This is a genomic window from Bradyrhizobium sp. C-145 (assembly GCF_023375135.1).
Classification (GTDB): Bacteria; Pseudomonadota; Alphaproteobacteria; order Rhizobiales; family Xanthobacteraceae; genus Bradyrhizobium; species Bradyrhizobium zhanjiangense.
Genome location: NZ_CP088150.1, coordinates 5,636,806 through 5,867,491, shown reverse-complemented (window position 1 = coordinate 5,867,491; position 230,686 = coordinate 5,636,806). Strand labels below are relative to the sequence as shown.

The following is a 230,686-nucleotide window of genomic DNA, read 5'->3' as shown; positions in this document are numbered from 1 at the left end:
CGTGCTGTGGGACAACAGCGCAGGTCCCAAGACGGTGAAGGAGTTCGTCGCGGCCGCGAAGGCGGCGAGCTCGCCCTTCAAGATGGGCGGCACCGGCTCCAAACGAGAGGATCACGTGCTGACCGTCTTCCTCGAGCAGAAGACCGGCGCGAAATTCTCCTATCTGCCCTACAAGTCCGGCGGCGAGGCCGCGACCCAGCTGGTCGGCCACCACACCGAAGCCAACGTCAACAATCCATCCGAGAATCTCGAAGTCTGGCGCGCGGGCCAGGTCCGTCCGCTCTGCGTGTTCGACAAGGAGCGCATCGCCTACTCCAGCAAGGTGACGGAGACGCAGTCCTGGGCCGACATCCCGACCTGCAAGGAGGAGGGCGTCGACGTCCAGTACCTGATGCTGCGCGCGATGTTCCTGCCCGGCAAAGTCACGCCGGAGCAGCAGGCGTTCTACGTCGATCTCTTCCAGAAGGTGACGCAGACCGCCGAGTACAAGGACTACATGGAGAAGCAGGCGTTGAAGCCGATCTTCCTCACCGGCAAGGACATGGTGCAATTCCTCGAGGAGGACGATGCCATCAACAAGTCGCTGATGACGGAAGCCGGGTTCGTCGCGAAGTAAGCTCTCTTCTCCCCCCTCGCCCCGTTCTTACGGGGAGAGGGGGGATTGAACGCACTCCGTCGCTGACAGCTAATGTCCCAAACCGATCTTGAAATCGTCGTCGACGATCCGACCGCGCCCGAGGACGATTCTCCCTCCGTCGTTTCCTCCGGCACGATCGAGATCGTCGTCTGCCTCCTGCTGCTGGCCCTTGCCGTCACGCTCGGCTACGACAATTGGCGCACCGGCGCGTCCTGGGATGCGACCGGGCCCGAGCCCGGCTATTTCCCGTTCTATCTCTGCGTCATCCTCGGCGGCGGCAGCCTCTACGGCCTGATCGTGGCGCTCCTCGCGCACCGCGCGGCGCGCGAGACCTTCGTCACGCGGGCGCAAGCCCGCCGCGTGATGGCGGTGTTCGTGCCGACGCTGCTGTTCTGCCTCGTGACCCAGTTCCTCGGCCTCTATGTCGCGAGCTTCCTCCTGATCTCGGGCTTCATGCGCCTCGTCGGCAAGATCGCGCTGTGGAAGTCGCTGCTCACCGCTTTCGTGTTCACGGCGATCATGTTCGTCACCTTCGACATCGCCTTCGACGTCATCATGCCGAAAGGGCCGCTCGAAGCGGCCCTCGGCCGCTAGGACGGATCGCGATGGAAGCGTTTGGTCTCCTGCTTCACGGCTTCGCGGTCCTGCTGACGTGGAAGACGCTCGTGCTGATGATGGTCGGGCTGGTGCTCGGCATCTTCGTCGGCGTGCTGCCGGGGCTCGGCGGCCCCAACGGCGTTGCGATCCTGTTGCCGCTCACCTTCACGATGGATCCGACCTCGGCGATCGTGATGCTGTCCTGCATCTATTGGGGCGCGCTGTTCGGCGGTGCGATCACCTCGATCCTGTTCAACATCCCCGGCGAAGCCTGGTCGGTCGCGACCACGTTCGACGGCTATCCGATGGCGCAGCAAGGCAGGGCGGCGGAGGCGCTGACCGCGGCGTTCACGTCCTCCTTCATCGGCTCGCTGGTCGCGGTGATGCTGATCACCTTCCTCGCGCCGATGATCTCGTCCTTTGCCCTGAAATTCGGCCCGCCCGAGTTCTTCGCGGTGTATCTATTGACCTTCTGCTCCTTCGTCGGCCTCGGACGCGAAGCCAAGCACAAGACCGTCATCTCGATGTCGCTGGGTCTTCTGCTCGCCGGCGTCGGTATGGACACGGTGTCAGGCCAGTTGCGCATGACCTTCGGCTCGGTCGAGCTTTTGCGCGGCATCAACTTCCTGGTCGCGGTGATCGGCCTGTTCGGCATCAGCGAGATCCTGCTGACGATGGAGGAGCGACTGGCGCTGCGCGGACATGCGGCGAGCATCTCGCTGCGCGTCGTGCTCAGCGTCTGGAAGGACCTGCCGAAATATTGGGTGACGCTGCTGCGCTCCTCCTTCATCGGCTGCTGGCTCGGCATCACCCCGGGCGGCGCGATCGCGGCATCCTTCATGGGCTACAATCTGGCCAAGCGCTTCGCCAAGGAGCCCGAGAGCTTCGGCAAGGGCCGCATCGAGGGCGTGTTCGCGCCCGAGACGGCGGCGCATGCGTCCGGCACCTCGGCATTGCTGCCGATGCTGGCGCTCGGCATTCCCGGCTCCGGCACCGCGGCGATCCTGCTCGGCGGCCTGATGGTATGGGGGCTCAATCCGGGGCCGCTGCTGTTCGTCGAGCATAAGGATTTCGTCTGGGGCCTGATCGCCTCGATGTATCTCGGCAACGTCGTCGGTCTCGCGCTGGTGCTGACGACGGTGCCGATCTTCGCCTCGATCCTGCGCGTGCCGTTTGCGGCAGTGGCGCCGATGATCGTGGTGTCCTGCGCGATCGGTGCCTATGCGATCCAGAACGCGATGTTCGACATCTGGCTGATGCTCGGCTTCGGAATCGTCGGCTACGTCTTTAAGAAGATCGGCATTCCGCTGGCGCCGTTCACGCTGGCGCTCGTGCTCGGCAACCGCGCCGAGGATGCCTTCCGCCTGTCAATGATCGGCTCCGGCGGGACCCTGAAGGTGTTCTGGTCGAACGGGTTGGTTGGATCGATCACGACGCTGGCGATCGTGCTGCTGTTCTGGCCGCTGATCGACCACTTGCTCGCCCGCGCTGGCATTGCACGCCCCTCCAAACAAGGCCGCGCGCGTCTCTGACTCGGCGCCTGTCGCGCCCTTGGAAAGCCAGACCATCTCGCGTTTCCGTGCTTAGGAGCGAATGAGGGGACAGCGTTAGCGATCCGTCGACAGGAACGAGGCCATTGCACTTTTGATTGTTGAGAGCCGGCCTCCTTTAGGCTGGCGCGGCGGCCTCGGCTATCTCCCTCCAGCCGCTGCCGGGGCCGCATCTCGCATGAACAGTTCGTAAATCCTCTGTTCAGCGGCCGTTGCGCATTAGCGTCATATAAGAGTCATTGCGGGAACTCGCTTTCCATTGCTTTGATTAAGCTCGATCAAAGGGAGAGAAACAGTGCTCATTCAAGCTGCATTACTAGCGCTGGGTGCTCTTGGACCAATATCGGCCGCACCTGTCCAGGAAGCTCAAATCCAACAAATCCAATTCCGGGGAAGAGACGGCGGCTGTCCGCCTGGCTACGACTTCAACTTTTCCAACGGCCGCTGTTATCCGAACAACTATCACGCCCCGGGGGTCTATAAGAGGCCGCTGCCCGATGATCCGCCCTACGGCTATTACCGGCCCCACCGGCATAGGTACCCGTACCCACCAGCGTATTATGACCGCTACTAGGCTGGCCGCGCGGGCCCTCTCTGACGTTTGTGGAACATTATGAGTCTGCTGCCGTTTTCGCGAGGCAATGGAAGTTGCAGCAGAATATGGGCAAGAAAGCGAAGAAGCAGTCGGCCCGCGGCCGCAGGATCGTGCCCGCGTCGCGGGTGGACAGGACTATGAGGTGCGGCACGAAGCGAAGAAGACGCGCCGATCGGTGTCTGCCGTGAAGAAGATGGGCGGCAGCCGTAAGAACGTTGAGCGACGCTTAGATCGATGAGGGGGCTTGGCGTTCGGGGCATCTATTAACTTAGGAACGAGCGCCGTCACAGCCAGTTCGAATGATCAGTCTTGCGTGCCATCGATTGGCAAGACTTTGTTGCCACTTGACTCCAGTTCGTCCCCCTTGAAGTAGGGCCTTCGTTTTGCGTCCGATTCACAAAGTTGAATGCATGAGATGTTTTTGAGGATCAAACAGCGTTTGCCGACCAGACAGCGGCAGACCGCTCGGTCCAGGCTCGTTTTCAATCCGGAAATCTCTAGGCTGGGACCGATTTGGTCTACGTCGGGTGTTTCATGCGCGGCAACTTCGATCAGGACGACGTCGGTACAACAGTCAAGGGGCTTCAGCGCCAACTTCCGCTTGAGGCGGCGCCATGCGCCTGCTCCACGAAGCGAGCGAATTGCCCATAGCTATGAACGGTTTTTCAATCAAAGCCCAGGTGACGTGGAAATGATGCACGTCGTGAGGATCGTCGCGAATCTCCACGGCTCACAAGCCCATTCCGGCAGCGATAGCAGGCGCACCGAGACGTTTGCGGCCAGGAAGAACACAAGGTAATGGAGTAGGAAGATCGAATAGCTCGCGTCACCTGCTCGAACCAGCCAACGGAACGGCGCGCGGTGCCAGGGCGGTCTGATGTTGATGAATCCGGCGAGTAGGGCAGCAACGGCAGGTGCGGTCCAAAATGGGTATTCGTGGGTGCTGCCTATCCATAACAAGATGGTGCCATTGACGAGTGGGATCGGACCAAGGAGGGCGAGCGGCTTTCGGAGGAGGAAGACGATGACGCCGGCCAGGAATTCGGCCTGTGACGCTGCGGTTAGGTGCCAAGTCCATGGGTTGCCATAGAGCCAGCCGACGAATGTAAGGGCGAACAACGTTATTGCGAGCATCGGAATGCCGCCAACCGGTACGATAAGAGCCGCAAGGGCATAAAAAACCATCTCGCGTTCTAGAGTCCAACTGAAGTCATAAACGGGTGCTCCCTGCTGCGGCAGCAGGCTCATCGAATAAACAAAATGCCAGAGTGATTCATGGCGCCATTGCCCGATGGCGATCATGATGGCTACCACTGTCATCAGGATCCAGTAGAGTGGGTAGATGCGAAACACGCGCTTCATCGCGAAGTCGCGCACCGTGAACGAAGGGCGCGAGCACACCAGGCAGATCACATAACCTGAGATCGCAAAAAAGAAATCGACGCCTAACTAGCCGCGCTGACTGAGCCATGGGATTGGATGCCAGGCATGCTCAGGGAACGCTGCTCTGATCGAAACGTAGGAATGGAAATAAGCTACACTGAGCGCCGCAATGGCTCGAGCAGCCTGCAACCCAGCCAAACGCTCTTCGGAATCTGTCAAGGCTCAGTTCGCTCCCTTTTGGATGCTAAATTTACAGCCCCGTCCAAGCCCTCAACCCATGGTAGATGGTTGTCGGGGGCGCATGCTCGCCGCCGCAGATGAATTGGCGCGTCGTCCCAGCGATGCATCAAGTGCGTAGGCGTGCGCGGCGTCGGCAACAGCATGCGCCTCAGCCGCTTCGCTCATATAGTTCTGTCATCGGCGACCTCAGCCTCGTGCAGCTCGCGTTGAATGCCTGTCAGTGCCGCCAGACATCGGCAGCGTGATAGTGCGGGCGGCGGATACTGGCAATAAGCACCGCCGCTGCCTCGAGTCACGCGTTTCGTTATGCGAAACAACTCCGGTGACTCTTCGCGTCACAGAGCCCAATAGACGCCTTTTGTCCGGACTTGTCCTCAGATGAGAACGCATTGGCCGACAGCGGATCAAGTATGCAAGCTTGATTTCTATGTGGATTTGCTTACGGACGCTGGCGATCCCGGCAGGAACGTCAAAACCTCCAATTTTCAATAAGTTAGGACGGATAACCGGACTAAACATTAAAGGGCTTCCGCGAGCGGTGGCTAGAGGATCCGGGTGATGCCATGAGCCCCCTGGTTCGTCGCCGTCGGATTTTTGCTTCGGATGTGGAGGAGATTGGGCGGGTTTGTTTCGGTGCACGCCGGCACGGACCCTGCGATGGCTCCCCGGTCTTCCGGGTTGGTTACATCAGCCGCGGTGGCGATCTGAGGTTTACGTCGGCGCCCATCCAAGACGAGGCCTATGCGGCCGCGGCCGCGCGCGTCCTGAGCGAATTCATTCAAGGGGAGGTGAAGCTTGTCCCCTGAAAGACGTAACCCCGCCAAGAGGGGCGGGGCTGCTCAATCCGTGATGTTGATCTGCTTGGCGGCAATTAACTTCACGATAGCGAGATCACCGCGCTACTGCAAGAAAATCATGTGGCGCGACTCTTTCGCGTTGCGCCGGCGACAGCGGCAATGATCGCGCACCTCGCTTACGGGTGCGCCCATGGCAATCCGCGCGATCGATAATCAGAAGCGGCGCTTTATCTGCGTGCAGCTGTCAAGAGCGGCTCCCTTGATCAGAACGAAGTGCCAGAAGCAATCCGGTGAAGTGTTAGTGAGCGCGTATGCATCATCCGGTTACGTGATGGCCGCCGGCTTGAATTCAAAGATGCTCAGGTGCTTCAACCGACGCGCTGAGGATCTTCTTCAAGAGACGCGAGGAGAAGCGCAGGCTGGCTAACTTGAAGAGCCTAAAGGGTCGGCTGGCGGCTTTCGGCGCGATCGCATACGCCGTCGCGAGGAATCCTTGCAAGCTCGATGAGGGCGTGGTGGTGGGTCGAATTTCGACGGTTCGGCTTCGGAGCGATTGCGCCCCTCGCAAACGAGTTTCCGCGGGTTTTGAGAGTCGGTAGCAAACGAATGCTCGCAGAGAAGCGGAAGAGAGGCGGCCAACCAGGGAATTTCAGCGCCCTGAAGCACGGCCATCGCAGCCACGGAAGAGGGCGAAAAGGCGTGTGAAGTGGCAGGCCGCGGCCGATGAACGCCTCGAGCGCGAAAAAGCTTGGGCCCCCTTGAGGACGCAAACTGATTACGGCGCGATCTGTGACGCAATCGCTGCCGACGTGGCCCATAAGGCCGGGAGAATTCACGGATGAGTGAGAGATTTGTATGATCCGAAAACTACCATGGCCATGGCCGTCTTAGTCGGCGGGCTGGAGAACCTTGCTCCGGACGTCGCCAGCGCATTCCTCGTTGGGTGGGAAATTTGACCTCGGTTAGATTGAATGCCGGCTGGCGCGCTTGGACATGACATTCGATCCATGTGGGAGGGATACCGACCAAAGTTGCAGGAGTTTTCGGCCGCCGGTTCTGTTGAACCTCGCGGCGCTTTCGATTAGGAGTTGAGGCCGTTGGGGAATTTCTTCATTATGTTTTATCGTTGGGCAATTTTGGCCCTGTTGGGCCTCGTGTGCTTTGCGCAAAGCGCGGCTGCACAAGACGTCTTTGGAGAAGCGCCATATGACGAGGCGTGCCTTAACCTCGCGCTCGCGGCGGTTTCAAAGGCGGAACTATCGCAAACTAAAGAAGCTCTGGCTTGGCTGATCAAATGCGCTGCTCATCCAACTCGGCGGATGTGCCTCGGGGCCGACGCGTTTATTAAAACTGAGCGGAAGGCGTCGCCCGTGATTTGCGAGGAAAAGTCGCTGCCAGAAAGTAGGGCGAGGTCCGCCCTGGTTGCTTTTGAGAAAGCGATAGCTCAGCCACCTCCGATAACTACGAGTCGGCCGCCTCCTCCCACAACCGCGAAGATCGCAAAAGCTGTGGCGGATCCCGTCAAGCGGAAGAGCGCTTCCAACAGAGGAGTTGAGCGATGACGCGGCGGCGGCAGCTAGTGGTGTGATACCAGTCATTCTAAATTCCTAGTAGCGGTCATAAAACCTTAGCCCGTACCCCTAGTCTGGATGGGCGCCGTATCGGTGATGTCGATAACGATAGCCATACGATCATCGCCGCCCATGACGAGGATATCGAAGGCGTACAGTTGCACCTGTTAGTATTGCCGGCTGTGCAGCCCGTTGAAGTTGCTGATGCCGTCCACACTGAGGATCACGGCCTCGCACAAAGCGCTTCTGCCGGTTCTTCACCCTCGACAGCAGGCATGTCATTGACGCGAGCTCGACGACAGCGACTCCGGGCCGTGCTTAGGCTGGGCGATCGATGGCGTTCTTGACGGGTGTCGCGATCTAGAAGAGCATTGCGATAGCCAGGGGGGCGGTTGGGGTGACGGTATGACCAGCAAAATTGAGCCGGGCGCCGCCGGCGCCGATCAATTGTCTCCCCAGCTACTGATTCCAGCCAGCCCTCGCAATCCTTTGAGCGGCCGTTCCGCGAGCGCGGCCTGCCGGTTGCCATCCGCTCCGACCATGGCGTGCCCTTTGCTAGTCCCAATGCTTTGTTCAATGTCTCAAAGCCGTCGGTGTGGTGGCTCCGGCTCGATTGCGCCGCCGGTTGCGTCTGCCCGGCCTGCTCAAAGCCTCGGCCAAGCTGCACTATGCTCACTTCATCTCCTGTGCGCTCAGAGGTCTATTGATCCTGACAAGGTGGCCGCAGATGCCCTAGAGAAGCGTCGAGCCAAACAGATCGCGTAGCGTGCATGCGTCGTGGAAGCCGAAGTCCGCAATGTGCTCTACCGCGCGATCACATCGAGCTTCTGCTTTCAATGTCTTCAGGAAGCGGAACTCATAAAGTCAGGCGGAGCGATGGGCGAAGGCCTGAGAGTTCTTATCGCGATCACTGTCACCGCCATTGTAGCCCTGGGCGCGTACTTTGCAGTACAATATCTGGCCTCTTTCTAGGCCCAAGCGCGCTATCGCCTTCTGCGATTCGTGCTCTGGGATTGTTGTTGTGGCGCCGAGCCAGCTTCAGCGCTTGATGACGCCAACGCATCGATCCGCGAACTCACGGCGCCAAGCTGATCAGAGAGGAGTTTGCGCTCCCCTTGGTTCATCGCCACCGCGCGTTGCAGCTGGCTCACTTGCTCGCCCAAATTCTGTTGGGCAGTCTTGATCTCCGCAATGGCCTGCTTAACACTGGCTATGGCTTGCTGAGTTTCGTTGATCACGCTCTCTTGGCGCGGAGCCGCTGCGGCCTGCACTGAATCGATCTTCTGATTCAACCAGAATGCACCGCCTGCAGCTAAGATAGCGACCAAGCCCAAAGCCAGCCAAGAAAGGAGCGGACGGCTTGCGGACGGAGATGGCAAAGACGGGTCCATGCTGAGGTCCTCGTACCGGGGAGAGGCGAATTAACGCCCGAGTTCCAACATGGTTGCAGTGGGTAGTTCCTATGCGCTGAATATGGGTGTGAGAAGGGACCACCGTAACGATGCAACAGTCATCACTCGTGGCTGCCAAAATTGACTAAGTGATTGAACGTAAAGCTCCCATCCACACTTTCAAGCCTACGGCAGATGAACTAAGCTTACTTCCATTCTACATCGAAGAAACAGTGCTCCGAGAAGCGCTCATCTCCAATGCCAGAGCGCCTCAGACGATTCGGGCTTCTTTAAGCTCTGCGATTTCCCCGGCACCGAAGCCGAATTCCTTCAGCACCTCGTCGGTCTGCTCGCCGAATTCCGGCGGCCGCGCTACCATCTTGCTCGGCGTGCGCGACAGCGTCACGGGCTGGCCGACCAGGCGGATGTGGCGGTCCTCGTCGTTCGGCACGTCCTGCGCAATGCCGAGATGCTTGACCTGCGCGTCCTCGAACATCTGGTCGATGGCATAAATCGGCCCGCAGGGCACGCCGGCCTCGTTAAGCTCACGGACCCAGGTCTCGGTCGACTTCATCACGGTGCGCTTCTCGATCTCGGCGTTGAGCGCGTCGCGGTTCTTGGAGCGGGCAGGGGCCGTCGTGTAGTCGGGATGGCCAAAGAGCTCGGGCGCGCCGATCGCCTGGGCGCAGCGCTCCCAGATCCGCCCGCCTGTGGTGGCGATGTTGATGTAGCCGTCCGAGGTCTTGAACACGCCGGTCGGGATGCTGGTCGGATGGTTGTTGCCGGCCTGCTTGGCCACCTCCTTCTCCATCAGCCAGCGCGCGGCCTGGAAGTCGAGCATGAAGATCTGGGCCTGGAGCAGCGAGGTCTGCACCCATTGGCCCTTGCCCGAGACCTCGCGCTCGAGCAGCGCGGTGAGAATGCCCATGGCGCAGAACAAGCCCGCCGTGAGGTCGGCGACGGGAATGCCGACCCGCATCGGTCCTCCGCCCGGCGCACCGGTGATCGACATCAGCCCGCCCATGCCCTGCGCGATCTGATCGAAGCCAGGGCGCTTATGATAGGGGCCGTCCTGGCCGAAGCCGGAGATGCTGCCATAGACGATGCGCGGGTTGATCGCGGCGAGGCTCTCATAGTCGATGCCGAGCTTCTTCTTCACGTCGGGGCGGAAATTCTCGACCACGACGTCGGCCCTGGCGGCAAGGCGCTTGAACACGGCGAGCCCGCGCTCGTCTTTCAGGTTGAGCGTCATCGCCCGCTTGTTGCGGTGCAAATTCTGGAAGTCGGAACCCCGCCGAGGGCCGCCCGGCTGCTCGCCGCCGGCATCCTCGGTCAGCGCGTCGATCTTGATGACATTGGCACCCCAATCCGCGAGCTGCCGCACGCAGGTCGGCCCGGAGCGGACCCGGGTCAGATCGAGCACGGTGAAGCGCGACAGGGCTTCCGAGGCATGCGGAAAGGGCATCGTAAAAGGCTCCAGGACAAATTGCGGGCCCACCATAGTGCCGAAAGGCCCCGCGACAAGTCTGGGCCGGCGCGGATGCCGCCTGTCGAAATGCAATGGCTGGCGCGGTTTGCCGCGCTGCGTGAAGGAATCAGCGCGACAGGCGCTTCAGTTCCGTGCGCGCCTTCTCGGCCAGCGGATCATCGCCGTGGCGCGCAATGAAGAGTTCGAACGCCTCCCGCGTTCCCTTCTGGCGGGCCGCTTCGTATTCCTCGGCTACGGCAACGGCAGGATCGCGGGCCATTGGCATGGTGGGCGCGCGTCCCGCCTTGCCGCTGTCATCTGCATTGGCCTTCTCCACCATGAAGGGCAGTCCTCCGAAGGGCGCTTGATCGAATCCAGCGAGCGCCGCAAGGGCGCCAAACAGGCCGGCCGCGAGTGAACGTCGTTTCATGAAACCCTGCAAATCACGGGCGCCGGGGGAACCGAGGTTCTTGCTTGCGCCCCGTATGAATACGGGATTTGATGGCTAACAGCGCATTATGGCAGAGGTCCGGGCGCTCTCGCCCCATTTAAACCAAACGCTTAACCCTCTAGCTAGAATCATCTGTTAAGGCCTCGAATTGGATGGGGCCTGCTGCTTCGGAGATTCGCTTTGGCAACCGCGGTCACGGTCTCCAAGACCAACAACGCCGATATCGATGGTCTGCTGTCAGGCTACAAATGGTCGGGCGCGATCACCTACAGTTTCCCGGACACGCCCAGCGACTACGTCAATCCGTACACCGGCGGCAGCAGTGAGCCGACCACATCGGGCTTCGCCTCGGCGCCGACCCAGATGCAGGTCGCGATCAACTACGCCATCGGATTGATCAACGGCTACACCAACGCCAACATCCAATACGTAGGCACGAACGGCGCCGACATCATGATCGCGCAGTCGCCGTCGGCCAACCCGACCTCCTACGCCTACTATCCCGGCAACTATGCGTCCGGCGGCGACATCTGGATCGGGACTCAGTACAATTACTCGCTGGCCAAGCTCGGCAATTATTACTTCGCGACCGCGCTGCACGAGCTCGGCCATGCCTTCGGCCTCAAGCACAGCCAGGAGACCGGTGGTCCGGCCAACGTCGCAGTGCCGACCGCGCACGACGACAGCGAATATACCGTCATGAGCTATCGCAGCTATGTCGGCGCTTCGACCACGAGCGGATACACCAATGAGGCCTACGGATATCCACAGACCTACATGGCCAACGACATCCTCGCGCTGCAGACGATGTACGGTGCGAACTTCACGACCCAGAGCAGCAACACGGTCTACACCTGGAATCCGACCACGGGACAGGAGTTCATCAATGGCGTCGGGCAGCCCGCGCCCGGCGACGGCGTCGGAGGCTCGGCCAATCGAATCTACGAGACGGTCTGGGACGGCGGCGGCGTCGATACTTACGACCTGTCGAACTACACGACGAACCTGAGCATCAACCTCAACCCCGGTGCATCGTCGGTCTTCTCCTCCGTTCAACTGGCCTATCTCGGCGATGGCCATTACGCATCGGGCAACGTCTACAACGCCTATCTCTATATCGGCGACGCGCGCTCCTACATCGACAACGCCATCGGCGGCTCCGGCAAGGACACGCTGGTAGGCAATGCCATCGCCAACGTGCTGAGCGGCGCGGGCGGTAACGACACGATCACCGGTGGGGCGGGCAACGACGTCATCGATGGCGGCTCAGGCTCGGATACCGTAGTGTATTCGGGCAGCAAAGCCAATTACTCCGTCGCATACGACGCGAACACGCAGACCTTCACCATAAGCGATTTGCGCTCCGGCGCGCCCGACGGCACCGATACGGTGACAGGGGTAGAGAATTTCCAGTTTGCGGACGGTACAGTCGCCAGCGCTAGCCTGATCAACAGTACGATTGAGGCATACGGTTCCACTAAGCTGGTCCAGACGGGCACGAGCTATTACCTCGACAGCAACATCACCGGAACTGGACCTGTTCTGAAGATTTCCGGCTCAGCCGTGGTGTCGACCAGCTACGCGCCTTGGGCTCCAATCGGGGCCGAGCAGGCGGGCAGCGGATACGAAGTCGTCTGGAAAAATTATTCGACCGGCTTTTACACCGTCTGGAGCACCGATAGCAACGGCAACTATATCTCCAGTCTCACTGGCGACCTGTCCGGCACCAGCACGTCCCTTGAGTCCTTCGAGACAATCTTCCACCAAGACCTCAACGGCGACGGCACCATTGGCATTCCCACCCTCACCATTGAGGCACAGGGCTCCACCAAGCTGGTGCAGGTAGGTGATAACTTCTACCTCGACGATATCAGCACTGGCAGCGGGCCTATCCTGAAGATTTCTGGCTCGTCGGTCAGCGCCAAAGCGTATGGGACCTGGGCACCAATAGCAGCCGAGCAGACTGCCAGTGGCTACGACGTGGCGTGGAAAGATCTTGCGACAGGTCACTATACGGTCTGGAGTACTGACAGCAACGGCAGCTATACCGGGAATATCGTTCCCGAAGTGACGGGGACGAATACGTCATTTGAGTCGCTTGAGACCACCTTCCACCAAGACCTCAACGGCGACGGCACCATTGGCATTCCCACCACCACCATTGAGGCACAGGGCTCCACCAAGCTGATGCAGGTAGGTGATAACTTCTACCTCGACGATATCAGCACTGGCAGTGGGCCTATCCTGAAGATTTCTGGCTCGTCGGTCAGCGCCAAAGCGTATGGGACCTGGGCACCAATAGCAGCCGAGCAGACTGCCAGTGGCTACGACGTGGCGTGGAAAGATCTTGCAACAGGTCACTATACGGTCTGGAGTACTGACAGCAACGGCAGCTACACCGGGAATATCGTTCCCGAAGTGACGGGGACGAATACGTCATTTGAGTCGCTTGAGACCACCTTCCACCAAGACCTCAACGGCGACGGCACCATTGGCATTTCCACCCTCACCATTGAGGCACAGGGCTCCACCAAGCTGGTGCAGGTAGGTGATAACTTCTACCTCGACGATATCAGCACTGGCAGCGGGCCTATCCTGAAGATTTCCGGCTCGTCGGTCAGCGCCAAGGCGTATGGCACCTGGGCACCTATAGCAGCCGAGCAGACTGCCAGTGGCTACGACGTGGCGTGGAAAGACCTTGCGACAGGTCACTATACGGTCTGGAGTACTGACAGCAACGGCAACTATACCGGGAATATCGTTCCCGAAGTGACGGGGACGAATACGTCATTTGAGTCGCTTGAAACCACCTTCCACCAAGACCTAAACGGCGATGGCACCGTTGGAATTCCTTCGGAGGCTGCTACGTCCGATTCATCATCCGCAACGAAGTTTCTCTTGCGGCAAAAGGAAGGTTTTATTTTCCAACCTGAGATCCAGCCCATTGGTCAGATCGAGGCTGGTGGTTCTACCAACATTGGAGCGCCGGATTTTTCAAGCGACCTTCTGGGCACTGGATTTCACTTCGAGACGCAAGCGTCCTCCTATGATCATGGATTTTGGGAAAACCAGCGGAGTGATCCGGGCTTCTCCCATCTTGATTATTCAGGCCTATCCTATCTTACCGACCATCTGATGCGAAGCTTCCTGATCCACTAGGCTGACGAGTGCACACGCCTAGCGCTGCTCGATCCGTGCCCTTGGCGACGGATCACAATCTGAGAAATGACGGTGTGCAGCCTCATGTATCCCAGCGCTCATCCAATTCACGACTATGTCGCCAGCACGCGAACTCGCGCGGGGCGTCTCTAAGCTCCTCTCCCGAGCCACAGTAGCGTAAGCGCTTAGCCATGACCCTATTGAAGCTGGCTTGACGTTTTGCGGAATCGCCACGGCATGAGGTCATCGATCCTGCTGTGGGGATGGCCGTCGATGATCGCCTCGAGTGTTTCAGCGATGTAGGCAACCGGGTTGACGCTGTTGAGCTTGCAGGTGGCGACGATCGACGCCAGCATGGCCCAGTTTTCGGCCCCGATTTCATGGCCCGCGAAGAGCGCATTTTTTCTGGTTAGGCAGACCGGCCGGATGGCGTTCTCGACCGGGTTGGTGTCGAGTTCGAGACGCCCGTCTTCGAGGAAGCGGGTCAGCCCCTGCCAGTGATTGAGCGCATAGCGGATGTCCTCGGCGAGCGTTGAGCCGCTGGAGATCATAGAAAGCTGCTTCTCAAACCACGGTTTTAAAGCCGCGATGAGGGGCAGCGAGTGCTCCTTGCGCGTGGCCAACCGGACGTCCGGCGACGAGCCGCGCACCATGGCTTCGATGGCGTAAAGCTGCGCGATGTGTCGAACGGCGGCCTCGGCGATCGGAGACTTGCTGTTGCGCACCAATTTGACGAAGCGCCGGCGCAAATGGCTCCAGCAATGCACGAGCGTCCACGGCCCTTGCGGTCGAACGACCTCGGTCAGCCGGTCATAACCGTCATAGGCATCGCATTGCAGGTAGCGTCCGCCAAAACCGTCGAGGAACTGCTCAGCAAAGGCACCGCTGCGACCAGGGGCATATCGGAACAGCACGATCGGCGGACTTGGCCCGCTGTGGCCGCGGTCGTCTGAGGCGATCGCCCAGAAGTAGCCTTTCTTCGTTTGGCCGCGCCCCGGATCGAGTACCGGCGCCCTGGTCTCATCCATGAACAGCCGATCCGCCATAGCCAGGTGGTGGCGCATGTGGTCCGCGATGGGCTGAAGATGGAAGCAGGCGCGGCCAGACCAGTTGCCCAGTGTCGCCCGATCAAGCCGGATCCCCTGGCGCGCATAGATCTCGGCCTGACGGTAAAATGGCGTGTGGTCGCCAAATTTGGAGACGATCACGTGCGCGATGGCCGCTTCGGTCGGCAGCCCGCCGGGCACGACGTGCTCCGGTGCGTGCGCCTGCACGACGGGGCCCGAGCAGCGGCGACAGATATATTTCGGGCGGCGCGTGACCAACACCCTCCATTGCGCCGGGATCACGTCCAGGCGTTTGCTGACGTCCTCGCCGATCTTCGCCATGGCGCCGCAACCGCACGGACAGAGCGTGCTTGCGGGCTCGATGATCCGTTCCACCTGCGGCAAATGGGCAGGCAAGCAGCCGCGATTGCGATGAGGACCTTGATCCGGCACGTTCCGCGATCGGCCGTTGATCACAGCCTCGGCTCTCTCCTGCGCCGCGTCCAAGATGCCTTGCGCGATCTCCACGTCTTCCAGCGGTAAGTGATACTGATCTGGCCGCAGCTTCTCGGACTTCGAGCCGAACTTCTCGCGGCGCAATTCGCCGAGAATGATCTCTAGCCGACGCCGCGCTTCCTCCGACGCCGCCAGCGCCCCCTGATGCTCGCTCAAGGCCGCCTGCGTTTGCGCCAAAAGCGCCTTGAGGCGTTCGTTTTCGTCGCGCAGCGCCGCGATGCTCATGTGCTATTTCGAGCACATCGGCGCCACACGTGCCACGCTCAAAATAGCGGCCGAGTCATTCTGCCGCAGTTATCCAGCGACCTGCGGCCGCCGCGCTTCTTCCGGGCGGACCAACCTCCAATCCAGCCCCTCGAACAAGGCCGCGAACATCGCCGGCGACATCCGCATCACGCCGTCCGCGATCGTTGGCCAAACGAACTTGCAACCTTCGAGGCGCTTGTGAACCAACACCAGGCCCGTTCGGTCCCACACCAAAATCTTGATTCGGTCCGCTCGTTTCGATCGGAACACGAAGGCTGCGCCGCTGAACGGGTCAAGACGAAGCATCTCCTGCACCTTCACCGCAAGCCCATCGTGGCCACAGCGGAAGTCGATCGGCCGCGTTGCAACGTAAATCTTCAGATCAGCACCGGCCGCAATCATCGTGATGCTCGCAGCACGCGGATCACCCGGGACAGCTGCTCGGCATCAATGGCCGTATCCGTCCGCAGCACGATATCACCAATCGCGATCTCAAGCTTGATGGCCGGAGCCTGACGCTCTTCCAACGCACCTCCCACCACCAGCGGCGCGAATGTCGGCTGGGACGCTTCGCACGCCGGCAGCAGGCCTCGCTGTCGAAAGCGCCGTCGCCAATCGTAGATCTGCCAGCGCGTCGCTCCGTGCTTGCGCGCCACCTCGGCCACCTGGGCACCGGGCAACAGACTCTCGGCGACGATCCGAGCTCTCTCAGCTTCCGAGCGCACGCGCCGCCCCGACGGTCCTTCCAGAACTTCCAACCGGCTCAGCGACCCTGGGCCGTCTAAATGGACGTCCTTTTTGCTGTCCAATCCCATCTCAAACCTCCGTCCAACCCGGAGGCTTCTTCGCACAGCTATTCCGATCCCGAAGCAAGGGTTCCGGCTAAGCGCTTACCAGTAGCGGCACTCTTGTCAGGTAGGTTGCAGCTTGACCCCGCGCAATCTGCCGCAAGAGACAGCAGGGAAGCCGCCGCATCCACGCCAAGCGGCCGCTTGCGCCGCCTGATCCACGGCTGGTTGGCCAATCTTGTACAGATATTGCTCCGCATGCCCCCAGCACTGCTAGTCATTCCGGTGTTCCTGGCGACGTGCTCGCGGCCCGGCTGCCGGATGCGTGGGTTGCCTAAGCTGTTCAACCGGCGATTCTGTCGGTCGAACTGCCACTTCTGGCAGACTGGAAGCGCGCGCCAGGCCGCGAAGTTCTATAACGTCGCGCTGAACCAGATAGAGCGCATGCAGGTGCAACTAGCCAGGGCGAAACCACGTCTCTCACCCTTCTATACGATCAGGCGTTCCAAGCGCTACCCAGGCTGAGCGCGGCCAATCCAGCGACCCTCTCCCGCGCTTCGCTTTAGAGAATGTAGCGCTCCTAGCTGGCGAACTGCGACGGCGCTGTGATGGAGCACGAGCAAGGTGAGCCCGCGCCATGAGTCAAGTCGAGATCCCAAGCTGAGATGATGTTGGAAAGGCAAGCTATGTGGGAGGCCGTGCATCCAATCAGGAGAGTTCGAGTGTACGCTTGAAATAGGCGATCGTCTCCTTCAGCCCATCCTCGAGCGCGACTTTCGGTTCCCAGTTCAGCGCCGCCTTCGCCTTGGCGAGATCGGGCTGACGCTGCCGCGGGTCGTCTTGCGGCAGCGGCTTGAATACCAGCTTGGAACGCGAGTCCGTGAGCTTGATGACCTTTTCGGCGAGTTCTCGGATCGTGAACTCAGAGTTGTTGCCGAGGTTGATCGGGCCGGTGACGTCTTCCGGTGTGACCATCAGCCGCGTAATGGCCTCGACGAGGTCGTCGACATAGCAGAACGAGCGGGTCTGCCCTCCGTCGCCGAACACCGTGATCGGCTCACCCTTGAGGGCCTGGACGATGAAGGACGACACCACACGTCCGTCGTTGGGCTGCATGCGCGGGCCGTAGGTGTTGAAGATGCGCGCGACCTTGATCGGCAGGCCGTGCTGACGCCAGTAGTCGAAGAACAACGTCTCGGCGCAGCGCTTGCCCTCGTCGTAGCAGGAGCGGATGCCGATCGGGTTGACGTTACCCCAATAGTCCTCGGTCTGGGGATGGATCAGCGGATCGCCATAGACCTCGCTGGTGGAGGCCTGGAAGATGCGCGCCTTGAGCCGCTTGGCCAGGCCGAGCATGTTGATGGCGCCGTGCACCGAGGTCTTGGTGGTCTGCACAGGATCACGCTGGTAGTGGATCGGCGAGGCCGGACAGGCTAGGTTGAAGATCGCGTCGACCTCGATGTAGAGCGGGAAGGTAACGTCATGCCTGACCGCCTCGAACAGCGGATTGGCGATCAGATGGGCGATGTTGCGCCGACTGCCGGTGAAATAATTGTCCGCGGACACCACCTCGGCCCCCGCTTCGAGCAGTCGCTCGCAGATATGCGATCCGATGAAGCCGGCGCCTCCTGTCACGAGGATGCGGCTGTTCTTGTAGCTTTCAAACGGCATGATCGGGTTCCAGGAGGATCTCGGGGGCGGACTCGTCCGGTGAGGCCGGCAGAGTGGTATCGGCTACGGGCGGAAAGGCCAATAGGCTTGCATTCTGGCGTGATGATACTTCAAAAGTCCAGTGGGCCGCCGTCCGGACCGAAATGTTCATTTCCGGCTGTTGCAGCTGGCTGCACAGCGCTCGTGCGCCGAGCTCCGCTAGAATTCCCGCCGCTTGAGCCAGGCCCGCGCACCCCAATGGGCAAAACACCAGGCCGACCTGATCAGCGAGAGGTGTTCCACATTGCGGTAGATCTGCCAGACCCATTTGGCCGAGCGCACCGGGCGGCTGGAGACCGAGGAACCCCTGACACGGTAGCGCGCAAGGTCCTCGTTGAGGCCGTATGCGGTGTGGCCACGTTTGAGGACCGAGAGCCACAGGCAGAAATCGTCATAGCCCTCGTTCTTCATCGCTATAGGACCGGCGATCTCGCGGTCGACCATCGCGGTCAGCGTCGCGATTGCGGTGTTCTCCAGGAGCTGGGCATATGTGAGCGAGGCCGGCACCTCGATCAGCCGTCCGGTGACCGTGTTGGTCTCGTTAATGCGGCGGAAGGCGGTATAGCTGAGAGCAGCCCGCTTCTCTTGGGCGAAGGCGAGCTGCCGCTCGAGCTTTTCGGGCAGCCATAGATCGTCGCTGTCGAGGAAGGCGAGATAGCGGCCCTTTGCGGCGTCGATCGATGCCTGGCGCGCGAGCGCCGGGCCACCATTTTTGGCCTGCCGGATCAGCTTGACGCGTGGATCGCGCTCACCAATTGCCGCGATGATGCCCGGCGTGTTGTCGGTCGAGCAGTCGTCGGCGATCAGGAGCTCCCAATCGGCGAATGTCTGGCTCTGCACCGAGCGGATCGTCTCCCCGATCAGGCCTTCGACGTTCCAGGACGGTGTGATGATCGAGACGAGCGGCATGATGGATCCGTTCAGTTCACACGGGCCGGTTCGGCCATTGCGGCGCGCAAGGAGGCCGCAAACGTGTCGAGCAGCTTGGGATCGCTGATATAGAGCTCGCCCGGATGAGACCGGCGCCAGGCGGACTCAAAATAGGGCGCCCCCCTGGCGGGATCGAATGCCCCCGCGGAGAGCGCTTCGCGCAGCCGCGCGGGCACGTCGGCCATGCGATCGACCGCGTACACAAGAGGGCAGGAGCGGTAGAACGCATCGCCCATCACCACGACCGGCTTGCCGAGCAGCAGTGCCTCGGCACCCGACTTGCTGTTGACGGAGACGACGGCATCGGCGCGATTGAGCACGGTGTAATTGTTGGTCTGCGGCGGCAGCAGCACGAAATTGTCGAACCGGCGCGCGAGCTCGAGCAGGCGGGTGGCCGAGATGGCGCCGATCTGGGCGGGATGTTCCTTCACCACGAGCACGTGCGAATCCGGGATCGTGCGCAGCAGGAAGTCGACGGTCGCGACCTGGTCGAGATAGTCCGGCGAGCGCAGCGTCAGCGCCATGTCGGCCGGAACGTGGAAGGGATAGTAGACGAAAGGCATTTCGGGCAGCGGCCGGTAGAGCTTGCGAAGCCGCGTCGCGTTGAGGGCCATCGCGGCGTGCACGCGGGCATGGCGCAGATTGTGTCCAAACTCCTGGTGCTTGCCGAGCGCGAACTGGTCCCAGAGCTTCTCGGCGAGACGATGGGCATTGCGCAAATTGACGACCTTCTTGAATGCCGCCGAATAGTGGTGCTGATCCTTCTTCGGAATGACTATCGCGCGCTGCGTCAGCGTCTCCTTCAGATAGGCGCGCACCTCGGCTGACATCGCATCCGCGGGTGTTGCCATCACATTGGGGGCAGCAAAGCTGTCCGGCGTGAAATACATCCGGCCTCGAAAGAACGAAGGCTCAATGAACCAGTTGCGGATGCCCCGGCGCCTGGCGGCATAGAAGCTTGCGATGACGGAAAGGAAGCCGCCGAGCTCCTGGACCAGTTCGGCGCGTCGCTCCTGCGTCTCCAGCCGGTCGAGCACCGCCTCCATGGCGTTGGCATAGATCATGAAACGCCGGCGCAGCGCCGCCGTATCGTTGATGCCGAAGGTGAAACGCTCATGGCTGAACAGGAAATTGGTCCCGTTGAGCCCATAAGAGCCGACACGCGCGTCGAATGCCTTGCGATCGTCGGGCGAGGGGCCGGTCTTGAGACCCTCGCGATACATGTTCGTGACCGGCACGCCTTCGGCGACAGACATCTCGGCGCTGCGATCGTCGAAGGCGAGTAATTCGACCTCGCAGCCGGCCGCACGCAATCGCTGCGCGACCGGAATCCAGAACCGGGTCTGGTATTCGGCGAGTGTGGTGATCAAAATCGTTTTTTCGGAACACATGCTATGGCGGGGGTTGTGCGTTTGCGACTTCCGCATATAGAAGGGCCTGCGACAGTCAAGCGTGGATTAGTATCCTTTTTTGCTCCGAATTGTAGTAGTAGGCTGCCTTTTGGAGGCCTAATGCCTGGAAAAGCCCCGCTTATTGCGCCGGCTATTCGGGAAGAGTTGACCGAGTCTATGAACAGCATGAAGCGGGTCATTTTTCGAGTCGACGCTTCGGTCCAGATGGGGATGGGGCACCTTACGCGTTGTCTGACGCTGGCGAATATCCTTGCCGAAGGCGGAACCGCATCGTGCTTTCTTATGCGTAGCCATGCCGCTCCGTTGGCTGCACTGGTCCAGGGCGACGGCCATGCCGTGCGGCTCTTACCGGATCCACAGGTGCCGAATCTGGAGGCGGCCACTTCGGACCGCAGCTATGCGCACTGGTTGCCCACGACGTGGCAACAGGATGCGGAGCAGACATTTCAGGCGATGGAGGAGATTGGATCAGCCGACTGGCTTGTCGTCGATCATTATTCTCTCGATGCCAATTGGGAGAGTGCCTGCCGACGAGAAGGTTTGCGAATCCTCGCGATTGACGATCTCGCCGATCGTCCGCACGATTGCGAGATCCTCCTCGATCAGAACCTCATTCAACAGATGGAGACGCGCTATCGTGACTGTGTATCGGCTTCTTGCGCGCAATTGCTCGGGCCGAGATACGCGTTGCTACGTCCTGAATTTCTCGAGCAGCGTCGCTTGTTGACGAGCCGCAGCGGCGAGATCGGCCGGATCCTGGTTTGCTTCGGTGGCTCTGATCCGACCAACGACACGGCTAAGGCGCTGCAGGCTATCGCAAGCCTCGGGGTTCCAGAGATTGCCGTGGATGTTGTAATCGGTCAGAGCAATCCGCATGCAGAGTTGATCGTGCAACTTCTAGGCGAATTGCCGTGTGCGGAGGTGCATCGGGCTGCAAATAACATGGCCGAGCTGATGCGGCGGGCCGATCTGTCGATCGGAGCTGGTGGTGGGATGAGTTGGGAGCGTTGCTGTCTGGGCCTGCCCGCGGTGGTGGTCGATATTGCGGCAAATCAAGTTGGTGCGTTGACCGCGCTCGCCAAGGCGGGGGCGGCGCTGTATCTCGGATCGAGCGCGTCTGTCACAGCCGAGACCCTCGCCGGCGCCATCCGCTCGCTGCAGGAGGATTCGGCGTGCGTGAAGGTACTGGGGGAGGCTGCCTTCGCGCTTGTGGATGGCCAGGGTAGCGGCCGCGTGCGTGTCGAACTCGGTTCCCGATCCTAGCAGGCAAGCCGAACCAGTTTCCCGAGGCGTCAGTGGGATTTTCCCCTGATCTTACAATGAGTAGCGTCGTCCGCGCTCGCTTCGCTTCTTGTTGACTAACGCGGGGCTTGTGCCTATGTGGATCGCGGTTGGGCGGGCTTGCGATCATGAACCATTTTCAAATTCGACCGGCCACGAAGGACGACGCTCGACGGTTGTTCGAATGGCGCAATGATGAGTCGACCCGCAGAATGTCCAAGAACAAGGACGTCGTGGGATGGGATGAGCATGTGGGCTGGCTCGATCGACGGCTCAAGATGGACCAGCCAAACCTTTTCATCTTCGAGTTAAACCAGGAGTCGGTTGCGACGTTCAGGATAGATGGTGAAGACGTGTCTTATACAGTTGCGCCTGAGCATCGTAATCGTGGAGTTGCAAAGCTGATGCTGAACGAAGTCAGGTCGCGCTTTGGTTGTCTTCGCGCTCACGTTTATGCCGATAACGAGCCATCCATCAGGGTCGCGCGGAGTGCTGGGCTCGATGTGGTGATAATGGACTCGTGATCCGACGAAATGATGAGTGCGCGGTCGCTTCTGGGGCGCCGCTGTCTTTGAAAGTGTCAGGAGCATTTTATGACAAACACGATCTCCATTGCCGGTCATTCAATCGGCCGGTCGCATCGGCCATTCATCATTGCCGAAATGTCGGGCAACCACAATCAGTCGCTCGACCGTGCGCTGGCGATCGTGGATGCGGCCGCCAAGTGCGGCGCGCACGCACTCAAGCTACAGACCTACACCCCCGATACGATGACCCTTGATCTGGATGAGGGCGAATTCTTCATCGACGATCCCAACAGCCTGTGGCGAGGCACGTCACTACACAAACTCTATCACGATGCCTACACCCCATGGGAGTGGCATGCACCGATCTTCGAGCGCGCCCGCTCATTGGGCATGATTCCATTCTCGACGCCGTTCGATGCTACGGCTGTCGATTTTCTCGAGAGTCTTAGGGTCGCTTGCTACAAAATCGCATCGTTCGAGAACACTGATCTACCGCTCATTCGCAAGGTCGCGGCTACCGGCAAGCCCATGATCATTTCGACAGGCATGGCGACCGTGGCCGAACTCGATGAGACGGTACGGGCGGCGAGAGCTGCGGGCTGCAGACAACTTGTGCTCCTGAAATGCACGAGCACCTATCCCGCAACGTCCTCCGACACCAATCTCCTGACGATCCCCCATATGCGGAAGCTGTTCGCTTGCGAGGTGGGCCTTTCGGACCACACCTTCGGGATCGGCGCGTCAGTCGCGAGCGTTGCGCTGGGTGCGACCGTGATCGAGAAGCATTTTACGCTTGCGCGCGCCGACGGCGGTGTTGACTCCACGTTCTCGATGGAACCCGAGGAGATGGCGGCTCTGGTCGTGGAGACCGAGCGCGCCTGGCTCGCGCTTGGAGAGGTGCATTATGGCCTCACGGAGAAGGAACGCAAATCGCTTGTGTTCCGTCGCTCGCTCTATGTGGCGGAGGATCTCGCTCCGGGTGATGTGCTAACCGAAAAGAATCTGCGGATTATCCGGCCCGGCCTCGGCCTGCCACCGAAATATTTCGAGACTTTGCTCGGCAAGCGTGTCGGGCGGGCGGTTCGCCGCGGGACTCCAATGAGTTGGGATGTGCTCTCGTCCGCGGACGATGCCTTTCAAATGCCGCAGGGGAAATCGAGGAGCGATCGTGGCTGAACAGCCCCATGTCTGTCTGATCGTCGACAACCCGCTTCGCGACCTCGATGGGCTAGTGCTGCTTGCTCGGCAATTGTCAATGCGTGGCGCGCTCACCACGCTCGTGCCCATGTACGAGCAGGGGTTCGATGTCCCAGCCTTGCGGCCTGATCTCGTGCTGGTAAACTACACTCGTCCCAACAACGCCGACCTGATCAAGTCCTACAAGCGCGCGGGGATTCTCGTCGGTGTTCTGGATACGGAGGGAATTGGCGGCAAGAATGCGGATCAGTTCGCAAACATGGTGAAGAGCGCGGGCTGCCCTGACCTTGTCGATCTCTATTGTGTCTGGGGACAGGCGCAGTACGCGGCGTTCTTGCGGCAGGGCACCGTCGCAGCGGGTATCCTGCACGCCACCGGTTGTCCACGCTATGATTTCTGCGCACCGCCCTGGCGCGCGGCGTTGGCGAGCCCGTCCGTCGGTTCGGGCTATGTCCTCATCAACACGAATTTCCCGACTGTGAACCCGCGGTTCTCCGGCAGCTCGTCTGCCGAGGAGGAGTCGATGGTGCAGGCCGGCTTCGCGCGCGAGTTCGCTCGTCAGTTCATCACTGATGGCAGGCGAGCCTACCGCAACACATTGGACATGGCCATCAAGCTGGCGGAGCACTTTTCTAAAGTGGAGTTCGTGCTGCGGCCGCATCCGTTCGAGAACATCAACTCGTATGATGCGTTCGCCGCCTTGCCGAATGCAAAAGTGATCCAGAGCGGAACGTCCCTCGAGTGGATCAGCGGCGCGCGTCTGCTTGTCCATCAGAACTGTTCCACCGCGATCGAAGCAACTATGCTGAACGTGGAGCCGTTGAGCATGGAGTGGTTCAACACGCCCTCCCTGCGCCTTGATGCTGCGACGCGGGTCAGTCGCGGAGCGCGCGGACAGGCTGAAATGCTCGAGCTGGTCCGGCGGGGCCTCGAAAATCGCATGCCACCGCTGCCCCCTGAGACCGGGGCATTTCGCCGCGAAATCATCAGCGATCTCTATACCGCCGTGGATGGCGATAGCTCCGCCCGCGTTTCCGAGGCAGTTCTCGCGACGATCGCTATCGCCAGGCGCTGCAAACAGTCCATGCATTCGTTGCCGCCGCCGTCTTTGCGCGGTGTCGTGGCCGGCGCGCTTCGCCGAACGCTCGGGTATAAGGCAAGTTCGGTCCTGCGCCGGAGCTACAGCTCCGAGGAGAGCGAGCGTCGGCGGGCCGGGAAGGCGTTCGATGCCGAAACCGTGAACGCGATATTGCAGCGACTCAATGCGGCGTCGGTTGATAGCCGGCGATTTGTAGCCCGGCCTGCCGCGAATGTCCGAACGAGAAAGTTGAGCAGCGGCGCAAGCCTGCAGCTCGCAGAGGTGAACTGACCGTGCTGCGCCCATTTCTGCATAATACTGCAATCTCTGCGATCGCCTACGGGGCCGCAGGCGTGCTGGGACTCCTTTCGGTCGGACTTATTGCAAAATCCTATGGGATTGCCATTTTGGGTCTTCTCGTCTTGGTGCGAGCGTTTCTGCCGAGCGGCTTTCTCGCCCTGATCGATTTCGGTGTGTCGGAACTTGCCACGCAGGTCGTGGCTCGCGGGCGGCTCGGAGATTGGAGGCTGGCGAGCGAAAAGGTATCGCTTCTCACCTTGATTGCCATGGCCACGGGGACCATCTCGAGCATGGCGCTATGGCTTGCGTCCACCTGGCTCGCTGTCGCCCTAAAGGTGCAGCACGAGCAGGTTCTCGGGTTCGTTTCGATGCTGCACGTTACGGCGCTCGTGCTGCCAATCTGTTTCGTTGGATTGGTCGTGGAAGGAGTTCTCAAGGGCTTTGAGCAGTACGCTTGGTTGCGTCTAACTGAAGTCGGAAGCAGTTTGCTCTATATCGGTTCGATCTACCTTGCCGCTTGGGAGCAAGCTCCGTTCGAATGGCTTGCGTATGCCTATCTCGGAACGACTGTGACAAAGTATCTGGTGTTGGGCATCGTTGTCAAAAGTACAGTCCATGGCTCTTTATTGAGTTTCACGTTGTGGACGGAGGCGAGCCGCAAAGACCTTCTTCATCGATGCCTGCAGATGTTCAATAACCGGATCGCAGGAACGTTGCAGCATACTCTTCCGCCTCTCGTGATCGGGTTTCTGTTTAGTCCCATCGAAGTGGGTACCTACGATTTGATCACGAGGTTGCCGCGCTTCTTGAAGGCGACGATGGGGCCACTCTATTCGGCGATACTTCCCCTCTCGGCTCGTATTGAAGAGACCACCGATACCCGCCGCTTGCAGATCTTGGGGCGGAACGGCCTCGTCTTGCCAGCAGCCTTTGTGCTGCCAGTCTTGATGGTGCTTGCTCTCTGCTCGCGCCAGGTTTTGACCGTGTGGGTGGGCCCGCAACACTCTCAAGAATGGCCTTGGGTTGCCATGTCGATGCTGGTGCCCGCGATAACGATACAGCTTGGTGCGGGCCAGACGGCCTTGATGGTCAAGTCGGAGTTTCTCTCCTTCAGTACAAAGCTTCTGTACTTGCAGGTCTTGACCCAATACACAATAACCCTGTTAACGCTTGCTTGGTTTCGCGAGCATGCGTTCATTCTAGGGTGGACTATCTCGCACGTCGTGTTTGCACCGCTCCTCGCACACAACATGCTAGCTCAGATGAGTTTGCCGAACTCATTGTTTTGGGGGCAGCTTTCGCGCCACTTGGTGGTCGGGATCATCCTTTCCGGAATAGTAGGCCTATGCAAGTTCGTCCTGCCCCTCGAAAGCTTGAGTGAGCTTGTCATCCTGGGCGGGCTTCTCTGCCTTATTGCGTTGGCCTTGAGCAGTGCGATCGTTCTTACGAGCGCCGAGCGGGTAATGTTTGGACGTCTTGGGCGCGCACTGGTGCGTCGTGAAAAGGCACCTAGTCGATGAGATCGACCAAACTTTCTCGCGATCCTAGACTTCGGGGTCATTGCGCGACAATGCAAGGTTGATTGTTGACCTCTGGGAGCGTAAAGACGTCCCAGGTTGGGCCAAATTCTGACGCTTGGTGCTGTGGCGCGCCGGCGCTAGTCCCGCAGACCGCAACGAGTATCTCAGGACATGTCGAGCGATTTAAAAATTTCTGAGGCCCTTGAGCGCGGTTACCCGCCTGCGGTCTTGTATCTTCGCAATGATGATGTTGTGGCCACCGAAGTCTGTGCCTTCAACTACTTCTCGATCTTTCTTAAGGAACAGCAGGACGCCGAAGCTCACATCTGGTTTTTCGATGCGGAGGGTAGGTGGGTCAACTACCTTCGGAAGGATCTGGGATTCAACGGTCAACTGCAGCTGAGGACTTCGGACCTATGTCCCGACGTCTCGGGGACCGTCGCCATGACGTTGCTGCCGAAGCAAGGCGCGAGCGTCCGTCCGGGGAAGAAGGTGACGACCGGCTACTACACCCAGTATTACTCACAGTGCGGCGCCATCACGTTGTCCCACGAGCGCGAGGCAGTTGCCGCCAATCCATTCCCTACACCCGCCTGGATGCAGACCTACCTGACGAGGTTCGTCGAGGTATCGGGTGTCATATTGGTCAATGCCTGTCTTGCGCCGGACGGGGAGGCTTTTGGAACCGCGAGACTGCGTGCGTTGGATGGCACGCTATTGGGTGAGAGAAGCCTCCCAAGTATACCATCGATGGGAGCACGGCGCATTAGCACGATGGACCTGTTCCCCGATGCCAAGCGTCTTATAGGTTCGGCGGAAACTTTTGCGCTGGAATTCAGCGGAGGTAATATGGCTAGTCCCTTTAGCTTCTATCAGTTCGCCAACGGCAAGTTTAGTTTGCATCACTTTTGAAGGGGGCTCACGTGAGTCGATTTCCAGCCACGCCTTGGAAGCCGCACGAGCCGAGGTTCATCCTTCCCACCTTTGAGGGGCTTGAGTGCAGACTGGGGTTTTCAATTCCCATCTGGCACAAGGCGATCGATGCCAAATATTTGCGCAGCCTCGTGGCCGGCAGCTTGAAGAAGAATCTGTGGGAGGCAGTCAAGGACCTTGGTCCCGAATTCGCAAGTCTCCTTAGATCAGGTTTCAGTAGCAATTTGCGTTTCAAGCTTCATGTGCTGTCGCGCGATGGCGAATACTTGGCCAGCCGAGAAATTCCTTCGACGCACAAGCCGGGGGCCTCTTTCGAGATCGACCTGACCAGGTTGATCGCAGAGTTGGGGCTGGCGCCGCGAGACTATCTGATCGTCGCGGTCATGTCGCACGGTCGCATGGACGCCTATCGCTCCTCGCCCGGCAGCTTTTCCATGACCTATGTCGATCAAGACAACGTCGCCATCTATCGCACTGGCGCCTTTGCTCGCCCCCTAAACGAGGGGCGACTGAAGTCTCACGTGGGGTTCACAGGAATCAACCCAAAAATCCTCGCTACAGAGGACTTTGTCAGCAGCTTGATGCTGCTCAACCATTCATCGGATCCCGACTACGCGCACGCGGCGCGACCGTCGTCGATATTGATCCGCGAGGACGGAGAACAATTGAAAGGCGACTTCGGTGAGATTCCGCCGCTGGGAGCGCGCGAGATGTCCGTTGTCGACCTTTTCGGAAGCGGTGTTTTTGATTTCCTGAAGCCCTTCGGCGGACGAGGAACTACCGTCACGACGTGTGTGGGCGTTACGCTGGCAAGCCTTCATTTGCAGCGCTCCAATGACAATCGTCGAACCATACTGGGAATTGAGCACTCGCGGCCGGCTCACATGAATCTGATGGGAATTATGCAGCACTAGAGGGTGCACGAGAGACGGTGGGGAGTTTCTGGACAATACTGTGCAAGTCGGGTGGGCTGGAGACTCCTGGCAGATTGTGGGATCCAGCCGATGATTTATGCCGCGAGGGGGTATCCATTGTGGGACTCGGAACTATGGACGCTGTCGAGCGCGCTCGCTGTGTGTCTTGTGCTGCTGGCGATGGTGCGGATTGCGATCAACAAGCTCGGCCTGTTCATGGTGGCTTTTTTTGTTTTTTTCTCGCTTGCTTGGAGATTGCTGTCCGTCCTCTACATCGATTTAGCCGGCCCTGTGTTCTCGGAGCAGTTGGAGCGAGACATCGGTTCGGGTAGTGCGGCCTTACCCCTCGCGGCCTCGCAGGGATTGGTAATCGCAGCATTGATGTATTCGTTTCGGAACAAGCGGCTCGTTGCGCTGACAAGCGGCCCGAGGTTGGCCGATATGCTTCCCGGCGGTCGTCCGACGCTGTCTGATTTGGCACATTGGATCATAGGCCTCTTTGCGGTCGCGCTCTGGGTCGAACTGCTGATTCGCGGGCCGATACCAATATTGGCTGCTATGGAGCGTTACGACTATTCGGCGCAGTATGGTGGTCCCTTGCATCATCGGCTGATCGAGTGGGGTCCCATGTTGGCTTTTCAGCTGGGCGTCTTCTTCGCGGCTCCGTCATCGAGAGGTCGAGAGTTTGACCTGCGATTTGCTGTGCTTTTCGGGATTTTCATCCTTTATCTGTTCGTCGTCGGGCATCGGTTCTCCTCGTTCTTTTCCTATTCTTCTTTCTTTATCCTGCCCGTAGGTGCCGTGCTGCTCGCAAACACTACCTCGGCCTTCGACTATGCCAAGATTTTCAGGACCATCAGGCTGCCCGGCGTCGTCGTTTCAGTCTTGATCCTAGGTGCAGTGATTTACTCCTATGCCATTGTTAGAGGGTTTGAGCGCGACCAGCTTCTGTTCAAATTGTCCCAGCGCATCTTCGTACAGCAGGGCGAGATGTGGTGGATGACTTATGAGCGTGTGTTTCTGCGAGGCGACTGGAGCACTGATCAAACCTTGTACAAGTTGTTCGTCGATCCTTTCGATCCAAATCGGAATTCGACCATGCAGTGGCTGATGGAGCTGGCGCTGCCGCTCGATCGCGCTCACTTCATCCTTGGAAAAGGTTCGGCCTACACCGGTGGTTGGCCCGAAGTGCTTTTCGAACTCGGTGGACCGGTGGAAGGCTTGGCTCTTGTCGCTCTTTCGGCAATGCTGTTTTCGGAGTTCATGTTCCTGCTCACGCGCTGTATCGTGCAGGAACGGTATGCTACGTGTTTTTTCTTGACCCCACTGTTGTATGCATTCTCGCTGTACGTCGTCACGGGAATGGTTAACTCTTTCGTTCAGTTTACGTTTTTCGTGAAGCTTGTGACCGCCGTTTTTGTATTTGTTGCTGAAGAGAAATGGCGTTCGAGCTTGTCCGGGCCGTTGATTTCCTGCGAAAGCTTGCCTGCAGTCGAGGGAGGAAAGAGGCTTGAGTAGTGACCAGATCCGGACATCAAGCAGAGAGTATCTTGGTGGGATGCTCGTATTCGTCGGCCGGGCGGTTCGGCCGCGCATTTTTGCCATCGTGTCGGTCACGCTGGCGGTGACGCTAGTAGTGTTCCTAGTCGATCGTTTGCTTCCTGTCGGCTACGTCGCTTCCGCCAATGTTAGGCTGGGCCGGGTCGATGGAGCGGAAGTGGTGCCGGTCCAGGCGGCCGCCCTTCAGTTGAACTCTCTGCCGCTCAAGGAGCGCTTAGTAACGGCTATGAACCTTCGTGCCGAAAACGGTGACCGAGATCGGCAACAGATCCTGGAGAGTCTGAGTGCGCGACCGCAGACATCCGACGCGTTTTCTTTGACGGTTCGTGCCGGGACGGCGCAAAGGGCTAGGGAAGCCCTCCAGACTGCGGTACGCCAGCTCAGCGAGGGTCACGACAAGCTCCGCAACGAGTTGCTTTCGGAACTCAACGCGCAGATTGCGTTGGTCGACGCCAACATCGCCAATCTTACCAAAATTCGAGAGACGCTGGCGTCGCCGAACTCGTTGGGCCCGGAGGTATCGAACGATGCCGCGGCATTGATGTTACGGCGTGTGTGGGTGCTGGATCTCATATCTAAGAATGAGGAGAGGCTCGCCGCCGCATTGGCGGAACGGCGTGCCCTCACGACGCGAATCGGTCCGACCAAGACCTATCCGACGACGCTCAGCGAGGATGTGACGATCATTCAGGTGTCTCCCCAGCCGACCCGACATGCGATGTTCGCCGGGGCAATTGCGCTGCTAGCGATGCTGCTGTATGCCATAATCCGTGGGCCGAGCGCAGTCCGCGCACGCACCGTAGGTAACTTGAATTGACCGCTTGTCTACGAGACATGAAACTCGCTCTTGACTCAACTCCGTCGTGCGAATCGGTCTCATGCTGAAGCAGGCGGCGATCCTGGTCGGAGGTCTCGGGTCACGGCTCGGCGACAGAACGCGGCTCGTCCCTAAGCCGCTCCTTGACGTCGGCGCCAGACCGTTCCTCCACTATCTTCTCGACGAGCTGTCGCGTTATCCGACCATCGAAGAAATCTTGCTGCTTGCCGGCCATCGCGCCGAGAGTATTGTCGAGGGCTACCATGGCAAGCGCTGGCGCGGTGCATCGTTGACGGTCGTGTCAGAGCCGTCGCCGTGCGGCACCGGCGGCGCGTTGAAGCACGCCGCATCGCGGCTCCACGACCAGTTCTTTGTTTTGAACGGCGACTCCTATTTCGACTTCAATCTGCTCGATCTCGCTGCGCAAGCGGCGAAATCGCGCTCGATTTGTCATATGGCGCTAAAGCGGGATATGGCGGGCAACCGTTACGGCCGCGTTCTGCTCGAACACAAACGGGTTAAAAGCTTCCTAGCAGCCGGCGACCAACCGAGTGGGCCGATCAACACTGGCATCTATTGCGTCGATCGAGAGATTTTCGAGTACATCGACGAGATGCCGTGCTCGCTCGAACAGCAGATCTTTCCGCAGCTGGTCGCAGAGGAGCGACTTGAGGCCGAACTTTACGACGGATTCTTTATTGATATTGGCATTCCTGCCGATTTTGAGCGTGCCCAAAGCGAATTACCCAACAGGCTGAGGCGTCCTGCGGTGTTCTTCGACCGGGACGGCGTGCTGAATATCGACAAAGCTTATGTGCACCGGATTGAGGACTTCGAGTGGGTCAACGGTGCCCGCGAGGCCATCAAGCTGTGCAATGATCGCGGCTACTACGCCTTTGTCGTCACCAACCAATCGGGCGTTGCGCGGGGCTACTATGGCGTCGATGACGTCCACCGGCTACACGACTGGATGACCGGCGAGCTCGCCGCAATTGGTGCGCATATCGACGACTACCAGTATTGTCCGTACCATGAGGAAGGCACCGTTGAGGCGTATCGGCGCGTTAGCGACCGCCGCAAGCCGGCCCCGGGCATGATTCTCGATTGCATGAAGGCATGGCCTGTCCGGACGGAAGGAAGTCTGCTTGTCGGGGACAATGGTCGCGACGTCGAAGCAGCCGTCGCTGCGGGAATATCGGGGCACTTGTACCAGGAGGGCGACCTTGCCGCGTTCCTTCGCCCGCTGCTCGAGGCCGGATCTAACGCCGGCTGATCGCGCGGAACATGTATTCAGCCTGCTCCCAGTCCTCGATCGTATCGATGTCCTGAACCAGGTACCTTGGCAGGACGATTCCGACGGAGCGTTCCGAGAACATCGGGACGGCATCGCAAAACGCCGCGGCGGTGCCCCAGTAGAACTGGCCTGCGTCGTGATAGGCCGGCTCGAGATCCTGCGACCGCGTCATGCGATGCTCTGGATGAAAGGGAACGACGCGACCTGCCGCAGTAAGGCGAATGGCGCGCTGGATCGGAAAGGCGTAGCTTGTCACCGAAAAGGCATAGGTAGCGTCGGATCCGGCCAGGACATCATAGGCTTCGCGCAAGAAGTGCGCTTGGATCAACGGAGCGGTCGGGTAGATGCAGCAGACGTGACTGACGTCGGTGCCCTGTGCAAGGAACCAGGCGATTGCGTGCTGGACGACCTCGGCGGTTCCGGCGTGGTCGTCGGCAATCTCCTTTGGCCGCATAAATGGCGTGGTGGCGCCGAGTTGGCGCGCTATAGCTGCAATCTCCTCGTCATCCGTGGACACGATGATCTCGTCGAACACGCCGCTCTCGCGCCCAGCTTCGATCGAATAGGCGATGATGGGCTTGCCGCAGAACGAACGGATGTTCTTGCGTGGAATACGCTTGCTTCCGCCTCGCGCTGGAATGACTGCGATCTTCATGCGAGGATTTTCGTAAGCGCCGCGACGACGGTGTCCTGCTCGGCATCGGTCATCTTCGAGAACAGCGGCAGCGTGATGGCGTCCTGGTAGTAGCTCTCGGCCTCCGGGAACATTCCGACGCAGAAGCCTAGACGTTGATAATAGGGCTGAGTATGCACCGGAATGTAGTGCACGTTGACTCCGATGCCGGCAGCGCGCAGTGCCTCGAATACCTGCCGCCGGCTGAGCTCGATTTCGTTTCGCCGCAGCCGGATCACGTAAAGGTGCCAAGCCGAATTCGTGTCAGGATGCTGCCAGGGGCAGATCACCGGCAGCTGCGCAAGCAGGGCATCGTAGCGTACTGCGAGCTCGCGCCGACGCGCGACGAAGGCCTCGAGCCGGTCAAGCTGGCTGGTGCCGAGCGCCGCCTGGATGTCCGTCATGCGATAGTTCAGCCCAAGCTCGATCTGTTCGTACATCCAGGGCCCGTGCTGATCTTCGTTGGAGCGCCGTTCGTCGGAACTGGCCGGAGCCTGCACAGGACGGATGATGCCGTGGGTGCGCAAATACGAGAGCCGTTCGGCAAGCTTCGGCTCGTTGGTCAATGCCATACCGCCTTCGCCCGTCGTAATAATCTTGACCGGGTGGAAGCTGAAGACTACGACGTCGCTGAGATGACCGGAGCCGACCTTCCGCCCGCGATATTGGCCGCCGACCGCGTGAGAGGCGTCTTCAATGATGCGAAAGCCGTAGCGATGCGATAGGGCGCGGATCTCGGTCATCTCGCAGGATTGTCCAGCGAAATGTACGGGGACCACGACCTTTGGCAGCCGGCCTTGCCCACTTGCGCGCTCCAGCTTCTCCGACAGCGCCGCTACACTCATGTTGTAGGTGCGCGGGTCGATGTCGACAAAGTCGACGCTTGCGCCGCAATAGAGCGCGCAATTGGCCGAGGCCACGAAGGTGTTCGGGACCGTCCACAGAATGTCGCCGGGACCCAGATCAAGCGCCAGACAGGCGATGTGAAGCGCGGCGGTCGCGTTCGACACTGCGACCGCATTGGCCGCCCCGCAGTATTTGGCGATCGCCTGTTCGAACCGTGGGCCGGCCTGTCCCTGGGTCAGCCAGTCTGACTGCAGGACGTCCTTGACGGCGTCGATGTCCTCAGCGGAAATATCTTGGCGACCATACGGGATCATTGGACCGCAATTTTGTTGAATTCTCTGATCTCGGCCACGTTAAGGAAGTGGTCGTTCCTTCCGGAATTGTACTCGAAGCCGTCTGACACCGCTTCGCCGCGTTCGCCGATCTGGTTCGTGAGGTAATCGACGTCACGACGAAAGAACTTGATCGTCGGCTTAATTACGAAGTGATCGCCAAATTTGAGCGTCAAATGCGAATCGTCGGTCGGGCACATGACTTCGTGGAGCTTCTCGCCTGGCCGGATGCCGATCACCCTGGTCGGCAGTGTCGGAGCCATCGCCGCCGCGAGATCAGGAATGCGCACCGACGGTATCATCGGAACGAAGATCTCTCCCCCGGACATGCGCTCGAAACTCTTGATTACGAAGTCGACGCCCTGCTGCAGCGATATCCAGAACCGCGTCATACGCGGATCGGTGATCGGCAGGTGATCGGCGCCCTCGGCAATCAGCTTGTTGAACAAGGGCACGATCGAACCGCGCGAGCCGACTACGTTCCCGTAACGAACCACGCTGAACGTGGTGCGATGGCCACCCGCCATGTTGTTGGCCGCGATGAACAGCTTGTCGGAGGCGAGCTTTGTTGCGCCGTAGAGGTTGATCGGCTGCGCCGCCTTGTCGGTCGACAATGCGATCACCTTTTCAATGTCCGCCTCAAGCGCCGCTTGGATTACGTTCTCCGCCCCATGGACGTTGGTCTTGATGCACTCCATGGGATTGTATTCGGCGGCAGGCACCTGCTTCAGCGCTGCGGCATGCACCACGAAGTCGATGCCCTTCATGGCCGTGCGCAGGCGCTCGCCGTCGCGCACGTCGCCGATGAAGTAACGCATCGCCAGCTGATTGAACTCCTGCTGCATCTCATACTGCTTCAGCTCGTCGCGCGAATAGACCACGATACGACGGGGCTTGAAGTTCTTCAGGAGACAGCCGACAAACTTCTTCCCGAACGATCCCGTGCCTCCGGTGATCAGAATAGACTTATCGTTGAACATGCTCATTTTTGCGCCGGATCATCATTTGCACGAAATAGGAGATTGGGGAGCTGGTTACCATACGCTCCTGCCGCCGTCCATCACCAGGTTCTGCCCTGTCATGTAGCTCGAGGCATCCGAGCAGAGGAACTGCACCGCCGCGCGGTATTCGTCGACATGAGCCATGCGGCCCATTGGAATCAGTCGCGTCAGTCGTTCGACAAAAGCTGGATCCTGGTTGTTGAAGACGCCACCCGGCGAGATCGCGTTGACGCGCACGCCGTGATCAGCCCAGTAGGTCGCCAGATATTTCGTCAGCCCGATTAAGCCGTGCTTGATCACCGAGTAGGTCACCGGCTTCACCGGCTGTTCTTCTTCGCGTGTCACGTGCGGCTGGCGGTAGAGCCGCTGGTCCGGCGCGATCACCCCAAGATCGGAGGCGATGTTCAGGACCACGCCGCGGCCGCGTTTGGCCATCTCGCCGCCGAACACTTGCGCGCACAGCATCGCGCCGGTCAGGCCGACCGCGATTTCGGTCTGCCACTGCGGTACCGGGAACGCCTCGAAGCGCGAGGAGTGCGTGACGCCGGGCGCGGAGGTCACCTTGGGGTCGATTGCTGCGTTATTGACGAGGATGTCGACGGTGACGCCGCGGCTTGCAAGCTGCTCGCGTGCGGCGCGCACCGAGTCGAGCGAAGTGACGTTGATCTCAAGCGCGATCGGATCTGCCGAGGGTGCGACCTGCTTCAGCGCCGCCGCGGCGGCTTCGGCCTGCGTCAAGCCGACATCGGAGACGACCACGCGCGCGCCAGCTTCGGCGAGCGCCGCGACATGCTGCTTGCCCAGGAGGCCGCCGGCCCCGGTCACGAGCGCGGTCCGTCCGGTCAGGTCGTAGCGGGAGAAGGGGACTGCCATCGAAGGCTCCTGTTCAGCTTTTGAGCTGGCCGCCGTCGGCCACCACGACGCTGCCGGTGATAAAGCCGGCGCGCGGCGAAGCAAGGAAGGCAACGACGTCGGCGATCTCCTCCGGAGTGCCGAGTCGGCGCAGCGCCACCTCGCGCTGGAGCATGTCGTCGACCGCCCGCTTGTTTTCGGCCATCTTGCGCGCCCAGGTGCCGTCCGGGCTCAAGATGTTCCCGGGGGCGACTGCGTTGATGCGTATGCCCTCCAGCGCCAGCGGCCGCGCCAGTCCGCGCACGGTCGCGTTCAGGGCCGCCTTCGCACCGTAGTAGGTCACGGGCGCGCCAAGCGCCGCCATGCCGGCGATCGACGAGATGCAAACGACCGCCCGGTCGCCGCTGCCGCCCGCCATCAGCGGCCGGGCCGCCTCGATCATGTTGGTCGCGGCGAACAGGTTGAGATTGATCACGCGCGACCATTCCGCCGCGGTTTCCTGGCCCGGCGGCACGGAGGCGCCGTTGCCGACATTGCAGATCAGGACATCGAGCCGGCCCCATTGCTTCTCGACGCTCGCGACCAGCGCCTTCGCCGCGGCCGCATCCGTGACGTCGGCAACATGGACCGAGGCGCTGCCACCGATCGCCGCCCGTGCGGCATCAAGCGCGTCGGCACCGCGCGCGGCGAGCGCGACCTTTGCGCCCTCGGCGACGAGCGTCGCTGCGATCGCAAGCCCGATGCCGCGGCTGGCGCCGGTGACGAGAGCGACGCGATCGTTCAGCTCGAGTTTCATCGCGCGGCGTCCTCAATCCAGCCGACCGTCATGTCGCGATATCTGGCCAGCGCGCCGGCATGATCGCCGTCGGCAGCGCGCGCGGTTTGCAGGATGTAGTGCCCCTTGTAGCCGGATCGCTCGATCAGCCGGATCGTCTTGGCGAGATCCGCATTGCCGGTGCCGAGTGGGACAGTGGTGCCGCCACGGATGCGGTCCTTGACGTGAACATTGAGGATGCGCGGCGCGTAAGCGCCGATCTCGTCGTCGCTGTCATAGTCGAGCGAGGCGCTGTTGCCGCTGTCGTAATTGATGCCGAACACGTCGGCCGGAAATGCCTCCATGAACCGGGCGAGCTCGCGCGGGGGCAGATCGGATTCGAAGACGATCTTGACGTTTCGCCTTGCAAGTGACTCCGAGCGCGCGAGCAGCACGCGCTTCAATGTATCGCTCTCGCTCTCGCGCTCGATCTTGCCGTTGTCGACCAGCGGGATCACGACGAATTCGATTCCGATGCGGCTACAGGCGGCGATGAGTAGGTCGAGGTCGGCGACGAGTGCATCGCGCACGACGGCATCGACCTTCCAGAACGGCGCCTGCATGAAGCAGTCGCCGGTCAGGCTCGGGATGCGCACGCCGTTCTCGCGCGACAGCGCTAGAATCTCCTGCTGTCCCGGCTCGGTCGTGAGCGGATTCTCGCGCAGCCGCTCCTGGTCGATGGTCCATTCCATCCGCGTCAGGCCGAGTTCCTTCGCGCGCGGGAATTCGTCACGCCATTCGTTCCACGGAAACGCCTGGATCTTGCCGTCGACGAGCGCCGACAAGCGTCCCTGCATGAAGCCGATGCGTTGCAGCGTTGCGGTCACGATTTGCTGTCCGAACTGATGGCGAGGCCTTTGGCGATCCAACCGCCGTCGACGAAGATCTCCTGGCCGGTCATATAGGCGGAGGCTTCCGATGCGAGGAAAACGGCGGCTCCCACCATGTCGGCGGGCTGCCCCCAGCGGCCGAGCATGGTGTGGCGGCGCCGATCCTCATGCATGACAGGATCGGCGAAACTCGTCGCGGTCATCTCGGTCGCGACATAACCCGGTGCAAGCGCGTTGACGCGAATGCCGTCGGGCCCATAGTCGGCGGCGAGCGCGCGCGTCAGCCCGGCTAGACCGGCCTTTGCCGCCACGTAGCCGGGATTGCCGGGAAAGCCGCGGACAGAATTGATGCTGGTGACGTTGACGATCGCAGCCGAGCCCGCGTTCTTCAGCAGCGGATGGGCGGCAAGGATCGTGGCATAGACTCCGGTGAGGTCGGTTGCGACCGTCGCACGGAACCGCGCGAGCTCGCTTTCGGCGCTTTGGGCGGGAAGACTGATGCCGGCGGCGTTCACGAGTGCGTCGATGCGTTCGCCTCGTGCCGCAATGATACGGAACGCGCTTTCTATCGCCGCATCATCGGAGAGATCGCAGGCAATGGCGCTCACGCTCTGCGGCGCGGTCCCGGACCGGCTGAGCCCGAACACCGTGGCCCCGGCATCTTGCAGGCCACTCGCAATCGCCGCGCCGATGCCGCGCGAGGCGCCGGTGACGACCGCGATCTTGCCTGCGAGGGAGAACGCGCCGAGATCAGGCATAACCGTAACTGCGCATGATGGCGGCGCATAGCTTGACGTCCTCGGGACGGTCGATCTGGAACATCTTGTGACGCTCCATCACGTGAAAGCCGATCTTGCCGCCGAGGCGATTGCTCTGCTCGCGCAGGAGTGAGGGAATGAGAACGTAGAACGAGCCGTTCTCCAGGTAGCGCTTTTCGATCTGTTGCCGCATCCGGCGATTGCGGAAATCGTAGTTGATCGGTTCCGGGCCGTTGGCGCCGATCCGCCAGTTGAAGTAATCCTCGACCTCGCAGACCGAGAGCAGGCTGTCGAGGTGCTCGCGGTCGAAGGTCTCCAGCGCCCGTTCGATGTCGGCGGATTCGCGGATCGGCGAGGTCGCCTGGAGCGCGACGATGCGCTCGAAGCGCCCGAGGCGCGCGTCGATGGCTTCGAGCGCGTGCAGCCAGGCGGATTCGGAGGAGGCGAGGTCGCCCGAAATGTCGTCGGGCCGGCGCACGCCGACGGCGCCGGCCGCTTCGGCCGCGGCGAGAATCTGGTCGCTGTCGGAGGAGACTGCGACCACATCGACACCGCGCGCGCCGCGTGCCTGCTCGACTGTCCAGGCGATCAGCGGCTTGCCGCAGAGATCGAGCAGGTTCTTGTGCGGGATGCCCTTGGAGCCGCCGCGTGCGGCGATCACGGCCAGCGTCTTGCGCGCCATCAGATGTGCCCCTCAAGACGCTCGAGCGCGGTCCAGAAGCCTTCGCCCATGTTCTTGTGGCCCTGCCATATCTCGGGAATGAACGACGCGGTCGGTGCATGCTTGCGCAGCACCTGTCCGATCTCGTCGAAATCGATCTCGCCGTCGCCGATCTGGAGGCCTTCGCCGTCGAGCCCCTTGGCGTCGCCGAAATGCAGATGCGCAGTGTGCGGTCCGAGCTGGGCGAGGCCTTGCGCGAAGTCGAAGCCGAAATGATTGGCAGCGAGCTTGGTGTGGGAGATGTCGACGCACATGCGCAGGTCATGCTTGGCGCAGAACGCAGCCGATTCCTCCGGGAAGATGAAGATGTTCTGGTGACGCTGGCCGCCGAAATGCCAGGGGAACGGCGCCATGGTCTGCGGCGTCAGCTCGACGCCGTCCATGTCGAGCTCCGTCAGGCTCTGGGCAAAGATGCGGTAACGCTCGGCCTTCGCTTCCGGTGGCAGCGGCTCGTCCATGGTGAAGCCGCCGATATTGGCGACGATCGGCGGACGCTTGGTCTTGGGAAAGAACTTCTTCAAGCCGCGGGTGATGTCGATCACCGCCTGCGTCTGCTCCAGCGAGTACCGCCGCAAAGCCTCGTCGGGAGTTGCGAGGTCCATCAGCTTGGAGCCGGCAAACAGCTCCGGCGCGTGCACGACGAAACCGAGATCATAGGTGCCGGAGAGATAGGCCGCGGGATCGCGCTCCATGTCGCTATAGCTGAGATGGAACTCGATGATGTCGGGCTCGCAAATCTCCAGGAAGCGCTCGGTGTCGTGATAGCGCACCGGCACGCCCCACGGGCGGTCGAAGCGGTAGCGCCGCGCTTTTGCGGCGCCTTCGTCGAGGTCGGTCTGGAAGAAATAGTCGTCGGCCGCCATCGTCCGCGTCAGCTTGCGGCCGAGCAGCGCCGGCATCTTCAGCGGCGACAGGCCCTGTCCCGGGCTCTTCACCGCAATGTCGCTCTCGGAGATCATCGTGCCGGCCGGAAGGTCGCGCGCGGCCACCAGGCTCTTCGCGAGATTTTCACGGTTGATCAACTCACCCTGACTTAGCGCGCGTTCTGCGAGCTTCTCGCCGCGCGCCGCCTCGACCTCGCGGATGCCGGAGACGAGTGCCTTGAATTCCTCGGGCTCGAGGCTCGCGGCATGATCGGGGCCTTCCATCTCGCGGTCGAGTGTGATGTGGCGCTCGATGACGACGGCGCCGAGGGCCACCGCGGCGGTCGAGACGGCGATGCCGCGCTCGTGGCCGGAATAGCCGACGGCGGGATGAATCTCGCGCAGCGTCTCCATGAAACGCAGGTGGATGTTGTGGAGCGCGGCAGGATAGGTGCTTTGGCAGTGCAGGAGCACATAGCCCGCATTGCGGTCGTCGAGGAATTTCGCCGCGGCCTTGATCTCGTCCGTCGTGCTCATGCCGGTCGAGACGATCAGCGTCTTGCCGGTGGCGGCGAGGCAGGCGAGCAGCGGCAGGTTGGTGAGATCGGCCGAGGCGACCTTGTAGGCCTGCACGCCGAAACCTTCGAGCACGGCGACGCTCTTCGCGTCCCAGGGCGTGCAGAGGTACTGGATCCCCTTCGCTGCGCAATACTCAGCGATCTTCTTCTGCTGCGCGGTCGGCAGTTCGAAGCGGCGCAGGAGATCGAGCGTATATTCGACGGCGAGGTCGTCGTCCTTTCCGGACAGGCTCGAGGCGCGATAGACCTCGTCGAGCTTGCGCATCTGGAATTTGGCGCAATCGGCGCCGGCCGCGACCGCGGCATCGACCAGCGCGATGGCGCGGTCGAAGTCGCCATTGTGGTTGTTGCCGATCTCGGCGATGACGTAGCAGGGTTGGCCATCGCCCAGAAGACGGTTGCCGATGCGGACCGGAGCAGGCTGTTTGGGCGATGTCATCAACATTCTCGTCTCAATTTCGTCAGGCCAGCCGCGCGGGAAAGCGCGACTTCCACGTCCGCAGCCCATTCTCCTCGAACATGATGCGCGAACAGCGATGTCCCTGCTGTTCCAGCGCGGCGATCAGCTGGTAGCGTTCGAACGGACGTACGAAGAACAGGAAGTAACCGCCGCCGCCGGCGCCCAGCAGCTTGCCGCCGACCGCGCCGTGCTGTTTGGCGAAATCGTAGATCGCATCGATCGCGTCCGACGAGATCTTCGAGCTCAGCTTGCGCTTGGCGTGCCAGGCCTCGTCGATCAGCCGGCCGCATTCCAGGAGCTGGCCGCGCAGCAGATGCCGCCGGATGTGGCGCGTCACTTCCTTCTGCTTGGCGGCCGCGGCGACCGCGTCGCTAGTCTCGTGCTGGGCCTTCTGGTCGCGGTGAATGGCGCCGGAATCGCGGCCCGAGCCCATGTAGCAGAGCACCAGGCTCTCTTCGAGCTCGGCGATGATGTTGGGATCGAGCCGAAGCGGCACGATGGTGTTCTGATCGGAGAAGAACTCCATGTGGTTGAAGCCGCCGAACACGGTGGCGTACTGATCCTGCCAGCCGCCGGGGATGTTGAGCATCAGCCGCTCGGCCTGGAACGCCATCTCCGCGATCTCGTGGCGGTCCCACTGATCCCCACGGAATTCATTGAAGCAGCCGATGATCGCGGACGAGACCACCGCCGAGCCGCCGAGACCGGAGCCGACCGGGAAGTCGGCCGACACTTCGAGCTCGAATCCGTAAGGCGGCTTGATCAGGCGCACGACCGACTTGATCAGCGCGAGGTCTCCGTCCGTTCCGAGCTCTGCGAGATTGTCAGCCTTAACTGTGCGGCGGAAGTCGTGCGAGTAGATCCGGATGCTGGGATCGCTCCGGCGCCGCAGCGTCGCGTGAGCGTACATCTTGATCGTGGCATTGATGACCGCGCCTCCGTCATTCGCCACGAAGTAATGCGTGAGGTCGGTGCCGCCACCGGAGAAGCTGATCCGCACCGGCGAGCGGGCGCGCGCGAACACCTCGCTCTCTTCCGACAGGTTGAACAGCTCGCGGCTGAACACGTCCACCAGCCGTCCCTCGCCATCGAGGATCGGCACCACGTGCACGCGCTGGTCGAGCAGCTTGAGGATCTGCTCGCGCGGTCCGCCGGTCCGTGCCCAGACAAAGTTGCGATTGATGCAAGAGGCAACCCGGTCCTGGATCGTGGTGCCGGTCAGCATGCGCCTACGGATGTCGCCGTCTGTCACCGCGCCGACGATCCGTCCGCTCGCGTCCTGCGCGAACAGGATACCAAGCATGTTCGCATTCAGGCGCCGGAAAGCTTCCTCAATGGTCTCGGTTTCGGCGATCGTGACGAGGGTTCGTTCAAACACGTTTTGGGATCCAGAAAGGGGTAATTCCAGGCCATATCGTTACAGGGGGTGGTAATAAGGGAGCGGCTGGGACGATGCAAGGTTCCTGCGCCAGGGGTATCACGCCAAAATGGCAGTGGTCAGGGGCTTCGGCAGCACAATGGCCAGCTTCTATAGAAGGCGCCCTGAAGGGGCCTACACGAGATGTATCTGATCGGAATCAGCTCGGGAATCAAGCACGGACACCATGATGGTGCGGAGGTGTTGCTGGACGGCGAGTTGATCGCAGCCGCGCAGGAGGAGAGTTTCACGCTTGATAGCAATCCCAGGCGGAGTGAGCACATCGAGCTCCCTGAAGGGCGCGCGACCATCACTTCTGCGGCCGTGCACGAGACGGTGCAAAAGGCGAGGTGGCGCGCGCAAACCATTGCTGTGCTGCGGGCCTGCGACTACCGTTGAGAACGCCCCGGTAGAGTTAGACCGCATGCCTCGTTGGTTGTGATGTACGCCCATCTCGCCAAATAACGACGGTGGACGCCGGCTAGGGCAGCTGCCAATTAGTTCCCGGAGACCGATCGATTCGATACGACCTCCTTCTCGATGCCATCCAAGCGGCATTGCGGACTGTCCATCCCGGGCAGCGAAGGCCACGCGTAAAGTGGCGGCCGATAAAACTGTTGGCTGCTGTTACCAGCACAACGGGCTCATTATCACTCATCGCTTGCTCGTTGTTTCACTGAATGGGTTACGCATTGTCAGGCCGCGGTCGACCCGAATTCGGGGACCGCATCCTTCAGGATGGTCCTGATGGTGGCGCGGTCGTCGCGCGCGATCGCCTGCTCGAGCGCCGCAATCCATTTGCGCAGGGTCTGCATCGGCGGCTCGTTCGGCTGCGCGGCCATGATGCCGGGGACGCCGATCTCGCGGGTCGGCTCCTCGGAGGCAAACAGGATCTCGTGCAGGCGCTCGCCCGGCCGCATGCCCGTGAACACGATATCGATGTCGTAGCCCGGCTGAAGCCCGGAGAGCCGGATCATGCGCTCGGCGAGATCGACAATCTTCACCGGCTGGCCCATGTTGAGCACGTAGACCGAGACGTCCGAATGCTGCGCTCCGAGCGCGTGCGTTGCCGCCGTGATGACGAGATCGCAGGCCTCGCGGATGGTCATGAAATAGCGGACCATGTCGGGATGCGTCACGGTCACGGGGCCGCCAGCCTCGATCTGGGCCTTGAATTTCGGCACCACCGAGCCGTTCGAGGCCAGCACATTGCCGAAACGGACCGAGATCAGCCGCATCGGCGGCTTGGCACCGCCGTTCGCTGCAGCAAGATCACGGTCGAGCGCCTGGCAGTACATCTCGGCGAAACGCTTGGTCAGGCCGAGCATCGACACCGGCTCGATCGCCTTGTCGGTCGAGATCATCACCATGGCTTCTGCGCCGGCGGCGAGCGCTGCGTCGGCCACATTCATGGAGCCGAAGATGTTGGTCTTGACGCCCTCGCTCCAGTCGCGCTCGAGAATCGGCACGTGCTTGAGCGCCGCGGCATGGAAGACCATGTCCGGCTTGAACTCCGCCATCAGACTCATGATGCGCTCGCGGTCGCGAATGTCGGCGATCCGCCCTTCAATCTGCGCCGCCGCATGCGCGGCGAGCGCTTCGGTGACCGCGTAGAGCGCCGGCTCGGAATTTTCCACGATCAGAAGACGCGCGGCGCCGAAGGCGACGACGCGCTCGCAGATCTCGGAGCCGATCGAGCCGCCGCCGCCGGTGACTATCACCGCCTTGCCCCTGATCAGGGTTTCGAGGCGCAGATAGTCGATCTTCTCGCTCGGCCGCAGCAGGAGGTCTTCGACCGCGACGGCCGTGAGCCGCGGCGTGTCGCCGCTCTCGAGCGAGGGCATGCGGTTGACGATCACGCCCAACTTGCGCGCCCGCATCAGGATCGATTCCGGACGCGCCTCCGGCTCGAACGCCGACGGTGTCATCACCAGGCGGGCGATCGGCTTGTTGCGCTTGGCGAAATCCGCGATGACGTCCTCGACATCGTCGATGCCGCCCAGCACCGGCAGGTTGCGGATGAACTGGCCTCGATCCGCAAGCGACGGCGACAACACGCCAACCGGCCAGATGCGCTTGATCGCCCCGCTCTCGATCCCACGTAGCAGCACCTCCGCATCCGCGGCGCGGCCGATCAGCAGCGTCGGCGCGGCATCATCGGTCCTCGCATGACGCCGCACCCGCGTATAGCGGAAATAGCGATAAGTCATGCGCAGCGCGCTGAGGAAGGAGATTTCCAGGAACCAGTAGAGGACGATCGTCACCTTGCCGAGGAAGAAGGCACCGCGAACGTTGGGCGCGACGAAGATGTAGTCGAGCACGAGCAAGGCAACCGTCAGCACGGTCGCCGCGCGAATGATGTTCAGCGCGTCCGGCAGCGAGATGAACCGCCATTTCGTCGTGGTCAGGTTCAAGACGAAGAACACGACCACGCTGAAGGCAAGAAAATAGGGCAGGATCTGGAACAGCAGCGGCAAGCGTTCGAAGAAGCCTTCGCCACCCTCGAATCGTAGATAAAAGGCGGCGAAAAGCGCCGCCGTGGTCGCCAGCAAGTCGTGGAGCGCGATCAGGAAATTGCGCAAATTGAGATGCGAAAGACGCGTCATCCGCCGACCGATGAAAACCCAGTTAGATGCAACCTGCCCGCGCTGATAACCCATCTCGGCGGGACATGCCAGCGGGGCATCGGGCATGTCGAGAGAGGTAGCAGTTCTTCCTGAGCTCACACACGCTACTCGGTTAACTCGAACTAGTCGCGGCGCTTTGGTGGCGAGCTGCTGGAGACCCATGACCAAGTGGAAGGCTCTCTGCCCGCCCAATTGAAGGCGATCGCCATGCCTCTGTATCGCGCCTCTTACGTGAAGGTACGCCAGAGGGGCGCATCGGTCGTTCGCGGCGGGCCTCCATAGCGGCTTATATGGAAGGGCAACCCGAGTGAAACGTGAATGCATGGAGCCACCCCTTCGTATCAGGGACGATTTGTTTAGCGCCGGGGCTTGGGGACTCCTGCGGCTTAGTCTTTATCAAAGTCCTAGGTTGGGGGGCCCTTGGGACGCGCTTAGTGTCGATCGCGTGCACCACGTTATCCTGGTCCGGATCCAGGTCTGGAAGCTCGCCGAGTGCTTTCGTCTCTAATGGAACCGTTGCTTGCTTTACGACGATTTGGCCATTTTCATTCACTTGGGCATACAAGTGTTCAAGCTAGGCGCAGAACGCGAGGTTATACATCGATCTCCGTTGGCTCCTGAAGATCGGTGCTTCCTGGTATTTGCACGCCCGATAAATTCGGCCTCACGGGTCAGCTTGGCTTCAAACCAGCGGCCAGCGTTCGCGAGAGTTAGCGCGTTGAGGCTCCGAAGAAAAAGCTGCAGAAGACAGGCTATGAATTGCTCTAGTTGGGGTAGTGAGTTAGGTTCGCCGCTCCTGCGGATGGGGAGCGAGCTTTGAAATCTGAAAGATCGGTGGGGATCGACTGTCTACGGGCAGTCGCGATAATTTGGGTTCTACTCTACCATTTCGTGCCGATTTCCCTGTTTAATCGGGGAACTCATGGCGTTCTGCTGTTCTTCATTATCAGCGGATATTGCATCTCACTTAGCGCAGAGCACTCACGCTCGGCCTGGCACTTCTATTGCAAGCGTGTTGGCCGGCTCCTGCCGGCCCTCGTCATCTGCGGCTTCGTCACCACCGCGTTCAAACATACGGCACCACACCTCATTGAGTCTTCGCGCTTGCTGCCCTGGCGCGACTACGCCTACACATTAATTGCACTCCCCACTCTCAACGTGCTCCGCATCGACTATTCTCCGCCGGATTGGGCGTACTGGTCGCTGATAGTCGAGTTTCAGTTCTACGTGCTGTGCGCCGCAATCGTCGCAGTAGGGCTGCGGAGCTTTCTGCTGCCCGCGGTCGGCGTCTGGTGCCTCGCCCGCTTTGCGCTATCAGACCCAGATACATACTCCACGAACGACTTCTTCGCCTTCTTCCTTGCCGGGCTCAGCATAGCCGCGTTGGCAGCAGGCCATCGCAAGCAGGCGCTGTTCGGACTAGCAACGGCGCTGTTCCTAGAATGCGCCCATGAACTGCTGCACTACAACCAGCCATCTGTCCCGATGGAAGGCTGGCGGCTCGTGACCCTCATTGTCGGAACTCTTGCTGTGTTTCTAGCCTCACAATACGAGGCACCGCGCTGGCTGCGTCCCGTCGCCTTTATCGGCCTGATCAGCTATCCGCTTTACCTGATCCATCAGGACGTCGGAAAGATGATCCTTCACGCCTTGCATATCGGCGACGATCTGCCGGCCGATCTGCTCGTGCGAGCCTTTGCCCTTCCAGCTGTTCTCGGGGCGGTTTCATGGCTCGTCTACCATTTTGTGGAGCAGCCCTACACCAAGCCGCTCACAGCGTTCCTGCGAGACCCGATTTATGGGTTTAAGACGATTTGGGGCGGACTACGAGCCGTCACTAGTGCGAGCGGAACAGTTGGAATCAAAAAAGAATAGGGGACTACAGGCGGCCCGCGCGATTGCCGCGCTCAGTGTTGCCTACTTTCACTCTTACATCGCGCTCCGAGCCTTCCCCGAAAGTAGTCAACTTACGCTTTGGCCACTCAAGGAATATGGTTTGAACCTCCTCCGAATGAGTGGACACCTGTAGTAGGCTCATTGAGCCCGGAGGTGTCGAATGGAACGTCAACGTCGGTCATTTACCGAAGAGTACAAGCGCCAGGCCGTTGAGCTGGTGGTGTCGAGCGGTCGCTCGATCACGTCGGTAGGCAAGGAACTCGGGCTGCGCGACTCGGTGCTGCGGCGCTGGGTGGATAAGGCCGGGCAGCAGCCGGCATCGGCGGCGTGGCGCCCCACCACGCAGGCGACGCCGATGTCGGCGGACCAGGCTTCGGAGATCGCCCGGTTGCGCCAGGAGAACGAACGGCTGCGCATGGAGCGCGACATGAGCGGGCCACATGATTACCGCTCGTCCGCGATCACCTTGCCGTCGTTCGGCAGCACGCCGGGGCTGACCAGCTCGACATTGCCGCCGAGCTTCGTCACAGCACGCAAGGTGCTGGCGATCTCCTCGCGCAACGTGTCACTAGCAGCCGTCGTTTCCGCTTTCAGTGTCATTGCGTCGGTCTCGCCCTGGCGCGTGACGATGAGGCGTAGTCGTCCGAGCGCGGAATGGCGCTTGCCGATCTCGGCGATCTGCTCGGGGCGGATGAACATGCCCTTGACCTTGGTGGTCTGGTCGGCGCGGCCCATCCATCCCTTGATGCGCATGTTGGTACGCCCGCACGGGCTCGGGCCGGGCAGGGTCGCGGTGAGGTCGCCGAGCGCGAGCCGGATCCAGGGATGGTGCGGGTCGAGCGAGGTGACGACGATCTCGCCGACATCGCCCGGCGCAACCGGATCCCCGGTGCCGGGCTTGACGATCTCCAGGATCAGGTCCTCGTTCACGACCATGCCCTCACGGGCCTCGGTCTCGAAGGCGATCACGCCGAGATCGGCGGTGCCGAACGCCTGGTAGGCGTCGATGCCGCGCGCCTTTATCTCGGCCTGGAGCGAGGGCGGAAACGCCGCGCCCGAGACCAGGGCGCGCTTGATGGAGGAGACGTCACGGCCGGCGCTTGCTGCGGCATCGAGCAGGATCTTCAGGAAATCCGGCGTGCCGCTGTAGCCGACCGGCCGGTAAGCCTCGATCAGCTCGAACTGCTGTTCGGTATTGCCGGGACCCGCCGGAATCACGGCGCAACCGAGCGCGCGTGCCGATGCATCGAAGATGAAGCCGCCCGGGGTGAGGTGGTAGCTGAAGGTGTTGAGGACGATGTCGTCGGGGCGGAACCCAGCTGCGAACAGCGCCCGTGCGCCGCGCCAGGGGTCGGCCTGGCGCCCCTCCGGCTCGAAAATGGGCCCAGGGGAGGTGAAGAGGCGGGCGAACGACCCCGGCGCGGCCGCCACGAAGCCGCCGAAGGGCGTGGAGGCCTTGTGCAGGGCCGGCAGTTCCGACTTGCGCAGCACCGGTAGGCCCGCCAGTGCCTCTCTCGACCTCACTGAGGCGGGGTCGAGCCCCCTCAGCCGCTCGGCATAAGCTGGAGCGGCCATCGCGCCGCGCAGGACCTCCGGCAGCCGGGAAAACAGCTCGGCCTCGCGCGCGCCCTGGTCGCGCGTCTCGAGGGCGTCGTAATGGGCGGTCATGGCTGATCTTTCCGGGTTGGCATGGTCCGTTGCACGCCGCCGCTGGCATCGGTATCAGACGGCCATTGGCGAGGCTTGAAGAGGACCTGATGGCGGACGAAGGAATTATTGCGGCGAACGAGGCGACGGACGTCGTCGCGCGCCTGAAACGCCGCATGATCGAGGAGGCGCTGCCGCTGTGGTCGATCGTCGGCTGGGATCACGCCACGGGCGGTTTCATCGACCGGCTGCACCGCGACGGCACGGCGGACGTGGCGGCGCCGCGGCGCGTGTTCGTGCAGGCGCGCCAAATCTACTGCTACGCCAAGGCCGCACAGATGGGCTGGTACCTCGACGGGCGCGCCATCGCGCTGAAGGGGTTGGAGCATCTGCTGGCCAGAGCGAAAGCGCCTGACGGCCGGCCCGGCTATGTGCACCGGCTGACGCCGGAGGGGGCGGTGCTGGATGCGCGGCGCGATGCGTACGATCACGCCTTCATCCTGTTTGCCCTCGCGACGGTGTACGCGCTCGAGCGGGATGCGCAGGTCCGCGCCGAGATCGACGCGCTGCTCGCCTTTCTCGACGGGCATCTGCGCTCGCCGCATGGTGGAGTGCACGAAGGCCTTCCGGTCTTGCTGCCGCGCCGACAGAACCCGCACATGCATCTGTTCGAGGCAATGATCGCGTGCTTCGACGCCACCCACGATCTGTCGTTCCAGAACCGCGCCGGCGAGTTCTTTGCGCTGTTCCTCGCCAATCTCTATGACAAGCGGAAGTGCGTGCTCGGCGAATATTTCGAGGAGGACTGGTCGAAGATCGAGCCCATCAGCGTCGAGCCCGGTCACCAGGCGGAATGGGTCTGGCTTCTGAAGGGTTTCGAACGCATCACGGGATGCCCGACCGGGCAGCGGCGCGCCGAACTGCTGGCGACCTCGCTGCGCTACTGCGACGAGGCTACGGGCTGCCTGATCGACGAGGGCGATGACGCCGGCAACATCCGCCGCAGCACGCGTCGGCTGTGGCCGCAGACCGAGATCGCGAAAGCGTGGATCGCGCAAGCCGAGTCCGGCGAGGCGGGCGCGGCTGATGAAGCGCGCGCAGCGCTGTTGAGGCTCGAACGGCATTATCTCAGCCATCCCGTGAAGGGCGGCTGGTACGATCAGTTCGACCGCGACGGCAAATCGCTGATCGACACCATTCCTGCGTCGTCGTTCTATCATGTTCTCTGCGCAGTCACGGAAGCGGAACAGGTGCTGGGCTAGGCTCGTCGTGGATCACAGCCAGCGCTTGCGCCGCTTGAAGCTCTTCAGGTTCTTGAAGCTCTTGCGCTGGTCGCCGGCGCCGCCGAGGTAGAATTCCTTGACGTCCTCGTTGTCGCGCAATTCGTCCGCGGTGCCGTCGAGCACGACCTTGCCTTGCTCCATGATGTAGCCGTGGCTCGCCACCGAGAGTGCGGCGCGCGCGTTCTGCTCGACCAGCAGGATGGTGACGCCGAGGTCGCGGTTGATCTTCTGGATGATCGAGAACACCTCCTTCACCAGCAGCGGCGACAGCCCCATAGACGGCTCGTCCATCAAGATCATCTTCGGACGCGCCATCAGCGCGCGGCCGATCGCAAGCATCTGCTGCTCACCGCCGGAGAGATAACCGGCAAGGCCGGTGCGTTCCTTCAGGCGCGGGAAGTAGTTGAAGACCATGTCGAGGTCGGCATCGACCTCGCGGTCCCTGCGCGTGAAGGCGCCGAGCCTGAGGTTCTCCAGCGAGGTCATGTCGGCGACGATGCGCCGGCCCTCCATCACCTGGAAGATGCCGCGGCGCACGATCTTGTCGGGATCGATGCCGTTGATGCGGTCGCCCTCGAACAGGATCTCGCCACGCGTGACCTCGCCGTCCTCGGTCTTGAGTAGGCCCGAGATCGCCTTCAGCGTCGTCGACTTCCCGGCGCCGTTGGCGCCTAACAGCGCCACGATCGCGCCCTTGGGCACATCGAGGCTGAGCCCGCGCAGCACTAGGATAACGTCGTCATAGACGACCTCGATGTTGCGCACGCTGCGGTGGGGGGGGGCGGGCACGATGCTGGGGTTGGGGCGCGTTGCTTCGGCGGTCTGGCTCATGCTTCATAACTCTCCACTGTCGTCGCCCGGCTTGACCGGGCGACCCAGTATTCCAGAGACGCCGAAGTTTCACGGATATGCGGCGTACTGGATCCCCCGCCTTCGCGGGGGATGACGATGGTGCGTGAGGCGAGCCGCGGGCTCACCACCCCAGCAATTCCGGCTTGCGCGGCAGTTCGACGGTCTTGACCTTCTCGAGCTTGATCGTGCCCTTGGCCATGAGGTCGTTGAGGTCGCCGTCGGTCGCACCTGAGACTTTGGTGCGATAGAGGTCGACCTTCAGCGTGCCGCGGTGGTCCTTGTCGGTCCAGGTCGAGGGATTGCAGACGCCGTCCATCCCGGCCGGCACCCAGTTCTTCTTCTGGTAGAAGCCCTTGGCGACGTTCTCCCCGGTGGCGCCGCCGTTCTTGGCGGCCCAATCGAGCGCTTCTTTCATGTACAGCGCCGAGCAGACGGCCGCGACGTAGTGCACGGGGCGATAGACCTTGCCGGTGGGATCGGACATCTTGGAGATCTCCATCAGGGTCTTCATGCCGGGCGCATCGCCGCCCCAGCTCACAGCGGTGCGCAGCGGGAAGATCACGCCGTTCGCAGCATCGCCCGCGGTCTTGGCGGCGTTCTCGTCCATGCCCCAAACATTGCCGAGGAACTGGACCTCGACGCCCGCGGTCTTGCAGGCCTTCATCACCGAGATGTTGGAGGCCGCGGTGTTGCCGAGATAGGCGTAGTTGGCGCCCGAAGATTTCAGGCTGAGGCACTGTGCGCTGTAGTCACCCGGCGCGAGCGCGAACACCAGCGGCGGCAGCACCTCGAAGCCGAGCTCCTGTGCCATGGCTTCGCCGGCGGCCTTAGGCGCGTTCGGATAGGGATGGTTGGCGCCCATGTGCACGAATTTCGGCTTGCCGGACTTGCCCTTGGCCTTCCAGTCCTCGGCCGCCCACATCAGCATCGCGCGCAGCGAATCCGAATAGCTCGGGCCATAGAAGAAATTGTAAGGAGCGGGCTTGGCCTTGCCGCTGACGCCTTCGGGATCGGTCAGCGCGGCGGCATAGGAGCCGGACATGTCGGGAATCTTGTCCTGTGCGAGGAAGCCGGTCAGCGCCTCGGTGTCCGCGGTGCCCCAGCCCATGATCGCAGCGACTTTCGAGTCCGGCGCCGACCACTTCTTGTAGAGCGCGATCGCCCGCGGCACCTGGTAGCCATAGTCGTTGGTGTCGACGTTGAGCTGCTTGCCACCGACGCCGCCGTTCTTGTTGACCCAGGCGAAGGTATCGGCGACGGCCTGTCCATAGGGCGTGCCGACATCGGAGGTGCCGCCGGAATAATCGGCAAGATGTCCGAGCGCGATCTGCGCCTGCGCGCCTGCCGAGAACGCGGCGATCGCAAGCGCGAGTGATGCGGTGCTCAAAAGGGACTTCATCGTCATGGGGTCGGTTCCTCCTGTTATTGTTTAAGTGAAGTTTCCGCACTCAATGCGAGAACGGGTAGAGTTTCCAATAAGCCTTGATCTGCCGCCAGCGATGCGCGAGCCCATCGGGCTCGAACATCAGGAACGCGATGATGATCACCCCGATCGCGATCTCGCGCAGGAAGGTGATGTTGGTGTTGAGGGAGAGCGCCTTGTCGATCGCGCCGCCCTTCAAATGCAGGCTGAGGAATTCCATCGATTCCGGCAACAGCACCACGAAGGCGGTTCCCATCAGCGTGCCCATGATCGAGCCGGTGCCGCCGATAATGATCATGGCCAGGAACAGGATCGAGCGCTCGATGCCGAAACCTTCCTGGGAGACCACGAGCTGGTAATGCGCATAGAGCGCACCGGCGATGCCGGCGAAGAACGCGGCGAGGCCGAACGACAGCGTGCGGTACTTGGTGAGGTTGATGCCCATGATCTCCGCCGAGAGATAATGGTCGCGGATCGCCACCAGCGCGCGGCCGTCCCGCGTGCGCATCAGATTGGTGACGAGGATGTAGCTCGCCAGCACATAGGCCAGCACGACGTAGAAATACTGCCTGTCGCCGCGTAGCGTGTAGCCCAGAATCGAGAACGGCTCGGCGCTCGCCGGCACCGATCCGCCCGAGAACCATTCGGCGCGCGAGAAGAAGTCGAGCAGGATGTATTGCGCGGCCAGCGTCGCGATGACGAGATAGAGCCCCTTCAACCGCGCCGCCGGAATACCGAAGATCAGCCCGACCAGCGCGGTGACGATGCCGGCGAGCGGGATTGCGAAGAACACCGGAATCGGCGCGTTGTTGGAGATATAGGCCGAGGTGAAGGCGCCGAGCAGGAAGAACGCGGCGTGGCCGATCGAGATCTGGCCGGTGAAGCCGACCAGGATATTGAGGCCCAACGCCGCGATCGAGAAGATGCCGATCTGGATCAAAATGCTGAGCCAGTAGCCGCTGAAGAATTGCGGTGCGAGGCACAGCAGCAGCACGCCGGCGATCGCAAAATTGCGGCTGGTCGTGGTCGGGAAGATCGTGGTGTCCGCGGCGTAAGTGGTGCGGAAATCACCAGCGGGGATGAGGGTAGGGCCGGCCATGGGTCAGATCCGCTCGATGTCGTGGGTGCCGAACAGGCCGTAGGGCTTGATCATCAGCACGATGATGAGGACGTAGAACGGCGCGATCTCGTAGAGATTGCCCCAGTGCAGGTACTCGCTGTCGACATATTGCGCGACGTTTTCGAGTAGCCCGATGATGATGCCGCCGAGAACGGCGCCGCCGACGGAATCGAGCCCGCCGAGGATCGCCGCCGGAAATACTTTTATGCCGTAGGCCGCAAGGCCCGAGGATACGCCGTTCACGACTGCAACGACGACGCCGGCGACGGCCGACACAGTCGCCGAGATCGCCCAGGCCATCGCGAACACGCTTTTCACGGAAATGCCGAGCGACTGCGCGACCTGCTGGTTGAATGCGGTGGCCCGCATCGCAAGGCCATATTTGGAGGCGCGGAAGAACCATGCCATGCCGATCATCATCGCGACCGACACTACGAGGCTCATGACGTAGACGGTCTGGATCTGGAGGCCGAACAGGCTGACCGATTGGCTCTCGAACACGCGCGGGAACGGCTGCGGATTGACGCCGAACATCCATTTCAGCGTCGCCTGGAGCACGGTCGAGAGGCCGATCGTCACCATGATCACCGAGATGATGGGCTCGCCGATCATCGGTCGCAGGATCAGGACCTGGACCGCGATACCGAACACGAACATGAACACCAGCGTGATCGGCATGCCGATCCAGAACGGCACGTGGTATTTCGCCAGCAGCGCCCAGCACACCCAGGCGCCGACCAGCAGCAGCTCGCCTTGCGCGAAATTGACGACCTGCGTCGCCTTGTAGATCAGCACGAATGACATCGCGACCACGCCATAGAGCGTGCCGACCACGAGGCCGTTGACCAGGAGCTGGAAGAGGAAGGCGGTGTTCATGCAGATATGCTCGCTGACAAATCCGGCGCGCTCTTCCCCTCTCCCCTTGTGGGAGAGGGTGGCTTCGCGAAGCGAAGAAGGATGAGGGGTTGTCTCGGCAGCAACGGTGTGGAGAGAGGACCCCTCACCCGAGTGAGGGTGTGGTTGGCTGCGGAGATGCCCTCTCCCACAAGGGGAGAGGGCGCATCGGTCGGAATCGCGCGCTGGGTCGGAAGCGAGCTCACTCCGCAGCCTCCGCCATGTGCCCATGTCCGTCCAGGTCCACCACGCGCAGCGTCGTGCGGACGCGCTGCGTGGTGCCGTCCTGGAAGCGGATCACGGTGTCGACGGGGATGTCGGCATCGCCGCGGTAGATGGCGTCGATGATGCCTGCGTATTTCTCGTTGATGACCCCGCGACGCACCTTGCGGGTGCGGGTGAGCTCGCCGTCGTCGGCATCCAGCTCCTTGTAGAGCAGCAGGAAGCGTGAGATGCGCTGGGCAGGCGGCAGCGTGGCGTTGACGGTCTCGACCTCCTTCTGAAGCAGCGCGTAGATCTCAGGCCGCGAGGCGAGGTCGCTGTAGGTCGTGAACGAGAGTCGGTTCTTCTCCGCCCATTTCGAGATGATGGAGTAGCGGATGCAGATCATGGCGGCGAGCGCGTCGCGGCCGGCGCCCAGCACCACGGCCTCCGCGATATAGGGCGAGAACTTCAGCTTGTTCTCGATGAATTGCGGCGAGAAGCGCTCGCCGCGCGAGGTCTCGGCGAGATCCTTGATGCGGTCGATGACGACGAGCTGACCGTTGTCATTGAAATAGCCGGCATCGCCGGAACACATCCAGCCGTCCTTGATGTCGGCGACGCTGGCCTCGGGGTTCTTGTAATAGCCGAGGAACATGTTGGGGTGCCGCACCACGATCTCGCCGACGCCATGAACGTCGGCACTGTCGATCCGGATCTCGACGCTGTCGGCCATCGGTACGCCTGTCGTGTCAGGATCGACCTTGCCCTCGGGGTGCAGCGTATAGGCCCCTAACAGCTCGGTCTGGCCGTAGAGCGTGCGTAACGGCACACCCATCGCCTGGAAGAACTTGAAGGTATCAGGGCCGAGCGCCGCGCCGCCGGTCGCCGCCGAGCGCAGGCGAGTGAAACCGAGCCGGTCGCGCAGCGCGCGGAACAGGATCGCATCGGCAAAACCCGAGCGCTTGCCCTGCGCGAGTGCGGTCAGTCCCGATTTCATTCCGACGTCGAACAGGCGCTGCTTCAACGGCGTAGCGTCCATCACCTTGGCGCGGACATCAGCGGCGATCGATTCCCAGACGCGCGGCGCGAACAGTACGAACGTCGGCGCGATCTCGCGCAGATCGTTCATCATCGTATCGGGCTCTTCGACGAAGTTAATCTTCATCCGGCACAACAGGCCTTTGCCGAGCACGTAAACCTGTTCCATGATCCAGGGCAGCGGCAGCACCGAGACGTACTCGTCCTCAGGTCCCTTCGGATCGAAGGCGAGATAGGTGGCGCAATGGCCGAGCACGCGCCCGGCGGCGAGCATCGCGAGCTTCGGGTGTGAGGTGGTGCCCGACGTCGTGCAGAGGATCGCGACGTCCTCGCCCTTGGTTGCATCCACGAGCCGGTCGTAAAGCTCCGGCTCCCGAGCGGCGCGCGTGCGGCCGAGCTCGGCGAATTTTTCGGCTGACATCAGCCTGGGATCGTCATATTTCCGCATGCCGCGCGGATCGGAATAGATGATGTGCTTCAGCTTCGGAACGCGCTCGGCAAGCACGAGCAGCTTGTCGACCTGCTCCTCGTCCTCGGCGAAGACGAGCCGTGCCTCGCCATAGGTCAGGAGATAGGCGGCTTCCTCATCCAGCACGTCGCGATAGAGCCCGAGGCTCAGCCCGCCAACGGCATGGGTCGCGACTTCCGCCGCGACCCAGTCCGGCCGGTTGTCGCCGATGATGCCGATGACGTCGCCGCGGCCGAGGCCAAGCTCGACGAGCCCGAGCGCGAAGTCGCGCACCCGCATCTGGTAGTCGTTCCAGGTGAACAGGCGCCAGAGCCCGAGATCCTTCTCGCGCAGCGCGATCTCGCTGCCATGCTCCTTCGCGTTGAGCCGGAGCATCTTGGGATAGGTGTCGGCCTGCGCAACGCGTCCTGCGTAATCCATCATGCCGCGCTCTCCTGCGCCGGCGGGGCGTCGTCCGGATCGACCAGCACCTCGTCTTCCTCACCAAGGTAGGCGCGTTTGACGTGGGGATCGGCGAGGACCGCCGCGGGATCGCCTTCGGCGATCTTCTTGCCGAAATCCAGCACCATGACGCGGTGGGAGATGTCCATCACCACGCCCATGTCGTGCTCGATCATCACCACCGTCATCCCGAACTCCTCGTTGAGATCGACGATGTAGCGGGCCATGTCCTCTTTCTCCTCGAAGTTCATGCCGGCCATCGGCTCGTCGAGGAGGATGAGGCGGGGCTCCAGCGCCATGGCGCGGGCGAGCTCCACGCGCTTGCGCAGGCCGTAGGAAAGGGTGCCGGCGGTGGCTTTTCGCACCGATTGGAGATCGAGGAAGTCGATGATCTCCTCGACCTTGCGGCGGTGGTCGAGCTCCTCCTTGCGCGCGCCGGTGAGCCAGTACAGCGAGCCCGTGAGGAAATTGTTCTTCAGCAGGTGATGGCGGCCGACCATGACGTTGTCGAGCACGCTCATGTGGTGGAACAGCGCCAGATTCTGGAAGGTGCGGCCGATGCCGAGCGAGGCGCGGGCAGTCGGCGTCAAACCGGTAATGTCGCGGCCCTGGTAGTAGAGCTGGCCTTCGGTCGGCTTGTAGCGACCGGAAATACAGTTCACGATCGAGGTCTTGCCGGCGCCGTTGGGGCCGATGATCGAGAACAACTCGCCTTCCCTGATGGCGAAGCTGACATCGGTCAGCGCACGGACGCCACCGAATCGCAAGGACACGCCGCGCACTTCGAGACTAGCCACAAACAAATCCCTCCCGGTGATGGCGCATTCAGTGGCGCTCTTCATCCGTTGTTTTCGAACGATCCTAGTACGGTCGTCCCGGTGAGGCCATGCAGCCATTGGTCTCGACCGGACCCCGCGCCGCCTTCGTTCCCATCAGGGATCAAAAGCCGCATCGCCCAAGGTGGCTCTCAATACGGGAAAGCGCTATTTTGAAATGTCTTCGGCCTGACAATTCGGTGACAAAGTTTTTCGGGCGGGTGCGGCGTCCATCTTTCGTCGGATGGCCGCCGAGGTGATTATGTTGCAGTGCAACAGAAGCGCGGAGTGACGAAACGGTGCGGCTGGCCTCTCCATCATGATTTCAGAGGATCATCTGAAGCGCATCGCCGCCTGGTCGCGCGAGCTCACGGAGGCCGAGATCGAGGTCGCACGCGCCGGAGTCACCGAGCGGTCCTACGGCACCGGCGAGACTGTGTTCATGCGCGGCGACAGCTTCGACTATTGGGCCGGCATGGTCTTTGGCCTTGCCCGGATGGGCGGGGTGTCGCGCGACGGCAAGGAGACCAGTCTTGCCGGGCTGACTGCAGGCGCCTGGTTCGGCGAAGGCAGCGTGCTCAAGAACGAGCCGCGACGCTACGACGTGGTCGCGCTGCGCGACAGCCGGGTTGCGCTGATGGAACGCAGCGCCTTCATGTGGCTGTTCGAGAACAGCGTCGGCTTCAACCGCTTCCTGGTCCGCCAGCTCAACGAGCGGCTCGGCCAGTTCATCGGCATGCTCGAGGTCAACCGCACGCTTGACGCCACCGCCCGCCTTGCCCGCAGCATCGCCTCGCTGTTCAACCCGATCCTCTATCCCGAATCGACCGCGCATCTGGAGATCACCCAGGAGGAGATCGGCGCGCTCTCCGGCATGTCCCGCCAGAACGCCAACCGCGCGTTGAACCGGCTGGAGAAAGAGGGGCTGCTGCGGCTTGAATATGGCGGCGTCACCATCCTCGCTATCGAGCGGCTGCGCAGTTACGGGGATTAGCGCGCATTGGCGGGGGCGTGCACCGGCCAGAGGTCGGCGCGCCAGCGGATCGCGATCGCCAGCATCGCGATGATGCCTGCGGCGGCATAAAGCGATCCCGTCGCGGAATAGCCGATGACATCGATCAGGCTGCCGGCCGCGAGCAGTCCGAGCGGCAGGCCGTAGATCACCATCATGCGGACGCCCATGACGCGACCGCGCAGATGTGCGCTGGCCGTCCGCATCAGGATCACAGCTGCCGAGATCATCGACATGCTCTGCGCAATACCGGCGAGGACGAGGCAGGCCATCGCCACCGGCATGGTCCTGATCTCGACGAACACCAGCAGCATGGCGTACCAGGCCAGCGTCGCGCCGATCAGGAGCCGGGCAATGCGCAATCCGCCGACCAGGCTCAGCGTGATGGAGCCGGTCAGCGAGCCGACGGCGAAGCTCGCCGAGAGATAGCCGAGGCCGGTCTGGTCGGTCTGAAAGATCTCCCGCGCGATGTAGGGCAGCAATCCTCCGGTGAAAGGAAACGCGGTGAGATTGGCCAGGAAGGCGACGCACAGCGCCGCGCGCATTCCCGGGCCATTCCAGGCGTAGACGATCCCCTCCTTGAGGTCGCCAAATAGTCGGGAAACGGCGTGGCTGTTGGCCGGGAGATCGCTTGTGGTGAGGGTCCTTTTCGGCCGGGTCAGGCAGAGCATGAGCAGCGCGGCCACGAGGTAGAGGCAGGCGATCGCCACATAAACGAGGCCGATGCCGAGGACGGCGAACAGTCCGGCGCCCGTCAATGCTCCGGCGATGCGGGCGCTGTCCTGGGTGGTGCGCGCAACGCTGATAGCGCCGACGAGTTGCTCCGCCGGCATGATCTCGGCAAGCAGCGCCCCCCGGACGCCGAGGTCGGAGGGGCGAATCAGGCCCATGATCGCGACGATGATCATGACGCTCAGCGGCGACAAATGACCGATCAACGCCAGAACCATGATGGTCGACGAGAGTACCGTATAGGCAAGACGCATCGCGACCAGCAGGTCGCGATGACCCATGCGGTCGCCGATCATACCGAATACCGGCGCGACCAGTGTCCCGACGAACTGGAGTGATGCAAGCACGGTGAGCAGCAGCACCGAGCCGGTCTCGACCAGGATGTACCAGCCGAGCACCAGCGTCTCGACCTCGAACGCCCAGGAGGTGAGCAGGTCGGACGGCCACTGGAAGCGATAGTTGCGGATGCGGAATGGCGCGAGCGCGGAAGGTCGTGCGGATGCGCTCAAGATGCGATGACGGGTTTCACGGCGATTCCCTGCCCTCTTTTATTTGTTCTTCTGTTTGGAAGGGTAGCCCCGGCGATGGCCCTGTCAATTGACGCTACCGCATGCCACCATGCTTTGCCGACGACGTGCGGTGCGGCAGTGCGCCCGCAGCATTGCTTCGTCGCCCATATTGAGAGGTAGGCTTGCGCCGCTTGCTCTTCCGGCGCGCAGAGCCCATTCTGATCCTGCATCCTGGGACCCATTTGGTAGGGGCCAGCAGATTGCGTTATCGCGGCTTCCGCGAGGTCTTGAGCCATGAACTGCTCGGGTTGTGGTTTCGAGGTTCAGAGCGGCTTTGCCTTCTGCCCGAATTGCGGCACGAAGCAGCCGAACGCGTGCCCCGGCTGCGGCTTTCCGTGTGCACCGGATTTTGTCTACTGCCCGAAATGCGGCTCCCTGATCAGCGGGGCCACCAACGACGGCGGACAGGCATCGGCGCAGACGAGCCCAGCGACACTCCCAATCAGATCGTCTTCGCCACCGCTCCTGCAGACGGCTCAACACGCATTTCGACCGCAGTCGGACAACGTCGATAGCGAAGCAAACCGCCGCACCATAACCGTGCTGTTTGCCGACCTCAGCGGCTTCACTGCGATGAGCGAGCGGCTCGACCCAGAGGTCATGCAGACGCTTCAGAACCAGTTGTTCGAGGAGTTGACGGCCGCGGTGCAGAGCTTTGGCGGCTTCGTGGACAAGTTCATCGGCGATGCGCTGCTCGCGCTGTTTGGTGCGCCGACTGCGCACGAGGACGACCCCGAGCGGGCGGTCCGCGCTGCCCTCGACATGATCAGCCGGACGGCGCGCCTCAGCGAGCGCGCGAAGGCCTATGCCGGTTCACCGTTGCAGCTCCATGTCGGCATCAACACCGGCCACGTCGTCGCGGGTGGGTTAGGCGTGGGCGTTGCCAAATCCTATTCGGTGACCGGCGATACCGTGAATACGGCGCAACGATTGCAGTCGATGGCGTCTCCGGACGAGGTGCTGGTCGGGCCGTTGACCCACCGTCTGACGCGGCATGCGTTCTCCTATGATTCGCTCGGAGAGATCTCGCTCAAGGGCAAGATGGGCAGCGTTCTGGTCCATCGTCTGAGGGGACCGCTCGATACGCCCCGCGCGGCACGCGGCCTCGACACGTTGGGCCTCGATGCACCACTGATCGGGCGCGACGCCGAGCTTGCGCGCGTGATCGGCAGCCTTGATCGCGCGTGTGGCGGCGCGGCTCAACTGGTGCGGCTGGTTGGCGAAGCGGGCATTGGGAAAACGCGGCTGGTGAACGAATTCGTCGCCCGCATCCGCGATGAGGATCGCTTCGCAGGCGTGGCGATCCGACGGGCGGTCTGCTCGCCGCTTGGCGAACAGTCCTACGGAGCACTCGCCGCCGTGCTGCGTAGCGCCTATGGCATCGCACAGAAGGCCGGCGCCGCGGAGGCAGAGACGAAAGTTGCGGAAGCGCTATCGGAGCTCGGCCTCGCGGCCGAGGAGGCCGACCGCCTGATGCCTCTCTACTTGCACGTTCTTGGTCTTGGCGATCCCAACGCCGTGCTCAGGCATGTCGAACCGGAACAGCTCCGGCGGCAGATCTTTTTCGCGATCCGTACCGTCTTCGAACGCCGCCTCGCCTTGTCGCCGCTCCTGATCATCGTCGAGGATCTGCATTGGGCCGACGCGGTGTCGCTTGAAGCGTTGCGGTTCCTGATGGACCGGCTGGAGCGGACGCGGCTGATGCTGCTGTTTACACATCGGCCAGCGCTGGTGGATCAGTTCGGTTCGAGCAGGATCAGTCACACGACCATTCGGCTGCCTCCACTTGGCGATGCTGACGGACGAAGGCTGCTCGCGGCGTATTTCAGTCACGGTTGGCGGGAACCGCCGGGACATTTGTTCACCCGAATCCTCGATCGCGCAGGCGGAAATCCGCTTTTCCTCGAGGAGATCATCCGCGGTCTCATCGAAGGCGGGGCCCTGGAGCGTGACGGCGCGCAGTGGCGGATGAAATCGGATGAAGCCGCCGCCGATATTCCAGCAAGCATTCAGGCGTTGTTGTTGGCGCGCCTCGACCGGTTGCCGCATCAGGTACGCCAGGTGGCCCAGGAGGCCGCGGTGATCGGTCCGCGCTTTGATGCGGCTGTTCTCGGTGCGGCGGCAACCGAGCCGGCAAGGGTCGAAGCAGGGCTCGAACTTCTGTGCGACGCCGAGCTCATCGAGGAGGTCGCGGGCTCGAGTTCGATGTCGCTGCGGACCTATCGCTTCACGCAGACCATGCTTCAGGACGTGATCTATCAAAATCTGCTTTTGCAGCGTCGGGTCGAGCTCCATGGACGGATTGGTGCCGCGCTGGAGCGGCTCTATGGCAACGAGCCGGAGCGGCTCGAAGACCTCATCCAGCTCGGACACCATTTCAGCCTGAGCGCAAGCAAGCCGAAGGGCGCGCGCTATCTGCGCGCGGCCGGCGATCGCGCACGCGCGAGCTATGCCAACGACGATGCCATCCGCTTCTACCAGCAATCCCTTGCCGTGCTCCTGAGCGGCGGCGAACGGCCGCCGGAGCGCCTCGTTCTGTATGAGCGCATCGCGGACCTCAGTCGCGCGGTTGGCCGGCGAAGCACGGCCGAGGAGCACTATCAGAGCGCGCTGGAAGGGCATCGCACGGCCGGGGACCGCATCGCCGAAGCGCGAATTCTTCGCAAGCTCGGCGGATTGCTATGGGACGCCGGCAAGCGCATCAGGGCAGAGGAGCGCTATGCCGAGGCGGCAGAACGGCTCGGCGGGACCGACGCGCCCATCGAGTGGGCGCACCTCCTCCAGGAGCGCGGCCGTCTCGCGTTTCGCGTGGGCGATCACGTCGCCGCCGCGCGGTGGGCCGACGAAGCGCTCGGCTACGCGCGGTCGGTGCCGGCGAACGCGGACGAGCAGGCGGGTCTCGAGGCGGCGCGCGCCATTGCGGAGGCGCTCAACACCAAGGCGGTTGCGCTGGCGCGGCTTGGGCGAAACCAGGAGGCGGTGAACGAGGTGGAGCAAAGTGTCGCGGCAGCCGAGACCGCCGGCCTCCTCAACGTGGCGTGCCGCGGCTACACCAACCTTGGCGTGCTCTACACGATCGTCGACCCGGCGCAAGCCATGGCGGTTTGCCGGCGCGGCCTCGATGTAGCGAATCGTATCGGCGATCTCGGCTTCCAGGCGCGCCTTCTGGCCAACCTTGCCGTCGCCTGTTGCACCTTCACGGATAGATGTACCGAGGAGGGGGTGCCGGCTGCCGAAAAGGCGATCGAGATCGACCGCGCGCTCGATCAGCGCGAGCATCTCCCGGTACCCTTGATCGTGCTCGGGCAGATCCATCAATGCCACTTCCGCCCCGACATGGCCGCGCGCTGCTACAACGAGGCCATCGAGGTGGCGAGCGAGACCGGCGAGCCGCAGCAGCTGTTTCCGTGCTATGATGGTCTTGCGACACTGAATCTTGATCGAGGCGACATGCCCGAGGCCGAGCGGTATTTCGCGCTGGCCCATGATGTCTGCGCCCGGCACGGGCTCGATCCCGCAGGGCTGATCGTACTGCCGTTCCTTGACTAGCCAGGGAGTTCAACCATGTCAGACCGTCATGTAGATGGAACACTTCAGCCGGGCGATCGCGCACCGAACATCGTGCTGGACGCCATCACACGCGAAGGAAAGATCGCGCTCGAGGATTATCGCGGGCATAGTCCCATACTGGTGGGCCTGTTTCGTGGTCTGCACTGCCCGTTCTGCCGGCGCCATATCGCGGCGCAGGCGCAGCTTGATGGCGCGCTGCGCGGGAAGGGGATCGAAAGCCTCACGGTCGTCAACACGCCGATCGACCGGGCGCGGCTCTATTTCCGCTATCACCCATTGCCCAATCTGCTTGCCGCGTCCGACCCCGATCGGGTCTCGCACCGCGCATTCGGCCTGCCTAATATCGAGTTCACGGAAAACGAAACCGAGTGGCCACGCAAAGTGGGCATGGACGCGGTCATGAGCATGCAGGTGGACATGCCCGGCGAGTTGCCCAGCCCGATGAACCGGCCGGCAGCCGCGGAGTACCTCAACAAGAAGGACGGTTATGAGATGACCGAAGCCGACCAGCGTATGGCCGCAACAGGCACGGGGCAGCTGTTTGGCCAGTTCCTGCTCGACCGGGAAGGGATCGTGCGCTGGACGTTCACCGAGGTTCCCGGCGGCGGCCAGCGCATGTTCGGAGCGCCGAGCCCACAGGAGCTGATGTCGGCCGCCTCGCAGGTGGCAGGCTAAAGCATCCGGAAAAGTGGGCAGCGGTTTTCCGAAAAGATCATGCTCAAACAATAACCTAAAGCGCGATGACGAGTCATCCTAATCTCATCGCGCTTTAGGCATCTTGGCGATTAACCCGCCACCCTCGGTCGTTTCTCGGCGAGCGCCGCAGCCATCGCCGAGATCAGTGGGCGCATGAAATAATGATCTTCCACCGGCGAGACATCAGTGCGCAATCCGTGCGCGGCGAGCTCGCCCGAGACCGCCGGGCCGACTGAAGCAATCAGCGTCCGTTCGAGGCCGGCGCGAAGGCGTGCCTCGCTGCCGTGCACCTTCGCGGCCTCGAACAGTCGGCGGACCTGGCCGAGATTGGTCAGCGCGATGGAATCGATCCGCCCCTCGGCCATTTCGTCGATCGCGGCGACGATGTTGGCATCTGCCGCCTTGGAATCGTAGACATAGGGCAGCACGGTATCGACCTCGGCGCCTTGCGCGGCGAGCGCGCCGGTCAGCGCGCTGTGGTCCTTGTCCGGATAGAGCTGCAGACCGAGACGGTGGCCCTTCAAGTCGAGCCCGCCCAGCATATCGATCACGCCCTCGGTGGTCGGCTTCTCCGTGGTCTGCTGCGCGTCGAGGCCAACCTCGCGCAGCGCCCTGCCAGGCTTCGGGCCGCGGGTGAATTTTCGTGATTTGGCAAGCGCTGCCACGAGAGCCTGATCGAGCCCGCGAGCGACGGCGAGCTTCATGAGCCGCCGCAGGCCTTCGCCCGTCATCAACACGAGGTCGTCGAACGGCTTGTCGATGGCGCGGCGGATCCAGGCCTCGACCGGCGCCGGGTCCGGCGCGTCGTGGATGGTGAACATCGGGCACTGCACGACCTCGGCGCCTTGCTCGGCCAGAAGCTTCGCAAACTGCGCCTCCTCACGCGTTTCCAGGATCAGGATGCGGGTGCCGTTCAAGCGGTCGGCCATGGGCCTGCTCCGGTCAAAAATCGCAATGGTACGTTCATCCTGACTCTGTGCCCGGGATTGGCGCAAGAGTGGGTCAGTGCTAGAGCGGGCGCAAATCGCGGGTCGTTTCGCTTCATTTGCCCAAACCTTCATCAAGAGCCATGCCTTATCATCAATATGTCCTGACCCTGTCCTGTCCGGATCGCCCCGGCATCGTCTCGGCGGTGTCGACGTTCCTGGCCCACAACGGGCAGAACATTCTCGACGCCCAGCAGTTCGACGACGTCGAGACCAAGAAGTTCTTCATGCGCGTGGTGTTCACCGCGGCTGATCTCGCCGTGGAACTGTCGGCGCTCCAGACCGGCTTTGCGGCAATCGCCGAGCGTTTCGGCATGGAATGGCAGATGCGCGACCGTGCCGCGCATCGCAAGGTGATGTTGCTGGTGTCGAAGTCCGACCACTGCCTGGTCGACATCCTCTATCGCTGGCGCACCGGCGAATTGCCGATGATTCCCACCGCGATCGTCTCCAACCATCCGCGCGAGGTTTATGCCGGGCTCGATTTCGGCGGCATTCCGTTCCGCCACCTGCCTGTAACCAAGGAGACCAAGCACGAGCAGGAGGCGCAGATCCTCGACCTCGTCGCCAGCACGGGCACCGATCTCGTCGTGCTCGCCCGCTACATGCAGATCCTATCCGACGATCTCTCGGCAAAACTGTCGGGGCGCTGCATCAACATCCATCACTCGTTTCTGCCGGGCTTCAAGGGCGCAAAGCCGTATCACCAGGCTCATGAGCGCGGGGTCAAGCTGATCGGCGCCACCGCGCATTACGTCACGCGCGATCTCGATGAGGGCCCGATCATCGACCAGGACGTCGAGCGCATCAGCCATCGCGATACGCCGGAGGATCTGGTCCGCAAGGGCCGCGATATCGAGCGACGCGTGCTCGCCCGCGCGATGCGCTATCATCTTAACGACCGCGTCATCCTCAACGGCCGCAAGACCGTGGTGTTCGTGGATTGAGTTGTTCACCTCTCCCCGCGTGCGGAGAGAGGGCGTACAATCTTAACGCACCGCGTTGCCCGACGTTGTCCCCGTCGCGCCCTTCTGCGCCTGCTCTTCCTTCTCGCGATCGGCTGCCGGCAGCAGCCGCTTGCGTTCGCGTTCCTTCATGTAGGCGTCGTATTGCGGCGTGCCCGGTCGTGGCGGAGCGTCGGCCGGCAGGCCACCGGCCCATTGCGGGACGTAGTCGCCCATGCCGGCGGAGAGCTTTTCGTTGACCGTGCCGCAGCCTGCAAGGTCCGAAGCCAGCAGAGCGACGACGGCAGCGATCGAAAGCGAACGGAAACGCATGAGCATCTTCTACGTCGTGCCCGATCGGGCACGTGTGATGGGACGCCGAACGGGCGCGAGCGGCGGACTGTAGTCCTCAATAAGCAAAATTGGCCTATTCGAAGACAGATTCTTTTGTATACATGAAGGTATTTTAGTAGCGATATTTCGGTCTTGAGAGGGCCATCCTAGCTGGTATGGTATACATAGCGTATTCACTAGTTAGGAGATGGCCGGCAACCGTGAGGCTCAACGGCAAAAGCATCCGGGGATGTTCAAATTCGGCAAATGAGAGGCGGAATTCTCCATCCACGCTGCCGTGGCGCCTCTTAGAGTGCCGCATCAAATTCGCGGCAAACTGGCTTGAGCAACGAAGGGCTTTTTCGTTGACAAGACCATTTTCGTTGACAAGACCATTTTATTTGTACAATCGTACAAATCTCCCTGCTGTCGTCGACGGGACCGCGCGCTTGCGCCGAATGGTCGCCCAACGTCCGATTGACAACGGGGTTGCAGAGGACGCCATGTGGCCGCACGGCATGGCTTGTCCGCGAGTTAAAGCGCGGCAAGGACCGGGCACTCGGTTCAGGGCACAAAGTCGGGAATTAAGGGGAGGGAGATCTGATGTTCGTACGCAAGCCATTTTCTTGGGCGGCCGCGGTGGCTGCCATTTCGGGCCTCGCTGCCATCGCGCCTGCGAAGGCGCAGGACACCGTCAAGGTTGGTCTGATCCTGCCGATGACCGGCGGCCAAGCCTCGACCGGCAAGCAGATCGAGAACGCGATCAAGCTGTACATGCAGCAGAAGGGCGACACCGTCGCCGGCAAGAAGGTCGAGATCATCCTCAAGGATGATGCCGCGATTCCCGACAAGACCAAAACCGCCGCGCAAGAGCTGATCGTCAACGACAAGGTCAACTTCATCGCCGGCTTCGGCGTGACGCCCGCCGCGCTCGCGGCCGCGCCGCTCGCAACGCAAGCCAAGCTCCCGGAAGTCGTCATGGCGGCCGGTACCTCCATCATCACCGAGCGGTCGCCCTACATCGTGCGCACCAGCTTCACCCTGGCACAGTCCTCCACCATCATCGGCGACTGGGCAGTCAAGAACGGCATCAAGAAGGTGGCGACGTTGACCTCGGACTACGCGCCGGGCAATGACGCGCTGAACTTCTTCAAGCAGCACTTCACCGCCGGTGGCGGCGAGGTGGTCGAAGAGGTCAAGGTGCCCTTGCAAAATCCTGATTTCGCGCCGTTCCTCCAGCGCATGAAGGACGCCAAGCCCGACGCGATTTTCGTGTTCGTGCCGGCGGGGCAGGGCGGCAACTTCATGAAACAGTATGCCGAGCGCGGCCTCGATAAGGCTGGCATCAAGGTGATCGGACCCGGTGACGTCACCGATGACGACCTGCTCAACAACATGGGCGATGCCGTGCTCGGCACGGTCACCGCGCATCTCTACTCCGCAGCGCATCCCTCGCAGATGAACAAGGATTTCGTCGCCGCTTACAAGAAAGCGTTCGGCAACCGTCCGGGCTTCATGGCGGTGAGCGGCTATGACGGCATCCACCTGATCTACGAAGCGCTGAAGAAGACCGGTGGCGACACCAACGGCGACAAGCTGATCGAAGCCATGAAGGGACAGAAGTGGGAGAGCCCGCGCGGCCCGATCTCGATCGACCCCGAGACGCGCGACATCGTGCAGAACATCTACATCCGCAAGGTCGAGAAGGTCGACGGCGAGCTCTACAATGTGGAGTTCGCGACCTTCGACGCCGTCAAGGATCTCGGCAAGACCAAGAAGTGACGCGCTCTTCTACACCTCTCCCGCTTGCGGGAGAGGTCGGCGCGAAGCGCGGGTGAGGACTCTCTCAATACGGGAATGTCTCGTTGCGGAGATACGCTCTCCCCAGCCCTCTCCCGCAAGCGGGAGAGGAAGCACAGCAGCCTACTCCGCTAGACCTCATATTTTCTCGACAACGACCTGTCATCGATGACCGCAATCCTCACCAACCTGTTCGATGGCGTTGCCTACGGCATGCTGCTGTTCGTGCTCGCCTGCGGGCTCGCGGTCACCCTCGGCCTGATGAACTTCGTCAACCTCGCACATGGCGCCTTCGCCATGGCCGGGGGCTATGTCTGCATGGTGCTGGTCAACCGGATGGGCTGGCCGTTCTTCGCCGCGCTGCCGCTCGCCTTCGTCTCCGCAGCCGCGATCGGCATTGCGCTCGAACGCACGCTCTACCGCCACCTCTATGCGCGCAGCCATCTCGACCAGGTGTTGTTCACCATCGGCCTGACCTTCATGTCGGTGGCGGCCGTGGACTACATCCAGGGTTCCTCGCGCGTCTTCATCAATTTGCCCGCTGCGCTCCAGGGCCAGTTCGATGTGTTCGGCGTCGGCATCGGCCGCTACCGGCTGATGATCATCGTGATCTGCGGCCTGCTCACCATTGGCCTGCAGATGGTGCTGGCCAAGACCCGCTTCGGCAGCCGCCTGCGCGCCGCGGTCGATGATCCCCGCGCCGCGAGCGGCCTCGGCATCAACGTGCCACAAGTGTTCGCCTTCACCTTCGCTTTCGGCTGCGGGCTCGCCGGCCTCGGCGGCGCGCTGAGCGCCGAGATCCTGGGCCTCGATCCGTATTTTCCGCTGAAATTCATGATCTACTTCCTGATCGTGGTCACCGTCGGCGGTTCGTCCTCGATCACCGGGCCGTTCCTGGCCTCGCTCCTGCTCGGCATCGGCGACGTCGCCGGAAAGTATTACGTGCCGAAGATGGGCCCCTTCGTGATCTACACCATGATGATCGTGATCCTGATCTGGCGCCCGAACGGCCTGTTTGGCCGCACGGCCGCGCGTTGAGTTCGCCGATGAGCGCTTCCTCCGACGTCGGTTATCACGCCCAGCGCCAGGCGCGCTGGCACTATGGCGAAGTCGCCTTCTGGCTCATCGTATTGGCCTGCGGCTTCGCCTTTCCCACGCGCTATCTGATCATGACCGACATCCTGCGGCTGGCGCTATTCACGATGTCGCTCGATCTCATCCTCGGCTATGCCGGCATCGTCTCGCTCGGCCATGCCGCCTTCTTCGGCGTCGGCGCCTATGCGGCGGGACTTCTCGCGCTGCACGGCATCATCAAAGAGCCCGTGCTGGCGCTGATCGTCGCCGGCCTTGCGGCGATGGTGCTCGGCTTTGCCACCAGCTTCCTGGTGATCCGCGGCGTCGACCTGACCCGGCTGATGGTGACGCTCGGCATCGCCCTGCTGCTGGAAGCGCTGGCCGAACGCTTCTCCAACATCACCGGTGGCACCGACGGCCTGCAAGGCATCGAGATGCAGCCGATCTTCGGCGAGATCCCCTTCGACATGTTCGGCAAAGCCGGCTTCTTCTACTCGCTGGCCGTGCTGTTCCTCCTGTTCCTGCTCGCCCGCCGCGTCGTGCATTCGCCGTTCGGCCTGTCGCTGCGCGCGATCAAGAACAATCCGCTGCGGGCCGCCGCCATCGGCATCCCCGTCAACCGCCGCCTGATCGCGATCTACACGCTGGCGGCGTTCTATGCCGGCATTGCGGGGGCGCTGTTCACCCAGACCACCGCGATCGCCTCGCTCGACGTGTTTGCGTTCGAGCGCTCGGCTGATTTGATGCTGGTGCTGGTCATCGGCGGCACCGGCTATCTCTATGGCGGGCTGATCGGCGCGGTGGTGTTTCGCATGCTCCAGGAATTGTTCTCGACCATCACTCCGCAATACTGGCAGTTCTGGATCGGCCTCGTGCTGGTCGTGATCGTGCTGATCGGCCGCCAGCGCCTGCACCGCTGGGTGCTCTATGTGCCGAACTTGATCATCAGGCAGGTGGCCGGGCGCAAGGCCGTCGTCGCGGTGCCGGAGAGCGACGCATGACCATCGCGCTCGAAACGAAGAATCTCGAAAAGCAGTTCGGCGGCCTGCGCGTCACGCGCGACCTGTCCTTGAAGATCGAGCAGGGCGCCCGCCATGCCCTGATCGGCCCGAACGGTGCCGGCAAGACCACGGTCATCAACCAGCTCACCGGCGTTCTCAAGCCGAACTCGGGCCGCATTCTGCTCGAAGGCCAGGACATCACGGATCTGCCCGTGCACAAGCGCGTGCTGCGCGGCCTGTCGCGCACGTTCCAGATCAACCAGCTCTACCCGGACCTGACCCCGCTCGAGACCATCGGCCTTGCCGTCTCCGAGCGCCTCGGCCATGGCGGCGACTGGTGGCGGCGGATGGGGACGCGCGGCGACGTCAACGGTGAGGTCGCCGATCTGCTCACGCGCTTCCACCTGCTCGACGTCATGAACGAGCAGACCGTGACGCTGCCTTACGGCAAGCAGCGTCTGCTCGAGATCGCGGTGGCGATCGCGGCCAAGCCCCGCGTGCTGCTGCTCGACGAGCCCGCCGCCGGCGTGCCCGAGAGCGAGCGCCATGACATTCTCGCGGTCGTCAGCGCACTGCCGCGCGACGTCACCGTGCTCCTCATCGAGCACGACATGGACCTCGTCTTCTCCTTTGCCGACCGCATCTCGGTGCTGGTCTCGGGCGCGCTGCTCACCGAGGGGCCGCCCGAACAAGTCGCGCGCGATCCGCAGGTCAAGGCGGTCTATCTCGGCGAGGAGGCGGTCAATGTCTGATCTGCTCGCGATCGACTCCCTTCGCGCCGGCTACGGCGAAGCGGTGGTGCTGCCCAACATGTCCTTGCGCCTCGCCGAAGGGCAGGTGCTGGCGCTGCTCGGCCGCAACGGCACCGGCAAGACCACGCTGATCAATTCCATCGTCGGTGTCACCCGCCGTTTCTCGGGTTCGGTCGCGCTTGCCGGCGCGGATGTCACCTCGCTTCGGCCTGACCAGCGCGCGCGCGCCGGCATCGGCTGGGTGCCGCAGGAGCGCAATATCTTCCGCTCGCTGACGGTCGAGGAGAACATGACCGCGGTGGCGCAGCCCGGCCCCTGGACGGTCGAGAAGGTCTACGAGATGTTCCCGCGGCTGAAGGAGCGGCGGAGCAATTTTGGCAACCAGCTCTCCGGCGGCGAGCAGCAGATGCTAGCGATCGGCCGCGCCCTGACCCTCAATCCGAAAGTCCTGCTGCTGGACGAGCCGACCGAGGGCCTCGCCCCCATCATCGTCGAGGAGCTGCTCAAGGCGATCGGCACTATCACCCGGGCGGGCGGCATCTGCTCGATCATCGTCGAGCAGAATGCCCAAAAGATTCTGGGGCTGGCCGACCGCGTTGTGATATTGGAGCGCGGAACAATCGTCCACGATGCCCCGAGCGCGGCGCTGAAGGCCGACCCATCCGTCCTGGAGCGCCACCTCGGCGTCGCCGGAGCGGCCGCCCATTGATCTTCGCCTCTCCCCGCAGGCGGGGAGAGGGAGTACAACTTGCGCCACTGAAATTTCGGGAGAGATAACAATGCAGCGAACCAAAGCCCCCTTCCGCGCCGACGAGGTCGGCAGCCTTCTGCGTCCCGCCAAGATCAAGGAAGCCCGCAGTCGTCTAGAGAAGGGCGAGATCTCGGCCGACGATCTGCGCAAGATCGAGGACATGGAGATCGAGAAGGTCGTGCACAAGCAGGCCTCGATCGGGCTCAAGCTTGCGACCGACGGCGAATTCCGTCGTTCCTGGTGGCACTTCGACTTCCTGGCCAAGCTCACCGGCTGCGAGCTGTTCCACCCCGACACCGGCATCCAGTTCGCGGGCGTGCAGACCCGTCACGACGCTGTGCGCGTGATCGGCAAGCTCGACTTCCCCGACAACCACCCGATGCTGGATCACTTCCGCTTCCTGAAGAAGTATGCCGACCAAGCCCACGTCACCGCCAAGATGACGATCCCATCGCCGGCCGTGCTGCATTTCCGCGGCGGTCGCAAGTCGATCTCCAAGGACGTCTATCCCGATCTCGACGCCTTCTACGAGGACCTCGGCAAGACCTATCGCAAGGCGGTGAAGGCGTTCTACGACGCCGGCTGCCGCTATCTGCAGTTCGACGACACCGTCTGGGCCTATCTCTGCTCGCAGGACGAACTGCAGAAGGCGCGCGAGCGCGGCGACAATCCCGAGGGCCTGCAGCAGATCTATGCCCGCATCATCAACTACGCGCTGGCTGAGAAGCCCGCCGACATGGTGGTGACGACGCATGTCTGCCGCGGCAATTTCCGCTCGACCTGGATCTCCTCGGGCGGCTACGAGCCGGTCGCCGAGACCCTGCTCGCCGGCACCAATTACGACGGCTATTTCCTCGAATACGACAGCGATCGCGCCGGCGGCTTCGAGCCGCTGCGCTTCCTGCCCAAGGGCAACAAGGTCGTCGTGGTCGGCGTCATCACCTCGAAGTTCGGCGAGCTCGAAAAGAAGGACGACATCAAGCGCCGCCTGGAGGAAGCCGCCAAGTTCGCCCCGCTGGAGCAGCTCGCGCTGTCGCCGCAATGCGGCTTCGCTTCGACGGAAGAGGGCAACATCCTCTCCGAGGAAGAGCAATGGGCCAAGCTCAGCCTTGCCGTGGAGATCGCGAAGGAAGTGTGGGGCAAGTAAGCGGTATGTCCGGGCTGGCGCGAGATGGAAAGCTCGCGCCACTCTATCGGTGTCGTCCCGGCGAAGGCCGGGACCCATACGCCGAGTTCACGTTGTAGCGCGAGCTTGCTAATGCCAAGTCTTCGCCGAATTGCATTCGGTGGTTATGGGTCCCGGCCTTCGCCGGGACGACACCGAACTTGACGCGCGGTCTTCGCGTCATAGCCAGCACCACGGCCTCGCCTGCCCTCACTTCTCTGCCAGATAGACCTCGCCCAGCAGCGACGAATTCGACCACGGCACCTGCTTGTTCTTCGTGGTCGAGACCACCTCGGCCCGGACCCGTGTCAGCATCTGCTGCACCTCCAGCCCGGGCGTGCCGATGTGACGCGACAGCGCGGCGGAGAACGGCGAGTTCGCGCCTTCGCCGTCGAGCGCGACCTGGCCCGGCGCGGTCGCGTAGGCGATCAGCGTGCCGGCTCCCAATGTCGCGCCGGTGCCGAGGCTCGTTGGAGCTGCGAGGCCCGGGGCACCCTCGATGCCGCGATTGCTGCCGACGGATGCGACCTGCTGCGCCATCGGATTGTTGCGGCAGGCGTCGAAGATCAGGATGTTGGTGCGGACCTGGTCGTCGAGGCCGGCCATGATCGTATCCGTCTCGATCATCGCCTCCGTCATGTTGGCGCCCGGCTTGAGCGCGACGTCGACGGGAATGAGATAGTTGCGGCCGTCGACCTGCACACCATGGCCAGCATAGTAGACCACCGCGACCTGCGCCCGCACCGCCTCGCGCAAGAAATCGCGCGTCACCTTCTGCATCGCGGCGCGGTCGAGGTCGATGCCCTCGGACACGGTGAAGCCGATATCGCGCAGGCTCTTGGCGATGGCGCGCGCATCGTTAGGTGGATTGGGCAGCGGCTTGACATGCGCATAGGCGCCATTGCCGATCACCAGCGCCATGCGCTTGCCGGGGGCGACCGGTGCGGGCGAGGGCGCCGGCCCCGCCTGCTGCGGAGCGGGGTCGGTCGGCTGCGTCGTCGGTGACGGCGCATCGCGCGGGATCGGCGCGCTCGCATCCGTCAGCAGCGACAGCCGCACCTTCGCGGTGGCCTGGTTGGCCTTGCTGCCGGCGTCCGAAGCCACGATCGCCAGCGTCGTCTTGTAGTCGTCCTTCGCATGCGCATAGTCGCCCTTAGCCTCATAGGCGAGCGCGCGATGGATGTAGCCGGAGATCAGCACGCTGTTGGGCGGCGTCATGATGTTGACCGGCGGCCGTTCCTTGGCGAGCCGGATCGCTTCGCTGCCATCGGCGATGGCGCGATCGAGATCACCCTTGGCGCGCCAGATCGCGGTGCGGTTGATCAGCGGCTGCGGCAGCGTCGGATCGAGCCGGATCGCCTGATTGATGTCCGCGAGCGCGCCGTCGAGATCGCCGAGCGCCTCTTTCGAGATGCCGCGGTTCTGGAACGAGAATGCCGATCTCGGATCGGCCTTGATCGACATGTCGTAATCGGCAATGGCCTTGGCATAGTCGTGCTTGCCGCGCCAGGCATTGCCGCGATTGTGGAAGATGATGCCGCTGGGCGGGCCGAGCTTCAGCGCGTCGTCGAAATCGGCGATCGCGATCTCGTATTCGCCCTTGTCGTAATAGGCCGATCCCCGCAAGTTGTAGACCGCCTGGCTCGGCCGGAGCCGGATCGCTTCCGTGGCATCAGTGATGACCTTGGCGTACTGGCCCTTCTTGTTCCACCCGACCGCACGCCAGAAGTAGACCGTTGCGAGCTGCTCGCCCCTGAACACTTTCAGCGCGATGATCTTGGTGCAGGCGTCGACCATCTGGTCCGCGGGCGTGGTCCCGGTGGTGCAGAGCGGGCCGAGCTGATTGCGGGCCTGGGCGAAGGCGGGCCCGGACCACGTCGCGACGATGAGCAGGCAGAGCGCGACGAGCAGGCGGCGCATGGCGATATCTCGTGAGAGGAGAAGCGCTTGTTTGTTGCCCCGCGGGGCGCAGGGGTTCACGGGCTCCCGCCCTGGCGCGCGGCCAATCGAGGCGCCTCGATCCGCTATTCCCTGAGTGGGCAGAATTTGCTAGGACGCAGAACCCAATCCGTCTGCCCACCGTGTCCCACCGATGAAAAACGACGAAATCCTGAGCCAGATCACCGAGTTCTGCCGCAAGGCGGGCATGGCGGAATCGACCTTCGGTCGGCGCGCGGTCAACGATGGGAAGCTGGTGCATCGCCTGCGCGAAGGAAAGCGCATCACCATCGACACGCTGGAGCGGATCCAGGCCTATATGGCCGCATCGATGGCCGGCGGCGTGCCGCCGCCACGGGGACTTCAGGTGCCGCCGGAAAAGCGCGACCCGCGCGGCAATTTCCGCTTCTTCGAGAACCGCCAGAAATACCTGCTGTTCGTCCACACCTGCAGCGAGAAGCGGGTGATCGCAGATAGGGTCGCCTTGGAGTTAAGCTCCATCCATCCGCGCCCGCCGGCACTGCGCCTGTTCGACGCGGGCGTGGGCGATGGCACGGTGCTGGCGCGGGTGCTACGCGCAACGCACCAGCGCTTTCCCAACATGCCCTTCTATGTCGCCGGTAAGGAGCTCAGTCTCGAGGACCTGCGCCTGACGCTGGAGAAGGTGCCGGATCGCATTTTCGAGCATCCGGCGTCGGTGTTCGTCTTCACCAACATGTTCTACGCGGAGGCGCCCTGGCTGACGCCGGCATCGCCTGCGGCGGCGGCGGCCACCGTCTGGCATGAGGTGCCGCTGCGCGGCGCTTCATCGGGCGAGTTCGAGCAGCAGATCGCGGAACTGCGGCCGTTCTTGGAGCAGAACTGGCGCGCCGCGATCAGCCCACGCACGGCCATGCCGCTCTACGAGCGGCCCGTCGTCCTCGTGCTCTATCGCAAAGACCACAGATTTCTCTTGGATTCGACCATCCCGCGGCCGGGCCAGACCGAGGCCAATTTCGACCTCGTCATCGCATCGCAGCCCTACCGGGCGCTGTCCTCGGTCAATTTCCGGGCCAAGCGGATCATTGCACCCCTGGCGCGGGCGCTCCGGCCTGGCGGCAGGCTGATCGGAATCCACTCCCACGGCCAGGATCCGGGCATGGAAATGATCCAGGCGATCTGGCCTGGAGAAAATCCTTTCTCAGTCAGCCGTCATGAGCTACTGCGTGCAGTTAAGTATGAACTTGGATCGGTGGGCCGCGACTTAAATTTTAATGCTTACGCGGATAACCGTTCGATCTTCAGGTATGATATGGAAGCGCTGCCCAACGAGGTCACCGGCACCATCGGTACCTCGACGGCCTTTGCAGCGTGGAATGCGGCGGTGTATGTCGCTCAGATTGAGGACGACCGGTTGACAGAAATGACTCAAAACGGCCGCACTCTGGATGCCGCCAGGGACGTGCTGCGCAAGTACAATGGGCTCTGGTTTCTCGACGAATCCTACGTCATCTCGCGTCGGCGTGATTGACATCATCAAAAGTAAACATCGCAAACGCCCGCCGGCTAATGGCGGAACAAGGGGTTACTGATGCGCGCATCCTATCTCTTCACCAGCGAGTCCGTGTCCGAAGGCCATCCGGACAAGGTCTGTGACCGGATCTCCGATGAGATCGTCGACCTGTTCTATCGTGAAGGGCCGAAGGCGGGCATCGATCCCTGGGCCATCCGCGCCGCCTGCGAGACGCTGGCGACCACCAACAAGGTGGTGATCGCTGGTGAGACCCGCGGTCCGAAATCAGTGACCAACGAGCAGATCGAAAGCGTCGTCCGCGGCGCGATCAAGGACATCGGCTACGAGCAGGAAGGCTTCCACTGGAAGACCTGCGACGTCGAGATCCTGCTGCATCCGCAGTCGGCCGACATCGCCCAGGGCGTCGATGCGCTGCAGCCGGGCGAGGTCAAGGAAGAAGGCGCGGGCGACCAGGGCATCATGTTCGGCTACGCCACCAACGAGACGCCTGATCTGATGCCGGCGCCGATCTTCTACGCCCACAAGATCCTCCGCCTCATCTCCGAAGCGCGCCACTCCGGCCGCGAGAAGGTGCTGGGCCCGGATTCCAAGAGCCAGGTCACCGTGCAGTACGAGAACGGCAAGCCGGTCGGCGTGCGCGAGATCGTGGTGTCGCATCAGCATCTGATCGAGGACCTCACCTCCAAGCAGGTGCGCGACATCGTCGAGCCCTATGTGCGCGAGGCGCTGCCGAAGGACTGGATCACGCCGAAGACGATCTGGCATATCAACCCGACCGGCAAGTTCTACATCGGCGGTCCCGACGGCGACTCCGGCCTGACCGGCCGCAAGATCATCGTCGACACTTATGGCGGCGCGGCCCCGCATGGTGGCGGCGCGTTCTCCGGCAAGGATCCGACCAAGGTCGACCGTTCGGCGGCCTATGCCGCGCGCTACGTCGCCAAGAACGTCGTTGCCGCCGGTCTCGCCGACCGCTGCACGCTCCAGCTCGCTTACGCCATCGGCGTCGCGCGGCCGCTGTCGATCTACATCGACACCCACGGCACCGGTAAGGTGTCGGAGGATCAGCTCGAGAAGGCCGTCGCCAAGGCGATGGATCTCACGCCGCGTGGCATCCGCACGCATCTCGACCTCAACCGCCCGATCTACGCGCGCACCTCGGCCTACGGCCATTTCGGCCGCACGCCGGACAATGAGGGTGGCTTCTCCTGGGAGAAGACCGACCTCGTCGAGCCGCTCAAGCGCGCGCTCTAGTTTTAAGCGTCATCCCGGGGCGCGCGCGGTACGCGAGCGAACCCGGGATCCTTATCCATCACATCGAGATTCCGGGTTCGCGTCTTTTGGGCGACCCGGAATGACGAGTTCAACAACAGGATACTCGCAATGAACGCGAAGCCCGGCTTCACCGATTACATCGTCAAGGACATTTCGCTCGCCGATTTCGGCCGCAAGGAGATCTCGCTCGCCGAGACCGAGATGCCCGGCCTGATGGCCACCCGCGAGGAGTACGGCCCGAAGCAGCCGCTCAAGGGCGCGCGCATCGCCGGCTCGCTGCATATGACGATCCAGACGGCGGTGCTGATCGAGACGCTGGCCGCTCTCGGCGCCGATATCCGCTGGGTCTCCTGCAACATCTATTCGACGCAGGATCACGCCGCGGCTGCGATCGCGGCCGCCGGCATTCCCGTCTTCGCCGTCAAGGGCGAGACGCTGACTGAATATTGGGACTACACCGCAAAGCTGTTCGACTGGCATGGCGGCGGCACGCCGAACATGATACTCGATGACGGCGGCGATGCCACCATGCTGGTGCATGCCGGTGTCCGTGCCGAGAACGGCGACACAGCCTTCCTCGACAAGCCGGGCTCGGAGGAAGAGGAGATTTTCTACGCGCTGGTCAAGCGACTCCTCAAGGAGAAGCCGAAGGGCTACTTCGGCGAGATCGCCAAGAACATCAAGGGCGTCTCGGAAGAGACGACGACAGGCGTGCATCGCCTCTACGAGATGGCCAACAAGGGCACGCTGCTGTTCCCGGCGATCAACGTCAACGACAGCGTCACCAAGTCGAAGTTCGACAACCTCTATGGCTGCCGTGAATCGCTGGTCGACGGCATCCGCCGCGGCACCGACGTGATGCTGTCGGGCAAGGTTGCGATGGTCGCCGGCTTTGGCGACGTCGGCAAGGGCTCGGCCGCTTCGCTGCGCCAGGCCGGCTGCCGCGTCATGGTCTCCGAAGTCGATCCGATCTGCGCGCTTCAGGCCGCGATGGAAGGCTACGAGGTCGTGACCATGGAAGACGCCGCGCCTCGCGCCGACATCTTCGTCACCGCGACCGGCAACAAGGACATCATCACCATCGAGCACATGCGCGCGATGAAGGATCGCGCCATCGTCTGCAACATCGGCCACTTCGACAACGAGATCCAGATCGCCGCTCTGCGCAATTTGAAGTGGACCAACATCAAGCCGCAAGTCGACGAGATCGAATTCCCCGACAAGCACCGCATCATCATGCTGTCGGAAGGCCGCCTCGTGAACCTCGGCAACGCCATGGGCCATCCGTCCTTCGTGATGTCGGCGTCCTTCACCAACCAGACGCTGGCGCAGATCGAGCTGTTCGCCAACAACAAGAACGGCAAGTACGAGAAGAAGGTCTACGTGCTGCCCAAGACCCTCGACGAGAAGGTCGCCCGCCTGCACCTCGCCAAGATCGGCGTCAAGCTCACCGAACTGCGCAAGGACCAAGCCGACTATATTGGCGTGAAGCAGGAAGGCCCGTACAAGTCGGATCATTATCGGTACTGATTGCGTCAGGACGTTTGTCCTACTTTTGCCGCGCTGGACAGGCTGTCCGGCGCGGTTTTTGCCATCTAGTGAACTGCATCACATCCTGTTCGATAGCTGCGGTGTTATTGCAATCTTTGGGAGTGAATATTCGCATTGCGATTTCGTTCATTGCTGGAGGGTACTATGGCGTATTTCAGAGACGCATGGCCTTTGGCTTTTGTTCTGGTGGCGGCCAACCCCACCAATGCTGCAACTCCAATCGACTCTGATCCTGCTGCGTTCTTCCAATCCGGCAGCCTCGCAGGTGCGCTTGAAGCGGCATCTGCCGATGTGAAGCAAGACGAAGGCGGTTCGGGTCCGCGGCGGATCCAGCTGTCGCAGTGGTTCAATTTCGCCAATTGTTTTAGCGGGGTCTGGCGAAGGTGTTGAACGATGTGGCGCCCGGCTCTCATTGTACTTCAGCCAACGCCGTTCTGTAACATCGACTGCGACTATTGCTATCTGCGCCACCGCGACGACCGTACCGTGATGGGTGCAAAGGTCGTCTCTGCGATCCGCGACAAGATTTTTCCCAGGATCGCCCGCGACGCCGCGCCGACGATTATTTGGCATGCCGGCGAGCCGACGACAGTGCCCATTGCTTGGTATCGAAGCGCCTACACCGAGCTGCGAAAGACGGCGCCAGGGGCGACCAACTTCTCGCTGCAATCAAACGGGATTGGCCTCGGACGGGACTGGATCGAGTTTGCCCGAGAGACCGGTACGCAGATCGGACTCTCGATCGACGGTCCGCGAGAGTTTCACGATGCGCGCAGGAAGACGCGAAACGGCAAGGGGACCTGGGCTCTGGCGATGCAAGCATTGCGAGAGCTGCAACAGGCGCGGATACATCCCAACGTCGTCACGGTCCTGCATCCGCTGTCGCTTCAGGCGGTCGATGCATATTTCGAGTTCTATCGCGACAACGACATCTCTCACGTCTCGTTTTCGATTGATGAGTCCGAGGGACGTCATGCGACGAGTTCGTTCGATGCCGGAGACTACACCGATGCCATCACCGGGTTCCTTTTCGGTCTGATGAAGCGCGCCTACCTCGAGGGCTTCCCGCTGCACATCAAAGAAGTCGAGCGGATCGCCTCGATTCTAGCCGGCGGGCAATTGCGCAACGAGCAGATCGACGCCTGGGACGTCCTGGTCGTCGCTGCAAACGGCGATGTGACGACGTTCTCGCCGGAGTTCATGGAGGTGCGCTCACAGGCGCATCGCAATTTCAACTTCGGGAATATTCTGATCGACGACTTCGATCGGATCTTCACCAGTGCCCTCGTCGCCCGAACTCAGGCAGAGATTCGGCAGGGCGTGGACCTGTGTCGCGCGCGGTGCCGATACTTCGCGGTGTGCGGCGGCGGCGCCCCATCCAACAAGATGCAGGAAAACGGGGGGCTCGATTCTGCCGAGACGCAGTTTTGCAGATTCTCCGTGCAGCCCGCGGCGGAGGCTTTCCGTAAGATGATCCATTGGGCGCGGCAAATACCCGAGGATCGTTTCATTTCCAATCCGAGATGTTTTGCAGAGCCGCTGACGTAGTCGGAAGTTATTTCGATGGGAGGTCACGATGACGGAATGCCCTGCTTCTGTTCTCTCCACCTTCTGTATGTGGACGCAGTATCTTCCTCCTATCATTCAGCAGATTAGGGGCCCGCAGATTGCATCATTCCTGTTCGGCGTCCTTGTGGTCGTTGTTTTCTCGGTCGATCATTACAAGGTTCCCACTTACGCTAAAACGACAATCGGCGAATTCATCGAGCTTGCGCCGGAATCGTTGACTTCGCATTCGAGATATATGAAGGGTTTGGCAATCTACGTTGCCTTAATGTTGGGCTTCTACTTCATTTTGCTCGCGATTGGCCCGACCGCGATTGCACCAATTCTGTCCTACATTCCTGGCGGCTCCGACGGCAAGATCGACAATTCGGTTTGGCCACTTGCGGCGACATCGATCATCACCTTGATCGGGAGCCGCGACGACGACAAATATCTCGGCCGGATGGAGGGTTGGCTCCGATCCATCGCCCATGAGGCGGCCTACATCCCTTATGCGGTGACGAACCTCGCGGTCGCGCTCGACGGTAGCTTTCCTCTGGCCGACGAAGAGCTGCGCGCCGCAGGAGAATTCTCCCCGGCGACGCAGGCTCTGATCGAAGACAATCAGGAAGGCTCCAGGCAAAATTGGCTACGCGCCAAGTTTCTTTATTCGCGGTTGGAGCTGTTGCGAGATCGGGACGATCAGTTCAAGCCGGTGATGAGGCAACCGGAGAACGAGCGTGCATTTGGGTTCGTTCGCGATCAACGTGATGTCCTGGCCAAGGAGCTTGATCGTGGTGACCCCGGCGAAGATGCTGCGCGGAAGATCGACGCATTCAAGAATGCGCTCGCAGTGTTCCTGGCATCGATCTTGTGGCGTGCCTGTGAGAACGAAACCGCCGTCAATGCCAAGCTGAGGTCGCTTAAACTCAATGTAAGCACGCCGGCGCCACGTTCGCCTGCGACCTTCATTTTTCATCTGGCGTTCTATCTCGGTGGCGTGGCGTCTGTTTTCCTGATCGCGCTGAAAATCAGATCGATGCAGTTCCATGACGAGTCGGCCCAGCAGAAATGGCACCTCACGTTGGCCTTTTTCGTCTTCCTGCTCACTGCATTCTTCGTTACCCGCTGGCGGGAGAAGCGGCTAGCCAGCGGCGACTGGAAGTACAGTTCGGATGTCGTCATTCGTTGCGCGATCATGAACACGATCGCCGTCACGCTCATCTCGGTGTTGGTCACATTTGCTGTTCACCAGGGCGGAAGCGGCCGGTTCTATGCGATGCTCCTGATGGCGTTCGGTATGGCGCTTCCGTCGACCCTGCTTTTTCAACTATTGATGCGCTGGGCTGCAAGTTCACCTCCGACGGGTGAGGCGGTCGCCGCTACTGTGGGATGTAGTAGAAATCCATTCGAACTGTTCAGGACAACACTTTATGCAGGTGGCAGCTATTCGATCATCGCGTTCGTATTCGCATTCGTGCTGTACTGGCCGTCGGATTATACTGTCATCAGCAGCACGCCGCTACAATACGTCGAATCGGCGCTGATCAGCCTTAACAACATCGACAAGGTAAATCAGGACAAGAGGGACGAAGACAGCTGGTTCCGCACCTCGGTATCACAGGCATCCATCCGAAATTTGGAAGCCGAGCTGCAGAATGTGAGATCGAGTATCGCGACGGGTAACTATCAGCCTGAAGCGCTGTCTACGATCGTGGCGGAGTGCGATACCATGGGCGACCTGGGTGGAGGGCGACGGCTCTTCAACCCAGGTTGCGAGCTCGGTGGGCTGTTGTCGACCATAGAGAAGGGCGAGGTCATGTCCAATCTGTATGGGCTACAAATGCAGATCTCGAATCTGAAGCCCGCATTCGCAGCTTTTCAGAACTATAAGACCCTTTCGAACGCAGTTCATTTGCAATGGCCAAACGCGTTGCTCGCAAGTCTGATGTGGGCTGTGATGGCTGGCGTCTTTGCTGTCTCTGCACTGCTATATCGGCGGCGGGAGCTGTGGGACGGATTGTCCCTCAGGAAGCTGCCGGACTTTGTGCCGAAGGGGCGGCAGGAAAGGGAATCCTGGCTGCGTACCCCGCTTTACGACCTGGCGAAGCTTTCGCCGCTCGAAGCATTGCGCTATCCAACGTTCCGCGCCCGGTTGGCGGATAATATGAGCGCGCAGCCGAGCATCCAGCCGAGCGTGCCGCACTTGCGAACTGTGGCTTGATTCCGGTTCATGAACGAGTGCTGGAGGTCACGTGTATCGGTTTGGTGGTTGATTTTTGCTCGGATCGAGCGCTAATCAATCTATGGGAGCGCGTGACAGCGAACATTTCGACGTCCTCATCGTCGGTGCCGGCCTGTCCGGCATCGGCGCGGGCTATCATTTGCAGACGAAGTGCCCGGGCAAGAGCTACGTCATCCTGGAGGGACGCAACTGCATCGGCGGCACCTGGGACCTGTTCCGCTATCCCGGCATCCGCTCCGACAGCGACATGTTCACGCTCGGCTATTCCTTTAAGCCGTGGACCGACCCGAAGGCGATCGCCGACGGGCCGCAGATCCTGAACTATGTGCGCGAGACCGCCGCCGAGAATGGCATTGAGCAGCACATCCGCTTCAGTCATCGGGTCAAGCGCGCATCGTGGTCGACGCCGGAGGCGCGCTGGACCGTGGAGGCCGAGCGCATCGCGGGCGAGGGCGCACCCGAGCTCGTGCGCTTCACCTGCAATTTCCTGTTCATGTGCTCGGGCTATTACAAATACGAGGCGGGCTACACGCCGGAGTTCAAGGGGACGGCGGATTTCCAGGGCCGCATCGTGCATCCGCAGAAATGGACTGAGGACATCGACTATTCGGGCAAGCGCGTCGTGGTGATCGGCTCGGGCGCGACCGCAGTGACCCTAGTGCCGGAGCTCGCCAAGAAAGCGGCGCAGGTCACCATGCTGCAGCGCTCGCCGACCTACGTGGTGTCGCGCCCCGCTCAGGATCCCGTCGCCAACAAGCTGCGCCGCAATTTGCCGACGCGGCTTGCTTATCACCTGATCCGCTGGCGCAATGTGATGTGGGGAATGTTCTTCTTCCAGCTCAGCCGGCGCCGGCCGGCGAAGGTGAGGGATCTCATCCTTAGGGGCGTGCAGATGGCACTCGGCCCCGACTACGACGTCGCGACCCATTTCACGCCGCGCTACAATCCCTGGGACCAGCGGCTGTGCCTCGTTCCCGACGGCGATCTCTTCAAGGCGATCCGCGAGCAGCGCGCCGCGGTCGTCACGAGCGAGATCGACACGTTTACGCGCGACGGTATTCGCCTGAAGGACGGCAGCGAGCTTGCGGCCGACATCATCGTGACGGCGACGGGCTTGGTGCTCCAGGTCGTCGGCGGGCTCGAGATCAGCGTCGATGGCCGCGCCGTCGATTTCGCCAACACGCTGACCTACAAGGGCATGATGTATGCCGACGTGCCGAACATGGCGTCAGCCTTCGGCTACACAAACGCGTCGTGGACGCTGAAATGCGATCTCACCTGCGAATATGTCTGCCGGCTCATCAACTACATGGACCGGCATAATTTCCGTCAGTGCATGCCGCACAATGACGATGCCACGATCACCGCGCAGCCCTCGCTCGATTTCACCTCGGGTTATGTGCAGCGCTCGATCGCCAAGATGCCGAAGCAGGGCTCGAAGCGGCCGTGGCGCCTCTATCAGAACTACGCGCTCGACATCGTCTCCTTGCGCTTCGGCCGGATCGACGACGGCGTGATGCAATATTCCTGATCTCCGTATGTTGCCGGAGGAACCCGTCGACCGCTTGAGGCGAACCGCGACTTGAAGTAGTATTGTTGCGTTGCATGCAATTTACTTCCGACAGCGCCTGAGTTCCGCGTCGCTGGCATTGATGGGAGCGCGGGACGTGCACGTGCTTGCTCTGGTCACGCAGAAAGGCGGAAGCGGTAAGAGTACGCTGGCTGTCGGGCTTGCCGTGGCCGCGATGGAATGCGAAGAGCGCGTTGCTCTCATTGAGGCGGACGCGCAGGGCACCATCTCGAAATGGAAAGAGCGTCGCGAGAATTCCTATCCTCGTGTCGAGTGCGTTGCGGATCCGGCAGAGATCGAGCCGGTGCTATCTCGGCTCCAGGCCGAAGGGATTGGGCTCGCAATCATCGACACGGCCGCAACGAACAACGCCCTGGCGCTGCGCGCCATCACCAATGCCGACCTCTGTCTCATTCCGGCGCGTCCGAGCCCGGCCGATATCGAAGCTGCCATCCCTACGCTGTTGGCCATTCGTAGGGGTAACCGCCGGTTTGCCTTCATCCTCAATCAGACGCCCACACGGGGGTGCCGGCTGAGTGAAGCTGCCACGTCGCTCAACTCGCTTGGGGTGCTTGCGCTTCCCTTTATTGGACAGCGCAACGACCATCAGGATGCGCTCGGGGTAGGCTTGGGCGTCACCGAGTTTGCGCCGGACGGAAAAGCCTCGGACGAGATCGTTGGGCTGTGGCGCTGGATTTCGGAGCACATCTTCGCGGAGTCGAATCATCATGGGCAAGGCGCGGTCGAGACAGCCTGCTGATGGCGCACGCGCCAAACGTCGGTCGCTGGTGGATCTGACTGCGGCGGTGAGCCGCACAATCGACGAGAGCCTCTTGGAGATGCCGCCTGATCCGGTCGCCGTCCCACGGGGCGATGGACTCCGGAGCGAGCAGGCAGCCAGGACTGCTCGAAAGAAGCCTGCTCGAAAGGTGCCTGCGGAGACGACCATTCCCGCGGCAATCGACAACGTCGCGACGTGCCCGTCTACCAAGGTGGAGCTGCGTTCGACGCAATTCCAAAGTGCCAGCAACACCTCCGCTCTCGCCGTGGAGATCGCCAAAGAGATGCAGACGCATGCTCTCGAGGCAATGAAGTTAGGCGTGCATACTGCGTTCGAATATACGAAGGATATTGCCAGTCCGGAAAGCGACGTCCTGGACGGAGCTGCCGCTGAGTGCCACGCTGTCGTGCTCGAATTGATGAAAGTGAATGCAGGCGCGACCCTGCAGTATACGCGCGAGTTGAGCCGCGTGAGAACGCTCTCGCAATGGATCGAGTTGTCGAGCTCACATGCGCGGAAGCAGTGTGAGTTGGCGCGACAGCAGGCCGAATTGCTGAAATCATTGACACGCAATGCGAGAACGTCCGGCGCCGACTAGCGCGCATCGGAATCAGGATATCGCCGAGGCCGGGGCGGGGCAGCCCGCCCGCCAATGTTGTTTGCGTATTCGGCCGCCTGTCTGAATCGGCCATCCCTGCCCAACGGTTAACGCCGGATTAACGGATGGGTCCTAGCCTGTCTCGGCCAGGGTGACTCGCAAGGCCGAGGTGAGCCCAATGGAAGCCCAGAGAATCGCGGTCGACGCCGTCGTCGCGCTGACCGATTGCGACCGCGACGCCGTCATCGCCTTCATCCGCCGTCTCTACCTCGCCGGCGTCACCGATCCCAAGCGCCTGACGTTCAAGGGTCTCCAGGCGCTGTCGCGGGCCTAATTTGGGCGGTTTCGGCCCCAAGTTCCGCTCGAGCGCTCTCCCCAGCGTGATTGCAACCCGGCGGTGAATATCTTGCCGCTCGGGCTCCGTCGGGCTACACGACACCCCGGCTGGGTCACTTGGGATTGGGGAAATGCTGAAACAGCTTTTTGCGCCGCAACTTGTTATTCTTTATGTGCTGGCGGCTTCGACGATTTACGTTCACTTCCGCGGCAAGCAGCGGCTGCGCTTCGCGCGCCAGCTCGGCGATCACTCGACTTATCTCGCGCCCTACAACGTGCTGATGTATGCCGGCTCGGCCGTGCCCAACAAGCCGGTGATCTCGGTCGATCAATTTCCCGAGCTGAAGCCCCTGAGCGAGAACTGGGAGACCATCCGCGATGAGGCGGTGCGGCTGTTCGACGAAGGTTTTATCCGCGCCGCCGCCAAGAACAACGACTGGGGCTTCTATTCCTTCTTCAAGAGCGGCTGGAAGCGGTTTTACCTGAAATGGTACGATGACTTCCTGCCTTCGGCGCGCACGCTCTGCCCGAAGACGGTGGAGCTGCTGAACTCGATCCCGAGCGTGCACGGCGCGATGTTCGCGATGCTGCCGCCGGGCGGCAAGCTCGGCGCCCATCGCGATCCCTTCGCGGGTTCGCTGCGCTATCACCTCGGCCTCGTTACGCCGAACTCGAACAAATGCCGGATTCTCGTCGACGGCGTCGAATGCGTCTGGCGCGACGGCGAAGCCTTCATGTTCGACGAGACCTTCATCCACAGCGCCGAGAATGCGACCGACGTCAACCGCATCATCCTGTTCTGCGACGTCGAGCGCCCGATGAAGTTCGGCTTCATGACCGCGATCAACCGCTGGGTCAGCCATCACATCGTCAAGGCGTCGGCGACCCAGAACGTCGACGGCGAGAATGTCGGCGTGCTCAACAAGGTGTTCGGCAAGCTCTACGAGATCCATCTCGGCAGCCGCAAGGTCAAGGAGTGGAACCGCAACGTCTACTACACGCTGAAATATTCGCTGACGGCGCTCATCCTCGGCCTCATCGTGCTGTCGGCGTTGCGGTGAATCGGCGCCTCGCGATGAGCCCCTTGCCGGTCGCGAATACGGAGATCGTGCGGTTCTTCCGCCAGTGGCTGGACACCTTCGCGGGCTATGTCCGCGAGGTCGACTATGCCTCGGCGCGGCCGCTCTTCCATCCGGATGTGCTCGCCTTCGGCACGCATAACGATGTCATCCCCGGCCTCGATCAATGGGTCGCGACGCAATGGGACAACGTCTGGCCGAAGACGACCGATTTTCGTTTCGTGCTCGATCAGACCTCGATCCTGGCATCGTCCGACGGCACGATGGTGACCGTGATCGCGCCGTGGACGAGCACGGGCTATCATTCCGATGGCAGCGCGTTTCCACGCCCCGGGCGGGCGACGATGGTGTTCTCCAAGACCGCCGACGGCTGGCTGTGTGTGCATTCCCATATGTCGCTCAACCGCGGAGTGCCTCAGGCGAGCCACGCCAATCGGCGGGTAAGGCCTGGTAGAGCCAACCCATCCGGCAGCGTGCGCCGCCGGCTTTATTGGCCGACTAAAGTTTTACACTCTCGTTCCAGTTCGGCCGGAACCCTTGGAACCTGATCTCGTTTTTTCTCAACGAATAATCGGTGAAAAATGCGCAACCGGGGGGCTGTCCGAGGGAAACGCTCCCATGGCAACACTCGACCTTGATGCCACCCGACTTACTGAATCCGAGCATCAGCGCCAGCTTCGTCGCGCGGTGATCGCGTCCACGGTAGGGACCGCGATCGAATGGTATGATTTCTTCCTCTACAGCACCGTCACCGGTCTGGTTTTCGCAAAGCTGTTCTTTCCGCAGTCCGATCCCTGGGTTGGCACGCTGGAGGCGTTTGCGATCTACGCAGTCGGCTTCGTCGCGCGCCCGATCGGCGCGGCAATCTTTGGACACTATGGCGACCGCATCGGACGTAAATCGACGCTGATCGCGACGCTGCTTTTGATGGGACTGGCGACCGCCGCAGTGGCCGTGGTGCCGACCTATGCGAGCATCGGCATCTGGGGCGCCGTGATCCTGACCGTGCTGCGATTCATTCAGGGCGTCGGCGTTGGCGGCGAGTGGGGCGGCTCGGTGCTGATGTCGATGGAATGGGCCCGCAGCGACCGATCCCGAGGATTGATCGCGTCATGGCCGCAATTCGGCGTGCCCTGCGGCCTGTTCCTCGCAAATCTCGCCGTGCTGGCGTTCAGCCAGATGGCGGGCGATCAGTTCCTGGCGTGGGGCTGGCGCATTCCGTTCGCGCTCAGCATCATCCTGGTCGGCGTCGGGCTTTATATCCGGCTCGGCATTCTCGAAACGCCGGTGTTCTCAAAGCTCGTGGCCGAACGTCAGGTCGACCGCACGCCGATGCTGACGGTGATCCGGGAATACCCGAAGGAGATCCTGCTGTCGGCCTTCGCGCGCATGTCGGAGCAGGCGCCGTTCTACATCTTCACCGCCTTCGTCTTCTCCTATGGCATCGGCACCCTGCACGTTTCGCGCGACTTCCTGCTGACCGCGGTGCTCTCGGCCTCGGTGCTGTCGTTTGTCTCGATCCCGCTGTGCGGACATATCTCCGATCAGATCGGCCGCAAGAACATGTACATGATCGGCGCTGCCGTGACGGGCATCTTCGGCTTCGTCTATTTCGCGCTGCTCAACACCGGATCGCCAACCATCATCTTCCTTGCGATCATCCTGTCGCTGATTCCGCACGACATGCAGTACGGGCCGCAAGCCGCCTTGATCGCCGAGAGTTTTACCGGACGCCTGCGCTACAGCGGATCCTCGCTCGGCTATCAACTCGCATCCGTGATCGCCGGCGGCCCGGCGCCGCTGATCGCAACCTGGCTGTTCGGCACGTTCCATTCGGCGACCGCGATCGCGATCTACATCGCGATTTGCGCTGTCATGACGCTGGCCGCAACCGCGATGATGACCGATTACACCGGGAAGGATATCAACGCGGTGGGCGCGCATGAGCGGCGAACTTGAGGCCGCAAAAAAGCCCCGGACGTGACGTCCGGGGCTTTGCCTGTCTGTGATCTCGAGCTCAGCCTATTCCGGCTGGCCGATGCTCACCTTCAGCGTGCCGACGCCGTCGACGCCGCATTCGAGCTTGTCGCCCACCTGGAGCTGCGAGACGCCGGCCGGCGTGCCCGTCATGATGATGTCGCCGGCGGCGAGCTTCACCTGCTGCGAGAGCTGCCAGATGATCTCCGGCACGTTCCAGATCAGCTCGGTGAGGTCGCCCTGCTGCGCTTCCTTGCCGTTGACGGTGAGCCAGATCTTGCCCTTCGAGGGATGGCCGATCTTCGAGGCCGGCTGCACCGCGGAGCAGGGGGCGGAGCCGTCGAACGACTTGCCGATCTCCCAGGGACGCTCCTTCTTGCGCGAGGCGATCTGGAGATCGCGGCGGGTGAGGTCGATGCCGACGGCGTAACCGTAGACGTGGTCGAGCGCCTTGTCGGCGGGGATGTTCAGCCCGCCGCTCTTCATCGCGACGACCAGCTCGACCTCGTGATGCAGATCCTTGGTCAGCGGCGGATAGGGAATGGTGGCGCCATCCGGCACCAGCATGTCGGCGTGCTTGGCGAAGAAGAACGGCGGGGCGCGCTCGTCATTGCCCATCTCGCGGATGTGCTCGAGATAATTGCGGCCGACGCACCAGATGCGGCGCACCGGATAGCGGCCGCTTTCCCCGACGACGGGAAGCGATGCCTGGGGCGGAAGCGGAATGACGTAGGAGGCGGCGTTCATGAAGCGGTCTCGCGGCTCTTGAGGTTGATAAGGAACTCTATGCGGTTGCGCTGATCGGCGCCAGTGCACCGACATCGTGATGTTGCAGGCGGAAGAACGAGGCGTAACGGCCGGAGCGGCGCAAGAGCTCGTCATGCCGGCCCTGCTCGACGATCTCGCCGCCCTCGACCACCAGGATGCTATCTGCGTGCATGATGGTGTGCAGGCGGTGCGCGATCACGATGGTGGTGCGGTTCTGGCAGAGATGTTCGATCGCCTCCTGCACCTGACGCTCGGACTCCGAATCGAGTGCGGCGGTGGCTTCGTCCAGGAGGATGATCGGCGCGTTCTTGATCAGCGCGCGCGCCACCGCGATGCGCTGGCGCTGGCCGCCGGAGAGCTGCGTGCCGTGCTCGCCGACCGGCGTGTCGTAACCGAGCGGAAAACCCATGATGAAATCATGCGCGCAGGCCGCCTTCGCCGCCTCGATGATCTCGTCCTCGCTCGCGCCGGGCCGGCCGAAGGCGATGTTGTTGCGGATCGTGTCGCGGAACAAATAGACGTCCTGGCCGACATAGGCGGTCTGCGCCCGCAGCGATTTGCGCGAGACCGAGTTGATCGACTGGCCGTCGATCACGATCTCGCCTTGCGTCACCTCGTAGAAGCGCAAGAGCAGCGCCAGCACGGTGGACTTGCCGCCGCCGGACGGGCCGACCAGGGCGGTGACCTTGCCGGGCTCGGCGATGAAGCTCATGCGGTTGAGCACGGTCTCGCCTGAGCGATAGGAGAAGCTGACATCGCGCAGCTCGATGCGGGCATCTGACAGCTTCAGTGCCGGCTTGTCGTCGTCGGACTGCTCGCTCGCGGGGCTGTCGACGACCTCGAGCAGCATGCGCGCGCCGACCAGCTGGCTGTTGAGGTCGATGTTGAGCCGCGCCAGCCGCTTGGCCGGCTCGGTCGCCATCAGGAAGGCGGTCATGAACGAGAAGAATGCGCCGGGCGTCGCATTGAGCGCGACCACGGCGTAGCCGCCGTACATCAGGCAGCCGGCGACGGCGAAGCCGCCGAGCATCTCCATCAGCGGATTGGAGCGGTTGGCGACGCGGGCCATCTTGTTGGCGTTGCGCTCGACGACCGCGATGTTCTCGTCGATGCGGTTCTGCATGGTATCTTCGAGCGTGAACGCCTTGACGGTGCGGATGCCTTGCAGCGATTCCTGCATCGTCTCCAGGATGTCGGCGATGCCGGTGAACTGGTTATGCGCAAGGCCCTTGATGCGCTTGACCAGCTTGCGCAGCACCAGCATCGCCGGTGGCACCGCGACGAGGCCGATGAACGACATCAGCGGGTCCTGCCACACCATCACACCGATCATGGCGAGCAGCATCAACAGGTCGCGCCCGATGGCGTTGACCAGCATGTTGAGCACGTCGGTGATGGACTTGGCGCCGGCGGTCAGCCGCGCCAAAAATTCCGACGAATGCCGCTCGGAGAAGAAGCCGACGCTCTCGCGCATCAGCTTGGCGAACAGCTGGCGCTGGTTGGTCGCGAGGATCGCGTTACTGATCTTGGTCAGGATCACCATGTGGCCGTAGGTCGCCACACCCTTGATGAACAGCAGCACCACCGTGATGCCCGAGAACATCGCGATGCCCGGGATGTTCTTGTCGACATAGGCCTGGTTGATGACCTGGCCGAGCACATAGGTCGCGCATGCGGTTGAGCCTGCGGCGAGCGCCATCAGCGCAAAGGCGACGAGGTAGCGCCGCCAGTAGACGACCCCTTGTTCCATGACCAGGCGGCGAATCAGGACCGCTGCCGCATAGGGATCGTCGGTGATTTTCTTTGGAAACTGAGCCATCCGGTGTCCATTGACGGCGCAGGACAAAGCCTGCCCGCGCGTCAGGGATCGATGGGCCTCTGTGCCCGCTCAAGCGGGGTTTTTCAAGCCCAATTAAGGGCTTGCGCTCGGGATGATTCTAGGCCGAGACGGCGTGGCGAAGCTCGCCATGGCGCTCGCGGAACAGCTTGTCCTCCCAGGCCAGCGCATGCGCGGCGATGGTCTCGAGGTCCTCGTATTGCGGCTTCCAGTCGAGCAAGCCGCGGATGCGGCTGGTGTCGGCGACCATGGTCATGATGTCGCCGGGCCGGCGCGGGGCGTATTGCACGGCGAAGCTGCGGCCCGAAACCCGGCGCACCGCGTCGATGGTCTCCAGCACCGAATAGCCGCGGCCATAGCCGCAATTGAGCGTTGTCGAGGTGCCGCCATTGCGCAAGTACGCCAGCGCGGAGCGATGTGCCTGCGAAAGGTCCGTGACGTGGATGAAGTCGCGGATGCAGCTTCCGTCCGGGGTCGGATAGTCGGTGCCGAACACGTCGATCTTGGCGCGCTGACCGGTGGCGGCTTCCACAGCGATCTTGAGCAGATGCGTCGCGCCGACGGTGGCAAGGCCGATGCGCGCCTGCGGATCGGCGCCGGCGACGTTGAAGTAGCGCAAGGTCACATATTGCATGCCATAGGCGGCGGCGACGTCGTGCAGCATGATCTCCGTCATCAGCTTCGACGAGCCGTAAGGCGACAGCGGTCGCGTCGGCGCGTGCTCGGGCACCGGCACCTGGTCCGGATTGCCGTAGACGGCGGCGGTCGAGGAGAAGATGAAGCGGCCGATGCCGCGCTTGACCGCGACGTTGAGCAGATTGCGCGCGGTCGTGAAATTGTTGCGGTAGTAGCCGAGCGGATCGCGCATCGAATCCGGCACGACGACCGAGCCCGCGAAATGGATGATGCTCTCGATGTCGTGCTGCGCGATCACGCCTTCTAGCAGGTTCTCGTCGCCGGCATCGCCAATGAACAGCGGCACGCCTTCCGGCAGATAGGTGGAGAAACCTGTGGAGAGATCGTCGATCACGACGACGTCCTCGCCGGCTTCCGCCAGCGCCAGGACCGTGTGACTTCCGATATAGCCGGCGCCGCCGGTGACTAGCACAGTCATGATCTCACCCGTCTTCGATCAACGCGCAAAACTAGCGCTGGCGTGGTGAAGAGGGGGTATCGGCGCGGCTGAACTGGTCACTATGCTTAATGTTGCGTATAGGGGACCTGTTAAACGGAGCATGACGTGGCGAATTTCCCGGGCGATCTCGAAGTGATCGTGCCAAATCTGCACAGGCGTTATTCCGGGGTCACCGCGACCAATCGGATGGTGGCGCCGCGGCTGGCGAAACTGTATCGCGCGGCGTGGTTCGGCTCCGATGCGCCGAACGGGATTGCGCGCCTGAGCGCTGCGGATTTCCTGAAACTATGGCATCGCAAGGCGCCGCTGATCTGGCATGCGCGCCGCAACAACGAGATGATCGCCGGCGTCGCGTTGCGCGCGCTCGGCTGGCCACTGAAGCTCGTGTTCACCTCGGCGGCGCAGCGGCATCACAGCTGGATCACGCGCTGGCTGATCCGGCGCATGGATGCGATCATCGCAACGAGCGACATCTCGGCATCGTTCCTGAAAGTGAAGGCAACCGTGATTCCGCATGGCGTCGACACCGACGTCTACGCGCCGCCAAGAGATCGCGTCGCTGCGTTCGCGGAAGCCGCGCTGCCGGGCCGCTACGCGATCGGCTGCTTCGGCCGCGTTCGCGCGCAGAAGGGCACCGACGTGTTCGTCGATGCGATGTGCCGGCTGTTGCCGCGCTATCCCGATTTCACCGCAGTCATCGTCGGCCAGGTCACGCCCGAGCAGACGGCCTTTGCCAACGAGCTGAAGCAGCGCATCGCGGCCGCCGGCCTGCAATCGCGCATCGTCATCACCGGCGAATTGCCGATCGGCGAGGTGCAGCGCTGGTATCAGCGATTGACGATCTACGCTTTCACCTCGCGCAACGAAGGTTTTGGCCTGACGCTGATCGAGGCGATGGCGGCCGGCAGCGCCCTCGTCGCCGCACGCGCCGGTGCGGCCGAACTCGTAGTCGAAGATGGCGTGACCGGCGTGCTGGTGCCGCCCGGCGATGTGGATGCGCTGGTCGCCGGGCTGGAGCCGCTGATGCGTGATGTGGACGCCGCGACTGCGATGGGCGCGCGCGGGCGGGCAAGGGTGCTCGAACGCTTCAGCCTGGATGCGGAGGCGGCGCGGATCGGCGAGGTCTATCGCCCGCTGCTCTGAGCGTTGCTTTCGTGGGTGCAAACAAAAGTGCGAAAGCCGAAGACAATGAAATCAACGGTTTGGCGGTGAGCTTGTTTTTCTTGCGGATTTTTCGAATAGCCGTTGATTTGTCGGGCAAAACACTGGCAGGATGTCATCATCGGCGCTCGCGCCACTCACGTCGTCGCCCTTGCCCCCGTCTCACCCAGCACCCGCTGCGCAATCGCCACGACCTCGCTCGCCGCGATGTCGCGCATGCAGCGGTGATCGTTCATCTTGCAGATCGTGCTTTGGCAGGGCTGACATGACAGCACGCTCTTGTCCTGCACGACGGTCGCGGCGAGGCCATTGAGGGGGGCCCAGAGATAGGGGCTGGTCGGGCCGAAGATGCCCATGGTCGGCGTGCCCAGGGCGGCTGCGATGTGCATCAGGCCGGAATCGTTGGAGATGGCGACGCCGGCCGCGGCCATGGCCAGCACGCCATTGCGCAAATCGTTGCCGGTGAGGTCCCGCACCCCCGCGCCACCGGCCGCGACGATCTCCTGGGCGAGGCCCTTTTCCGCGGGGCCGCCGACCACCCAGACCTCCAGGCCGCGCTCGACCAGCAATCGGGCGGCCTCGGGATAGTAGGTCCAGCGCTTTGACACGCCGACCGAGCCGGGGGCCAGCGCCACGGCCGCGCCGGCGCTGAGGCCATTGGCTTGCCGCCAGCGGACGATCTCCTCGGCGGGGACGCGCAATTGCGGCACCGGCCATTCCGGAGGCAGCGGCGCGCCGTCGGGCTGGGCGAGGGCGGCGTTCTTGTCGATGAAGCGGGGCAATTTTTTCTCGCCCCAGCGCCAGTGGTTGATCAGGCCGAACCGGAACTCGCCGACGAAGCCGACCCGTTCAGGAATGCCCGCCAGCGCGGGCGCGATGGCCGCCTTCCAGGTCCGGGGCAGCACCAGGGCGGTGCCGTAGCTCCGCTCGCGCAGGAGTTTTGCCAGGCTGAGCTGGCGGCCAACTGCGAGCCGGCCACGCGGCAGGTCCCAGACGACGCCAGCGCGCACGCCGGGCATGTAATCGACCAGCGGGGCGCACAGGGAGGTGGTCAGGAGATCGACCGGCCGGTTGGGCCAGCGCTGCTTCAGGACCCTCACGACAGTGTGATTCCGGACGAAATCGCCGATCCACATGTAGGGAATGATCAGGATCGGACTTGTGTCGTCCCGGTCTGCATGTCCACTAAGTTGCGAATCTATATTCATTTGTTAATAGGGCCGAAGGCGAGCTATGGGCCGTTCGGTTAGCCGCTCCGGGCCGGCAGGTAAAGCCGGCTGAGGACCGATCCCAAAACCGCTTACACTTTGGCGGATCATGCGCTACGGCAGGACCGGGCTTTCAGAAATCGGGCAGGTAGGTGGAATGTTGCTGGTGACCGGCGGGGCCGGTTTTATCGGATCGAATGTCGTCGCCGCGCTCAACGAGGCCGGCCGCAGCGACGTCGTGGTCTGCGATCTCCTCGGCTCTGACGGCAAATGGCGTAACCTCGCCAAGCGGCAGCTTGTGGATATCGTCCCGCCAGCCGAGCTGGAGGACTGGCTGAAGGGCCGCAAGCTCGACGCCATGATCCATCTCGGGGCGATTTCCGAGACCACAGCGACCGACGGCGATCTCGTGATCGAGACCAATTTCCGCCTGTCGATGCGCCTCCTGGACTGGTGCACGGCGAATGCGGTGCCATTCATCTATGCCTCATCGGCGGCGACCTATGGCGATGGCACGGACGGCTTTGACGACGACGCCTCGCTGCCCGCGCTGAAGAAGCTGCGGCCGATGAATCTCTACGGCTGGAGCAAGCACCTGTTCGACCTCACTGTTGCCCAGCGCGTCGCGAACGGCGATCGGCTGCCGCCGCAATGGGCGGGCCTGAAATTCTTCAACGTGTTCGGCCCCAACGAATACCACAAGGGCTCGATGATGAGCGTGCTGGCGCGCCGCTTCGACGACGTGAAAGCGGGCCGCGTCGTGCAGCTGTTCAAGTCGCATCGTGAAGGCATCGAAGACGGCGACCAGCGCCGCGATTTCATCTATGTCAACGACGTCGTGCGCGTCGTCATGTGGCTGCTCGCGACGCCGTCGGTCTCCGGCCTGTTCAATGTCGGGACCGGAAAGGCGCGCAGCTTCAAGGACCTGATGCTGGCAGCCTATGCCGCGCTCGGCAAAAGGCCCAACATCGAATACATCGACATGCCCGAGGCGATCCGGGGCAGCTATCAATACTTCACCCAGAGCAAGGTCGATCGTCTCCACCGCGCCGGCTATAACGGCGGCTTCACGACGCTCGAGGACGCGGTCAAGGCCTATGTCGGGGATTATCTCGACCGGCCCGACCGTTTCCGCTGAGGCCCCGCGATCATGCCGACACCCATTCTCGATTTCGACGCCCTCGCACAAGCCATCAGCGGCCGCACGGTGCTGTGCATCGGCGACATCATGCTGGACGAGTTCGTCTATGGCGAGGTGTCGCGGATCTCGCCGGAAGCGCCCGCGCCGGTGATCTCGGCCCAGCGCAGCGAGATCTATATCGGCGGCGCCGGCAACGTCGCGCGCAATATCGCCTCCCTCGGCGCGCGCTGCATCTTCGTCGGCCTCGTCGGCGAGGACGATGCGGGCAGGCGGCTCGCCTCGGCGCTGGCGGAGTACGCCGGCATCGACAGCGTTCTGGTGACCGACTCCTCGCGCCCGACCACGCGAAAAGTCCGCTTCGTCTCCGAGCATTTTTCCACGCACATGCTGCGTGCGGATTGGGAGCAGGCGGGGCCTGCCTCCGATGCAACCGAGACGAAGCTGATCGAGGCGATCCTGCCGCAGATCGCGCGCGCCGACATCGTGCTGCTGTCCGACTACGCCAAGGGTGTGCTGACCGCACGCGTGATCCGCCACACCATCGATGCCGCGCGAAAGCTCGGCAAGCCCGTCATCGTCGATCCCAAGAGCCTGAACTGGGCGATCTATCGCGGCGCGACGCTGCTCACGCCCAACCGCAAGGAATTTTCGGAGGCGACGCGGAGCCGCGCCGACACCACGCAGAGCATCGTCGATGCCAGCGAGGACGTGATGCGGCTCGCCGATTGCGAGGCGATCCTGGTCACGCTGGGCGAGCACGGCATGACGCTGGTGCCGCGCAGCGGCGAGGCCGTCCATGTTCCGGCTTTCCCGGTGAAGGTGCGCGACGTCTCCGGCGCCGGCGACACCGTCGCCGCCGCGCTTGCGGTCTCGCTCGCAACGGGCGCGGACTGGGACGCGGCGCTGCGCATGGCCAATGCCGCCGCCGCCGTCGCCGTCGGCAAGCAGGGCACCGCCACCGTGAGCGCGGCCGAGCTGCGGCGAAAGATCCTGCCGCACGCCTATCTCGCCGCCGAGGAGAAGATCGTGCTCGAGCCGGGCGTGCTGGACGCGCAACTCGCCGAATGGAAGAGACAAGGCCAGCGCGTCGGCTTCACCAATGGCTGTTTCGACATCCTGCACCCCGGCCACGTCAAGGTGCTGACCGCGGCGCGCGCGGCCTGTGACCGCCTGATCGTGGGTCTCAACAGCGACGCCTCGGTGCGGCGGCTGAAGGGCGCCGATCGCCCGGTCCAGGACGAGCGCGCGCGTGCCGAGGTGCTCGCTGCGCTGGAGGCCGTCGATCTCGTCGTCATCTTCGAGGAGGACACGCCGATCGACCTGATCACCAAGATCAAGCCCGGCGTGCTGGTCAAGGGCGGCGACTATACCCGCGAGCAGGTCGTCGGCCACGAGGTCGTCGAGGCCGCAGGCGGGACGGTCGTGCTGGTCGATATCCTTCAGGGCTTCAGCACCACGGCGCTGGTGCATCGCGCGCGGGGAGGGGACAAGTGACGGCGCTCGCCCGCGAGACGGCGGGCCAGATGCTCGGGCGGCGGCTGCGCAGCCCGACGGCCTGGCGCGAGACGGTCGACATTTTCGCGGTGCTGACCGCGGCTTCGCTGCCATGGTCGACCTCGCTTGCGGGCATCTTCAATGCCCTGCTGCTGCTCTGCATGGTGCCGTTCCTCGACCTCCGCGCGTTCCTGCAATCGCTGAAGCGCCCGATCTGCGTTGCGCCGATCGCGCTGGTCGCTCTCGCGCTACTCGGGACGCTGTGGTCGGATGCGACCTGGGGCGCGCGCCTGTATGCGGTCAATCCGACCGTCAAGCTGCTCGTGCTGCCAATCCTGCTCTACCATTTCGAGCGCTCGCAGCGCGGGCATTGGGTGCTCGTCGCCTTCCTGGTGTCCTGTGCGCTGTTGTCGGTGATGTCGTGGCTGGTCGCCTTCTATCCCAACCTCGCGCTCAAGACCGATGCGCCCGAACGCGGCATCTTCGTCAAGAACTACATCGACCAGAGCCAGGAATTCACGCTTTGCGCGGTCGCGCTCGCCTATCCGATCGTGATGCTGCTGCGTGAGAAGCGTTACTGGCTCGCCGGGCTGCTCACGGCGCTGGCGCTCACCTTCTTCGTCAACATGGCCTTCGTGGTGGTGTCGCGCACGGCGCTCGTCACCATTCCGATCATGTTCGGCGTGTTCGCGCTGCTTCATCTCAAATGGCGCAGCATTGCGATAGTCGCCGCCGCTCTGCTCGCCGGCGCCGTTCTGGCCTGGCAGGCTTCGCCGCATTTGCGCCAGACCGCTGAGAGGTTTACCAATGAGTATACGCGCTATGTGGAAAGGGGCGAGCCGACCTCGATCGGGCTGCGGCTCGAATTCTGGCGGAAATCGCTCGGCTTCTTCGCGGAGGCACCGGTCGTGGGGCACGGCACGGGCTCGACGCGCGGATTGTTCGAGCGGGTCGCGACACCCAGTGGCCAGTACCAGGCGTCCGCCGAAGTGATCGGCAATCCGCATAACCAGACGCTGAACGTCGCCGTGCAATGGGGCGCCATCGGTATCGCCGTTCTCTTCGCGATCTGGATCCTGCACCTGCTGTTGTTTCGCGGCGACGGGTTCGCCAACTGGATCGGACTCCTGGTGGTGGTGCAGAACGTCTTCACCTCTCTGTTCAATTCCCACCTGTTCGACTTTCACGAGGGCTGGATGTACGTCATTGGCGTCGGCGTTGCCGGCGGCATGGTGATCCGGGCCCAACGGTCCGAGGCGAAGCCGGAAGAGGCCGGTTCCTGAATGGCCCTCGCGGCCGGGTGGTCTCGACTGCTAGCGTCACCGCGCAAGCCTTCTCTGGCATGTCCTGCCGAGATGGGTTATCAGCGCGGACAGGTTGCATCTAACTGGGTTTTCATCGGTCGGCGGATGACGCGTCTTTCGCATCTCACTTTGCGCAATTTCCTGATCGCGGTCCACGACTTACTGGCGACCACGGCGGCGCTTTTCGCCGCCTTCTATCTGCGATTCGAGGGCGGCGAAGGCTTCTTCGAACGCTTGCCGTTGCTATTCCAGATCCTGCCCTATTTTCTTGCCTTCAGCGTGGTCGTGTTCTTCGTCCTAAACCTGACCACGACGAAATGGCGGTTCATCTCGCTGCCGGACGCGCTGAACATCATTCGCGCGGCGACCGTGCTGACGGTTGCCTTGCTCGTGCTCGACTACATCTTCGTCGCGCCCAACGTTCGCGGCGCCTTCTTCCTCGGCAAGGTGACGATCGTCCTCTACTGGTTCCTCGAGATTTCCTTTCTCAGCGCGCTGCGCATGGCTTATCGCTATTTCCGCTATACGCGGGTGCGGCGTCATGCGAGGACCGATGATGCCGCGCCGACGCTGCTGATCGGCCGCGCCGCGGATGCGGAGGTATTGCTGCGCGGGATCGAGAGCGGGGCGATCAAGCGCATCTGGCCGGTTGGCGTGTTGTCGCCGTCGCTTGCGGATCGAGGCCAGTTCATCCGCAACCTGCCGGTGCTGGGCGGCATCGACGATGTCGAGGACGTCATCGCGGACTTCGCCAAGCGCAACAAACCGATCGCCCGTCTGGTGATGACACCGTCGGCGTTCGAGCCGGAGGCGCGTCCGGAATCGATCCTGATGCGGGCGCGTAAGTTGGGCGTGATCGTCAACCGCATGCCCTCGCTCGAGAGCGGCGACACGCCGCGGCTCACGGCCGTCGCGGTCGAAGATCTCCTGCTGCGGCCGAGCGAGAAGATCGACTATCTGCGCCTCGAAACCCTGATCAGGGGCAAGGCGGTGATAGTCACCGGCGGCGGCGGCTCGATCGGCTCCGAGATCTGCGAGCGCGTCGTCGCCTTCGGCGCCGCGCGTCTTCTGATCGTGGAAAATTCCGAGCCGGCGCTCTACGCGGTCACCGAAGCGCTCGCCGCGCATGCGGCGGCGCAGATTGAAGGGCGGATCGCCGACATTCGCGACCGCGAGCGCATCATGAGTCTGATGGCGGAGTTCAAGCCGGACATGGTCTTCCATGCCGCGGCGCTCAAGCACGTGCCGATTCTCGAGCGCGACTGGAGCGAGGGCGTCAAGACCAACATCTTCGGCTCCATGAATGTGGCCGACGCAGCGCTCGCCGCCGGCGCAGAAGCCATGGTGATGATCTCGACCGACAAGGCGATCGAGCCGGTGTCGATGCTCGGCCTGACCAAGCGTTTCGCCGAGATGTACTGCCAGGCGCTCGACCGTGATCTTGCTGCAGCGAACGGCGGTGCCAAGCCGCCGATGCGGCTGATCTCGGTCCGTTTCGGCAATGTGCTGGCCTCGAACGGCTCGGTGGTGCCGAAATTCAAGGCCCAGATCGAGGCTGGCGGCCCCGTGACCGTGACGCATCCCGACATGGTCCGCTATTTCATGACCATCCGCGAGGCCTGCGATCTCGTCATCACGGCGGCAACGCACGCGCTCGGAGCGCAGCATTCGGACGTCTCGGTCTACGTGCTCAACATGGGCCAGCCGGTGAAGATTGTCGATCTCGCCGAGCGCATGATCCGGCTCTCCGGGCTTCAGCCGGGCTACGACATCGATATCGTGTTCACGGGCATGCGGCCGGGCGAGCGCCTGCACGAGATCCTGTTTGCCTCCGAGGAGCCGACCCGCGAGATCGGCGTCCCCGGCATCATGGCCGCGCAGCCGAACGAGCCGCCGATGCAGACCCTGCGCAAATGGATTGCGGCGCTCGAGCAGGCGATCGCGCGCGACGATCGCGCCACCATCAGGACCATCCTGAAGGATGCGGTCCCCGAATTCGGGTCGACCGCGGCCTGACCATGCAGCCTCGAGGCAAGATCGTCGTCGCCTGTGCCGCTCTGGTCGACGGATTGTTGCGCAACGCTGTTCTGGCGGGGCAATGATGAGCGAGATAAAGCCGGTCGCGCTGGTGACGGGGGCGAGCGGCTTCCTTGGCCGCCATATCGTACCTGCGCTGACGCGGGCGGGATGGTCGGTCCGCCGCGCGGTGCGCAGCCCGGAAGGCACCGACAAGGTCGTGATCAAATCGATCGGCCCGGAAACAGACTGGCAGGCCGCGCTCGAAGGCGTCGACGCCGTCGTCCATCTCGCCGCGCGCGTGCATTACAAGAACGAGGAGCACGCGGTCCAGCTCTACCGCGACGTCAATGTCGACGGCACACTGCATTTGGCGCGCTCCGCAGCGATGGCCGGCGTGCGCCAGTTCATCTTCATCAGCACCGTTCTCGTTCACGGCCGCAGCAATGACGGCCGTGCGCCGTTCAGCGAGAGCGATGTCCCGACGCCGCGCGGCCTCTATGGCACATCCAAGGCTGAGGCCGAGGCAGGCTTGAGGACGCTGGCGCGCGACAGCGACATGAAAATCTCGGTGATCAGGCCGCCTCTGATCTATGGCGCGGGCGCCAAGGGCAATTTCGCGCTGCTGACGCGCGCGGTCAGGCGGGGACTGCCGCTGCCCTTTGCGGCGATCCGCAACCGCCGCAACTTTCTTTCCGTGCAGAACCTGTCGTCGTTCATCCTGCACCGGCTCGTCCATTCCGACCCGGCGAGCAATTTCGAGATCTTCCTGCTGGCCGATCGCGAGCGGGTTTCGACGCCTGAATTCATCGCGTGTCTGGCGAGAGCCTCCGGCAAGAGCGCCCGGCTGTTCGGCATACCGCCAAAGCTGCTCAGTGCGGCCCTCCGCGTCATGGGCCGTCAGGATATGCAAGACGGCCTGATCGGCTCGCTCGAGCTCGACATCTCGAAGGCGATCGCAACCGGCTGGCAGCCGCAGGTCACCCTCGAGGAGGGCTTGCGCCTGGCAGTGTCGGATCAGGAGCCCTGAGGCCGGGAGAAGCGGCGCAGCACGAATGCGACCGCGAGCGCGCCGGCAACAAGCGCGACCACGGTGATCGCCACCGCGGCGGCGCGGATGGTGAGGATGGCAAGCCCGGCGAGCACGAGGTTGAGCAGGAAGACCTCGCCGATCACCTGCGGCACCGTGAAGCCGTTGTCGGTGGCGCGCTGGTAGAAATGCGAGCGGTGCGCCGACCAGAACGGCTCGCGCCGCGCGATTCGTCGAAACAGCGTGATGGTGGAATCGGCGAGATAGTAGGCGGGCAACAGCAGCGCCGCGGCCGGCTGCCCGCGAAAGGCGAGCTCCAGCAGGCACCAGCCGAGCAAAAGGCCGATCGGCAGACTGCCGACATCGCCCAGGAAGACTTTTGCGACCGGACGGTTGAACGGTGCAAAGCCGAGCATGGCGCCGCACAGCGCCGTCGCGATCAGCGCGGCCGGCCACGGCAGCTCGCCGAGCCATCCCAGCAGCAGCAGCGCTGCGGTGACCGGCACCACTTCCGCTGCCGTCATCAGATCGAGCCCGTCCATGAAGTTGACGAGGTTCACGAACCAGACTCCTGCGAGCAGGATGAGACCGCGCTCCAGCGCAAGCGGCAGCGCCGGAACGATGCGCGCAGTCTCGGGCGCGGTGAATACCACGGCGCCGACGGCTGCCGCCTGCAGCACCAGCCGCAACAGCACCGGCAGCGACACGATGTCGTCGGCAAATCCGACCAGCGCGATCAAGACCGTCGCACCAACCAGCGCCGGCGGTATCGCGACGTTCGCGACAATCGCAAAGAGCGAGGCGACGATCAGCGTCGCGGCGATCACGGCGATGCCCGCACCCTGCGGGGTCGGGATGCGATGCGAGGACCGCGCGTTCGGCCGCGCCAGTGCGTAGCGCTGGAGCAGGGGACGGCTGGTCCAGGTGATGAGCGCCGACATCAGCGCGGCGATTGCGACGGCAAGCAGCGATGGCATGGCGGCGAGGGCGTCGGCGGGCGGGCTCACTCGGGCACCCCGATCGGCGCCGATCCTTGCGCGGCTTTCTCTGCGCTGAGGATCCAGACCAGGCCGCCGATCGCCCCGACGATGAAGAACACCGCGCCGAACAGCAGCGAGACGTTGACGCCCTCGTTTGCTGCGAGTCCGGCGAAGCCGAACGCGAGGCCCATCGTGGCTTCACGCACGCCCCAGCCTGCGATCGAGATCGGCATCATGGTGATCAGCATCACCGGCGGGACGAGCAGGAAGATCTGGCCGAAGCTGATCGGTGCCGCGATCGACTGCACCACGCACCAGGCGATGACGACGGCGAGCACGTGAACGAGGATCGACAGGATCGCGACGATCGGTCCGCGGCTGCGGTTGAAGATCACGCGATTGGCGACCACGGCACAGGCGTGGATGTGATGCGTGGCCCACCAGGTCTTCAGCCAGCGCCATTTCAAGGCGCCGAAGATCAGAAAGCCGAGGCCGCCCGCGAGCGCCGCGAAGTCGAGGAGCAGCAGCGCCGAGCGCCCGTTCGGATCAGTGATGAGGGTGTAGCTCCAGGGCAGGCTCGCGACGATGAGAACCGCGAGCGCGATCAAGCCGATCGCGCGATCGACGAAGATCGAGTAGGTCGCCGCGCGCCAGCCGGCGCCGGCACGTGCGACCAGCCACAGCCGGACCGCATCGCCGCCGATCGCGGACGGCAGGGTCTGGTTGAAGAAGGCGCCGATCACGTTGTAACGCATGGCCCGGCCGAGCTCGAGCGGCGCGCCGCATTCGGCGCTGATCTCGCGCCAGCGCAGCACGCCGACGAAGATTTGCAGGAAGGTGACCGCGATCGCCACGCCGATCCAGACCAGGCTGGTCACCGTGAAGCGCGAGAACAGGTCGGACAGGTCCACCTTGCGCAGCGCCAGATAGAGCAGCGCCGCGGATATCAGGATCTTGGCCGCAGAAAGCAGGATTCGGCGCATCTCGCCCGCATGGACAGGGTTTGCGAAGATTGGAGGCAACCCGACGCGAGGCGCCGAATTCGGCCGCTTTGGTATGGTTTTGGCGCCAATCTTGCAATAGCCGTGTGTAGTCAGCCGTGTGTAAGCCGTGCAGCGGCGTCTTGAAGGGCCCTCATGAGGAGCGGCAGGCCTATTGCGGCCTCCACGATGCGGCGGCTAAACAGGTTCTGCGGGCAAGGGATCTCTGGGGAACAGGATGACGGATCAGGCGATTTTGGTCACGGGCGCTGCCGGCTTCATCGGCTTTCACGTCGCCCGGCAGCTCCTGGCCGAGGGCCGGTCCGTCGTCGGGCTCGACAATCTCAACAGCTATTACGATCCCGCGCTGAAGCGAGCACGCCTTGCACTGCTCAAGAACGAGTCCAGCTTCTCCTTCGTCGAGGCCGACCTCGCCGACCGCGAGACGATCGAGGCGCTGTTTGCGCGACATCAATTTGCCAAGGTCGTGCATCTCGCGGCCCAGGCCGGCGTGCGCTACTCGATCGAGCAGCCGCACGCCTACGCCGATTCCAATCTCCAGGGCTTTCTCAACGTGCTCGAAGGCTGCCGCAACAATGGCTGCCGCCATCTCGTCTATGCTTCGTCATCCTCCGTTTATGGCGCCAACACAAAGATGCCATTTGCCGTGCAGGATCGCACCGACCATCCGGTGAGCTTCTACGCCGCGACCAAGAAGGCGAATGAATTGATGGCGCAGTCCTACAGCCATCTCTACCGGCTGCCGGTCACGGGCTTGCGCTTCTTTACCATTTACGGCCCGTGGGGACGGCCTGATATGGCCATGTTCCTCTTTGTCGATGCCATCATGGCGGGCAGGCCGATCCGGCTCTTTAACCATGGCAGGATGCGCCGCGACTTCACCTATATTGATGACGTGACGCGTGTAGTATCCAAGCTGATCGATCTTGTGCCTGCGGACGATCCGGCTGCCGCAAATGCGCCGTCAAAGCTCTACAACGTCGGCAACCACCATCCGGAGGAACTGATGCACGTCGTCGGTCTTCTGGAGCGGGAGCTGGGCCGGACGGCGATCAAAGAATTGCTGCCGATGCAGCCGGGAGATGTGCTGGAAACGTTCGCGGATGTCGAGGACCTGATGCGCGACACCGGCTTTGCGCCGTCAACGCCGATCGAGCATGGGGTCCATAACTTTGTCACCTGGTATCGGGACTATTTCAAGGTTTGAGATGACGATGGACAAACGCATAATCCCCCTGATCATGTGCGGCGGTGCCGGCACGCGGCTGTGGCCGGCTTCGCGCGAGGTGCGGCCCAAGCAATTCCTGCCGCTGTTCGGCACCCGCTCGACTTTCCAGGACACGCTGCTACGCGTCTCCGATCCCGCGCTGTTCGATCGGCCGATGGTTATCACCAATGCGGCCTATCGCTTCATGGTGCTGGAGCAGCTCGCCGAGATCGGGATCGAGGCCGATGTGATCCTCGAGCCGATGCGGCGCGATTCCGGACCTGCGATCGCCGCGGGCGCGGTGTTCGCGCAGAACCGCGCCAATGAAGCGATCGTGCTCGCGCTCGCCGCCGACCACGTGGTGCGGGACAATGCCACTTTCGTCGCCGCGTGCCGCGAAGGCCTTGCGGCCGCGAATGCCGGGCGCATCGTCACCTTCGGCGTCAAGCCGGAGCGGCCGGCGACCGAATACGGCTATATCAATCCGGGCGAGGTGATCACTGGCGAGGTGCTCGCGGTCGCGCGCTTCGTCGAGAAGCCGGATGCGGTGAAGGCGTCGGACTACGTCAATTCCGGCTATCTCTGGAACAGCGGCAACTTCATGTTCCCGGCCGCCGTGCTGCTCGACGAGTATCGCAGGGTGGATGCGGCGAGCATCGAGGCTGTCACGAGCGCCGTCACTAACGCCGGGCGCGATCTCGGCTTCGTCACGCTGGAGCCTCAGGCGTTCGGCGCGGCGAAGGCGATCTCGATCGACTATGCGGTGATGGAAAAGACCTCGCGCGCCGCCGTCGTGCCGGTGTCGTGCGGCTGGTCCGACGTCGGCTCCTGGCACGCGGTGTGGGAGCTCTCGGCGAAGGACGCGCTGGGCAACGCCGCGCACGGCACCGCCGTGTTCGAAGACTCCCGCAACTGCAACGTCACCACCGATTCCGCGCTGGTCGCGCTCGAAGGCGTCGACGATCTCGTGGTGGTCGCGACTGCGGACGCGGTGCTGGTCTCGCGCCAGAAGGATGCCAACGGCTTAAAGCGCCTCGTGACCAAGCTCAAGACGGTGGCGCCGAAGGTCACCGAGGAGCATCTTAAAGTGCACCGGCCCTGGGGCAGCTATCAGTCCGTCGACAATGGCGAGCGGCATCAGGTCAAGCGCATCGTGGTGAAGCCGGGCGGCCGGCTGTCGCTGCAGAAGCATCACCATCGTGCCGAGCACTGGATCGTGGTGCGAGGCACGGCACAGGTGACTGTCAACGACACCGTGAAAGCGGTGCATGAGAACGAGTCGGTCTACATTCCGATGGGCGCCGTTCACCGGATGGAGAACCCCGGTAAAATCATGCTGGAGCTGATCGAGGTCCAGACTGGAAGCTATCTCGGGGAAGACGACATCATCCGGATTGAAGACGACTATCAAAGGTCGTAACCAGCAAACTCCGAATCACGCGACCCGGGCCGAAAGAACGGTATCGCTTCCCGCTTAAGGCCCGGGGAACGTGTAACTTTTTGAATCAAATCGTGTCCGGACCGCTAGCGCGGCATTCGCCACAAATGTGGCGTCCGTGCTAGAAGCGGCGCGGGGATTTGGGTTGAATCGGGGTTCCATCAGATGAGTTCCAAAGGATCTGCACCGGCAAAGGCCGGCCTGCGCGTCGGCGTCATTGGCGCGGGCGTGATGGGCAGCAACCACGCGCGCGTGCTCGCGGGTCTTCCCGGCGTCAGCCTGGTCGGCATCGTCGATCCTTCGCCGACGCACCGCACCCGCACCACCGAGCTTGCGAGCTGCCAGGGTTTTGAGACGCTCGACCAGCTCTTCGCCGAGGGCGTCGATGCCGTCACCATCGCGGCGCCCACACATCTGCATCACGAGGTCGCGCTCGCCTGCATCGCCAAGAACATTCATGTGCTGGTCGAGAAGCCGATCGCATCCACGGTCGAAGAGGGCCGCGAGATCGTCGCCGCCGCGCGAAAGGCCGGCGTTACGCTGATGATCGGTCATGTCGAGCGCTTCAATCCGGCGGTCGCCGCGGTCAAGCAGGCGATCGCAGGCGAGGACATCCTGTCGATCGCGATCACCCGCGTCGGCCCGTTCCCGCCGCGCATGTCCAATGTCGGCGTCGTCATCGACCTCGCCGTGCACGACATCGATCTGATCCGCTGGTTCACCGAATCCGACATCGTCGAGGTGCAGCCGCAATTGTCGAGCGCGGTCGCCGAGCGCGAGGACATCGCGCTGTTGCAGTTCCGCACCGCCAACGGCGTGCTCGCCCACATCAACACCAACTGGCTGACGCCGTTCAAGGCACGCAGCGTCACGGTCGCGACGCGCGACAAATACGTGATGGGCGATCTGTTGACGCGCCAGGTCACCGAATGCTTCGGCTTCAAGCCCGATGGCAGCTATTCGATGCGGCATCTACCGGTCGGCCATGACGAGCCTCTGCGCGCCGAGCTGATCGCGTTCTTGAAGGCCGTGGCTAACGGCGAGACGCCGGCCGTGACCGGCGATGAGGGCGTGGCCAGCCTCGAGATCGCCACGCAGTGCCTGGAGACGCCGTCGCGGCCCGCCGCGGCGGCGCCCGCCCGCAAGGGCCCGCGCCGCGTCGCCGGCTGATCCCTTTCCATGTCGGCTTCTCAAACTTCGCGAGAAAATCAGCAAAGCGCCATGAACCAGCATCCGCGTTCCGATCCCATTCCCTTCATCGATGTCGGTGCGCAGCGCCGCCGGCTCGGCGCCTCGCTCGATGCGGCCGTGAAGCGGGTTCTCGACCATTGCCAGTTCGTCAACGGCCCTGAGGTCTTCGAGCTGGAGAAGCAGCTTGCGGCCTACAGCGGCGCCAAGCACGTCATCGGCTGCGCCAGCGGCACCGATGCGATCCTGATGGTGATGATGGCGAAGAATGTCGGACCTGGCGATGCCGTGCTGTGTCCGTCCTTCACCTTCATCGCCACGGCGTCGCCAGTGGCGCGGACCGGCGCGACGCCAGTCTATGTCGACGTGGACGAGACCACCTTCAACATGAGCCCGGAGTCGCTGAAGCGCGGCATCGCGACCGCCCGCAAGGCCGGGCTCAAGCCTGTCGCGGTCATTCCGGTCGACCTCTTCGGCCAGCCCGCCGATCACGACGCCATCGCCGAGATCGCCAGGGACGAGGGCCTGTTCGTGCTCGACGACGCCGCGCAAGGCTTTGGCGCGAGCTACAAAGGTCGCAAGCTCGGCACGCTCGGGCACGCCACCGCGACCAGCTTCTTTCCTGCTAAACCGCTCGGCTGCTTCGGCGACGGCGGGGCGATCTTCACCGACGACGACGAGCTCGCGGCCACGCTGCGCAGCATCCGCGTGCACGGGCAGGGCGTCGACAAATACGACAACGTTCGCCTCGGCCTGACCGGCCGGCTCGACACCATGCAGGCCGCAATCCTGCTCGAGAAGCTGAAGATCTTTGACGACGAGATCGCCGCCCGCAACAAGGTCGCGGAACGTTACGCGCGTGGCCTGTCCAACGTCGTCACCGTGCCGCGTCTGTCGCCCGGCAACACATCGGTCTGGGCGCAGTACACCATCCGCTTGCCTGAAGGTACCGACCGCGACGGCTTTGCCGCCGCGCTGAAGGCCCAGGGCGTGCCGACCGCGATCTATTACGGCAAGTCGATGCATCAGCAGACCGCCTACAAGCAATATCCGGTCGCAGACGGCGGCTTGCCTGCTTGCGAGAGCCTGTCGGAGGACGTCATCAGCCTGCCGATGCACGCTTATTTGACCGAAGCCGACCAGGAGCGGGTCATCGCCGCCGTGTACGGCGCGCTTTCAGCCTGATTGCGCGGTGCTGGCTTGAGGTTAACCTCTCCCGCTTGCGGGAGAGGTCGCGCCGAAGGCGCGGGTGAGGGCTCTCTCCTCTTGGGGAGCCTTTTTTGTGGAAGCAGCCCTCTCCCCAACCCTCCCCGCAAGCGGGGGAGGGGGCGCACCTTCGTCGCGGCGTGCACCTAGACCTAATCGCGCGATGCTCTACAAGTGACGCATGCTCGGACGCATCTTCACGGTTGGCGGATATACGCTGCTCTCGCGGGTGACGGGATTTGCCCGCGACATCATGCTTGCGGCGATTCTCGGCGCCGGCCCGGTGGCCGACGCCTTCTTCGTGGCGCTGCGGCTGCCCAATCATTTCCGCGCGATCTTCGCCGAGGGCGCCTTCAACGCGGCCTGGGTGCCGGCCTATGCGCATGTCCATGGCGAGAAGGGGGAGGGAGCGGCAAGCCTGTTCGCCGATCGCATCTTCACGCTGCTGCTGGCCTCGCAAATCGTGCTGCTGATCGTTGCCTGGCTGTTCATGCCGCAGGCCATGAGCATTTTGGCGCCCGGCTTTTCCGAGGACGCCGAGCAACGCAAGCTCGCGATCGAGCTCACGCGAATCACCTTTCCTTATCTGCTGCTGATCACTCTGGTGACGCTCTACGGCGGCATGCTCAACGTGATGCAGCGCTTCGCCAGCGCTGCGGCCGCCTCGATCTTCCTCAACGTCGCGATGATGATGACGCTGGCGCTGGCCGCCTGGTTTCCAACCGCGGGCCACGCCGCGGCCTGGGGCGTGCTGATCTCCGGCTTCCTGCAATATTTCCTGCTCGCTGGCGATCTGGCGCGTCATGGCGGCCTGCCGCGCCTTGCGCCGCTGAGGCTCGATGAAGACGTCCGCGGCTTCTTCAAGGCGTTAGGGCCTGCGACGCTGGGCTCAATGGGTACACAGGTCGCGCTGTTCGCCGACACCATCATTGCGACCTTCCTGCCTGCCGGCGCGCTGTCGGCGCTCTATTACGCCGATCGCCTCAACCAGCTCCCGATCGGCGTGATCGGCATCGCCATCGGCACGGTGCTGTTGCCGGAAATGTCGCGGCGGATCACCGCCAACGACCACGACGGTGCGATGAAGGCGCAACGCCGTGCGTTCGATTTCACTTTGCTGTTCTCGGTGCCGTTCGTCGCGGCCTTCATCACCGTGCCCGAGGCGATCATGCGCGCGCTGTTCGCCCGCGGCGCGTTCTCGAAGGCCGATGCGGCCGCGGCAGGTGCAACGCTCGCCGCCTATGCCATCGGCCTGATCCCCTTCGTGCTGATCCGCAGCGCGGTCGCGACTTTCTATGCGCGCAAGGATACGGCAACGCCGGTCCGGGCATCGCTGACCGGCATCGCGGTCAACGTCGCCCTGAAAGTCGCGTTAATGGGATCGCTCGCCCAGATCGGCCTCGCGCTCGCAACAGCCGTTGGTGTCTGGACCAACCTCTTGCTGGTGCTCTTCTTCGCAGTGCGGCGAGGCTTTCTCGTGCCGGATCGCGGCTGGCTGATGTCGCTCGCCAAATTCCTGCTGACCGGATTGATCCTGTCTGCCGCCTTCTGGCTGATTGCGCACTTCAGCGCGGCCATTTTGGCCTCCATGCAGACCTTCCGGGACGAAGTGACGCTGGCCCTCTTGGCCATCGGGGGCACGATCGTCTATGCGCTCGCGATCCTCATCCTGTTCGGCCGCAACTGGCTGATCTCGCTGGTGCGAGGCTAGGCGTTACCCCGCCGTCACCGCGTCGTGCGATGCCGCCGCCGGGGCCTTTCATGCGGTTCGCCGATCATGATACGATCTTTACATATTCGGGTGCCGTCCTCAGGCAACAAAGCGATGAGGCAGTGACCATGACATTATTCCGCTCTCCCTGGCCCACATCTCAAATTGACAAGTTCGCCACCAGCAATGCCGACCTGCTGATCCTGATCGGCCGCATCCTGCTTGCATGGGTCTTCGTTGGAAGCGCGTACGGGGCACTTACGAACTTCAGCGGCTCAGTGGGCTATTTTCGGTCGCTGAACCTTCCAATGCCCCAGCTGTTCACGGCAATAACCGTCCTGCTGGAAATACTGATATCGGTTTGTTTGATACTCGGCATTGGAACGCGCTACTGCGCAATTTTGGTTTTGCTATTTGTAGTCGCGGCTACTGCAATCGCACATCGTTACTGGGAATATCCCGCCGGTGCGCAACAGATTGGACAGTACAATAATTTCTTGAAAAACATCTCGATATTGGGAGGCGCTCTGTTGATCTTGGTCACCGGAGGGGGACGGTTCTCGCTCGATCGGAGGCTGGCAGGCTAGCAGCGTTGTTCGTTTCTCAGCGTCAATAGCCAATAATTTTCCTGAACTGCCTGGAGGCGCAAGCATCGTCGCTCCCTCGCAGAGCTGAGAGAGTGTGGCCGCACGATGTGCGCGCTTTGGGTTCGTTCGCCCTTGCGTCATCAGGCGACGCGCAGCCCTGCCAGTTTGGCAGCTGCCAAGCCGCGCCTTAAGGCCACTGCCTTAAGCCCACTATTGCGTCACTTCGCCCTCAGCCTGAACGTAACCTCGAGCAGATGGCTGAGGAGTTTTGAGAGAGGCTTCAAGCGCTCGGCAGTGATTCCGAAGAAAAGCATCAGCCACGTCGCCAGTGCGGCACACCACAATAGACTTTCCAATGTTTCGGGCATGAGGACACCCCTTCAAAACAAGTACTTGAAATGCGAGCAGTCTTGCCGAACGAAACCCGCGTGGCAAGTCCTCCAATAAGTGGCAAGACGCCGAAATACTCGGAAGAGCGTTAGCTCGCACATGACATTCGCCAAAGCACTGCATCTGGGTGTGCGCCGGGGAAGCAAAACCAATCTGCTGCTGGTGCTCTTCTTGGCGGTGCGGCCAGGCGAATTTTCAGAGACGAATGCGGAGCGAAGGGCTCGCGTCTAGGATGCAACCGACAGCGGCGCATCCCTTGATTTTACACGATCGTTGTGGTACGAGCGCCTCATGATCAAATCCGTGCGCACCGTCAACTTCATGCACATGACCCGCTTCGGCTGGGCCGTGGGAGGAGTCGCGCGCTAGGAATTCGACGACGACATCTTTTCCACCAGGCCCCGCCGGCATCGGACGGGGCCTTTTCTTTGGCCACGCTCCCTGCCGGCTCAACAGCAGGAGCATCCGATGCCACCCCATCAGACGATCATTACATCCGAGACCGAGCGCGATGCCGCGGCGCTCCGTCTCGACCTCCCCATTGCACTGGAAAAGGATATTGCTGGACCAGCGGCCACTTCGGCGCAAAGCGTCTTAGGCCTGCTCAAGCAGTGTTGGCGAGCGTTTCAGCGGCGGCGCCAGCGCCAGGGCTTACGGGTCACTTTGCAGGAGCTCAGTGACAGGGAGCTGATGGACATCGGCTTGACGCGTAGCGAGATCGACTACATCACATCTCAACGAGCCATCGAGACGCTTAGAGACAGGGCGACGCATCTATGGAGCCGTGGTGTGATGTGACTGATAGGCATCAGACGCGGACATGCGCTTTGCGAGCAAGCGGCGGTCAGCGCGGCCGCTTGTTCATGGGAGTGTGCGGGTTAGTTCGGCAACTATCATGCCAATAGCCGGACCGATCTTCACGGGGAAATGACCGAGCTGCGACCTTTCGCGCCCATCCGCTCTAACAGGCGAGGGCAGCGAACAACTTTCGCGGACTCCGGGTGCCTAAACCCGTTTGCCTTGCAAGTTTTTCCACGGCAATATGCCGCCAAAACAACCATGAGAACGGAAGACAAAATGGCGGCTCCCATCAAATTCGGCGTTGGCCAAAGCGTGCTGCGCAAGGAGGATGACGCACTCATCCGCGGCAAGGGTCGCTATACCGACGATTACACGCCGCAGGCCGCGCTCCGCTGCTTGATGCTGCGCTCGCCGCATGCGCATGCCAAATATACCATCGATGTGAGCCGCGCCCGCGGCTTGCCCGGCGTCGCGCTGATCCTGACTGCCGAGGACGTCAAGGATCTCGGCAATCTGCCGTGCCTGTTCAACCTCGAGACCGATCCGTTCACCGGCCCGCCATACCCAATCCTCGCCAAGGATGAGGTGCGCCATGTCGGCGACGCCGTCGCCTTCGTGGTCGCCGAGACCATCGATCAGGCCCGTGACGCGATCGAGGCAATCGACGTCAAATGGAGCCCGCTGCCGGCGGTGACCGGCGTCGTCAACGCAGTCAAGAAAGACGCGCCGCAGGTCTGGCCGGACAAGCCGGGTAACGTGCTGTTCGACGTCTCGATCGGCGACAAGGCCGCGACCGAAGCCGCCTTCGCCAAGGCGCATGCGGTCGCCGAAATCTCCATCGTCAATCCGCGCGTGGTCGCGAGCTTCATGGAGACGCGCGCGGCGGTCTGCGAATACGACGCCAAGCGCGACCATCTGACGCTGACCGTCGGCAGCCAGGGCAGCCATCGCCTGCGCGACATCCTCTGCCAGAACGTGCTCAACATCCCCACCGACAAGATGCGGGTGATCTGCCCAGACGTCGGCGGCGGTTTCGGCACAAAGCTGTTTCCGTACCGGGAATACGCCCTGATGGCGGTCGCGGCGCGACAGCTGAAGAAGGCGGTAAAGTGGGCGGCCGATCGCTCCGAGCATTTCATGGGCGACGCGCAGGGCCGCGACAACGTCACCACCGCCAAGATGGCGCTGGCCGAGGACGGCAAGTTCCTCGCGATGGATTGCGACCTGATGGGCGACATGGGCGCGTATCTGTCGACCTTCGGGCCCTATATCCCGCACGGCGGCGCCGGCATGCTGCCGGGCCTCTACGACATCCAAGCCTTCCACTGCCGGGTGCGCACCATCTTCACCCACAGCGTGCCGGTCGATGCCTATCGCGGTGCCGGACGGCCGGAGGCGGCCTACGTCATCGAACGCCTCGTCGACGCCTGCGCGCGCAAACTCGAGATGACGCCGGATGCCATCCGTCGCAAGAATTTCATCCCGCTGAAGGCGCTGCCTTATAAGACCGCGACCGGCAAGGTCTACGATTCCGGCGACTTCGCCGCGCATCTGAAGCGCGCGATGGAGATCGCGGAATGGAAGGAGTTTGGAAAGCGCGCCAAGGCAGCCAAGAAGCAGGGGCTGATCCGCGGCATCGGCCTTGCGAGCTACGTCGAGATTTGCGGCGTGATGGGTGAGGAGACGGCCAACGTCCGCCTCGATCCCAATGGCGACGTCACCGTCCTGATCGGCACGCAATCGAGCGGACAGGGTCATCAGACCGCCTATGCGCAGATCGTCGCCGAACAGTTCGGCCTGCCGCCGGAGCGTGTGCATATCCACCAGGGCGACACCGACGAGATTGCGACGGGTCTCGGCACCGGCGGTTCGGCCTCGATTCCCACTGGCGGCGTCTGCGTGGAGCGTGCTGCGGGCGATCTCGGCAAGAAGCTGAAGGAGTTCGCAGCGCAGGCGCTGGAAGCGAGCGCGGGCGACCTCGAGATCACCGACGGCGTGATCCGGATCGCCGGCACCGACCGCTCGATCTCCTTTGCCGACCTCGCCAAGCGGCCCGGCGCCGATTCGTCGAAGCTCAACGGCAGCGCCACCTTCGCCAGCGCCGACGGCACCTATCCCAACGGCACGCATCTGGCGGAGGTCGAGCTCGATCCGGCCACCGGCATCATCAAGATCGTCAACTATGTGATCGTCGATGATTTCGGCAAGACGCTCAATCCGCTGCTGCTGGCGGGGCAGGTGCATGGCGGCGCCATGCAGGGCATCGGCCAGGCTTTGATGGAGCAGGTGGTCTATGGCGCGAGCGACGGCCAGCTCATCACCGCGACCTACATGGACTACGCGCTGCCGCGCGCGACGGACGGGCCGGCCTTCGTGTTCGAGACCAACAACGTCCCCTGCAAGACCAATCCGCTGGGCGTGAAGGGGGCGGGCGAGGCCGGCGCGATCGGCTCCTGTCCGGCCGTCGTCAACGCCATCGTCGATGCGCTCTGGCGCGAATACAAGATCGACCACATCGACATGCCGGCAACGCCCGAGCGGGTGTGGATCGCGATCAACGAGCATCACCGCCGTCACAGTCTCTAGGCCCAGAACCTCCGCGCGGGAATAAACGCCCTGCGCGGGGTTCTATTCATGATGGCCGAATTCCCCCAACCGCCTCGGAGACACAAGCCGATGAGACGAACGATGATTGTCGCGGGTACCCTGCTGCTGGGTGTGGGCGCCGTGATGGCGCAGCAGGAGATCGCCGTTCAGCAGGACAATCTGATGCGCTCGATCGCCAAGAACCAGTATGGAATCATCCAGAAGATGACCAAGGGCGACATCCCCTATGACCAGAAAGCGGTCGATCAGGCCATCGCCAGCATGGAGGCGGATGTCGCCAAGATCGCCAAGACCTTCGAGGTCAATCCCAAGCAGGACGTGGTGAACGCGACGTATGGCGCCTCGCAAAAGGTCTGGCAGAACAAGGCCGATTTCGATTCCAAGATCCCGCCGGTGCAGAAGGCGATCGCCGACGTCAAAGGCAAGATCACCAATGTCGCGAGCCTGAAAGCGGCCTATACCGCGATCAACGATCGCTGCACTGACTGCCACGAGACGTATCGGGTGAAGCTGAAATAACAGGGCCAAGTCCGTAGCCCGGATGGAGTGAAGCGAAATCCGGGAGGTCTATCCTAGAATGATAGTCCGTCCCGGATTGCGCTGCGCTCCATCCGGGCTACCAGAATTGAAAAATGGCGGTTGCGAAAGCAGCCGCCCTTTTTGCGCGACCATGGGCCGCGAGTCGCCGCGCAGCACGGTAGGAAATTCCTCCGCGAGGCCTGACGGATCGCCGTGAGAGCGGTTATGTTTGCTTCAGCCGCCGCGGCATTGATGTGAGCTGTTGGATGCCGGCGCATCTCGCGCCTGACTGCCTCATGACAGCAGGAGTTCCAACGCCCGGCGAGGAACTGAAGCAACAGCGAGATAGGCCATGGCAAAACCGTTCCCGTCGAAGACCCACATCGGCAACCATATGCTGCATCCGGAAACCTTGATGCTGACCTATGGCTATGACCCGCAACTGTCGGAAGGCGCCATCAAACCGCCGGTGTTCCTGACCTCGACCTTCGTGTTCAAGACGGCCGATGACGGCCAGGACTTCTTCGACTACGTCGCCGGCCGGCGCGAGCCGCCGGAAGGGATGGGCGCGGGCCTGGTCTATTCGCGCTTCAATCATCCCAACAGCGAGATCGTCGAGGACCGGCTCTCGATCTACGAGCGCACCGAGAGCTGCGCGCTGTTCTCGTCCGGCATGGCAGCCATCGCAACCACGATCCTGGCTTTCGTGCGCCCCGGCGACGTCATTCTGCACTCCCAGCCGCTCTATGGCGGGACGGAAACGCTGCTGACGAATACGCTTGCGCGTCTGTCGATCGGCGCCGTCGGCTTCGCCGACGGCATCGACGAGGCCGCAGTCAAGCAGGCTGCGGAGGAGGCCATGGGCAAGGGCCGGGTGTCAATGATCCTGATCGAAACTCCCGCCAACCCGACCAACGGGCTGGTCGACATCGCGATGATGCGCCGTGTCGCCGAAGTCATCGGAAAGGCTCAGGGACACACACCGATCATCGCCTGCGACAATACGCTGCTCGGACCGGTGTTTCAGCGACCGATCGAGCACGGCGCAGATATTTCCTTGTACTCGCTCACGAAGTATGTCGGCGGTCATTCCGACCTGATCGCGGGCGCCGCGCTCGGCTCGAAGGCGCTCATGAAGGGGATCAAGGCGCTGCGCGGCGCCATCGGCACCCAGCTCGATCCGCATTCCTGCTGGATGATCAACCGGTCGCTCGAGACGCTGAGCCTGCGCATGGAAAAGGCCGATGTGAATGCGCGCCTCGTCGCGGACTATTTGCGCGATCACCCCAAGGTGGCGAAAGTCCACTATCTCGGTCATCACGAGGACGCATCGCCAGCCGGACGGGTGTTCGCGGAGCAATGCTCAGGCGCCGGCTCCACCTTCTCGTTCGACATCGTCGGCGGCAAAGAAGCGGCCGTCAAATTCCTCAACGCGCTCCAGATCTTCAAGCTCGCCGTGAGTCTCGGCGGAACGGAATCGCTGGCCAGCCTGCCGGCGACGATGACCCATTCCGGCGTTCCCGCCGACATTCGCCGGAAAATCGGTGTCCTCGATTCCACGATCCGGCTGTCGATCGGCATCGAAAATCCGTCCGACCTGATCGCCGACCTCGCGCAGGCGCTGAGCGCGGCTTGAGCGTGGCGAGAATCGAAAAGGCCGGACGCTCCCTCCCAGCATCCGGCCCTTCCGCGACGAAGCAGCGTTCGCGCTTACTTCGTCACCTGGCCGCGGATCTCGCCGCCCGGGTTCGCCGCCGTGTGGATGTTGATGTAGTACTTGCCGCCGAGCAGATCGGCCGCCTGCGCGTCGGTGAGCGTCGCTTCGCCCTTGACCGGGCTTGAGGCCGCATTCGGGATCGCGACCGCAACGCCGGCGTTCTTGCCCGCCTCGGCCGGGCCATGGAAATGAGCCGCGGTGGCAGGGCCAGAGAGCCCGGAATAGTTGACAGTCCAGGACAATTTCTTGCTGGCTGCATCGTAGTTCAGGTCGGCCGTTCCGCTGCCGCTGCTGGTCGTTGCGGGCACCTCGGACTTGGCGTCGAGCGTTGCTTTCAGCTTTTCGGCGCAGGCCGGGCCTGCAAAAGCGACGGCACCGAGCGCGCACATGGCGATGACGGTCTTGTTCATGACATTCTCCCTGCAAAACCCGTTCGGGCTGGCTAACTTTCAACAGTCGGCATTTCAGTTTATTCCCGTTTCCGGCCAGGGCGGGCTAAATTCTTTGTGGTTGGAGCCGCACGGAGATCGGTCATAGGTTCGCCGCAACGAATGAATGGATCAGCATGTTGCAACGAACAATTTTCGTGGCGCTGCTCGTCGCGATCGCCGCTACGGACATCTATTGGTGGCTCAGCGCGCCGGTGGTGGCGGCTGCGAGCACCACGCCGCCGCCCCATGCGCCTGATCTTGCCAATGGCGAGGTGATGTTCAACGTCGGCGGCTGCGCGTCCTGCCATGCCGTTCCCAATCAGCCCGATCGTCTCAGGCTCGGTGGCGGCGTCGCGATCAAGTCGCCGTTCGGAACGTTCTACGCGCCGAACATCTCGCCCGATCCGGCCGACGGCATCGGCAAATGGACGGATGCCGATTTCGTCAATGCGGTGATGCACGGGGTCTCGCCGTCCGGGCAGCATTACTTTCCGGCGTTTCCCTACACCTCCTATCAGCACGCCAGGCGCGAGGACGTGCTCGATCTCTTTGCGTATCTGAAAACGCTGCCGGCCGTTGCAGGCAAAGTGCGTGACCACGACGTCGGATTTCCGTTCGACATCCGGCGCAACATCGGTATCTGGAAGTTCTTATTTCTGGACGACAAGCCCTTCGTCGCCGACGCCGCGAAGTCGCCGGAATTCAATCGCGGCGCCTATCTCGTGAACAGTTTCGGCCATTGCGCCGAATGCCACAGCCCGCGCAACGCGCTTGGCGGCATCATCTCCGGTGAGCGGTTTGCCGGCGGGCCCAATCCGGAAGGCGAGGGGTGGGTCCCCAACATCACCCAGAAGCGTCTCGGTGACTGGAGCGCGAAGGATATTGCCTATTTCCTCAAGACCGGCGAATTGCCCGACGGCGACAGCGCCGGCGGCGCGATGACGCGCGTCATCAAGAACACCTCGCAATTGCCGGATGCCGATCTCGCGGCGATGGCGGACTACGTCAAATCGCTGCCGCCGGTGGACGGGCCGACGCCGCCCAAGCGCAAGCAGGGCAGCTAGTGCAGCTCGATCGGATGTCCGTGGTTCACCTCTCCCCAACGGGGAGAGGTCGGATTGCGCCTGGCGATGCGAAGCATCGTCTAACCAAACTCATCCCGCACTACTGACGCGGCGCTAGCTCGTGCCGAACGCCTTGAACGTGATGATGGTGAGGGTGTCCTGGATGCCCGGCAGCACCTGCACCTTCTCGTTGACGAAGTGGCCGATGTCGGTGTCCTTGTCGACGTAGAACTTCACAAGGAGGTCGTATTGGCCGGCGGTGGAGTAGATCTCGGAGGCGATTTCGGCTTCGGCGAGCGCATTGGCGACCACATAGGACTGGCCGAGCTTGCATTTGATCTGGACGAAAAAGGGAACCATCGCGGTCACTCCGAAAGCACATCTGGCCGGCTAATAGGCCAAAACGGGCCGAATTTAGCAAGCGAGCTTGCCGGCCGCCAGATGCCGGCCCAGCGCTCAGGAGGCGACGGCCGCCGCGGCGAACGCATCCCTGAGCCGCTGCGCGAGCTCGACCTTGCGATAGGGCTTGGTCAGCACGATCGCCTGCGCATGCGCGCGGCCCTGCTCCACCAGGGTCTCCAGCGCGTAGCCCGAGGTGAACAGGACCGGCAGGCCCGGGCGAATCCGCCGCGCCTGATCGGCGAGCTCCCAACCGCTCATGCCGCCGGGCATCACGATGTCGGTGAACAGCATGTCGATGCTGGGGTCGGTGCGCAGCTGCTGCAGGGCCTCCTTGCCGTTGAACGCGGCGACGACGCGGTATCCGAGAGCTTCCACCCTGCGAATCGCGGAGGAGCGGACAAACGGATCGTCCTCGGCGATCAGAATGGTCTCGTAGCCTCTGGGTGCTGTGTCCTCGCCGTCCACGAGGTCGGCCTGTGTTTGCCCTGCATCAGCGCGCGGCAGGTAGATCCGGACCGTGGTCCCAAGGCCTGCCTCGCTGTAGATCGAGACATGGCCATTGGATTGCTTGGCAAAGCCATAGACCATGCTGAGGCCGAGGCCGGAGCCCTTGCCGACCTCCTTGGTGGTGAAGAACGGCTCGAAGGCGCGCGCGGTGACATCAGGCGTCATGCCTTCGCCGTCGTCGGTGACCGAGATCAACGCGTAAGTGCCGGATGCGACTTCCGGGTGAAGGACACGATAGTCGTCGTCGATCGCAACCAGCTCCGTGCTCAGCGCCAGATGTCCTCCTGATGGCATGGCATCCTGTGCGTTGAGCGCAAGGTTCAGCACCGCGGATTCGAGCTGGGTGCGGTCTGCAAAGGCCATGATCGTGCCGGGCCCGGAGCTCGTCCTGATCTCGACATTTTCGCGCAAGGTGCGCTTGAGCAGCTTGAACATGGAATCGAGCAGGCCGCGGCAATCGATCATCTGAGGCTGGAGCAACTGGCGGCGGCTGAACGCGAGCAGGCGCTGCGTCAGCTCGGCGCCCCGTTCGCCCGATTGGCAGATGTCGTCGGCAAACCGCTTGAGGTCGGGCCTCGCCTTGAGCTGCTCGCTGAGGTGCTCGGCGTTGCCGATGATGACGGTCAAGAGATTGTTGAAATCGTGCGCGATGCCGCCGGAGAGCTGGCCGACCGTCTCCATCTTCTGCGCCTGCTGGAGCTGCTGCTCGGTCAACTTGCGCGTGGTGAGGTCATGGATGATGCCGACGAAGATCAATTCGCCGTCCTGCCGCGCCTGGCCCACCGACAGGTCCATCGGAAAGGTCGATTCATCCTTGCGCAGGCCGATGGCCTCGCCGCCGGTCGCGAAATGCCCCGTGCGGCTGTCGGACGCAGCAGCTGCCTCGGGCATCAGCATGCCGATGTGCCGGCCCATCACCTCGTCAGCCCGGTAGCCGAACAAGCGCTCGCAGGCCGGATTGAACAACAGGATTCGATCCTGCGCATCGAACAGGATGACCCCGTCGACCGCGGTCTCGACGATTGCGGTGAGGCGCGCCATGCTGTCGCGCATCGCGCGCTGGGCTTCCCCGACCTGCTGGAGCAGGAGCGTCGCGTCCCGGCTCTTGATTTCCTCCTCCTCGAGCGCGGCCTGGACCTGCCGCAGCTCGAACGGAGAGGGAATCGTCAGGATCTTCGGCAGCAGCGGCCAGAGCGCAGCGGCGGTCACCACGGACGCGACCGCTGTGGTCGCCTTTACGAGGCCTTCGATGCCATAGATCGGGACCCAAAGCGTGTAGATCGACAGCACATGGGTCAGGCCGCACGCCATGATGAAGATCGCGAACGCCCAGTAGACCCAACCGAATTTGAGGTCGCGCCGCTTGGTGACGAGGATCGCGAGCGCGAACGGGATCGAAAAATAAGCGGCGGCGATGCAGGCGTCGGAAACGACATGGAGCCAGATCAGTTCGGGTTCCCACAACAGGCAAATGCCGTGCGGCGACAGCATCGAGGAGTCGAGGAGACGTTCAAAATAGGCCCACATAATTCCACCCCGGGAAGACGTGCGAGCCGGGGGCGGCTCGCGCGAATGGTGTCGCTGGACGATTCTACCACCTAACGTCTCACTCATCGGTGTGCACGCCAAGGGGCAGGCTATCAAGGCTATGGCGAGGCTCGATTTTTCAGGCCGGCACGATTGCGGGGGCATGCCGCGCCGGTTGCGGGCGCGACGGGCCGCCACGAATCATGGCGGCGGGCCGCCGCGCTTGCTGCTGTTCCACGGTCGCGCTAGGACAGGCCATGGCGGTGTCCTCCAGCACATGCATCCCGCGATGACGACCCCGGTCGCACTCACCATCGCCGGCTCCGATTCGAGCGGCGGCGCCGGCATCCAGGCGGACCTGAAGACTTTTGCCGCGCTCGGCGTCTATGGCGCCTCCGCCATCACGGCGCTGACGGCGCAGAACACGCGCGGCGTCACCGGCATTCACGCGGTGCCGGCGGAGTTCGTCACCGCACAGATCGATGCGGTGTTTTCCGATCTCGATGTCGGCGCGGTGAAGATCGGCATGGTGGCCCAGGCCGCCAGCATCGAGGCGATCGCGGCCGCGCTGTCGCGCTGGGCGCCGCGCCACGTGGTGCTCGATCCCGTGATGGTGGCAACATCAGGCGACCGCCTGCTGGCCTCCGAGGCCGTCGCAGCGTTGCGCACGAGACTGATACCGCTGGCCTCGGTGATCACGCCGAACCTGCCCGAGGCGGCCGCGCTGCTCGAGGAGCCCGTGGCGGAAAGCAAGGCCGAGATCGAAAGCCAGGGGCGCCGCCTGCTGGCGCTCGGCTGCCGCGCAGTCCTGGTCAAGGGCGGGCACGGCGAGGGCGCCGAGAGCATCGACTATCTGGTCGATGCCGACAGCACCATCGCGCTCGCTGCGCCGCGCCTCGCCACCAATAACACCCATGGCACCGGCTGCTCGCTGTCCTCGGCCGTCGCGGCGGGGCTTGCCAGGGGCGAGGATCTCGAGCAAGCAGTGCGCAATGCCAAATCCTGGATCAGCGCCGCGATCGGAGCCGCCGACCGCTTCAGCGTCGGGCATGGCCACGGGCCGATCCATCATTTCCACAAGTTTTACTGACGCGGGCTCGCTCAACCTCTCCCGCTTGCGGGAGAGGTCGCGCCGAAAGGCGCGGGTGAGGGCTCTCTCCACTCGGGGGTCATCGCTTGAGGAGGCACCCTCACCCCAACCCTCTCCCGCAGCGGGAGAGGGAGCGCACTTGCCTCGTGGGTTCCAGCGCGAATCTGGTCTGGCCGCTGCGGCGCCATGTCGCCTGATTGTCGCATGCGACTGATATTCGCGGGGAGGGCGAGGCAAGGCGTGATTCGTATTTGAAGGTGCCTCGAAGGTTCAATCGGTCATCCCCCTGTCACGGGACATTGTTACAGGCTGGCGCATGGGAAGCTACGATGTGAGTGATGAAAGCCCGGAGCGGCGCTTTCGCACGTTGTTCATCTCCGACGTCCATCTCGGAGCCCGCGGTTCTCAAGCCGACCTTCTGCTAGACTTTCTGCGCTACCACGATGCCGACACCATTTATCTCGTCGGCGACATCGTCGACGGCTGGGCGCTGAAATCGAGCTGGCACTGGCCGCAATCGCACAACGACCTGGTCCAGAAGCTGCTGCGCAAGGCGCGCAAGGGCGCCAAAATCATCTACATTCCCGGCAATCACGATGAGTTCCTGCGCAATTATTACGGCACTCATTTCGGCGGCATCGACGTGGTCGAGAACACCGTCCACACCGGCGTCGACGGCAAGCGCTATCTCGTCATCCACGGCGACATCTTCGACCTCGTGGTGCAGAACGCGCGCTGGCTCGCCCATCTCGGCGACAAGGCCTACGACTTCGCGATCCAGATGAATCGCTTGGTCAATTTCTTCCGCCGCCTGTTCGGCGTGCCCTATTGGTCGCTGTCGCAATGGGCCAAGCAGAAGGTCAAGAACGCCGTCAACTATATCGGCGCGTTCGAGCAGGCGCTCGCCGCCGAGGCGCGGCGCCATGAGGCCGACGGCGTGATCTGCGGCCACATACACTATGCCGTGATCCGCGACGAGGCCGGCATCCGTTACATGAATTGCGGCGACTGGGTCGAGAGCTGCACGGCCCTCGTCGAGCACGACGACGGCCATTTCGAGATCATCACCTGGGCGGATCATTTGCAGAAGCCCGCACAAGTCCCGCAGGTCGCGGCAAGAGCTGCCTGATGAGAGCTGCCTGATGCGCATCCTGGTCGCGACCGACGCCTGGCACCCGCAAGTCAACGGTGTGGTTCGGACGCTGACCAAGCTTGCTGACGCCGCCGAGGGGCTCGGCGTCGCGTTCACGTTCCTGACGCCGCAATCGTTCCGCACCTTCGCGATGCCGAGCTATCGCGACGTGCGCCTCGCGATGCCGCGTCCGGCGCGAATTGCAAAGCTGATCGAGGAGGCGCGCCCGGACAGCATCCACATTGCGACGGAGGGGCCGATCGGCCTGATGGTCCGCCGCTATTGCCGCCAGCGCAAGCTGCCGTTCACGACCAGCTTCCACACCCGCTTTCCCGAATATGTCCGTGCCCGCGTGCCGGTGCCGGGCTCGCTGATCTGGCGCGCGCTGCGCCGCTTCCATGCGCCCAGCCGTGCCGTGATGGCGGCAACGCCTGCGCTCGCCCGCGAGCTCGGCGATCGCGGCTTCGACAATGTCGTGCTGTGGCCGCGCGGCGTCGACACCGATTTGTTCCACCCGCGCGCGATCGACCTCTGTCTGCCGGCGCCGGTGTTCCTGTCGGTCGGCCGGGTTGCGGTGGAGAAGAATCTCAAGGCCTTTCTCGATCTCGATCTGCCCGGTACCAAGGTGATCGTCGGTCACGGTCCGGCGCGCGCCTCGCTCGAAGAGGCCTATCCCGATGCGATCTTCCTTGGCGAGAAGCACGGCGAGGCGCTGGCGGAAATCTATGCTGCGGCCGACGTCTTCGTGTTCCCGAGCAAGACCGACACGTTCGGTCTGGTCCTACTGGAAGCGCTCGCGAGCGGCCTGCCGGTGGCGGCCTTCCCGGTGAAGGGTCCGCGCGACGTGATCGGCAATGCGCCGGTCGGCGTTCTCGATCACGATCTGCGCAGCGCCTGTTTCGCCGCGCTCGACATCTCCCGGCAGGACTGCGTCGCGTTCGCCGCCAATTACACCTGGGAGGCTTCGGCCAGGGCTTTCGTGGCTAGCATCGAGGCGGTCGGCGCGGTACTGCCCGGCCGGAACAGGGCGGAACAGCCACGCTTCGTCGCCTGACGGGGAAAATCCTCGCGGGGAGGTGTCTTGCCCGCGGCTCGTCGGCCGCGATAAAGTCGGCCATGACCGAACAGCTCCTTCCGGTCGGCCCCGCCGACATCGACGCCGCAGCGCGCGTGATCGCGCCTTACGCCATCCGCACCCCGCTGTTGTCTTTTCCCGTGCTCAACGAGCGCGTCGGCGCAAAGGTCTTCCTGAAGCCGGAAATGCTCCAGCGCACCGGCTCCTTCAAGTTCCGCGGCGCCTTCAACAAAGTGTTCTCGATTCCGCAGGACAAGCGCGCCGGCGGCGTCGTCGCGTTCTCCTCGGGCAACCACGCCCAGGGCGTGGCGGCCGCGGCAAAAATCCTCGACATGCAGGCGACGATCGTGATGCCGGCGGATGCGCCGCTGTCCAAGCGCGAGCGCACCAAATCCTACGGCGCAGAGGTCGTGCTGTACGATCGCGATCGCGACGACCGCGAGGCGATCTCGCGCGGCATCGCCGAGAAGCGCGGCGCGACGCTGGTCAAGCCGTATGACGATCCCTTCGTGATTGCGGGGCAGGGCACCGCCGGCCGCGAGATCGCCGAGGACATGGCGGGCCTCGGCCTTGCCCCCGATATCGTGGTGGCGCCGGCCTCCGGCGGCGGTCTGATCGCGGGCGTCGCCACGGCGGTGAAAGCGCGCTATCCGCTAGCCGAGATCGTGGTCGCCGAGCCCGAGGCGTTCGACGATCACGGCATTTCGCTGACCGCCGGCCATCGCGAGCCGCATCCGCCCGCGGGCCGCACCATCTGCGATGCGCTGATGGCCCTGATGCCCGGCGAGATGACCTTTGCGATCAACAGCAAGCTGCTCGCGCGCGGCGTCACGGCCTCGGATGCCGAGGTCGGCGCCGCCGTCGCGTTCGCCTATCGCGAGCTGAAGCTCGTGGTGGAGCCGGGCGGCGCCGTGGGCCTTGCCGCGCTGCTCGCGGGACGTCTCGACGTCGCTGGCAAGAACGTCGTCATCGTGCTCTCCGGCGGCAATGTCGATGCGGAGTTGTTCGCAGAGCTGGTGGCTTAGGTGTCATTCCGGGCGCGCGCGAGCGCGAACCCGGAATCCATTTCCTCACCGACCTGCTGCACAATGGATTCCGGGCCTGCGCCTCTCGGCGCATCTCGGAATGACAATGTTCAGAGCTGACATGAAGAAAGGGGCAGAGCGTTGCCGCTCTGCCCCCTTGTCGTGTGCGCTTCTTGCGCGATCAGTGCATGAAGCTCCGGCGATTGTTGCCGCCGCCCGTGCTCGGCGCCTGGTTCATCGACTGCCGGAAGTTGTTGCTGCTGTTGACCATGCGGTTCGGCATCGTGTTGAGCTGCGGACGATTGGTCTGCACGTTATTCTGCACCTGCACCTTGTTCACCGGATTGTTGTTGAGCTTCACGATACCGGTGTTGCCGTTGTTGATGCGGATCGGGTGGTTCTGGGTCTGAACGGGCTTCACATCGATAGTCGAGTCACCCATACCGACATTCACCGGCATGCTCACGATCTTGCCCGGCTTGCCGTTGGCGTTGCTGGCATTCGGCTTGGTGTTGGTCACCGGCAGCGTCACGATCTTGCCGGTGCCGCCAGTGTTGTTGCTCGTGTTGGTCGGCGCGGGCAGGGTGACGATCTTGCCCGGGGTCTGCGACGGCGTGCCGTTCGGCTGGTTGTTGCCTGAGGGCAGGTTGATGATCTGGCCACCATTGCCGAGCTTGCCGATGACGTTACCGTCGATCGGCTTCTGCACGACCGGCAGATTGCCGTTCACTTGCGCGCCGCCATTGCCCTGCTGCATCAGCGGCATGTATTTGGGCTGGCCGAGATTGCCGATCTTCAGCGTCGGGGCGATGTTCTGTGGCGCCAGGAACTTGGTCGCTTGCATCAACGGGATCTGCTTCGGCTGCGCCTGCAGTTTCAGCGCGACTTGCGCATAGGGGCTGTTGCTGTAGCTGTCATAGAAGCTCTTGTAGCCGAGCGGCGAGTTCGCGAGCACGGCCTTGTGCCAGGCCTGCGAGACCAGGAGATTGTTGAGCAGCCAGCGGATGTGGTCGCACAGCGGATCGTGCGGGTACATCTGGATGAACTCCTGATAATATTCCGGCCGGCCCTCGGACACGACGTAATCATAGGCCTGGCGGGTCGAGCGGCTCGGCAGGTTGGAGGCCATCTGCACCACCGGCTCTTTCACCGGCGCGCGGTTGGCGGCAACGGCGGTGTCGCCGAAGAAGGTGAAGTCGCTCGTCAACGACGAGCTCTCCCACGGAATCTGCGCGCCGCTGGTGGTCTGGTTCACCTGCAGGCGCACGCGCTTGAACAGCTGCTCGATTGGCACATTGGGCTCGCGTGCGACGTTGAGGAAGGCTTGCGTGTAGGGGCTGTGGCCGCTGGTGCCGTCGAGCGCTTCGGCGCCCGGCGCGGTCGAGTAGCCGACGATCGAGCCGTTCGGCGCATCGACGATGGCTAGGCCGCGGCCGGCGTCGTTGACTTGGGGGAACGGGTTGTTGCGGCAGGCATCGAGGATGACGATGCGCATGCGGCTCGGGATCGTCTCCAGCGTCGACATCACGTCGACCAGACGCACCGAATTGTTGACGAGCTCGGTCGGGCTCGACACCTTGGCGTCGACGGGAACGAGATAGTTCTCGCCGGCGAGCTGCACGCCGTGACCGGCGTAATAGACCATCGCCACCGTGTTCGGACCGCGCGAAGCGACCTTGGCGGAAAAGTCCTGCACCACGCGCAGCATGTCGTTCTGGGTCAGGTCAGTCGCGGCGACCACCTCGAAGCCTGCCGAGTTCAGGAATTGCGCCATCGATTGCGCGTCATCGTCGGGGTTCGCAAGTTGCGGCGCGTTCTGGTAGTTCGCATTGCCGATCACCAGCGCCACCCGCTGCTCCGGGCCTTGCAGCGCGGTGGGAGCCGGCTGGGCCGGGGCGACTTGCGCGGAAACGGGCCCGCAGGTGAAGCCGAACAGGCTTCCCAAGAGGCTAGCCGTCATCAGGAAAGGCTTTAGGCGGAACATGGCGTGCTCCTTTGCCACTCATCTCGATGCGAGATTGGTTGCGAGCAAGCCTGGGCGCGTTCAAGTCCGGCGTCCGTGATCCCTATCACGATGGTAAGTTGCGTGATCTGAATCACGCTTAGAACCCGCTATGGTTGGGGATCGATTGGGAGGATGGCCTCCGCGCAGTCGATCGACTATTGTCGATTCATGTCGCGCCTTATGTGTCTATTCGTTGCGGTCATCCTGTCTCTGCTGCCCGCAGTCGCACCCGCCGAGCCCGTTCAGAAGCGTCCCAAGCCGGTCTGGCGCGGCTACGGCTTCCTGCCAGGCTATCGCCAGCCGCTAAGCAACAGCATTCCGCTCTACAAGCAGAAGGACGCGATGCGTCGCCTGTCGCGCGCCGACCGGCGCCACTGGTACATCGATCCGGTCCCTCAGTATTATCGTTGGGATGGCGAGTGGCACTATTTCGGCCGCCCCGGCTTCGGCGGCGGCCGCTACAATGGCGGCAGTTTCGGTCCATGCTGGACGCGGACGCCGATCGGGCCGGTCTGGAATTGCGGGTGACGAGGGGGCGCGGCTAGCCCGTCATTGCGAGCGCAGCGAAGCAATCCAGAATCTTGCCGCGGAGGGATTCCGGATTGATTCGCTTCGCTCGCAATGACGATGTGGCGAGAGCGCGCGCTCTCTTACGAGAAGAACGCGATCTTCTCGGCCTGGGTCATGCGGCGGATCGGCGCGAGCGGGTCGTTGGCGGCGGCGCGGGGCTTTTGCAGGATGCCGCTGGCGAGGATGGTGGCGCCGAGCGAGGGCTCGGGCAAGGACGTGGATAAGGGCGAGGGCATCGGCAGGGTCGCGCTCGGTGCCGCGGCGAATGTTGCCGTGGTCGCCATGGCCGGGGCCGGCGGCTCCATCACTTCGGCAGCGGCTTCCGCAATGGCGTCGGTGAGGCGCGCGAGCGAGTCCATCGCGATCGGCGCGTCCGCGGCGGGCTCGTCCGCGACCGCTGCGACGACCGGCTCTGGCGCGATCGGCTCCGCTGCAACGGGAGCTGCGACCTCCGCAGCCGTCGGCTCCGGAGCGACCGCTTCCATCTCCACCGGCTCGATGATCTCGTCGAACTCCGGATCGGGCGCGGCCATCTCTAGCGCGATGGCCTCGAGGATGGCTTCATCCTCGGCTTCCGCGGCGGCGTCGAGCGAGAACTCGTCGGTGACCTCCGGGATCGCAGTGGGCTCTGCGGCGGGCTCTTCAAAAGCGACGTCTTCATGCGCCGCTTCTTCACGTGCGGCTTCTTCAGGTGCTGCCTGGCTTTTGGCGACGGTCTCGGGCGCGATTGCCTGCTTGGCAACGGCGGAAGTATCAGTGATGCCAGCTGCTTCGACCTCGGGAGCGGCGGCGATGTCCTGCGACGTCTCCGTAAAAGCCACGGGGGCTTCGCTCGCCGTCGCGCCAAGCGCGACCTCCGAATGCGGCGCTTCTGCCGCGGATGACGGTGCCTCCTGCCTGGGAGCCGGCGCGGCCTGCGGCGTTGCGTCGCCGTCAAGCTGCTCGACCCGATCCTTCAGTAGATCGAAGGCGGCCTTGAGCTCGACGCGGGGATCGATGGTCGAGATCTGCCCGCAGGCGGCCTCGATCGAGGCGAGCTGCGAATCAATGAGGTCGCAGATTCGCCCGTCGGCGCCGATCTCGCGCCAGCGCCAGGAGATCTCCTTGATGATGCGCACCCCGCGCGGAATCGGCGCGAGGCTCGCCTCGATCGCCGCGGGATCGAACGCTGCGATCGCGATCGTCTCGGCCTCGCGGATGGCGCGGCGAATCTCGATCAGCGCCTCAGGCAGGCGGTCCTCGACGACGGGTTGTCGCTGTGCCGCAAGGGTTTCTTCGATCTTCGCGACCGCATCGAGCACCATGCGCGTATCGGCGTTGCGGTTGCGCTTGGCATATTCGCCGAGGAACCAGCGGCCGCGCGCGGTTTCCATGAAGGCTTCGCGGATCGCGTCGTAATCCTGCTCGTTCGGCTCGGCCGCGCGGGCAGACATGGGCGAGAGGGCGAATGCTTCGTTGGCCATGACAATCTCGTCGCGCAAATCACCGCGCGTTACTGTAACGATCACCACGATATCGACCGAATCGCAATTGGTTTGATGCAGTCCGAATCACAAATCCCCATCGCGGCAGCGAAGAAGCGGCGATTTGCCGTGAGTCTTGCCCTGTTCTATTCGGCTGTCTTCGCGGTCGCGGGCACGCATCTGCCGTTCTTCCCGGTTTGGCTGAAGGCGATCGGCATCGACGCGGCCTGGATCGGGCTCATCAACGCGCTGCCGGCGATCACGCGCTTCACCACGCTGCCGCAAGTGACCGCCTTTGCCGAAAAGCGACAGGCCATTCGCACTGCCATGATGGTGTCGGTGCTGGCGACGGCGATCGGTTTTACCGCGGTCGGCTTGCAGCAGCAGCCGCTGGCGCTGCTCCTGATCTATGCGCTTACCTGCGTGATGTGGACGCCGACGACCCCACTGACCGACGCCTATGCACTGCGCGGTGTCGCGCGTTACGGGCTCGACTACGGACCGTTGCGGCTGTGGGGCTCGGCGGCGTTTGCCGCCGGCTCGCTCGCCTGCGGCTATCTCGTCGACAGCATCGCGCCGCGCGACCTGATCTGGGTCATCGTCGCATGGGCCGTCGTTGCGGTTCTCGCCAGTCTGCTGCTTCAGCCGCTCGACGATGTCAGGCGCAAGACCACCGAGACGCATGCCGGCAAGGCGCTGCTGCGCGATGCCGGCTTCTGGGCCATCATCGCCTCGGCGGCGCTGATCCAGGGCAGCCACGTCGCCTATTACACCTTCTCGGCCATCAACTGGCAGCTCCATGGGATCAGCGGGCTGACGATCGCGGGGCTGTGGACGTTGGGCGTGATCGCCGAGATCGTCGTGTTCGCGCTGTCGCCGCGCTTCTCGCTGCATCCGTCCACGATGATGGCGATCGGGGGGCTAAGCGCCGTGGTGCGCTGGATCGTCACCGCCAACGAGCCGCCGCTGGCGCTGCTCGCGATCGTGCAGCTCGGCCATGGTCTCAGCTTCGGCATGACCATCGTCGGCACCATGAATCTCCTGGTGCAGCGCGTACCGCCGCATCAGATCGCGCGGGGGCAGGGCTACTACGCCGCGTGCAACGGTCTATTGGGCGCAACGACCTCGATCGCGTCAGGCGCGATCTACGCCCTCATCGGCGACGGCCTGTACTACGTCATGGCGGCGATGGCCGCTGCCGGTGCGCTCGTGATCTGGTCAGCGCGGCATCAGCTCCAGGCTCATCCCCACAGCGAGGCGTCCGGCGGATAGACCAGGCTTTCGTCGTAACGCAGGCCGTGATCGCGATCGCGCGCCAGCAGCAGCGGGCCGTCGAGATCGACGAAGCGCGCCTGCGGCGTCACCAGCATCGCAGGCGCCATCGACAGCGAGGTCGCGACCATGCAGCCGATCATGATCTCGAAGCCGAGCGCTTGCGCGGCATCGGCCATTGCCAGCGCCTCGGTGAGGCCGCCGGTTTTGTCGAGCTTGATGTTCACGGCGTCGTAGCGTGCGCGCAGCGGCGCGAGCGACGAGCGGTCATGCACGCTCTCGTCGGCGCAGACCGCGAGCGGGCGCTTGATTCGTGCCAGCGCCTCGTCCTTGCCTGATGGCAGCGGCTGCTCCACGAGGGTGACGCCGGCGGCGGCACAGGCGGCAAGATTGTGCTCCAGATTGGCCTCGCTCCAGGCCTCGTTGGCATCGACGATCAGCTCGGATTTGGGAGCGGCCTTGCGCACGGCCGCGATCCGCATCCCATCGCCTTCGCCGCCGAGCTTGACCTTGAGCAGCGGACGGTGTGCGGCCTTGGCGGTTGCCGCGGCCATGGCCTCGGGTGTGCCCAGCGAGATGGTGTAGGCGGTGGTGCGTTCGCGGGGCGTCGGGTGGCTCAGCAGGTTCCAGGCCCGCAGGCCGCCAGCCTTGGCCTCGAGGTCGATCAGGGCGCAATCCAGCGCGTTACGGGCCGCACCGGGCGGCATGGCGGCCTGGAGGGCCTGTCGGGTCAGCCCAGCGGCCACCGCGTCCTGCATGGCCTCGATGGCGGCCAGCGTCGCCTCGGGCGTCTCGCCATAGCGAGGATAGGGCACGCACTCGCCGCGGCCGGTCAGGCCGGCCTGGCTGATCTCCGCCACGACCGTCACGGCCTCGGTCTTGGCCCCCCGGCTGATGTTAAAGCTGCCGGCGATGGGGAAGCGCTCGATTCGCGCCGCCAGGGAGGCAAATTTCATGGAAGTCATTTTGAACTCTGGCGAAATCTGAACCTGCTAGTTACCTGTAGCAACTAACAATGGGCAGTTGGGGATACCTTCTCTAGGTAAGGGCGCGTGCGCAACCATCCGATTCTATCCGTTTCCTGCGCCTCGGCACGGGAGCGGACATCTTGAGTGGCGATCCGAAGCTGGAGCGGATTGCCAAGGGCAATGCGCTGGCACTCTGCGCCACCGGAACCTGGACCGCGAGCTTCGCGCCGGTCCTGGAGCGGATGGTGGCGGACGCCGAGAAGCTCGCCGGCGGCTCCCAAAGCATCTTCATCGACGTCTCCGAGGTCGCCAAGCTCGACACCTTCGGCGCCTGGCTGATCGAGCGGCTGCGCCGCAGCCTGACGCAAGGCGCCGTCGAGGCGCAGATCGCCGGGCTCTCCGCCAATTATTCCAGCCTCGTCGACGAGGTGCGGCGGGTGCGGGCGACCCCCGTGATCGACAGCAGCCCGATCACCATCACCGGCATGCTGGAGCAGATCGGCCGTACCGCGGCCGGCGTTGCCGGCACCGTGGCGGGCCTCGTCGACATGCTCGGCGCGGTGCTCGCGGCAGGCTTTCGCGTCTTGCTCCATCCGCGCTCGCTCCGCCTGACCTCGACCGTGCACCACATGGAGCAGGTCTGCTGGCGCGCAGTGCCGATCATCGTGCTGATCACCTTCCTGATCGGCTGCATCATCGCGCAGCAGGGCATCTTTCATTTTCGCAGGTTCGGCGCCGATATCTTCGTTGTCGACATGCTCGGCGTGCTCGTGCTGCGCGAGATCGGTGTGCTCTTGGTCGCGATCATGGTGGCGGGCCGTTCGGGCAGCGCCTACACCGCCGAGCTCGGCTCGATGAAGATGCGCGAGGAGATCGACGCGCTGCGCACCATGGGGTTCGACCCGATCGAGGTCCTGGTGCTTCCGCGCATGATGGCGCTCGTGATTGCGCTGCCGATCCTCGCTTTCCTCGGCGCGATGGCCGCGCTCTATGGCGGCGGTCTCGTCGCCTGGCTTTATGGCGGCGTCGAGCCGGAGGCCTTCCTGTTGCGGCTGCGCGACGCCATCTCGATCGATCATTTCATCGTCGGCATTGTCAAGGCGCCGGTGATGGCCGCCGTGATCGGCATCGTCGCCTGCGTCGAAGGACTCGCCGTGCAGGGGAGCGCGGAATCGCTGGGACAGCACACCACGGCGTCGGTGGTGAAGGGCATTTTCTTCGTCATCGTGATGGACGGCGTGTTCGCCATCTTCTTCGCCTCGATCGGGATGTGACGATGGCAGGCGAGATCCAAAATCCCATCATCCGCGTCCGCGACATCACCGTGCAGTTCGGCGCGACGCGCGTGCTCGATGGGCTCAACCTCGACGTCAAGCGCGGCGAGATCCTCGGCTTTGTCGGCCCATCCGGCGCCGGCAAATCGGTGCTGACGCGCACCATCATCGGCCTCGTGCCGAAGGTCGCAGGCTCCATCGAAGTGTTCGGCGTCGACCTCGATTCCTCCAGCACGTCGCAGCGGCGAAATGTGGAGCGGCGCTGGGGCGTGCTGTTTCAGCAGGGCGCGTTGTTCTCCTCGCTGACCGTGAGGCAGAACATCCAGTTTCCGATGCGCGAATATCTTCGCGTCTCGCAGCGACTGATGGACGAGATCACCATGGCCAAGCTGACCATGGTCGGTCTCAAGCCGGAAGTTGCCGAGCGCTTCCCGTCCGAGCTCTCCGGCGGCATGATCAAGCGCGTGGCGCTCGCACGCGCACTGTCGCTCGATCCGGATCTCGTCTTCCTGGACGAGCCGACCTCGGGTCTCGACCCGATCGGCGCCGGCGATTTCGACGAGCTGGTCCGGACGCTCCAGCGCACTTTGGGGCTGACCGTTTTCATGGTAACCCACGACCTCGACAGCCTTTACACAGCATGTGACCGTATCGCCGTTTTAGGGAACGGTAAGATCATTGCGGCAGGGTCGATCGCCGACATGCAGGCCTCCCAGCATCCCTGGCTGAGGCAGTATTTCCATGGCAAGCGCGCCCGCGCGGTCATGGGTTAAGAGCTGGGTTGATTAGCCGGAGCACCTGATGGAAACGCGGGCGAATTACGTATTGATCGGGTCGTTCACACTGGCGGTGATCGCCGCCGCGATCGGCTTCGTGCTGTGGTTTCAATCGCTGCACACCACCAAGCAGCGCACCCCCCTACGCGTCGTGTTCGAGGGCCCGGCGGCGGGCCTGCGCAACGGCGGCAGCGTCAACTTCAACGGTATCAGGGTGGGTGAGGTGGTCTCGGTGAAGCTGGACAACCCGCGGCGGGTTGTCGCACTCGCCATGATCGAGAACAACGCCCCGATCCGCAAGGACACGCTAGTCGGCCTCGAATTCCAGGGCCTCACGGGGGTCGCCGCAATCTCGCTCAAGGGCGGCGACGAGGCCGCGGCCGCACCGCCGCTCGACCAGGATGGCATCCCGACGCTGACGGCGGACCCCAACAAGCTCCAGGACGTCACCGAGGCGATCCGCGGCACGCTGCAGAACATCAACAAGATCGTCGCCGACAATCAGGAATCGGTGAAGAACTCGCTGAAGAATCTGGAGACCTTCACCAACTCGCTCGCCCGCAACTCCGAGAAGATCGACGGCATGATGGCCAAGGTCGACGGTGTCATGCTCAAGGCCGACAGTCTCATGCTCGGCCTCAACACGCTCGCCGGCGGCAAGGACGGCGGCGAGCTGTTCCAGGCGGTCAAGTCGATCCGCGAACTGGCCGAGGACTTCGACAAGCGCTCCGGCGCGCTGATGAGCGACGGCCGCCGCACCCTCGGCGACATCAGCCGCGCCGTGAACAATTTCGACCGCAACCCGACCCGCGTCCTGTTCGGCGCCAGCAACTCATCGCAAGCAGCCCCGCCGCCCGAGCCGCCGAAGCCGGCGGCGTCGAACGAGCGCCGCAGGCAGTAGGTTCCGACCTCCTAGTTTCCGTTGGCCCCCTGCATCGGTATCCATCGGAAGTCGATATCATCGGCTTCGATCACCCATACGAACGCTTTGCATTGGGCGCGGTAGGCCCACTCAATCTCGTGAATCAAGTGACCGCGATCCGAGATACGAAACTCGTCGTAGCGCCAATCACCGTGCGATGGCGCATCTGGCGAGAGCTCCTGGAGTGAGTAGGCGTACACCGTCGGATACGTAATCTCGATGTGCCCATCTTTGTAGGCGCCGAGTAGGCGAAGCGCGATCGAACAGGATTGTTGACGAGGGTAGGAGCCGGGTCTTTCCAATACTTGCAACGACTCTAGCCAGGCATCGTGCGGACAGCGGCTAGCGCGCCTCGCGATTGCGCAGCGGATTGACGAATTTAAATCCTGCGAAGTCCTTTTCGTTGTCCGTCGCAACAACGCAGTCATTGGCCTCGGCCACGGCGGCGATAATCATATCGAGCGCACTCCGCGGCCTGCCGGTGGCGGTGCCACGCGCCATGAGGCGCGCCCAGATCAGGCTTGCTTGCTCGTCGAAAGCCAGCACGCGACCTGCGAAAAGCAATGGTGGTCCTTCAGGTCCGGCGAACCAGGTTTCAAGTGCATTTCGCTTTCGTCCCGCCGGCTTTTCCAGGATGCCTCGCAGGATTTCTCCGATCGTCAGGGAAGAGACGAACAGATCGTCATCGTTCTGGTCTGCCAGCCACGCCAGGAGTACCGGCGACGGACTCGGTTTCGTGACATGGCTGATGATGTTGGTGTCGAGGAGGTACCGTGTCACAGGTCAACCTTGCGACCCGTTACGCGCGCGCGCGTGACATCGAGGTCTGTCCCGACGAGCGGTGAGCGTCGCAGCGCGGCAAGGATGCCGCCCTTCTTGGCGGGTTCCGCTGTCATCGTTTGACGCAATGTAGATCGGATTCGTTCGGCCTCGGTCCCATCCTCGGCAAGCTGCTTGGCGATTGAGCGGATCAATTCGCGGTCGGTATCGAGCCCGAGCACCTCGAACCGCGCCATGCCGCGCTTGGTCAGCCTGGCCCGGTAATTTCGCAGTGCTCTCTTTTGCGCTGTGTCGGCCACTGGAATTCTCGCGCTCTTATCTCTGGAAATATATCCTGAAATAGGTCGGAACGCAAGCGATCCGAAGTCGCCGCCGATACGAAAGTATGGGGGTCTGGCCGAGCCAACGTAGGGGGAGGGGCTGGCCGTCATTGTCAGTTATATCGCGCTCAAGTCGCGTCCACGAAAAGGCGCGTCGACTTCACTCATAGGGGAGGAGAGCGTGATACGTCTGTTGCTGTTGTTGCCGTTCATCGGCCTGATGATCGTGCCGTTCTACAATATCCGGGAGCCGCATCTGTTCGGCTTTCCGTTCTTCTACTGGTACCAGCTCGCCTGGGTGCCGCTGACCTCGCTCCTCACCTATATCGTCTACAGGAGCGTGCGTCGTGCTGGCTAATGTCGATAGCGCGGCGTTCGCCGTATTCCTTGCGCTCTTCATCCTCGTCACCGGCATGGGCTTCGTCGCCTCGCGATGGCGCAAGCCGGAGACGCTCGCCCATCTCGACGAGTGGGGCCTCGGCGGCCGCAAGTTCGGCACCTGGATCACCTGGTTTCTGGTCGGCGGCGACTTCTACACCGCCTACACCGTGATCGCCGTGCCTGCATTGGTCTATGCGGTCGGCGCCTACGGCTTCTTCGCGCTGCCCTACACCATCATCGTCTATCCCTTCGTGTTCGCGGTGATGCCGGTGTTGTGGAAGGTCGCCAAGGAGCGCGGCTATGTCACGGCGGGCGACGTGGTGCGCGGGGCCTACGGATCGCGCGGGCTCGAGCTCGCGGTCGCGGCCACCGGCGTGCTGGCGACGATGCCCTACATCGCGCTCCAGCTCATCGGCATGGAGGTGGCCATCAAGGCGCTCGGCCTGCACGGCGAGATACCGCTCGTTCTCGCCTTCCTGGTGCTGGCGCTCTACACCTATTCGTCGGGGCTGCGCGCACCGGCGCTGATCGCCTTCGTCAAGGACATCATGATCTACATCGTGGTGATCGCCGCGATCGCGATCGTGCCGTCCAAGCTTGGCGGTTACGGCGCGATCTTCACCGCGGCGGATGCGGCATTCGCTGCCAAGGGTTCGGGCGGGATCCTGCTGTCGCCGGCACAGATCGTGCCTTATGCCTCGCTGGCGCTGGGCTCCGCGCTCGCGGCCTTCATGTATCCGCACACGCTGACCGGCATTTTCGCGTCCTCGGGTGGCAACACCATTCGCAAGAATGCGATGCTGCTGCCGGCCTACACGCTGCTGCTCGGCCTGCTCGCGCTGCTGGGCTACATGGGCCATGCGGCGGGGCTGAAGCTCGCGAGCAACAACGACGTCGTGCCTGAGCTGTTCAAGACCCTGTTCCCGAGCTGGTTCGCGGGCTTCGCCTTCGCCGCGATCGCGATCGGCGCGCTGGTGCCGGCCGCGGTCATGAGCATTGGCGCCGCCAATCTGTTCACCCGCAACTTCTGGAAAGTGTGGGTCGATCCGAAGGTGACGCCGGCGGGTGAGGCGAAGGTCGCCAAGATCACCTCCATGCTGGTGAAGGTCGGCGCGCTGCTCGCCATCCTCTTGATGCCGACGCAGTTCGCCCTCGACCTCCAGCTGCTCGGGGGCCTCTGGATCCTGCAGACCCTGCCGGCGCTGGTGTTCGGCCTCTATCTGAACTGGTTCTCGAGCACGGCGCTCCTGGCTGGCTGGGCCGTCGGCCTTGCGGGCGGATCGTGGCTCGCCTGGTCGGACGGGCTGAAGCCGCTCCACACCATCGATTTCGGCATGGGCCCGGTTGCTCTCTACACCGGCCTCCTGGCGCTCGCGCTCAACATCGTGGTTGCCGTCGTGGTCAACCTCGTGCTCAAGCGCGCGCCGCAGGAGCGGCTGTCCCGCGAGGCGGCCTGATTTGATCCGCCAGCGGCGGCCGGGGATGCTCCGGCCGCCGGCCTTTTCCGGAATGAATAGCCTTCCATGCGATTGAAAACGCTATAGTATCCGCCCGCGATCTGGCCCCGCTCGTCGCCGGCGGATCAGACGGTCTCGGGTGAGGATGTCTTGCAGGCGTGGTTCGTTCTTGCGGTCGCTGCCGGCTATGTGACCACGCTGTTCCTGGTGGCCTGGTGGGGCGACCGACGGAGCGCCGGTGGGCCGCTGGTGTCGCCAAACTCCTGGGCGGCCGCGATCAGCTATTGCCTCACGCTTGCGGTCTACAACACCTCCTGGAGCTTCTACGGATCGGTCGGGCGGGCCGCGACCAGCGGGCTGGACTTTGCCACGATCTATATCGGCCCGACCCTGGTGCTGCTGTTCGGCCAGAGAGTCCTGTCAAAGGTGATTGCGATCGCGAAGGCGCAAAACGTCACCTCGATTTCGGACTTCATCGCCGCGCGCTACGGCAAGAGCCAGGTGCTCGCGGCCTTCGTGACGCTCGCATCGCTGCTTGGGGTGCTTCCCTATATCGCGCTCCAACTCAAGGCCGTCGGCAAGAGTTTTGACTACCTGATCCTCCAGCCCGAGCGTGCCGGCGGCGAAGCGCTGCGGTTCTGGCAGGATTCCGCATTCGGCGTCGCCGCGTCGATGGCGCTGTTCGCGATCGTGTTCGGCGTCCGGCACGTCCATGCCAGCGAGCATCATCGCGGCCTGATGCTCGCGATCGCCTTCGAGAGCGTCGTCAAGCTGCTCGCATTCCTGATCGTCGCCCTGTTCGTGCTGTTCGGACTATCCGGCGGGCCGGCCGCTCTGCTGTCGCAATTTCAATCGGAGCCGCAACTGGCGGGCATCCTGAGCTTCGATCCGACGCAACCGGTGTGGCCTGCGACGATCATCATCTCGGCGATCGCCTTCCTGTGCCTGCCGCAGGCATTCCATGTCGCCGTCGTCGAGAACGAGGCACCTAGCCATACGCGCACTGCGGCATGGCTCTATCCGAGCTATCTTGCGCTGTTCAGCCTGCTGATCCTGCCGATCGCCGCGGCCGGGCTTGCCAGGTTCGGCGCGATGATGGACCCCGACACCTACGTCATCTCGCTGCCGATCGCGGCGGACGCGAGCACCGTCAGCCTGATCGCCTTCCTGGGCGGGCTGTCGGCCGCCACCGGCATGGTGATCATGACGTCCGTCGCCCTCAGCACCATGCTCTGCAACGACGTCATCATGCCGCTGCTGCTGCGCTCGCGCGTCTTTGGCCTGCGTGCGCAGAGCCGGCCGATGACCTCGGTGCTGGTGACGGTGCGCCGGCTCTCGATCCTCGGTATCCTGCTGCTCGCCTATCTGATGCACCGCCTAGTCAACCAGTCCTATCCGCTCACCGTGATCGGACTCCTGTCGTTCGTCGCGGTCGCGCAATTCGGTCCGGCGTTCGTCGGAGGGCTGTTCTGGCCGCGTGCCAACAAAGCCGGCGCCTCGATCGGGATCGCCATCGGCTTCTTGATCTGGGCCTATGCGCTGCTGCTCCCTTCGGCCGCGCCGCTCTGGCCCGCGATCGAGGAGATCGTCCGCCACGGCCCGTGGCAGCTCGCCTGGCTCAAGCCGAACGCGCTGCTGGGTCTCGAAGGGATCGATCCGATCTCGCATGCCACACTCTGGAGCCTCGGCGCCAACCTCGTCTGCTTTCTGATGGTCTCGGCGCTGGGCCGGCAGTCGACCGTCGAGCGCAACCAGGCCGCGGCGTTTGCCGATGGCGTCGTCCGCGAAAATACCCCAAGGCTGTCTTCGCGCGTGGTGGTCCGCCTCGATGATCTCCGGGCGCTGGCCTTGCGCTTTGTCGGGCCCGTGCGGGGCGCCGCGGCCTTCGACAGCTATCTCGCTGCGCGCATCGCCGGCAGCGGGCCGCGCCTCGATCCGTCAGGCTTCGTCGATCTCGACTCGATCCGATTCACCGAGAATCTGCTTGCCGGCGCGATTGGTGCGGCATCGGCGCGCGTGGTCATCGCCGCGTCGCTGGAAGGGCACTCGCTGTCGCGGCGCGCGGCGATGGCGATGCTCGATGAAGCCTCCGAGGCGTTGCGGTTCAACCGCAGCCTTTTGCAGAGCACGCTGGAGAGCGTGCCGCAGGGCATTTGTGCGTTCGATGCGGATTTCAACATCACGGCCTGGAACGGCCGTTTCATCGCGCTCCTGGACCTGCCGCCGGATTTCGTTCGCGTCGGCCTTCCGCTGGCGGATCTCATTGCCTTCAACGTCGAGCGCGGCGAATATGCCGCGTCCGAATTTGCTGCGCTCCTGGTCAACCGTGACGTCGCCACGCAGAGCTGGCCCTATCTGTATGAGCGCAAGCGACCGGATGGTACGGTGCTTGAGATCGTCTATGACCGCGTTGCCGAGGGCGGCTACGTTTCGACCTACACCGACGTCACCGAACGTCATCGCGCCGCGGAAGCCCTGCGACGCGCCAATGAGGGGCTCGAGCTGCGTGTCCGTGAGCGGACCGAGGCGCTCGAGCTGGCGAAGGCGGACGCAGAGCAGGCCAATCTCGGCAAGACCCGCTTCCTGGCGGCGGCCAGCCACGATCTGCTGCAACCATTGAATGCGGCCCGTCTGTTCCTGTCCGCGCTCGACGAGAGCCTGCATGCTTCGTCGCGAGCTGGTGATGCCGACAAGGAGCGTACCTTGGCAAGCAGCGCGATTACCGCGCTGCGCTCGACCGAGCACGTGCTCGACAGGCTGCTCGACATCTCTTCCTATGATGCCCGCGCCGTTCGCGCCGAGGTTTTCGATTTTCCGATCGCGGATCTCTTCGTGCAGTTGAACCTCGAGTTCTCGGCCATGGCGCGCGAGCGAGGGCTCGTCCTCAACGTCGTCGATAGCCGCCTCGCTGTGCGCAGCGATCCGCATCTGCTGCGCCGCATCTTGCAGAACCTGCTGTCGAACGCACTCCGCTACACGCCCAAGGGACGCATCCTGCTCGGCTGCCGGCGGCGTGGTGACGCGCTGCGCATCGAGGTCTGGGATACCGGCGTCGGAATCGCAGCTTCTGACCAGAAGCGCATCTTCGAGGAGTTCCAGCGCCTCGCGCCCGGGTCGGAGAAGGGATTGGGGCTGGGGCTCGCCATCGTCGATCGCGTATCGCGGCTGCTGGACCATGCCGTCGACGTCCGTTCGCGCCCGGGACATGGTTCGTGCTTTGCCGTCATGGTGCCGCTTGCGCGCGGGCCTGGCAGGCCGCTTCAGCGCAATCCCACGATTGCAGCGCCCGTGGCAGCGGAACGACTGTTGACGATCTTGTGCCTCGACAATGATGCGACGATCCTTCAGGGTCTGACGGCGCTGCTCGGCGCCTGGGGACATCGCGTGCTGGTCGCGGCGAATGCCGCCGAGGCGATGGCTGCGGCCACAGCCAGCCCACCCGACGTCGTGCTGCTCGATTACCATCTCGATGGCGGCCGCAGCGGCTTGGACTTTCTCGACGATCTCAGGCAGAAGTCGAGCGGCGAGGTCCGCGCGCTGGTCGTCACCGGCGATCGCAGCGAAGCGGTGCGCAAGGAGGCGAGGGCGCGCGGCTGCGAGATCCTGTCGAAGCCGGTCAAGCCGGCGGCTCTGCGGCGCTTCCTCGGCGGCGAAGCCCTCAGCCGGCAGTTCGGGACGAAACAGGAGATCCCCTGACAATGCGCATCCTGATCGGCGACGATCATCCGCTGGTACAGGCTGCGTTGCGCAGCGCGCTGTCGAGCGTGCTGCCGGATCTCGACATCATCGCCTGCCAGTCGCTTGACGAGGCGACCGGCGTGCTGACGGCCCGGTCCGACGAGATCGACCTGATCCTCTGGGATCTGACCATGCCGGGTATCCAGGGATTTGCCGCGCTGTTCATCCTGTCGGCGCAATTCCCGACGGTGCCGGTGGCGATCATCTCCGCGCGTCAGGATGCCGCCACGATCCGCCGCGCTATCGCCTACGGCGCATCCGGCTACATCCCGAAATCGCTCAGCCTGCCCGAGATGGCGGATGCGATCACGAAGATCCTCGCCGGCGAGATATGGATGCCGCCCAATGTCGGCGGGCGCGGCTCGATCCAGAGCGCCGATATCGAGCTTGCTGCGCGAATGGCCTCGTTGTCGGCGCAGCAGCTGCGCATTCTCGCGATGATCGTCGAAGGCAAGCTCAACAAGCAGATCGCGGGTGAGCTCGACATCGCCGAGCAGACGGTGAAGGGCCACGTCTCGACGATCCTGCGCAAGCTCGGCGTCGGCTCGCGCACCCAGGCTGCGGTCCTGGCCGAGCGACTGTCATTCGGTCAGTCCGGCGCGACTTGACCCTGCGGCAAAACAAAACGGAGGCCGCGAGGCCTCCGTTTTCATCGTGCTGTCTTGCGAGACACCTGCTGCTTATCCCAGCCGTCCCGCCGCGTGGGCCAGCAGCGTGTAGACCAATCCCGTCTCCGAGATCAGGTGGCTGCGCAGCTCCTGCGGGCCGCGGCCGTCGCGGGCGACTTCGTCGAGCAGGCGTTCGAACTCGGCGACATAGCGGTCGACCGTACCCTTGAAGTTGCGGTCGGCGCGATACTTGCGGGCGACCTCGTCGAAGGCCTTCTGGCCGGCGGGCGTGTAGAGGCGCTTGGTGAAGGCCTTGTTCTCGCCGCGCTGGTAGCGGTCCCACATCTCGGCGGCGAGGTTGCGGTCCATCAGCCGGCCGATGTCGAGCGACAGCGATTCCAGCGGATTGCCACCACCCTGCGGCGCCTGCGGCTGCGGCGCGGGTGCCGCGCGGCCGCGCGGAGCCTCACGGCCGTTCGGAGCGGCAGGACCGGTGTCGGCGCGGTTGAGCAGGTCCGACAGCCAGCCGTCGCGGCCCTGGTCGTTGCCGGCAGGCGCGACCGGCGGCGCTTCGGTGCGGCGCGCAGCCGGCATGCCGAGGTCCGGCGGCGGCAGCGTCGAGGCGCTGCCGGTGTCGCGCATGCGGGTCTCGGTGGTGCGGCCGCCGACGGCTGCCAGCACCGACGGCTCTTCCTGGCGCTGCACGCTGGCGCGGTTCGTCGTCGTGACGTCGAGACCGCGGCCATGCTGGGCCACGATGCGGTTGAGTTCGGCGAGAGCCTCGATCTGGTCGACGATCACCTTGCGCATCTGCGCAGTGCTCTCGGCGGCCTCCTGCGGCATCTCGAGCACGCCGCGGCGCAGCTCGTTGCGGGTGGCCTCGAGCTCGTTGTGCATCTCGAGCGCCATCTGCTTCATGCTGGCGACGAGGTTCGAGAACTTCTCGGTCGACTGCTTGAACATCACATCCGCCTCGTCGGTGGTCTGGCGGTAGATGTCATGCATGGCTTCGATGGTCTGCCGGTGCTCCTCTTCGGACGCCGCGCGCACCGCCTCGAACTGGCGGGTGATCGCGGCCGAGCCTGCGCCGGCGGTCTCGGCGACGACGCGGGCGATGTCGCGGGCACGCTCTTCGGCTGCGGCCAGCGATTCATCGAGCAGGCCGGTGAAGCGCGACAGGCGCTGGTCGAGATCGGCCGTGCGCAGGTCGATCGTGGTGACGAGCGATTCCAGCGCCTGCTTGCGCTCGGCGAGCGAGGCGGTGGTGTTCTTGTTGCTCTGCTCGACGACCTGCGCGGCCTCGACGAGCGCCTTGCCGTGCTTGTCGAACTGGGTCGACAGCTCGCCGAGATCCTGGAGCGCCTTCGTGGTCTTGCTGTTGAAGACGTTGAGCTGGTCTTCCAGGTTCTGCGTCGCAGCGCCGTTGCGCGAGGTGACGTCGTTCATCGCGGAGACGAAGTCGGCGACGCGCGTTACCAGCGCCCGCTCGAGCGAGTTGAGGTTGTCGTGCGCACCGGTCAACACCTCCTGGAGCAGGATGTTGCCTTCGCGCAGCCGCTCGAACAGCGCCACCGTGTCGGTGCGCAGGATCTTGCTGGTCTCCTGCATCTCAGTGACGGCCGCGATCGAGACCTGGCGCGACTGGTCGATCGCCGAGCGCGAGGCCTGCTCGAGGTCCTTGAGCGACTTGCCGACCGCGCCGGTGGCGATCTCGCTCGCCGTATTGATGGCGCGGGCGACTTCCGAGCCGTTGCCCATCATGGTCTGCGAGAAGGCCTGGCCGCGCGTCTCGATCGACTTCAGCGCGTCGGAGGTGACGCGGTCGATGTCAAGCGTGAGCTGGCTAGTCTTGGAGCCGATCGCGTCGACCAGAGCGCCGCGCTTGGCGTCGATCATGTTCGACAGACGGTCGGCCTGTTGCTGCACATAGGTGACGATCTCGTCGGTCTTGCCGGTCATGGCCTGGCCGAAGCTGCTGCTGGCGGCGAGCACCGAGCGCTCGACATCGGCCGAACTCGACTTGACCCGCGAGCTCGCCTCGTTGGAGGCAGATATCAGCGCGTTCTGGGCGTTGAGCGCGCTGGTCTGGATGTCGTTGGTCGCATTCGCGGTGGCTGCGCTCAGCGTACGCTCGATCTCGGTCGAGATTGTGCGGATCTGGCTCGCGGCGTCCGCCGAGGTCGAGGTCAGCGAGGTCTGCGCCTCACGTGCGCTGTTGAGGATCGTCGAGGCGGTATCGGCGCCGACCGCGGTCAGCGTGCGCTCGATGTCCGTGGTCAGCGACTTGATCTGGCTCGCCGCGTCCGTCGAGGCGGAGATCAGCGTGCCCTGGGCCTCGCGGATGCCGCCGGTGAGCGCCTCGATGGTGGCGCCGCCGGCGGTCGCCAGCGCGCGCTGCATCTCGGCCGCGAGCGAACGGACCTGGCTGGTCTGCTCGGCCGAGACCGCGAGCAGGGTGCTCTGGGCGTCGCGGGCGCTGGTGGTGATCGTCTCGGCGGTCGACACGCCGACCTGCGAGAGCGAACGATGCACTTCGGCCGCAAGCGACTTGACCTGGCTCGCCGCATCCGAGGATGCCGTGACCAGCGTGCTCTGGGCCTCGCGGGCGCCGCTCATGATGGTCTCGGCGGTCGAGGTGCCCGCCATCGAAAGCGAGCGCTGCACGTCGGAAGACAGCGCCTTGATCTGGTTGGCGGTCTCGGTCGAAGCTGCGATCAGCGCGCCTTGTGCATCGCGGGCGCCGGCGACGATCGACTCCGCCGTGCTGGTGCCGGCCAGCGATAGCGAGCGCTGCACGTCGGCGGTGAGCGTCTTGACGTGGTTGGTCGCATCCGAAGAGGCGGTGACGAGTGTGGTCTGCACTTCGCGGGCGCCGGCCAGGATCGAGGCCGCGGTGGCCGAGCCCGCCGCGGACAGCGTGCGTTCGACGTCGGCAGCGAGTCCCTTGAGCTGGTTCGACGCCTCGCCCGACGCGGCGACCAGGGTCGACTGCGCCTCGCGGGCGCTGGTCAGGATCGAATTCGCAGCACCGGTGCCGACCGCGGTCAGCGCACGCTCGACCTCGGTGGAGGTCATCTTGAGCTGGGCATTGACGTCGGAGGAGACCGTCAGCAGCGACTGCTGAGCGGTGCGCGCGCCGGTCTGGATGGTCTCGCTGGTGTTGACGACGAGGTTGGTGAGCGAGCGCTCGGCATCTTCGACATGCGAGCGGATCGCGGTCGAGATCATCTCGGCGCGGGACATCATGTCCTCGCTGGCCTGGCGTCCGCTGCTCTCGATGCGGCCGGCGACGGCCTCGACGCGCGAGCCGAGCAGGTCCTCGAACTGCGCCACGCGCACGTCGATGTCGTTAGCGACCGAACCGACCTTGCTCTCGATGGCCTGGTGGATCTCCTGGAAGCGCGCCGTGACCGTGTCGGCCAGATGCGTGCTGCGGCCGTCCATGATCTCGGTGACGCCGGTGATGCGGCGGTCGACCGCCTCGATCGCCTGCGCTGTGCCATCGGTGAGGGTCGAGGTCAGCAGTGTGAGGCGCGTGTCGATCGACTGTACGGCCTGCGAGGCGCCGTTCGTCACCGCCGTGGTCAGGTAGGTGAGGCGGGAGTCGATGGACTCGAGCGCCTGCGATGCGCCGCCGGTCAGCGTCGTCGTGAGATGCGTCAGCCTCGTGTCGATCGACTGGAGGGTCTGCGATGCGCCGTCGGTCAGTGAGGTGGTGAGGTGGTTGAGGCGCGTGTCGATCGTTTCGATGGCCCGCGATGCGCCGTCGGTCAGCGAGGTGGTGAGGTGGTTGAGCCGCGTATCGATCTTTTCGATGGCCTGCGATGCGCCGCCGGTCAGCGACGTCGTGAGATGGGTCAGGCGGCCATCGATCGACTGGATCGCCTGCGCGGCACCGTCGCTCAGCGACATCGCCAATGTATTGATGCGTCCGTCGATGGTTTCGGTCATGGACCTGGCGCGGCTGTCGAACGACTGTTCGAGCTCGGCGACGCGGCCGATGAGCTGTTCGTCGAAGGTCCTGATGTGGCCTTCGATCGTACCGTCCAGGCTGGCGAACTTGCCGTTCAAGGAGGCGTCGAAGTTGCTGACGCGTTCGCCGATCGTGGTCTCGAATTGCACGAGGCGCTGGTCGAGCAAGGCCGTGATCGCGCCGCCATTGGACGTGAAGCGGGTGTCGAAATTGTCGACATAGGTCTTCAGCGTCTCGGCGATGTCCTGCGTGCGCTGGCCCATGCGCTCAACGATCTCGCCGCCGAAGGTCTTCACGGTGCGGTCGAACTCGGAGATGTGGCGCGTAATCAGCGCGCCCAGCGTGCCGGAGTCGCGGGCGAACTTCTCGACCAGCTCGGTGCCCTGGTTCCTCACGAGCTCGTCGAAGGCGCTCATCTGGAGCGACAGCGAATCGTGCGCGGTCTCGGTCTGGCTGACGACCTTGGCGACCAGGGTGTTGACAGTGGCGTCGAGCGCCTCGCTCGCCTTGTCGCCGCTCGTCATGATCTGGCCGGCGAGCCGGTTGCCGGCGTCGTCGATCTTGGCGGAGATGTCGTTGGAACGCAGCTCGAGCTCGAGCAGCAGCGAATCCGACGAATTCTTCAGGGAATCGTGCACCTGCTCGGTGCGCTCCGAGATGCCGTCGACGATCGCGGCGGAGCGCTGCTCGAACTCGCCGGTGATGCGGTCGATGCGCTCGTTCAACATCTCATGGACGCGGTCGGCGAGGTCGACGAACTCGTCGTGGACGTGGCCGGTCTTGAAGTTGAGGCTGGTGGTCAGCCGCTCGCTGGCGTCGAGCACGGCGCGCGTAGTCTCGTTGCTGGCCTCCTCGAGGCGGTCGAGCAGGTCACCGCCGCGCTCGCCGAGCGCCAGGATCATGTTGTCGCCGGCGTTACTCAAGGCGCTGGTGATGTGCGCGCCGCGCTCTTCCAGCGCGCCGGTGATGGACTTGGCCACCTCGTCGACGCGCGAGGCAATCGCGTCCGAGATCAGCGCGATGTCGTGGCGCAGGTCGATCTGCACCCCGGAGATGGCGCTGCGGACCTGCTCGGCCTGGCCGACCAGATTGTCGCGCTGATGCGCGATGTCCTGGAGCAGGGCGCGGATGCGCACCTCGTTGTCGGAATAGGCGCGCTCGAGCGCCGCGACCTCGTTGGCGACCAGCGTCTCGAGCTCGCCGGCGCGCGCAATCGCGCGCTCGATGCCGTCGCCCATCGCCGCGACCTCGCGGCGGATGGCCTGGCCGACGGTGACCATGGAATCGGAGGCCGAGCCTTCCGGCTCGGAGAAGCGGATCGCGACCTGCGCCATCGCCTGCGCGATCATGCGCATTTCCTGGCCGCGCCAGACGAGGCTCGCCAGGAAGTAGAACAGCATGATGGGCGCGAAGAACATCGCGATCAGGCCGGCAATGACGAGCACGCCGCCGCTCTGGCCCACGGCGGCCTGGATCGAGGGCAGGAAACCGAACGTCAGCGCGGCGCAGGCGGCGAGCCAGACGCCGGCAAAGATGGTGGCGAAGGTGTAGACGCTGCGGGCAGGGCGACCCTTCTGAAGCGCCTGGAGCAGCTGGCCGATTGTCTCGCGGTCGTCATTGGCGGCGCGGCGCGAGGTGCGCGGCTCTTCGATCGGGTCGAACGCGGATGCTCGTTCGTTGGCGGCGGGGCGCGGCTCGAAGCTCGGCTCGTCGAAGATCGGTGGCTCGGGCGGCGCCACCGGAGGCGGCGTTTCGTTGCGCATCGCGGCGTTGCGGCTCGTATCCGCAGCGGTGTCACTGATGTTGAGGGCTTCCTGGATCGCAGAAAGCGCAACTTCTGTGGGGTCTTTGACCTTTTTCGGAGTGTTCGCCATGTCAGTCCGAGCCCTCGTTACTTGTACGCGTCCCCCCGCGAGCCCTGCGCGTTACGCAAGCCCACAGACCGGATCATGCCGCTTGCGCGGATCTCCGAGCCGTCCCCACCCGGACGGCTTGTCCGCCAATTTCTGCAACATCCTATTGGCAGAGCGTCTCGAATGAAATGCCCGCGATTAAGACAATCTTAATCATCGTTAACAGGATCGGGCCGTAACGCCTTAGCAATAAATGCAATTCTCCACCGAACTTGGCAGATTACGGCAACTTTTAGTCAACAAACCGGCGGATCTGCGTCAAACGACCCAAACATTTCGTTAACCATTTTCATGCTTGGGTGGGAGGAACCTGACCGCCGGACCGGCGGGACCATCGCACGATGCCGGGGCCTGGGTCATGACGCCTGAACTGCAACGGATGGACTGGATGCCCTCGACCCCGCTTGCACCCATCGACAGCCCGCTCGACCTCGATCACCTGTCGCGCATGACGCTCGGCGATGCCCAGCTGGAACGGGAAGTGCTGGCGTTGTTCGCGGAGCAGGCGGCCCGCCTGATTGCGGCGATGACGGCGCTGCCGGCAGAGGCCGGCGCACTTGCCCACAAGCTCAAGGGTTCGGCTCGCGGGATCGGCGCCTTTGCGGTGGCCGATGCCGCAGCCAGCCTGGAGACCGCGATCCGGACCGGCCATGGCCGGCCCCACGCCCTTGCTGCCTTAAAAGAGGCGGTAACCGAGGCCCGCACCGCCATCGAGGCGATGCTGAAGCCTTAAGCGCGGACTGTCAGAACCAGGTTCTACTCTTTTGTTTTGACGCGTTTTCTTGCCACGAAGCGGGATTCAGGTCGCACGAAAACGCTATGGCGCCGGGCGGACCGACCCGTTATAGGACAGCCGGGACCCTCCTTCATTCCAAGCACCGCGGCAGCACGAGCACACATGGCCAAGATTCACTTTGTCGACCACAAGGGCGAAACCCGCACGGTGGAAATCGAGAACGGCGCAACCGTGATGGAAGCCGCCATCCGCAACAGCATTCCCGGCATCGAGGCCGAATGCGGCGGCGCCTGTGCCTGCGCGACCTGCCATGTCTATGTCGACGAAGCCTGGCGCGAGAAGGTCGGCAGCCCGACGCCGATGGAAGAGGACATGCTCGACTTCGGCTTCGACGTGCGCCCGAACTCGCGCCTGTCCTGCCAGATCAAGGTCTCCGACGACCTCGACGGGCTCGTCGTTGGGACGCCGGAACGCCAGGCCTGATCTTCCCTTCAATAGGGCATGATCTTTTCTGGAAAACCGCCGCACGCTTTGCAGCTAGCGCGCCCTTCGGGTCTCGATCATCGATTAGGCGCGCGGCGGCGCGACCTCGATGCCGCGCTTGTGCCAGGGGCGTAGCTTCGCGACCACTTCCGCAGTGAGCGGCGTCGGTCGCCGCGACGCTTCGTCGATCATCACGCCGACCGAATTCGCCGACGCGATGCACTTTCCTTGCGAGAATACGACCTGCTCGAAGGTCACCGAGGTTCGTCCGAGCTTCACCACGCCGAGGCCGAGCTCGATCGTGTTCGGCCAGTGCAGCTCGGCGCGGAAATGGATGTCGAGCCGCACCATGATCCAGGCAAGACCCGGCGGCGTCAGCCCATATTCCGGCAGCTTCATCAGCGTGACACGGCCGGTCTCGAAATAGGTGGCGTAGACGGCGTTGTTGACGTGCTGGTTGGGATCGAGATCGCCGAAGCGAACGTTGTCGCTGAGGCGATAGGGGTAGTCTTCCAGGCGCGGCGTCGTATCGAGGCGGCTTGGTGCGTTCACCGATTGATCTCCGTCATATCCTTCCTCGTTACAACCCAGTTATTTTGACCCGGCAAGTGGGTGCGGCGGCCGGGTGCTCCGCTTTTATGCCTTCCCTGTTCCATCCCCGTTGGCTAGACAGGCAGGGTCACCTCGGCCCAAAGGGCGCCGTCCAACCGATAACGACCGATAAAGAGACGACATGAGCGACGTGATCAAAACCGATGTGCTGATTATTGGCGCCGGCCCCTGCGGTCTGTTCGCCGCCTTCGAGCTCGGCCTTCTCGACATGAAGGCGCATTTCGTCGACATCCTCGACAAGGTCGGCGGCCAGTGCGCCGAGCTCTATCCGGAAAAGCCGATTTACGACATTCCCGGCATTCCGCAGGTCTCGGGCCAGGGGCTGACCGACGCGCTGATGGAGCAGATCAAGCCGTTTCATCCGACCTTCCATCTCGGCGAGATGATCGAGACCGTGGAGAAGATCGGCGATCCCGCCTTTCGCTGCACCACCGACGCCGGCAAGGTGTTCGAATGCAAGGTGGTGGTGATCGCGGCCGGCGGCGGCTCGTTCCAGCCCAAGCGCCCGCCGGTGCCGGGGATCGAGGCCTACGAAGGCACTTCGGTGCACTACGCCGTGCGCAAGATGGAGACGTTCCGCGACAAGAACGTGCTGATCGTCGGCGGCGGCGATTCCGCGCTGGACTGGACGCTCAATCTGCATCCGATTGCCAAGCGCATCACGCTGCTGCATCGGCGCGACGAGTTTCGCGCCGCGCCCCACAGCGTCGAGCAGATGCGCGCGCTGGTCGCGGGCGGCAAGATGGATCTGAGGCTCGGGCAGGTCACGGCGCTCTCGGGCGCTGATGGCAAGCTCTCCGGCGCCACCATCAAGGGCAACGACAACGCCATGACCGAAATTGCCTGCGACACCATGCTGCCGTTCTTCGGACTGACCATGAAGCTCGGCCCGGTCGCGAACTGGGGCATTGCGCTGGAGAACAATCTGGTGCCAGTCGAGACGTCGGCGTTCGAGACCAACGTATCAGGCATCTTCGCCATCGGTGACATCAACACCTATCCCGGCAAGATCAAGCTGATCCTGTGCGGCTTCCACGAGGGCGCGCTGATGTCGCAAAAAGCCCATCGTTACGTCTATCCGGAGAAGCGGCTGGTGTTCCAGTACACGACCTCATCCTCCAGCCTGCAAAAGAAGCTCGGTGTCAACTGACGGTGCTGAGCAGGAGGCGATGCCCCATGTTTCTGGTGCTGGAACCATTCGCGAAATCGCCGTAGTCTGCGGCCATTCCAGTCGTGGAATAGCAAGGTGATCTAATGCGGAATTTCCTGTCCAGCTCTCGGCTGCTTCCCTTCCTCGCGCTCGCGTTGTCGCTTCTTGCGGTGACACGGTCTGCGGCGCAGACCGCCGAGCCTACAGCGGCGGGCCTCTGGCAGAAGGTCGAAGACGGCAAAACAGTCGGATGGTTCCTCTTCGTCGACCACAACGGCATCTTTGAAGGCGTGATCGCAAAAACCTTCCCGCGGCCAACCGACGATCCGAACGAGGTTTGCTCCAAGTGCACCGACGATCGCAAGAACGCGCCGGTGCTCGGCATCTCCTTCGTCCGCAACATGAAGCGCGAAGGCTTGAAGTACGAAGGCGGCAACGTGCTCAATCCGCGCGACGGTCAGATCTGGAAGGCCAACATGAAGGTCAGTCCTGATGGCCAGACACTGACGCTGCGCGGCTATCTCGGCATCGCGTTGCTCGGCAAGGACGAGACCTGGACGCGCCTGCCGGATGCCTACATGGCCCAGGTCGATCCTGCCATCGTGGCAAAATATCTCCCTGCGCAGGCCGCTGCCACGAAGCCGGCGGCACCCGCGACGAAAAAGGGCGGCGCGATGATGGCGCCGGCGCCCAAGCAGTAAGGGCGTCCCTCGCGCACTGTGCCGCCTGGTCGGCAGTACCTCCACACATCATCATTCCTCGTACTGGCGGGGAAGACGGAAAGTCGGCGGCGGCCATATCCGCCGAAAGACGAACGCGCCGCGGGCCCGCTCCAGTAGTTGCCCGGAATGCAAGCTGGCGCCGGATTTGCATAGCTATCCGCAAAGCTGCTGGGGGAACGAGTCGCTGCCTTCACGCCTTTCGCCGAGCCGCGGAAGGCGGTCGGCGCGCGTTGTCCCCCCGCGGCGATCATGTCGACCCGCGGAGACGATATGCGACTTGTAAGATTGTGTGCGCCGCCATTGCTGGCCCTGACAGCGCTCTTGGCGACATCGGCGCTGGCGCGCGACGACGGGCGCTATGCCAACTCGCCGTTAAAGCCCTGGTTCGAAAGCCTGCACAGCGAATTCGGACAGTGCTGCTCCGACGCCGACGGCTACGTCATTGCCGACGTCGACTGGGAGTCCGATCGCGGCCGTTACCGCGTCCGCATCGACGACGAATGGGTGTTGGTGCCCGACGGTGCGGTGATCACTGTGCCGAACAAGATCGGCCGCACCATGGTGTGGAAGCACTATATCGACGGCCATCCGCGCGTGCGCTGCTTCATGCCGGGCAGCATGACGTAGACCCGCGTGTCATTCCGGTCGGCGCTGGGCGCCGAACCCGGAATGACAAAGCGAAGCTTAGTGCGCCTGGTTTTCCGAACCCGCGCTCGCGAGCCGCTTGACGCGCGGGGTCAGCACCGAAACCTGCGCGGGCGAGGCGGGCATGCCGGCGACGATCATCGCAGGGCTTGCCGACTGCTCCTCGACGCCGGCGCCGCCGAGCACCTGCACTTGCGTCGCCGAGATCGGAAACGAGGTCACTTCGTAAGAGGGAAGCTCGCTGGCAAAGGCACCGGCCGAGCTTGCAATCATGGCGCCGGCAAAGGCAATCATCGCGAGAACACGCATTGGAAAATCTCCGTGGAAGATGTCAATCGGAGGTTTGGTCGCGTCGATGCCGGGCCAGGTTCGCTCGTGTGCGAACATTCGCATTGCCTTCGGGGCAGATATTGATTGCTTGACGCGAAGGGACGAAACGCGGACGAAGTTTTTCCGCGCCAATGTTTCCGGACGGTTTCGCGGAACCGCCGATGCACCCTGCCTAACGCTCTTGCAGATCAAGCTGGGGAGATTTGACCGGGGCGGCGGCCGCGGGAAAGCGCAGGCTCATCGTCGTGCCGCAGCCGGGCGCGGAAGAGACGAACGGTTGCGCGCGGCGATTACGGACCTGATCACGCGCAGCCTGCCTGTCACGCTGGGCGACATGCACCTGATCGACAGTCAGTGAGGCCGGCTCGCCAGCCTCAGGTCACCGGCGCCGGATTGAACAGCGTGAGGTCGTTGTGGATGCCCCAGCGGTCCGACCACGGTTTTGCGCGGCCGCTGGCGACGTCAAGGATCAGGCGGAACAGGTCCCAGCCGGTTTCCTCGATGGTCTTCTCGCCGGTGGCGATGCGGCCGGCGTCGAAGTCGATCAGGTCCTTCCAGCGGCGGGCGAGCTCGCTGCGGGTGGCGACCTTGATCACGGGTGCGGCCGCAAGGCCGTAGGGCGTGCCGCGGCCGGTGGTGAAGACTTGCAGCGTCATGCCGGAGGCGAGCTGGAGCGTGCCGCAGATGAAGTCGGACGCGGGTGTCGCCGCGAACAGCATGCCCTTCTGCGTCGCTTTCTCGCCGGGCGAGAGCACGCCGGTGATGGCAGACGATCCGGACTTGACGATCGAGCCCAGCGATTTCTCGACGATGTTGGCAAGGCCGCCCTTCTTGTTGCCGGGCGTGGTGTTGGCGCTGCGATCGGCGCCGCCGCGGGCGAGATAGGAATCGTACCAGGCCATCTCGCGCACCAGCGCGCGGCCGACGTCCTCGTTGATCGCGCGCCGCGTCAGGAGCTGGATGGCGTCGCGCACCTCGGTGACTTCCGAGAACATCACGGTGGCACCGGCGCGAACCAGGAGGTCCGCGGCGAAGCCGACGGCGGGGTTCGCGGTGACGCCGGAGAAGGCGTCGCTGCCGCCGCATTGCAGGCCGATGACGAGATCGGAGGCCGGGCAGGTCTCGCGCTTGCGGGTGTTGAGCACCTTCAGCCGTGCCTCGGCCCGAGTCATGATGGCATCGACGATGGCACCAAAGCCGTCGAAGGCTTCGTCCTGCATGCGCACGATGGCATCGCTGACGCCTTCCGGTACCAGCCGCTCGGGCGCGAGCTTCTCGCAGCCGAGGCCGACGACCAAAATCTCGCCGCCAAAATTCGGGTTGAGCGCGATGTTCTGCAGCGTGCGGATCGGCACCACAGCGTCGGGCGCGGTGATGGCGACGCCGCAGCCATAGGCGTGCGCCAGCGGCACGACGTCGTCGACATTCGGGTACTTCGGCAAGAGCTCGGCGCGGATGCGCTTGACCGCATACTCCATCGTGCCCTTGACGCATTGCACGGAGGAGGAGATGCCGAGGATGTTCTTGGTGCCGACCGAGCCGTCGGGATTGCGATAGCCCTCGAAGGTGAAACCTTCGAGCGGCGGCAGCGGCGCCGGGACGGCGGTCGAGATTTCGAGCTTGTCGAGGACAGGGGCCTCCGGCATGCGAATGCGGGCTTCGTCCACCCATTCGCCGGCCTGGATCGGCGACAGCGCGTAGCCGATCACCTCGCCATAGCGGACGATCGGGGCGTCTTGTGCGATGTCGACCAGCGCCGTCTTGTGCCCCTGCGGCACGAAGGTGCGCAGCGTCAGCCCGCAGGCAAAGCGGGAGCCGGCGGGAAGCCCGAAATCATTGACGACGATCGCGACATTGTCGCGCTCGTTGAGCTTGATGTAGCGAGGCTGCTCTTTCGCTGCGACTGACTGGTCCATCTGCTCTTGCCTCAGAAACTGAATCGTAGGGTGGGCAAAGGCGCAACGCGCCGTGCCCACCATGCTTCACACCGAAGATAAGCGGTGGGCACGCTTCGCTTTGCCCACCCTACGATATCTACGATATCGGCCTATCAACCCGGATTGGTATAGGCCGTCTTCACCGCAGTGTAGAACTCGCGGGCATAGGAGCCCTGCTCGCGGGCGCCGTAGCTCGAACCCTTCCGGCCGCCGAACGGCACGTGATAATCGACACCGGCGGTCGGCAGATTGACCATCACCATGCCGGACTCGCTGTTGCGCTTGTAGTGCGAGGCGTATTTCAGGCTGGTAGTGCAAATGCCCGAGGCGAGGCCGAACTCGGTGTCGTTGGAGATCGCCAGCGCCTCCTCGTAGCTCTTGGCGCGGATCACGGCAGCGACGGGGCCGAAGATTTCCTCACGCGCGATGCGCATGTTGTTGTTGACTTCGGTGAACAGCGCCGGCTGGAGGTAGTGGCCGGGCGTTTCGCGCTTGAGCAGCTCGCCGCCCCACGCAAGCTTGGCGCCCTCGTCCTGGCCAATCTTGATGTAGCGCAGGTCCTGGTCGAGTTGGCTCTGGTCGACCACCGGGCCGATATGCACGCCGGCCTTGAGCGCGTCGTCCACCGACAGGCCCTTCAGGCGTTCGGCCATCGCCGCGACGAAGCGGTCATGGATGCCTTCGGTAACGATCAGGCGCGACGAGGCGGTGCAGCGCTGGCCGGTGGAGAAATAGGCGCCGTTGACGGCGACCTCGACGGCGGTCTTGAGGTCGGCGTCGTCGAGCACGACCAGTGGATTCTTGCCGCCCATCTCGAGCTGGAATTTCTTCATCGGGTTCGACAGCACGCAGGCCTGCGCGATCTTGCGGCCGGTCTGCACCGAACCGGTGAAGGAGATCGCCGCCACATCCGGGTGGTCGAGCAGAGTCTGGCCGACCACGGAGCCGGAGCCGACCACGAGGTTGAACACGCCGGCGGGGATGCCGGAGCGGGTGATGATCTCGGCGAGCGCATGGCCAGAGCCGGGCACCAGCTCAGCCGGCTTGAACACCACGGTGTTGCCGTAGCAAAGCGCGGGCGCGATCTTCCAAGCGGGGATTGCGATCGGGAAATTCCAGGGCGTGATCATGCCGACGACGCCCACCGGCTCACGGGTGAGCTCTACGTCGAGGCCGGGACGCACCGAGGCGCCTTTCTCGCCGATCAGGCGCAGCGCTTCACCGGCGAAGAACGCGAAGATCTGGCCGGCGCGGGCGACCTCGCCGATGCCTTCCGGCAGCGTCTTGCCTTCCTCGCGGGCGAGCAGGCGGCCAAGCTCTTCCTTGCGGGCGAGGATTTCGAGAGAAACCTTGTTCAGCGCGTCATAGCGCTCCTGCGGCGTCGAGCGCGCCCAGGTGGGGAAGGCGGCCTTGGCGGCGGCGATCGCCTTCTCGGTCTGCGCCTTGTCGGCCTTGGCATATTCACCGACGAGGTCGTTGGTGTTGGAGGGGTTGATGTTCCTGGTGACGCCGGAGCCGTCGACCCATTCGCCGCCGATGAAGTTCTTCAGGATTGCCGTCATGTATTCCTCCTTGTTCAAGGGGCATGATCCTATCGGAAAACCGGTGTCCACTTTTCCGGGATCATGCCTGAAGTTTCTTAGCGCACGAGGCAGGGACGCTTGTCGTCGAAGGTCCAGCCGGGGATCAGGTCCTGCATGGCAATAGCGTCATCACGGGCGCCAAGTCCATGCTGCTTGTAGAGGTCATGCGCGGCGTCGATGGCCGCCCTGTCGATTTCGATACCCAGGCCCGGCCTATCGGGAACGGCAATCTTGCCGCCCTTGATCTGAAGCGGCTCCTTGGTGAGCGCCTGGCCGTCCTGCCAGATCCAGTGGGTGTCGATCGCGGTCACCTTGCCGGGTGCAGCGGCGCCGACATGGGTAAACATGGCGAGCGAGATGTCGAAATGGTTGTTGGAGTGCGAGCCCCAGGTCAGGCCGTTGTCGCGGCAGGTCTGGGCGACGCGGACCGAGCCTTGCATGGTCCAGAAATGGGGATCGGCCAGCGGAATATCCACCGCACCGAGACGCAGCGCATGGGAAAGCTGCCGCCAGTCGGTGGCGATCATGTTGGTCGCGGTCGGCAAGCCCGTGGCCCGGCGGAACTCGGCCATGATCTCGCGGCCGGAGAAGCCGGCCTCGGCGCCGCAGGGGTCCTCGGCGTAGGCGAGGATGCCGTGCATGTCCTCGCAAAGCCTGACAGCCTCATCGAGCGACCAGGCGCCGTTCGGGTCGAGCGTCACGCGCGCGTTGGGGAAGCGCTTGGCAATCGCGGTGACGGCCTCGATCTCCTGCTCGCCGCGGAGCACGCCGCCCTTGAGCTTGAAATCGGCGAAGCCGTAATGGTCGTGGGTGGCTTCCGCGAGCCGCACCACGGTCTCGGGCGTCATCGCCTCCTGATGGCGGAGGTTGAACCACTCGGCCTTGCCGGTCTCGCCGTTGACATAGTCGAGCTTGGATTTACGGCGGTCTCCAACGAAGAAGAGATAGCCGAGCGTCTCGACGCTCTTGCGCTGCTGGCCTTCGCCGAGCAGCGCCGCGACCGGCAGGTTGAGATGTTGGCCGAGCAAATCGAGCAGCGCGGATTCGATCGCCGTGACCGCGTGGATCATGACGCGCAGGTCAAACGTCTGCTTGCCGCGGCCGTCGGCATCGCGGTCGGCGAAGGCGGTCCGGATATCGGCGAGGATGTTGTTCATCGCGCCGACGGTCTTGCCGATCACGAGATCGCGGGCGTCCTGCAGCGTCTGCCAGATCTTTTGTCCGCCCGGCACCTCACCGACGCCGGTGTGACCGGAATTGTCGGTGAGGATGACGATGTTGCGGGTGAAGAACGGCGCATGCGCGCCGCTCAAATTGAGGAGCATGCTGTCGCGGCCCGCGACCGGGATCACCTGCATCGCCGTGACGACCGGTGCGCCAGAGATCTCCATCTGGGCCATCGCACGCTCCTCCTGTTGTCGTCCGTTATTCTGCCGCCTGTTGTGTCGAACGGATGGCGGGCAGATTCTTCACCAGCGCGGTCAGTTCCGCCATCTCCTGCTCGGTGAGATCGGTGAGCGGCGGACGGACCGGACCGGAATCGCGGCCGATCACTTTCATGCCGGCCTTGATGATCGAGACCGCATAGCCCTTCTTGCGGTTGCGGATCGCGATCAGCGGCAGGATGAAGTTCTTCAGGCCGGCATGGATCGTCTCATGGTCGCGCTTGCGCACGGCGGCGTAGAAGTTGGTGGCGAATTCCGGCACGAAGTTGAACACGGCCGAGGAATAGGTCGTCACGCCCATGTCGAGATAAGGCAGCGCGAAGGTCTCCGCGGTCGGCAGGCCGCCGATATAGGTCAGGCGGTCGCCGAGCTTGGTGTAGACGCGGGTCATCAGCTCGATGTCGCCGATGCCGTCCTTGTAGCCGACGAGGTTCGGGCAGCGCTCGGCGAGACGCGCGAGCGTGTCGGGCTGGAGGATGGCGTTGTCGCGGTTGTAGACGATCACGCCGATCTTCACGGCGGCGCAGATCGCCTCGACATGGGCGGCAAGGCCCTCCTGCTCGGAATGGGTGAGATAGGGCGGCAGCAGCAGCAGGCCATCGGCGCCGGCCTTCTCGGCGCCAATGGCGATCTCGCGGGCGATCGCGGTGCCGTAGCCGGTGCCGGCGAGCACGGGCACGCGGCCCTTGGTCTCCTCGACGGCGATCTTGACGATTTGCGGAACCTCGGTCGGCGTCAGCGAGAAGAACTCGCCGGTGCCGCCGGCGGCGAACAGGCCGGCGACGTCATAGCCGCACAGCCAATCCATGTTGGCGCGGTAGGTCGCCTCGTCGAAGGAGTAGTCAGCCCTGAACGGCGTGACGGGGAAGGACAGGAGGCCCGATCCGATCTTCTGGGCCATTTCCTGCGGGGTCATCTTGCTCATGGGCGCGGCTCCCTTCTTGCGTGTTGTGGAGGACGCAAGCCTGCGCGTCCATGCGCCGGTGTTTAGGAGACCGTTCGATGCGCGTCCAAGCCAAAGCCTATATCGACTGATGCAGATTGAGTATCAATCCTCCGCCACCTCCACCGAGGACAATTCACCAGCGATTTTGACGAGGGCCGAGAGTAACGGATTCTCGTCGTCGCGGCGCCAGACCATGAAGAGCTCGACGGGAACGCGCGTACGCAGCTTCAGCGGCCGCAGCCGCACGTCGGCGATCTTCAGGCTTGCCGCCGCCGCCGGCACGATGGCGAGGCCGAGGCCGGCACGCACCATGGCGAGGATCGAGTGGATCTGGCTGAGATGCTGGACGTAGCGCGGCAGCACGTCGGCGCGGGTGAACAGCGCCACCAGCAGATCGTGGAAGTAGCGGCTCTCATAGGGCGAATACATCACGAAGGGCTGGTCGTCGAAATCCTTGATGGTGATGGTCTCCGCATTCGCCAACGGATGCTTCTTCGGGATCGCCGCGAGCAGGGGCTCGGCGACGACGCGGCGGCTGGCAAGCTCGGGCCGCGCGATCGGCGGCCTGAGCAGGCCGGCGTCGATCTGGCCCGAGGTCAGCGCCTCGAACTGGTCGCCCGACACCATCTCCTTCAGTGAGAAGTCCACCTCCGGCAGCTTGGCGCGGCAGGCGGCGACGAGCTCAGGCAGGAAGCCGTAAGCCGCGGCGGCCGTGAAGCCGATCTTCAGCGAGCCGGTCTTGCCGAGCGCGATGCGGCGGGCGACTTGCGAGGCGCTTTCCGCAAGCTTGAGGATGCGCCGTGCCTCCGGCAGGAAGCTGCGCCCCGCAGGCGTCAGGCGCACCGAGCGGCTGGTGCGCTCCAGAAGCGGCGCATCGATGATGTGCTCGAGCACCTGGATCTGCCGGGACAGTGGCGGCTGCGTCATGTTCAGCCGCGCGGCGGCGCGGCCGAAATGCAGTTCCTCCGCCACCGTGACGAAACAGCGGAGCTGGTTGAGGTCGAACATCGATACATGCCTTAGATGGATAAGGCGTTTCCCCGGCACTTCTAGCATCGATCACCCCCAAAACAAAGACGGCGGCTGGGAAGCCGCCGTTGAGTTGCGTGGTCAAGCTCCCATGGAGCCCTCAGGAGGAACTTTTGAGCGTCACCCGCTCGATCTTGCCGACGACCACGAGATAGGCGAACGCCGCCACCAGCGCGTTGAGGCCGACGAACACCAGTGCGCCGTTGAACGAGCCGGTCGCGGCCAGGATGTAGCCGATCACGATCGGCGTGGTGATCGAGGAGAGATTGCCGAAGGTGTTGAACAGGCCACCGGAGACGCCGCCGGCTTCCTTCGGCGAGGTGTCGGAGACGACCGCCCAGCCGAGCGCGCCGATGCCCTTGCCGAAGAAGGCGAGCGCCATGAAGCCGACCACGAGCGCCTGTCCGTCGACATAGTTGCAGGCGATGATCGACATCGACAGCAGCATGCCGCCGACGATCGGCATCTTGCGCGCCATGGTCAGCGAGCCCGTCCTGCGCAAGATGGCGTCGGAGATGATGCCGCCGAGCACGCCGCCGATGAAGCCGCACAGCGCAGGCAGCGTCGCGACGAAGCCGGCTTGCAGGATCGACAGGCCGCGCTCCTTGACGAGGTAGACCGGAAACCACGTCAGGAAGAAATAGGTCAGCGTGTTGATGCAGTACTGGCCGAGATAGACGCCGAGCATCATGCGGTTGGAGAGCAACTGGCGGATGTGGTCCCAGCCGGAGCCGGCCCCGGGGGCACGCTCGCGCAGCAGATCGTCCTTGGGCGCGTCGAGATCGACCAGCGCGCCGCCTTCCTTGATGTAGTCGAACTCGGCGTCGTTGATCGAAGGGTGCTCCTTCGGGCCATAGATGCTCTTGATCCAGACCAGGCCCATGACGATGCCGAGCGCGCCCATCACGAAGAACACGAAGCGCCAGCCATAGGCGTGCGCGATCCAACCCATCAGCGGCGCGAAAATCACCGTCGCGAAATACTGTCCCGAGTTGAAGAACGCCGACGCGGTGCCGCGCTCATTGCCGGGAAACCAGGCGGCGACGATGCGGGCGTTAGCGGGGAAGGAGGGCGCTTCGGCGATGCCGACCAGGAAGCGAAGTGCGAACAGCACAAGAACGGCGGTGCCGGCGCTGAAGAAGCCGACCCAGCCCTGCATCATCGTGAAGATCGACCAGACGATGATGCTGAAGGCATAGACGAGGCGCGAGCCGTAGCGGTCGAGCAGCCAGCCGCCCGGCACCTGCGCGATCACATAGGACCAGCCGAACGCCGAGAAGATGTAACCCATGGCGACGGGATCGAGGTGCAGCTCCTTGGAGAGCGCGGGGCCTGCAATCGACAGCGTGGCGCGGTCGGCATAGTTGACGGTGGTGACCAGGAACAACATGGTCACGATGAACAGCCTGACGCGAGACCTCTTCACGTCCGCTGCGGACACCACTGCGCTCATCACGCGCCTCCTTAGAACTCGAACATTTCCTCAAGGCGACTCCTAGAGGCGCGCGCGGCAAAGTGTCCAAGTTCAAGGCAGTATCGATCGATGCCGTTTTTGGATTGATGGAACGGCGGGTGAGGGGAACGATCGTGAGGGCGGCGAGATGCTAACTCCAAGCTCGTCATTGCGAGCGCAGCGAAGCAATCCAGAATCTTTTCCGGAAGGACTCTGGATTGCTTCGCTGCGCTCGCAATGACGGCGAGGAGAGAGTTGATCTTCGCTTCTACTGCCGCGCACTCGGTAGCAACTGTGGCAGAAATCCGCGCGTCACATCCGGCGGAGCGGCGTCGAGGCCGAGCACGGCGCTCGCGGCGGGCAGTGCGGCATCCGCCATCGCAGCGTGGCCCTCGGCGCTTGGATGCACGGCACCGCCATAGACGGCGGAGAGCACGCCCCAGGTCGCGTCGTGGATGTCCGTCGGCTGGCTCGCGGCCGGCAATCCTTGCGGATAGGTCATCGCGGCAAAATAGCTGTCGTTGGCGTCGCGGATCCAGCGTGCGCGCGGCAGATAGGCGCGGTATTCCGAAGCGCCGCGCCCGCACAGCATCGGCTGGCTCGCCGCCGTCACGATGTCGGGATTGAAGCTCTGGCCGTTCTCGGCAAAGCAGGTGCGGTCGAATTCGGGATCGTTGCCCGAATGAGCGCAGAAGCCGTGATCGGCGAACGCCGCCTGATGCGTGTCGACGAAGGTCATGCGATCGGCTTCGGGATCCCGGCAGAGCGCGCCGCGGGTGCAGGTGGCGAGCCCTTTCAGCTGCGGCAGGAATTCGGTGTCGACGAAGGTCGAGACGCGGGCCAGGCGCTGCGGATCGGCGTTGAAGGACGGATGGATGTCGAAGCCAGCGCGGCCGCCGCGGCAGGGCACGCCGCCATCGGCGAGCGCCGGGTTGGCGTAGGAGACGTAGACCACGTGCGAGAGATCGCCGCCGACCAGCGGCTTCAGCGCCTCGCGGAGCTTGACGAAATTCTGCGGCAGCTCGCGCGCCAGCGCATCGCGGGAATCGTCGACGCTCGCCATCACGCCGGAGCGACGGAACAGCGCGCGCTCGGTCGCGGTGTCGACGATGACGTCGGCGACGAGACCGGAAAAATAGACGTCGTTGGCGCCGACCGACAACAGCACGAGATCGAGCGTGCGGTCGGGCTGGCGCTTCTTCGCCGCGGTGAGCGCTTCGCGCAGCTCGGCGACCTGCGCGTTCACGCTGGTGTTGCAGACGCCGGTCTTGCCCGGCGGACACTCGCGGGCGCGCTGCGAGCCGAGCAGTCCGTCGCCGATGCTGGCGCCGGTGCAGGCGAGCGGCAGGAACGTCACGGCGATGTGGGTGTAACGCACCGCGAGCGCCAGCGCGGTGCGGGCCTGATAGCTGTAGAGCGAGCGGTGGCAGGGCGCGTTGAACCACAGCGCACTGTAGCGTTGCCAGTTGGCGAGCGTATCCGGCGCCTCGCAGGCGCGGCCACCCTTGAAGCCGTGGCGGCTCGGCCGGTAGTACTGCGCCCCGGCGGTACCGAGATAGGAGCGGAAGCAAAAACCTTCGTCCGACAGCGCCAGCGGCCGGTCCGGATTGCCTTCGCCGGAGGCGATGCTGTCTCCTAAGCCGGCGACGAAGATGTCGCGGACCTGGATCTCGGCCTGGACCCGCTGGGTCGGATCGGAGCCGGAGGAGACGTCGACGGTCGCGACCGTCTGCTTGCCGTAGCGGACGCGCAAATTGACCGGCTCGGCGCAGTCGAAGGTCGAGGCTTGCGGCCCGTCGCCATCGTCGAACGACCAGGCGCAGGTGGCGCCGACCGGCACTGCGCCGACGAGGCGCACGGTGACGGGATGGTCGATCGGGGTGAGGTAGTTCTCCTTGACGTTGTCGCGGGTGCAGGGCTGGTTGACCCGGCCCTGGAGGTCGATGCAGAGCCGGTTGACCATGTTGCGGGCCCAGCCGCGGCCCTCGCTCTGAAGCTCCAGCGACTGCTCGGCGGCCAGGATGCTGCGGTTACGCGCATTCTCGACATGGAGCAGGAAATCGCGCTCCTCGCGGAACAGGCGGAAGCGGTTGCGCACCTCCCAACTGATCTGCATGGCGCCGGCGTCCTGCGCGGCGGCGCGCTCGAGCGGCAAGGCGGATAGAATCCCGGCAAGCAGCAGGGCGCCTGCGGAGAGGATGCGAAAGGGAAGAGGAACCATGGTCCGCGTGTTCAACGGCAAAGTTGGGGCGGAAATAAGAGAGGATTGCTGTCCCGCCCGCAACCTTAGTCTGACGCTCCTGCTGACCCGCCTATCGCTTGCCGGCCTGCCGCAGCGTCCGCTCGCGCTCCATCGCGGCCACCTGCTGGGGCAGGTTGGCCTGGGCGCAGGCCTCCGCCAGCCGTCGCCGCTCCTGCCACGGCGCGACCACGTTCATCCAGAGTTCGCGCGCGCCCATGATGGAGATGGCGAGACCGAACGGGATCACGAAATAGAGAAGGCGGAACACCAGCAGCGTCGCCAGAAGCTGCTCGCGGCCGAATTCGGGCAGTGCTAACAGCATGGCGGCATCGAACACGCCGATCGAGCCGGGCGCGTGGCTGGCAAAGCCGAGAAGCGTCGCCAGGATGAACACCACGGCGAGCGACATGAAGTCGATTGGCGGATTGGCCGGCATCAGCAGGTACATCGCCGTGGCGCAGAAGCCGAGATCGACCACGCCGATCAGGATCTGCACCAGCGTCAGCGGCGTCGAGGGCAGCACCACCTTCCAACCCTTCTGGCCGAGCTCGCGCCGCTTCTCGCCCATGCAAAGCCAGACCAAATAAGAACCGATCGAGGCGAGGCCGCCGAGCGCGATCAGCCGGTTGATCGACGACGGCAGCTGATCCATCGCGGACGCCGCATCCGGATGGATGGCCATGCCGATCGAGAGCACGAAGATGTTACCGAGCCAGAAGGTCAGGCCCGACAGGAAGCAGATCTTCGCGACGTCGATCGCGTTCAAGCCGTAATCCGAATAGATCCGGAAACGGATCGCGCCGCCGGTGAAGACGGTGGCGCCGATGTTGTGGCCGATCGAATAGGACGTGAAGCTGGAGAGCGCCGCGATGCGATAGGGCACGTGCTTCTTGCCGATCGTTCGCAGTGCAAAAAAGTCGTAGAAAGTCAGGGTGCAGAACGCGAAGAAGACGCAGATCGCCGCCAGCCCGATACTTCCGCGGGGAATCTCGGTCAACGCCGTCAGGATGACCCCGGTATCGATGCCCTTGAGGGTCCGCACCAGCGTGGTGACCGCGAAGGCGATGATGCAGACGCTCGCGGCAATGCCGAGCCGTCGCCAGCCGATCCATTTATTGAAGCCGCGTCTCAGCGCGGGCAGCAGTCCGTGCATTCATCCTCCCGGCGGGGGGCAAGACCGATCCAGCCAGGTATTGGCAAGTCGGGTACGATGACGGCCAAAGATAGGCGTCGATCGGTTGGCATGATCCAGCTCATTTAAGGCAAAAACAGCGGCTTGTGCAGCCCTTGACAACAATAGGTTCTGCGTTGGACCGGCCACTTTTGTCATATGTGGTTCACATCTGACGCGCGTTAAGCATATGAGTCGCGAAACGCGGTTCGGACGGCGCATTCATGTTCAAGAGGATGGTTTCAAATCCTGCCGCCATCCGCGTTGTTCCAGCGCAAAGCGATGGGCGTTTTGGAACGTCGATACCGCGCGCTCGTTGGGCCCCATCAGCAGCCGAACATGGCGGAATAATGGGGCCTTTCGTGCAGGCCGATACCGCCGTGTTCCCGAAACCGAGAGGACCGGAACGATGGGACTGTTCACAAAAGACATCAAAACCATGAACGACCTGTTCGTGCACCAGCTCCAGGACATCTATTACGCCGAGCAGCAGCTCACCAAGGCGCTGCCGAAGATGGCAAGCAAGGCCACCGATCCGCAGCTGAAACAGGGCTTTTTGACGCACCTCGATGAAACCAAGCAGCATGTCACGCGTCTCGAGGAGGTGTTCAAGATGCACGGCATCGCCGTGAAGGCGGTCGACTGCCCGGCCATCGACGGCATCATCGAGGAAGCCGACGAGACAGCCGGCGAGGTTGCCGACAAGGCCGTGCTCGATGCTGCGCTGATCAATGCGGCCCAAGCCGCTGAGCATTACGAGATCGCCCGCTACGGCAGCCTGATCGCCTGGGCCAAGCAACTCGGCCGTAACGACTGCGCGGCGGTGCTTGCCAAGACACTCGAGGAAGAGAAGGCGACCGACAGGAAGCTGACCACACTCGCCGAGAGCAAGGTAAATCTGCGCGCGGCGAGCTGATGAAGGTGGTAGTCAACGAAGCGCCGCGCGATGGTTCGCGCGGCGCTTCTGCTTCTTCACTTCCGCTGTTGTCCTCCGCGAAGGCGGGGCATCCAGTACGCCGCGGCGCCGATTGGGTTTCATAAATTCCGTTGCGGAGTCCTGGATCGCCCGATCAAGTCGGGTGATGACACCGCGGATATCGCGGGCTTTGCGCGGACACTACCTCACGTCCATCCTTCGTCCATTATCGAAACATGATAGCGGGCTGGATGGGTATATTTCGCATGGGGCTGCAATCGAGGTGGCAGCATGCGAGCAAGCACCATCAAATATCAAACCTTGGACAATGCGCGCGCCGCGTCGCGCAGCGGCTCGCATCTTGCAACCTCCCTCACGCTTGCCGCGATGAGCCTCGGCTACGGCGTGGTGCAGCTCGACGTCACCATCGTCAACACCGCGCTCGATGCAATGGGCAGGGCGCTCGGCGGCGGCGTTGCCGAGTTGCAATGGGTGGTCAGCGCCTACACCATCGCGTTTGCCGCTTTCATCCTGACGGCCGGCGCGCTGGGCGACCGGATCGGCGCCAAGCGCGTCTTCATGGCGGGGTTCGCCATCTTCACCGCGGCCTCGCTCGCCTGCGCGCTGTCGCCCAATGCGGTCGTGCTGATCGCAGCACGGCTGGTTCAGGGCCTGGCGGCGGCGATCCTGGTGCCGAATTCTCTTGCGCTGCTCAATCATGCCTATGCGGACGACCGCGAGCGTGGTCGCGCCGTTGCGGTCTGGGCCGCCGGAGCAAGCCTTGCGCTCACCGCCGGCCCCTTTATCGGCGGCGCGCTGATCACGCTGGTCGGCTGGCGCGCGATCTTCCTGGTCAATCTGCCGATCGGGCTCGCCGGCCTGTGGCTGAGCTGGCGTTACGCCAGCGAGACCACGCGGGCGCGCTCGCGCGAGATCGATCTGCCCGGCCAGCTGGCCGCGATCGGTGCGCTGGGCACGCTCGCCGGTGCAATCATCGAAGGCGGGGCGCTCGGCTGGGACCATCCAGCCGTGATCGCAGCCTTTGTCGGAGCCGCCGTTCTCGCCGTGCTCTTCGTTTGGCGCGAGAGTCGCGCGGCGCAGCCGATGCTGCCGCTGTCGTTGTTCGGCCACCGGCTGTTCACGCTGACCTCGCTCGTGGGGCTGCTGGTGAACATCGCGATCTACGGCCTGATCTTCGTGCTCAGCCTGTATTTCCAGAGGATCAACGGGCTGTCGGCGTGGTGGACCGGGCTTGCCTTCGTGCCGATGATGGCGGCGGTGCTGCCGGTCAATCTGCTGGCGCCGCGTCTTTCCGAGCGCATCGGCCCGTGTCCGACCATCGTCGTCGGCGCCTGCATCTCGGCACTCGGCTGTCTCGGCCTGCTCTGGATCGAAGCCGGGACCAGCTATTGGACGATCTGCGCGCAGACGATCGCGATCAGCGGCGGGCTCGGCCTCCTGGTGCCGCCGCTGACGTCGACGCTGCTCGGCAGCGTCGAGAAGGCGCGTTCGGGCATCGCGGCCGGCGTCCTGAACGCGACGCGGCAGACCGGCAGCGTGCTCGGCGTTGCTCTGTTTGGTTCCTTGGTGGCGTCGGACCGTGCGTTCATGACGGGGCTGTATTTGTCGCTCGTTGTTTCGGCGGCCGTCTTGCTGATCGCCGCCGGCGTGATCGGAATCGGTGCGCCGGCGCGAGGATGAACAATGTGAGCGAACGCACACATCTCCTATTCACCATTCCCCGAACAGGTTTGTAGCCAGTTACCGATCATCCATCTCTGTCGGGTCAAGTGCCGGTTGATAGGGGCCGGCAATGTATCAAGTTCTCTTTTGTCTTACCGACGAGCACGATTGGCGACTGGTCGCGCTTGGCGGCGCAGTGTGTCTGCTCGCCAGCGCGGCGGCGATCAGCTTGTTTCAGCGCGCACGCGCGACGCACGGCCCCGCGCGTCTGGCCTGGATCGCCCTGGATGCCGCCGTCAGCGGATGCGGCATCTGGGCGACGCATTTCATCGCGATGCTCGCCTACGGGCCGGGCGGCGCCGGCGCCTACAACATCCCAGTGACGCTCCTCTCCTTGATCCTTGCGATCTCCGTGAACTTCGTGGGGCTAAGCATCGCGGTATCGTCCTCGCGCCCGGTGTGGATCGCCCTTGGCGGCGCGATCGTGGGCAGTGGTGTAGCCGCGATGCATTACACCGGTATGGCGGCGCTGGAGATACCGGCACGGGTGGACTGGATCGGAAGCACGGTCGCCGCCTCGGTGCTGTTCGGAATCGTCTTTGCCGCCTTCGCATTGTTCATCGCCGCGCGGCGCGACGACCTCTCCCATGCACTGACGGCGACCACGCTGCTGACGGTCGCCATCGTCGCGCATCATTTCACCGCGATGGGCGCGGTGCTGCTGACGCCGGATCCGACGCGCGCGATCAGCGGGCTTTCCATCCCGCCGGCCTCGCTGTCCTTCCTCACCGCCAGCGCCGCGGTCGCCATCATCGCGATTGCGCTCGTAGCCGCGCTGCTCGACCGCCGCGCCAAGGGCGTACTGGGGCGCCAGCAGATTGTGCTGGACAGCGCGCTCGAGAACATGTCGCAGGGACTGTGCATGTTCGACGCGGACGGCAAGATCATCCTGTTCAACGAGCGCTATGCCGCGATGCTTCGTCGTACCGACATCCTGCTCACCGGCCGCCTTCTGGTCGACGTGCTCAGGGAAGAGCAGGCCAAGGGCCAGTGGCAGGGCGACGCGGATGAATTCTTCGCTCGCCTCGTCGCCGACGCGCGCGAGGGCCGCACCACGACTGACGTCGTCAACCGGTTCGGCCGCTCCATCCGCGTCGTCAATCAGCCGATGCAGGGCGGCGGCTGGGTCGCGACCTTCGAGGACATCACCGAATGGCTGGAGGCGCAGGCCAAGATCTCGCACATGGCGCGCCATGACGCACTGACCAGCCTGCCGAACCGCGTGCTGTTCCACGAACAGCTCGAGCAGGGACTGCGTCGGACCAATTCGGGCGACCAGCTCGCTGTGCTTTGTCTCGATCTCGATCACTTCAAGGACATCAACGACTCGCTCGGCCATCCCATCGGCGATGCGCTGCTGAAGGAGGTCGGCCGCAGGCTGAAGACGACCGTCGGCGAACACGATACCGTGGCGCGGCTCGGCGGCGACGAGTTCGCGGTGGTCCAGATCGGACGTTCCGAGGAAACCGCTGCGAGGTCCCTTGCCGGGCGCCTCGTCGAGGTGATCTCGGCACCTTATGAGATCGACGACCATCAGATCGTGATCGGAGTCTCGATCGGCATCGCGCTGGCGCCGCAGGACGGCAACAATCCGGACGAACTCCTGAAGAACGCGGACCTCGCGCTCTACCGCGCCAAGGCGGACGGCCGCGGCACCTATCGCTTCTTCGAGACCGGCATGGATGCCCGCGCGCAGGCACGGCGCCTCCTGGAAATGGATCTGCGCGCGGCGCTGCAACGTGACGAGTTCGAAGTGTACTATCAGCCGATCCGTGACGTCGCGAGCGGTCGCGTCGTCGCTTTCGAGGCGCTGCTGCGTTGGAACCACCCGCAGCGCGGGCTGATCGCGCCGATCAGCTTCATCCCACTGGCCGAGGAGACCGGACTGATCGTTCAGCTCGGCGAGTTCGTGCTGCGTTCCGCCTGCACGGACGCGGCCACCTGGCCCGACGATGTCGACGTCGCCGTCAATCTCTCGCCGGTGCAGTTCAAGAGTCCGAACCTCATCGCATCGGTGACCGAGGCGCTGGCCGCCTCGGGACTCGATGCGCGCCGCCTCGAGCTCGAGATCACCGAATCGGTGCTGCTTCAGAACAGCGAGGCGACGCTGACGACCCTGCACGAGTTGCGCGCCATGGGCGTGCGGATCTCGCTCGACGATTTCGGCACCGGCTATTCGTCGCTGAGTTATTTGCGCAGCTTCCCGTTCGACAAGATTAAGATCGACCGCTCGTTCGTGTCGGAGCTGGCGACGCGCGAGGATTCCATGGCGATCATCCGCGCAGTGACCGGCCTCGGCCGCAGCCTCGGTATCGTCACGACTGCGGAAGGCGTCGAGAACGACGCGCAGCTCGAGCTGCTCCGGCGCGAAGGCTGCACCCAGGCGCAGGGCTATCTGTTCAGCAAGCCGCGGCCTGCTTCCGATGTGGCGATGATGCTGGACGGCCCGCGGCTACGCGCGTCGGCTTGATGGTCTAGCCGCGGCGCAGTGCGAAATGCGCGCCGCAAAATGCCATCACGGCGCCGAGACACAGCGCAGCGAGCCCGGTCAGCACGCTCGAGACGGTCGGGATCGGGGTCGGTGCCGAGGCCACCTGGCCCGCGCCCGCAAGCAGCAGCACGCCGACCGCGATCAGGAATTGGCGCATCCGTTGCGGGATCTGTCCGGAAATCGCGCTCTGCATCATGGTCGCCGTGAAATAGCCGCCGGAAAAGCCGACGGTCGCGATCAGCCACCAGGCGATTGCCGCGCCGGCCGGGATGAACTCATGCGCGTCGGAGCGCCAGAGGCCGCCGAGGTCGAGCCCGTAGCGCGCGCCCAGCATGTGCACCGCGAGCGCGAGCAGCACGCCGGAGATCATTGCAGCGCCGAGAATCAGGCGGCGCGGAAAAAAGGTCGTCTCAGCCATGCCCCGCTTGTAGGATGGGCGAGGGCGGTCGCGCAAGCGGATCGCGAACCGGATCGCGCGGACGGGATTGATTGTCGAGATGCAGGTTTCGGATGCTGGGGCAGTCACGAGCTATGCCTACAAGGCGTCGCTGATCGGCTCGGCACATCGCTTCGAGCTGACGGAGCAGGGGCTGTCCTGGCACGTCGCCGGGCGCTCCGCGGTGTGGCGCTATGACGAGATCAGCGCGATTCGGCTGTCGTTTCGCCCGGTGTCGATGCAGCAGCACCGCTTTCGTGCCGACGTCAGCCACGCCAGCGGTGGGCGTATCGCGATCCTGTCGACGAGCTGGCAGACCGCGGCGCTGATGGCGCCGCAGGACAGCGGCTTTCGCGCTTTTCTCGTCGCGCTGCATGAGCGGATGGCGAAGGCGGGGAGCCGGGCGACGCTGAGCGCGGGCCTCGGCCGCAAGACCTATGCGGCGGTGCTGGCTTTCCTGGCGGTGCTGACGGTGGCGATGGCGGGTCTGTTGATCCGCGCGCTGATGATCGGCGAGTTCGCCGGCGCGCTGTTCATCCTCGGCTTTGCCGCCCTGTTCGCCTGGCAGGTCGGCGGCTTCGTGTGGCGCAACCAGCCGCGGAGCTACAGCTTCGATCAACTGCCCCGGTCCTTGCTGCCATAGACCGATCGCTACTCCGTCGAGTCGAGATCCTCTTCCTTGGTGCCGAGCAGCGACACGATCGTGCGCAGGCCGGAATCGAGCTGTTCGGGCGACGGCGGAGCGAGCGCGAGCCGCACCGCATTCGGTGCATGACCATGCGCGATTGCGAAGGTCGAGGACGGCGTCAGCGCGATGCCGCGCCGGGCCGCCGCCGCGACGAAGGTCTGCGAACGCCAATGCGGCGGCAGTGTCAGCCAGAGATGGTATGAGCGCGGGTCGGCGGCGAGTTGGTAGCCCGCCAAAAGCCTTGCCGCGGTCTGCTGGCGGCGCGCGGCGTCAATGCGCTTCAGCCGCGTCAGCTCGGCGACGGTGCCGTCGGCCATCAGCCGCTGCCCGGATGCGAGCGCGTGGCCGGAGGCGATCCAGCCACCGGTGCGGACCGCGCTCATCACGCTTTCGCGTAAGTGAGGCGGTGTGACGAGGATGCCGAGCGCGAGGCCCGGCGCGACCTTCTTGGACAGGCTGTCGATCACGATGCAGCGGTCCGGACCGAGTGCGGCGAGCGGCGTGTCGTCGGCGAGGAAGCCGTAGACGGTGTCCTCGATAATGGTGAGATCGAGCTTTTCGGCAACCCGCATGATGTCGGCGCGCCGCGTCGCGTTCATGGTGACGCCGAGCGGGTTCTGGATGATGGGCTGGAGATACAGCGCCGACAGGTGCGCCTCGCGATGCGCCTTCTGGATCGCGTCGGGGCGCGCGCCGTGCTCGTCCATGGGAAGCGGGACCAGCGTCACGCCGAGCCGCGCGGCGATGCTCTTGATGTAAGGATAGGTCAGCGCCTCGACGCCGCAGCGGCCGCCGGTGGGAACGAGTGCTGCGAGCGCGGCCGCGAGTGATTGCTTGCCGTTGGCGGTGAAGACGATCTGCTCGGCCTGTGGCGTAAAATCCTTGCGCGAGAGATAGGCGGCGGCCGCAACACGCGCGCTCTTGGTGCCGGTGCTGGTCGAGACGCGCAGCGCGGATTCGAGCGCATCGACGCGCTCGAGCCCCGCAAGGCTCTTGGCGATCATCGCCCATTGCTGCGGCAGCAGCGGGTAATTGACTTCAAAGTTGATGCGCGCGTCGGCCGGCTCGCTGATCGTCTCGACCTCGCGCCTGATGTCGCCGGAGATGAAGGTGCCGCGGCCGACCTCGCCGACCACGAGTCCGCGGCGGAGCAATTCCGTGTAAACCCGGCTCGCGGTCGAGACCGCGATACCGCGGTCATAGGCAAAATTGCGCTGCGGCGGCAGCCGGTCGCCGGGCCTTAACGTGCCGTTAGCGATGTCGACGGCAATGGCATCGGCAAGCTTCACGTACTCGAACTTGGACATTATTGCACCGAGAGCAATGTTTTCCTTGCTCCGAGCAATGTACTGGAGCATTTAGGTTCCATCAAGTTCCGCGATTGAGCCGAGGAGAGCGAGAGCAATCCGACGGCAAATGAGGTGCAAGCGCTCGAAGCGTCTGCGCCAACGGCATCGGATTCGCCGCGCGGGACGACAGGCCGGAGAAGAACAATGACCACGATCTCGCAAACTGCCGGGCAGAGTTTACGCCCATCCCCATCGAGCGGATTTTTCAGCATGCTCGCTGGCGCCGTCTACGCGCTGTTCGATCGCTTGGAGCGCCGCTCCGCCGTCAAGACGCTGAACGAGCTCGACGACCGCGCCCTGCGCGACATCGGGATCACGCGCAGCCAGATCGAGGACGCGGTCTACGGCCAGTTCAAGGCCGAGCTGACGCGGTATTTGTGAGGCAATGATAATGGCGGAGGGTGGCTGACCCCTTCGCGTGTCCCGGACGCGCTGCAGCGTTTACGCTGCTGCGCGGAACCGGGACCCAGCAAGCCAAGCATTCGCTGCCGCATGGGCCCCGGCTCTGCAGCGCACCGCTGAAGAAGCGCCGCGCTGCGTCCGGGGCATGAGAGCGGAGTTTGTCGCGCAACTGTTTCAACATCGTCATTGCGAGCGCAGCGAAGCAATCCAGAATCCCTCGGCGGAAAGACTCTGGATTGCTTCGTCGCAAGCGCTCCTCGCAATGACGGAATATGTGGATGGCACTGTCCTTCCTCTAACGTACATTTCAATCGCAGACACACCCTCGCATCCTCGCGGCTTGTTCGCCCGAGCTTTGCTTCGTCGCCTTGCCTTCAATGCAAGAGGGCGCAGGGAAGACCGGGAGCCGGTTGGCTCCTATGGACCGCCATGCCAAGAGCAGATTGCGTGTGCTTCAATGCATAGCGGGAAACAGGGCAACCGGAAGCATCCCGGCCTTCCCTGCGCAGTGGTTGGAACGGCTTATGTCGCGCTCTCCCCGGGGAGCGATGCACTATTGCCCCCGTCGGCTTGCGGATCGCTGATGCTGCGAACCCGGTCGGGCCGCCTCATCACCGCCAGACTTGGCGCACAGAACCCGGACGCCAGGACCACACGATTTGGCCGTACGCGAACCGCACCTGTCGTTGGCGTGACGCTTTCGCTCACGGTTGCCCGCCCTGCGAAGCCTTTCGCGCCGGTATGGTCAACGTCCACCGCCGCCCGACCTGCGTTCGCGACGATCGCGATACGCCCCTCTTCCTCGGGCCGGGTTGCGGCGACACATACGCCGTTTCCGAATTTCGGTAAAGCGGAATATTTTGGATGGTAGGCATTGACCGACAGTTGGGGTGTTTTGCCCGACAGGGCGACGCAAGGTCTTGTAGCCCGAGCAATAGGCGGACGGCGTTTGCTGCAACCCTCAGTGCCTGACCACCAGCACTGAGCATTTGGCATAGCGCACGACGTGTCCGGCGTTGGAGCCGAGGAAATAGGTGCGCATCGCTGGCCGGTGCGAGGTCATTACGATCAGGTCGGCTTTCATGTGCGCCGCTTCTTCCAGGATCTCGTGATAGATGCCGCCCTGGCGCACCACGCTGGAGATACGGGAGGGCTCGATCCCGGACTCGCGCGCGACGATGGCGAGGGCCTCCTCCGAGGTCTGGCGCTGCTGCTCGTCGAAATCGGCCGGCACGTATTCGGCCAGCATCACCGGCGTCATCGGCAGCACGTTGAGCAGGCGTACCGTGCCGCTCCAGGTCTGAGACAACGTCGCCGCGGTTGCGATCGCCGGCTTGGCGAGATCGGTGTCGGCGAGGTCGATGGGCACGAGGATGGACTTGAACATCTGCGCCTCCAGTCTTCCAGTCAGCACCTCTTAAGCTGAATCAACCGGTCGAGACCGCGTTCGCGCGTCTCATCCTGATCGAAGCAGCTTGGGGCTGACGAATAGCACCAGTTTGCCGCGGCGGTAGGCCACGTCACCCCAATCCTTGACGTCAAAGTCGAAGATCGCAAGCCCCGCTGTGGGCAGGTTGTGGCCGAGTGCCCTGGCTCCGGCCGGGTCGCCGCCGCCCGTCAGCATCAGCGCGACCTCGTGCATGCCGGGATTGTGGCCGATCAGCAGCAATCGCTTCGGGTCGGCCGGCGCTGTTGCAGTGCGAATGGCTTCCAGGATCTGCGCGGGATCGGCGCCATAGAGTTCCGGCAGGACCTCGACCTGCGGCGCCGCGACGCGGTCCTTCATTGCCTTCCAGGCGATGTCCCAGGTCTGTCGGGCCCGGACGGCATGCGACACCAGCACGGTATCGGGGAAGGGCGGATGGGCGGCGATCCAGTCGCCCATCTGCGCAGCATCCCTGTGGCCACGGTCGTCGAGGCGGCGATCCTGGTCACGGCCGCTCGGCGCGTCGGTCTCGGTCTTGGCGTGACGCAGCAGCATCAAACGGCGCATGGCATTCTCGAATCGTTACGCATCCAGGATAATCTACAGGCGCGGGTTGAGGACAAGGTGACAAGCGCCCGATCGGTCCTTTAAGAAAACGACATGAATGAGACCTTCACAGGCGTGCCCAAAGACGAAGCCGGCTTTCACGAGCGGGAGCGGCTGTCGTTCGATCTCGATGCCGACATTTGCGTGATCGGGGCGGGGCTTGCCGGCCTTTCCATCGCGCTGGAGGCGGCCCGGTTCGGGGCCAGCGTCGCGGTGCTCGAGGGCCGCCATGTCGGCTGGAATGCCTCCGGCAATCAGCTTGGCACCGTGATGCCGGGCTTTGCACTGCCGCTCACCGACCTGATCGAGCGCATCGGCTTCGAGGATGCGCACGAATTGTGGACGCTGTCGAAGGAGGGCGCCGAGTTCGTCCGCGCCAACGCCACGGAAGAGAACATGCCGGGGATCGGCCTCAGCGAGGGCGTGCTGGAAGTCTCCAATGTCGATGCCGGCGACCGGCTGATCAGCCGGTTGCAGATGCTGAGCGAGGATTTCGACACCGAGGTCGAGGGCTGGCAGGTCGATCGCGTCCGCGCGGTGCTCAAGACCGACCGCTATTTCCACGGCATCCATTATCCCCGCGCGTTCCAGGTCGACGGCCGCAAATATGTGCATGGCCTTGCGACGCTGGCGCGGCGGGCGGGCGCCCGCATCTTCGAGGACACGCCGGTCGTCAGCATCGATCATTCGGGCATCCGCAAGCGCATCGTCACGCCCTCGGCGCGGCTGCGCGCGACGCATATCGTGCTCGCCGGCAACATCCATCTCGGCGCGCCCTTGCGGCGCCTGTCGGAGACGCTGCTCCCGGTCTGGCGCTATGCCGGGATCACCGCGCCGCTCGGCGAGCGTGTGCATGAGATCGTCGCCTTCAAGGGATCGGTGCTGGATTCCGACGGCATCGACCATTTCCGTATCGTCGACGGCGACCGGCTGATGTGGGAGAGCCCGGAGACCACCTGGGCGGCACGTCCGCAACGCTTCACCGGTGCCATCAAGCGGCGGATCCGCACGATCTTTCCCCAGCTCGGCAATGTCGAGATCACCGATACGTTCGGCGGCGCCACCGGCCAGACCGTGCACGGCATGCCGCAGATCGGCCAGCTACGCAAAGGCCTGTGGGTGGCGAGCGGGTTCGGCCGCCAGGGCATGAACATTTCGGCCATGGCCGGACAGATGATTGCGCGCAGCATCCTGTGGGGCGACGAGCGCTGGCGCCTGTTTTCGCCGTTCGAGCTGGTCTGGGCGGGAGGCACGACCGGACGGGTCGCGGGCCAGCTGGTCGGGATCTGGGGCAGGGCGAGCTCCGCCGCCGCCGGCTCGCTCGCCCGCTACCGAGAGCGGGCGCGGGTCAAGGACAGGGAACGCGAGGCCAGCCTTGCCGAAGCCAACCGGGCGGCCGGCACTGGTCCGCGCCGTCCGCCGCCCGGTGTCCGGCCACGGCCGGCCCCCCCGCCACGAGCTGCGGCCCAGAACGCGGAACCGGCCTCGCACGAGGACATTGTCTCGCAATAGACCCGAGAAAATTTCCGCCCGGAAGTGTAACGTCAGCCGCAAGAAGCCCGTATCTCAGGGCGTGGACACGCTCCCGCACGGAGAATGAGATGTTTGATCGCCGCATCCTGCTATCGACTGCCGCCGGCCTGTTCGGTCTCTTGGCCTTCCGCTGGCTGAGGGCATCCCCGGCCGAGGCTGGTGAGAAGGCCGCGGAGAAGTTCGAAATCACGAAGACGGAGGCCGAATGGCGTGCTCAGCTCACGCCGCAGCAATATGAGATCCTGCGCAATCACGGCACCGAGCGGCCCGGCTCCAGCCCGCTGCTGAAGGAGCACCGCAAGGGCATCTTCGCTTGCGCCGGCTGCGACCTGCCGCTGTTTGCGTCCGAGACCAAGTTCGAGAGCGGCACCGGCTGGCCGAGCTTCTACCAGCCGATCGAGGGCAATGTCGGCAAGACCGAGGACCGTGCCTACGGCATGGTCCGCACCGAAGTGCATTGCCGCCGCTGCGGCGGCCATCTCGGCCACGTCTTCGACGACGGTCCGAAACCGACCGGCTTGCGCTACTGCATCGACGGCTTCGGGCTGGTCTTCCACCCCGCTGCCGCATCGGCAACTTGAGGTTTGGTCCCGGCAATTGTTGCCGGCCCGGCAATTGTGCCCCGGTCATTCGACCGGGGCATGTCTATTTAAGTCGTTGATTTCCTGAACATACCCGCATTGGCATGGCCTTTGCGATTGTCTCCCCCGACTGCGGCCATGGTCGACCGGCCGCCGAGATCGGATTTGGAGACAAAGTTATGGGTATCTTCGATGCAATGAACACCTCGGTGGGTGGCTTGCAGGCGCAGTCCTACGCGCTGCAGAACATTTCCGGCAACATCGCGAACTCATCCACCACCGGTTACAAGGGCATCGGCACCAGCTTCGTCGATCTCATTCCCGACGCCTCGGTCCCGAGCAAGCAGGTCGCGGGCGGCGTGACGGCCAACGCGAAGGCCACGATCACCACCCAAGGCACGATCTCGTCCTCCACCGTCGCCACCAACATGGCGATCACCGGCGACGGCTTCTTCTCGATCCAGAAGGCGACCGGCGTCGTCGACAACGTGCCGGTGTTCAACGGCGTCACCTACTACACCCGTCGCGGCGACTTCCAGCTCAACGCCAACGGCAATCTGGTCAATGGCGCCGGCTATTATCTGATGGGCACCACGGTCGACCCCAAGACCGGCAACCCGACCGGCAACGTGGCGACGGTCCTGAAATTCCAGAACAACTTCATCCCGGCCCAGGCGACCACCTCGATCCAGTACGCGGCGAACCTGCCGAGCGTGCCGAACACGGCGGCGAGCTCGACCGCGGCGAGCGGCACGCTGCTGGCGGCCGGCGGCCTTAACCCGTCGGATTTCGCCGCCAACCCGCTGATCGTCGGCACGCCGCCGCCGCCCTATACGAATGCGACGATCTCCGGCGCAGCGGCGACCGGCAATCTGCGCTCGGCCTATACGGCGACGACCGCGACCGGCACGGTGGCGCTGCTGGATAGCGCTTCGGCGGCGGCAACTGGCGGCACGTCTCTCGATTCCACCGTGTCCCCGCATCTCAACACCAGCCTTCTCACCAACCTGGCCGGCAAGTCGCTGACGGTCAACGGCCAGACCATCAACTTCGACGCCACCGTTTCTGGCGCTTCGACGGTCGGCAGCGTCACCACGATCGGCCTGCTCTCGCCTACCGGCGCAAAGATCTCGGACATCCTGAATGCGATCACCCTGGGCGCCGGCGGCGCCCCCGCCACCGCGACAATGAACGCCAGCGGTAACATCCAGATCACGACCAGCACCACGGCCGACGTCACGATCGGCGGCACTGCGGCAAGCTTGCTCGGGGTCAGCAGCGTGACACGCGGCGGTAACGTGCTGTCCACCCCCGCGATTACGAGTGGTACACAGCTCGGCGGCACCGCGACGCCCGGCGGTCCGGAAGTCCTCTCGACGCCCTTCGTGGTCGGCAACACGATCCAGGTCAACGGCACGGCACCCGCCAATACGATCACCTTCGTGGCCTCCGGTGCTGTCGCTCCGAACCAGATCAACATCACCGACGACATCGCGACCTTGCTTCAAAGGATCGACACGCTCAGCGGTGCGAGCGGTTCTTCGATCAGCAATGGCGTGATCACCCTGAATACCGGTATCGCCAATCCCACCCTGACGGTGACCAGCAACAATAGCAGCGCCTTTGCGGCGCTCGGCTTTACGTCGTCCATCTCCAAGAACCGCGGCGGTGGCGGCACTGCCGGCACCGGCGGCGTGATCGGCAACGACATCGCGACCTTCACCAAGGAATCGATCAGCGGCGGTGCGGTCACGGCCTACAACGCCGCCGGCACACCGGTGAACCTGCAGCTGCGTTGGGCCAAGACCGACAGCGCCTCGCTGGGCACCGGCCATACCGACACCTGGAACCTGTTCTACCAGACCGATCCGAATGCGACCGGCACGACGGTCGGCTGGGTCAACACCGGACAAGCCTTTACCTTCGCCGCCGATGGCTCGCTGACCTCGCCGAGCGGCTCGGGCATCACCATCAACAATGTCAGCGTCAGCGGCCAGTCGCTCGGCTCGGTCGCCTTCAACATCTCCCAGGGCGGTCTGACGCAATACGCCAGCACCAGCGGCGCGGTGACCATCAACACCATCACCCAGAACGGCTACGCCGCGGGTCAGCTCCGCTCCGTCGCCGTCAACAACAACGGCCTCGTGGTCGGCACCTTCTCCAACGGCCAGAACCTCGACCTCGCGCAGGTCTCGCTGTCGCACTTCAACGGCACCAATTATTTGAAGGCGCTCGATGGCGGCGCCTATGCCGCGACCGAGCAGTCGGGACCTGCGATCGACGGCGCTTCGGGCACCATCAGCGGCTCGTCGCTGGAAGGCTCGAACACCGACATCGCCGACGAATTCACCAAGCTGATCGTGACCCAGCAGGCCTATTCGGCCAACACCAAGGTGATCACGACCGCGAATTCGATGGTGCAGGATCTCCTGAACGTGTTGCGCTGATCGGCGCGTGACGTAACCAAAGGCGGGTAAGTAACATGGGTTTGAGTTCAGCCCTCGCCAGTGCGATGAGCGGTTTGCGTGCCAACCAGGCCGCGCTCTCGATCGTCTCGTCGAACGTCGCAAATTCGCAGACGCCGGGTTATATCGTTCAGACGCCGAACCAGATCGAGGTCACCACCGGCGACTTCGGCTCGACGGCGATGACCACTGGCGTCAGCCGCGAGCTCGACAGCTACGTGCTGAACCAGCTGCGGACCGAGACCGGCGGCAGCGGCTACGCCGACCAGATGGCCAACATCCTTAAGCAGCTTCAGAATGTCTACGGCACGCCGGGCAACGACGGCACGCTCGAAAGCGCGCTCAACAAATTCACCACGGCACTCCAGGCGTTGTCGACCAGTTCGGGCGCCTCGTCGGCGCAGACCGTTGCGCTGGGCGCGGCGCAGGCGCTGGCGCAGCAGCTCAACGTCACCACCAAGGGCATCCAGTCGCTGCGCTCCAATGTCGAGCAGGATCTCGGCACCTCGGCGCTAGCCGCCAACGCGGCGATGCAGAAGGTCGCCGATATCAACACCAAGCTCCAGGGCCTGTCGGCCAACGACCCCTCGGCGGCCACGCTGATGGACCAGCGCGACCAGGCCATCAACACGCTGTCGAAATATGTCGACGTCCGCGTCACCACCGACGGCTCGAACCAGGCCAACATCTACACCACGACCGGCATTCAGCTCGTCGGTGCCGGGCTCGCCTCGCAATTCTCTTTTGCGTCCACCGGCGCGCTCTCGGCAACGTCGCTCTACAACAGCGATCCGGCCAAGTCCGGTGTCGGCGCGCTCACGATCAAGCTGCCGAACGGCTCGCAGCTCGACGTCGTCGCCAACAACGTGGTGTCTTCCGGCCAGATCGCGGCCGATCTGAAGCTGCGCGACCAGACCCTGGTGCAGGCGCAGACCCAGCTCGATCAACTCGCCGCGACGATGTCGAGCGCGCTGTCCGACAAGACCACGGCCGGCAGTACGGTCTCGGGCCCGCCGGCCGGATTCGATCTCGACCTTGCCGGTGCGCAGCCTGGCAATACCGTCAACATCACCTACACGGACACGGCGACCAACACCCAGCGCCAGATCACGCTCGTCAACGTGACCGATCCGGCGGCGCTACCGCTGCAGAACGCGACGAATGCCAACCCGATGCGGATCGGTGTCAACTTCTCCGGCGGCATGGGAGCGATCGCGTCTGCGCTCAATACCGCGCTATCAGGCACGCATCTGTCGTTCGCCGCCGCCCCATCGCCGGCGACGGCCACGACCCTGCGGGTGACCGATGACAACACCGGTCTTGCCAAGGCCAATTCGGCCTCGACCATCAAGACGATCTCGTCGCTGACCTCGGGCAATCCGCAGCTGCCGCTGTTCACCGACGGCGGGCAGGCGCTCTACACCGGTGCCATCACCGCGTCGGGCTCGCAGATGACCGGCCTTGCCGGGCGCATCGCCGTGAACACGCAGCTGGTTTCCGATCCGACCCGGCTGTCGGTCTACAATACCTCGCCGGTGACGCCCGCGGGCGACACCACGCGTTCGGATTATCTCTATTCGCAGCTCACCAGTGCGGTGTTCTCCTATTCGCCGCAGACCGGCCTCGGCTCGGCGAACCAGCCCTTTACCGGCAGCGTTTCGAACTACCTCAAGCAGTTCCTGAGCATCCAGGCCAACGCCGCGACCCAGGCGACCCAGCTCCAGCAGGGCCAAAGCGTGGTGGTCTCGACGCTCCAGGCGAAGTTCGACTCGACCTCCAAAGTCAATCTGGATTCGGAGATGTCGAACCTGATCCAGCTCCAGAATGCCTATGCCGCCAACGCTCACGTGATGTCGGTGGTGCAGAGCATGATGAACACGTTGCTCCAGGCTCAAGTGTAGCAAGTAACAGGGCTCTGAAAGATGTCGATCAGCAGCATCAACTACTCTTCGTCGATTCTCGGCGCGCAGATCCGCAACATCAATGAGCAGCTCACGGATCTGTCGACGCAACTCTCGACCGGCAAGCTGTCGCAGAACTATTCCGGCATGGGCACCAACGAGGGCTTTGCGATCGCCGGACGCGCGCAGCTCTCCAACATCGCCGCCTATACCGACACGATCACCAACGTCAATGTCAGCATCAACCTCGCCAATACCGCGCTGCAGTCGCTGACGAAGATCCGCAACACGGTGCAGACGGGCTCGGCCAGCACCGCGCAAGACCTCAACGTCAACGGCCAGACGGTCGCGCAGAACACCGCCGCCGCCCAGTTCGGCTCGATGGTCGGCGTTCTCAACACGCAGACGGGCAGCCGCTATCTGTTCTCCGGAACGGCCGTCAACACCCAGTCGGTCGCGGATGCCGGCGACATCATCAATGGCACCACGACGCAGGCGGGCTTCAAGGCCGTCATGGCGGAGCGCCAGGCCGCCGACCTCGGCGCCAATGGCATGGGCCGCCTGGTGCAGACGCAGGCGACGCCGAGCTCGGTGCGGGTGTCGGAGGACGTCGCCGGATCGCCGTTCGGGCTCAAGATCAAGGCGGTCTCTTCGACGCTGACAGGTGCGACCGTCACCGGCCCGAGCGGCTCGCCGGTGTCGTTCTCGGTCGATCTCAACGGCGTCAACCCGAACAACGGCGACAAGCTCAGCGTCCAGTTCACGCTACCGGACGGCACGACCGAGCAGATCGACCTGACCGCCTCGACGGCGACGCCGACCCCGCTCGGCAGCTTCGCGATCGATGCGAGCGTCCCCGTCAACCCGAACAACACGGCCGCGAACCTCAACACGGCGCTGAACACCGCGATCACCAAGCTCGCCAACACCTCGCTGGTGGCGGCATCCGCGGTGGTCGCCGGCGACAATTTCTTCAACACGGCGAGCTCTGCGATCGGCACGCCCGTCAACAACCAGGCTGCGCCGCCGGCCCCCGTCACCGGCGCGACGGCACTGTCCGGCGCGAGCCCGTCGGACTCGATCTCGCCGGGCTTCGTCGCCGGCGACACCATCACCATCAACGGCACCACGCTGACCTTCGTCAGCTCGGGTGCGACCGGCAACCAGCTCAACGTCACCGACAGCATCCAGACCCTGCTGAGCAAGATCGACCAGATCACGGGGACGTCGAAGCCCTCGACCGCCCATGGCGGTTCGATCACGATCAACACCGACGATGCGGCGAGGCTCAACATCACGAGCTCGAACACGGGGGCGCTGGTTTCGCTCGGTTTCGGTTCGACGCCCGTGATCGCCACGCAACCGCCGCTGCGCGTCGGTTCGTTCCCGGCGAGCTCGGCAACCACGCTGGTGAACGGCTCGGCCAATACGGTGAAATGGTATTTGGGCAATGACGGGCCGGGCTCGCCGCGCTCGACCGCGATGGCACGGGTCGACGATGCCGTCACGGTGCAGTATGGCGCCCAGGCGAATGAGGATGCGATCCGCCGGCAATTGCAGGCGATCGCGGTGTTCGGGACTTTCTCGACCTCGCCGACCGGGCAATATTCGGGCGGGCAGGTTTCCGCGCTGAGCCTGCGCGTGACGCAGGCGCTGACCCAGCAGCCCGGTCAGCAGCGCATCGAGGACATCCAGACCGACATCGCGATGGCCCAGAACACGATGAAGGACGCGACCACGCGCCAGACCCAGGCCAAGGCGCAGCTCCAGACCATCGTCGACCAGGCGGAATCGGCCTCGCCGGACCAGGTCGCGAGCCAGATCCTGGCGCTCCAGAACGCGCTCCAGGCGTCCTATCAGGTGACCTCGAACCTGGCGCAGCTCTCGCTCGTCAAGTTCTTGTAAGGTCGCGTTAAGGCGCCGTTAACCATGCCTCTTTACCTCTTGGTGAGGATTGGAGCGGGGCGGGGCTGCCGATGTCGGACAAGATGCAATTGGTGGTGGCAACGCCATGCTTCGGCGGGCAGGTGTCGAGCATCTATGCGAGCTCGATCTTTGCGCTGCAGCGCGCCGTGCACGGCATGTCGAATCTCGAGCTCAAGGTGCACTTGCGCGACGGCGACGCGCTGATCACGCGCGCGCGGGCCAATCTGGTCGCGATGTTCCTGGACGATCCCAAGGCGACGCATTTCCTGTTCATCGATGCCGACATCGGCTTCAAGCCGGAGCAGGTGTTCCGGCTGATCGAATGCGGCGCCGACGTCGTCGCCGGCTGCTACCCGATCAAGCGGGTCAATTGGGACAAGGCGAAGCGCGCCGTCGAAGCCGGCCGCACCGATGTGCCGGCGGCCTCGCTCGACTACGTGCTGGAAATCGAGGATCCCGACCGCATCGTGGTCGTCAACGGCTTCACCCGCGTGCGCTATGCCGGCACCGGCTTCCTGATGATCCGGCGCCACGTGCTGGAAGCGATGTGCCGCCACCCGGATTATGCAGCTCTGCAATTCTTCCGCGAGCATTCGCACGATACGCTGGCGGCGAGCCCGAACCGGTTCGCGCTGTTCGAATGCATGATCGATCCGGCGACCGGCACGTATCTTTCCGAGGACTTCGCCTTCTGCAAGCGCTGGACCGACATCGGCGGCGAGATCTGGGCCGACATCCAGAGCTCGCTCGACCACGTCGGACCGTCGGTGTTCCACGGCGACATCGCCTCGCAATTCGCGCCCGCGCCTGCAGCGGCGGCGGCCGATGCGGCGTGAGCCTCTCGGGATGAGCGCCGGCGCATCCCGTCTGTCAGCACCGGAACGCGCATCCGAGCGCGGCTCGCGTTACCGCCTGCGCGATCTCTTCACGCCGCTGGACACGCTGCTCGTCTCCGGCGGAGATCCGCGGCTGGCGCTCGACGCTAGCGATCGCGTCAACGCCTATGGCTGCGCGGCCTCGCTGGAGCCGGAGATCTGGAATTTCGCCTCCTCGACCGCATCGACGATCTCGCGAGCGGCCTATGATCGCGCCGCGCTCGCGCGCGAAGAGCTGATGCACAAGTGCCTGTTCGACGAGGTCGAGATCGCCTTCGATGCGCGCTGTGAAGGCATGCGCGAGGAGTTGCGCGGCCATTTCCAGCTCTCGCCGCGGGTCGATGTGGTGTTCTCGCCGTCCGGCACGGATTCCCAGCTCCACGCCCTGTTCGTGGCGCGCGCGGTGCTCGGCGCGCCGCCGGTGACGATCGTGGTCGGCGCCGATCAGACCGGCAGCGGGACGATCCATACCGCGCGTGGACACCATTTCAGCTCCATGACGGCGAGCGGCTTGGCGGTCCGCAAGGACGGCACGGTTGCGGGCTGGCCGACGCCAGCATCGCGCTGCCACTGCGCGAGGCGGGACCCGGGATCGCGATGCGCACGGATGCGGATGCTGCGGTGCTGCGCGCGATCGAGGCCACGATTGCGCAGGGCGCGCCGGTGCTGCTTCAGATCATGGATGCCTCGAAACTCGGCTGGCGCGCACCGAGCGCGGCCTGCCTCGACGAGATCGCGCGGCGCTGGCCGCGCAAGGTTCAGATCGTCGTCGATGCCTGTCAGGCCCGGCTCGGCCGCCGCCGGCTGCGCTCCTATCTCGATCGCGGCTATATGGTGCTGATGACCGGCTCGAAATTCTTCGGCGGACCGGCCTTCAGCGGCGCGCTGCTCGTCCCGAAAGGCTTTTCGCGATCGCTCGACCGGGGCGAGGCGATCGCGCCTGGCTTTTTCGATGTCGGCCGTTGCGACTGGCCGATGGCCTGGACGATCCTGCGTTCGCGCTTCGAGCGCCGGCCGAATTTTGGCCAATGGTTGCGCAGGGAGGGGGCGCTGGCCGAGATCGGCAGCTACTATGCAGTGCCAGGTGCATTTCGCGCCAGGGCGCTGGCCGAACTCGCGGCCGGCATCGACAGCATGATCGCGCTGTCGCCGTCTCTTCGCCCCGTTCCAACCGGAATCGAAAAGGTCGGTGTCGACGACGAGGAGTTCGCGCAAACTACGATCTTTCCGTTTCTGCTGCTGCGCGACGGCAAGCCGATCTCGATCGCGGAGACCGGCGCCGTTCAACAGGCGCTGACGCGTGACATGAACGAAGAGATCGGCGGCAGCACGGCGGACCGGCAGGTCGCCGCGCAGCGCTGCCTGATCGGCCAGCCGGTCCGGCTGGAGCGCCAGGACGAGGCCCTGCTGGCCGTATTGCGCCTCTGCGTCGGCGCACGGCTCGTGACCGAGATCTGGTCCCCGGACATGGCGCAGGCGCAACGCAATTTGCAGCACGTGCTCGATCGCGTCGCCGTCGTCCTGATGAAGATCGAACTGTTGCTTGATCGTGGCGCGGCGGCGCCCATGCCGGCAAAGTCCGCGTTCGAGGTGTGAGATGCAGCAGCCGGTTTCCGTGCCGAAATTTGCCGACCGTATCGGCTTTGCGCAGTTGACGCGCCGGGCCTTCGAAGGTGTCGATTTGCAGCCGTTGCGCGACCAGCTCGTCGTCCGGATCACGGAGGGGACGGCGCAGGCCGGCGAAGGCCTGGATCTGTCGCTGATCGTCCAGCTCCTTGGCGACAAGGCGGCGGGGCTTGCGATCCAATCGGAGGTGCTGACCTTCCATCAGTTGTTTCGTACGCCCAGCGCGGCTCCGAAACCGGGCTTGCGCGTGCTCGCGCTTGCAGCCGACATCGACATGGGCGGCAACACGCCGATCGATTTCCTGCTCGAAGGTTCCGACATCGAACTGTTGACGCTCTACGTGGTCAAGGGCGTCGGTCTGCCCGAGAACTTGCCCGAGCACGACGTCGCCATCGTGATTGCATCCGATTCCGAGGAATGCCGGGACGCGCTCGCGCTGATCGAGAAGGCCGCACCCGAGTGGCCGCGGCCGCTGCTCAATCGCCCCGATCTCATCGGCAACCTCGATCGCGACAAGTTGTATCGGCTGCTGACGGGTGTGCCCGGCCTAGACATTCCCGCGACCGTCCACGCCACACGCGAGCAATTGTCGGATCTTGCGCAGGGGCGAATCGCCTGCGAGGCCATCGCGGACGAATTGCACTTTCCGATGATCGCGCGGCCGCGCGGCTCACATGCCGGTGTCGGGCTCGCGAAGCTCATTGATGCGGCGGCGCTCGCGGCCTATCTCGCCGAACGGAAAGAGCAGGACTTCTTCGTCGCGCGCTTCGTCGACTATGTTAGCCCCGACGGGCTCTACCGCAAATATCGCCTCGCTATGGTCGACGGCAAGCCTTACGCCTGCCACATGGCGATCGCCGATCGCTGGGACATCTGGTATCTCAACGCCTACATGGCGTTCAGCGAGGAGAAGCGGGCCGAGGAGGCCGTCTTCATGCTCGACTTCGACCACGCCTTTGCCGCGCGCCACAAGAGCGCGCTCGAGGAGATGAGCAGGCGCGTCGGCCTCGACTATTTCATCGTCGACTGCGCCGAGAACCAGAACGGCGAGCTCCTGGTGTTCGAAGCCGACAACACCGCCGTCGTGCACAACATGGATTCGCCGGTCGTGTTTCCGTACAAGCCGCCCCAGATGCGCAAGATATTTGCGGCGTTCACGGCGATGCTGTCGCGGCATGCGCGAGCGGGCAAGGGAAGCGCAACATGAACGAGATCATCCGCAACACCCAAAGCTCCGTCACCCACACCTCGCTCGATCCGCAGGACTGGAGCGAATTTCGCGCGCTGGCCCGTCGCATGTTAGACGAGGCGATCGATGGCATCGCCAATGTTCGTGCGCGCCCCATCTGGCAGCCGATCCCCGACGAGGTCCGCGCGGCATTCAAAGCCGACGTGCCGCGCGAGGCGAGCGACCTTGCCGATGTCTATCGTGAATTTGCCGCGCATGTCGCGCCCTATGCGACCGGCAACGTCCACCCGGGCTTCATGGGCTGGGTCCATGGCGGCGGCACCGCGGTCGGCATGCTCGCGGAGATGCTGGCAGCCGGCCTCAATGCCAATCTCGGCGGACGCGACCACATGCCGATCGAGGTTGAGCGCCAGATCGTCGCGTGGATGCGCCGCCTGTTCGCCTTTCCGGAAGACGCGAGCGGCATCTTCGTCACGGGCACGTCGATGGCCAATCTGATGGCGGTGCTGGTGGCACGTACGAACGCACTCGGCACGCTGGCGCGCCAGCACGGTATCGGCAATGACGGCGCACTGTTTACGGCCTATACGTCGCACGCTGCACATGGCTGCATCTCGCGGGCGATGGACATTGCCGGGCTCGGCACGGATGCGCTACGCAAGATCGGTGTCGATGCCGATCATCGCATCGATGTTGCCGCGCTGCGCGCGCAGATCGCTGTTGACCGCGAGGTCGGCTTCAAGCCGTTCCTGGTGGTCGCGTCTGCGGGTACGGTCGATGTCGGCGCGATCGACGATCTCAGAACAATCGCGGAGCTGTGCCGCGAGGAAGGGATCTGGTTTCACGTCGACGGTGCCTTCGGTGCGCTCGCAATTCTCTCGCCTGAGCTCGCGCCACTGCTCGGCGGCATCGAGCTCGCCGATTCCATTGCGCTCGATTTCCACAAATGGGGACAGGTGCCGTACGATGCCGGCTTCCTGCTGGTGCGCGACGGCGAGCAGCATCGGCAGGCCTTTGCGCAGCCGGCGGCCTATCTCAGTCGCGAGGCGAGGGGGCTTGCGGCCGGCACGGTCTGGCCCTGCGATCTCGGCCCTGATCTGTCGCGCGGCTTCCGCGCGCTGAAGACCTGGTTCACGCTGAAGACGTTCGGGACCGATCGCCTCGGCGCGGTGATCGCGCGAAGCTGCGCGCTGGCAAAATATCTGGAGGCGCGCATTCTGGCCGAGCCGCGGCTGGAATTGCTGGCGCCGGTGAACCTCAACATCGTCTGCTTCCGGTATCGCGCAGGCGACGCGGTCAACCGCGAGGTTGTCGCCGACATCCAGGAGTCCGGCATCGCGGCACCGTCGAGCACGACGCTGGACGGCAAGTTCGCGATCCGCGCGGCGATCGTCAATCATCGCACCGAGGAAACAGACATCGATGCGCTGGTTGCGGCCGTGCTCAAGTTCGGCGCGCAGCGCAGCGGCGGCCTGATCGAGGTCGAGGCGCCGCCGCTCGCGGCGCAGTGACCACGAAACGCCGATGAAAACGAACCCGGAGCTGATCCGGGCCATTGTCGTTCAGGCAGGATGCGGCTCGATCAGGCGGCCGAACTGACGTCGCCGTTCGGATGGGTGGCTTTGTACTGATCGCGCAGCTTGTCTTCATAGGCGATCAGCTTGCGGGCCTCCTTGAGGGCCCGATAGAGGTCGCCGCTCATGATGTTGTTGTTGATGCCTTCGATGATCGGCCAGGAGCTCGGCACCGCGGTGACGATGTCACGCACGAGATTGAAGTAAGTGCCGTGCTGGGTCTGCGGATCCGGCGAAATGTACATCAGCTGAACCGCCAGATAGACGAGCTTGGCGGGGGTGTCGGCGGTCTCCGGCGTGAGGATGTCGCGCTCGCGCAGGATCGGCACGTTCTCGCCGTCGATCAGAAGACGTGCGCGCTGGTCCGTGTTGGTGATCACGGAGTTGCCGACGATGATCCGTTCGTGCGGTTTAAGCTCGACCTTGAGAGCCATGCCTGTTCTCCATCAATTGTTTTGTAACGAACTCCTGCGCGCCCACGCGATGACGGCAGTCGGCTCTGATTTGGAGCTGATCCTTGCCGAATGTGGTTAACGGGTCGTAAACGCCGGAAATTGCGGTAAAAAACTTAGCATTTTCAGGTGATTGAGTGCTGTCGAGACCGCGGCGGGGAAGCTCTCGATAGGCCGATTTGGGGCGCGACGCGAACAAACCGGAGATTTCATTTCACGGATTGTTAGAGGCTTGGACGCACGGTCCGCCGGTCGTTTGATCAATCTCGGTCAAGCAGGACGCGTAGCTACCAGAAAGGTAACAGTATGTCCGGTATCGTTCTCTCCTCCTCGGTTCGCCAGAACCTGCTCTCCCTCCAGTCCACCGCCGACCTCCTCGCCACCACGCAGTCGCGTCTGTCGACCGGCAAGAAGGTGAACTCGGCGCTGGATAACCCCACCAACTTCTTCACCGCCCAGTCGCTCGACAATCGTGCCAGCGACATCAACAACCTGCTCGATGGCATCGCCAACGGCGTGCAGGTGCTGCAGGCCGCCAACACCGGCATCACCTCGCTCCAGAAGCTGCTCGACTCCGCGAAGTCGATCGCCAATCAGGCGCTGCAGACCACGGTCGGTTATTCGACCAAGTCGAACGTCTCGACCACGATTGCTGGCGCGACGGCCTCCGACCTGCGCGGCACCACGACTTACACCAGCACGACCGCGCTCTCCAACGTGCTGTTCTCCGGCGCTGCCGGCGGCGCGACGGTTGCGACCGGAACGACGACGCTCGGCGGTGTCTCGGCTGCCCTGACCGGCTCGGCTGCAGTTGCCGGCGACGGTACGACCGCCTTCAGCGGCGCCTTGAAGCTGGCCGGTACCGCCGGTGCGACGACCATCGCCGCCAACGGCGCTCCCACCGATGGCGAAACGCTGACCGTGGATGGACACACGATCACTTTCAAGGCCGCGGACGTTCCGACCGGGGCGAATATCCCGTCGGGATCCGGTACCATCGGCAATGTCCTCACGGACGGTAACGGTAACTCAACCGTCTATCTTGGCGCTACGGCTGCGACGGGTACTGCGCAGGACCTGCTGAATGCCATCGACATTGCCAGCGGAGCTCAGACGGTCTCGATCGCCAGTGGCGCTGCGACCCTGAGCGGCGGCGCAACTGCTAACAGCATTGCTGCCGGCAAGGTCACCCTGAACACGGGTACCGGCGCTGACCTCAGCATTTCCGGCAGGTCCGACCTTCTGAAGGCCCTCGGCCTGACGGGCGCGGCGGGCAGCGGCCAAGTCACCGTCACCCAGGCGCGCTCGACCGCTTCGACCACGCTCGGAACCCTGATTCAGGACGGATCGACGCTGAACGTGGACGGCAAGACGATCACGTTCTCGAACGCGAAGACGCCCACGACAGTCGCAACGGGCTCCACCCAGGTCGGCAATCTGGTCACGGATGGAAACGGCAACTCGACCGTTTACCTTCAGGCCGGCAACGTCAACGACGTTCTGAATGCCATCGATCTCGCGACCGGTGTGCAGACCGTCAAGACGGCGGGTGCTTCCGGTGCCCTGCAGACGACCGCAGGCGCCAAGAACTCGTCGATCGTGGCCGGCGCGCTCAACCTCTCGACCGGTGCGAACGTGGATCTATCGATCACTGGCACCAAGAATGCGCTGTCGGCGCTCGGCCTGACGGGCTCGACCGGCACCGGCACCGCCTTCACGGCGAGCCGTTCCGCGGCGTCGGGTGGCATCTCGGGCAAGACCTTGACCTTCTCCTCTTTCAACGGCGGCGCGGCGGTCAACGTCACCTTCGGCGATGGCACTGGCGGCACGGTCAAGACGCTCGATCAGCTCAACACGCAGCTTCAGGCCAACAACCTGACGGCCACGATCGACGCCAACGGCCTGCTCACGGTCTCGGCCACCAACGACTATGCGTCCTCGACGATCGGATCTGCCGCCGCTGGCGGCACCATCGGCGGCACGATCACTTCGACCCTGACCTGGTCGAACGCGACCGCGCCGGTTGCTGATGCTGTTGCCCAGGCGACCCGCACCAACCTGGTGTCACAGTACAACAACATCATGACGCAGATCGACACGACCTCGCTGGACGCGTCGTTCAACGGTGTCAACCTGCTCAACGGCGATCAGCTCAAGCTTGTGTTCGACGAGACCGGCAAGTCCAACCTGAGCATCACCGGCGTGACCTTCAACTCGAAGGGTCTGGGTCTGGCTGGTCTGGTGCAGGGCACCGACTTCATCGACAACGCCGCGACCAACAAGGTGCTGACCAAGCTGAACACGGCCTCGAGCACGTTGCGCTCGGAAGCCTCGACGCTCGGTTCGAACCTCTCCGTCGTGCAGGTGCGTCAGGACTTCAACAAGAACCTGATCAACGTGCTCCAGACCGGCTCGTCCAACCTGACGCTGGCCGACACCAACGAGGAAGCGGCCAACAGCCAGGCGCTGTCCACCCGCCAGTCGATCGCGGTCTCAGCGCTATCGCTGGCCAACCAGTCGCAGCAGAGCGTGCTCCAGCTGCTCCGCTAATAAGCGTCTGAAATCGCAATCAAGTCATGGCGGCGGGGCTTCGGCCCCGCCGCTTTCTTTTTGCGCAGCCGATCGAGAGGTGGTCTGGCGGCTCTGAAAAAGTAGCTGTTGGTTATGGTTAACAGGGAGCAAACGCCGAAAAAACGTGAAGAGTTTCAGGTCGATCGTCACCGGCATCGACTCGCTTCCGCTGCCTTATGGTGAATCGGCGCTTACGGCTCGTGAGCAGATTTCATCCTTTGTTAGCCATGTCCGCGCAAGCTGTGCCCGTCACTCGATCCGAAGCGATCGAACGAAGACGCGTAAACCAGAAGGGTAAGAGTTATGTCCGGTATTGTTCTCTCTGCGTCGGTTCGCCAGAACCTGCTCTCTCTCCAGTCCACCGCCGACCTCCTCGCCACCACGCAGTCGCGTCTGTCGACCGGCAAGAAGGTGAACTCGGCGCTGGATAACCCCACCAACTTCTTCACCGCCCAGTCGCTCGACAATCGTGCCAGCGACATCAACAACCTGCTCGATGGCATCGCCAACGGCGTGCAGGTGCTGCAGGCCGCCAACACCGGCATCACCTCGCTCCAGAAGCTGCTCGACTCCGCGAAGTCGATCGCCAATCAGGCGCTGCAGACCACGGTCGGTTATTCGACCAAGTCGAACGTCTCGACCACGATTGCTGGCGCGACGGCCTCCGACCTGCGCGGCACCACGACTTACACCAGCACGACCGCGCTCTCCAACGTGCTGTTCTCCGGCGCTGCCGGCGGCGCGACGGTTGCGACCGGAACGACGACGCTCGGCGGTGTCTCGGCTGCCCTGACCGGCTCGGCTGCAGTTGCCGGCGACGGTACGACCGCCTTCAGCGGCGCCTTGAAGCTGGCCGGTACCGCCGGTGCGACGACCATCGCCGCCAACGGCGCTCCCACCGATGGCGAAACGCTGACCGTGGATGGACACACGATCACTTTCAAGGCCGCGGACGTTCCGACCGGGGCGAATATCCCGTCGGGATCCGGTACCATCGGCAATGTCCTCACGGACGGTAACGGTAACTCAACCGTCTATCTTGGCGCTACGGCTGCGACGGGTACTGCGCAGGACCTGCTGAATGCCATCGACATTGCCAGCGGAGCTCAGACGGTCTCGATCGCCAGTGGCGCTGCGACCCTGAGCGGCGGCGCAACTGCTAACAGCATTGCTGCCGGCAAGGTCACCCTGAACACGGGTACCGGCGCTGACCTCAGCATTTCCGGCAGGTCCGACCTTCTGAAGGCCCTCGGCCTGACGGGCGCGGCGGGCAGCGGCCAAGTCACCGTCACCCAGGCGCGCTCGACCGCTTCGACCACGCTCGGAACCCTGATTCAGGACGGATCGACGCTGAACGTGGACGGCAAGACGATCACGTTCTCGAACGCGAAGACGCCCACGACAGTCGCAACGGGCTCCACCCAGGTCGGCAATCTGGTCACGGATGGAAACGGCAACTCGACCGTTTACCTTCAGGCCGGCAACGTCAACGACGTTCTGAATGCCATCGATCTCGCGACCGGTGTGCAGACCGTCAAGACGGCGGGTGCTTCCGGTGCCCTGCAGACGACCGCAGGCGCCAAGAACTCGTCGATCGTGGCCGGCGCGCTCAACCTCTCGACCGGTGCGAACGTGGATCTATCGATCACAGGTTCGGGCAACGCATTGTCCGCACTCGGCCTGACTGGCTCGACCGGCACCGGCACCGCCTTCACGGCGAGCCGCGCCGCGTCGGCCGGCGGCGTCTCGGGCAAGACCTTGACCTTCACCTCCTTCAACGGCGGCACGGCGGTCAACGTCACCTTCGGCGATGGCACCGGCGGCACGGTCAAGACGCTCGATCAGCTCAACACGCAGCTTCAGGCCAACAACCTGACGGCCACGATCGACGCCAACGGCCTGCTCACGGTCTCGGCCACCAACGACTATGCGTCCTCGACGATCGGATCTGCCGTCGCTGGTGGCACCATCGGCGGCACGATCACGACCTCACTGACCTGGACGAACGCGACGACGCCGACCGTCGACGCAGTTGCCCAGGCCACCCGCTCGAACCTGGTTGCCCAGTACAACAACATCATGTCGCAGATCGACACGACGTCGGTGGACTCCTCCTTCAACGGCGTGAACCTTTTGAACGGCGATCAGCTCAAGCTGGTGTTCGACGAGACCGGCAAATCGAGCTTGAACATCACCGGCGTGACCTTCAACTCGAAGGGTCTGGGTTTGGCTGGCCTGGTGCAGGGTGTCGATTTCATCGACAACGCCGCGACCAACAGGGTGCTGGCCAAGCTGAACGCAGCCTCGAGCACGCTGCGTTCGGAAGCCTCGACGCTCGGTTCGAACCTCTCCGTCGTGCAGGTGCGTCAGGACTTCAACAAGAACCTGATCAATGTGCTCCAGACCGGCTCGTCCAACCTGACGCTGGCCGACACCAACGAGGAAGCGGCCAACAGCCAGGCGCTGTCGACCCGCCAGTCGATCGCGGTCTCAGCGCTATCGCTGGCCAACCAGTCGCAGCAGAGCGTGCTCCAGCTGCTCCGCTAATAAGCGTCTGAAATCACGGAACTAAAACCGGCGGCGGGCTTCGGCCCCGCCGCTTTTTTCGTTCGTGCAAAAGCTCGATGGAGCCCGTGTTCCGAGCCGGTGAGGGCGCTAACCCTGCATTAACCCTATCCCTTAAGTCGCCGTTAACCATACTTTAAAGGACAGCCCCTAAAACTCGACAAAAGCCCGCTTTCCAGATCGGCGAGCCCGATTCGTATCCGGTTCAAAAGGAAGACCGCCAATGTCCAACATCGTTCTCTCGGCGTCAGTTCGCCAGAACCTGTTGTCGCTGCAATCAACGGCCGACCTGCTCGCCACCACCCAGTCTCGACTGTCGACCGGCAAGAAGGTCAACACGGCGCTGGACAACCCCACCAACTTCTTCACCGCGCAGGGGCTGGACAATCGGGCGAGCGACATCAGCAACCTGCTCGATGGGATCAACAACGGTGTGCAGGTGCTTCAGGCGGCCAACACCGGCATCACCTCGCTGCAGAAGCTGATCGACAGTGCCAAGTCGATCGCCAACCAGGCGCTCCAGACCACGGTCGGCTACTCGACAAAGTCGAACATCTCGACCACGATCCCCGGCGCGACGCCCGCGGATCTGCGCGGCACCACGAGCTACACTTATGCGACGGCGACCGGCAACGTCGTCACCAACGGCACGGCCGGCGGTACGACTCCGATCACCACTGGCACCACGCTCGGTGGCATTTCGCAATCCCTGACCGGTAACGCCGCTCCCGACGGTGCCGGCACCGCTGCCAGCCTGGCTACGGGTCTGACTCTGCTAGGTACACCGAGCGCCACTACCATCGCGACGAACGGTGCTCCATCGGACGGCGACGTCCTCATCGTCGACGGCAAGACCATTACCTTCAGGGCCGGGGCTGCACCTGCGGTCGCCAACGTTCCCGCCGGCTCCGGCAAGAACAACAACGTCGTCACCGACGGTAATGGCAACTCCACGGTTTACCTCGGAACAAACGCTTTGCCGGCTGCAACTGTCCAGGATGTGATGGATGCGATCGATCTCGCAAGTGGCGTGCAGAAGGCTGCGATCGCGGGCGGCACCGCAACCCTGTCGAACTCCTCGGGCACCAACGCTTCCATCGCCGGCGGCCAACTCACGCTCACCACCGGCACCGGCGCCGATCTCAGCATCACCGGCAAGGCCGACTTCCTCAAGGCGCTGGGCCTGACGACCGCGACCGGCTCCGGCAATGTCAATGTGACCAAGGCGCGTCTGACCACCTCAGCCACGCTGGGCACGCTTGTTCAGGACGGCTCCACGCTCAACGTCGACGGCAAGACAGTCACGTTCAAGAACGCGGCCGTCCCTGCCGCCGCGCCGACGGGGTCGACCAAGATCGGCAACATCGTGACCGACAACAATGGCAACTCCATTGTCTATCTCCAGGGCGCAACCGTCCAGGATTCGCTGAACGCGGTCGACCTGGCATCGGGCGCCGGCATCGTCAGCGCCGGCGCTGTGGTCGCGGCGAGCGGATCGTCGCTGTCCTCGGTCGTCAACGGCGCTCTCAAGCTCAGCACCGGCACCACCGCAGATCTGTCGATCACCGGAACGGGCAACGCGTTGTCCGCGTTCGGGCTGACCGGTCCGACCGGCACGGGCACCGCCTTTACCGCGGGCCGCTCGCCGGGTCCGGGCAGCATTTCCGGCAAGACGCTGACCTTCACCTCCTTCAACGGCGGCACGCCCGTGAACGTCACCTTCGGCGACGGCACCAACGGCACGGTCAAGACGCTCGACCAGCTCAATAACCAGCTTCAGGCCAACCACCTGACGGCGACGATCGACGCCAACGGCGTGCTCACGATCACCACCGTCAACGAATACGCCTCTTCGACGCTCGGCTCGGTGACCGCCGGCGGCGCCGTCGGCGGCACGATCACCGGCACGGTTGCCTTCACGACCGCGCAGCCGCCGATCCAGGATCCCGTGGCGCAGACGGCGCGCTCCAATCTGGTCAACCAGTTCAACAACATCCTGGCGCAGATCGACACCACCTCGCAGGACGCTTCGTTCAACGGCGTCAACCTGCTAAACGGCGACACGCTCAAGCTCGTCTTCAACGAGACCGGCAGCTCGACGCTCAGCATCAACGGCGTGGTGTTCAACGCGGCCGGCCTCGGCCTCAGCAACCTCGTCAACGGCGTCGACTTCATCGACAACGGTGCGACCAACAAGGTGCTGGCGAGCCTGAATGCGGCCTCGAGCACGCTGCGCTCGGAAGGTTCCGCGCTCGGCTCGAACCTTTCGATCGTGCAGGTGCGCCAGGACTTCTCGAAGAACCTGATCAACGTGCTGCAGACCGGCTCGTCCAACCTGACGCTGGCCGACACCAACGAGGAAGCAGCCAACAGCCAGGCGCTGTCGACCCGCCAGTCGATCGCGGTCTCTGCGCTGTCGCTGGCCAACCAGTCGCAGCAGAGCGTGCTCCAGCTGCTCCGCTAATCTCGCAGCGCAGGACAATGAACGGGAATATCGCGGCGGAGCTGATGCTCCGCCGTTTTTATGGAGATCGCTAAGACAGGATTAGCTGAGATCGATGCGCATCATGCGAGACGTGTTTACAGCGCGCGTGTGCACATCTAGCTTCGCGATGGAGAGCGACTCTGCGCCCCGTAATAAACCGGAGGGCTTCCAAGCACACACGTAAGCAAATCTTAAGCGGTGCTGCCTAGGGTTGGGAAAGAAATCCTTAAGCGCGTTCAACGGGCTAGGTAAACCTCCAAGGTGTGATTGATGTCGAATTCTGCTGCCTCAGCTTATGCGCGCGTTGCAACGACCACCGCATCTCCTCGCGACATCGAGGCGCAGACTCTGCTCAAGGCCGCGAACAAGTTGCAGGATGCCGTCAACAGCGCCGATCCACTCAGCGAGCAGACCATGCAGGCCCTGATGTTCAACCGCAAGCTCTGGACGATCTTCTTGAGCGAGGCCATGCGTGACACCAATCCGCAGCCGCTCGACGTCCGGCAGAAGATCGCCAACATCAGCGTGTTCGTGCTGAGCCAGACCGCAGCATTGCAGATGAGCCCGCAATTCGATCACTTCCGTCCGCTTATCGAGATCAACAGGAATATCGCTGCCGGTTTGTCCGGCCGACCGTGATCGCGAACATCATGAGCTCTCGACCGTCGTTCTCACAGGCCAAGCTCGACGCCTGAGCGTCAGGCGCTGCGGTCGGTGCTGAGCGGACGCGAGTGTTCGGACTTCAGATCAAGCGCATGGAAATAGGCCCGCCGGCGCAGCATCGCTTCGTCGGGAAACTGATTGACCACCGCGTCGGTCCTCTCGTTGACGACCTGGAAGACGAAGGATGCGGCCGCCTGGTCGAACACGACCTGACGCGAGACATTCTCGTGGTGCGGCAAATCATTGCGCACGGGCGCGCCCGTATCGCTCGCGGCGACCGTCTGGCTCACCGGCAAATCAGTTTGCACAGCCTCGTTCGCCGCCGCGTTCGACGTCGTTACGATCTGCACGGGGGCCGGGATCCCCACCGGCCGGATGCTGAAATCTGTACTCATGGCAGCCTCCTGGTTGCCTTGCTTGAGTCAAATCCCAACCCCTCTAATCGCGCAAGCATGGAACACCAAGCCTGAAGCTCCGGTTAGGGAACATGCCTAACCGCGCGACGACATCGCCGCGCGGTTTTTTATAAAATTGTCTCTTGTTATTGCGGGCGCTCAGAGCGAGCGGCTGACCGCGAGCGGTGTGATGTGGCGCGGGCCGGGAGCCGCGCGACGACCGGCCGCGGTATAGGTGTTCGGCACGTTGCGCTTCTGGATCTCGGCATTGACGCCGCGCACGACGCTCTCGGACACGGCGTGTGCGGTGGCGAGCACGGTGAGGTTGACCTGAAGCATCGCGCGGAACGCATCGTGGTGGCGATGCAGCGTCGAGAGCAGCTCGGGCGCGGATTTCGCGAGCTGGACCTGGTTCGCCTTCAGCTGGCTGACGGCGCCGACATAGTTTCGCGACAGCTCCTGCTTCTTGCCCTCGAGCGTCATCGCCTCGTGGACCTTGCCGGCGCGCACGAGCTCGGTCTCGCGCTCGATCAGTCCGAGCAGGGCGCTCATCGCATCCATCAGGTTCTCCGCGAGCTTGCGGGCCTCGGCGCTGCCGGGCGCAATATTCGGACGCTGCGCTTGCATCGGCTGACGTGAGGCGTTGAAATGGTTCATCTCGTTTAACCTTATGCCGTGCGGATCGTTTTCGCCTGCTGCATGATCAAGGTGCGGTAGACTTCGTTGGCGATGCCGACGCCGCCGGCCTTGGCGAAGTTCTTGGAATATTGCTCCGTCAGCATCGAGCGCCACACCCCGGTGCCAGGCGTGTCGCCGAACGGGCCTTCGCCCTTCAGGCCGGAGGTCATCTGCGAGAACATGCTGTTGAGGAACATCGCCTCGAAATCGGTGGCGGTCTTCTGCGCCTTGGCCTGCTGTTGCGGCGAGACCTTTTGCAGGGCGCTCGCGAGCTCGAAGTCCGGCCGGCCGTTGCGGCTCTCGACCGAGAAGGCCGAAGAGGTGGCGACGCGCGGGGTGTTGATCGTACTGGTCTGCATCACATCACCTCGATGTCGGCTTCGATCGCACCGGCGGCCTTGATCGCCTGGAGGATGCTGATCATGTCGCGGGGACCAATGCCGAGACCGTTGAGGCCGTCGACGAGCTGCTGGAGCGACACGCCGTCCTTAACCACGGCCAGCTTCTTGCCGTCCTCGGTGACAGTGACGGCGCTGCGTGGCGCGACCACGGTCCGTCCCCGCGACAACGGGTTGGGCTGGCTCACCTGCGGGCTCTCGGAGATCGTGACGGTGAGGTTGCCTTGCGCGACCGCGACGGTGGCGACGCGGACGTCACGGCCCATCACGATGATGCCGCTCCGCTCGTCGATGATGATCTTGGCGGCGAGATCGGGATCGACCTGGAGCTGCTCGATCTCGGTGAGAAAGGCGACGACGTTGCCCTTGAACTCCGGCGGGATCGACAGCTGCACCGTCGAGGGGTCGATCGGCTCGGCGGTCTTGACGCCGAGATAGTCGTTGACGGCGGCCGCAATGCGCTTGGCGGTGGTGAAGTCGGCATTGCGCAGGGCCAGACGCACGTTTGGCAGGCGATTGAGTGCGAACTCGATTTCGCGCTCGATGATGGCGCCGTTGGCAATGCGCCCCACGGTCGGCACGCCGCGCACGATTTTCGCCGCTTCGCCCTCGGCCTGGAAGCCGGAGATCGCGAGCGAGCCTTGTGCGACCGCATAGACGTTGCCGTCGGCACCTAACAGGGGTGTCACGAGCAAGGTCCCGCCCTGCAGGTTCTTGGCATCGCCGAGCGCTGAGACGGTGACGTCCATGCGCGTGCCCTGTGTGGCGAACGCCGGCAGGTTGCCCGTCACCATCACGGCGGCGACGTTGCCGGTGCGGATGGTGGCGCCGCGGATGTTGACGCCCATGCGCTCGAGCATCGCTTGCAGCGACTGCTTGGTGAACGGGATGTTGTTGAGCGTGTCGCCGGTGCCGTTGAGGCCGACGACGAGGCCGTAGCCGATGAGCTGGTTCTGCCGCACGCCCTCGATGTTGGCGAGGTCCTTGATTCGCGATGTCGCGCTTGCAGGCGTGACCGAGAGCGCCAGCGCTGACAGCGCGGCACAGGCCACCCCAACAATCCTCACCCACCGAACGCCTGACATCCTCTGCTCCCCAAGGCTCCTAAAAAGGCTCCTCAAATCGAAGGACCGGCTGCGACACTCCCATGACGAGCTGGTCCGGCGCTTTCCTTGCGAGCGCTGTGCCAACCCGGGGCAGCGAGGGTAGGTGGCTGAATAGGTTGAATAAATCTGTTTCGATCGGTGTCAGCCGACGTTCGCCCTGAGGAGCGAAACTGCCGCCTGTCGGCAGATTTTGCCGAGCCGTTTACGCGCCGTTAACCATAAAACGGCGAAGGTGAGGCATCGATCACCCGGATTGCTGCGATGCGCATCTACGGACCGAACGGCACCACGCTTGGAGCGCCGGCCAGCCAGGCCAGGCGGACGGGATCCGGCACCTTCGTCCTGCCCGACACCTCGTCGGCGCAGGAGACGCGGAGTGCTGCGGCGCCGAAAGCTGCCGCCAACATCGATGCGCTGCTTGCACTGCAAGGCGTCGACGAGGATCCGGTCGAGCGCCGCAAGCGCTCGGTCGCCCGCGGTAGGACCGCACTCGACGTGCTCGACGATCTCAAGATGGGGCTCCTGTCCGGCAATCTCGACGCGTCGACCGTGATGCGGCTGCGCGATGCCGCAGCGAACCTCAAATCGTCGTCGGGAGATTCCGGTCTCGATGCTGTGCTTTCCGAGATCGAGCTGCGCGTCGAAGTCGAGCTCGCCAAGGCCGGGCAGGCGTAGCCCTTACGCCGCTTCCTCCTTCTGCTGTGAATCGTAGCGGCGCTGGGCGGCGAGCACGTCCTTCAAATTCTGCTCGGCCCAATCGCGCAGGGGATCGACCGCCGCCGCCAGCGTCAGCCCGAGCTGCGTGATCGAATATTCCACCGTGACAGGCACGGTCGCGATGGCACGGCGCCGGAGCAGGCCGTCGCGTTCGAGCGATTTGAGAACCTGACTCAGCATCTTCTGTGAAATGCCCTCGATCGTGCGGCGCAATTGATTGAAGCGCATCGGCTCCTCGCGCAGCAGCAAGAGGATCAGCACCGCCCATTTGTCGCCGATGCGATCGAGGATCTGGCGCGTCGGACAGTTCGCTGCATAAACGTCGGGTTTCATCGTCGGGTCCTCGGATTCCATTCTGACCGTTTGCGAATAGGCATGCCGGTTACTCCAGCGTTATCAGGTAAGCACAAAGTGCTCTCTTAACACCAGCATTCTTTGCGATATCTAGTAACCACTAGTTACTATAACAGCAAAGGAGCCTTCCATGAAAATCGCAGTCGCCGGCGCCTCGGGCCGGGCCGGGTCGGAAATCACCAAGGAACTGTCCCTTCGTGGCCATACGGTTACTGCTATTGCCCGCAATCCGGAAAAGATCGCGGCCCTGCCGAACGTCACGCCCACCAAGGGCGAGGTGCTCGATCAGGCCGGCCTCGCGAAGCTGTGGGCCGGACACGACGTCGCCGTGAGTTCCGTGCACTTCCTGAGCAGCGATCCGCTCAAGCTGATCGGCGCGGCGAAAGACTCGAAGGTGGGCCGTTACATCGTCGTCGGTGGCGCTGGCAGCCTAGAGGTCGCTCCGGGCGTGAAGCTAGTCACGACTCCCGGATTTCCCGCCCAGTACAAGGCCGAGGCCGAGAAGGGTTCCGCCTTTCTGGACCTGTTGCGGCAGGAAAAGGACCTGAACTGGACCTTCATCTCGCCGTCGGCGCTGTTCGTCGAGGGCGAGCGGACGGGCAGGTTCCGGCTCGGGACCGACCAACTTCTCGCAGATGCGAACGGCAAGAGCTGGATCACCTTCGCCGACTACGCCATTGCGCTCGCCGACGAGATCGAGCGGCCGGCCCATCTGAGGCAGCGTTTCACGGTCGGTTACTGAGCCGGCAGCCGCCCCCGGGTCTTTGCGGATAAACGTTCTTGTGCAAGGACTTGGGGGTGGCCCCCGAGCGATCAGGGAAATATTGTCTGTCATAGGAGGCCGCTATATAAGGCCCCGCTCAACGGACCCCGTTCCGTTTGCGAGTCGTTGCTTAGACAGATAGGCCACCCTTGGAAAAGTTGAAAAACTACCGACCGACCGACAAAGAGCCTTTCATGAACGACCGGCAGAAGGAGTACTTCCGATTGAAGCTCCTCGCCTGGAAGGATGAGATCCTCAAAGAGTCCAAGCTCACCCTGCAAGCCCTGCAGGAGGAGAACGTGAACCACCCCGATCTTGCCGATCGGGCTTCGTCCGAAACCGACCGTGCCATCGAACTCCGCGCCCGCGACCGCCAGCGCAAGTTGATCTCCAAGATCGACGCCGCGCTTCAGCGTATCGAGGACAACACCTATGGTTATTGCGAGGAAACCGGCGAGCCGATCTCGTTGAAGCGGCTCGAGGCCCGGCCCATCGCGACGCTCTCGGTGGAAGCGCAGGAGCGCCACGAGAAGCGCGAGAAGGTCTATCGCGACGAATAGAGCCCGAGCCGCAGAGTTGCGGCTCTTTGTTTTTGGACGCAAGGCGCCTTTGGGCGTCGCGATTGGCGTTTTGCCTGTCGCTTGAAAGCCGCGCGCTTCAATGCGAGGGCGCAATCGCGAAAAGAGAATCGCGATCAACGCTCTAGATTCGATTCCTCCGGGCTCACGTGAGGTCGGATGAGAAACAGCCTTCACTTCAGGTGCGGGAGGTTTTGCGAGTCGCATCAACGAGATCGACTCGGATGTTGAGGCGTTGATCCAGCAGCATCAAGGATCGCTGTAATCACGATTCGGGCGCCGGTCGCGGGGGCCCGCAAGGCGCGCGCCCCATAAGGCCCAGACCAATTCAATATTTCCTTAAACGCGGGGAGCAGCCCGTCAGCCGACCGCCGCCCGCGCTTGTCAGGCCGGAGCGGGGATGCTGAAGTGTCGCCATCGAATGCGTAGCGTGGGAGGCGGCGCCGATGGACAGGATTCTCGAAGCCGCAAAGGCGATCGCGCTGGCGCGCCGCAACCATGCGCCGCTCGCGGCGCTGAAGCGTCCCCCGGCCGATGAAGCCGAGGGCTATCAAGTCCAGCGTGCCCTGCACGATCTCCTGCTGCCCCATGTCGGGCCGCTCGTCGGCTACAAGATCGGTTGCACCAGCCAGGTGATGCAGGACTACATCGGCATCCCGCATCCCTGCGGCGGCGGCGTGTTCCAGAATGGCGTCCACGAGAGTGGCGCGAAGCTCGCCGCCTCCAACTATGTCCGTGTCGGCGTCGAGTGCGAGATCGCGGTCCGGCTGAAGCGTGACCTTGCCGCCGGCGAGGCGCCGTTCACCGCCGAATGGGTCGGCGAGGCCGTCGAGGCCTACCATCCCGCGATCGAGATCGTCGACGATCGCTACGTGAAGTGGGAGACGATGGGCGCGCCGACCCTGATCGCCGACGATTTCTTCGCCGCCGGCTGCGTGCTGGGACCCCTGGTTCCGCGCTCGTCCGTGCCGGATCTGATGGCGGTGAAAGGCCGCGCCATCGTCAACGACGAGGAGGTGAGCCAAGGCACCGGCGCCGACGTGCTCGGTCACCCCCACAACGCGCTCGCCTGGCTCGCCAACCACCTTGCCGCCGAAGGCAAGGGCCTGCACGCGGGGCAACTCGTGCTCACCGGCAGCCTGGTGAAGACGCTCTGGCTGAAAGCCGGCGACAAAGTGCGGATCGAGCTGGACGGGCTGGGGACGGTGGAGGCGGAGTTTACGTGAGGCGTTGCGGCACCCTCCGCAGTCGTTCCCCGCGAAGGCGGGAAATCCCGTAGGCCAAGGCCTTTCGGTTCATCACTGATGTCTCGGAATACTGGATCGCCCGCCTTCGCGGGCGATGACAGTTGAGAGAGCAGACCGCGGTCGGCCAAGCTCGTCATTGCGAGGAGCTCTTGCGACGAAGCAATCCAGGGTCTCTCCGCGGAGACAGTCTGGATTGCTTCACTGCGCTCGCAATGACGGAGTATGGGAGCACGACTTCGTTCTTTCCATTGAGACCACGCCTTCTCATCCTCGCGGCATCTTCCGCCCGAGTCTTGCAATCGTCTCGCCCTCCTGAAGAAGGCGCAGGGAAGGCCGGGCGCCGGCTGGCACCCGCAATCCCGTGTGCGAAGGATACGCGCACGGGTGGATCACAGGTGACGCCGGGGACATCCCGGCCTTCCCTGCGCGAATGGTTTTAACGGTGTCCTTCGTGCTCTCCTCGGGGAGCCATGCACTATTGCCCCCGTCGCCTTGCGGATGGCTGATGCGCGCACCCGGTCGGGCAGTTCGCATCACCGCACGGCTTGACGCACAGACCCCGGGCGTCAGGACCACACGACTTCTCCGTCCGCGCGCATCCTCGCCGGACCCTCGATGGCTGGCGTGCGCTCACCATCGAGACCTGCGCGAAAACGCTGTCAGCGTCGTGTCGTATCGCCCACCCGGCTGCTCACGGAATTCCCGCCCTGCAACCAACATTGCGCGCCGACGCCGTCGCGGCCACCGCATTCCATCCCGCGTTCCGTGACGATCGCGATACGCCCTCTTGTGGGTGGAACAGAACAAGAACATAATGAGGCGACCGGAGCGAGTCAATCAGGAATTTTCAAAAATCCGAAATTGCGGAGGGGCGATTTGAGCTTTGATAGCAAAACTGCTATAAGTCACGGAGCGGGAAATGACCGGCCGTAAGCCGACAATTTGGATTGGCTCGTCCCTGCACGATCTGCGCGCATTTCCGGACGAGGTTCGCCGCGTCATGGGATTTGCGATCGACGATGCGCAGAACGGTTCGGAGCATCCGCGCGTCAAGGCGTGAAAGGATTTGGTGGGAGGAGCGTGCTTGAAGTGGTCGATGACTTCGACGGCGACACCTTCCGGGCGGTCTACACGGTTCGCTTTGCCGGCAGGATCTATGTTCTTCATGCTTTTCAGACGAAGTCGAAGAGGGGAAGCGAAACGCCTAAGCATCACATCGACCTCATCAGGGCGCGTTTGAAGCTCGCCGAGGCTCACTACCATGAGAATTACGTCAAGGAAGACCGCAAATGAGCGATGACAAGAACATCACAGTCGGCAGCGATAATGTGTTTGCTGATCTCGGCTTTGCCAATCCCGAGGAGGAACTGCTCAAGGCCAAGCTCGTTCGTGAAATTCGCGATATCCTCAAGCGTCGGAAATTCACTCAGGCAAAGGCCGCAGCTTTGTTGGGTCTGAAGCAGCCCGACGTTTCCAGCCTTGTCACCGGGCGTGTCGGCAAGTTCTCGATCGAACGTCTGGTGCGCTGCCTGGATCGGCTGGACTACAAGGTCGATTTGGTCGTGCGTCAGAAGCCGCGGCGCGGCTCGTCGCGGCAAGCCGCTGCTTGAGCAATCAACTGAGTGTCTTTCCGCGGCGACAGTCTGGATTGCTTCGCAATGACCGAGGCTGAGGCCGAGCTTGAGTGCACCAACTGGCCGTAAAGCCATGGGCTCGCAGCCGCCTTTCGCAAAATACATGCGGCCCTCGCCAGGGGAGCTAGCGAGGGCCGCGTCGTACATCGTCGTTCGCGCCTAGGTTCGCGAACACGATGTGGGAGCTCTTGAGGAAGGCTTAGAAGGGCAGCAGCACGTCCATGACCTGCTGGCCGTAGCGCGGCTGTTGCACGTCCATGATCTGGCCGCGGCCGCCATAGGCGATGCGGGCCTGCGCGATCTTGCTTGAATCGATGGTGTTGTCGCTCTGGATGTCTTCGGGGCGGACGATGCCGGCGACCACGAGCTCGCGGATCTCGTAGTTGACACGGATCTCCTGCTTGCCCTCGACCACGAGGTTGCCGTTCGGCAGCACCTGCGTCACAACCGCGGCGACGTTGGTCTGCAACGCTTCCTGGCGGTTGACCGAGCCCTTGCCGTCGGCCGAGGACGTCGAGTCAGTAGTGAGGAGACGTCCGGGGAGAACCTTGAGCGGCTGCGTGACTGTCTGGCTGCCGATGAAGTCCGTAATCCCTGAGTCTTCCTTGCTGGTGCGGCTACGCTGGGTCTCGTTGGAGAGGTTGGCCTTGTCCGTGATGTTCACGGTCACGGTCAGGAGGTCGCCGACCTGGCGGGCGCGCTGGTCCTTGAAGAAGGCGCGGCTGCCGTTACGCCACAGCGAGTTCGGATTGTAGGAGGCGACTTCCGGCTTTGGCATCGGCATCTGCACCGGCTTGTAGCCGGGCTGCGTCGTCGGATTGTCAATCGCCGATAATTTTGGTTGCTCGCCGATCTGCGACAGGCGGTCGATCGAGGAGCAGCCGCTCGCCAGCGCGCAGGTTGCGAGCAGCAGGGCAGAGATCGCGATGCGACGAAGACGGGAAGCCGAACTGAACGGAGACATGACTTACTCTGACTTGGCTGGAGCTTGCGAGACGCGAACTTGCGGAATCTGGGCTTGTGCGATCTGGGCGGGAGACGCCGGCGCCTGGATCAGGCTCTGCGCCAGGGCTGCGGCCGCCGGCACATCGTCACGCTTGAGCGACGAGGTCTGCTCGACCGCGGGCGCCATCGGTGCGGACTGGCTTGCGCCCTGGACCGTGACCTGGCCGCGGCCGGTGACGACGCCGGTCAGCGTGCGCTTGGATTGCGGATTGAGCACGCTGACGGTGTCGCCCTCGGCACCGCTCTCGATCGCCTTGCCGCGCGTGGTGAGATAGAGACCGGGCACCTGGTAGATGATGGTGACGGTCTGGTCGCGCACCACGAAGTCGGGCTTGACGATGTCGGCGACGCGGATCGGCATGCCCGCGCGCATCGGCCGGCGCAGCTGCATGCCGACGGTACGATCGCGCGAAGCGGGCTCGCCGGTGACCTCGGCCTTCGGCCGGCGCTCCAGCGAGACATCGGAGGATTTCAGGAGCTCGGTGCGGTCGATGTCGCGCGTCAGCACGGCCACTTCTACCGTCTCGATCGCGGTGCCGGTGAAGCGGAGCTTGGTCGGCGTTGGATTGTTGTCGTTGTTGATCTCGAAGGCGACGTCGAAACGGCCGCTGCGGGCGTCATAGCGGGTCGAGACCGGCTGGAGCGCACCTGTGTTGGAGGCGTCGAGCCGCATGTCGGAGATGCCGCGGTCGAACGTGACCGTGATGTTGGCGGCGTCGCCAAGTCCGAAGCGGCGCTCGAGCGTGGAGGCGACCGCGGCTTCGAGGTCCTTGCTGACGAGCGTGCGGGCGAGGCGGGTGACCTGGACCTCCTTGATATCGCCCGTCATCACGCCGATCACCTGTTTCGCGCGGAGCACCGACAATACCTGCGCGACCGTCAGCGTGCCGGTGGTGCCGAGATCGGGCGAGCGGTAGACCGGGATCAGCGCGGCCGATCCTGCGTTGTCGATGAGATCGCCGACCCGCACCACGTCCGAGGTCACGCTGACGCTCGCGCGCAGCGTCGGCGCTGCGATGAAATCGTCGGCTGCCGCCGCCGGCAGTGCCAGCGCGAGAAGAGCGGAGATCGTGGCGAGGGTGGTCCGGATCATCGTCATCACCTCAGCGGAACAGCGCCGTGGTCGATTGCATCATCTGGTCGGCGGCGCTGATCACCTTGGCGTTCATCTCGTAGGCGCGCTGGGCCGCGATCAGGTCGCTCATCTCCGAGACGACGTCGACATTGGCCTGCTCGAGGCTTCCTTGCGTGATGTTGCCGTAACCTTCGGCCGTCGCGGTGCCGTCCTGGGGCGGGCCGGAGGAAGGCGTCTCGGTGAACTGATTGCTGCCGACGGGCTGGAGGCCCGCCTTGTTGATGAAGCGGGTCAGGCCGATCTGGCCGAGGATGGTCGAGGTCGACGAGCGCGGCAGCGTCACCGAGACCTGGCCCTGGACGTTGACGGTCAGGCCCGAGGCGTTGTTCGGGATCGTGATCGTCGGCTGCACCGGGTTGCCTTGCGCGGTGACGATGCGGCCCTGATTGTCCATCTGGAAGGTGCCGTCGCGGGTGTACTGGTAGGTGCCGTCGGGCATCAGGATCTTGAAGAAGCCTTCGCCTGAGACCGCGAGGTCGAGATCGTTGCCGGTCTGCGACAGCGTGCCCTGCGTCATGCTGCGCGGCGTGCCGACGGTCTTGACGCCGCCGCCGATGTCGACGCCCACCGGCAGGATGGTGCCCTGGTCGGACGACTGCGCGCCGACGCGGCGGACGTGCTCGTAGATCAGATCCTGGAACGCCGCGGTTTGCTTCTTGAAGCCAGTGGTGCGCAGGTTGGCAATGTTGTTGGAGATCACCTGAACGTTGAGTTCCTGTGCCGCCATTCCGGTCGCTGCGGTGTGAAGCGCCTGCATGTCAGTTCTCCCTCAATCAGGCCGGAACGTCGGCGAGCTTCTCGATCGCCGATTTGTGGAGGTCGCTCTGCTGCTGGAGCAGATTGGCGATGGCGGTGTAGCTGCGCATGACTTCCACCATGCGGCTCATCTCGCCAACGGCGTTGACGTTCGACTTCTCGACGTAGCCCTGGCGCACGCTGGACTTGGTGTCGGCCTGCGGGACGGCGGAGCCTACGTCATAGAGGTTGGCGCCGAGCTTGGTCAGCTTGGTCGGATCGTCGAACGTGGCCATGCGGATCTTGCCGCGGATCGAGTCGGTCTTCGCCGTGCCCTCGAGCACCGTGATGGTGCCGTCGGGTGCGACGTTGATGTCGTGGTCGGTCGGCTGGAAGGTGATCGGGCCGGCGGTGCCGAGCACGAGGTTGCCGTCGGAGGTGACGAGCTGGCCGGTGCTGTTGAGCGAGAATTTGCCGTCGCGGGTGTAACGCTCGCCGCCATTGGCCTGCACCGCGAAATAGGCGTTACCGTCGATCGCCATGTCGAGTGGGTTGTTGGTCGGCTCCATCGGCCCCTGGCCGACGTCGCGGAAGGTGCCGCGGTCCTGCACATAGGAGACCCGGCGGTCGGAGCCGATGAAATTGTCCTCACGCGCGTTCGAGTTGAGGAACTCCTCGAACAGCGAATGGTCGGCCTTGAAGCCGTTGGTATTGGCATTGGCGACGTTGTTGGCGATGACATCCATCTGCCGTTCCAACGTCATCTGCCGTGACAAGCCGATCAGAAGCGCGTTCTGCATCGGAAATCTCCCCTGAGTGAGATCTGCCACCTCGCTCTCCCAAGCGCCTTGGCGGACCCCGTGAACGAGACCGTCTGGTTCTCCCAAACCGTCAGGTCTCGGCTCTTTCTCAGCGAAAGCCGTGCCAACTCGAAAAAGTGTGTAATTTCAAATTGTTGATGAATTCTCGGGGCGCGGGAGGGCGGCAGAAAGGTTCTGTTAGCCATGTTTGCCCGGCAGATTTTTCCTAGCGGAGGCCCAATCGAAAGATTCCGTTAACCATTATTACCGTAGCGTTTGCCATGAAGAGGAGCGCATTGCGCCGGGGGCATTTGTATCGCGTCACTGTCTGAGGCTTCGCTCTATCGACCCCTTTGAGAGATCCGGGCGCGGCGACTATGGCAGAGAACGAAGCGGAAGGCGGTGCAGCCGCCGAGGGCGCGGAAGCCGCTCCGCCGAAGAACAAGCTCAAGCTCATCATCATGGCCGTCGGCCTGCTCGCCGTCCTCGGCGGCGGTGCTGCGACCTGGTTCTTCTTCTTCCGTCACGGCGATGACGAGCACCATGCCGAGGCGGCGCCGCCGCCAAAGCCGCCGGCTTTCGTCGACGTCCCCGACATGATGGTCAACCTCGCCGGCGCGCCCGGCGAGCGGGTGCAATATCTGCGGCTGAAGATCGTGCTGGAGCTGAAGGAAGAGAAGCAGATCGAGGCGATCAAGCCGACGATGCCGCGCGTCACCGACCTCTTCCAGACCTATGTGCGCGAACTGCGCCCCTCCGACCTCAACGGTTCCGCCGGCATCTTCCGCCTCAAGGAGGAGCTGACCAAGCGCGTCAACGCGGCGGTCGCCCCGATCCAGGTCAGCGCGGTGCTGTTCAAGGAAGTCGTGGTGCAGTGAGGGTAGTGAGCTAGCACCATGGCCGGCAACGAGCAGATGGACCAGGATGCGATTGCCGCCCAATGGGAGGCTTCGCTCGATTCCGAGGATCCTGCGGAGGCCGCGAAGGCTGCCGCCGAGAACGAATTATCCGAGACCATGGCCCTGCAATGGGCCGCCATGGTCGAGGACGGCAGCCGCGATCTCGGCACCGGCAAGAACTCCGGCGAACGGGTGCTGTCGCAGGAGGAGATCGACAATCTCCTCGGCTTCACCGTCGGCGATGTCACGCTCGACGACCATTCCGGCATTCGCGCGATCATCGATTCGGCGATGGTCTCCTACGAGCGTCTGCCGATGCTCGAAATCGTCTTCGACCGCCTGGTGCGGCTGTTGACGACGAGCTTGCGCAATTTCACCTCCGACAACGTCGAAGTCTCGCTCGACCGCATCACCTCGGTGCGCTTCGGCGACTACATGAACTCGATCCCGCTGCCGGCCGTGCTCTCGGTGTTCAAGGCCGAGGAGTGGGAAAACTTCGGCATGGCGACGGTCGATTCCAACCTGATCTACTCGATGATCGACGTGCTGCTCGGCGGTCGCCGCGGGACGAGCCAGCTCCGCATCGAGGGGCGGCCATACACCACGATCGAGACCGAGCTGGTCAAGCGGCTGGTCGAGGTGGTGCTGGCCGACGCCGAGCAGGCGTTCCGGCCGCTATCCCCGGTGACCTTCACGATCGATCGGCTCGAGACCAATCCGCGTTTCGCCGCGATCAGCCGGCCCGCCAACGCCGCGATCCTGGTGCGCCTGCGCATCGACATGGAAGACCGCGGCGGCAACATCGAGCTGCTGCTGCCTTATGCGACCATCGAACCGATCCGGGGCGTCCTGCTCCAGATGTTCATGGGCGAAAAGTTCGGCCGCGACCCGGTCTGGGAGGGGCATTTCGCCACCGAGATCGTGCAGGCCGAGATCGCCGTCGATGCCGTGCTCTACGAGGCCGACATTCCACTCAAGCAGCTGATGCGGCTCAAGGTCGGCGACACGCTGCCGCTCGAGATGCGCGCGGATGCCAACGTGTCGGTGCGCTGCGGCAGCGTCACGCTGACCGAAGGGCGGATGGGCCGGGTCGGCGACCGCGTCGCGATCCGCGTGACGAAACCCCTGCGCAAGCCAAGTACGACACTTGCGATGTTCGAGAAGGTGGACGAGCAGAACAAGATGATGGAGGCCCCATGAACCACTCCCTGGGAATGGCGATCGAGTCGTTGGTGGCTATCCTGCTGATGCTGACGATCGTCTATTGCGTCATGCTCAACAAGCGCCTGACGCGGCTGAAGGCGGACGAGCATTCGCTGAAGGCGGTGATCGGCGAGCTGATCACCGCGACCGAGATCGCCGAGCGCGCGATAGGCGGGCTGAAGCTCGCCGTGCGCGACGTCAACGAGAACCTCGGCAGCCAGCTTGCGGCGGCAACCCAGATGTCCGACCAGCTCTACAAGCAGCTCGGCGAAGCCGACAACGTGGTGCGGCGCCTGTCCAAGATCGCGATCGCCGCGCGCCCCGTGACCAATCCGGAAATGGTTGCCGCGCCCGCGGCCAAGCCTTCGTCGGCGAAGGCGGTGGCGGCGGCGGCCGAAGCTTTCTCCGAGCGCCGACGATCCAACGGCCTTGCCGCATAAAGTCAGGGTATGAAGTCCTTTCGTAACATCCGCGTCATCCCGGTCGTCCTAGTCGCCGTCGCAGGTCTCGCGACGCTGAAGGTCGCGGGTCTCGTGATCAATGGCGGCTATGTGTTCGACTACAAGCCGAACCAGGCCAAGAAATCCTGGGCGCAGGAGAATCTGAACTTCCCGACCGGTCGCGAGGACCCTGATATCACCGGATCGACCCATGGCGCGCCGAAGGAGGCGCCGAAACCGGCTGCTCCCGAGACCAAGCCCGAAGGCACCGTGGTCAAGATGGACGAGGCCCAGCCGCAGGTCTCGGCCTCCGAGCGCGCGATCCTCGAGCGGTTGCAGGCACGCCGCCAGGAGATCGAGGCCCGCCAGCGCGAGATCGACATCCGCGAGAGCCTGCTCAAATCGGCCGAGAAGCGCATCGAGAACAAGGTCGAGGAGATGAAGGCGGTGGAAACCCGCATCTCCGCGACCCAGGCCGAGCAGAAGGCGGCCGAAGCCCAGCGCATGAAAGGCCTCGTCACCATGTATGAAGGCATGAAGCCGAAGGATGCCGCACGGGTGTTCGACCGGCTCGAGATGGGCGTGCTGATCGAGATCGCCTCGGCCATCGCGCCGCGGAAGATGTCGGACATCCTCGGGCTAATGTCGCCCGAGGCCGCCGAGCGGCTCACGGTCGAAATGGCCCGCCGGGCTAATGGCGGCGGGGATCAGTCCGCCTTGGCCGGCGATCTGCCCAAGATCGACGGCAAGCCGACGCAAAAGCCGAATTGAGACGCCTTGCGTGTCTAGTTCGCAAACGCCTGTTGCGCCCTGCGAACAGGCGGGCGCAACGGCTTCTCAACGCGAGGAAGAGTTTTGAGCTGCTGCTTGATCAGCGCGGCCTTTGTGACCCGAGTCACGAGCTGCAGCGTGCTATGGCAACAGGAGCATTCATATACTTTCAGGGCATATCCTCTGGCGATCGGAACGATCGCTACGACCGCTCTTGCCCTGCTACACACAATGCAACCGGCTTCTCCGCTCATTGATTACCCCCAAAGCTAACCAATCGATTCGTATCGCCGAGATCACATCTGATTCAGAGTCGCGTGCGAAGCGCAACGCCTCGAAGGTTGTGAGTGCGCGTGCTCAGCAACTCGTCAAGGCAGCACATCCAGCTCCCGTTGCGGATGCAGCTGCGGCAGGTGGCATCTTCTGAGGCTGCGGTGAGTTGACGCGCGCAGGTGTGAAGTGGCGGACAGTGACGCCCAAGGCGCCGTCGTAGGCTTCGGCCATTCGCAATCAGCAGCGCAGGAGGAGGAGGCCATGAACTACTCGTCCGCAGCAGAACGCGTAATCGAGGCCGTCAACAGGCTCCTCCTAGCGGCGATGACGTTCGCCTGGACATCCGCGCTAAGCCATCAGCATGCAGCGCCGCCCGAGGGCGACGACGGCAACGATGATGAATCTTCTCTCGGTCAAGAGAGCTCCTCCGCGCCGGATGGCGCCGGCAATCGACACTGAAGACGCCATCGGCTTGCGGGCGTCACACGACCAGATCGTGCAACACATGGCCCTGAACTGTACCTGCTCCGTAAGCTGGATCAACATCAGGTGGGGATGTTTCATGCACGGACGCCAGCTCGGACCCGTGGAATGTCCCAGCGTGGTCGTGATGACCGGCGAGGTCTGAGAGATGATCCAGCCCCGCGCTGTGCTGTGAACGCTGCGAAGCGTCATCCTTGAACTGGAACGAGTCGCCGAGCTGCTGCGGATTGGCGGGCTTTAGCCCGGACGCTCCATGGGGCGGGTCGTGCTGCTCGGCCGCCTCGCTTGAGGGCGAATGGTTGGCGCCAGCCGTCGATGACTTCAGTAGGCCGGGGTTGAGCGTCGTCTTTGCCGTGTCATCGCTGGGATGACCAGGCGCCTGGGCGGCGTTTCCCGGGGGCGAGACGCCGTGATTGCCAGCCTCGCTCCCCAGCGCAAGCCCGTGCCCGGCGTGCAGTTCGGCGGCGTTGTGGGCAAAATTCAGCGCGGCGATGGCGATGTCAGGCATCTGACCGCTTCCGGAAATCGCGCCATCTTTGCCAGCCGTCGTGTCGGGCGCCGCCAAGTGGCTGAAGACAAAACTGACCTCCGTCGGTGCGGCCATGTGCTGCAAGATCGTAGACGGTCCGCTGGCTGAGGGAGCTACCGCAGTTTCGGTCGCGTACATTTGCACGTCGTCTGAACTGGAGAGGCTGGAATATTCGGTCCCTTCGGTCTGGTCCCAGCTCCAATTCAGGCTGTAGGTCGCCTCGCTTGACTGGATTGTGGAACTCCCATCGGCGGAGATCGTGCCGTCGCCGCTCCCGGAATCGGAGGAGACCTCGGAGGTGGTCGTCGTCACGGCAGTCGCGTCACTCTGCGCGGTTGCGGTGAGGTCGAGCAGTTCGCTGGCGGCCGCCATCACAGGTGCCGCAGCCGGCGCCAGGATGAAGTCCGACGCGTCGATGGTTGCAATTCCCTGCAAATGGACTTCGAGCAGACCGGAATCGCCGATGTGCAAGGTCTGGTCCGTTGGATTGACGTACACGATGGTTTCATTCGCCGCGCTGTCATAGAGCCAGGCGATGGTATGTGCCGGCACGGCCGTGCTGGTTGAGCTCAAAGCCAAGATGACGAACCCAAGCGCGCCAAGAGCGGTCAAGTCGATCTTATCGGCCCCCGAGGCGAAGTCGGTGATGGTGTCGAACTGGCTTGCGTTGGAATCGGCTACGAACAAATAAGCGAAACGGTCGTTCCCATTGCTGCCGGTGAGTTGGTCCGCACCAAATCCACCGATTATGGTGTCGCTGCCATTGTTGCCGTTGATCGTATCGTTGCCCGAGCCCCCGTAGATGACGTCATCCCCATCGTTGCCTTTGATCGTGTCATTGCCGGAGCCTCCGTAGAGAACGTCCGCTTTGCCGGTGCCATTGACGGTATCGCTGCCGGCCCCCGCGTAGATGATCTGACCTGTGTCGCCGCCGCCCGCGATGGTTTCGCTCCCCGGCGTTCCATACACGTTGGGGGGATCGGAGATCACGACGGATCCGGTCGCCAGGTTATCAAAATCGTTGGGGTCTGCGTCACTGGCGCCATGGATGGCGATGGTCACCGCCTGGGTCGTGCCATCGATGGCAGTTACCGTGAAAGTGTCGGTCAACGTGTCGCCGACATCGAGCGCCTGAACCACGCTATTGTTGTTGTCGAGTGTGTAAGTCCATACGCCGGCCGCCGTCATGGTGAAGGTGCCATATCCGTCGTCGCTCGCAGTAGGCGAAGAGACAGCGGTGAAGGTGTTCGGCGCGTTGTCGACGTCTGTATCGGTGAGCGTGCCGGTCGCGACGGGAGCGCCGGGCGAGAAAGTTCCTGCCTCGATCACTGAGCCGGTTGTCGTGCCCGAAATGATGGCCGCGTCGTTGGTGCCATTGATGATGATCGTCACCACCTGCGGCGTGCCGTCGAGGGTTGTGACAGTGAAACTGTCAGTGAGCGTGCCGCCGACATTGAGCGCCTGCACCGCGCCGTTGGCGTTGTCGAGCGTGTAGGTCCACACGCCGGCGGCGGTTATTGTAAAAGTGCCATAGCCACTCGTGCTTGCCTTGGGCGAACTCACGGTTGTGAAGGTATTGGACGCATTGTCGACGTCGGCAGCAACCAGCGTGCCCGTTGCGCTCGGCGCCCCTGGTGTCGCGTTGGCAACGCCTCCGGCCTCGGTCACCGAGCCGGCCGTGGTGCCGGAAATGACGGCAGCATCGTTGCTGCCATGGATGGTGACCGTCACCACTTGGGCGGTTCCGTCGAGCGTGGTCACTGTGAACGTGTCGGTCAGTGTCTGGTCGGCACTGAGCGCCTGCACTGCAGCGTTGGCGTTGTCGAGGGTGTAGGTCCACACGCCCGCTGCCGTCATGGTGAAGGTGCCGTAGCCGGCGGCGCTTGCCGTTGGCGAGCCGACCGCCGTGAAAGCATTTGCGGTCGTGTCGACATCGGTGTCGGTGAGCGTGCCGGTCGCGGTGGGCGTGCCGGGGTTTGCATTGGCGATGCCGCCAGCCTCGATCACTGTGCCGGTCGTCGCGCCGGAGATGACCGCCGCGTCACTCGCTCCGTGGATGGTGATCGTCACCACCTGGGCGGTGCCTCCGATCGTGGTCACCGTAAAGCTGTCGATGAGTGTGTCGCCGGCATTGAGCGCCTGCACAGCGGCGTTGCCGTTGTCCAAGGTGTAGGTCCACACGCCGGCCGCCGTCATCGTGAAGGTGCCATAGCCACCGGCGCTCGTTGTTGGCGAGCTCACCGTCGTGAACGTATTAGGCGGATCGTCGACGTCGGTGTCGGTGAGGGTGCCGGTCGCAATTGGCGCGCCTGGCGTTTCGTTGGCGATGCCGCCAGCCTCGATCGTCGATCCAGTCGTGGTGCCGGAGATGATTGCGGCGTCGTTGACACCGTTGATGGTGATCGTGAAGGTCTGATTGACGGTGGTATCTCCATCGGAGACCGTGATAACAAAACCGTCGGTCGTGGGCGCCTTCAGCGCGTTGATTGCGGCGTCATCAGGCACGAACGTATAGGCGCCGCTCGTGCTGTTGACATAGAGTGTCCCGTAGGGGCTTGTCTTCGACAGATCGTACGTCACTCCATTCAGGACCGTATTGCCGGCGCTCGCCCCGATGACGCCGAAGATCAGCTGGCCGCTGCCGTTGGTGCTACTGGCACTGAAAGTCCCTGTCGTCGCAGTGAATGTGTCAAACACCACCGTGTCGAGTTCAGCGGGCCCGGCTCCGGTGCTGAGCGTCGGCGGTAGACGTCCCAGAGGCTCGATAATGGCGAATGGCAACACAGTCGGCAACGTCTGCAGCTCCGGCGCGTCAGGCGGAACGAAGTTGATCGGCTGCAGCAGCTGGGATTTGACGAAGGGAGGCGTGCTCGAGCCATGCGGCCCTTGCCCTTGTGCTAGATTGGCGAGCACGTCCTGTTGCTCGGCACGCAACTCGTCCATCCGAGCGGCAGTGTTCGTGACCTGGTTGACACTGATGCTGGATCCCACTTTTTTGAGGATGATCGTCTCACCAGGATCTTCGACGATGATGTGTCGTGGGATCGGTTCCTTGGTCACGAGCTCAAATGCGCCGTGCGCAAGATCCTTGTAGGTGATGGAGTCGTCATCCAGGACTGTGACATCCGGATCCGCGGCCTCGGCATTTTGCGCGGCCGAGAAAGTCAGTGCTGCAAGCGTCAGCATCCCGAAACCGCCCGCATGGCCTCGGGTGCGAATGCCTGCAATCGGCGTATTCAGCCGGAGAGACCCGGCTTCTGCCAGCCGGCCCAGTACGAAACTGAAGCTCCCTCGGGTCACGTCGAACAACGCTGCATGTGACATGCCTTCGATTTCGAAGACGAAGTCGCTCAGCGCGACGTGAGTGCCGCAGGAGATGTTGAAAAGAGTACCGTCGATGAAGCGAAGTGTGATCTGTCCGTCGGCATCGGTTTCGATCACGTCGGCCCTGTAAACAGGCGCACCAGCTACGGCCTGTGTGGCGACGCCGCTCGCTCGCGTGAGCGTACCGCAACCGATCACCGTATGAATGTGGCCGATGATCTGGACGGGCAGGGACGTGGCGGCCCCGTTACCAACCTGGATGTCGGACGCAACTGACATGGTTCGACCTCGCCTGGGTGATCGATTCAGGCTCGGCGTGCTGCCAGGGACTTGCTCGGGGCGCCCTCGCCAATGGACAAAATATCCTGGGCGCTGGCAGCCCGAAGGCTTGCCCGCCGAAATAATCAAGTCTGCTTTAGAGAGAGAGACGCATTGCGCGGGGTACAGCGACGCGTACCGCCATTCCCGCCGTGCCCCCTCCCGCCAATGTGATTAAATTGACAAACGAGACGTATTTAATATGTGGCGTTTACTTAACGTTGAGGATAAATTAGGCCGGTCGAGAAGATTAAACAACAATTATATTTTATTGCAGCTGCGCTTCGCGGTTCAAAAATGGGCCAACGATAGCGACAGATCCTTCTCAGAAAGGGGGGATCATGTGCAGACCTACGACAGCCGCATTGGTGACCAGCTTCGTTTTGGCGCTTGCCAGTTTCTTGCCGAGTGCCGCTCGAGCGCAAATCGATTCCGCTAAGCCCGCCGTCGCTGACTCGTCATCCAAACCCATTGGCAAGGTGGTGGCGGCCACAGGCTCGGTCACGATCGAACATGCGGGCGCAGTGATCGTTCAGGCGAATGTCTCGGGTGAGCCCGGTCGGGCCAACACGGGTGATCCCGTGTATCTCGGTGACGTGGTGCGGACCGGGGCCGACGGCCGAGTCGGCATCAACTTTACCGATGGCACCTCGTTCAATCTATCGAGCAACGCCCGTATGGTGTTGGATCATTACGTGTATGAACCGGACGGCAAGTCCAATGCGACCCTGTTCAATCTCGCCAAGGGAACGTTCACTTTCGTTGCTGGCAGCGTCGCAAAGACCGGCGACATGAAGGTCGAGACTCCCGTCGCCACGCTAGGGATTCGAGGCACGACGCCGCATATCGAGATTTCGGATGATGGGTCGGTCAAGTTTTCGACCCTGATCGAAGAGGGCGAAAGTAAGCTCCTGAAGAAGCCGCCGGCGTCCGCGGCGCCAGGGCCCGATCGAAGCAGCAACCGCAGGCTCAACATCTGTCGGGGATGCTGAGAACTTTGCTTGGCCTAAGCCGCCGTGATGCCGCCGCAACGCAGCCGGGCAGAGAAGACTGGGATTAGCGCTTCGTTCGTTCTCGGAGTTGGACGCCTGCTGTGAAAATGATCGCAACAGCCAGTGTCATCAAGGCCGTGATGCTCATTCTCATCATCGTGCTGTCCGGCTCGTCGGCCTTGGCGCAGAAGCCGGAGAAGGGCAGCTCCCTCAAGAATGTTGAACTGTGTAACGGCTCAGATCGCGTGTCGCCCGAAGCTCGGATCGATGGCTGCACGGCGTTTATCGATGCGGGCGAGGGGACTGCGAACGGCTTCGCTGTCGCCCACAACAACAGGGGCAATGCCTATAGCGCCAAAACCGACTACGAACGCGCGATCAAGGACTTCGTCGAAGCGACCAGGCTTAATCCAAATTATGCCAAAGCCTTCAACAACCTCGGCGTGGCCTATCTGAGGAAGGGCGCGCACGACCTGGCCCTGGGCGCTTTTGAGGAGGCGCTCAAGCTGAACCCAAACTATGGGGCTGCTTTTGCCAACCGTGCGGCAGCCTACCTGAAGAGGAATGCGTACGAGCGTGCAGCGCAGGACTATGACGAGGCAATTCGCCTTGATCCGAATCTGGAGGCGGTGTGGAGCGGACGCTGTTGGGCTCGAGCCGTCCTCGGCGCCTTGCAGGCTGCGCTGGACGACTGCGACAGGGCGCTTCGATCGGAAGCAAACAACGCCGCAACATACGATTCGCGAGCTCTGATAAATCTGAAAATGGGGCAACTCTCCGCGGCTATCGATGACTACAACTCAGCGCTGCGGTTCGCGCCCAAGCTTGCGAGCGCGCTCTACGGCCGCGGGGTCGCCAGGCTCAAGCTCGGCGACAGAGCCGGCGGCGATAGCGATATTTCGGCGGCAAGACGGATCGACGCTGCAATCCGCGAGAACTTTGCCCGCTATGGAGTGCCGTCGAACGATTGACCGATCGCGGCAGCGCTGTTGTGCAGGTGTTAACAACTCCTTAACCGCCTGCCTCTCAAATCCAAAGCTGGCGGACCTGCCCACGCTCGATCCGGCACCGCGTGCTGCCCCCAGAGCAAATCAAGATATAGCATTAACAAGTCCTTAATTGGCGAGACCTACAGTCGACGGCACCGGCCGGCGCCATTGCCGGCATGGATTGTCGGACCGGAAGAAATGCCGCCATTGGCGCGAGAGGCTGCCGCTGGATTGTTGACGCGAGCCCGCGCCCTGGCGCGGCAATTGTCGCGTCATGTCCGCAAGGTGCCTGTGCTCGCGGCTTGCCTGCTGATCGGCTTCGCGGCGCCTGCCCGGGCGGCCGATCCCGTCAGGGGCGAGGCGAGCTTTTCCGCGGGCGGCGGTTTTGCCCGTCTCGTGATCAAGCTCGGCGAGGACGTTCCCTCCGAGGTGACCACGGCCGGCTCCATTCTCGTGATCCGTTTCGATCGGCCCGTCGACGTACCCGTCGATCGCGTTCCGGAAGGCGCGCCCGACTATGTCAATTCCGCACGGCGCGATCCCGATGGCGGCGCCATCCGCCTATCGCTGGCGCGCCGGGTCACCGTCAACACCATGAATGCCGGCGAGCGCACCTTCATCGACCTCTTGCCCGAGGGGTGGAAGGGGCCGCCGCCGAGCCTGCCGATGGAAGTGGTCAAGGAACTGGCCGAGCGCGCCCGCGTCGCCGAGCGTGCGCTGCGTGCGCAGCGCGCCGCCGCCGAGGCCAAGAAGCGTCCGCAGATCCGCGTCCGCGCCTCGGTGCAGCCGACCTTCGTCCGCTTCGTGTTCGAGATGCCCGACGGCGTCGGCGTGTCCTCCGTGCTCAATGAGCAGAAGCTCACGCTCGCGTTCAACGCCAACCTCAATTTCGATCTGGCGGACGCGGTCGTCGCCGCGCCGCCGAACGTCGCCTCGATCAAGCAGAAGGCCGACATCGACCAGACCAGTGTCGAGATCGCGCTGATCGGCGATTCCGACGTGCATTCGTTCCGCGACGAGAAGAACTACGTCGTCGACATCGCCTTCCAGCCGGACAGGGGCAGGGCGGCGGCGACGCCCGAGGCGGCGATCGCGCAGCTCAAGCCCGCGGGTCACGGACCTGGGCCTGCGCCTGAAAAGCCGGCGGCCGAGAAGCCGAAGGACGCTCATCGCGAGATCGCGGCACCGACGTCCGAGACAATCGCGCGCGAAGCCAGGATAGAGGTGAAGCCCGAGGTGAAGCCGGAAGCGCCCGCCGCGATGCCGGCCATCGAAGTGCCGAAGCCGGCGCCGGCGACTGAGGCTGCGCACGCTCCAGCAGCACCCATGGAAGCCTCCAAGCCGGCGCCGCCCGTTGCCGAAGCCGCCCCTGAAGCACCGCAAGAGGCCGTGAAGGAAGCTGCGAAAGAGCCAGTCAAGGAAGCTGCCAAGGAAGTTCCCAAGACTGCTCCTGCGTCGGCGCCGGCGGCGGTGCAGTCCGGTGTTGCCAGCGTCGATGCGCGCCGTGACAGCGACGGCCTGCGCGTGACGTTCCCGCTTCAGGTCGCAACGCCTGCGGCGGCGTTCCGCCGCGGCGACACGGTCTGGCTGGTGTTCGATACACTGAGGCCGATCGATGTCGAGGCGATCCGCGCCAAGGGCGGCGCGATGATCGGCGAGGTCGGTCGCGTGCCGCTCGACAAGGGACAGGCGGTTCGCATCCGCCTCACCCGTCCGCTGGTCTACTCGCTGACGAGCGAGGAGGTCGGCAAGGAGACCAACTGGCTGCTGACGCTCGCCGACAAGATCCAGGCGACGCCGCTGCCGCTGATGATGTCGCGCAACATCACCGATCCTGCGCTCGCCAACATTGCGATCCCCTTCGCCAATCCGGGCGTTCTGCACAAGCTCACCGATCCCGATGCCGGCGACACGCTTTATGTCGTCACCGCGCAGCGGCCGGTGCGCGGCTTCATCAAGCGGCAGGACCTCGTCGATCTCTCGTTGCTGGAATCCGCGCACGGCATCGCGATCCGGCCGAACTCCGACGAGGTCGGCGTCGAAGTCGGCGCCGACAAGGTCATTCTCGGCAAGAAGGGCGGGCTGACGCTGTCGCCGGTCGACATCTCGGCCGAGCGCGCCCCGACCGCGGTGCGCCCGGTCTTCAGCCCCGAAGGCTGGCGCAAGGGCCAGTCGGAGAATTTCTGGACGCGCCAGAGCGATCTGATGACGGCGATCTCGGCGGTCGATCCCGCGCTGCGTTCGCTGCCGCGGCTCGACCTCGCGCAGTTCTACATGTCGCGCGCCATGTATCACGAGGCCAAGGCCGTGACGGACGTGATGCTGAGCGATCCCCTCAACAAGGAGGAGAGCGGCGCGCTGATCATGCATGCGATCGCGAACATCCTGATCGGCCGGCCGGCGCAGGGCCTGAAGGATCTCGCCAATCCCGTGATCGGCAACAGCCACGATTCCCAGCTCTGGAAGGCGCTCGCCTATGCGCGCCAGGGTAAATGGGCGGACGCGCGCGAGAAATTCAAGAACGTCGAATTCGCCATCGCCTCGCTGCCGCTCGACATCCAGCGCATCGTGACGATGGATGCGATGCGCGCCTCCCTCGAGGTGAAGGACTATGCCGGCGCCTCCAAGCGCCGCAGCGAGCTCGAGGTAGTCGGGGTCTCGCCCGAGGCTGCGCCCGGCTTCGCCGTGCTGCGCGGCCGGCTCGCCGAGGCGCTCGGCCACGACAAGGATGCGCTCGACGACTACAAATTCGCGGTCGCCTCAAGCGACCGGCCGGCTGCGGCCGAGGCCAAGCAGCTCGAGGTCGCGCTGCGTCAGAAGCGCGACGAGATCGGCAAGGAAGAAGCGCTGCGCGAGCTCGAGACGCTGTCGATGACCTGGCGCGGCGATGCGATCGAGGTCAAGACGCTCCAGATGCTGTCGCAGCTCTATGCCGAGAACGGGCGCTACCGGGACGCGCTCACGGCGGCGCGCACCGCGACGAAGCTGCAGCCGAACGCAGAAGCCTCGCGCCAGGCGCAGGATCTCGCCTCCGACCTGTTCACGCAGATCTTCCTAGGGCCCAAGGGTGACGAGCTGCCGCCGGTCGAGGCGCTCGGGATGTTCTACGAGTTCCGCGACCTCACGCCGATCGGCCGCCGCGGCGACGAGCTGATCCGCCGTCTCGCCGACCGTCTCGCCTCGATCGATCTGCTCGACCAGGCCGCCGAGCTCCTGCAATACCAGGTCGATCACCGCCTCGAAGGCGCCGCCCGCGCCCAGGTCGCCGCGCGCCTTGCCATGATCTATCTGGCCAACCGCAAGCCCGACATGGCGATCACCGCGCTGCGCGCGAGCCGCATCAGCGACCTCTCCGGGGAGCTCAGGCAGCAGCGCCTGCTCCTGGAAGGGCGGGCGCAGAGCGACGTCGGCCGTCACGATCTCGCGCTCGACATCGTTTCCAACGTCTCCGTGCGCGAAGTGCTCCGCCTGCGCTCCGACATCTTCTGGGCGGCGCGGCGCTGGCGCGAATCCGCCGAGCAGATCGAGCTCTATTACGGCGAGCGATTCCGCGACTTCAAGCCGCTCAATGCGGTCGAGAAGAGCGACATCATCCGCGCCGCAGTCGGTTACGCGCTCGCCGACGATTCGATCGGCCTGTCACGCTTCCGCGAGAAATACGCGCCGCTGATGAGCGAGAGCGCCGACCGTCTCGCCTTCGACATCGCGAGCAAGCCGGCCGCGGCCTCCAGCGCCGAATTCGCCGAGATCGCCAAGCTGGCTGCCAGCGTCGATACGCTCGACGGCTTCCTGCGCGAGATGAAGCAGCGTTTCCCCGACGCCACCGCCCGCGCCCCAAGCGCGCCGCAGGCCAACGACGAGTCCGACCACACCGGCTCGCTGCCCACGATTCCGGTCGTGCGACAGATCAAGATGACGCGATAGGGCTCTGCTGCCGCGCGAAGCGCGGCCCGGAACGGCGCCGCATCCTCCGTTATTGCGAGCGCAGCGAAGCAATCCAGAGTCTTTCCGCGGCGGCAGTCTGGATTGCTTCGTCGCAAGAGCTCCTCGCAATGACGGGGAGGGGCCGGAGGCTATCGCTGGGAGCGGAGAGGATGCCACCTTCGCGGGGCATGACTGCGGATGCATCGGCCTCACCCCCCGTAGCTCTGCACCAGGCTTCCCGCCACCAGCGACCAGCCGTCGACCAGGACGAAGAAGATCAGCTTGAACGGCAGCGAGATCGTTGCAGGTGGTAGCATCATCATGCCCATCGACATCAGCACGGAAGCGACGACGAGGTCGATGATCAGGAAGGGGAGAAACAACAGGAAGCCGATCTCGAAGGCGCGCTTCAGCTCGGAGATCATAAAGGCGGGGACGAGGATGCGCAGTGCGAGATCGTCGGGCGTCGCCGGCGGCTGTTCGCCGGAGAGATCCAGGAACAGCTTGAGGTCCTTCTCGCGCACGTTCTTCTGCATGAAGCCGCGCAACGGCACCGAGGCGCGCTGAAGTGCGTCCTCGACACTGACCTGGTTGGCGACGAGCGGGCGGATGCCCTCGTCGTAGGATTTCTGCAGGACCGGCCCCATCACGAAGAAGGTGAGGAACATCGCGAGCGCAATGATCACCGAGTTCGGCGGCGCGGTCGCGGTGCCCATCGCGGTGCGCAGCAGTGACAGCACGACCACGATGCGCGTGAACGACGTCATCATGATCAGGATCGACGGCGCGATCGACAGGATCGTGAGCAGGGCGATGAGCTGGATCGCGCGCTCGGTAACGCCGCCACCGCCAGCGCCGCCGCCGAGATTGATGCTGATGTCCTGCGCATGCGCAAGCCTCGCGAGCGAGGCCGCGCCGACCAGGACAGAAAGGAAAAGAACTCTACGCGGGAGGGCCGGCAACCTCACGAAGACGGCTTCGGACGGCCGAGCAGCGAGGCCATCTCGTCTTCGAGATTTTCAAAGCTGGTCTTTTCCGCGGCGGGCTTTGCAGGCGGGGCCGGTGGCGCCGGCGGCTCGCTGCGTCCCGCGCGCGGGGGAGCGGCCGGCGGCTCCGGCGCAACCGGAGGGGCGACCGTTTCGCCGGCTGGGCGGCGCAGGGCAGCTTCGAGCCGCTGAGCCATTTCGGCGAGATTCTGCTCGGCGCTCGAGGGGATAGCGGCCGGCGCCGGTGGCGGAACAGGCGGAGCCTGGGGAATGGGGGGAGGCGGCGGCGCGGCTGCGCGCTCGGCGCGCACCGGCGGCATCTTCGGCGGCTCACTCTGGCGCGGCGGGCGCGGCATCAGCGGCGGCTCGCCGCGGGCGATGCGCGGCGGCAACGGCTCGGGCCGTGGCTCACGCTCGGGTCGCGGCGCGATCGGTTCGGGCGGAAAGCCGGCGAGCGGCGGCTCGCTGCGGCGTTCGGCCAAAGCGGGCGCAGGCCGGCGCACTTCATCGGCGAAGGACGGGCGCGCGGGCCGCGGCGGCGGCTCGGGCATGTGAGGCTCGGGATGATCCAGCAGCTCGGGTCGCGGCGCTTCGTCGGCCCAGCCGCCGGAATCGGGCATGGGGGCGAGGCGCGGCGGTTCCGCGGCGCTGGGACGCTGCGGAAGCTGGTCGCGGCTGGACGCGGCGCGAACGATGTTGGGCTCGACGACGATGTCCGTCGGGCCGCCGATCATGAGGAGATGCTCGACATTGTCACGCCGGACCAGCACCAGGCGGCGCCGGCCGTCGACGGCGGCGGCATCGATCACGGCGAGCCGAGGCATCCTGCCGCGCTGGGTGTTGGCGCCCAGCCGGCTGCCGGCGAATCGGCGAACCAGCCATGCAGCGACGCCGATCAACGCCAGAACGACGATGAACGCGACGATGAAGGTGATAGGGCTGCCTTGCATACTTGTCCCCGACAAATGGCGCTTTTCTCGTGCCCGTGGTCAGACGCGCCAACCACCGGCCTACGATGCCCCAAACTGCGATCTCTTAATGTTCCACGGCAAGTTTTGCCGTCCCCAACTCTTAATAACCTATGAATCGCTCGATCCAAAACGACTTCTTGGCCTGTATACGCGCCGCCAAACGGTTGGGTTAATGCCACTTTTGGCAGCGTCGAATCACAACGCGCGCATATCGTGTCCCATCGGGGAACAAGTGCCCGTGACATCTTTAACCAGCTGTTAACCATACAGGCGGCAAATTCTGCCTAGCTTCGGACCTCAAGGTCCGGAAGGGGCGGAAGGAGCCGCAACGATGTCCATCAACGACCTCCCGGTGCTGTCGGCGCTTCGGACCAAGATGCAGTGGCACCAGGAGCGCCAGCGCGTGCTGTCCGAGAACGTCTCCAACTCCGATACCCCCAAGTTCCGGCCGCGCGACCTGGTCGAGCCGAAGCTCGACAAGACCGGCGCCGTCACGGGCTCGATGGGGCTTCTGGCCCTTGTCCGCACCAGCGCCTCCCACATGACGCCGTCAGGCGCGGCTTCCGCATTCGACCAGAACAAGAATGCGGGTTTTGAGACCCGTCCTGCGGGCAACGCCGTCAATCTCGAAGAGGAGATGATGAAGGCCGCCAGCAACCAGATGGACTACGCGGCGGCGACCTCGCTCTATTCGAAGAGCCTGCATCTGCTCAAGACCGCGATCGGCAAGGGCTAGACCTAGAGGAGCCCCGTCATGGCGAATGACAGCAGCGACTTTGCCCGCTCGATGACGATCGCGACCTCCGGCCTGCGGGCCCAGGCCGGGCGCATGCGGGTGATCTCGGAGAACATCGCGAACGCGGATTCGACCTCGCAGACATCAGGCGGCGATCCCTACCGGCGCAAGGTGCCGACCTTTTCTTCCGCGCTCGACCGCACGCTCGAGGCGCAGGTCGTCACCCTCGGCAGGATCAAGCCCGACCAGTCCAGCTTCCGCGTCAAATACGAGCCGAACAATCCGGCCGCGGATGCGAGCGGCAACGTCAAATATCCCAACGTGAATTCGGTGGTCGAGATGACCGACATGCGCGATGCGCAGCGATCCTACGAGGCCAATCTCAACATCATCAGTGCGACGCGCCGGATGATCCAGCGCACGCTCGACATCCTCAAGAGCTGAACAGGACATTTGAGCCATGGCATCACCGACAATCGCCGCCAATGCTTACGCTAGTCTCGCCCGCGTGCTGGAGAATAGCGGCGCCGGCAAGGGCAGCGAGCCCAGCGGACAATCCTTCGCTTCGCTGCTGAAAGACGCTGTCGGCAGCGTCATGGAGTCCGGCCGCAAGTCCGATGCGCAGACGGTGGCGATGGCCGCCGGCAAGGCCAACGTGATGGACGTTGTGACGGCGGTCGCCGACACCGATGTCGCGGTGTCCACGCTGGTCTCGGTCCGCGATCGCGTGATCGCGGCCTATGAAGACATCATGAAGATGCCGATCTGATTTGGGAATGGCGCTCGCCCCAATCGTCATTGCGAGCGCAGCGAAGCAATCCAGAGTCTTTCCGCAGGCGCCAGTCTGGATTGCTTCGCTGCGCTCGCAATGACGGGGATAGGTCTTCGCACCGCTTCAAGCGCGTGAGGAGGCGAGGAACGAATAAAGGAAGTTTGCAATGACCGGACCCGAAACCCTCGACGTCGCGCGCGATGCGATCTGGACCATCGTGATCGTGTCGTCGCCGCTGATGGTGGTCGGCCTCGTGGTCGGCGTCATCGTATCGCTGTTCCAGGCGCTGACGCAGATTCAGGAGCAGACGCTGATCTATGTGCCGAAGATCCTGGCCATCTTCGCCACGATGCTGTTGGCGCTGCCGTTCATGGCCGACTCGCTCCACGCCCACATGCTGCGGATCTCGTCGCGAATCATCGGCGGCTGAGGCAAGATGCGTAAACCATGCGCATCGACGTCTCGCTGCTGCCGGCGCTCGCCGCTTCCTTCATGCTCGCCTTCGCCCGGGTCGGTGCGATGGTGATGCTGCTGCCGGGCCTGGGTGAGACCAACATCCCGACGCGGATCAAGCTGTCGATCGCGCTGCTGCTCACGCTAATCATCCTGCCCCTGCACCGCAATGCCTATCAGGTCGACATGGGCTCGCTCGCGCCGCTCCTGGTCCTGATGCTGCATGAGATCGCGATCGGCATCGTGCTGGGCGCGACCGCCCGTGTGACGCTTTCGGCTCTGCAAGTCGCCGGCTCCGTGATCGCGCAGCAGATGGGGCTCGGCTTCGTCACCTCGGTCGATCCGACGCAGGGACAGCAGGGCGTGCTCGTCGGCAATTTCCTGACCATGCTGGGCGTGACCTTGTTGTTTGCCACCGACAGCCACCATCTGGTGATCGCGGCGCTGAACGACAGTTACAAGATCTTCTCGCCGGGCGAGACCGTCTCGAGCGGCGACATCGCCTCGCTGGCAACGCGGGCCTTTGCAGCCGCGTTCCGCCTGGGCTTGCAACTCTCCGGACCGTTTCTGGTGTTCGGCCTCGTCTTCAACATCGGGTTAGGTGTGCTGGCGCGGCTGATGCCGCAGATGCAGGTCTATTTCGTCGGCGTGCCGCTCTCGATCTTCGCGGGCTTTCTGGTCCTCGCCGTGGTGCTCACGGCGATGATGGGTACGTTTCTCGACTATTTCATCGGTGTCATGCACCAGATGATGCCGCTCAAATAGGTGATCGATGGCTGAAGACAACGATCCCGAGAGTCAAACAGAAGACCCGACGCAAAAGCGCCTTGACGATGCGCTCGAACGCGGCGACGTCGCCAAGAGCCAGGAGATCAACACCTGGTTCATGATGGCGGGCGGCACGCTGGTGGTCTCGACCTTCTCGGGCTCGGTCGGCAGCGGGCTGCTGACGCCGATGCGCAACCTGCTCGCCAATTCCTGGATGATCAAGACCGACGGCAAGGCTCTGCTCGCGCTGATGCAGCAGATCGAGTTCGCCGTGCTCACGGCAATCGGCGTGCCCCTCTTGATGCTGGTGCTGGCGGCGATTGCCGGCAACATGCTCCAGCACCGTCTGGTGTGGTCGGCCGAATCCCTGAAACCCAAATTCAGCAAGATCTCGCCCGGCGCCGGCTTCAAGCGCATCTTCGGCAAGCAGGCGGCGGCGAACTTCCTGAAAGGCCTCGGCAAGCTGATCGCGCTCAGCGTGGTCATGACCATGATCCTGTGGCCGGAGCGCCATCGCATGGAGGCGATGGTCAAGCTCGATCCGGCCGCGATGCTCGGCGCCACCACCAGCATGACCATCCACCTGCTCGGCGCGGTGGTGGCGGCGCTCGCGATCGTCGCCATCGCCGACTATTTCTTCCAGTACCGCAGCTGGTTCCAGCGGCAGAAGATGTCGCTCCAGGAGATCAAGGAAGAGTTCAAGCAGTCCGAAGGCGACCCCCATATCAAGGGCAAAATCAGGCAACTCCGGCAGCAGCGCGCCAAGAAGCGCATGATGGCGGCGGTTCCCAAGGCCTCCGTGATCATCACCAACCCGACCCACTATTCGGTCGCGCTGTCCTACGAGCGCGGCATGTCGGCGCCGATCTGCGTCGCCAAAGGTGTCGACAACCTCGCCTTCAAGATCCGGGAGATCGCGCGCGAGCACGATATTCCCATCGTCGAGAACGTGCCGCTCGCCCGTGCGCTCTACGCCACCGTCGACATCGACCAGGAAATCCCGACCGAGCACTACCATGCGGTCGCCGAAGTCATCGGCTACGTTATGCGGCTGAAGCGCGGATTCGGCGCCGGGCGGGGATAAAATGCCGGAAAAGTACCGGAAATGGCCGTAATCTGGGAATCAGCGTACCTTTCGCTGCTGCCGCTCTTGCACCTTTGGGTCCGATTCAGGCAGGGAGGACCCCGTGCGCGCCGTAGCGCGTTGATTCTCTGCCGACAGGCTGCGCCAGCTTGAGATGACTGCTGAGACCGACCACGACCTCACACGCGAGCCCGTAGCGGCGCACGAGCCGTCGCCGCGCTCGGGTAGCATCGCGCTGGTGCTGCTGGTGGCCGCCGGCCTCGTCGCGGTCGCCGTCGGGCTGATGACGCTCGGGCGCGCGCAGGCGCAGCCCTATATCCTCGGCATCCTCGCCGTGCTGGCGATGGTCGGCCTGTTCAACTTGTTCGCCTTCGCCGCCGGCATTATCCGCTTCGCCGACCGTAATCTCGACGATCCCATCATTGCCCGCATCTCCGATCACTCGTTCGACGGGCTCGCGGTCACCGATGCGCGCGGGCATGTGGTCTATTCCAATGCGGCCTATCTGACGCTGACCGGCGCCACCGGCCCACAGGACGTGCGTCCCGTCGAGCGCGTCTTCATCGGCAACCCTGACGTCTCCGAAGCCGTGTTCCGCCTGCTCAAAGCCGCCCGCGAGGGCAAGCGGCAGCAGGAGGAGGTGCGCATCTCCGGCCAGGACGGCAATCAGGGCCGCTGGCTGCGCATGCGGGTGCGCCCGCTCGGCACCGGCAAGCGCGAGGCGAAATATGCGGTGTGGTCGATCGCCGATATCACCCGCGACCGCGAGCGCCAGGAAGACGTGTTCCAGGAGCTCCAGCACGCGATCGAATATCTCGATCACGCGCCTTGCGGCTTCTTCTCGGTCAATCCGGCCGGCGAGCTCGCCTATGTCAACGCGACGCTGGCGAACTGGCTGGACTACGACCTCGCCGAGATCGGCTCGGGTGGATTGAAGCTCACCGACATCGTCTCCGGCGACGGCGCCTCGCTATTGACCTCGATCGTGGCGGTGCCGGGCGAGGTGAAGACCGAGGTCTTCGACATCGACCTGCGCATGCGCACGGGCAGGACCATGCCGGTGCGGCTCTATCACAAGCTCGCCTTCGGCGCCGACGGTGCGCCGGGGCCGTCGCGCACGCTCGTGATCAGCCGCGCCCGCGACGAGCGCAGCGATCCCGACCGCGCCGCCGAAGTGCGCTTCATGCGCTTCTTCGACCACACGCCGATGGCGATTGCGACCGTCGACCGCGGCGGCAACGTCGTGCGCGCGAATGCGCGCTACGCCAAGCTCGGGCAGGCGCTCGGGCTCGAGAGCGCCTCCAAGTCGATCTTCCGCGCGGTCAATTCGCGCGATCGGCACCTGTTGATCGCGGCCATCAACCAGGCCGCCGAAGGCCAGGCCGACATCGCGCCGGTCGAGGTCGCCTTGGAGGGGACCAAGGAGCGCTGGGGCCAGTTCTTCGTCACGCCGGTCGATGCGGCCGAGAACGAGGCGGAAGCCGCCATCGTGCACATGCTCGAGACCACCGAGCGGCGCGCGCTGGAGAACCAGATCAACCAGTCGCAGAAGATGGAGACGGTCGGCCAGCTTGCCGGCGGCATCGCCCACGACTTCAACAACGTGCTCTCCGCCATCATGATGGCGAACGATTTCCTGCTGAACGCGCACAAGCCGACCGATCCGTCGTTCCAGGACATCATGCAGATCAAGCAGAACGCGACGCGCGCCGCGACGCTGGTGCGGCAGCTGCTGGCGTTTTCGCGTCGGCAGACGCTGCGGCCGCAGGTGCTCGATCTCGGCGATGCCTTGAGCGATCTCACCATGCTGCTGCGCCGGCTGATCGGCGAGAAGGTCAAGCTCGACCTCGTCCACGGCCGCGATCTCTGGCCGGTGAAGGTCGACGTCTCCCAGTTCGAGCAGGTGATCGTCAATCTCGCGGTGAACGCGCGCGACGCTATGCCTGATGGTGGCAAGCTGATCATCCGCACCTTAAACGTCAGCACCGAAGACGCGGGCAAGCTCGCCTACAAGGGCATGCCGGCCGCCGACTATGTCCGGATCGAGGTCGCCGACACCGGCACTGGCATCCCCGCCGACATCCGCGACAAGATCTTCGAGCCGTTCTTCTCGACGAAAGAGGTGGGCAAGGGTACCGGGCTCGGGCTTTCCACCGTCTACGGCATCGTAAAGCAGACCGGCGGTTTCATCTATGTCGATTCCGAACCGGGGCAGGGCACCTCGTTCCATATCTTCCTGCCGCGCCATCATGCTGAGCCGGAGGTGCAGGTCGAGCAGCCCGCAGCTTTGGTCAGCGCGGTCAATGGCGCCGCGAAGGAGGCCACACCGGCGGCCGAGGCCAAGCCGCGCACCGATCTCACCGGGCAGGGCACCATCCTCTTGGTCGAGGACGAGGAGGGCCTGCGCGCCCTGAACGCGCGTGGCCTGCGCTCGCGCGGCTACACCGTGGTCGAGGCCGAGAACGGCGTCGAGGCCATGGAGGTGCTGGAGGAGGAGAGCGGCGCGATCGATCTCGTCGTCTCCGACGTGGTAATGCCGGAGATGGACGGCCCGACGCTGCTGAAGGCGATGCGGGAGAAGAACCCGGACATCAAATTCATCTTC

The 230,686-nt window shown here is 63.6% G+C and carries 191 protein-coding genes and 4 pseudogenes (2 of these 195 running past the window's edge); 120 read left to right on the top strand and 75 right to left on the bottom strand.

Going from position 1 to position 230,686, the window contains the following annotated elements; translation table 11 throughout:
• From LRP30_RS27710 to LRP30_RS27695, 4 genes are all read left to right on the top strand, one after another.
• A protein-coding gene (locus LRP30_RS27710) for a tripartite tricarboxylate transporter substrate-binding protein (RefSeq protein ID WP_249756797.1) crosses the window boundary here: on the top strand, positions 1-616 show its 3' portion. Its footprint begins 371 nt before the window's first position; the window shows 616 of its 987 coding nt (coding positions 372-987); its start codon lies beyond the left edge, outside the window; the stop codon is at positions 614-616.
• A gap of 72 nt (positions 617-688) precedes the next feature.
• Positions 689-1,231 (top strand): tripartite tricarboxylate transporter TctB family protein, encoded by a 543-nt coding sequence (locus LRP30_RS27705; protein WP_249756796.1) that lies wholly within the window; start codon positions 689-691, stop codon positions 1,229-1,231.
• An 11-nt stretch (positions 1,232-1,242) separates the two neighbouring features.
• Positions 1,243-2,766 carry a tripartite tricarboxylate transporter permease gene (locus LRP30_RS27700; RefSeq protein ID WP_249756795.1) on the top strand — a complete coding sequence of 508 codons (1,524 nt, stop codon included), beginning with the start codon at positions 1,243-1,245 and terminating at the stop codon, positions 2,764-2,766.
• A gap of 659 nt (positions 2,767-3,425) precedes the next feature.
• Entirely contained in the window at positions 3,426-3,617 is a 192-nt protein-coding gene (locus LRP30_RS27695; RefSeq protein ID WP_249756794.1) for a DUF3606 domain-containing protein, read from the top strand.
• Positions 3,618-4,048: 431 nt separating this feature from the next.
• Here the strand turns inward: LRP30_RS27695 and LRP30_RS27690 are convergent, their stop codons facing one another.
• A complete protein-coding gene (locus LRP30_RS27690) occupies positions 4,049-4,780 on the bottom strand; it encodes an acyltransferase family protein (RefSeq protein WP_249761842.1) in 732 nt (243 codons plus the stop codon).
• 3,078 nt (positions 4,781-7,858) lie between these two features.
• On the opposite strand from LRP30_RS27690, the pseudogene LRP30_RS27685 reads away from it, so the two are divergent.
• Both LRP30_RS27685 and LRP30_RS27680 read left to right on the top strand, forming a co-directional pair.
• Positions 7,859-7,981 (top strand): annotated as a pseudogene (locus tag LRP30_RS27685) (IS481 family transposase); the annotation flags it as partial.
• Positions 7,982-8,147: 166 nt separating this feature from the next.
• On the top strand, positions 8,148-8,342 hold the full coding sequence (locus tag LRP30_RS27680; protein WP_249756793.1) for a hypothetical protein: 195 nt from the start codon (positions 8,148-8,150) through the stop codon (positions 8,340-8,342).
• Between the two features lie 11 nt (positions 8,343-8,353).
• On the opposite strand, the gene LRP30_RS27675 is transcribed toward LRP30_RS27680, so the two are convergent.
• From LRP30_RS27675 to LRP30_RS27665, 3 genes are all read right to left on the bottom strand, one after another.
• Positions 8,354-8,761, bottom strand: coding sequence for a hypothetical protein (locus LRP30_RS27675; RefSeq protein ID WP_249756792.1), 408 nt, complete (start codon positions 8,759-8,761; stop codon positions 8,354-8,356).
• A gap of 271 nt (positions 8,762-9,032) precedes the next feature.
• Positions 9,033-10,226 carry a CoA transferase gene (locus LRP30_RS27670; protein WP_249756791.1) on the bottom strand — a complete coding sequence of 398 codons (1,194 nt, stop codon included), beginning with the start codon at positions 10,224-10,226 and terminating at the stop codon, positions 9,033-9,035.
• A 130-nt stretch (positions 10,227-10,356) separates the two neighbouring features.
• The gene (locus LRP30_RS27665) at positions 10,357-10,659 is read right to left on the bottom strand and encodes a hypothetical protein (protein WP_249761841.1); all 303 of its coding nucleotides are present in this window, start codon (positions 10,657-10,659) and stop codon (positions 10,357-10,359) included.
• 201 nt (positions 10,660-10,860) lie between these two features.
• Here LRP30_RS27665 and LRP30_RS27660 point away from each other — a divergent pair, with 201 nt between their 5' ends.
• Positions 10,861-13,839, top strand: a complete 2,979-nt coding sequence (locus LRP30_RS27660; protein WP_249756790.1) for a M10 family metallopeptidase C-terminal domain-containing protein — start codon at positions 10,861-10,863, stop codon at positions 13,837-13,839.
• 197 nt (positions 13,840-14,036) lie between these two features.
• Here the strand turns inward: LRP30_RS27660 and LRP30_RS27655 are convergent, their stop codons facing one another.
• The 6 genes from LRP30_RS27655 to LRP30_RS27630 form a co-directional block, all read right to left on the bottom strand.
• On the bottom strand, positions 14,037-15,626 hold the full coding sequence (locus LRP30_RS27655) for an IS66 family transposase (RefSeq protein WP_249756789.1): 1,590 nt from the start codon (positions 15,624-15,626) through the stop codon (positions 14,037-14,039).
• 69 nt (positions 15,627-15,695) lie between these two features.
• Positions 15,696-15,968, bottom strand: coding sequence for an IS66 family insertion sequence element accessory protein TnpB (tnpB, locus tag LRP30_RS27650; protein ID WP_249756788.1), 273 nt, complete (start codon positions 15,966-15,968; stop codon positions 15,696-15,698).
• Between the two features lie 77 nt (positions 15,969-16,045).
• Positions 16,046-16,462 carry a transposase gene (locus tag LRP30_RS27645; protein ID WP_249756787.1) on the bottom strand — a complete coding sequence of 139 codons (417 nt, stop codon included), beginning with the start codon at positions 16,460-16,462 and terminating at the stop codon, positions 16,046-16,048.
• Positions 16,463-17,143: 681 nt separating this feature from the next.
• Complete coding sequence (locus tag LRP30_RS27640; protein WP_249756786.1) at positions 17,144-18,106, bottom strand: UDP-glucuronic acid decarboxylase family protein; 963 nt, start codon at positions 18,104-18,106, stop codon at positions 17,144-17,146.
• A 198-nt stretch (positions 18,107-18,304) separates the two neighbouring features.
• Positions 18,305-19,054, bottom strand: a complete 750-nt coding sequence (locus LRP30_RS27635) for a glycosyltransferase family 2 protein (protein ID WP_249756785.1) — start codon at positions 19,052-19,054, stop codon at positions 18,305-18,307.
• Between the two features lie 11 nt (positions 19,055-19,065).
• A complete protein-coding gene (locus tag LRP30_RS27630) occupies positions 19,066-20,445 on the bottom strand; it encodes a capsule biosynthesis protein (protein WP_249756784.1) in 1,380 nt (459 codons plus the stop codon).
• Between the two features lie 141 nt (positions 20,446-20,586).
• Here LRP30_RS27630 and pseG point away from each other — a divergent pair, with 141 nt between their 5' ends.
• The 10 genes from pseG (at position 20,587) to LRP30_RS27580 (ending at position 31,887) form a co-directional block, all read left to right on the top strand.
• Entirely contained in the window at positions 20,587-21,750 is a 1,164-nt protein-coding gene (gene pseG / locus LRP30_RS27625; protein ID WP_249756783.1) for a UDP-2,4-diacetamido-2,4,6-trideoxy-beta-L-altropyranose hydrolase, read from the top strand.
• Between the two features lie 146 nt (positions 21,751-21,896).
• A complete protein-coding gene (locus LRP30_RS27620; protein WP_249756782.1) occupies positions 21,897-22,292 on the top strand; it encodes a GNAT family N-acetyltransferase in 396 nt (131 codons plus the stop codon).
• 69 nt (positions 22,293-22,361) lie between these two features.
• Complete coding sequence (pseI, locus tag LRP30_RS27615) at positions 22,362-23,471, top strand: pseudaminic acid synthase (protein ID WP_249756781.1); 1,110 nt, start codon at positions 22,362-22,364, stop codon at positions 23,469-23,471.
• Positions 23,464-24,861, top strand: coding sequence for a surface carbohydrate biosynthesis protein (locus tag LRP30_RS27610; protein ID WP_249756780.1), 1,398 nt, complete (start codon positions 23,464-23,466; stop codon positions 24,859-24,861). Before pseI ends, LRP30_RS27610 begins: the two co-directional genes overlap by 8 nt.
• Positions 24,862-24,863: 2 nt before the next feature.
• On the top strand, positions 24,864-26,390 hold the full coding sequence (locus tag LRP30_RS27605; RefSeq protein WP_249756779.1) for a teichoic acid transporter: 1,527 nt from the start codon (positions 24,864-24,866) through the stop codon (positions 26,388-26,390).
• Between the two features lie 171 nt (positions 26,391-26,561).
• On the top strand, positions 26,562-27,302 hold the full coding sequence (locus tag LRP30_RS27600; RefSeq protein ID WP_249756778.1) for a hypothetical protein: 741 nt from the start codon (positions 26,562-26,564) through the stop codon (positions 27,300-27,302).
• Between the two features lie 11 nt (positions 27,303-27,313).
• Positions 27,314-28,237: a hypothetical protein gene (locus LRP30_RS27595; protein WP_249756777.1), complete on the top strand. Its 924-nt coding sequence runs from the start codon at positions 27,314-27,316 to the stop codon at positions 28,235-28,237.
• A gap of 90 nt (positions 28,238-28,327) precedes the next feature.
• Positions 28,328-29,755, top strand: coding sequence for a DUF6418 domain-containing protein (locus LRP30_RS27590; protein WP_249756776.1), 1,428 nt, complete (start codon positions 28,328-28,330; stop codon positions 29,753-29,755).
• Positions 29,748-30,614, top strand: a complete 867-nt coding sequence (locus tag LRP30_RS27585; protein WP_249756775.1) for a hypothetical protein — start codon at positions 29,748-29,750, stop codon at positions 30,612-30,614. The genes LRP30_RS27590 and LRP30_RS27585 overlap by 8 nt, the downstream gene beginning before the upstream one ends.
• A gap of 61 nt (positions 30,615-30,675) precedes the next feature.
• Positions 30,676-31,887 (top strand): HAD-IIIA family hydrolase, encoded by a 1,212-nt coding sequence (locus tag LRP30_RS27580; protein WP_249756774.1) that lies wholly within the window; start codon positions 30,676-30,678, stop codon positions 31,885-31,887.
• Here the strand turns inward: LRP30_RS27580 and pseF are convergent.
• Genes pseF through LRP30_RS27530 form a run of 10 tightly spaced genes read right to left on the bottom strand, consistent with a single transcriptional unit; the run spans position 31,874 to position 42,014 of the window.
• Positions 31,874-32,563: a pseudaminic acid cytidylyltransferase gene (gene pseF, locus LRP30_RS27575; protein WP_249756773.1), complete on the bottom strand. Its 690-nt coding sequence runs from the start codon at positions 32,561-32,563 to the stop codon at positions 31,874-31,876. The genes LRP30_RS27580 and pseF overlap by 14 nt on opposite strands.
• Entirely contained in the window at positions 32,560-33,741 is a 1,182-nt protein-coding gene (gene pseC / locus LRP30_RS27570; RefSeq protein ID WP_249756772.1) for a UDP-4-amino-4,6-dideoxy-N-acetyl-beta-L-altrosamine transaminase, read from the bottom strand. The genes pseF and pseC overlap by 4 nt, the downstream gene beginning before the upstream one ends.
• Positions 33,738-34,739 (bottom strand): UDP-N-acetylglucosamine 4,6-dehydratase (inverting), encoded by a 1,002-nt coding sequence (gene pseB / locus LRP30_RS27565; protein ID WP_249761840.1) that lies wholly within the window; start codon positions 34,737-34,739, stop codon positions 33,738-33,740. Before pseB ends, pseC begins: the two co-directional genes overlap by 4 nt.
• A gap of 54 nt (positions 34,740-34,793) precedes the next feature.
• Positions 34,794-35,633, bottom strand: a complete 840-nt coding sequence (locus LRP30_RS27560) for an SDR family oxidoreductase (protein WP_249756771.1) — start codon at positions 35,631-35,633, stop codon at positions 34,794-34,796.
• 13 nt (positions 35,634-35,646) lie between these two features.
• A complete protein-coding gene (locus LRP30_RS27555; protein ID WP_249756770.1) occupies positions 35,647-36,408 on the bottom strand; it encodes an SDR family oxidoreductase in 762 nt (253 codons plus the stop codon).
• Complete coding sequence (locus LRP30_RS27550; RefSeq protein ID WP_249756769.1) at positions 36,405-37,253, bottom strand: sugar phosphate isomerase/epimerase family protein; 849 nt, start codon at positions 37,251-37,253, stop codon at positions 36,405-36,407. The genes LRP30_RS27555 and LRP30_RS27550 overlap by 4 nt, the downstream gene beginning before the upstream one ends.
• Positions 37,250-38,014, bottom strand: coding sequence for an SDR family oxidoreductase (locus tag LRP30_RS27545; RefSeq protein WP_249756768.1), 765 nt, complete (start codon positions 38,012-38,014; stop codon positions 37,250-37,252). The genes LRP30_RS27550 and LRP30_RS27545 overlap by 4 nt, the downstream gene beginning before the upstream one ends.
• A complete protein-coding gene (locus LRP30_RS27540; protein WP_249756767.1) occupies positions 38,007-38,696 on the bottom strand; it encodes an acylneuraminate cytidylyltransferase family protein in 690 nt (229 codons plus the stop codon). The genes LRP30_RS27545 and LRP30_RS27540 overlap by 8 nt, the downstream gene beginning before the upstream one ends.
• Entirely contained in the window at positions 38,696-40,615 is a 1,920-nt protein-coding gene (locus tag LRP30_RS27535; protein ID WP_249756766.1) for an N-acetylneuraminate synthase family protein, read from the bottom strand. Before LRP30_RS27535 ends, LRP30_RS27540 begins: the two co-directional genes overlap by 1 nt.
• Positions 40,616-40,637: 22 nt before the next feature.
• The gene (locus LRP30_RS27530) at positions 40,638-42,014 is read right to left on the bottom strand and encodes a CBS domain-containing protein (protein ID WP_249756765.1); all 1,377 of its coding nucleotides are present in this window, start codon (positions 42,012-42,014) and stop codon (positions 40,638-40,640) included.
• 183 nt (positions 42,015-42,197) lie between these two features.
• On the opposite strand from LRP30_RS27530, the gene LRP30_RS27525 reads away from it, so the two are divergent.
• Positions 42,198-42,452 carry a hypothetical protein gene (locus LRP30_RS27525; RefSeq protein ID WP_249756764.1) on the top strand — a complete coding sequence of 85 codons (255 nt, stop codon included), beginning with the start codon at positions 42,198-42,200 and terminating at the stop codon, positions 42,450-42,452.
• 296 nt (positions 42,453-42,748) lie between these two features.
• Here the strand turns inward: LRP30_RS27525 and LRP30_RS27520 are convergent, their stop codons facing one another.
• On the bottom strand, positions 42,749-44,659 hold the full coding sequence (locus LRP30_RS27520; RefSeq protein WP_249756763.1) for an SDR family NAD(P)-dependent oxidoreductase: 1,911 nt from the start codon (positions 44,657-44,659) through the stop codon (positions 42,749-42,751).
• Positions 44,660-45,496: 837 nt separating this feature from the next.
• On the opposite strand from LRP30_RS27520, the gene LRP30_RS27515 reads away from it, so the two are divergent.
• Together LRP30_RS27515 and LRP30_RS27510 are read left to right on the top strand one after the other, a co-directional pair.
• Positions 45,497-46,555, top strand: a complete 1,059-nt coding sequence (locus LRP30_RS27515; protein ID WP_249756762.1) for an acyltransferase — start codon at positions 45,497-45,499, stop codon at positions 46,553-46,555.
• A 181-nt stretch (positions 46,556-46,736) separates the two neighbouring features.
• Complete coding sequence (locus tag LRP30_RS27510) at positions 46,737-47,576, top strand: transposase (protein ID WP_249761839.1); 840 nt, start codon at positions 46,737-46,739, stop codon at positions 47,574-47,576.
• Here the strand turns inward: LRP30_RS27510 and LRP30_RS27505 are convergent.
• Positions 47,480-48,151 (bottom strand): annotated as a pseudogene (locus tag LRP30_RS27505) (AMP-binding protein); the annotation flags it as partial. The gene LRP30_RS27510 and the pseudogene LRP30_RS27505 overlap by 97 nt on opposite strands.
• Positions 48,152-48,333: 182 nt before the next feature.
• On the opposite strand from LRP30_RS27505, the gene LRP30_RS27500 reads away from it, so the two are divergent.
• Entirely contained in the window at positions 48,334-49,485 is a 1,152-nt protein-coding gene (locus tag LRP30_RS27500; RefSeq protein WP_249756761.1) for an AGE family epimerase/isomerase, read from the top strand.
• Between the two features lie 12 nt (positions 49,486-49,497).
• Here LRP30_RS27500 and LRP30_RS27495 read toward each other — a convergent pair whose 3' ends face one another.
• The 6 genes from LRP30_RS27495 to LRP30_RS27470 all read right to left on the bottom strand — a co-directional run bounded on the left by LRP30_RS27495 (position 49,498) and on the right by LRP30_RS27470 (position 56,789).
• A complete protein-coding gene (locus LRP30_RS27495) occupies positions 49,498-50,337 on the bottom strand; it encodes an ABC transporter ATP-binding protein (protein ID WP_249756760.1) in 840 nt (279 codons plus the stop codon).
• 142 nt (positions 50,338-50,479) lie between these two features.
• Positions 50,480-51,763, bottom strand: coding sequence for an ABC transporter substrate-binding protein (locus tag LRP30_RS27490; protein ID WP_249756759.1), 1,284 nt, complete (start codon positions 51,761-51,763; stop codon positions 50,480-50,482).
• Between the two features lie 43 nt (positions 51,764-51,806).
• The gene (locus tag LRP30_RS27485) at positions 51,807-52,880 is read right to left on the bottom strand and encodes a branched-chain amino acid ABC transporter permease (protein ID WP_249756758.1); all 1,074 of its coding nucleotides are present in this window, start codon (positions 52,878-52,880) and stop codon (positions 51,807-51,809) included.
• Positions 52,881-52,883: 3 nt separating this feature from the next.
• Positions 52,884-53,777: a branched-chain amino acid ABC transporter permease gene (locus LRP30_RS27480; RefSeq protein ID WP_249756757.1), complete on the bottom strand. Its 894-nt coding sequence runs from the start codon at positions 53,775-53,777 to the stop codon at positions 52,884-52,886.
• Positions 53,778-53,997: 220 nt separating this feature from the next.
• The gene (locus tag LRP30_RS27475; protein WP_249756756.1) at positions 53,998-55,929 is read right to left on the bottom strand and encodes a long-chain fatty acid--CoA ligase; all 1,932 of its coding nucleotides are present in this window, start codon (positions 55,927-55,929) and stop codon (positions 53,998-54,000) included.
• Positions 55,926-56,789, bottom strand: coding sequence for an ABC transporter ATP-binding protein (locus LRP30_RS27470; protein WP_249756755.1), 864 nt, complete (start codon positions 56,787-56,789; stop codon positions 55,926-55,928). The genes LRP30_RS27475 and LRP30_RS27470 overlap by 4 nt, the downstream gene beginning before the upstream one ends.
• A 292-nt stretch (positions 56,790-57,081) precedes the next feature.
• Between LRP30_RS27470 and LRP30_RS27465 the strand changes: the two genes are divergently transcribed.
• Complete coding sequence (locus LRP30_RS27465; protein ID WP_249756754.1) at positions 57,082-57,756, top strand: Crp/Fnr family transcriptional regulator; 675 nt, start codon at positions 57,082-57,084, stop codon at positions 57,754-57,756.
• On the opposite strand, the gene LRP30_RS27460 is transcribed toward LRP30_RS27465, so the two are convergent.
• Positions 57,753-59,015: an MFS transporter gene (locus LRP30_RS27460; protein ID WP_249756753.1), complete on the bottom strand. Its 1,263-nt coding sequence runs from the start codon at positions 59,013-59,015 to the stop codon at positions 57,753-57,755. The genes LRP30_RS27465 and LRP30_RS27460 overlap by 4 nt on opposite strands.
• 294 nt (positions 59,016-59,309) lie before the next feature.
• Here LRP30_RS27460 and LRP30_RS27455 point away from each other — a divergent pair, with 294 nt between their 5' ends.
• Both LRP30_RS27455 and LRP30_RS27450 read left to right on the top strand, forming a co-directional pair.
• Positions 59,310-62,624, top strand: coding sequence for an adenylate/guanylate cyclase domain-containing protein (locus tag LRP30_RS27455; RefSeq protein WP_249756752.1), 3,315 nt, complete (start codon positions 59,310-59,312; stop codon positions 62,622-62,624).
• A gap of 15 nt (positions 62,625-62,639) precedes the next feature.
• Positions 62,640-63,320, top strand: a complete 681-nt coding sequence (locus LRP30_RS27450) for a peroxiredoxin-like family protein (RefSeq protein ID WP_091891877.1) — start codon at positions 62,640-62,642, stop codon at positions 63,318-63,320.
• 110 nt (positions 63,321-63,430) lie between these two features.
• On the opposite strand, the gene LRP30_RS27445 is transcribed toward LRP30_RS27450, so the two are convergent.
• The gene (locus LRP30_RS27445; protein ID WP_249756751.1) at positions 63,431-64,270 is read right to left on the bottom strand and encodes a uroporphyrinogen-III synthase; all 840 of its coding nucleotides are present in this window, start codon (positions 64,268-64,270) and stop codon (positions 63,431-63,433) included.
• Between the two features lie 140 nt (positions 64,271-64,410).
• On the opposite strand from LRP30_RS27445, the gene purU reads away from it, so the two are divergent.
• Positions 64,411-65,274 carry a formyltetrahydrofolate deformylase gene (gene purU, locus LRP30_RS27440; RefSeq protein ID WP_249756750.1) on the top strand — a complete coding sequence of 288 codons (864 nt, stop codon included), beginning with the start codon at positions 64,411-64,413 and terminating at the stop codon, positions 65,272-65,274.
• Positions 65,275-65,316: 42 nt separating this feature from the next.
• On the opposite strand, the gene LRP30_RS27435 is transcribed toward purU, so the two are convergent.
• Positions 65,317-65,610, bottom strand: a complete 294-nt coding sequence (locus tag LRP30_RS27435; protein WP_249756749.1) for a hypothetical protein — start codon at positions 65,608-65,610, stop codon at positions 65,317-65,319.
• A gap of 597 nt (positions 65,611-66,207) precedes the next feature.
• Between LRP30_RS27435 and LRP30_RS27430 the strand changes: the two genes are divergently transcribed.
• From LRP30_RS27430 to LRP30_RS27405, 6 genes are all read left to right on the top strand, one after another.
• Positions 66,208-67,386, top strand: a complete 1,179-nt coding sequence (locus LRP30_RS27430; protein WP_249756748.1) for an ABC transporter substrate-binding protein — start codon at positions 66,208-66,210, stop codon at positions 67,384-67,386.
• 186 nt (positions 67,387-67,572) lie between these two features.
• Entirely contained in the window at positions 67,573-68,442 is an 870-nt protein-coding gene (locus tag LRP30_RS27425) for a branched-chain amino acid ABC transporter permease (protein WP_128938838.1), read from the top strand.
• An 8-nt stretch (positions 68,443-68,450) separates the two neighbouring features.
• Positions 68,451-69,479 (top strand): branched-chain amino acid ABC transporter permease, encoded by a 1,029-nt coding sequence (locus LRP30_RS27420; protein WP_128938837.1) that lies wholly within the window; start codon positions 68,451-68,453, stop codon positions 69,477-69,479.
• Entirely contained in the window at positions 69,476-70,231 is a 756-nt protein-coding gene (locus LRP30_RS27415) for an ABC transporter ATP-binding protein (protein ID WP_128938836.1), read from the top strand. The genes LRP30_RS27420 and LRP30_RS27415 overlap by 4 nt, the downstream gene beginning before the upstream one ends.
• Complete coding sequence (locus tag LRP30_RS27410; RefSeq protein WP_128938835.1) at positions 70,224-70,940, top strand: ABC transporter ATP-binding protein; 717 nt, start codon at positions 70,224-70,226, stop codon at positions 70,938-70,940. Before LRP30_RS27415 ends, LRP30_RS27410 begins: the two co-directional genes overlap by 8 nt.
• Before the next feature lie 70 nt (positions 70,941-71,010).
• Positions 71,011-72,129: a cobalamin-independent methionine synthase II family protein gene (locus tag LRP30_RS27405; protein ID WP_128938834.1), complete on the top strand. Its 1,119-nt coding sequence runs from the start codon at positions 71,011-71,013 to the stop codon at positions 72,127-72,129.
• Between the two features lie 228 nt (positions 72,130-72,357).
• Here LRP30_RS27405 and LRP30_RS27400 read toward each other — a convergent pair whose 3' ends face one another.
• Positions 72,358-74,067 carry a caspase family protein gene (locus tag LRP30_RS27400; RefSeq protein ID WP_249756747.1) on the bottom strand — a complete coding sequence of 570 codons (1,710 nt, stop codon included), beginning with the start codon at positions 74,065-74,067 and terminating at the stop codon, positions 72,358-72,360.
• 172 nt (positions 74,068-74,239) lie between these two features.
• Between LRP30_RS27400 and LRP30_RS27395 the strand changes: the two genes are divergently transcribed.
• The 13 genes and pseudogenes from LRP30_RS27395 (at position 74,240) to LRP30_RS27335 (ending at position 88,537) form a co-directional block, all read left to right on the top strand.
• Positions 74,240-75,595 (top strand): hypothetical protein, encoded by a 1,356-nt coding sequence (locus LRP30_RS27395; protein ID WP_249756746.1) that lies wholly within the window; start codon positions 74,240-74,242, stop codon positions 75,593-75,595.
• A 60-nt stretch (positions 75,596-75,655) separates the two neighbouring features.
• Complete coding sequence (gene metK / locus LRP30_RS27390; protein ID WP_128932730.1) at positions 75,656-76,852, top strand: methionine adenosyltransferase; 1,197 nt, start codon at positions 75,656-75,658, stop codon at positions 76,850-76,852.
• Positions 76,853-76,981: 129 nt separating this feature from the next.
• The gene (gene ahcY / locus LRP30_RS27385) at positions 76,982-78,403 is read left to right on the top strand and encodes an adenosylhomocysteinase (protein ID WP_128938831.1); all 1,422 of its coding nucleotides are present in this window, start codon (positions 76,982-76,984) and stop codon (positions 78,401-78,403) included.
• Between the two features lie 165 nt (positions 78,404-78,568).
• Positions 78,569-78,814, top strand: coding sequence for a hypothetical protein (locus LRP30_RS27380; protein ID WP_128932732.1), 246 nt, complete (start codon positions 78,569-78,571; stop codon positions 78,812-78,814).
• 3 nt (positions 78,815-78,817) lie between these two features.
• Entirely contained in the window at positions 78,818-79,972 is a 1,155-nt protein-coding gene (grrM, locus tag LRP30_RS27375; protein ID WP_249756745.1) for a cyclophane-forming radical SAM/SPASM peptide maturase GrrM/OscB, read from the top strand.
• Between the two features lie 28 nt (positions 79,973-80,000).
• Positions 80,001-82,193, top strand: coding sequence for a hypothetical protein (locus LRP30_RS27370; RefSeq protein WP_249756744.1), 2,193 nt, complete (start codon positions 80,001-80,003; stop codon positions 82,191-82,193).
• A gap of 82 nt (positions 82,194-82,275) precedes the next feature.
• On the top strand, positions 82,276-83,745 hold the full coding sequence (locus LRP30_RS27365) for an NAD(P)/FAD-dependent oxidoreductase (RefSeq protein ID WP_249756743.1): 1,470 nt from the start codon (positions 82,276-82,278) through the stop codon (positions 83,743-83,745).
• Between the two features lie 136 nt (positions 83,746-83,881).
• Complete coding sequence (locus LRP30_RS27360; RefSeq protein ID WP_249756742.1) at positions 83,882-84,544, top strand: AAA family ATPase; 663 nt, start codon at positions 83,882-83,884, stop codon at positions 84,542-84,544.
• Positions 84,513-85,163 carry a hypothetical protein gene (locus tag LRP30_RS27355; protein ID WP_249756741.1) on the top strand — a complete coding sequence of 217 codons (651 nt, stop codon included), beginning with the start codon at positions 84,513-84,515 and terminating at the stop codon, positions 85,161-85,163. Before LRP30_RS27360 ends, LRP30_RS27355 begins: the two co-directional genes overlap by 32 nt.
• A gap of 178 nt (positions 85,164-85,341) precedes the next feature.
• Positions 85,342-85,497: a hypothetical protein gene (locus LRP30_RS27350; protein WP_007612486.1), complete on the top strand. Its 156-nt coding sequence runs from the start codon at positions 85,342-85,344 to the stop codon at positions 85,495-85,497.
• 133 nt (positions 85,498-85,630) lie between these two features.
• Positions 85,631-86,560: an aspartyl/asparaginyl beta-hydroxylase domain-containing protein gene (locus LRP30_RS27345; RefSeq protein WP_128938827.1), complete on the top strand. Its 930-nt coding sequence runs from the start codon at positions 85,631-85,633 to the stop codon at positions 86,558-86,560.
• A gap of 14 nt (positions 86,561-86,574) precedes the next feature.
• Positions 86,575-87,024: pseudogene (locus tag LRP30_RS27340) on the top strand (nuclear transport factor 2 family protein); the annotation flags it as partial.
• Positions 87,025-87,196: 172 nt separating this feature from the next.
• Complete coding sequence (locus tag LRP30_RS27335) at positions 87,197-88,537, top strand: MFS transporter (RefSeq protein WP_128932739.1); 1,341 nt, start codon at positions 87,197-87,199, stop codon at positions 88,535-88,537.
• 63 nt (positions 88,538-88,600) lie between these two features.
• Here LRP30_RS27335 and LRP30_RS27330 read toward each other — a convergent pair whose 3' ends face one another.
• From LRP30_RS27330 to galE, 3 genes are all read right to left on the bottom strand, one after another.
• Positions 88,601-89,302 (bottom strand): fumarylacetoacetate hydrolase family protein, encoded by a 702-nt coding sequence (locus LRP30_RS27330; protein WP_249756740.1) that lies wholly within the window; start codon positions 89,300-89,302, stop codon positions 88,601-88,603.
• Positions 89,303-89,339: 37 nt separating this feature from the next.
• The gene (locus LRP30_RS27325; RefSeq protein ID WP_249756739.1) at positions 89,340-91,142 is read right to left on the bottom strand and encodes an ABC transporter ATP-binding protein; all 1,803 of its coding nucleotides are present in this window, start codon (positions 91,140-91,142) and stop codon (positions 89,340-89,342) included.
• A gap of 118 nt (positions 91,143-91,260) precedes the next feature.
• The gene (gene galE, locus LRP30_RS27320) at positions 91,261-92,274 is read right to left on the bottom strand and encodes a UDP-glucose 4-epimerase GalE (protein WP_249756738.1); all 1,014 of its coding nucleotides are present in this window, start codon (positions 92,272-92,274) and stop codon (positions 91,261-91,263) included.
• Positions 92,275-92,400: 126 nt separating this feature from the next.
• Here galE and LRP30_RS27315 point away from each other — a divergent pair, with 126 nt between their 5' ends.
• On the top strand, positions 92,401-93,438 hold the full coding sequence (locus LRP30_RS27315) for a glycosyltransferase family 4 protein (protein WP_249756737.1): 1,038 nt from the start codon (positions 92,401-92,403) through the stop codon (positions 93,436-93,438).
• Between the two features lie 155 nt (positions 93,439-93,593).
• On the opposite strand, the gene waaF is transcribed toward LRP30_RS27315, so the two are convergent.
• On the bottom strand, positions 93,594-94,664 hold the full coding sequence (waaF, locus tag LRP30_RS27310; RefSeq protein WP_249756736.1) for a lipopolysaccharide heptosyltransferase II: 1,071 nt from the start codon (positions 94,662-94,664) through the stop codon (positions 93,594-93,596).
• Positions 94,665-94,821: 157 nt separating this feature from the next.
• Between waaF and rfaD the strand changes: the two genes are divergently transcribed.
• The 5 genes from rfaD (at position 94,822) to LRP30_RS27285 (ending at position 101,649) form a co-directional block, all read left to right on the top strand.
• Complete coding sequence (gene rfaD, locus LRP30_RS27305; protein WP_249756735.1) at positions 94,822-95,802, top strand: ADP-glyceromanno-heptose 6-epimerase; 981 nt, start codon at positions 94,822-94,824, stop codon at positions 95,800-95,802.
• 12 nt (positions 95,803-95,814) lie between these two features.
• Positions 95,815-97,299: a D-glycero-beta-D-manno-heptose-7-phosphate kinase gene (rfaE1, locus tag LRP30_RS27300; RefSeq protein WP_249756734.1), complete on the top strand. Its 1,485-nt coding sequence runs from the start codon at positions 95,815-95,817 to the stop codon at positions 97,297-97,299.
• Positions 97,296-98,582 carry an O-antigen ligase family protein gene (locus LRP30_RS27295; protein ID WP_249756733.1) on the top strand — a complete coding sequence of 429 codons (1,287 nt, stop codon included), beginning with the start codon at positions 97,296-97,298 and terminating at the stop codon, positions 98,580-98,582. The genes rfaE1 and LRP30_RS27295 overlap by 4 nt, the downstream gene beginning before the upstream one ends.
• A gap of 126 nt (positions 98,583-98,708) precedes the next feature.
• On the top strand, positions 98,709-100,619 hold the full coding sequence (locus LRP30_RS27290) for an SDR family NAD(P)-dependent oxidoreductase (protein ID WP_249756732.1): 1,911 nt from the start codon (positions 98,709-98,711) through the stop codon (positions 100,617-100,619).
• Positions 100,620-100,704: 85 nt separating this feature from the next.
• Entirely contained in the window at positions 100,705-101,649 is a 945-nt protein-coding gene (locus LRP30_RS27285) for an NAD-dependent epimerase/dehydratase family protein (protein WP_249761838.1), read from the top strand.
• On the opposite strand, the gene LRP30_RS27280 is transcribed toward LRP30_RS27285, so the two are convergent.
• Complete coding sequence (locus tag LRP30_RS27280; protein ID WP_249756731.1) at positions 101,637-102,656, bottom strand: glycosyltransferase family 4 protein; 1,020 nt, start codon at positions 102,654-102,656, stop codon at positions 101,637-101,639. The genes LRP30_RS27285 and LRP30_RS27280 overlap by 13 nt on opposite strands.
• On the bottom strand, positions 102,653-103,612 hold the full coding sequence (locus LRP30_RS27275) for a lysylphosphatidylglycerol synthase transmembrane domain-containing protein (protein WP_249756730.1): 960 nt from the start codon (positions 103,610-103,612) through the stop codon (positions 102,653-102,655). Before LRP30_RS27275 ends, LRP30_RS27280 begins: the two co-directional genes overlap by 4 nt.
• Before the next feature lie 235 nt (positions 103,613-103,847).
• On the opposite strand from LRP30_RS27275, the gene LRP30_RS27270 reads away from it, so the two are divergent.
• From LRP30_RS27270 to LRP30_RS27225, 10 genes are all read left to right on the top strand, one after another.
• Positions 103,848-104,837 carry an NAD-dependent epimerase gene (locus LRP30_RS27270; RefSeq protein ID WP_249756729.1) on the top strand — a complete coding sequence of 330 codons (990 nt, stop codon included), beginning with the start codon at positions 103,848-103,850 and terminating at the stop codon, positions 104,835-104,837.
• 7 nt (positions 104,838-104,844) lie between these two features.
• Positions 104,845-106,257 (top strand): mannose-1-phosphate guanylyltransferase/mannose-6-phosphate isomerase, encoded by a 1,413-nt coding sequence (locus LRP30_RS27265; RefSeq protein WP_249756728.1) that lies wholly within the window; start codon positions 104,845-104,847, stop codon positions 106,255-106,257.
• Positions 106,258-106,440: 183 nt separating this feature from the next.
• Complete coding sequence (locus tag LRP30_RS27260; protein WP_249756727.1) at positions 106,441-107,445, top strand: Gfo/Idh/MocA family oxidoreductase; 1,005 nt, start codon at positions 106,441-106,443, stop codon at positions 107,443-107,445.
• Between the two features lie 51 nt (positions 107,446-107,496).
• Positions 107,497-108,648, top strand: coding sequence for a DegT/DnrJ/EryC1/StrS family aminotransferase (locus tag LRP30_RS27255; RefSeq protein WP_249756726.1), 1,152 nt, complete (start codon positions 107,497-107,499; stop codon positions 108,646-108,648).
• A 202-nt stretch (positions 108,649-108,850) separates the two neighbouring features.
• Entirely contained in the window at positions 108,851-110,380 is a 1,530-nt protein-coding gene (gene murJ / locus LRP30_RS27250) for a murein biosynthesis integral membrane protein MurJ (protein ID WP_249756725.1), read from the top strand.
• A gap of 50 nt (positions 110,381-110,430) precedes the next feature.
• Positions 110,431-110,967, top strand: coding sequence for a DoxX family protein (locus LRP30_RS27245; RefSeq protein WP_249756724.1), 537 nt, complete (start codon positions 110,431-110,433; stop codon positions 110,965-110,967).
• An 858-nt stretch (positions 110,968-111,825) separates the two neighbouring features.
• Positions 111,826-112,155 (top strand): DUF1127 domain-containing protein, encoded by a 330-nt coding sequence (locus tag LRP30_RS27240; protein WP_128932757.1) that lies wholly within the window; start codon positions 111,826-111,828, stop codon positions 112,153-112,155.
• 279 nt (positions 112,156-112,434) lie between these two features.
• Positions 112,435-114,744, top strand: a complete 2,310-nt coding sequence (locus LRP30_RS27235; RefSeq protein WP_249756723.1) for a xanthine dehydrogenase family protein molybdopterin-binding subunit — start codon at positions 112,435-112,437, stop codon at positions 114,742-114,744.
• A gap of 90 nt (positions 114,745-114,834) precedes the next feature.
• Positions 114,835-115,284, top strand: coding sequence for a cytochrome c (locus tag LRP30_RS27230; protein ID WP_128944941.1), 450 nt, complete (start codon positions 114,835-114,837; stop codon positions 115,282-115,284).
• Positions 115,285-115,636: 352 nt separating this feature from the next.
• A complete protein-coding gene (locus tag LRP30_RS27225) occupies positions 115,637-116,920 on the top strand; it encodes a cystathionine gamma-synthase family protein (RefSeq protein ID WP_249756722.1) in 1,284 nt (427 codons plus the stop codon).
• Positions 116,921-116,994: 74 nt separating this feature from the next.
• Here LRP30_RS27225 and LRP30_RS27220 read toward each other — a convergent pair whose 3' ends face one another.
• Entirely contained in the window at positions 116,995-117,411 is a 417-nt protein-coding gene (locus LRP30_RS27220; RefSeq protein WP_249756721.1) for a CHRD domain-containing protein, read from the bottom strand.
• 155 nt (positions 117,412-117,566) lie between these two features.
• On the opposite strand from LRP30_RS27220, the gene LRP30_RS27215 reads away from it, so the two are divergent.
• On the top strand, positions 117,567-118,496 hold the full coding sequence (locus tag LRP30_RS27215; RefSeq protein ID WP_249756720.1) for a cytochrome c: 930 nt from the start codon (positions 117,567-117,569) through the stop codon (positions 118,494-118,496).
• A gap of 114 nt (positions 118,497-118,610) precedes the next feature.
• Here the strand turns inward: LRP30_RS27215 and LRP30_RS27210 are convergent, their stop codons facing one another.
• Positions 118,611-118,856, bottom strand: a complete 246-nt coding sequence (locus tag LRP30_RS27210; RefSeq protein WP_091891994.1) for an Lrp/AsnC family transcriptional regulator — start codon at positions 118,854-118,856, stop codon at positions 118,611-118,613.
• Between the two features lie 96 nt (positions 118,857-118,952).
• Entirely contained in the window at positions 118,953-120,932 is a 1,980-nt protein-coding gene (locus LRP30_RS27205; RefSeq protein WP_249756719.1) for a PAS domain-containing sensor histidine kinase, read from the bottom strand.
• A gap of 289 nt (positions 120,933-121,221) precedes the next feature.
• Here LRP30_RS27205 and thiD point away from each other — a divergent pair, with 289 nt between their 5' ends.
• From thiD to LRP30_RS27185, 4 genes are all read left to right on the top strand, one after another.
• Complete coding sequence (gene thiD / locus LRP30_RS27200) at positions 121,222-122,022, top strand: bifunctional hydroxymethylpyrimidine kinase/phosphomethylpyrimidine kinase (RefSeq protein ID WP_128937314.1); 801 nt, start codon at positions 121,222-121,224, stop codon at positions 122,020-122,022.
• 316 nt (positions 122,023-122,338) lie between these two features.
• Entirely contained in the window at positions 122,339-123,151 is an 813-nt protein-coding gene (locus LRP30_RS27195; protein WP_091891998.1) for a UDP-2,3-diacylglucosamine diphosphatase, read from the top strand.
• A gap of 13 nt (positions 123,152-123,164) precedes the next feature.
• On the top strand, positions 123,165-124,208 hold the full coding sequence (locus LRP30_RS27190; protein ID WP_249756718.1) for a glycosyltransferase family 1 protein: 1,044 nt from the start codon (positions 123,165-123,167) through the stop codon (positions 124,206-124,208).
• 62 nt (positions 124,209-124,270) lie between these two features.
• The gene (locus LRP30_RS27185; protein WP_128944935.1) at positions 124,271-125,254 is read left to right on the top strand and encodes a threonine/serine dehydratase; all 984 of its coding nucleotides are present in this window, start codon (positions 124,271-124,273) and stop codon (positions 125,252-125,254) included.
• A 181-nt stretch (positions 125,255-125,435) separates the two neighbouring features.
• Here the strand turns inward: LRP30_RS27185 and LRP30_RS27180 are convergent, their stop codons facing one another.
• The gene (locus tag LRP30_RS27180) at positions 125,436-127,238 is read right to left on the bottom strand and encodes a caspase family protein (protein ID WP_249756717.1); all 1,803 of its coding nucleotides are present in this window, start codon (positions 127,236-127,238) and stop codon (positions 125,436-125,438) included.
• Positions 127,239-127,427: 189 nt separating this feature from the next.
• Here LRP30_RS27180 and LRP30_RS27175 point away from each other — a divergent pair, with 189 nt between their 5' ends.
• Positions 127,428-127,787, top strand: coding sequence for a hypothetical protein (locus LRP30_RS27175; RefSeq protein WP_128937315.1), 360 nt, complete (start codon positions 127,428-127,430; stop codon positions 127,785-127,787).
• Between the two features lie 122 nt (positions 127,788-127,909).
• Here LRP30_RS27175 and LRP30_RS27170 read toward each other — a convergent pair whose 3' ends face one another.
• Positions 127,910-129,292 (bottom strand): hypothetical protein, encoded by a 1,383-nt coding sequence (locus LRP30_RS27170; RefSeq protein ID WP_249756716.1) that lies wholly within the window; start codon positions 129,290-129,292, stop codon positions 127,910-127,912.
• Positions 129,293-129,367: 75 nt separating this feature from the next.
• Between LRP30_RS27170 and LRP30_RS27165 the strand changes: the two genes are divergently transcribed.
• Positions 129,368-130,564 (top strand): MFS transporter, encoded by a 1,197-nt coding sequence (locus tag LRP30_RS27165; RefSeq protein ID WP_249756715.1) that lies wholly within the window; start codon positions 129,368-129,370, stop codon positions 130,562-130,564.
• Here LRP30_RS27165 and dgcA read toward each other — a convergent pair.
• The gene (dgcA, locus tag LRP30_RS27160; RefSeq protein WP_249756714.1) at positions 130,534-131,529 is read right to left on the bottom strand and encodes an N-acetyl-D-Glu racemase DgcA; all 996 of its coding nucleotides are present in this window, start codon (positions 131,527-131,529) and stop codon (positions 130,534-130,536) included. The two genes, LRP30_RS27165 and dgcA, sit on opposite strands and share 31 nt — an antisense overlap.
• A gap of 143 nt (positions 131,530-131,672) precedes the next feature.
• Between dgcA and LRP30_RS27155 the strand changes: the two genes are divergently transcribed.
• Genes LRP30_RS27155 through LRP30_RS27145 form a run of 3 tightly spaced genes read left to right on the top strand, consistent with a single transcriptional unit; the run spans position 131,673 to position 134,483 of the window.
• Positions 131,673-132,806, top strand: a complete 1,134-nt coding sequence (locus tag LRP30_RS27155; RefSeq protein WP_128932769.1) for an ABC transporter permease — start codon at positions 131,673-131,675, stop codon at positions 132,804-132,806.
• 2 nt (positions 132,807-132,808) lie between these two features.
• The gene (locus LRP30_RS27150) at positions 132,809-133,579 is read left to right on the top strand and encodes an ABC transporter ATP-binding protein (RefSeq protein WP_162500203.1); all 771 of its coding nucleotides are present in this window, start codon (positions 132,809-132,811) and stop codon (positions 133,577-133,579) included.
• A gap of 28 nt (positions 133,580-133,607) precedes the next feature.
• Entirely contained in the window at positions 133,608-134,483 is an 876-nt protein-coding gene (locus LRP30_RS27145) for an MlaD family protein (RefSeq protein ID WP_128932770.1), read from the top strand.
• Between the two features lie 363 nt (positions 134,484-134,846).
• Here LRP30_RS27145 and LRP30_RS27140 read toward each other — a convergent pair whose 3' ends face one another.
• Both LRP30_RS27140 and LRP30_RS27135 read right to left on the bottom strand, forming a co-directional pair.
• Positions 134,847-135,284, bottom strand: coding sequence for a type II toxin-antitoxin system VapC family toxin (locus LRP30_RS27140; RefSeq protein WP_128932771.1), 438 nt, complete (start codon positions 135,282-135,284; stop codon positions 134,847-134,849).
• Positions 135,281-135,583, bottom strand: a complete 303-nt coding sequence (locus LRP30_RS27135; RefSeq protein WP_245471370.1) for a hypothetical protein — start codon at positions 135,581-135,583, stop codon at positions 135,281-135,283. Before LRP30_RS27135 ends, LRP30_RS27140 begins: the two co-directional genes overlap by 4 nt.
• Before the next feature lie 202 nt (positions 135,584-135,785).
• On the opposite strand from LRP30_RS27135, the gene LRP30_RS27130 reads away from it, so the two are divergent.
• From LRP30_RS27130 to LRP30_RS27115, 4 genes are all read left to right on the top strand, one after another.
• Positions 135,786-135,962, top strand: a complete 177-nt coding sequence (locus tag LRP30_RS27130) for a DUF3311 domain-containing protein (RefSeq protein WP_249756713.1) — start codon at positions 135,786-135,788, stop codon at positions 135,960-135,962.
• Positions 135,952-137,442, top strand: a complete 1,491-nt coding sequence (locus LRP30_RS27125) for a sodium:solute symporter (protein ID WP_249756712.1) — start codon at positions 135,952-135,954, stop codon at positions 137,440-137,442. The genes LRP30_RS27130 and LRP30_RS27125 overlap by 11 nt, the downstream gene beginning before the upstream one ends.
• A gap of 150 nt (positions 137,443-137,592) precedes the next feature.
• Positions 137,593-141,138, top strand: a complete 3,546-nt coding sequence (locus LRP30_RS27120; protein ID WP_249756711.1) for a NahK/ErcS family hybrid sensor histidine kinase/response regulator — start codon at positions 137,593-137,595, stop codon at positions 141,136-141,138.
• On the top strand, positions 141,135-141,788 hold the full coding sequence (locus LRP30_RS27115; protein ID WP_249761837.1) for a response regulator transcription factor: 654 nt from the start codon (positions 141,135-141,137) through the stop codon (positions 141,786-141,788). The genes LRP30_RS27120 and LRP30_RS27115 overlap by 4 nt, the downstream gene beginning before the upstream one ends.
• 72 nt (positions 141,789-141,860) lie before the next feature.
• Here the strand turns inward: LRP30_RS27115 and LRP30_RS27110 are convergent, their stop codons facing one another.
• Entirely contained in the window at positions 141,861-147,635 is a 5,775-nt protein-coding gene (locus LRP30_RS27110; RefSeq protein WP_249756710.1) for a negative regulator of septation ring formation, read from the bottom strand.
• Positions 147,636-148,032: 397 nt separating this feature from the next.
• Between LRP30_RS27110 and LRP30_RS27105 the strand changes: the two genes are divergently transcribed.
• Together LRP30_RS27105 and LRP30_RS27100 are read left to right on the top strand one after the other, a co-directional pair.
• Positions 148,033-148,407 carry an Hpt domain-containing protein gene (locus LRP30_RS27105; protein ID WP_249756709.1) on the top strand — a complete coding sequence of 125 codons (375 nt, stop codon included), beginning with the start codon at positions 148,033-148,035 and terminating at the stop codon, positions 148,405-148,407.
• 165 nt (positions 148,408-148,572) lie between these two features.
• Positions 148,573-148,893 (top strand): 2Fe-2S iron-sulfur cluster-binding protein, encoded by a 321-nt coding sequence (locus LRP30_RS27100; RefSeq protein ID WP_091898497.1) that lies wholly within the window; start codon positions 148,573-148,575, stop codon positions 148,891-148,893.
• Positions 148,894-148,977: 84 nt separating this feature from the next.
• Here LRP30_RS27100 and LRP30_RS27095 read toward each other — a convergent pair whose 3' ends face one another.
• The gene (locus tag LRP30_RS27095; protein ID WP_091898499.1) at positions 148,978-149,445 is read right to left on the bottom strand and encodes a thioesterase family protein; all 468 of its coding nucleotides are present in this window, start codon (positions 149,443-149,445) and stop codon (positions 148,978-148,980) included.
• A gap of 181 nt (positions 149,446-149,626) precedes the next feature.
• Here LRP30_RS27095 and LRP30_RS27090 point away from each other — a divergent pair, with 181 nt between their 5' ends.
• From LRP30_RS27090 to LRP30_RS27080, 3 genes are all read left to right on the top strand, one after another.
• Positions 149,627-150,655, top strand: a complete 1,029-nt coding sequence (locus LRP30_RS27090; protein ID WP_091898501.1) for an NAD(P)/FAD-dependent oxidoreductase — start codon at positions 149,627-149,629, stop codon at positions 150,653-150,655.
• A gap of 104 nt (positions 150,656-150,759) precedes the next feature.
• Positions 150,760-151,356, top strand: coding sequence for a DUF2147 domain-containing protein (locus tag LRP30_RS27085; RefSeq protein WP_128932777.1), 597 nt, complete (start codon positions 150,760-150,762; stop codon positions 151,354-151,356).
• Between the two features lie 291 nt (positions 151,357-151,647).
• The gene (locus tag LRP30_RS27080) at positions 151,648-152,004 is read left to right on the top strand and encodes a hypothetical protein (protein ID WP_249756708.1); all 357 of its coding nucleotides are present in this window, start codon (positions 151,648-151,650) and stop codon (positions 152,002-152,004) included.
• 57 nt (positions 152,005-152,061) lie between these two features.
• Here LRP30_RS27080 and LRP30_RS27075 read toward each other — a convergent pair whose 3' ends face one another.
• Entirely contained in the window at positions 152,062-152,331 is a 270-nt protein-coding gene (locus LRP30_RS27075; protein ID WP_249756707.1) for a hypothetical protein, read from the bottom strand.
• 46 nt (positions 152,332-152,377) lie between these two features.
• Here LRP30_RS27075 and LRP30_RS27070 point away from each other — a divergent pair, with 46 nt between their 5' ends.
• Positions 152,378-152,710 carry a hypothetical protein gene (locus tag LRP30_RS27070; protein WP_249756706.1) on the top strand — a complete coding sequence of 111 codons (333 nt, stop codon included), beginning with the start codon at positions 152,378-152,380 and terminating at the stop codon, positions 152,708-152,710.
• A 16-nt stretch (positions 152,711-152,726) separates the two neighbouring features.
• On the opposite strand, the gene garD is transcribed toward LRP30_RS27070, so the two are convergent.
• The 8 genes from garD to LRP30_RS27030 form a co-directional block, all read right to left on the bottom strand.
• Positions 152,727-154,268, bottom strand: a complete 1,542-nt coding sequence (gene garD / locus LRP30_RS27065; protein WP_249756705.1) for a galactarate dehydratase — start codon at positions 154,266-154,268, stop codon at positions 152,727-152,729.
• Positions 154,269-154,402: 134 nt separating this feature from the next.
• Positions 154,403-155,851, bottom strand: a complete 1,449-nt coding sequence (locus LRP30_RS27060; RefSeq protein ID WP_249756704.1) for an aldehyde dehydrogenase family protein — start codon at positions 155,849-155,851, stop codon at positions 154,403-154,405.
• 77 nt (positions 155,852-155,928) lie between these two features.
• Positions 155,929-157,272: a glucarate dehydratase gene (gene gudD, locus LRP30_RS27055; protein WP_249756703.1), complete on the bottom strand. Its 1,344-nt coding sequence runs from the start codon at positions 157,270-157,272 to the stop codon at positions 155,929-155,931.
• Between the two features lie 25 nt (positions 157,273-157,297).
• The gene (gene kdgD / locus LRP30_RS27050) at positions 157,298-158,242 is read right to left on the bottom strand and encodes a 5-dehydro-4-deoxyglucarate dehydratase (protein ID WP_249756702.1); all 945 of its coding nucleotides are present in this window, start codon (positions 158,240-158,242) and stop codon (positions 157,298-157,300) included.
• 123 nt (positions 158,243-158,365) lie between these two features.
• Positions 158,366-159,271 carry a LysR substrate-binding domain-containing protein gene (locus tag LRP30_RS27045; protein ID WP_128932784.1) on the bottom strand — a complete coding sequence of 302 codons (906 nt, stop codon included), beginning with the start codon at positions 159,269-159,271 and terminating at the stop codon, positions 158,366-158,368.
• A 121-nt stretch (positions 159,272-159,392) separates the two neighbouring features.
• On the bottom strand, positions 159,393-160,745 hold the full coding sequence (locus LRP30_RS27040) for an MFS transporter (RefSeq protein ID WP_164940520.1): 1,353 nt from the start codon (positions 160,743-160,745) through the stop codon (positions 159,393-159,395).
• Positions 160,746-161,013: 268 nt separating this feature from the next.
• On the bottom strand, positions 161,014-162,966 hold the full coding sequence (locus LRP30_RS27035) for a hypothetical protein (protein WP_128932786.1): 1,953 nt from the start codon (positions 162,964-162,966) through the stop codon (positions 161,014-161,016).
• A gap of 91 nt (positions 162,967-163,057) precedes the next feature.
• The gene (locus LRP30_RS27030) at positions 163,058-164,140 is read right to left on the bottom strand and encodes a YbhN family protein (RefSeq protein ID WP_128932787.1); all 1,083 of its coding nucleotides are present in this window, start codon (positions 164,138-164,140) and stop codon (positions 163,058-163,060) included.
• A gap of 427 nt (positions 164,141-164,567) precedes the next feature.
• Here LRP30_RS27030 and LRP30_RS27025 point away from each other — a divergent pair, with 427 nt between their 5' ends.
• The 3 genes from LRP30_RS27025 (at position 164,568) to LRP30_RS27015 (ending at position 169,287) form a co-directional block, all read left to right on the top strand.
• Positions 164,568-165,074, top strand: coding sequence for a ferritin-like domain-containing protein (locus tag LRP30_RS27025; protein WP_128932788.1), 507 nt, complete (start codon positions 164,568-164,570; stop codon positions 165,072-165,074).
• A 291-nt stretch (positions 165,075-165,365) separates the two neighbouring features.
• Positions 165,366-166,775 (top strand): MFS transporter, encoded by a 1,410-nt coding sequence (locus tag LRP30_RS27020; RefSeq protein WP_128932790.1) that lies wholly within the window; start codon positions 165,366-165,368, stop codon positions 166,773-166,775.
• A gap of 112 nt (positions 166,776-166,887) precedes the next feature.
• Positions 166,888-169,287, top strand: a complete 2,400-nt coding sequence (locus tag LRP30_RS27015; protein ID WP_249756701.1) for an EAL domain-containing protein — start codon at positions 166,888-166,890, stop codon at positions 169,285-169,287.
• A gap of 4 nt (positions 169,288-169,291) precedes the next feature.
• Here LRP30_RS27015 and LRP30_RS27010 read toward each other — a convergent pair whose 3' ends face one another.
• Positions 169,292-169,726: a hypothetical protein gene (locus tag LRP30_RS27010; RefSeq protein WP_128932792.1), complete on the bottom strand. Its 435-nt coding sequence runs from the start codon at positions 169,724-169,726 to the stop codon at positions 169,292-169,294.
• Between the two features lie 79 nt (positions 169,727-169,805).
• On the opposite strand from LRP30_RS27010, the gene LRP30_RS27005 reads away from it, so the two are divergent.
• Positions 169,806-170,387 carry a hypothetical protein gene (locus LRP30_RS27005; RefSeq protein ID WP_128932793.1) on the top strand — a complete coding sequence of 194 codons (582 nt, stop codon included), beginning with the start codon at positions 169,806-169,808 and terminating at the stop codon, positions 170,385-170,387.
• 8 nt (positions 170,388-170,395) lie between these two features.
• Here the strand turns inward: LRP30_RS27005 and LRP30_RS27000 are convergent, their stop codons facing one another.
• A complete protein-coding gene (locus LRP30_RS27000) occupies positions 170,396-171,739 on the bottom strand; it encodes a PLP-dependent aminotransferase family protein (RefSeq protein WP_164940521.1) in 1,344 nt (447 codons plus the stop codon).
• A 186-nt stretch (positions 171,740-171,925) separates the two neighbouring features.
• Between LRP30_RS27000 and LRP30_RS26995 the strand changes: the two genes are divergently transcribed.
• A complete protein-coding gene (locus LRP30_RS26995; RefSeq protein ID WP_128932795.1) occupies positions 171,926-172,162 on the top strand; it encodes a DUF1127 domain-containing protein in 237 nt (78 codons plus the stop codon).
• 982 nt (positions 172,163-173,144) lie between these two features.
• On the opposite strand, the gene LRP30_RS26990 is transcribed toward LRP30_RS26995, so the two are convergent.
• Both LRP30_RS26990 and LRP30_RS26985 read right to left on the bottom strand, forming a co-directional pair.
• Positions 173,145-173,570: a universal stress protein gene (locus LRP30_RS26990; protein ID WP_027577099.1), complete on the bottom strand. Its 426-nt coding sequence runs from the start codon at positions 173,568-173,570 to the stop codon at positions 173,145-173,147.
• Positions 173,571-173,639: 69 nt separating this feature from the next.
• On the bottom strand, positions 173,640-174,176 hold the full coding sequence (locus tag LRP30_RS26985; RefSeq protein WP_128932797.1) for a histidine phosphatase family protein: 537 nt from the start codon (positions 174,174-174,176) through the stop codon (positions 173,640-173,642).
• A 93-nt stretch (positions 174,177-174,269) separates the two neighbouring features.
• Here LRP30_RS26985 and LRP30_RS26980 point away from each other — a divergent pair, with 93 nt between their 5' ends.
• The 9 genes and pseudogenes from LRP30_RS26980 (at position 174,270) to LRP30_RS26940 (ending at position 187,822) form a co-directional block, all read left to right on the top strand.
• On the top strand, positions 174,270-175,727 hold the full coding sequence (locus LRP30_RS26980) for an FAD-dependent oxidoreductase (RefSeq protein ID WP_249756700.1): 1,458 nt from the start codon (positions 174,270-174,272) through the stop codon (positions 175,725-175,727).
• Between the two features lie 89 nt (positions 175,728-175,816).
• Positions 175,817-176,329 (top strand): peptide-methionine (R)-S-oxide reductase MsrB, encoded by a 513-nt coding sequence (gene msrB / locus LRP30_RS26975; protein ID WP_249756699.1) that lies wholly within the window; start codon positions 175,817-175,819, stop codon positions 176,327-176,329.
• A gap of 179 nt (positions 176,330-176,508) precedes the next feature.
• Positions 176,509-178,776 carry a flagellar hook-basal body complex protein gene (locus tag LRP30_RS26970; protein ID WP_249756698.1) on the top strand — a complete coding sequence of 756 codons (2,268 nt, stop codon included), beginning with the start codon at positions 176,509-176,511 and terminating at the stop codon, positions 178,774-178,776.
• Between the two features lie 35 nt (positions 178,777-178,811).
• Positions 178,812-180,695, top strand: coding sequence for a flagellar hook-associated protein FlgK (gene flgK, locus LRP30_RS26965; protein WP_249756697.1), 1,884 nt, complete (start codon positions 178,812-178,814; stop codon positions 180,693-180,695).
• A 21-nt stretch (positions 180,696-180,716) separates the two neighbouring features.
• Positions 180,717-182,600: a flagellar protein gene (locus tag LRP30_RS26960; RefSeq protein ID WP_249756696.1), complete on the top strand. Its 1,884-nt coding sequence runs from the start codon at positions 180,717-180,719 to the stop codon at positions 182,598-182,600.
• 71 nt (positions 182,601-182,671) lie between these two features.
• Positions 182,672-183,457 carry a hypothetical protein gene (locus LRP30_RS26955; RefSeq protein WP_128957036.1) on the top strand — a complete coding sequence of 262 codons (786 nt, stop codon included), beginning with the start codon at positions 182,672-182,674 and terminating at the stop codon, positions 183,455-183,457.
• Positions 183,447-185,092: pseudogene (locus tag LRP30_RS26950) on the top strand (hypothetical protein). The gene LRP30_RS26955 and the pseudogene LRP30_RS26950 overlap by 11 nt, the downstream one beginning before the upstream one ends.
• A gap of 1 nt (position 185,093) precedes the next feature.
• Complete coding sequence (locus LRP30_RS26945) at positions 185,094-186,329, top strand: hypothetical protein (RefSeq protein WP_128932805.1); 1,236 nt, start codon at positions 185,094-185,096, stop codon at positions 186,327-186,329.
• Entirely contained in the window at positions 186,326-187,822 is a 1,497-nt protein-coding gene (locus LRP30_RS26940) for an aspartate aminotransferase family protein (RefSeq protein WP_249756695.1), read from the top strand. The genes LRP30_RS26945 and LRP30_RS26940 overlap by 4 nt, the downstream gene beginning before the upstream one ends.
• Positions 187,823-187,893: 71 nt before the next feature.
• Here LRP30_RS26940 and flbT read toward each other — a convergent pair whose 3' ends face one another.
• Positions 187,894-188,319: a flagellar biosynthesis repressor FlbT gene (gene flbT / locus LRP30_RS26935; RefSeq protein WP_128932807.1), complete on the bottom strand. Its 426-nt coding sequence runs from the start codon at positions 188,317-188,319 to the stop codon at positions 187,894-187,896.
• A gap of 324 nt (positions 188,320-188,643) precedes the next feature.
• Between flbT and LRP30_RS26930 the strand changes: the two genes are divergently transcribed.
• Complete coding sequence (locus LRP30_RS26930; protein WP_249756694.1) at positions 188,644-190,887, top strand: DUF1522 domain-containing protein; 2,244 nt, start codon at positions 188,644-188,646, stop codon at positions 190,885-190,887.
• Positions 190,888-190,911: 24 nt separating this feature from the next.
• On the opposite strand, the gene LRP30_RS26925 is transcribed toward LRP30_RS26930, so the two are convergent.
• Positions 190,912-191,064, bottom strand: coding sequence for a hypothetical protein (locus tag LRP30_RS26925; protein ID WP_164940658.1), 153 nt, complete (start codon positions 191,062-191,064; stop codon positions 190,912-190,914).
• Positions 191,065-191,211: 147 nt separating this feature from the next.
• Between LRP30_RS26925 and LRP30_RS26920 the strand changes: the two genes are divergently transcribed.
• From LRP30_RS26920 to flaF, 3 genes are all read left to right on the top strand, one after another.
• The gene (locus LRP30_RS26920) at positions 191,212-193,455 is read left to right on the top strand and encodes a DUF1522 domain-containing protein (protein ID WP_249756693.1); all 2,244 of its coding nucleotides are present in this window, start codon (positions 191,212-191,214) and stop codon (positions 193,453-193,455) included.
• 241 nt (positions 193,456-193,696) lie between these two features.
• Positions 193,697-195,937: a DUF1522 domain-containing protein gene (locus tag LRP30_RS26915; RefSeq protein ID WP_128932810.1), complete on the top strand. Its 2,241-nt coding sequence runs from the start codon at positions 193,697-193,699 to the stop codon at positions 195,935-195,937.
• Between the two features lie 291 nt (positions 195,938-196,228).
• A complete protein-coding gene (gene flaF / locus LRP30_RS26910; protein WP_027560338.1) occupies positions 196,229-196,597 on the top strand; it encodes a flagellar biosynthesis regulator FlaF in 369 nt (122 codons plus the stop codon).
• Between the two features lie 59 nt (positions 196,598-196,656).
• Here flaF and LRP30_RS26905 read toward each other — a convergent pair whose 3' ends face one another.
• The 4 genes from LRP30_RS26905 to LRP30_RS26890 all read right to left on the bottom strand — a co-directional run bounded on the left by LRP30_RS26905 (position 196,657) and on the right by LRP30_RS26890 (position 199,177).
• Positions 196,657-197,016 (bottom strand): hypothetical protein, encoded by a 360-nt coding sequence (locus tag LRP30_RS26905; protein ID WP_128957223.1) that lies wholly within the window; start codon positions 197,014-197,016, stop codon positions 196,657-196,659.
• 159 nt (positions 197,017-197,175) lie between these two features.
• On the bottom strand, positions 197,176-197,673 hold the full coding sequence (locus tag LRP30_RS26900; protein ID WP_091898034.1) for a hypothetical protein: 498 nt from the start codon (positions 197,671-197,673) through the stop codon (positions 197,176-197,178).
• A gap of 11 nt (positions 197,674-197,684) precedes the next feature.
• On the bottom strand, positions 197,685-198,053 hold the full coding sequence (flgJ, locus tag LRP30_RS26895) for a flagellar assembly peptidoglycan hydrolase FlgJ (RefSeq protein WP_164940572.1): 369 nt from the start codon (positions 198,051-198,053) through the stop codon (positions 197,685-197,687).
• Positions 198,053-199,177 (bottom strand): flagellar basal body P-ring protein FlgI, encoded by a 1,125-nt coding sequence (locus LRP30_RS26890; protein WP_128932813.1) that lies wholly within the window; start codon positions 199,175-199,177, stop codon positions 198,053-198,055. Before LRP30_RS26890 ends, flgJ begins: the two co-directional genes overlap by 1 nt.
• A gap of 282 nt (positions 199,178-199,459) precedes the next feature.
• Between LRP30_RS26890 and LRP30_RS26885 the strand changes: the two genes are divergently transcribed.
• On the top strand, positions 199,460-199,873 hold the full coding sequence (locus LRP30_RS26885) for a flagellar assembly protein FliX (RefSeq protein ID WP_128932814.1): 414 nt from the start codon (positions 199,460-199,462) through the stop codon (positions 199,871-199,873).
• A gap of 3 nt (positions 199,874-199,876) precedes the next feature.
• Here the strand turns inward: LRP30_RS26885 and LRP30_RS26880 are convergent, their stop codons facing one another.
• Positions 199,877-200,248, bottom strand: coding sequence for a helix-turn-helix domain-containing protein (locus LRP30_RS26880; protein ID WP_128957225.1), 372 nt, complete (start codon positions 200,246-200,248; stop codon positions 199,877-199,879).
• A gap of 151 nt (positions 200,249-200,399) precedes the next feature.
• Between LRP30_RS26880 and LRP30_RS26875 the strand changes: the two genes are divergently transcribed.
• The 6 genes from LRP30_RS26875 to LRP30_RS26855 all read left to right on the top strand — a co-directional run bounded on the left by LRP30_RS26875 (position 200,400) and on the right by LRP30_RS26855 (position 204,467).
• The gene (locus LRP30_RS26875) at positions 200,400-201,011 is read left to right on the top strand and encodes an NAD(P)-dependent oxidoreductase (protein ID WP_128957226.1); all 612 of its coding nucleotides are present in this window, start codon (positions 200,400-200,402) and stop codon (positions 201,009-201,011) included.
• 215 nt (positions 201,012-201,226) lie between these two features.
• Positions 201,227-201,592 carry an RNA polymerase-binding protein DksA gene (gene dksA, locus LRP30_RS26870; protein WP_128932817.1) on the top strand — a complete coding sequence of 122 codons (366 nt, stop codon included), beginning with the start codon at positions 201,227-201,229 and terminating at the stop codon, positions 201,590-201,592.
• A gap of 464 nt (positions 201,593-202,056) precedes the next feature.
• The gene (locus LRP30_RS26865) at positions 202,057-202,836 is read left to right on the top strand and encodes a fumarylacetoacetate hydrolase family protein (protein WP_128957227.1); all 780 of its coding nucleotides are present in this window, start codon (positions 202,057-202,059) and stop codon (positions 202,834-202,836) included.
• Positions 202,837-203,776: 940 nt separating this feature from the next.
• Entirely contained in the window at positions 203,777-203,917 is a 141-nt protein-coding gene (locus LRP30_RS45270) for a hypothetical protein (RefSeq protein ID WP_338025648.1), read from the top strand.
• Positions 203,918-203,937: 20 nt separating this feature from the next.
• Positions 203,938-204,150, top strand: a complete 213-nt coding sequence (locus LRP30_RS45265) for a type II toxin-antitoxin system RelE/ParE family toxin (RefSeq protein WP_346016177.1) — start codon at positions 203,938-203,940, stop codon at positions 204,148-204,150.
• Positions 204,147-204,467, top strand: a complete 321-nt coding sequence (locus tag LRP30_RS26855) for a helix-turn-helix transcriptional regulator (protein ID WP_128957229.1) — start codon at positions 204,147-204,149, stop codon at positions 204,465-204,467. The genes LRP30_RS45265 and LRP30_RS26855 overlap by 4 nt, the downstream gene beginning before the upstream one ends.
• 223 nt (positions 204,468-204,690) lie before the next feature.
• Here the strand turns inward: LRP30_RS26855 and flgH are convergent, their stop codons facing one another.
• From flgH to flgF, 4 genes are read right to left on the bottom strand one after another with little or no spacing between them, the layout of a single operon-like run.
• Positions 204,691-205,455, bottom strand: coding sequence for a flagellar basal body L-ring protein FlgH (gene flgH, locus LRP30_RS26850; RefSeq protein WP_128943253.1), 765 nt, complete (start codon positions 205,453-205,455; stop codon positions 204,691-204,693).
• A 3-nt stretch (positions 205,456-205,458) separates the two neighbouring features.
• A complete protein-coding gene (gene flgA / locus LRP30_RS26845; RefSeq protein ID WP_164940574.1) occupies positions 205,459-206,589 on the bottom strand; it encodes a flagellar basal body P-ring formation chaperone FlgA in 1,131 nt (376 codons plus the stop codon).
• Between the two features lie 10 nt (positions 206,590-206,599).
• Positions 206,600-207,388: a flagellar basal-body rod protein FlgG gene (flgG, locus tag LRP30_RS26840; protein WP_249756692.1), complete on the bottom strand. Its 789-nt coding sequence runs from the start codon at positions 207,386-207,388 to the stop codon at positions 206,600-206,602.
• 16 nt (positions 207,389-207,404) lie between these two features.
• Entirely contained in the window at positions 207,405-208,166 is a 762-nt protein-coding gene (flgF, locus tag LRP30_RS26835) for a flagellar basal-body rod protein FlgF (protein WP_128943251.1), read from the bottom strand.
• Positions 208,167-208,543: 377 nt separating this feature from the next.
• Between flgF and fliL the strand changes: the two genes are divergently transcribed.
• The 5 genes from fliL to LRP30_RS26810 all read left to right on the top strand — a co-directional run bounded on the left by fliL (position 208,544) and on the right by LRP30_RS26810 (position 212,211).
• Positions 208,544-209,044, top strand: coding sequence for a flagellar basal body-associated protein FliL (gene fliL / locus LRP30_RS26830; RefSeq protein WP_128943250.1), 501 nt, complete (start codon positions 208,544-208,546; stop codon positions 209,042-209,044).
• Positions 209,045-209,062: 18 nt separating this feature from the next.
• Positions 209,063-210,265, top strand: coding sequence for a flagellar motor switch protein FliM (fliM, locus tag LRP30_RS26825; RefSeq protein ID WP_091898008.1), 1,203 nt, complete (start codon positions 209,063-209,065; stop codon positions 210,263-210,265).
• Complete coding sequence (locus LRP30_RS26820; RefSeq protein ID WP_091898006.1) at positions 210,262-210,708, top strand: DUF6468 domain-containing protein; 447 nt, start codon at positions 210,262-210,264, stop codon at positions 210,706-210,708. Before fliM ends, LRP30_RS26820 begins: the two co-directional genes overlap by 4 nt.
• 9 nt (positions 210,709-210,717) lie before the next feature.
• Positions 210,718-211,479, top strand: coding sequence for a flagellar protein FlbB (locus LRP30_RS26815; RefSeq protein ID WP_128938742.1), 762 nt, complete (start codon positions 210,718-210,720; stop codon positions 211,477-211,479).
• 534 nt (positions 211,480-212,013) lie between these two features.
• A complete protein-coding gene (locus LRP30_RS26810) occupies positions 212,014-212,211 on the top strand; it encodes a hypothetical protein (protein ID WP_128957231.1) in 198 nt (65 codons plus the stop codon).
• 22 nt (positions 212,212-212,233) lie between these two features.
• On the opposite strand, the gene LRP30_RS26805 is transcribed toward LRP30_RS26810, so the two are convergent.
• Positions 212,234-216,367, bottom strand: coding sequence for a VCBS domain-containing protein (locus LRP30_RS26805; RefSeq protein ID WP_245473667.1), 4,134 nt, complete (start codon positions 216,365-216,367; stop codon positions 212,234-212,236).
• 407 nt (positions 216,368-216,774) lie between these two features.
• Between LRP30_RS26805 and LRP30_RS26800 the strand changes: the two genes are divergently transcribed.
• The 3 genes from LRP30_RS26800 to LRP30_RS26790 all read left to right on the top strand — a co-directional run bounded on the left by LRP30_RS26800 (position 216,775) and on the right by LRP30_RS26790 (position 222,311).
• Positions 216,775-217,398 carry a FecR family protein gene (locus tag LRP30_RS26800; protein WP_346016238.1) on the top strand — a complete coding sequence of 208 codons (624 nt, stop codon included), beginning with the start codon at positions 216,775-216,777 and terminating at the stop codon, positions 217,396-217,398.
• Positions 217,399-217,505: 107 nt separating this feature from the next.
• Positions 217,506-218,369 (top strand): tetratricopeptide repeat protein, encoded by an 864-nt coding sequence (locus LRP30_RS26795; RefSeq protein ID WP_164940575.1) that lies wholly within the window; start codon positions 217,506-217,508, stop codon positions 218,367-218,369.
• 216 nt (positions 218,370-218,585) lie between these two features.
• Positions 218,586-222,311, top strand: coding sequence for a tetratricopeptide repeat protein (locus LRP30_RS26790; protein ID WP_249756691.1), 3,726 nt, complete (start codon positions 218,586-218,588; stop codon positions 222,309-222,311).
• A 209-nt stretch (positions 222,312-222,520) separates the two neighbouring features.
• On the opposite strand, the gene fliP is transcribed toward LRP30_RS26790, so the two are convergent.
• Both fliP and LRP30_RS26780 read right to left on the bottom strand, forming a co-directional pair.
• Positions 222,521-223,279, bottom strand: a complete 759-nt coding sequence (fliP, locus tag LRP30_RS26785; protein WP_128932830.1) for a flagellar type III secretion system pore protein FliP — start codon at positions 223,277-223,279, stop codon at positions 222,521-222,523.
• Positions 223,276-224,247, bottom strand: coding sequence for a flagellar biosynthetic protein FliO (locus tag LRP30_RS26780; protein ID WP_128938739.1), 972 nt, complete (start codon positions 224,245-224,247; stop codon positions 223,276-223,278). Before LRP30_RS26780 ends, fliP begins: the two co-directional genes overlap by 4 nt.
• Before the next feature lie 352 nt (positions 224,248-224,599).
• On the opposite strand from LRP30_RS26780, the gene flgB reads away from it, so the two are divergent.
• From flgB to LRP30_RS26745, 7 genes are all read left to right on the top strand, one after another.
• Positions 224,600-225,004 carry a flagellar basal body rod protein FlgB gene (flgB, locus tag LRP30_RS26775; protein WP_128932832.1) on the top strand — a complete coding sequence of 135 codons (405 nt, stop codon included), beginning with the start codon at positions 224,600-224,602 and terminating at the stop codon, positions 225,002-225,004.
• Positions 225,005-225,022: 18 nt separating this feature from the next.
• Positions 225,023-225,448 (top strand): flagellar basal body rod protein FlgC, encoded by a 426-nt coding sequence (flgC, locus tag LRP30_RS26770; RefSeq protein WP_249756690.1) that lies wholly within the window; start codon positions 225,023-225,025, stop codon positions 225,446-225,448.
• 16 nt (positions 225,449-225,464) lie between these two features.
• Complete coding sequence (gene fliE / locus LRP30_RS26765) at positions 225,465-225,773, top strand: flagellar hook-basal body complex protein FliE (protein WP_128932834.1); 309 nt, start codon at positions 225,465-225,467, stop codon at positions 225,771-225,773.
• 169 nt (positions 225,774-225,942) lie between these two features.
• Positions 225,943-226,206, top strand: a complete 264-nt coding sequence (fliQ, locus tag LRP30_RS26760) for a flagellar biosynthesis protein FliQ (protein ID WP_011088555.1) — start codon at positions 225,943-225,945, stop codon at positions 226,204-226,206.
• 17 nt (positions 226,207-226,223) lie between these two features.
• On the top strand, positions 226,224-226,994 hold the full coding sequence (gene fliR / locus LRP30_RS26755; RefSeq protein WP_091897984.1) for a flagellar biosynthetic protein FliR: 771 nt from the start codon (positions 226,224-226,226) through the stop codon (positions 226,992-226,994).
• A 7-nt stretch (positions 226,995-227,001) separates the two neighbouring features.
• Positions 227,002-228,081 (top strand): flagellar biosynthesis protein FlhB, encoded by a 1,080-nt coding sequence (flhB, locus tag LRP30_RS26750; RefSeq protein WP_128932835.1) that lies wholly within the window; start codon positions 227,002-227,004, stop codon positions 228,079-228,081.
• A gap of 154 nt (positions 228,082-228,235) precedes the next feature.
• A protein-coding gene (locus LRP30_RS26745) for a PAS domain-containing protein (protein WP_128932836.1) crosses the window boundary here: on the top strand, positions 228,236-230,686 show its 5' portion. 132 nt of this gene lie beyond the right edge of the window; the window shows 2,451 of its 2,583 coding nt (coding positions 1-2,451); it begins with the start codon at positions 228,236-228,238; the stop codon falls past the right edge of the window.

What these genes read in the sequence shown, in the direction of transcription:
- LRP30_RS27165 (WP_249756715.1), top strand. Translation starts at nt 129,368, where the DNA reads ATGCAGTCCGAATCACAAATCCCCATCGCGGCAGCGAAGAAGCGGCGA.
- LRP30_RS26985 (WP_128932797.1), bottom strand. Translation starts at nt 174,176, where the DNA reads ATGCGCCGTTTGATGCTGCTGCGTCACGCCAAGACCGAGACCGACGCG.
- LRP30_RS26815 (WP_128938742.1), top strand. Translation starts at nt 210,718, where the DNA reads ATGAAGTCCTTTCGTAACATCCGCGTCATCCCGGTCGTCCTAGTCGCC.
- flgH (WP_128943253.1), bottom strand. Translation starts at nt 205,455, where the DNA reads ATGTCTCCGTTCAGTTCGGCTTCCCGTCTTCGTCGCATCGCGATCTCT.
- purU (WP_249756750.1), top strand. Translation starts at nt 64,411, where the DNA reads ATGCCTTATCATCAATATGTCCTGACCCTGTCCTGTCCGGATCGCCCC.
- LRP30_RS26885 (WP_128932814.1), top strand. Translation starts at nt 199,460, where the DNA reads ATGCGCATCTACGGACCGAACGGCACCACGCTTGGAGCGCCGGCCAGC.
- LRP30_RS27265 (WP_249756728.1), top strand. Translation starts at nt 104,845, where the DNA reads ATGGACAAACGCATAATCCCCCTGATCATGTGCGGCGGTGCCGGCACG.
- pseB (WP_249761840.1), bottom strand. Translation starts at nt 34,739, where the DNA reads ATGTTCAACGATAAGTCTATTCTGATCACCGGAGGCACGGGATCGTTC.
- LRP30_RS26955 (WP_128957036.1), top strand. Translation starts at nt 182,672, where the DNA reads ATGTCGGACAAGATGCAATTGGTGGTGGCAACGCCATGCTTCGGCGGG.
- LRP30_RS27700 (WP_249756795.1), top strand. Translation starts at nt 1,243, where the DNA reads ATGGAAGCGTTTGGTCTCCTGCTTCACGGCTTCGCGGTCCTGCTGACG.
- rfaE1 (WP_249756734.1), top strand. Translation starts at nt 95,815, where the DNA reads ATGCCGACACCCATTCTCGATTTCGACGCCCTCGCACAAGCCATCAGC.
- LRP30_RS27465 (WP_249756754.1), top strand. Translation starts at nt 57,082, where the DNA reads ATGATTTCAGAGGATCATCTGAAGCGCATCGCCGCCTGGTCGCGCGAG.
- LRP30_RS27210 (WP_091891994.1), bottom strand. Translation starts at nt 118,856, where the DNA reads ATGGTTCCCTTTTTCGTCCAGATCAAATGCAAGCTCGGCCAGTCCTAT.
- LRP30_RS26960 (WP_249756696.1), top strand. Translation starts at nt 180,717, where the DNA reads ATGTCGATCAGCAGCATCAACTACTCTTCGTCGATTCTCGGCGCGCAG.
- flgB (WP_128932832.1), top strand. Translation starts at nt 224,600, where the DNA reads ATGTCCATCAACGACCTCCCGGTGCTGTCGGCGCTTCGGACCAAGATG.
- LRP30_RS27085 (WP_128932777.1), top strand. Translation starts at nt 150,760, where the DNA reads ATGCGGAATTTCCTGTCCAGCTCTCGGCTGCTTCCCTTCCTCGCGCTC.
- galE (WP_249756738.1), bottom strand. Translation starts at nt 92,274, where the DNA reads ATGACTGTGCTAGTCACCGGCGGCGCCGGCTATATCGGAAGTCACACG.
- LRP30_RS27675 (WP_249756792.1), bottom strand. Translation starts at nt 8,761, where the DNA reads ATGGACCCGTCTTTGCCATCTCCGTCCGCAAGCCGTCCGCTCCTTTCT.
- LRP30_RS27100 (WP_091898497.1), top strand. Translation starts at nt 148,573, where the DNA reads ATGGCCAAGATTCACTTTGTCGACCACAAGGGCGAAACCCGCACGGTG.
- LRP30_RS27195 (WP_091891998.1), top strand. Translation starts at nt 122,339, where the DNA reads ATGGGAAGCTACGATGTGAGTGATGAAAGCCCGGAGCGGCGCTTTCGC.
- LRP30_RS27420 (WP_128938837.1), top strand. Translation starts at nt 68,451, where the DNA reads ATGAGCGCTTCCTCCGACGTCGGTTATCACGCCCAGCGCCAGGCGCGC.
- LRP30_RS27285 (WP_249761838.1), top strand. Translation starts at nt 100,705, where the DNA reads ATGAGCGAGATAAAGCCGGTCGCGCTGGTGACGGGGGCGAGCGGCTTC.
- grrM (WP_249756745.1), top strand. Translation starts at nt 78,818, where the DNA reads ATGTGGCGCCCGGCTCTCATTGTACTTCAGCCAACGCCGTTCTGTAAC.
- LRP30_RS27600 (WP_249756778.1), top strand. Translation starts at nt 26,562, where the DNA reads ATGTCGAGCGATTTAAAAATTTCTGAGGCCCTTGAGCGCGGTTACCCG.
- flgF (WP_128943251.1), bottom strand. Translation starts at nt 208,166, where the DNA reads ATGCAGAACGCGCTTCTGATCGGCTTGTCACGGCAGATGACGTTGGAA.
- LRP30_RS26925 (WP_164940658.1), bottom strand. Translation starts at nt 191,064, where the DNA reads ATGCCGGTGACGATCGACCTGAAACTCTTCACGTTTTTTCGGCGTTTG.
- LRP30_RS27485 (WP_249756758.1), bottom strand. Translation starts at nt 52,880, where the DNA reads ATGGCCGGCCCTACCCTCATCCCCGCTGGTGATTTCCGCACCACTTAC.
- kdgD (WP_249756702.1), bottom strand. Translation starts at nt 158,242, where the DNA reads ATGAGCAAGATGACCCCGCAGGAAATGGCCCAGAAGATCGGATCGGGC.
- LRP30_RS27345 (WP_128938827.1), top strand. Translation starts at nt 85,631, where the DNA reads ATGCTGAAACAGCTTTTTGCGCCGCAACTTGTTATTCTTTATGTGCTG.
- LRP30_RS27005 (WP_128932793.1), top strand. Translation starts at nt 169,806, where the DNA reads ATGCAGGTTTCGGATGCTGGGGCAGTCACGAGCTATGCCTACAAGGCG.
- LRP30_RS27705 (WP_249756796.1), top strand. Translation starts at nt 689, where the DNA reads ATGTCCCAAACCGATCTTGAAATCGTCGTCGACGATCCGACCGCGCCC.
- murJ (WP_249756725.1), top strand. Translation starts at nt 108,851, where the DNA reads ATGCTCGGACGCATCTTCACGGTTGGCGGATATACGCTGCTCTCGCGG.
- LRP30_RS27590 (WP_249756776.1), top strand. Translation starts at nt 28,328, where the DNA reads ATGATTTATGCCGCGAGGGGGTATCCATTGTGGGACTCGGAACTATGG.
- flgA (WP_164940574.1), bottom strand. Translation starts at nt 206,589, where the DNA reads ATGATCCGGACCACCCTCGCCACGATCTCCGCTCTTCTCGCGCTGGCA.
- msrB (WP_249756699.1), top strand. Translation starts at nt 175,817, where the DNA reads ATGTTTGATCGCCGCATCCTGCTATCGACTGCCGCCGGCCTGTTCGGT.
- LRP30_RS27525 (WP_249756764.1), top strand. Translation starts at nt 42,198, where the DNA reads ATGTATCTGATCGGAATCAGCTCGGGAATCAAGCACGGACACCATGAT.
- LRP30_RS27330 (WP_249756740.1), bottom strand. Translation starts at nt 89,302, where the DNA reads ATGAACGCCGCCTCCTACGTCATTCCGCTTCCGCCCCAGGCATCGCTT.
- LRP30_RS27030 (WP_128932787.1), bottom strand. Translation starts at nt 164,140, where the DNA reads ATGCACGGACTGCTGCCCGCGCTGAGACGCGGCTTCAATAAATGGATC.
- LRP30_RS45270 (WP_338025648.1), top strand. Translation starts at nt 203,777, where the DNA reads ATGACCGGCCGTAAGCCGACAATTTGGATTGGCTCGTCCCTGCACGAT.
- LRP30_RS27190 (WP_249756718.1), top strand. Translation starts at nt 123,165, where the DNA reads ATGCGCATCCTGGTCGCGACCGACGCCTGGCACCCGCAAGTCAACGGT.
- LRP30_RS27410 (WP_128938835.1), top strand. Translation starts at nt 70,224, where the DNA reads ATGTCTGATCTGCTCGCGATCGACTCCCTTCGCGCCGGCTACGGCGAA.
- LRP30_RS27060 (WP_249756704.1), bottom strand. Translation starts at nt 155,851, where the DNA reads ATGACGGCAATCCTGAAGAACTTCATCGGCGGCGAATGGGTCGACGGC.
- thiD (WP_128937314.1), top strand. Translation starts at nt 121,222, where the DNA reads ATGACGACCCCGGTCGCACTCACCATCGCCGGCTCCGATTCGAGCGGC.
- LRP30_RS27150 (WP_162500203.1), top strand. Translation starts at nt 132,809, where the DNA reads ATGGCAGGCGAGATCCAAAATCCCATCATCCGCGTCCGCGACATCACC.
- LRP30_RS27500 (WP_249756761.1), top strand. Translation starts at nt 48,334, where the DNA reads ATGGCGGACGAAGGAATTATTGCGGCGAACGAGGCGACGGACGTCGTC.
- LRP30_RS26945 (WP_128932805.1), top strand. Translation starts at nt 185,094, where the DNA reads ATGCAGCAGCCGGTTTCCGTGCCGAAATTTGCCGACCGTATCGGCTTT.
- LRP30_RS27695 (WP_249756794.1), top strand. Translation starts at nt 3,426, where the DNA reads ATGGAAGTTGCAGCAGAATATGGGCAAGAAAGCGAAGAAGCAGTCGGC.
- LRP30_RS27235 (WP_249756723.1), top strand. Translation starts at nt 112,435, where the DNA reads ATGGCGGCTCCCATCAAATTCGGCGTTGGCCAAAGCGTGCTGCGCAAG.
- garD (WP_249756705.1), bottom strand. Translation starts at nt 154,268, where the DNA reads ATGGACCAGTCAGTCGCAGCGAAAGAGCAGCCTCGCTACATCAAGCTC.
- LRP30_RS27205 (WP_249756719.1), bottom strand. Translation starts at nt 120,932, where the DNA reads ATGTGGGCCTATTTTGAACGTCTCCTCGACTCCTCGATGCTGTCGCCG.
- LRP30_RS26915 (WP_128932810.1), top strand. Translation starts at nt 193,697, where the DNA reads ATGTCCAACATCGTTCTCTCGGCGTCAGTTCGCCAGAACCTGTTGTCG.
- LRP30_RS26980 (WP_249756700.1), top strand. Translation starts at nt 174,270, where the DNA reads ATGAATGAGACCTTCACAGGCGTGCCCAAAGACGAAGCCGGCTTTCAC.
- LRP30_RS27020 (WP_128932790.1), top strand. Translation starts at nt 165,366, where the DNA reads ATGCGAGCAAGCACCATCAAATATCAAACCTTGGACAATGCGCGCGCC.
- LRP30_RS26890 (WP_128932813.1), bottom strand. Translation starts at nt 199,177, where the DNA reads ATGTCAGGCGTTCGGTGGGTGAGGATTGTTGGGGTGGCCTGTGCCGCG.
- LRP30_RS27255 (WP_249756726.1), top strand. Translation starts at nt 107,497, where the DNA reads ATGAACCAGCATCCGCGTTCCGATCCCATTCCCTTCATCGATGTCGGT.
- LRP30_RS27415 (WP_128938836.1), top strand. Translation starts at nt 69,476, where the DNA reads ATGACCATCGCGCTCGAAACGAAGAATCTCGAAAAGCAGTTCGGCGGC.
- LRP30_RS27470 (WP_249756755.1), bottom strand. Translation starts at nt 56,789, where the DNA reads ATGAAGAGCGCCACTGAATGCGCCATCACCGGGAGGGATTTGTTTGTG.
- LRP30_RS27000 (WP_164940521.1), bottom strand. Translation starts at nt 171,739, where the DNA reads ATGTCCAAGTTCGAGTACGTGAAGCTTGCCGATGCCATTGCCGTCGAC.
- LRP30_RS26855 (WP_128957229.1), top strand. Translation starts at nt 204,147, where the DNA reads ATGAGCGATGACAAGAACATCACAGTCGGCAGCGATAATGTGTTTGCT.
- LRP30_RS27665 (WP_249761841.1), bottom strand. Translation starts at nt 10,659, where the DNA reads ATGAAACGACGTTCACTCGCGGCCGGCCTGTTTGGCGCCCTTGCGGCG.
- flgC (WP_249756690.1), top strand. Translation starts at nt 225,023, where the DNA reads ATGGCGAATGACAGCAGCGACTTTGCCCGCTCGATGACGATCGCGACC.
- waaF (WP_249756736.1), bottom strand. Translation starts at nt 94,664, where the DNA reads ATGAATATAGATTCGCAACTTAGTGGACATGCAGACCGGGACGACACA.
- LRP30_RS27450 (WP_091891877.1), top strand. Translation starts at nt 62,640, where the DNA reads ATGTCAGACCGTCATGTAGATGGAACACTTCAGCCGGGCGATCGCGCA.
- LRP30_RS26805 (WP_245473667.1), bottom strand. Translation starts at nt 216,367, where the DNA reads ATGTCAGTTGCGTCCGACATCCAGGTTGGTAACGGGGCCGCCACGTCC.
- LRP30_RS27395 (WP_249756746.1), top strand. Translation starts at nt 74,240, where the DNA reads ATGAAAAACGACGAAATCCTGAGCCAGATCACCGAGTTCTGCCGCAAG.
- LRP30_RS26970 (WP_249756698.1), top strand. Translation starts at nt 176,509, where the DNA reads ATGGGTATCTTCGATGCAATGAACACCTCGGTGGGTGGCTTGCAGGCG.
- LRP30_RS27445 (WP_249756751.1), bottom strand. Translation starts at nt 64,270, where the DNA reads ATGGCCGACCGCTTGAACGGCACCCGCATCCTGATCCTGGAAACGCGT.
- LRP30_RS27670 (WP_249756791.1), bottom strand. Translation starts at nt 10,226, where the DNA reads ATGCCCTTTCCGCATGCCTCGGAAGCCCTGTCGCGCTTCACCGTGCTC.
- rfaD (WP_249756735.1), top strand. Translation starts at nt 94,822, where the DNA reads ATGTTGCTGGTGACCGGCGGGGCCGGTTTTATCGGATCGAATGTCGTC.
- fliL (WP_128943250.1), top strand. Translation starts at nt 208,544, where the DNA reads ATGGCAGAGAACGAAGCGGAAGGCGGTGCAGCCGCCGAGGGCGCGGAA.
- flgK (WP_249756697.1), top strand. Translation starts at nt 178,812, where the DNA reads ATGGGTTTGAGTTCAGCCCTCGCCAGTGCGATGAGCGGTTTGCGTGCC.
- LRP30_RS27170 (WP_249756716.1), bottom strand. Translation starts at nt 129,292, where the DNA reads ATGGCCAACGAAGCATTCGCCCTCTCGCCCATGTCTGCCCGCGCGGCC.
- metK (WP_128932730.1), top strand. Translation starts at nt 75,656, where the DNA reads ATGCGCGCATCCTATCTCTTCACCAGCGAGTCCGTGTCCGAAGGCCAT.
- LRP30_RS27430 (WP_249756748.1), top strand. Translation starts at nt 66,208, where the DNA reads ATGTTCGTACGCAAGCCATTTTCTTGGGCGGCCGCGGTGGCTGCCATT.
- LRP30_RS27545 (WP_249756768.1), bottom strand. Translation starts at nt 38,014, where the DNA reads ATGCCTGATCTCGGCGCGTTCTCCCTCGCAGGCAAGATCGCGGTCGTC.
- LRP30_RS27110 (WP_249756710.1), bottom strand. Translation starts at nt 147,635, where the DNA reads ATGGCGAACACTCCGAAAAAGGTCAAAGACCCCACAGAAGTTGCGCTT.
- LRP30_RS27325 (WP_249756739.1), bottom strand. Translation starts at nt 91,142, where the DNA reads ATGGCTCAGTTTCCAAAGAAAATCACCGACGATCCCTATGCGGCAGCG.
- LRP30_RS27400 (WP_249756747.1), bottom strand. Translation starts at nt 74,067, where the DNA reads ATGCGCCGCCTGCTCGTCGCGCTCTGCCTGCTCATCGTCGCGACGTGG.
- LRP30_RS27635 (WP_249756785.1), bottom strand. Translation starts at nt 19,054, where the DNA reads ATGCCGCTCGTCTCGATCATCACACCGTCCTGGAACGTCGAAGGCCTG.
- LRP30_RS27365 (WP_249756743.1), top strand. Translation starts at nt 82,276, where the DNA reads ATGGGAGCGCGTGACAGCGAACATTTCGACGTCCTCATCGTCGGTGCC.
- LRP30_RS26865 (WP_128957227.1), top strand. Translation starts at nt 202,057, where the DNA reads ATGGACAGGATTCTCGAAGCCGCAAAGGCGATCGCGCTGGCGCGCCGC.
- LRP30_RS26920 (WP_249756693.1), top strand. Translation starts at nt 191,212, where the DNA reads ATGTCCGGTATTGTTCTCTCTGCGTCGGTTCGCCAGAACCTGCTCTCT.
- flgG (WP_249756692.1), bottom strand. Translation starts at nt 207,388, where the DNA reads ATGCAGGCGCTTCACACCGCAGCGACCGGAATGGCGGCACAGGAACTC.
- fliE (WP_128932834.1), top strand. Translation starts at nt 225,465, where the DNA reads ATGGCATCACCGACAATCGCCGCCAATGCTTACGCTAGTCTCGCCCGC.
- LRP30_RS27655 (WP_249756789.1), bottom strand. Translation starts at nt 15,626, where the DNA reads ATGAGCATCGCGGCGCTGCGCGACGAAAACGAACGCCTCAAGGCGCTT.
- LRP30_RS27535 (WP_249756766.1), bottom strand. Translation starts at nt 40,615, where the DNA reads ATGACATCGCCCAAACAGCCTGCTCCGGTCCGCATCGGCAACCGTCTT.
- LRP30_RS27290 (WP_249756732.1), top strand. Translation starts at nt 98,709, where the DNA reads ATGACGCGTCTTTCGCATCTCACTTTGCGCAATTTCCTGATCGCGGTC.
- LRP30_RS27580 (WP_249756774.1), top strand. Translation starts at nt 30,676, where the DNA reads ATGCTGAAGCAGGCGGCGATCCTGGTCGGAGGTCTCGGGTCACGGCTC.
- LRP30_RS27090 (WP_091898501.1), top strand. Translation starts at nt 149,627, where the DNA reads ATGAGCGACGTGATCAAAACCGATGTGCTGATTATTGGCGCCGGCCCC.
- LRP30_RS27405 (WP_128938834.1), top strand. Translation starts at nt 71,011, where the DNA reads ATGCAGCGAACCAAAGCCCCCTTCCGCGCCGACGAGGTCGGCAGCCTT.
- LRP30_RS26990 (WP_027577099.1), bottom strand. Translation starts at nt 173,570, where the DNA reads ATGTTCAAGTCCATCCTCGTGCCCATCGACCTCGCCGACACCGATCTC.
- LRP30_RS26780 (WP_128938739.1), bottom strand. Translation starts at nt 224,247, where the DNA reads ATGCAAGGCAGCCCTATCACCTTCATCGTCGCGTTCATCGTCGTTCTG.
- LRP30_RS26905 (WP_128957223.1), bottom strand. Translation starts at nt 197,016, where the DNA reads ATGAGTACAGATTTCAGCATCCGGCCGGTGGGGATCCCGGCCCCCGTG.
- LRP30_RS27010 (WP_128932792.1), bottom strand. Translation starts at nt 169,726, where the DNA reads ATGGCTGAGACGACCTTTTTTCCGCGCCGCCTGATTCTCGGCGCTGCA.
- flbT (WP_128932807.1), bottom strand. Translation starts at nt 188,319, where the DNA reads ATGGCTCTCAAGGTCGAGCTTAAACCGCACGAACGGATCATCGTCGGC.
- gudD (WP_249756703.1), bottom strand. Translation starts at nt 157,272, where the DNA reads ATGGCCCAGATGGAGATCTCTGGCGCACCGGTCGTCACGGCGATGCAG.
- LRP30_RS27185 (WP_128944935.1), top strand. Translation starts at nt 124,271, where the DNA reads ATGACCGAACAGCTCCTTCCGGTCGGCCCCGCCGACATCGACGCCGCA.
- LRP30_RS27215 (WP_249756720.1), top strand. Translation starts at nt 117,567, where the DNA reads ATGTTGCAACGAACAATTTTCGTGGCGCTGCTCGTCGCGATCGCCGCT.
- LRP30_RS27555 (WP_249756770.1), bottom strand. Translation starts at nt 36,408, where the DNA reads ATGAAACTCGAGCTGAACGATCGCGTCGCTCTCGTCACCGGCGCCAGC.
- LRP30_RS27335 (WP_128932739.1), top strand. Translation starts at nt 87,197, where the DNA reads ATGGCAACACTCGACCTTGATGCCACCCGACTTACTGAATCCGAGCAT.
- LRP30_RS27355 (WP_249756741.1), top strand. Translation starts at nt 84,513, where the DNA reads ATGGGCAAGGCGCGGTCGAGACAGCCTGCTGATGGCGCACGCGCCAAA.
- LRP30_RS27490 (WP_249756759.1), bottom strand. Translation starts at nt 51,763, where the DNA reads ATGACGATGAAGTCCCTTTTGAGCACCGCATCACTCGCGCTTGCGATC.
- LRP30_RS27045 (WP_128932784.1), bottom strand. Translation starts at nt 159,271, where the DNA reads ATGTTCGACCTCAACCAGCTCCGCTGTTTCGTCACGGTGGCGGAGGAA.
- LRP30_RS27425 (WP_128938838.1), top strand. Translation starts at nt 67,573, where the DNA reads ATGACCGCAATCCTCACCAACCTGTTCGATGGCGTTGCCTACGGCATG.
- LRP30_RS27040 (WP_164940520.1), bottom strand. Translation starts at nt 160,745, where the DNA reads ATGAGCGCAGTGGTGTCCGCAGCGGACGTGAAGAGGTCTCGCGTCAGG.
- fliQ (WP_011088555.1), top strand. Translation starts at nt 225,943, where the DNA reads ATGACCGGACCCGAAACCCTCGACGTCGCGCGCGATGCGATCTGGACC.
- LRP30_RS26940 (WP_249756695.1), top strand. Translation starts at nt 186,326, where the DNA reads ATGAACGAGATCATCCGCAACACCCAAAGCTCCGTCACCCACACCTCG.
- LRP30_RS27455 (WP_249756752.1), top strand. Translation starts at nt 59,310, where the DNA reads ATGAACTGCTCGGGTTGTGGTTTCGAGGTTCAGAGCGGCTTTGCCTTC.
- LRP30_RS26790 (WP_249756691.1), top strand. Translation starts at nt 218,586, where the DNA reads ATGCCGCCATTGGCGCGAGAGGCTGCCGCTGGATTGTTGACGCGAGCC.
- LRP30_RS27645 (WP_249756787.1), bottom strand. Translation starts at nt 16,462, where the DNA reads ATGGGATTGGACAGCAAAAAGGACGTCCATTTAGACGGCCCAGGGTCG.
- LRP30_RS26810 (WP_128957231.1), top strand. Translation starts at nt 212,014, where the DNA reads ATGAACTACTCGTCCGCAGCAGAACGCGTAATCGAGGCCGTCAACAGG.
- fliM (WP_091898008.1), top strand. Translation starts at nt 209,063, where the DNA reads ATGGCCGGCAACGAGCAGATGGACCAGGATGCGATTGCCGCCCAATGG.
- LRP30_RS27075 (WP_249756707.1), bottom strand. Translation starts at nt 152,331, where the DNA reads ATGCGTGTTCTCGCGATGATTGCCTTTGCCGGCGCCATGATTGCAAGC.
- flhB (WP_128932835.1), top strand. Translation starts at nt 227,002, where the DNA reads ATGGCTGAAGACAACGATCCCGAGAGTCAAACAGAAGACCCGACGCAA.
- LRP30_RS26880 (WP_128957225.1), bottom strand. Translation starts at nt 200,248, where the DNA reads ATGAAACCCGACGTTTATGCAGCGAACTGTCCGACGCGCCAGATCCTC.
- LRP30_RS27380 (WP_128932732.1), top strand. Translation starts at nt 78,569, where the DNA reads ATGGCGTATTTCAGAGACGCATGGCCTTTGGCTTTTGTTCTGGTGGCG.
- LRP30_RS27435 (WP_249756749.1), bottom strand. Translation starts at nt 65,610, where the DNA reads ATGCTCATGCGTTTCCGTTCGCTTTCGATCGCTGCCGTCGTCGCTCTG.
- flgJ (WP_164940572.1), bottom strand. Translation starts at nt 198,053, where the DNA reads ATGCAGACCAGTACGATCAACACCCCGCGCGTCGCCACCTCTTCGGCC.
- LRP30_RS26900 (WP_091898034.1), bottom strand. Translation starts at nt 197,673, where the DNA reads ATGAACCATTTCAACGCCTCACGTCAGCCGATGCAAGCGCAGCGTCCG.
- LRP30_RS27015 (WP_249756701.1), top strand. Translation starts at nt 166,888, where the DNA reads ATGTATCAAGTTCTCTTTTGTCTTACCGACGAGCACGATTGGCGACTG.
- flaF (WP_027560338.1), top strand. Translation starts at nt 196,229, where the DNA reads ATGTCGAATTCTGCTGCCTCAGCTTATGCGCGCGTTGCAACGACCACC.
- LRP30_RS27520 (WP_249756763.1), bottom strand. Translation starts at nt 44,659, where the DNA reads ATGACGCGTCTTTCGCATCTCAATTTGCGCAATTTCCTGATCGCGCTC.
- LRP30_RS27240 (WP_128932757.1), top strand. Translation starts at nt 111,826, where the DNA reads ATGCCACCCCATCAGACGATCATTACATCCGAGACCGAGCGCGATGCC.
- LRP30_RS27175 (WP_128937315.1), top strand. Translation starts at nt 127,428, where the DNA reads ATGTCGCGCCTTATGTGTCTATTCGTTGCGGTCATCCTGTCTCTGCTG.
- LRP30_RS27540 (WP_249756767.1), bottom strand. Translation starts at nt 38,696, where the DNA reads ATGGCGCGCAAGACGCTGGCCGTGATCGCCGCACGCGGCGGCTCCAAG.
- fliR (WP_091897984.1), top strand. Translation starts at nt 226,224, where the DNA reads ATGCGCATCGACGTCTCGCTGCTGCCGGCGCTCGCCGCTTCCTTCATG.
- LRP30_RS27080 (WP_249756708.1), top strand. Translation starts at nt 151,648, where the DNA reads ATGCGACTTGTAAGATTGTGTGCGCCGCCATTGCTGGCCCTGACAGCG.
- LRP30_RS27225 (WP_249756722.1), top strand. Translation starts at nt 115,637, where the DNA reads ATGGCAAAACCGTTCCCGTCGAAGACCCACATCGGCAACCATATGCTG.
- LRP30_RS27510 (WP_249761839.1), top strand. Translation starts at nt 46,737, where the DNA reads ATGGAACGTCAACGTCGGTCATTTACCGAAGAGTACAAGCGCCAGGCC.
- LRP30_RS26820 (WP_091898006.1), top strand. Translation starts at nt 210,262, where the DNA reads ATGAACCACTCCCTGGGAATGGCGATCGAGTCGTTGGTGGCTATCCTG.
- pseF (WP_249756773.1), bottom strand. Translation starts at nt 32,563, where the DNA reads ATGAAGATCGCAGTCATTCCAGCGCGAGGCGGAAGCAAGCGTATTCCA.
- LRP30_RS27145 (WP_128932770.1), top strand. Translation starts at nt 133,608, where the DNA reads ATGGAAACGCGGGCGAATTACGTATTGATCGGGTCGTTCACACTGGCG.
- LRP30_RS27105 (WP_249756709.1), top strand. Translation starts at nt 148,033, where the DNA reads ATGACGCCTGAACTGCAACGGATGGACTGGATGCCCTCGACCCCGCTT.
- LRP30_RS27350 (WP_007612486.1), top strand. Translation starts at nt 85,342, where the DNA reads ATGGAAGCCCAGAGAATCGCGGTCGACGCCGTCGTCGCGCTGACCGAT.
- LRP30_RS27560 (WP_249756771.1), bottom strand. Translation starts at nt 35,633, where the DNA reads ATGGCAGTCCCCTTCTCCCGCTACGACCTGACCGGACGGACCGCGCTC.
- LRP30_RS27070 (WP_249756706.1), top strand. Translation starts at nt 152,378, where the DNA reads ATGCCGGGCCAGGTTCGCTCGTGTGCGAACATTCGCATTGCCTTCGGG.
- LRP30_RS27180 (WP_249756717.1), bottom strand. Translation starts at nt 127,238, where the DNA reads ATGTTCCGCCTAAAGCCTTTCCTGATGACGGCTAGCCTCTTGGGAAGC.
- LRP30_RS27260 (WP_249756727.1), top strand. Translation starts at nt 106,441, where the DNA reads ATGAGTTCCAAAGGATCTGCACCGGCAAAGGCCGGCCTGCGCGTCGGC.
- LRP30_RS27275 (WP_249756730.1), bottom strand. Translation starts at nt 103,612, where the DNA reads ATGCGCCGAATCCTGCTTTCTGCGGCCAAGATCCTGATATCCGCGGCG.
- LRP30_RS27640 (WP_249756786.1), bottom strand. Translation starts at nt 18,106, where the DNA reads ATGCCGTTTGAAAGCTACAAGAACAGCCGCATCCTCGTGACAGGAGGC.
- LRP30_RS26795 (WP_164940575.1), top strand. Translation starts at nt 217,506, where the DNA reads ATGATCGCAACAGCCAGTGTCATCAAGGCCGTGATGCTCATTCTCATC.
- LRP30_RS27620 (WP_249756782.1), top strand. Translation starts at nt 21,897, where the DNA reads ATGAACCATTTTCAAATTCGACCGGCCACGAAGGACGACGCTCGACGG.
- LRP30_RS27230 (WP_128944941.1), top strand. Translation starts at nt 114,835, where the DNA reads ATGAGACGAACGATGATTGTCGCGGGTACCCTGCTGCTGGGTGTGGGC.
- pseI (WP_249756781.1), top strand. Translation starts at nt 22,362, where the DNA reads ATGACAAACACGATCTCCATTGCCGGTCATTCAATCGGCCGGTCGCAT.
- LRP30_RS27370 (WP_249756744.1), top strand. Translation starts at nt 80,001, where the DNA reads ATGACGGAATGCCCTGCTTCTGTTCTCTCCACCTTCTGTATGTGGACG.
- ahcY (WP_128938831.1), top strand. Translation starts at nt 76,982, where the DNA reads ATGAACGCGAAGCCCGGCTTCACCGATTACATCGTCAAGGACATTTCG.
- pseG (WP_249756783.1), top strand. Translation starts at nt 20,587, where the DNA reads ATGCCTGGAAAAGCCCCGCTTATTGCGCCGGCTATTCGGGAAGAGTTG.
- LRP30_RS26930 (WP_249756694.1), top strand. Translation starts at nt 188,644, where the DNA reads ATGTCCGGTATCGTTCTCTCCTCCTCGGTTCGCCAGAACCTGCTCTCC.
- LRP30_RS27495 (WP_249756760.1), bottom strand. Translation starts at nt 50,337, where the DNA reads ATGAGCCAGACCGCCGAAGCAACGCGCCCCAACCCCAGCATCGTGCCC.
- LRP30_RS27480 (WP_249756757.1), bottom strand. Translation starts at nt 53,777, where the DNA reads ATGAACACCGCCTTCCTCTTCCAGCTCCTGGTCAACGGCCTCGTGGTC.
- dgcA (WP_249756714.1), bottom strand. Translation starts at nt 131,529, where the DNA reads ATGACTTCCATGAAATTTGCCTCCCTGGCGGCGCGAATCGAGCGCTTC.
- LRP30_RS26875 (WP_128957226.1), top strand. Translation starts at nt 200,400, where the DNA reads ATGAAAATCGCAGTCGCCGGCGCCTCGGGCCGGGCCGGGTCGGAAATC.
- LRP30_RS27035 (WP_128932786.1), bottom strand. Translation starts at nt 162,966, where the DNA reads ATGGTTCCTCTTCCCTTTCGCATCCTCTCCGCAGGCGCCCTGCTGCTT.
- LRP30_RS27475 (WP_249756756.1), bottom strand. Translation starts at nt 55,929, where the DNA reads ATGATGGATTACGCAGGACGCGTTGCGCAGGCCGACACCTATCCCAAG.
- LRP30_RS26995 (WP_128932795.1), top strand. Translation starts at nt 171,926, where the DNA reads ATGACCACGATCTCGCAAACTGCCGGGCAGAGTTTACGCCCATCCCCA.
- dksA (WP_128932817.1), top strand. Translation starts at nt 201,227, where the DNA reads ATGAACGACCGGCAGAAGGAGTACTTCCGATTGAAGCTCCTCGCCTGG.
- LRP30_RS27220 (WP_249756721.1), bottom strand. Translation starts at nt 117,411, where the DNA reads ATGAACAAGACCGTCATCGCCATGTGCGCGCTCGGTGCCGTCGCTTTT.
- LRP30_RS27025 (WP_128932788.1), top strand. Translation starts at nt 164,568, where the DNA reads ATGGGACTGTTCACAAAAGACATCAAAACCATGAACGACCTGTTCGTG.
- pseC (WP_249756772.1), bottom strand. Translation starts at nt 33,741, where the DNA reads ATGATCCCGTATGGTCGCCAAGATATTTCCGCTGAGGACATCGACGCC.
- LRP30_RS27245 (WP_249756724.1), top strand. Translation starts at nt 110,431, where the DNA reads ATGCGGTTCGCCGATCATGATACGATCTTTACATATTCGGGTGCCGTC.
- LRP30_RS27270 (WP_249756729.1), top strand. Translation starts at nt 103,848, where the DNA reads ATGACGGATCAGGCGATTTTGGTCACGGGCGCTGCCGGCTTCATCGGC.